General features: G+C 44.7%; 187 protein-coding genes (1 of these 187 only partly in view). 87 read left to right on the top strand and 100 right to left on the bottom strand.

Annotation, left to right across the window (positions count from 1 at the left end; translation table 11 throughout):
• Window positions 1-795: the 3' portion of an IS110 family transposase gene (locus L0992_19965; protein XGB70289.1), read on the top strand. The gene continues 219 nt to the left of window position 1, outside the view; the window shows 795 of its 1,014 coding nt (coding positions 220-1,014); its start codon lies beyond the left edge, outside the window; the stop codon is at window positions 793-795.
• Between the two features lie 398 nt (window positions 796-1,193).
• Window positions 1,194-2,066, top strand: coding sequence for a patatin family protein (locus L0992_19960; protein ID XGB70288.1), 873 nt, complete (start codon window positions 1,194-1,196; stop codon window positions 2,064-2,066).
• A 100-nt stretch (window positions 2,067-2,166) separates the two neighbouring features.
• On the opposite strand, the gene L0992_19955 is transcribed toward L0992_19960, so the two are convergent.
• From L0992_19955 to L0992_19945, 3 genes are all read right to left on the bottom strand, one after another.
• A complete protein-coding gene (locus L0992_19955) occupies window positions 2,167-3,162 on the bottom strand; it encodes a 2-hydroxyacid dehydrogenase (GenBank protein ID XGB70287.1) in 996 nt (331 codons plus the stop codon).
• 225 nt (window positions 3,163-3,387) lie between these two features.
• The gene (locus tag L0992_19950; protein ID XGB70286.1) at window positions 3,388-3,720 is read right to left on the bottom strand and encodes a DUF1971 domain-containing protein; all 333 of its coding nucleotides are present in this window, start codon (window positions 3,718-3,720) and stop codon (window positions 3,388-3,390) included.
• Between the two features lie 62 nt (window positions 3,721-3,782).
• Window positions 3,783-4,583, bottom strand: coding sequence for a ferredoxin--NADP reductase (locus L0992_19945; GenBank protein ID XGB70285.1), 801 nt, complete (start codon window positions 4,581-4,583; stop codon window positions 3,783-3,785).
• A 338-nt stretch (window positions 4,584-4,921) separates the two neighbouring features.
• Here L0992_19945 and L0992_19940 point away from each other — a divergent pair, with 338 nt between their 5' ends.
• Window positions 4,922-5,857, top strand: a complete 936-nt coding sequence (locus L0992_19940) for an acyltransferase (GenBank protein XGB70284.1) — start codon at window positions 4,922-4,924, stop codon at window positions 5,855-5,857.
• 120 nt (window positions 5,858-5,977) lie between these two features.
• Here the strand turns inward: L0992_19940 and L0992_19935 are convergent, their stop codons facing one another.
• Window positions 5,978-6,700: a tRNA (adenine(22)-N(1))-methyltransferase TrmK gene (locus L0992_19935; GenBank protein XGB70283.1), complete on the bottom strand. Its 723-nt coding sequence runs from the start codon at window positions 6,698-6,700 to the stop codon at window positions 5,978-5,980.
• Between the two features lie 149 nt (window positions 6,701-6,849).
• Window positions 6,850-8,592: a diguanylate cyclase gene (locus L0992_19930; GenBank protein ID XGB70282.1), complete on the bottom strand. Its 1,743-nt coding sequence runs from the start codon at window positions 8,590-8,592 to the stop codon at window positions 6,850-6,852.
• A 349-nt stretch (window positions 8,593-8,941) separates the two neighbouring features.
• On the opposite strand from L0992_19930, the gene tnpA (L0992_19925) reads away from it, so the two are divergent.
• Complete coding sequence (gene tnpA / locus L0992_19925; protein ID XGB70393.1) at window positions 8,942-9,379, top strand: IS200/IS605 family transposase; 438 nt, start codon at window positions 8,942-8,944, stop codon at window positions 9,377-9,379.
• Between the two features lie 88 nt (window positions 9,380-9,467).
• Here the strand turns inward: tnpA (L0992_19925) and glgX are convergent, their stop codons facing one another.
• Window positions 9,468-11,441 (bottom strand): glycogen debranching protein GlgX, encoded by a 1,974-nt coding sequence (gene glgX / locus L0992_19920; protein ID XGB70281.1) that lies wholly within the window; start codon window positions 11,439-11,441, stop codon window positions 9,468-9,470.
• A 434-nt stretch (window positions 11,442-11,875) separates the two neighbouring features.
• On the opposite strand from glgX, the gene lamB reads away from it, so the two are divergent.
• Together lamB and L0992_19910 are read left to right on the top strand one after the other, a co-directional pair.
• The gene (gene lamB / locus L0992_19915) at window positions 11,876-13,099 is read left to right on the top strand and encodes a maltoporin LamB (protein ID XGB70280.1); all 1,224 of its coding nucleotides are present in this window, start codon (window positions 11,876-11,878) and stop codon (window positions 13,097-13,099) included.
• Window positions 13,100-13,264: 165 nt separating this feature from the next.
• Window positions 13,265-14,092, top strand: coding sequence for a MalM family protein (locus tag L0992_19910; protein XGB70279.1), 828 nt, complete (start codon window positions 13,265-13,267; stop codon window positions 14,090-14,092).
• Between the two features lie 530 nt (window positions 14,093-14,622).
• Here the strand turns inward: L0992_19910 and pulA are convergent.
• On the bottom strand, window positions 14,623-18,321 hold the full coding sequence (gene pulA, locus L0992_19905; protein ID XGB70278.1) for a pullulanase-type alpha-1,6-glucosidase: 3,699 nt from the start codon (window positions 18,319-18,321) through the stop codon (window positions 14,623-14,625).
• 351 nt (window positions 18,322-18,672) lie between these two features.
• Window positions 18,673-20,445, bottom strand: coding sequence for an alpha-amylase (locus L0992_19900; GenBank protein ID XGB70277.1), 1,773 nt, complete (start codon window positions 20,443-20,445; stop codon window positions 18,673-18,675).
• A 158-nt stretch (window positions 20,446-20,603) separates the two neighbouring features.
• Here L0992_19900 and L0992_19895 point away from each other — a divergent pair, with 158 nt between their 5' ends.
• Window positions 20,604-20,993, top strand: a complete 390-nt coding sequence (locus L0992_19895; protein XGB70276.1) for a DUF1294 domain-containing protein — start codon at window positions 20,604-20,606, stop codon at window positions 20,991-20,993.
• A gap of 54 nt (window positions 20,994-21,047) precedes the next feature.
• Here the strand turns inward: L0992_19895 and L0992_19890 are convergent, their stop codons facing one another.
• Window positions 21,048-21,632, bottom strand: a complete 585-nt coding sequence (locus L0992_19890) for a LysE family translocator (GenBank protein ID XGB70275.1) — start codon at window positions 21,630-21,632, stop codon at window positions 21,048-21,050.
• 141 nt (window positions 21,633-21,773) lie between these two features.
• Here L0992_19890 and L0992_19885 point away from each other — a divergent pair, with 141 nt between their 5' ends.
• Window positions 21,774-22,214 carry an Lrp/AsnC family transcriptional regulator gene (locus L0992_19885; protein XGB70274.1) on the top strand — a complete coding sequence of 147 codons (441 nt, stop codon included), beginning with the start codon at window positions 21,774-21,776 and terminating at the stop codon, window positions 22,212-22,214.
• Between the two features lie 26 nt (window positions 22,215-22,240).
• A complete protein-coding gene (locus tag L0992_19880; protein XGB70273.1) occupies window positions 22,241-23,170 on the top strand; it encodes a LysR family transcriptional regulator in 930 nt (309 codons plus the stop codon).
• A 155-nt stretch (window positions 23,171-23,325) separates the two neighbouring features.
• Here L0992_19880 and L0992_19875 read toward each other — a convergent pair whose 3' ends face one another.
• The 5 genes from L0992_19875 to L0992_19855 all read right to left on the bottom strand — a co-directional run bounded on the left by L0992_19875 (window position 23,326) and on the right by L0992_19855 (window position 30,577).
• Window positions 23,326-24,387, bottom strand: coding sequence for a c-type cytochrome (locus L0992_19875; GenBank protein XGB70272.1), 1,062 nt, complete (start codon window positions 24,385-24,387; stop codon window positions 23,326-23,328).
• A 9-nt stretch (window positions 24,388-24,396) separates the two neighbouring features.
• On the bottom strand, window positions 24,397-25,038 hold the full coding sequence (locus L0992_19870) for a c-type cytochrome (protein ID XGB70271.1): 642 nt from the start codon (window positions 25,036-25,038) through the stop codon (window positions 24,397-24,399).
• A 480-nt stretch (window positions 25,039-25,518) separates the two neighbouring features.
• Window positions 25,519-28,611 carry a tetrathionate reductase subunit TtrA gene (gene ttrA, locus L0992_19865; protein XGB70270.1) on the bottom strand — a complete coding sequence of 1,031 codons (3,093 nt, stop codon included), beginning with the start codon at window positions 28,609-28,611 and terminating at the stop codon, window positions 25,519-25,521.
• 14 nt (window positions 28,612-28,625) lie between these two features.
• Window positions 28,626-29,774, bottom strand: coding sequence for a polysulfide reductase NrfD (nrfD, locus tag L0992_19860; protein ID XGB70269.1), 1,149 nt, complete (start codon window positions 29,772-29,774; stop codon window positions 28,626-28,628).
• On the bottom strand, window positions 29,771-30,577 hold the full coding sequence (locus tag L0992_19855; protein XGB70268.1) for a 4Fe-4S dicluster domain-containing protein: 807 nt from the start codon (window positions 30,575-30,577) through the stop codon (window positions 29,771-29,773). The genes nrfD and L0992_19855 overlap by 4 nt, the downstream gene beginning before the upstream one ends.
• Window positions 30,578-30,836: 259 nt before the next feature.
• On the opposite strand from L0992_19855, the gene L0992_19850 reads away from it, so the two are divergent.
• From L0992_19850 to tnpA (L0992_19835), 4 genes are all read left to right on the top strand, one after another.
• Window positions 30,837-32,726 carry a sensor histidine kinase gene (locus L0992_19850; protein ID XGB70267.1) on the top strand — a complete coding sequence of 630 codons (1,890 nt, stop codon included), beginning with the start codon at window positions 30,837-30,839 and terminating at the stop codon, window positions 32,724-32,726.
• Window positions 32,727-32,737: 11 nt separating this feature from the next.
• Window positions 32,738-33,340: a response regulator gene (locus L0992_19845; protein XGB70266.1), complete on the top strand. Its 603-nt coding sequence runs from the start codon at window positions 32,738-32,740 to the stop codon at window positions 33,338-33,340.
• A 306-nt stretch (window positions 33,341-33,646) separates the two neighbouring features.
• On the top strand, window positions 33,647-34,867 hold the full coding sequence (locus L0992_19840; GenBank protein XGB70265.1) for a sel1 repeat family protein: 1,221 nt from the start codon (window positions 33,647-33,649) through the stop codon (window positions 34,865-34,867).
• 244 nt (window positions 34,868-35,111) lie between these two features.
• The gene (gene tnpA, locus L0992_19835; GenBank protein ID XGB70392.1) at window positions 35,112-35,549 is read left to right on the top strand and encodes an IS200/IS605 family transposase; all 438 of its coding nucleotides are present in this window, start codon (window positions 35,112-35,114) and stop codon (window positions 35,547-35,549) included.
• A gap of 124 nt (window positions 35,550-35,673) precedes the next feature.
• On the opposite strand, the gene sstT is transcribed toward tnpA (L0992_19835), so the two are convergent.
• The 7 genes from sstT to malT all read right to left on the bottom strand — a co-directional run bounded on the left by sstT (window position 35,674) and on the right by malT (window position 44,853).
• Window positions 35,674-36,891, bottom strand: a complete 1,218-nt coding sequence (gene sstT, locus L0992_19830; GenBank protein ID XGB70264.1) for a serine/threonine transporter SstT — start codon at window positions 36,889-36,891, stop codon at window positions 35,674-35,676.
• Between the two features lie 388 nt (window positions 36,892-37,279).
• Window positions 37,280-38,344 carry a ribosome small subunit-dependent GTPase A gene (gene rsgA, locus L0992_19825; protein XGB70263.1) on the bottom strand — a complete coding sequence of 355 codons (1,065 nt, stop codon included), beginning with the start codon at window positions 38,342-38,344 and terminating at the stop codon, window positions 37,280-37,282.
• Window positions 38,345-38,868: 524 nt separating this feature from the next.
• Window positions 38,869-39,327: a copper chaperone PCu(A)C gene (locus L0992_19820; protein XGB70262.1), complete on the bottom strand. Its 459-nt coding sequence runs from the start codon at window positions 39,325-39,327 to the stop codon at window positions 38,869-38,871.
• Between the two features lie 83 nt (window positions 39,328-39,410).
• Window positions 39,411-40,007: an SCO family protein gene (locus tag L0992_19815; GenBank protein ID XGB70261.1), complete on the bottom strand. Its 597-nt coding sequence runs from the start codon at window positions 40,005-40,007 to the stop codon at window positions 39,411-39,413.
• The gene (locus tag L0992_19810) at window positions 40,004-40,444 is read right to left on the bottom strand and encodes a hypothetical protein (GenBank protein XGB70260.1); all 441 of its coding nucleotides are present in this window, start codon (window positions 40,442-40,444) and stop codon (window positions 40,004-40,006) included. The genes L0992_19815 and L0992_19810 overlap by 4 nt, the downstream gene beginning before the upstream one ends.
• A 196-nt stretch (window positions 40,445-40,640) precedes the next feature.
• Entirely contained in the window at window positions 40,641-41,561 is a 921-nt protein-coding gene (locus L0992_19805; GenBank protein ID XGB70259.1) for a DUF368 domain-containing protein, read from the bottom strand.
• 583 nt (window positions 41,562-42,144) lie between these two features.
• The gene (malT, locus tag L0992_19800) at window positions 42,145-44,853 is read right to left on the bottom strand and encodes an HTH-type transcriptional regulator MalT (protein ID XGB70258.1); all 2,709 of its coding nucleotides are present in this window, start codon (window positions 44,851-44,853) and stop codon (window positions 42,145-42,147) included.
• A 567-nt stretch (window positions 44,854-45,420) separates the two neighbouring features.
• Between malT and L0992_19795 the strand changes: the two genes are divergently transcribed.
• The 3 genes from L0992_19795 to glgB all read left to right on the top strand — a co-directional run bounded on the left by L0992_19795 (window position 45,421) and on the right by glgB (window position 52,590).
• Window positions 45,421-47,874, top strand: coding sequence for a glycogen/starch/alpha-glucan phosphorylase (locus L0992_19795; protein ID XGB70257.1), 2,454 nt, complete (start codon window positions 45,421-45,423; stop codon window positions 47,872-47,874).
• Between the two features lie 176 nt (window positions 47,875-48,050).
• Window positions 48,051-50,231, top strand: a complete 2,181-nt coding sequence (gene malQ, locus L0992_19790; GenBank protein ID XGB70256.1) for a 4-alpha-glucanotransferase — start codon at window positions 48,051-48,053, stop codon at window positions 50,229-50,231.
• Between the two features lie 175 nt (window positions 50,232-50,406).
• The gene (gene glgB, locus L0992_19785; GenBank protein XGB70255.1) at window positions 50,407-52,590 is read left to right on the top strand and encodes a 1,4-alpha-glucan branching protein GlgB; all 2,184 of its coding nucleotides are present in this window, start codon (window positions 50,407-50,409) and stop codon (window positions 52,588-52,590) included.
• Window positions 52,591-52,669: 79 nt separating this feature from the next.
• Here the strand turns inward: glgB and L0992_19780 are convergent, their stop codons facing one another.
• From L0992_19780 to L0992_19755, 6 genes are all read right to left on the bottom strand, one after another.
• A complete protein-coding gene (locus L0992_19780; GenBank protein ID XGB70254.1) occupies window positions 52,670-53,140 on the bottom strand; it encodes a TetR/AcrR family transcriptional regulator in 471 nt (156 codons plus the stop codon).
• A gap of 221 nt (window positions 53,141-53,361) precedes the next feature.
• Window positions 53,362-54,201 carry an energy-coupling factor transporter transmembrane protein EcfT gene (locus tag L0992_19775; protein ID XGB70253.1) on the bottom strand — a complete coding sequence of 280 codons (840 nt, stop codon included), beginning with the start codon at window positions 54,199-54,201 and terminating at the stop codon, window positions 53,362-53,364.
• Window positions 54,198-55,892 carry an ABC transporter ATP-binding protein gene (locus L0992_19770; protein XGB70252.1) on the bottom strand — a complete coding sequence of 565 codons (1,695 nt, stop codon included), beginning with the start codon at window positions 55,890-55,892 and terminating at the stop codon, window positions 54,198-54,200. Before L0992_19770 ends, L0992_19775 begins: the two co-directional genes overlap by 4 nt.
• Before the next feature lie 6 nt (window positions 55,893-55,898).
• Window positions 55,899-56,447, bottom strand: coding sequence for an ECF-type riboflavin transporter substrate-binding protein (locus L0992_19765; GenBank protein XGB70251.1), 549 nt, complete (start codon window positions 56,445-56,447; stop codon window positions 55,899-55,901).
• 326 nt (window positions 56,448-56,773) lie between these two features.
• Window positions 56,774-57,904: an HlyD family secretion protein gene (locus L0992_19760; GenBank protein XGB70250.1), complete on the bottom strand. Its 1,131-nt coding sequence runs from the start codon at window positions 57,902-57,904 to the stop codon at window positions 56,774-56,776.
• A complete protein-coding gene (locus L0992_19755; GenBank protein XGB70249.1) occupies window positions 57,904-58,299 on the bottom strand; it encodes a DUF3302 domain-containing protein in 396 nt (131 codons plus the stop codon). The genes L0992_19760 and L0992_19755 overlap by 1 nt, the downstream gene beginning before the upstream one ends.
• Window positions 58,300-58,549: 250 nt before the next feature.
• On the opposite strand from L0992_19755, the gene L0992_19750 reads away from it, so the two are divergent.
• Entirely contained in the window at window positions 58,550-59,452 is a 903-nt protein-coding gene (locus L0992_19750; protein ID XGB70248.1) for a DMT family transporter, read from the top strand.
• 93 nt (window positions 59,453-59,545) lie between these two features.
• Here L0992_19750 and L0992_19745 read toward each other — a convergent pair whose 3' ends face one another.
• The 4 genes from L0992_19745 to deoD all read right to left on the bottom strand — a co-directional run bounded on the left by L0992_19745 (window position 59,546) and on the right by deoD (window position 65,044).
• The gene (locus L0992_19745) at window positions 59,546-61,126 is read right to left on the bottom strand and encodes a GGDEF domain-containing protein (protein ID XGB70247.1); all 1,581 of its coding nucleotides are present in this window, start codon (window positions 61,124-61,126) and stop codon (window positions 59,546-59,548) included.
• A complete protein-coding gene (locus L0992_19740) occupies window positions 61,126-62,595 on the bottom strand; it encodes a hypothetical protein (GenBank protein XGB70246.1) in 1,470 nt (489 codons plus the stop codon). The genes L0992_19745 and L0992_19740 overlap by 1 nt, the downstream gene beginning before the upstream one ends.
• Window positions 62,596-62,781: 186 nt before the next feature.
• Entirely contained in the window at window positions 62,782-64,251 is a 1,470-nt protein-coding gene (locus tag L0992_19735) for a lactate dehydrogenase (GenBank protein ID XGB70245.1), read from the bottom strand.
• A gap of 82 nt (window positions 64,252-64,333) precedes the next feature.
• Complete coding sequence (gene deoD, locus L0992_19730; protein ID XGB70244.1) at window positions 64,334-65,044, bottom strand: purine-nucleoside phosphorylase; 711 nt, start codon at window positions 65,042-65,044, stop codon at window positions 64,334-64,336.
• A 347-nt stretch (window positions 65,045-65,391) separates the two neighbouring features.
• Here deoD and L0992_19725 point away from each other — a divergent pair, with 347 nt between their 5' ends.
• Window positions 65,392-66,366, top strand: coding sequence for a L,D-transpeptidase family protein (locus L0992_19725; GenBank protein ID XGB70243.1), 975 nt, complete (start codon window positions 65,392-65,394; stop codon window positions 66,364-66,366).
• Window positions 66,367-66,531: 165 nt separating this feature from the next.
• Here the strand turns inward: L0992_19725 and L0992_19720 are convergent, their stop codons facing one another.
• Window positions 66,532-66,798, bottom strand: coding sequence for an Lpp/OprI family alanine-zipper lipoprotein (locus L0992_19720; GenBank protein ID XGB70242.1), 267 nt, complete (start codon window positions 66,796-66,798; stop codon window positions 66,532-66,534).
• A gap of 361 nt (window positions 66,799-67,159) precedes the next feature.
• Here L0992_19720 and L0992_19715 point away from each other — a divergent pair, with 361 nt between their 5' ends.
• The gene (locus tag L0992_19715; GenBank protein ID XGB70241.1) at window positions 67,160-68,491 is read left to right on the top strand and encodes a DEAD/DEAH box helicase; all 1,332 of its coding nucleotides are present in this window, start codon (window positions 67,160-67,162) and stop codon (window positions 68,489-68,491) included.
• A 115-nt stretch (window positions 68,492-68,606) separates the two neighbouring features.
• On the opposite strand, the gene L0992_19710 is transcribed toward L0992_19715, so the two are convergent.
• Entirely contained in the window at window positions 68,607-69,854 is a 1,248-nt protein-coding gene (locus L0992_19710) for an SGNH/GDSL hydrolase family protein (GenBank protein XGB70391.1), read from the bottom strand.
• A 479-nt stretch (window positions 69,855-70,333) separates the two neighbouring features.
• On the opposite strand from L0992_19710, the gene L0992_19705 reads away from it, so the two are divergent.
• From L0992_19705 to L0992_19675, 7 genes are all read left to right on the top strand, one after another.
• Window positions 70,334-71,275: a triacylglycerol lipase gene (locus L0992_19705; protein XGB70240.1), complete on the top strand. Its 942-nt coding sequence runs from the start codon at window positions 70,334-70,336 to the stop codon at window positions 71,273-71,275.
• A 38-nt stretch (window positions 71,276-71,313) separates the two neighbouring features.
• A complete protein-coding gene (locus L0992_19700) occupies window positions 71,314-72,222 on the top strand; it encodes a lipase secretion chaperone (GenBank protein ID XGB70239.1) in 909 nt (302 codons plus the stop codon).
• Window positions 72,223-72,479: 257 nt separating this feature from the next.
• On the top strand, window positions 72,480-74,501 hold the full coding sequence (locus L0992_19695; GenBank protein ID XGB70238.1) for a prolyl oligopeptidase family serine peptidase: 2,022 nt from the start codon (window positions 72,480-72,482) through the stop codon (window positions 74,499-74,501).
• Window positions 74,502-76,643, top strand: a complete 2,142-nt coding sequence (locus L0992_19690; GenBank protein ID XGB70237.1) for a TonB-dependent hemoglobin/transferrin/lactoferrin family receptor — start codon at window positions 74,502-74,504, stop codon at window positions 76,641-76,643.
• Window positions 76,644-76,652: 9 nt separating this feature from the next.
• Window positions 76,653-78,980: a proprotein convertase P-domain-containing protein gene (locus L0992_19685; protein XGB70236.1), complete on the top strand. Its 2,328-nt coding sequence runs from the start codon at window positions 76,653-76,655 to the stop codon at window positions 78,978-78,980.
• Between the two features lie 4 nt (window positions 78,981-78,984).
• Window positions 78,985-80,469, top strand: a complete 1,485-nt coding sequence (locus tag L0992_19680) for a DUF1566 domain-containing protein (GenBank protein XGB70235.1) — start codon at window positions 78,985-78,987, stop codon at window positions 80,467-80,469.
• Between the two features lie 2 nt (window positions 80,470-80,471).
• Window positions 80,472-81,029 carry a DUF1566 domain-containing protein gene (locus L0992_19675; GenBank protein XGB70234.1) on the top strand — a complete coding sequence of 186 codons (558 nt, stop codon included), beginning with the start codon at window positions 80,472-80,474 and terminating at the stop codon, window positions 81,027-81,029.
• A 109-nt stretch (window positions 81,030-81,138) separates the two neighbouring features.
• On the opposite strand, the gene L0992_19670 is transcribed toward L0992_19675, so the two are convergent.
• Window positions 81,139-82,782: a methyl-accepting chemotaxis protein gene (locus L0992_19670; protein ID XGB70233.1), complete on the bottom strand. Its 1,644-nt coding sequence runs from the start codon at window positions 82,780-82,782 to the stop codon at window positions 81,139-81,141.
• Window positions 82,783-83,250: 468 nt separating this feature from the next.
• Between L0992_19670 and L0992_19665 the strand changes: the two genes are divergently transcribed.
• The 5 genes from L0992_19665 to L0992_19645 all read left to right on the top strand — a co-directional run bounded on the left by L0992_19665 (window position 83,251) and on the right by L0992_19645 (window position 89,314).
• On the top strand, window positions 83,251-84,072 hold the full coding sequence (locus tag L0992_19665) for a phosphate ABC transporter substrate-binding protein (GenBank protein XGB70232.1): 822 nt from the start codon (window positions 83,251-83,253) through the stop codon (window positions 84,070-84,072).
• A 112-nt stretch (window positions 84,073-84,184) separates the two neighbouring features.
• Window positions 84,185-85,114, top strand: coding sequence for a phosphate ABC transporter permease subunit PstC (gene pstC / locus L0992_19660; GenBank protein ID XGB70231.1), 930 nt, complete (start codon window positions 84,185-84,187; stop codon window positions 85,112-85,114).
• Between the two features lie 15 nt (window positions 85,115-85,129).
• On the top strand, window positions 85,130-85,993 hold the full coding sequence (pstA, locus tag L0992_19655) for a phosphate ABC transporter permease PstA (protein ID XGB70230.1): 864 nt from the start codon (window positions 85,130-85,132) through the stop codon (window positions 85,991-85,993).
• A gap of 90 nt (window positions 85,994-86,083) precedes the next feature.
• Complete coding sequence (gene pstB, locus L0992_19650) at window positions 86,084-86,833, top strand: phosphate ABC transporter ATP-binding protein PstB (GenBank protein XGB70229.1); 750 nt, start codon at window positions 86,084-86,086, stop codon at window positions 86,831-86,833.
• 336 nt (window positions 86,834-87,169) lie between these two features.
• Window positions 87,170-89,314, top strand: a complete 2,145-nt coding sequence (locus L0992_19645; protein ID XGB70228.1) for a GGDEF domain-containing protein — start codon at window positions 87,170-87,172, stop codon at window positions 89,312-89,314.
• Window positions 89,315-89,418: 104 nt separating this feature from the next.
• On the opposite strand, the gene L0992_19640 is transcribed toward L0992_19645, so the two are convergent.
• The 6 genes from L0992_19640 to L0992_19615 are packed head-to-tail and all read right to left on the bottom strand — an operon-like array spanning window position 89,419 to window position 96,421.
• Complete coding sequence (locus L0992_19640; GenBank protein XGB70227.1) at window positions 89,419-91,098, bottom strand: BatD family protein; 1,680 nt, start codon at window positions 91,096-91,098, stop codon at window positions 89,419-89,421.
• Between the two features lie 2 nt (window positions 91,099-91,100).
• Window positions 91,101-93,068, bottom strand: a complete 1,968-nt coding sequence (locus L0992_19635) for a VWA domain-containing protein (GenBank protein XGB70226.1) — start codon at window positions 93,066-93,068, stop codon at window positions 91,101-91,103.
• The gene (locus L0992_19630) at window positions 93,061-94,053 is read right to left on the bottom strand and encodes a VWA domain-containing protein (GenBank protein ID XGB70225.1); all 993 of its coding nucleotides are present in this window, start codon (window positions 94,051-94,053) and stop codon (window positions 93,061-93,063) included. The genes L0992_19635 and L0992_19630 overlap by 8 nt, the downstream gene beginning before the upstream one ends.
• Complete coding sequence (locus L0992_19625; protein XGB70224.1) at window positions 94,046-94,531, bottom strand: DUF4381 domain-containing protein; 486 nt, start codon at window positions 94,529-94,531, stop codon at window positions 94,046-94,048. Before L0992_19625 ends, L0992_19630 begins: the two co-directional genes overlap by 8 nt.
• Entirely contained in the window at window positions 94,528-95,454 is a 927-nt protein-coding gene (locus L0992_19620; GenBank protein XGB70223.1) for a DUF58 domain-containing protein, read from the bottom strand. Before L0992_19620 ends, L0992_19625 begins: the two co-directional genes overlap by 4 nt.
• Before the next feature lie 10 nt (window positions 95,455-95,464).
• Window positions 95,465-96,421, bottom strand: a complete 957-nt coding sequence (locus tag L0992_19615; GenBank protein XGB70222.1) for a MoxR family ATPase — start codon at window positions 96,419-96,421, stop codon at window positions 95,465-95,467.
• Window positions 96,422-96,869: 448 nt separating this feature from the next.
• Between L0992_19615 and L0992_19610 the strand changes: the two genes are divergently transcribed.
• Together L0992_19610 and L0992_19605 are read left to right on the top strand one after the other, a co-directional pair.
• Window positions 96,870-98,786, top strand: a complete 1,917-nt coding sequence (locus tag L0992_19610) for a methyl-accepting chemotaxis protein (GenBank protein XGB70221.1) — start codon at window positions 96,870-96,872, stop codon at window positions 98,784-98,786.
• A 224-nt stretch (window positions 98,787-99,010) separates the two neighbouring features.
• Window positions 99,011-99,211 (top strand): restriction endonuclease subunit S, encoded by a 201-nt coding sequence (locus tag L0992_19605; GenBank protein ID XGB70220.1) that lies wholly within the window; start codon window positions 99,011-99,013, stop codon window positions 99,209-99,211.
• A 242-nt stretch (window positions 99,212-99,453) separates the two neighbouring features.
• Here the strand turns inward: L0992_19605 and malK are convergent, their stop codons facing one another.
• Entirely contained in the window at window positions 99,454-100,566 is a 1,113-nt protein-coding gene (malK, locus tag L0992_19600) for a maltose/maltodextrin ABC transporter ATP-binding protein MalK (GenBank protein ID XGB70219.1), read from the bottom strand.
• 665 nt (window positions 100,567-101,231) lie between these two features.
• Between malK and malE the strand changes: the two genes are divergently transcribed.
• The 3 genes from malE (at window position 101,232) to malG (ending at window position 104,971) form a co-directional block, all read left to right on the top strand.
• Window positions 101,232-102,416 carry a maltose/maltodextrin ABC transporter substrate-binding protein MalE gene (malE, locus tag L0992_19595; protein XGB70218.1) on the top strand — a complete coding sequence of 395 codons (1,185 nt, stop codon included), beginning with the start codon at window positions 101,232-101,234 and terminating at the stop codon, window positions 102,414-102,416.
• 81 nt (window positions 102,417-102,497) lie between these two features.
• Entirely contained in the window at window positions 102,498-104,069 is a 1,572-nt protein-coding gene (gene malF / locus L0992_19590) for a maltose ABC transporter permease MalF (protein ID XGB70217.1), read from the top strand.
• Between the two features lie 11 nt (window positions 104,070-104,080).
• A complete protein-coding gene (gene malG / locus L0992_19585) occupies window positions 104,081-104,971 on the top strand; it encodes a maltose ABC transporter permease MalG (GenBank protein ID XGB70216.1) in 891 nt (296 codons plus the stop codon).
• A 638-nt stretch (window positions 104,972-105,609) separates the two neighbouring features.
• On the opposite strand, the gene L0992_19580 is transcribed toward malG, so the two are convergent.
• The 4 genes from L0992_19580 to L0992_19565 form a co-directional block, all read right to left on the bottom strand.
• The gene (locus L0992_19580) at window positions 105,610-105,855 is read right to left on the bottom strand and encodes a hypothetical protein (protein XGB70215.1); all 246 of its coding nucleotides are present in this window, start codon (window positions 105,853-105,855) and stop codon (window positions 105,610-105,612) included.
• A gap of 265 nt (window positions 105,856-106,120) precedes the next feature.
• Complete coding sequence (locus L0992_19575; protein XGB70214.1) at window positions 106,121-106,624, bottom strand: acyl-CoA thioesterase; 504 nt, start codon at window positions 106,622-106,624, stop codon at window positions 106,121-106,123.
• A gap of 386 nt (window positions 106,625-107,010) precedes the next feature.
• The gene (locus tag L0992_19570) at window positions 107,011-108,633 is read right to left on the bottom strand and encodes a peptide ABC transporter substrate-binding protein (GenBank protein ID XGB70213.1); all 1,623 of its coding nucleotides are present in this window, start codon (window positions 108,631-108,633) and stop codon (window positions 107,011-107,013) included.
• A gap of 209 nt (window positions 108,634-108,842) precedes the next feature.
• Window positions 108,843-109,739 carry a DMT family transporter gene (locus tag L0992_19565; GenBank protein XGB70212.1) on the bottom strand — a complete coding sequence of 299 codons (897 nt, stop codon included), beginning with the start codon at window positions 109,737-109,739 and terminating at the stop codon, window positions 108,843-108,845.
• Window positions 109,740-109,842: 103 nt separating this feature from the next.
• Between L0992_19565 and L0992_19560 the strand changes: the two genes are divergently transcribed.
• On the top strand, window positions 109,843-110,631 hold the full coding sequence (locus tag L0992_19560; GenBank protein XGB70211.1) for a helix-turn-helix transcriptional regulator: 789 nt from the start codon (window positions 109,843-109,845) through the stop codon (window positions 110,629-110,631).
• An 81-nt stretch (window positions 110,632-110,712) separates the two neighbouring features.
• Here the strand turns inward: L0992_19560 and L0992_19555 are convergent, their stop codons facing one another.
• From L0992_19555 to L0992_19535, 5 genes are all read right to left on the bottom strand, one after another.
• Window positions 110,713-110,895 carry a hypothetical protein gene (locus L0992_19555; GenBank protein ID XGB70210.1) on the bottom strand — a complete coding sequence of 61 codons (183 nt, stop codon included), beginning with the start codon at window positions 110,893-110,895 and terminating at the stop codon, window positions 110,713-110,715.
• A complete protein-coding gene (locus L0992_19550) occupies window positions 110,892-111,101 on the bottom strand; it encodes a hypothetical protein (protein XGB70209.1) in 210 nt (69 codons plus the stop codon). The genes L0992_19555 and L0992_19550 overlap by 4 nt, the downstream gene beginning before the upstream one ends.
• Window positions 111,102-111,292: 191 nt before the next feature.
• Window positions 111,293-112,423, bottom strand: coding sequence for a carotenoid 1,2-hydratase (locus L0992_19545; protein ID XGB70390.1), 1,131 nt, complete (start codon window positions 112,421-112,423; stop codon window positions 111,293-111,295).
• Window positions 112,424-112,434: 11 nt separating this feature from the next.
• Window positions 112,435-114,963 (bottom strand): ABC transporter permease, encoded by a 2,529-nt coding sequence (locus L0992_19540; protein ID XGB70208.1) that lies wholly within the window; start codon window positions 114,961-114,963, stop codon window positions 112,435-112,437.
• The gene (locus tag L0992_19535) at window positions 114,950-115,666 is read right to left on the bottom strand and encodes an ABC transporter ATP-binding protein (protein ID XGB70207.1); all 717 of its coding nucleotides are present in this window, start codon (window positions 115,664-115,666) and stop codon (window positions 114,950-114,952) included. Before L0992_19535 ends, L0992_19540 begins: the two co-directional genes overlap by 14 nt.
• Window positions 115,667-116,135: 469 nt before the next feature.
• Here L0992_19535 and L0992_19530 point away from each other — a divergent pair, with 469 nt between their 5' ends.
• Complete coding sequence (locus L0992_19530) at window positions 116,136-116,642, top strand: AAA family ATPase (GenBank protein ID XGB70389.1); 507 nt, start codon at window positions 116,136-116,138, stop codon at window positions 116,640-116,642.
• Window positions 116,643-116,770: 128 nt separating this feature from the next.
• On the opposite strand, the gene L0992_19525 is transcribed toward L0992_19530, so the two are convergent.
• From L0992_19525 to L0992_19510, 4 genes are all read right to left on the bottom strand, one after another.
• Window positions 116,771-117,331, bottom strand: a complete 561-nt coding sequence (locus L0992_19525) for a ricin-type beta-trefoil lectin domain protein (protein XGB70206.1) — start codon at window positions 117,329-117,331, stop codon at window positions 116,771-116,773.
• Between the two features lie 46 nt (window positions 117,332-117,377).
• Window positions 117,378-118,118 (bottom strand): DUF1499 domain-containing protein, encoded by a 741-nt coding sequence (locus tag L0992_19520; protein ID XGB70205.1) that lies wholly within the window; start codon window positions 118,116-118,118, stop codon window positions 117,378-117,380.
• A gap of 76 nt (window positions 118,119-118,194) precedes the next feature.
• On the bottom strand, window positions 118,195-121,332 hold the full coding sequence (locus L0992_19515; protein XGB70204.1) for an efflux RND transporter permease subunit: 3,138 nt from the start codon (window positions 121,330-121,332) through the stop codon (window positions 118,195-118,197).
• A gap of 3 nt (window positions 121,333-121,335) precedes the next feature.
• Window positions 121,336-122,499 carry an efflux RND transporter periplasmic adaptor subunit gene (locus L0992_19510; protein ID XGB70203.1) on the bottom strand — a complete coding sequence of 388 codons (1,164 nt, stop codon included), beginning with the start codon at window positions 122,497-122,499 and terminating at the stop codon, window positions 121,336-121,338.
• Between the two features lie 480 nt (window positions 122,500-122,979).
• Between L0992_19510 and L0992_19505 the strand changes: the two genes are divergently transcribed.
• The gene (locus tag L0992_19505; GenBank protein ID XGB70202.1) at window positions 122,980-123,201 is read left to right on the top strand and encodes a hypothetical protein; all 222 of its coding nucleotides are present in this window, start codon (window positions 122,980-122,982) and stop codon (window positions 123,199-123,201) included.
• Window positions 123,202-123,332: 131 nt separating this feature from the next.
• On the opposite strand, the gene L0992_19500 is transcribed toward L0992_19505, so the two are convergent.
• Together L0992_19500 and L0992_19495 are read right to left on the bottom strand one after the other, a co-directional pair.
• Window positions 123,333-124,322: a zinc-dependent alcohol dehydrogenase family protein gene (locus L0992_19500; GenBank protein ID XGB70201.1), complete on the bottom strand. Its 990-nt coding sequence runs from the start codon at window positions 124,320-124,322 to the stop codon at window positions 123,333-123,335.
• A gap of 19 nt (window positions 124,323-124,341) precedes the next feature.
• On the bottom strand, window positions 124,342-125,130 hold the full coding sequence (locus L0992_19495) for a phytanoyl-CoA dioxygenase family protein (GenBank protein ID XGB70200.1): 789 nt from the start codon (window positions 125,128-125,130) through the stop codon (window positions 124,342-124,344).
• Between the two features lie 305 nt (window positions 125,131-125,435).
• Between L0992_19495 and L0992_19490 the strand changes: the two genes are divergently transcribed.
• A complete protein-coding gene (locus L0992_19490) occupies window positions 125,436-126,623 on the top strand; it encodes a GGDEF domain-containing protein (protein ID XGB70199.1) in 1,188 nt (395 codons plus the stop codon).
• A gap of 50 nt (window positions 126,624-126,673) precedes the next feature.
• Here L0992_19490 and L0992_19485 read toward each other — a convergent pair whose 3' ends face one another.
• From L0992_19485 to kdgR, 4 genes are all read right to left on the bottom strand, one after another.
• Window positions 126,674-126,913 carry a hypothetical protein gene (locus L0992_19485; protein XGB70198.1) on the bottom strand — a complete coding sequence of 80 codons (240 nt, stop codon included), beginning with the start codon at window positions 126,911-126,913 and terminating at the stop codon, window positions 126,674-126,676.
• Window positions 126,914-127,110: 197 nt separating this feature from the next.
• Window positions 127,111-127,992: a DMT family transporter gene (locus tag L0992_19480; protein ID XGB70197.1), complete on the bottom strand. Its 882-nt coding sequence runs from the start codon at window positions 127,990-127,992 to the stop codon at window positions 127,111-127,113.
• A gap of 143 nt (window positions 127,993-128,135) precedes the next feature.
• The gene (locus tag L0992_19475) at window positions 128,136-129,467 is read right to left on the bottom strand and encodes an MFS transporter (GenBank protein ID XGB70196.1); all 1,332 of its coding nucleotides are present in this window, start codon (window positions 129,465-129,467) and stop codon (window positions 128,136-128,138) included.
• 294 nt (window positions 129,468-129,761) lie between these two features.
• Window positions 129,762-130,547, bottom strand: a complete 786-nt coding sequence (gene kdgR, locus L0992_19470; GenBank protein ID XGB70195.1) for a DNA-binding transcriptional regulator KdgR — start codon at window positions 130,545-130,547, stop codon at window positions 129,762-129,764.
• A 246-nt stretch (window positions 130,548-130,793) separates the two neighbouring features.
• On the opposite strand from kdgR, the gene kduD reads away from it, so the two are divergent.
• From kduD to L0992_19435, 7 genes are all read left to right on the top strand, one after another.
• Complete coding sequence (gene kduD, locus L0992_19465) at window positions 130,794-131,555, top strand: 2-dehydro-3-deoxy-D-gluconate 5-dehydrogenase KduD (protein XGB70194.1); 762 nt, start codon at window positions 130,794-130,796, stop codon at window positions 131,553-131,555.
• 18 nt (window positions 131,556-131,573) lie between these two features.
• Window positions 131,574-132,098 carry a YgjV family protein gene (locus L0992_19460; protein ID XGB70193.1) on the top strand — a complete coding sequence of 175 codons (525 nt, stop codon included), beginning with the start codon at window positions 131,574-131,576 and terminating at the stop codon, window positions 132,096-132,098.
• Window positions 132,099-132,105: 7 nt separating this feature from the next.
• Window positions 132,106-132,426 (top strand): cupin domain-containing protein, encoded by a 321-nt coding sequence (locus L0992_19455; GenBank protein ID XGB70192.1) that lies wholly within the window; start codon window positions 132,106-132,108, stop codon window positions 132,424-132,426.
• A gap of 72 nt (window positions 132,427-132,498) precedes the next feature.
• On the top strand, window positions 132,499-133,137 hold the full coding sequence (locus tag L0992_19450) for an RpiB/LacA/LacB family sugar-phosphate isomerase (protein XGB70191.1): 639 nt from the start codon (window positions 132,499-132,501) through the stop codon (window positions 133,135-133,137).
• 404 nt (window positions 133,138-133,541) lie between these two features.
• Entirely contained in the window at window positions 133,542-135,308 is a 1,767-nt protein-coding gene (locus L0992_19445) for a transporter (protein ID XGB70190.1), read from the top strand.
• Window positions 135,309-135,465: 157 nt separating this feature from the next.
• Window positions 135,466-136,890, top strand: a complete 1,425-nt coding sequence (uxaC, locus tag L0992_19440; GenBank protein ID XGB70189.1) for a glucuronate isomerase — start codon at window positions 135,466-135,468, stop codon at window positions 136,888-136,890.
• 9 nt (window positions 136,891-136,899) lie between these two features.
• The gene (locus L0992_19435; protein ID XGB70188.1) at window positions 136,900-138,903 is read left to right on the top strand and encodes a heparinase II/III family protein; all 2,004 of its coding nucleotides are present in this window, start codon (window positions 136,900-136,902) and stop codon (window positions 138,901-138,903) included.
• A gap of 138 nt (window positions 138,904-139,041) precedes the next feature.
• Here the strand turns inward: L0992_19435 and L0992_19430 are convergent, their stop codons facing one another.
• Window positions 139,042-139,950 carry a LysR family transcriptional regulator gene (locus L0992_19430; GenBank protein ID XGB70187.1) on the bottom strand — a complete coding sequence of 303 codons (909 nt, stop codon included), beginning with the start codon at window positions 139,948-139,950 and terminating at the stop codon, window positions 139,042-139,044.
• Window positions 139,951-140,054: 104 nt separating this feature from the next.
• On the opposite strand from L0992_19430, the gene L0992_19425 reads away from it, so the two are divergent.
• On the top strand, window positions 140,055-141,356 hold the full coding sequence (locus L0992_19425) for a beta-lactamase family protein (GenBank protein ID XGB70186.1): 1,302 nt from the start codon (window positions 140,055-140,057) through the stop codon (window positions 141,354-141,356).
• Between the two features lie 127 nt (window positions 141,357-141,483).
• Here L0992_19425 and L0992_19420 read toward each other — a convergent pair whose 3' ends face one another.
• The gene (locus L0992_19420) at window positions 141,484-144,129 is read right to left on the bottom strand and encodes a hybrid sensor histidine kinase/response regulator (protein XGB70185.1); all 2,646 of its coding nucleotides are present in this window, start codon (window positions 144,127-144,129) and stop codon (window positions 141,484-141,486) included.
• Window positions 144,122-145,375, bottom strand: coding sequence for an acyl-homoserine-lactone synthase (locus L0992_19415; protein XGB70184.1), 1,254 nt, complete (start codon window positions 145,373-145,375; stop codon window positions 144,122-144,124). The genes L0992_19420 and L0992_19415 overlap by 8 nt, the downstream gene beginning before the upstream one ends.
• A 427-nt stretch (window positions 145,376-145,802) precedes the next feature.
• Here L0992_19415 and L0992_19410 point away from each other — a divergent pair, with 427 nt between their 5' ends.
• On the top strand, window positions 145,803-148,250 hold the full coding sequence (locus tag L0992_19410) for a M9 family metallopeptidase (protein ID XGB70183.1): 2,448 nt from the start codon (window positions 145,803-145,805) through the stop codon (window positions 148,248-148,250).
• A gap of 293 nt (window positions 148,251-148,543) precedes the next feature.
• A complete protein-coding gene (locus tag L0992_19405; GenBank protein XGB70182.1) occupies window positions 148,544-148,918 on the top strand; it encodes a cystatin domain-containing protein in 375 nt (124 codons plus the stop codon).
• Between the two features lie 124 nt (window positions 148,919-149,042).
• On the opposite strand, the gene L0992_19400 is transcribed toward L0992_19405, so the two are convergent.
• Together L0992_19400 and L0992_19395 are read right to left on the bottom strand one after the other, a co-directional pair.
• Complete coding sequence (locus L0992_19400; protein ID XGB70181.1) at window positions 149,043-149,633, bottom strand: hypothetical protein; 591 nt, start codon at window positions 149,631-149,633, stop codon at window positions 149,043-149,045.
• A gap of 221 nt (window positions 149,634-149,854) precedes the next feature.
• Window positions 149,855-151,453, bottom strand: coding sequence for an isocitrate lyase (locus tag L0992_19395; GenBank protein ID XGB70180.1), 1,599 nt, complete (start codon window positions 151,451-151,453; stop codon window positions 149,855-149,857).
• A 130-nt stretch (window positions 151,454-151,583) separates the two neighbouring features.
• Here L0992_19395 and L0992_19390 point away from each other — a divergent pair, with 130 nt between their 5' ends.
• Both L0992_19390 and L0992_19385 read left to right on the top strand, forming a co-directional pair.
• A complete protein-coding gene (locus L0992_19390) occupies window positions 151,584-152,537 on the top strand; it encodes a LysR family transcriptional regulator (GenBank protein ID XGB70179.1) in 954 nt (317 codons plus the stop codon).
• Between the two features lie 117 nt (window positions 152,538-152,654).
• Complete coding sequence (locus L0992_19385; GenBank protein XGB70178.1) at window positions 152,655-154,841, top strand: malate synthase G; 2,187 nt, start codon at window positions 152,655-152,657, stop codon at window positions 154,839-154,841.
• Window positions 154,842-155,115: 274 nt separating this feature from the next.
• Here L0992_19385 and L0992_19380 read toward each other — a convergent pair whose 3' ends face one another.
• Both L0992_19380 and L0992_19375 read right to left on the bottom strand, forming a co-directional pair.
• A complete protein-coding gene (locus L0992_19380) occupies window positions 155,116-156,543 on the bottom strand; it encodes an NAD-dependent succinate-semialdehyde dehydrogenase (GenBank protein XGB70177.1) in 1,428 nt (475 codons plus the stop codon).
• A 94-nt stretch (window positions 156,544-156,637) separates the two neighbouring features.
• On the bottom strand, window positions 156,638-157,426 hold the full coding sequence (locus L0992_19375; GenBank protein ID XGB70176.1) for an IclR family transcriptional regulator: 789 nt from the start codon (window positions 157,424-157,426) through the stop codon (window positions 156,638-156,640).
• A gap of 154 nt (window positions 157,427-157,580) precedes the next feature.
• On the opposite strand from L0992_19375, the gene pta reads away from it, so the two are divergent.
• Window positions 157,581-158,681, top strand: coding sequence for a phosphate acetyltransferase (gene pta, locus L0992_19370; protein XGB70175.1), 1,101 nt, complete (start codon window positions 157,581-157,583; stop codon window positions 158,679-158,681).
• A 57-nt stretch (window positions 158,682-158,738) separates the two neighbouring features.
• Window positions 158,739-159,506 (top strand): sulfite exporter TauE/SafE family protein, encoded by a 768-nt coding sequence (locus L0992_19365; GenBank protein XGB70174.1) that lies wholly within the window; start codon window positions 158,739-158,741, stop codon window positions 159,504-159,506.
• 102 nt (window positions 159,507-159,608) lie between these two features.
• Here the strand turns inward: L0992_19365 and L0992_19360 are convergent, their stop codons facing one another.
• Both L0992_19360 and L0992_19355 read right to left on the bottom strand, forming a co-directional pair.
• Window positions 159,609-161,327 carry a cobalamin biosynthesis protein CobT gene (locus L0992_19360; protein XGB70173.1) on the bottom strand — a complete coding sequence of 573 codons (1,719 nt, stop codon included), beginning with the start codon at window positions 161,325-161,327 and terminating at the stop codon, window positions 159,609-159,611.
• Window positions 161,328-161,330: 3 nt separating this feature from the next.
• On the bottom strand, window positions 161,331-162,311 hold the full coding sequence (locus L0992_19355) for an AAA family ATPase (protein XGB70172.1): 981 nt from the start codon (window positions 162,309-162,311) through the stop codon (window positions 161,331-161,333).
• A 265-nt stretch (window positions 162,312-162,576) separates the two neighbouring features.
• Here L0992_19355 and xsc point away from each other — a divergent pair, with 265 nt between their 5' ends.
• The 10 genes from xsc (at window position 162,577) to L0992_19305 (ending at window position 174,888) form a co-directional block, all read left to right on the top strand.
• On the top strand, window positions 162,577-164,388 hold the full coding sequence (gene xsc / locus L0992_19350) for a sulfoacetaldehyde acetyltransferase (protein ID XGB70171.1): 1,812 nt from the start codon (window positions 162,577-162,579) through the stop codon (window positions 164,386-164,388).
• A 429-nt stretch (window positions 164,389-164,817) separates the two neighbouring features.
• On the top strand, window positions 164,818-165,624 hold the full coding sequence (locus tag L0992_19345) for an FRG domain-containing protein (protein ID XGB70170.1): 807 nt from the start codon (window positions 164,818-164,820) through the stop codon (window positions 165,622-165,624).
• Between the two features lie 262 nt (window positions 165,625-165,886).
• The gene (locus L0992_19340) at window positions 165,887-166,324 is read left to right on the top strand and encodes a nuclear transport factor 2 family protein (GenBank protein XGB70169.1); all 438 of its coding nucleotides are present in this window, start codon (window positions 165,887-165,889) and stop codon (window positions 166,322-166,324) included.
• Between the two features lie 48 nt (window positions 166,325-166,372).
• Window positions 166,373-167,839 carry an FAD-binding oxidoreductase gene (locus tag L0992_19335; GenBank protein ID XGB70168.1) on the top strand — a complete coding sequence of 489 codons (1,467 nt, stop codon included), beginning with the start codon at window positions 166,373-166,375 and terminating at the stop codon, window positions 167,837-167,839.
• A 117-nt stretch (window positions 167,840-167,956) separates the two neighbouring features.
• On the top strand, window positions 167,957-168,958 hold the full coding sequence (locus L0992_19330) for a TRAP transporter substrate-binding protein (GenBank protein ID XGB70167.1): 1,002 nt from the start codon (window positions 167,957-167,959) through the stop codon (window positions 168,956-168,958).
• 164 nt (window positions 168,959-169,122) lie between these two features.
• Entirely contained in the window at window positions 169,123-169,665 is a 543-nt protein-coding gene (locus L0992_19325) for a TRAP transporter small permease (GenBank protein ID XGB70166.1), read from the top strand.
• A 37-nt stretch (window positions 169,666-169,702) separates the two neighbouring features.
• Window positions 169,703-171,043 (top strand): TRAP transporter large permease, encoded by a 1,341-nt coding sequence (locus L0992_19320; GenBank protein XGB70165.1) that lies wholly within the window; start codon window positions 169,703-169,705, stop codon window positions 171,041-171,043.
• Between the two features lie 11 nt (window positions 171,044-171,054).
• Window positions 171,055-171,975 (top strand): cache domain-containing protein, encoded by a 921-nt coding sequence (locus L0992_19315; protein XGB70164.1) that lies wholly within the window; start codon window positions 171,055-171,057, stop codon window positions 171,973-171,975.
• 247 nt (window positions 171,976-172,222) lie between these two features.
• Window positions 172,223-172,795 carry a hypothetical protein gene (locus L0992_19310; GenBank protein XGB70163.1) on the top strand — a complete coding sequence of 191 codons (573 nt, stop codon included), beginning with the start codon at window positions 172,223-172,225 and terminating at the stop codon, window positions 172,793-172,795.
• A gap of 485 nt (window positions 172,796-173,280) precedes the next feature.
• Entirely contained in the window at window positions 173,281-174,888 is a 1,608-nt protein-coding gene (locus L0992_19305; GenBank protein XGB70162.1) for a BCCT family transporter, read from the top strand.
• A gap of 216 nt (window positions 174,889-175,104) precedes the next feature.
• Here the strand turns inward: L0992_19305 and L0992_19300 are convergent, their stop codons facing one another.
• From L0992_19300 to L0992_19285, 4 genes are all read right to left on the bottom strand, one after another.
• Window positions 175,105-176,031 (bottom strand): M14 family metallocarboxypeptidase, encoded by a 927-nt coding sequence (locus tag L0992_19300; protein XGB70161.1) that lies wholly within the window; start codon window positions 176,029-176,031, stop codon window positions 175,105-175,107.
• A 183-nt stretch (window positions 176,032-176,214) separates the two neighbouring features.
• Window positions 176,215-177,249, bottom strand: coding sequence for a GGDEF domain-containing protein (locus L0992_19295; protein XGB70160.1), 1,035 nt, complete (start codon window positions 177,247-177,249; stop codon window positions 176,215-176,217).
• A gap of 303 nt (window positions 177,250-177,552) precedes the next feature.
• Window positions 177,553-178,581 carry a dihydroorotase gene (gene pyrC / locus L0992_19290; GenBank protein XGB70159.1) on the bottom strand — a complete coding sequence of 343 codons (1,029 nt, stop codon included), beginning with the start codon at window positions 178,579-178,581 and terminating at the stop codon, window positions 177,553-177,555.
• Window positions 178,582-178,773: 192 nt separating this feature from the next.
• Window positions 178,774-178,932 carry a YqaE/Pmp3 family membrane protein gene (locus L0992_19285; GenBank protein ID XGB70158.1) on the bottom strand — a complete coding sequence of 53 codons (159 nt, stop codon included), beginning with the start codon at window positions 178,930-178,932 and terminating at the stop codon, window positions 178,774-178,776.
• A gap of 218 nt (window positions 178,933-179,150) precedes the next feature.
• Between L0992_19285 and L0992_19280 the strand changes: the two genes are divergently transcribed.
• Entirely contained in the window at window positions 179,151-181,022 is a 1,872-nt protein-coding gene (locus tag L0992_19280; GenBank protein ID XGB70157.1) for a hybrid-cluster NAD(P)-dependent oxidoreductase, read from the top strand.
• Window positions 181,023-181,128: 106 nt separating this feature from the next.
• Here the strand turns inward: L0992_19280 and nadE are convergent, their stop codons facing one another.
• Window positions 181,129-181,959 carry an ammonia-dependent NAD(+) synthetase gene (gene nadE / locus L0992_19275; GenBank protein XGB70156.1) on the bottom strand — a complete coding sequence of 277 codons (831 nt, stop codon included), beginning with the start codon at window positions 181,957-181,959 and terminating at the stop codon, window positions 181,129-181,131.
• Window positions 181,960-182,068: 109 nt separating this feature from the next.
• On the opposite strand from nadE, the gene L0992_19270 reads away from it, so the two are divergent.
• Together L0992_19270 and L0992_19265 are read left to right on the top strand one after the other, a co-directional pair.
• Entirely contained in the window at window positions 182,069-182,590 is a 522-nt protein-coding gene (locus L0992_19270) for a nicotinate-nicotinamide nucleotide adenylyltransferase (protein ID XGB70155.1), read from the top strand.
• Window positions 182,591-182,612: 22 nt separating this feature from the next.
• Window positions 182,613-183,101, top strand: coding sequence for a hypothetical protein (locus L0992_19265; GenBank protein ID XGB70154.1), 489 nt, complete (start codon window positions 182,613-182,615; stop codon window positions 183,099-183,101).
• A 128-nt stretch (window positions 183,102-183,229) separates the two neighbouring features.
• Here the strand turns inward: L0992_19265 and L0992_19260 are convergent, their stop codons facing one another.
• On the bottom strand, window positions 183,230-183,856 hold the full coding sequence (locus L0992_19260) for an AraC family transcriptional regulator (GenBank protein XGB70153.1): 627 nt from the start codon (window positions 183,854-183,856) through the stop codon (window positions 183,230-183,232).
• Window positions 183,857-184,031: 175 nt separating this feature from the next.
• On the opposite strand from L0992_19260, the gene L0992_19255 reads away from it, so the two are divergent.
• Entirely contained in the window at window positions 184,032-185,138 is a 1,107-nt protein-coding gene (locus L0992_19255) for a 1-acyl-sn-glycerol-3-phosphate acyltransferase (protein ID XGB70152.1), read from the top strand.
• Window positions 185,139-185,251: 113 nt separating this feature from the next.
• On the opposite strand, the gene L0992_19250 is transcribed toward L0992_19255, so the two are convergent.
• On the bottom strand, window positions 185,252-185,851 hold the full coding sequence (locus L0992_19250) for a hypothetical protein (protein XGB70151.1): 600 nt from the start codon (window positions 185,849-185,851) through the stop codon (window positions 185,252-185,254).
• 103 nt (window positions 185,852-185,954) lie between these two features.
• On the opposite strand from L0992_19250, the gene L0992_19245 reads away from it, so the two are divergent.
• Window positions 185,955-186,251, top strand: a complete 297-nt coding sequence (locus L0992_19245; GenBank protein XGB70150.1) for a YnjH family protein — start codon at window positions 185,955-185,957, stop codon at window positions 186,249-186,251.
• A 37-nt stretch (window positions 186,252-186,288) separates the two neighbouring features.
• Here L0992_19245 and L0992_19240 read toward each other — a convergent pair whose 3' ends face one another.
• On the bottom strand, window positions 186,289-186,588 hold the full coding sequence (locus L0992_19240; GenBank protein ID XGB70149.1) for a YfcZ/YiiS family protein: 300 nt from the start codon (window positions 186,586-186,588) through the stop codon (window positions 186,289-186,291).
• 529 nt (window positions 186,589-187,117) lie between these two features.
• On the opposite strand from L0992_19240, the gene L0992_19235 reads away from it, so the two are divergent.
• A complete protein-coding gene (locus L0992_19235; protein XGB70148.1) occupies window positions 187,118-187,579 on the top strand; it encodes a TetR/AcrR family transcriptional regulator in 462 nt (153 codons plus the stop codon).
• A gap of 393 nt (window positions 187,580-187,972) precedes the next feature.
• On the opposite strand, the gene L0992_19230 is transcribed toward L0992_19235, so the two are convergent.
• The 6 genes from L0992_19230 to L0992_19205 form a co-directional block, all read right to left on the bottom strand.
• Complete coding sequence (locus L0992_19230; protein ID XGB70147.1) at window positions 187,973-188,755, bottom strand: heme ABC transporter ATP-binding protein; 783 nt, start codon at window positions 188,753-188,755, stop codon at window positions 187,973-187,975.
• Window positions 188,755-189,792 carry an iron ABC transporter permease gene (locus L0992_19225; GenBank protein ID XGB70146.1) on the bottom strand — a complete coding sequence of 346 codons (1,038 nt, stop codon included), beginning with the start codon at window positions 189,790-189,792 and terminating at the stop codon, window positions 188,755-188,757. Before L0992_19225 ends, L0992_19230 begins: the two co-directional genes overlap by 1 nt.
• Before the next feature lie 104 nt (window positions 189,793-189,896).
• Window positions 189,897-190,787: an ABC transporter substrate-binding protein gene (locus tag L0992_19220; GenBank protein XGB70145.1), complete on the bottom strand. Its 891-nt coding sequence runs from the start codon at window positions 190,785-190,787 to the stop codon at window positions 189,897-189,899.
• 149 nt (window positions 190,788-190,936) lie between these two features.
• Window positions 190,937-191,350, bottom strand: coding sequence for a biopolymer transporter ExbD (locus tag L0992_19215; GenBank protein XGB70144.1), 414 nt, complete (start codon window positions 191,348-191,350; stop codon window positions 190,937-190,939).
• Window positions 191,347-192,048, bottom strand: coding sequence for a MotA/TolQ/ExbB proton channel family protein (locus L0992_19210; protein ID XGB70143.1), 702 nt, complete (start codon window positions 192,046-192,048; stop codon window positions 191,347-191,349). Before L0992_19210 ends, L0992_19215 begins: the two co-directional genes overlap by 4 nt.
• 2 nt (window positions 192,049-192,050) lie before the next feature.
• Complete coding sequence (locus L0992_19205; protein ID XGB70142.1) at window positions 192,051-192,854, bottom strand: energy transducer TonB; 804 nt, start codon at window positions 192,852-192,854, stop codon at window positions 192,051-192,053.
• 161 nt (window positions 192,855-193,015) lie between these two features.
• Between L0992_19205 and hutW the strand changes: the two genes are divergently transcribed.
• The 4 genes from hutW to L0992_19185 all read left to right on the top strand — a co-directional run bounded on the left by hutW (window position 193,016) and on the right by L0992_19185 (window position 196,377).
• Window positions 193,016-194,425, top strand: coding sequence for a heme anaerobic degradation radical SAM methyltransferase ChuW/HutW (hutW, locus tag L0992_19200; GenBank protein XGB70141.1), 1,410 nt, complete (start codon window positions 193,016-193,018; stop codon window positions 194,423-194,425).
• Between the two features lie 58 nt (window positions 194,426-194,483).
• Window positions 194,484-195,005, top strand: a complete 522-nt coding sequence (gene hutX / locus L0992_19195; GenBank protein XGB70140.1) for a heme utilization cystosolic carrier protein HutX — start codon at window positions 194,484-194,486, stop codon at window positions 195,003-195,005.
• A gap of 119 nt (window positions 195,006-195,124) precedes the next feature.
• On the top strand, window positions 195,125-195,655 hold the full coding sequence (hutZ, locus tag L0992_19190; protein XGB70139.1) for a heme utilization protein HutZ: 531 nt from the start codon (window positions 195,125-195,127) through the stop codon (window positions 195,653-195,655).
• 161 nt (window positions 195,656-195,816) lie between these two features.
• Window positions 195,817-196,377: an ATP:cob(I)alamin adenosyltransferase gene (locus tag L0992_19185; protein ID XGB70138.1), complete on the top strand. Its 561-nt coding sequence runs from the start codon at window positions 195,817-195,819 to the stop codon at window positions 196,375-196,377.
• A 92-nt stretch (window positions 196,378-196,469) separates the two neighbouring features.
• On the opposite strand, the gene L0992_19180 is transcribed toward L0992_19185, so the two are convergent.
• On the bottom strand, window positions 196,470-197,384 hold the full coding sequence (locus L0992_19180; protein ID XGB70137.1) for a chemotaxis protein: 915 nt from the start codon (window positions 197,382-197,384) through the stop codon (window positions 196,470-196,472).
• Window positions 197,385-197,595: 211 nt separating this feature from the next.
• Here L0992_19180 and L0992_19175 point away from each other — a divergent pair, with 211 nt between their 5' ends.
• The gene (locus tag L0992_19175) at window positions 197,596-197,874 is read left to right on the top strand and encodes a peptidylprolyl isomerase (protein XGB70136.1); all 279 of its coding nucleotides are present in this window, start codon (window positions 197,596-197,598) and stop codon (window positions 197,872-197,874) included.
• A 282-nt stretch (window positions 197,875-198,156) separates the two neighbouring features.
• Entirely contained in the window at window positions 198,157-199,563 is a 1,407-nt protein-coding gene (locus L0992_19170; GenBank protein ID XGB70135.1) for an alpha-amylase, read from the top strand.
• A 128-nt stretch (window positions 199,564-199,691) separates the two neighbouring features.
• Here the strand turns inward: L0992_19170 and L0992_19165 are convergent, their stop codons facing one another.
• The 4 genes from L0992_19165 to L0992_19150 all read right to left on the bottom strand — a co-directional run bounded on the left by L0992_19165 (window position 199,692) and on the right by L0992_19150 (window position 204,906).
• Window positions 199,692-201,563, bottom strand: coding sequence for a methyl-accepting chemotaxis protein (locus tag L0992_19165; GenBank protein XGB70134.1), 1,872 nt, complete (start codon window positions 201,561-201,563; stop codon window positions 199,692-199,694).
• 436 nt (window positions 201,564-201,999) lie between these two features.
• Window positions 202,000-203,370 carry a YjiH family protein gene (locus tag L0992_19160; protein XGB70133.1) on the bottom strand — a complete coding sequence of 457 codons (1,371 nt, stop codon included), beginning with the start codon at window positions 203,368-203,370 and terminating at the stop codon, window positions 202,000-202,002.
• 228 nt (window positions 203,371-203,598) lie between these two features.
• On the bottom strand, window positions 203,599-204,273 hold the full coding sequence (locus L0992_19155; protein XGB70132.1) for a DUF1275 domain-containing protein: 675 nt from the start codon (window positions 204,271-204,273) through the stop codon (window positions 203,599-203,601).
• A gap of 150 nt (window positions 204,274-204,423) precedes the next feature.
• Window positions 204,424-204,906, bottom strand: a complete 483-nt coding sequence (locus L0992_19150) for a GFA family protein (protein ID XGB70388.1) — start codon at window positions 204,904-204,906, stop codon at window positions 204,424-204,426.
• Between the two features lie 31 nt (window positions 204,907-204,937).
• Here L0992_19150 and L0992_19145 point away from each other — a divergent pair, with 31 nt between their 5' ends.
• The 3 genes from L0992_19145 (at window position 204,938) to L0992_19135 (ending at window position 207,695) form a co-directional block, all read left to right on the top strand.
• On the top strand, window positions 204,938-205,591 hold the full coding sequence (locus L0992_19145) for a hypothetical protein (protein ID XGB70131.1): 654 nt from the start codon (window positions 204,938-204,940) through the stop codon (window positions 205,589-205,591).
• A gap of 126 nt (window positions 205,592-205,717) precedes the next feature.
• Window positions 205,718-206,017 (top strand): isoamylase early set domain-containing protein, encoded by a 300-nt coding sequence (locus L0992_19140; GenBank protein XGB70130.1) that lies wholly within the window; start codon window positions 205,718-205,720, stop codon window positions 206,015-206,017.
• Window positions 206,018-206,384: 367 nt separating this feature from the next.
• The gene (locus L0992_19135) at window positions 206,385-207,695 is read left to right on the top strand and encodes a peptidoglycan DD-metalloendopeptidase family protein (GenBank protein ID XGB70129.1); all 1,311 of its coding nucleotides are present in this window, start codon (window positions 206,385-206,387) and stop codon (window positions 207,693-207,695) included.
• Window positions 207,696-207,801: 106 nt separating this feature from the next.
• On the opposite strand, the gene L0992_19130 is transcribed toward L0992_19135, so the two are convergent.
• Both L0992_19130 and L0992_19125 read right to left on the bottom strand, forming a co-directional pair.
• A complete protein-coding gene (locus tag L0992_19130; GenBank protein ID XGB70128.1) occupies window positions 207,802-209,646 on the bottom strand; it encodes an EAL domain-containing protein in 1,845 nt (614 codons plus the stop codon).
• A 152-nt stretch (window positions 209,647-209,798) separates the two neighbouring features.
• Window positions 209,799-210,695 (bottom strand): LysR family transcriptional regulator, encoded by an 897-nt coding sequence (locus tag L0992_19125; protein XGB70127.1) that lies wholly within the window; start codon window positions 210,693-210,695, stop codon window positions 209,799-209,801.
• A gap of 108 nt (window positions 210,696-210,803) precedes the next feature.
• Here L0992_19125 and L0992_19120 point away from each other — a divergent pair, with 108 nt between their 5' ends.
• Both L0992_19120 and L0992_19115 read left to right on the top strand, forming a co-directional pair.
• Window positions 210,804-212,009 (top strand): multidrug effflux MFS transporter, encoded by a 1,206-nt coding sequence (locus L0992_19120; protein ID XGB70126.1) that lies wholly within the window; start codon window positions 210,804-210,806, stop codon window positions 212,007-212,009.
• Window positions 212,010-212,108: 99 nt separating this feature from the next.
• Window positions 212,109-212,459 (top strand): hypothetical protein, encoded by a 351-nt coding sequence (locus L0992_19115; protein XGB70125.1) that lies wholly within the window; start codon window positions 212,109-212,111, stop codon window positions 212,457-212,459.
• Window positions 212,460-213,079: 620 nt separating this feature from the next.
• Here the strand turns inward: L0992_19115 and L0992_19110 are convergent.
• The 3 genes from L0992_19110 to L0992_19100 all read right to left on the bottom strand — a co-directional run bounded on the left by L0992_19110 (window position 213,080) and on the right by L0992_19100 (window position 215,805).
• Window positions 213,080-213,697 carry a glutaredoxin gene (locus L0992_19110; protein ID XGB70124.1) on the bottom strand — a complete coding sequence of 206 codons (618 nt, stop codon included), beginning with the start codon at window positions 213,695-213,697 and terminating at the stop codon, window positions 213,080-213,082.
• A gap of 69 nt (window positions 213,698-213,766) precedes the next feature.
• A complete protein-coding gene (locus tag L0992_19105) occupies window positions 213,767-214,657 on the bottom strand; it encodes a DMT family transporter (protein ID XGB70123.1) in 891 nt (296 codons plus the stop codon).
• 155 nt (window positions 214,658-214,812) lie between these two features.
• Window positions 214,813-215,805, bottom strand: a complete 993-nt coding sequence (locus L0992_19100) for a porin (GenBank protein XGB70122.1) — start codon at window positions 215,803-215,805, stop codon at window positions 214,813-214,815.
• Between the two features lie 377 nt (window positions 215,806-216,182).
• Here L0992_19100 and L0992_19095 point away from each other — a divergent pair, with 377 nt between their 5' ends.
• The gene (locus tag L0992_19095; protein XGB70121.1) at window positions 216,183-217,202 is read left to right on the top strand and encodes a succinylglutamate desuccinylase/aspartoacylase family protein; all 1,020 of its coding nucleotides are present in this window, start codon (window positions 216,183-216,185) and stop codon (window positions 217,200-217,202) included.
• Window positions 217,203-217,483: 281 nt separating this feature from the next.
• Here the strand turns inward: L0992_19095 and L0992_19090 are convergent, their stop codons facing one another.
• From L0992_19090 to L0992_19070, 5 genes are all read right to left on the bottom strand, one after another.
• Entirely contained in the window at window positions 217,484-218,203 is a 720-nt protein-coding gene (locus L0992_19090) for a DsbA family protein (GenBank protein XGB70120.1), read from the bottom strand.
• Window positions 218,204-218,322: 119 nt separating this feature from the next.
• The gene (locus L0992_19085; protein ID XGB70119.1) at window positions 218,323-218,892 is read right to left on the bottom strand and encodes a protein disulfide oxidoreductase; all 570 of its coding nucleotides are present in this window, start codon (window positions 218,890-218,892) and stop codon (window positions 218,323-218,325) included.
• 3 nt (window positions 218,893-218,895) lie between these two features.
• The gene (locus tag L0992_19080) at window positions 218,896-220,959 is read right to left on the bottom strand and encodes a thioredoxin family protein (GenBank protein XGB70387.1); all 2,064 of its coding nucleotides are present in this window, start codon (window positions 220,957-220,959) and stop codon (window positions 218,896-218,898) included.
• Window positions 220,960-221,054: 95 nt separating this feature from the next.
• Complete coding sequence (locus L0992_19075) at window positions 221,055-221,531, bottom strand: hypothetical protein (protein XGB70118.1); 477 nt, start codon at window positions 221,529-221,531, stop codon at window positions 221,055-221,057.
• Window positions 221,532-221,897: 366 nt separating this feature from the next.
• Window positions 221,898-222,146: a hypothetical protein gene (locus tag L0992_19070; GenBank protein ID XGB70117.1), complete on the bottom strand. Its 249-nt coding sequence runs from the start codon at window positions 222,144-222,146 to the stop codon at window positions 221,898-221,900.
• 252 nt (window positions 222,147-222,398) lie between these two features.
• Between L0992_19070 and L0992_19065 the strand changes: the two genes are divergently transcribed.
• Both L0992_19065 and L0992_19060 read left to right on the top strand, forming a co-directional pair.
• Window positions 222,399-224,003: a mechanosensitive ion channel gene (locus tag L0992_19065; GenBank protein ID XGB70116.1), complete on the top strand. Its 1,605-nt coding sequence runs from the start codon at window positions 222,399-222,401 to the stop codon at window positions 224,001-224,003.
• A gap of 164 nt (window positions 224,004-224,167) precedes the next feature.
• Window positions 224,168-225,001, top strand: coding sequence for a RecX family transcriptional regulator (locus L0992_19060; GenBank protein XGB70115.1), 834 nt, complete (start codon window positions 224,168-224,170; stop codon window positions 224,999-225,001).
• A 22-nt stretch (window positions 225,002-225,023) separates the two neighbouring features.
• Here L0992_19060 and L0992_19055 read toward each other — a convergent pair whose 3' ends face one another.
• Window positions 225,024-225,818 (bottom strand): LuxR C-terminal-related transcriptional regulator, encoded by a 795-nt coding sequence (locus tag L0992_19055; GenBank protein XGB70114.1) that lies wholly within the window; start codon window positions 225,816-225,818, stop codon window positions 225,024-225,026.
• 259 nt (window positions 225,819-226,077) lie between these two features.
• Between L0992_19055 and L0992_19050 the strand changes: the two genes are divergently transcribed.
• The 3 genes from L0992_19050 to L0992_19040 all read left to right on the top strand — a co-directional run bounded on the left by L0992_19050 (window position 226,078) and on the right by L0992_19040 (window position 228,723).
• Window positions 226,078-226,998, top strand: coding sequence for a DUF3187 family protein (locus L0992_19050; protein ID XGB70386.1), 921 nt, complete (start codon window positions 226,078-226,080; stop codon window positions 226,996-226,998).
• Window positions 226,999-227,153: 155 nt separating this feature from the next.
• Window positions 227,154-228,194 carry a porin gene (locus L0992_19045; GenBank protein XGB70113.1) on the top strand — a complete coding sequence of 347 codons (1,041 nt, stop codon included), beginning with the start codon at window positions 227,154-227,156 and terminating at the stop codon, window positions 228,192-228,194.
• A gap of 217 nt (window positions 228,195-228,411) precedes the next feature.
• Window positions 228,412-228,723 carry a hypothetical protein gene (locus tag L0992_19040; protein XGB70112.1) on the top strand — a complete coding sequence of 104 codons (312 nt, stop codon included), beginning with the start codon at window positions 228,412-228,414 and terminating at the stop codon, window positions 228,721-228,723.
• A 97-nt stretch (window positions 228,724-228,820) separates the two neighbouring features.
• Here the strand turns inward: L0992_19040 and L0992_19035 are convergent, their stop codons facing one another.
• Entirely contained in the window at window positions 228,821-230,668 is a 1,848-nt protein-coding gene (locus tag L0992_19035) for a M3 family metallopeptidase (protein ID XGB70111.1), read from the bottom strand.
• Window positions 230,669-230,686: the final 18 nt, after the last annotated feature.

The following is a 230,686-nucleotide window of genomic DNA, read 5'->3' as shown; positions in this document are numbered from 1 at the left end:
CTTATTCCTCCTCAGTATGTTAAACCTTATGTCAAAGGCAATAAAAACGATTTCATCGATGCTTCAGCGATCGCAGAGGCTGCGGGTCGACCGACCATGAGGTTTGTAGCTGTAAAAAGTGAAGAGGCTCAAGTCATCGCAGCGATTCATCGAGTCAGAGATAGTTATATCAAGGAGAGAACCGCCACTATGTCGCGGATCGGCGCGATCTTACTTGAGTTCGGCCTTAGCTTTCCCAAAGGGCATGCAAAGATGAAGTCTCTGTTTCAATGGTTAGCAGAACAAACCGTCTCATTACCAAAAAGCTTGCTATGTGAATTGATATCTATTCACGAACATTACAAGTACCTTAATGAACAAATCAAAACTCAAGATAACAAGCTTCAAACTATTGTTAATAATAACGAAAGTGCTCAATTATTAAAAACTATCCCTGGAATTGGTGATCTTACCTCCACATTGTGTATTGCCGATGTAAGCTCTCCGAGTAACTTTACCAATGGCCGTGAGATGGCGGCTTGGTTGGGGCTTGTGCCAAGGCAATTCTCAACGGGAGGAAAGACCAAGCTACTTGGTATGAGTAAACGAGGGAATAAACACCTCAGAACTCTGTTTATCCATGGGGCAAGGGCTGTACTCTCTAGACTAGAGACGACAGGGAAAGTGTTTGGAGAGTGGCTTGTGAATCTACGAGCCACCAAACCATTTAATGTAGTGGTAGTCGCATTAGCCAACAAGCTAGTGAGGATAGCTTGGGCGGTGTTATACCACCGCCAAGCTTTTAAGGCTGTTTAGCTATAACCAAGTTTGCAACGCCAATGAACGTGATGACAAAAACGGTCAATCGGCCAGATTAAGAACCTGACACAAAAAATAGCAATTAATGCTTTGGGCTTTTTAAGGATAATCTGGCGCGGATATCATCGTGGAGCTGGGAAGCTAGTGCTCCCAACAAGGACTCCGAATACATTAGCGCAAACCAACTCCGTTATTACTTAATTGTAGTTGCAATAACGGGGCGGACCATACATTTTTGATCTCGCGGCTCATCAAATCACCCTAAATCATTGAAAAATGGTTTTATTCAATGTTAATAGCTTTTGCCTATCGAATTGATAAATCTATCCCATTATCTTTATAAGATGGACGGGATTATCCTACGGCTATCAGTTTATAAAGTAGTAGAGTTTGAGATGAGTAAAAGCGCATTAATCGTTGAAGGTGGGGCAATGAGAGGCATCTTCGCAGCCGGAGTGTTGGACGCCTTTATGGAAGACGATTTCCGTCCTTATGATTTTGCCATTGGCGTATCTGCGGGCGTGTCCAATTTGGTTGGTTACTTATCTCAAGCGCCCAAACGCAGCTACAACGTGATCACCACTATGGCGACCGATAAAACCTTCTTCAACCCTGCTCGTTTTGCCAAGGGTGGTAACTTGGTAGATGTGAAGTGGTTGTGGAATGAATCAAACCAACGCTACCCGCTTGACTGTGGTGAGATGTTTTCAAGTATCCCATTGATTGCCGCTGTGACGAATGTGGATACAGGCAGTGCAGACTACTATCACATCAAGCCAGAAAACCTTTCTAACGTTGTTGAAGCAACAACGGCTTTACCTATCGCTTACCGTGAAACACCGTGCTTCTCTGGTGGCTGTTATACCGATGGTGGTGTCGCGGATTCGATTCCGGTTCGTGAAGCATACCGCCGTGGTGCGCGCGATATTACCGTGATTCTTTCTCACCCACTTAGCTACCGAATGAAGCCGCAGAAGTATCAGTGGATGCTGAAAAAACTGTTAAAGAAATTCCCAAACATTGCGGAGTCGATGGCGGTACGTGCTGAAAACTACAACCAATCTTTGGAGTTCATTCGTAATCCGCCAAAAGATGCGACCATCAAGGTGATTGCCCCACCGGAAACGTTCGCGGTTAAGCGACTGACTATGGATCAAAGCATCTTGGATACAGGTTATGAGATGGGTGTGAAGGCAGGGAAAGAGCATCTGGCGATTCGAAAAGGTACTTACGGATTAGACATCGAGGATTGCCACTTCTGCATCTAATTCTGTTTTCTATATTGGCATAAACCAAAAAGCCACGCTGCTCACTTAGGAATAGCGTGGCTTTGTATTTGTAGAGCTAGTTTGTTTTTAACTCAGTTCGTTATTGAACAAGTTCGTTGCCGCTGGTGTTGCCTGCAAAGAAAGCGTCAACGCTGGTTAGCGTTGTATTGGCAATGTTGAACAGAGCATCTTTGGTCAAGAAAGCTTGGTGACCTGTGAACAGCACGTTGTGACAAGCAGATAGACGACGGAATACGTCATCGACAATCACATCGTTAGACTTGTCTTGGAAGAACAGCTCTTTCTCGTTGTCGTAAACATCAAGTCCAAGCGCACCGATCTTACTCTGTTTCAGCGCTTCGATTGCAGCGGTTGAATCTAACAGCTCACCGCGGCTGGTATTGACGATCATCACGCCATCTTTCATTTTCTCAAATGCAGTCGCATCCAACAGATGGTAGTTCTCTTTGCTCATCGGACAGTGTAGAGAAATCACATCAGACTCTTGATAAAGCTCATCCAGTTCCACGTATTTAGCACCTAGTTCAACGGCTAATGGGTTTGGATACGGGTCGTAACATAGGATGTTCATGCCCAAACCTTTCAGAATGCGCATTGTCGCTAGACCAATCTTACCTGAACCAATCACACCAACGGTTTTACCGTGGAAGTTAAAGCCTACCAAGCCTTCAAGGGAGAAGTTCGCATCACGAGTGCGCTGGTATGCCTTGTGCAGTTTACGGTTCAAACACATCATCATGCCGACTGTGTGCTCTGCTACCGATTCTGGTGAATAAGCAGGAACGCGAACCACTTGCAGGCCAAACTCTTTGGCGGCGTCTAGGTCGACTTTATCAAAGCCTGCACAACGCATTGCAATCAGCTTTGTGCCGCCTTGTGCAAGAATTTCTAGCACGTCTCGCGATAGGTCGTCGTTTACAAATGCACACACCACTTCGTTGTCGTGCGCCATTTTCGCTGTGGTTATAGTGAGGCGAAAATCATGGAAATGAAACTCAGCGTTGAGTTCGCCTTTCGCTAGGTTGAATGATTTTTCGTCGTATGATTTTGAGCTAAAAAAAGCAATGTTGAGCATGGCTTCCTCTCTTACCTAAAATATAAATAACCCGTCTGTTTTATTAATCTAAAACCGGGCTAAAACTAATAACTCTGTTCAGTGTGCTAGAGTTTTTTTCTCTTGTCTATCACCATTAGTCATTGTAATTACTATGGTTATTTGGTCTTTTATCTTTACTTATTGAACACTAAAAATCACAGTACGAAGTAGCTTGCTTATAAGTTCATCAATATCGAATGGATCTTACTTTCGAGTGTTGAACATCTTCTTGGTCTCTTTCTCTGACCAGAAGTTAATGTTGAATTGTGCGTCGTCACTCAATTCCACTCGATGCCAATATTGAGGTGGACTAGTGGCAAATTGTCCGGCTTCAATCGTGATAACATTTTCTGGTTCTGTTGCTTCTGCATCAGCAAAACCATAGAAGGTGACAGTGCCTTCCATTACGCAGCTCTGGCCGAATACACCTTCTGCCGTATTGTGATGGTTGAGGAGTGCTGCTGGGATGTTGTCTTTGGTGAAAAACGGTGTTGAACGTTGGATTTTCCAGTGTGACGGGATACGTAAATGACTCATATAAAACCTCTTCTCTGACTGTTCTTTGAAATGGGTACTTCTATGTCGTAGGTGATCAACCTTTACCAATAGTTCTCACTACTGAATTGACCAGGCTTTCTACGTAAGTGCTTTTCGAAACCTAAGCTGGTTAGCGCTTCACTTGTGTCACGAACCATTTGCGGATTGCCGCAAAGGTAGAAGAAACTGCGGGTTTGATTGAAAGCGACAGACGCGGCTTGCTCAAGGTCGCCTCCAAGTAACAAGCTTGGGATTCGTCCGCGCAAAGTTCCGGTGACTGATTCTCTAGAAATAATTGGCACATATTTAAGTTTCCCTTGAAAGTGATCGACGAGTTGAGTGATACGGTCTCGATAAGTCAGGTCTCGTTCTGTTCTTACGGCATGTACCAAAACCAGATTTTTGAATGAAGAGGCTTTGTCTGAAGCCAACTCATTCTGTTGTATCTGCATGCTTTCGAGTATTGAGATAAATGGGCCAACCGCGGTTCCGGTTGAAAGCATCCATAGATCGTCGGCGATCTCTGGGATCTCATCCAATGTCATGAAGCCGCTTGGGTCTTTGCCGACAAAGATGTCATCGCCTACCTTCAATTTATGAAGCTGAGGAGAGAGCTGACCGTTTTGATCCTTAATAATCAAAAACTCTAGATGCTGATGACCTTGCTCATGTTCCGGCGCATTCACCATGGAATAAGCACGTCTCACGAACTCATCCTCACTATTGAGCAAACCGAGCTTAGTAAACTGACCCGCCTGATAGGGGGAGACAGGAGCACTGACTTGGAGTGAGAACAATTGATCTGTCCATTCTGTCTTGTGTAGGACTTTTCCGGTTACCAAACCATGAGGAATATCTGTCATATCATCACCTTTAAGAAGAGAAGTTATCTCATTAAGGATACTCAACTATTTACACTTTGGAGTTGCATGTAGCATGCCAATAATGAGAATGCTTATCAATACTAGCTTGAGGGTTGAAATTAATTGTTTTTGTGTCAAAAAGACACCTCTACAAATGAGTTCAAATGACTTGTGTGTGTATTTATTGTTTGCGTGGACGTTGTTGTAGGGGATCTAGAGCCGAGCTTTAGCAAAGTCTGCAGAGTGGTTTGACCCCTGAAGTATTGCACTAATAACTAAAGAGAATAATTTGTAGATGCGTATAATGGCGACTTTCGATCTCAATATAGCCTTGTTTTATGCTTGATAATCTTCGTATGGCCTTGAATGTGTTGTTCGTGACCATCAATACCGCAATGACTGCGTTTACCGTGAGCTTCTTTGGCCTCATCAAACTGATTCTGCCAATCTCTGTTGTACAAAAGTCGTGTACTCGTTTAGCTAACTTCACATTCTGGTGTTGGGCTTCGCTCAATCTTTGGATGTTAAATGTGAATAATGACATCGAGTGGCAAGTGGAAGGCGGGGAAGATATCTCGACCAAACAGTGGTATTTGATGATGTCGAACCACCTGAGCTGGGCGGATATTGTAATTTTGTCTTCTATCTTGAAAGACAAGATGCCGATGACCAAGTTCTTCCTTAAGCACGAACTGCTGTACGTACCTTTTGTTGGCTTGGCTTGCTGGGGCTTAGATATGCCGTTCATGCGACGTCACTCACGCGAGTTTTTGCTACGCAACCCAGAGCGTCGTAATGATGATTTCGATGCAATCAACAAAGCGTGTACTAAGTTCAAGCTAGCGCCGACAACATTGGTTAACTTTGTGGAAGGAACGCGTGCCAACCACGACAAACTGGCGACAGTGAAAACCCCTTACCGACACCTATTGAAGCCAAAAACTGGCGGTGTGGCGTTTGCTCTATCTGCAATGGGTCCAATCTTAGATGGTATCGTGGATGTCACTTTGGCTTACCCTGAAAACCAAGTCTCTCCGTTTGAAGATATGCTGAAAGGCAAAATGACCAAGGTGGTGGTGCGTATTAAATTGCACACGATGGACGAGAACGTAAACGGTAATTACTTTGAAGATAAAGCGTTTAAACGTCGCTTCCACAGTTGGTTGAACAATACGTGGAAAGAGAAAGATGCTTATCTTGATACGGTTTACGGGGTAGATACGCCCTCTGAGGTTGAAACGATTGAGCAGCCTGATGCGGCTCATAAGAAATAAGAGCAGTAAGCTCAATTCAAAGCGACAACATTAAAAAAAGCCGATAGCTCATTGAACTATCGGCTTTTTTATTGAATTAGGGTTACTAGAGGTAAGCGATAGAGTTAGTGCTTACTACTGCTAAATGGCTTGGTACGCATCGATGATGTGTTTAACTTCACTAGGCTTACCTTGCTTCTCTTGGCCTTGATGAATACGTAAGTAGTGCTGCAGTGTTTTGGCTTTGTACTGCTGAGATACCTTCATTTTCTCATCACAACTCGGTGTCCAGATCTTGTCACCCACGTTTGAAATCTCACTAACAGCTCGGTTCTTTTCAGCTTTACCTTGGTTATTGCTGACCAATAAAATTTCGTAGTAGCGGCGGTTCTCTTCAATCAACACTTCATCAATAAGGCCAAATTTAAGCGCCTTTAAATGACTTCTTAGTTCGAATTGTTGATGCACAGGGCACAGCAAGAAATCGATCGCTTTGTCTGGATGTTGACGGTGAATATCATCGACTAGTTTCTGAGTTAGATCGCCACCCACACCCGCTATGATAACCAAGTGTCTCCCAGTGTACTTTTCCAATGGAATCGTTGCGACATCTAAGCAGTAGACTTGCCATTGGCTGGTAACCGCTTGTTGCTCTGAATTATCTTGGGGAAAGTAACGCGTTAGCTTGCCTTCCAGTTCATTCATCAGAGACAGGACAATATCGACAAAGTGAATCTGAGGGGCTTTGTTATCTGACAACAATTGAACACCCAAGAAGCCGTGATCACAGCAACAGTCCCAAATATGTTGGTAGTCATTGCTGACAAGGGAATGGAGAGTTTGCAGTCGGTTACTTAGCTTCATAAGGCTCGTGTCGTTAGAAAGGGTATTGTTTTATCGAACGCGCATTGTAATGACTTTCCATAAAAACAAAAGCACCTAGGGTATGAATCCTAGGTGCTTTGTTGTTATCGGTATCGTTCCAATTGTGATACGAGTGTATTAGCTCGTGTCTATGATGCTTTAGCGACAGCTCTGATATGACCTTCCACTCGATTTTTACCAAGCTGCTGCGCAATCAGTTTGGCTTGTTCCGCGAGTGCCAAAGCAGAATCGCGTTCGCCTTCTATGTACGAGAAGCCGATACTGACACCCAACGACAATGTGATGTCTGGAGTCACAATGGTTTTCTCCGCAACACCAAGTCGGCATTGATCCAGTTGGAATTTAGCATCTTTGGCATCATTCGCTTTGAACAAGACGGCAAACTCTTTACCTCCAATGCGAGCTAGGCAAAGTCCTTTTGGCTTAGGAAAGTAAGAACGCAGCGCTTCTGCTGTTAGCTTGATCATCTTGTCACCAACCGCTTCACCGTAAGCTCGGTTTACATGGTCAAAGTTATCGATATCAAGCAGAGCTACATAAGTGTCGGGCTTGTTTACGTAATTCTCGACCGCAATGTTGAAGCTGCTTTTGTTGTCTAACTGTGTCATCAGGTCTTTACTGCTCAATTGATGTTGAAGTAGCAAATTAGATAACGAGACTTCGGTGTAATCTCTGATCATCCTTAGAATGCTCTGGCTGATCGGTAAGTTGGCGTTTAGATAGATCACCGCGATCAATTGTTTACGAGAGTACAAAGGAATGCAGTAATGACGTTGGTGTATTTTGAGTTTTCGCGCCAGTGGGTCGGCGTACTTTCCACTTCTGTAAGCCATGGTGTTCGGAGCAAAGCGCTCCGCTAAGGCATCATCACAATACACCGTTGACTTGTTTCCGTGGTAATCGATGGTACTGAATGAGTGGCTCTCAGGCTGATACAGACAGAATTGGATGCCTTTATGATAGGTAAAGCTATCTAAGATGGATTTCAATTTACGCTTAAAGCTAGCAAGATCTTCCACTTTATTCAGTCGAGACAAAGAGACGTTTAAACGGTAAGCCAGATAGTTGGCGCCAATCCATAACAGAAGCAATGAGCCAAGCACCACACCCGTTAACGTAAATTGGTGCGAACTGGTGAGGATGTCATGGCGATCAGTGCCTGCGATGAATACCCAGTTTAAGCTGTTATCGGCGTCAAATACCGAGATTTTGAAGTTATCTTGATAGTAATATTCGTGTTTACCGACGGTTTCACCGAGTGAGAGTTGATGGCTGATTCCTGCATGATAGCTGATGGATTTAGAGCCGATACGTTTCGGATCAGGGTGGAAAACCAATCGCTCTGTTGCTCTATCCACTACGAACACATAACCATGGTTAAGGGTCTTTAAATCTCTCAAGCCTTGCGTGGTGTGTAGAAGATCAAACTCAATCCATATTTCCTCGTTCAACCTTTCGGCTGTGTGCTTAACGGCGAATACCCAACGACCATCTGCCTTTTGGTAAACGGAAGAGATATAGAAATCTTCAACAACACTGTCTATTGAATGCCATTGAATTGCTGATATCTGTTCATTTGATAGAGGCAAACCTCGAGTGGAAATGTAGTTTTGAGATTGAGGTTGGTATCGAATGATATCGGAGAAGTTAGGCGTTCTTTTTAGAATGTTATCGCTGAGTTCGCGGAATTTCTTGTCATCAAAGCTGGTGGCTTGAGGTAAGCCTAGGCTGGTTTCTAGGAAGTAAAGCTTGCCAAATACCGCTTCGATGTTAGAGCGAATAGTGGAGCTAGCAATACGGATATTTGATGATGATTGGTTGGTTGCTGCAGTCTCGACTTTTTCTAATTGAGCTGCTGCTAGGTAAAGCATTCCTCCGGTTAATAAGAGTATGTATGGTTTGAAAAGCCGAATAAGTGTTTTAGGTAAAGCCATGATATCCAAAGACGTAATAGATTCATTTTTATAGTACGGCCATACTAAACAGTTTTCTTAATCACAGCAATGCAAATGATTCCATATAAATGAATGATTTTTGTGATATTCAGCTAACAAAAAAGCCAGTTACAAATATAACTGGCTTTTATGGTTTTTGATGTTTTATTGGCTCCTCAAAACCACCGCCTAGGGCGGTGGTGATTGTTCCTTGAGGCTATAGCCTGAAGAAGTGCCCATGTTAGAAGTAACCTCTTATTCACCACAAGTAAGAGGAAACAACCACATGGGCGATTACAGAAGTTCATCACATGTCTATTGGCGTTGCAAATACCATATAGTTTGGACTCCAAAGTACAGATATAAGATTTTGAAAGATAAGGTAGGAAAGGAGCTTTATCGTTCAATCTATATTTTGTGCAATATGAAAGACTGCGAAGTTTTAGAATTAAACGTTCAACCAGATCATGTTCATCTTGTTGTCATTATTCCTCCCAAGTTATCAGTATCGAGTTTGTTAGGAGTTTTAAAAGGCCGAACAGCAATTCGACTTTTCAATAGATTCCCACATATACGTAAGAAATTATGGGGAAATCACTTTTGGGCTAGAGGGTATTTTGTAGATACGGTCGGTGTGAATGAAGAAGTCATTCGGCGATATGTACGACACCAATATAAGCAGGACATAGAGTATGAACAACAATTACAGTTATTGAAGAACTGATAGCGCGGACGCCCCCTTTTAGGGGGTTATAAAGCAAAACCGCCTTCTAAGAAGGCGGATATTTTTTTGAGCTGGCTTAGCTTTTAACTTAGATTGACTCAGTCTTAGCTGGCGAATAATGCAAAATAGCCATCGAAGTTGGCGATAACAGCATTTCACCTTCAGCATGACCTGGTTTTACATTTCTCAGGTTGGTATCACAAATGGTCACCCAGTTTTGATCGCGATCCTTAGGTAACGAAAAGCGTGCAGGTGCGTTAGTCTGGTTGATCAAGTAAATCAACTCGTCACCGTCCTTGCCAATTCCCAAGTGCAGTGCCACCGAGCTTAAACGGTTCCAATCATCATGTTCCATGAGTGTGCCATCGACACGGCTCCAGAAGATGCGGTTAGAGTTACGTTTTTCGCCACTGAATGCCTTAATAAATGGCACCATGTATTGCTGACGAGCAGATATCATTTCCGATAGCCAAGTCTTGAAATACGTCTTGCGTTCAGAATCTTCCCAGTTAAGCCAACTTGTTTCCCCATCTTGGCAGTAAGCGTTGTTGTTGCCCTTTTGAGTATGGGATAACACGTCTGCTGTCAGGATATGCGGAATACCAAAAGCAAACAGCAGGCTCGCCATGAAGTTACGCTTCTGCTTTTCACGCGTTGCGATAACCAATAGGTTTTCGGTCTCGCCCTCTACACCGTAGTTTTCTGAGCGGTTGTCGCCGTGTCCATCGCGGTTGTTCTCACCATTTTCTTCGTTGTGCTTGTGCTTGTACGAAACAAGATCTTGCATGGTGAAGCCGTCATGGTAAGTGATGTAGTTGACGGTTAGTTTGTACGGCCAGTGCGCAGCGCTGTAGATGTCACGTGAACCCATCAAGCGAGTTGCGAACTCTTTCAAGTAGCCTTGATCACCACGCCAGAAGCTACGAGTGATATCTCTAAGCTTGTCGTTACACTCGTTCCAACCTAGCGGGAAATTACCTACTTGATAACCATTAGGGCCAATATCCCACGGTTCTGCGATTAACTTGGTTTCTTTGAGTACCGGATCTTGAGCAACGGCTTTAAAGAAAGCAGCCTCAGGGTTGTAGTTGTCACCTTCGCGCCCCAGTGTCGCGGCCAAATCAAAACGGAAGCCGTCGACTTGGAACTCACTTACCCAGTAACGTAGCGTATCCATGACTAAGTTAAGTGCAGGCTGATGGGTGAGGTCGACCGTATTACCACAACCTGTGAAGTTCGCGTAATGACAACCATGTTTGATGTAGTAGCGGCTATCTAACGCTTTTAGGTTGAAGGTTGTACCGCCCTCACCACCTTCAGCGGTGTGGTTGTAGACAACGTCGAGAATGACTTCGATACCATTGCGGTGGAGCTCACGAATCGCAGTCTTAAGCTCAGTAACCGCGTCTTTCTCTGCATAGCGAGGGTCAGGCACCATGAACAAATATGGGTTGTATCCCCAATAGTTCACTTTCCCCATATCCAATAGATGAGGTTCGTGCATACATGCCGCAATAGGTAAAAGTTGTAGAGAGTTGATGTTTTGCTGTTTGTAGAACGCTAGCATTTCAGGGCTGACTAATCCCAAGTAACGGCCTTTAGTGTTGGTCTCTACTTCTGGATGAAGTTGAGATAAGCCTTTTACATGGGTTTCAAATAGAACGGTCTCTTCACGGCTAATTCGCGGCTTTTCCACGTCTTGCCAATCGAAGGTGTCATCGACAACGACACATTTTGCCATCGCAAAGCTTTTCTCATTGCTATAGGGCGTAACGTAATCGAGCGGTTCGCTTATTGCTTTCGCGTACGGGTCTGAAAGCAGGATAGGGCCATTGTCTGTTTCTGCAATGAAACCGTATTTTTGTCCTGCTTTAATACCGTCAATAAATACATATCTGATATCAGCGTATTCATTTTCCAATTTATAAGTAGTGAATTCATCGTTCTCATCAAAAAGAGCGAGAGAGAGAGATTTACAGTCAGGAGAATAAATTGAGAAGTTGCAGCCAGTGTTACCTAGCGTTGCGCCTAGCGGATAAGGGCGAGCGAGCGTTCTAGTCATTGCTTGATTTCTTGTTCGTTTATCAACATCAGTGAACTATAAGTAAAAAGCTTTGTCACAGTAAGGTCAAGCAACTTCACAGAATAATTACGGTTAAAAAAATAATTCATCGATGAAGTTCAAATTATATATTTGAAGTAGATCTCACTTATGCTGAATAATTAGATCTGAGTGCTGTCTACTCCTCCTAGATTAAGTGATCTACCTCTTTAAAACACCGTTCTGTATATTTTCTACTCCCCTCTAGTCCCCCTTAATTTAGTTAGGGGTGGAGGAAGTCAAACTTGTCATCCCCTCTTAATATTGACCCCGTTGAAACAAATCAGGGGAAACCCTAAACCTCTCTATCTTACGACTACCATTACTGCCTTTGGTTGCCGCAAGAGAGCAAAAATATAAAAACCTAAAATAAATCGTCCTTAATGGAGTTAAGAATGAAAAAAGTAAGTTTGATTGCTGCTGCAGTGGCGACTACGCTAGCTGCTGGCTCTGCGTTCGCTGTTGACTTTAACGGTTACATGCGTGCTGGTACTGGTATCAGCGGTAACGGTAATGGTGATGTATCAGTTAACAAAAACGGTATTGGTCGTCTAGGTAACGAAAATGACAACTACTCTGAGTTTGGTTTAGCTGAAGAACTAAAAACTGGTGAGCAAACGTGGCGCGTTGAGTCAATGATTGCTTCTGGTGCACCAGGTGCAAATGGTTGGGAAGATTCTGATTTTAACGTTGCTCAGTTCGCAGTTAAAGCGAAAGGCGTTCTATCTTTCGACCAAGAAGCGACTCTTTGGGCTGGTAAAACATACTACCAACGTAAAGACATCCACATTACTGACTTCTACTACCTGAATACATCTGGTACTGGTGGCGGTGTTGAAAACATTTCTATTGGCGACCAAAAACTATCTGTTGCATTGATTCAAGATGGCGACACTGATGATTCAACTGGTTACATCTTTGATGCTCGTCTAGCGAACATCGGTCTTTGGCAAGATGCTTCTCTAGAGTTTGCTCTAGCGTACAACTTCGCAACTGATTCTGATGACGCAAGCGAGTCTGCTGACGACGGCCTACTAGCTTCTGCGATTTTACACCAAGGAACTAGCAACGGTTTCCACCAAACAGTACTTCAGTACGGTACTAACGGTTACGGCGTACAAGCTGCAAACTTCTGGGGTTCTGGTTCTTACTACGCACGTGGTACTGAAGCATTCAACGAAGCATCTGGTTTCCGTCTAATTAACTGGGGTGTAATGAACCTTGGCGAATCTTGGGAAATGGGTCACCAACTAGCTTACCTCGCGGGTAGCGATATTGGTGGTGCAGACAAAGATGGTAACTACACAAACAAGACTTTCGATATTGACCAGTACTCTGCTGTAGTTCGTCCAATGTACAAGTGGAACGACACTATGCGTACAGTATTTGAAGCTGGCTACAACGCTGGTGAGCGAATTGCTGAAGGTGGTCTAGCGACTGAAGATTTCGGTAACGCTAAATTCACAGTAGCTCAAGCTTGGGCTATGGGTGACAGCTTCTGGGCTCGTCCTGAAATCCGTGTTTACGGTTCTTACATCCTAGATACTGAAAACAAAGAAGCATTCAATGGCGACGATACAGAATATGTATTCGGTATCCAAGCTGAAGCTTGGTGGTAAACACCTAGCGTAACAAATCCTAAACTGTCCTAATTCATAGCCGGCTCGCGTCGGCTATTTTTTTAAGGAATGTACGATTAAGTTGATCGTTCCCTAGGTGAATAGTTCTCTTTGTGGTAATTAAAGTTAGTAAATTTCTTAAAAAAATAACAAGAAGGAAGGGTTATGTATTTTAAAGCTCTAATGTTGAGTGGCTGTGTTGCGTTGGCCGGTTGTCAATCTGCACAAGTAGTTGAGCAAGTGCAAGTGGCACAGGCTGAACAAGTTAACTCTATTGCTGGTCTTCAATTTGCCCCTATGAAGCTTCCAAGCTCGGCAATTTTCGATGTAACACCAGACAGTCAAATTTTAAACTATCAGGGTATAAACAGCCCTGTAGTAGCGATCGAACTACCAGCGGATCGTGGTGAATACTCTATTAAGATCACTAGCATGATCGGTGAGACTGCATTTGTTCCTAATGCGGTTATCTATGATAAGAACGGTCGTGAGTTAGAGCGTTACGGTAAAGACAGCTTTGAATACGCGAAGCCTAGGTTGCATTTGGGCAACCGTCTTGTTGCAGAAAACGATTTCTACCCACCGACAACTGCTGAGTCTGTGTACTTAGTTATCTATACAGAGCAAGAAGATCTTGGTGGTTTTACTGATGTAATTCACCCTGCACGTCTAGATGCAGAAGGCCGTGGTAACTATCTGCCAGAAGTAGAAGACATTCCAGTTCCAAATGCGAATGTCGGTAAGATAGAAGTAACGATTGATAGAGTGGGCTTCTTCTCATTCGGCTCTAGCAGTGAATCTAACGCTAAACCAGCGGCAGCAGCTAAGGTTGAGACAATTCAACCAGAAACACAAACTTACTACCATAATGCCATTCAGGCAGCAGTAGACGCAGACAATATTCCAAAAGCTCTGAGCTTACTAGATGAGGCAAAAGCATTGAGTATTGAAGGCGCACAAGAAGTTTTTGTAAAAGCAGTCAATAAAAAGTAGTCGACGAGTTTGTAAATACCGATTGATATAAAGAGAAGGGCTCCTAAATAGGAGCCTTTTTATTGCCTGCAGTAAATTAAAAGTAATACTCATAGTTACCAAATGCTTGAATGTACATAACCAAAGATTTACACGTAATAACTAATGGCTAATATAAATGCGCGTGATTCGTTATTTATGTTTTTTATTTACTAGCTAAAACACTCTCGTCTATTTTACTCTTCTCAAATAGTTTAATACGAACTCTATTGACGTATCACCATTTCATCTACCGACCTAAGCTCGGCTTCCTAAATTTTACGTACACTGGAATGAGATGTTCACATGTACTCGTTATGCTTTCTACTAAGAACTAAGGTGGTTCATTTATCTCTTAACATTGGAGTTAATGGAGTTAATGGAGTTAATGGAATGATGTGGTGTATTGGGAATTGTGTTTTTTGAGGACAAAAAAAGGGAGACTGACGTCTCCCAAAGGCTAGCTTTCGCTGGTTTTTATTATCTGTTACTTTGCTTCGATACTTTAAGCTTTACTGCTTAGTGACCGAAACAACTGGACCATCTACGTCGTCATCCAACTCGTGAATCGCATTTAGAGTGAATGTATAGCTACCAGCTTCTGTTACGCTTAGTTGGCAGTTACCATCAGTACCTAGGTCGATTGAACCATCAGCAAGTTCAACGGAGTCACAACCAAAGTTAGGTGATACCCAATCAGCAGCAGCAAACTTGAAGCCATAGTTACCCGCTTCCAAGTTGCCTGTTACAGAATAAACCCCATTAGCAACAAAGCTCATAGCCCAATCATCAACAGGATTCCATCCATTCATGTCACCACGAACGTAAACTGTTGTTTGGCCGTATGGTGGAATACTAGACACATCCTTGTCTGAGTTATCAACCGGCAAACCAGCACCTTGCGCACCGTCTTGAGCTTGTACAAATACAGCGGTGGTTAGTGCAGGTACCGTGAAGGTATCAGCGGTAAAGGTTGCGTTTTTCACTGTGTTGTCAGCTGAGTTTTGTTGAACCGTGTGAAGTGTAAAGCCTGTCGCTCCTGTGATTTTAAACGATTGAGTTTCATTGGTTGAGTTTACAACCGCGACAATCGCATCGTTCTCTGGATCGAGGTCTGTACCTGCGGACACACCATCATCGATAGACATGACAATCAGGCCTTCGACTTGGTCTTCGCCAACGTTACGGAAATCGACACGCTTCATAACTTCGTCAGCTGTATCTAAGCGGAACAGTTCGCTTGAGCTACGGATCTTTAATAGCTCTAGGAATTGCTGCTTAGTTAATTCAATGTCGTCTGCGTCTGGTTTCGCCGTTGGGTCCGCAATGATGGTTTTGATCAGATCCCAGTTTGCACCGTCTTTGTCTTCACGAGGTAAGCCGACGTTCCAGTTGTTATCAGTACCATCAAACATTACGCGGTTGTACCAGTCACCAGAGTCGTAAGAATCACGCTGCATCGACTTAGAACGAAGCAGTTCAGAACCCATATGGATGAATGGTATGCCTTGGCCTAACATCACGGTAGAGAGCGATACAGACTGCATGCGAGCACGCTCTGCAGAGCTAGTCCCTTCTGCGATTTTGTAAGCGTTGTTGTCCCAAAGTGTTTGGTTATCGTGTTTTGAAACGTAGGAGATGTTCTCTGAAGGCATCTTGGTGTAACCAGCCGGTGCACCGTTGTAGTCGACGTTTTTACCCAGTTTGGTATCGCCTTTGTAATCAATCAGCACGTATTCTGCTAGGTTACCCGCCATACCTAAACGGACAAGGTCTTGGTTGTGTAAACGACCGTTGATAGACTCTTGATCGACTTTGGTTTCATCGTTAGCAATCGCAGCGTTACCGAAACCTTGGTTGAAGCGAAGTGGGTGATTGCCTTCTGAATCGACTCCACCATCGAACGGGCTGCCGCCACGAACTGCATCACGCAAACGGTCTGAGAAGGTACCGATTTCTGTGCCTGCCATGTTGATTTGATTCGCTTGGTCGAAGCGAGCGTTATTTGCTACCTCGCCAAAATCCCAACCTTCACCGTAGAACAGGGTGTTCTCGTCGATTTTACGTACTTCAGAAAGAGCTTCTACCATCACGTCCTTTGGCTGGTGACCCATTAAGTCAAAACGGAAACCATCTACTTTATAGTCGTCAGCCCACACCTTAAGTGAGTCGACCATCAATTTACCCATCATCAGGTTTTCGGTCGCGGTGTTGTCACAACATGTTGAGTTCTCTACGCCACCTGTGTTCACATTAAGACGGTGGTAATACCCAGGGACAATCTTATCCAGCACTGACTTATCGTTTACGCCGGATGCATTAGTGTGGTTGTATACCACGTCCATGATCAGCTTTAGATCCATGTCATGCGTGGCTTTTACCATTTGACGGAACTCTAGAATACGCTTAGATCCGTTTGGATCCGTTGCGTAACTTCCCTCTGGCACTGTGTAATGGAATGGGTCGTAACCCCAGTTGAAGCTGTCGAGCATACGTAAATCGTTCATTAGCGCTTGTGCATCGCCTGTTGAAGGATCATAGCCATCAAGTACTTCTTCGATGACTTTATTTTCGTCTTCGCTTCCACATAAGGCAGCTGTCGGTTTTACATCACACAGTTTGCCAACGGTGTCGGTGATATCAACACGGCTCGCTTCATCTTCATTAACGGTAGCGATATCAAATGCCGGTAAGATATGTAGTGTTGTTAAGCCTGCATCTTGCAGAGCTTGTAGGTGTTTGACCGACTCACGCTCTGATTCTGTGAGAGCTAGATACTTACCGTTTAGGTTTGGTGTACCTAGCTTGTCGCTGAAACTAAAATCACGAAGGTGAGATTCGTAAAGTACATGATCTTCGTCTTTCTCTACTGTTGGTCGTTGGTAGTCGTCCCAGTTCGCAGGTTTTAAGGTTGAATCATTCAGGTCAATCACTTGAGAGTATGCTGAGTTCTTTGACAAACTGAGAGAGTAAGGGTCTGTCACAAGGCGAGTTTCGATATTGCCTGTGGTTGGGTGATAAACCTTAACTTGGTAACGATAATAACTGTTCACTGCATTAGAAACTGCGTCAGTTACCCAAATACCTGTCTCAGTGTTTTCCTTCATCGGGATTACTTGTGAACTTAGCAGATCTTCACTGTAAAGAACGAGTTCTACATCTTGCGCTGTTGGTGCCCAAAGTTTGAAGGTAGCTGCACTGCCTTCAACAATCGCGCCGAGTTCTTCAGCCATCGCATTACCAGCATCTTCACTGGCAAATACCGCATCAAGCACACCCGGCTTTTGAACCTCAGTTGAAGAGGTAACGTCGCCATTTGAGTTGTAGGCAACAAGGATTATCTGAGACTTCAAAATGGTGCGCAGTGTTGTGTCATCAACATCAATTGCCACTGCTGGTAAGCTTGCTAGGTGTCGGAAACGTTCTTTTAATTCAGAAGATAGTTCTCCATCTTTGCTTAGTTCAATTGCATTTCCGCCGACAATCTCTTTGTCATCGTTCATTGTGATGCTGTTGTCTAGTGCATAGAAGAGCTTCACAGAATCTGCATTGCTAGCCGCTTCCCAACCAATTGTGGTTGCATCTAGCCAGTGTGCTTTTTGGCCATCAATATTGACTGGTCGCTCTGAAATAGGATCGTAGTACAACTCGCTGCTGCCATGGAAACCGAATACGCCTTGTGAATCGCCAAGCTTAGTTAACTCGACTTTTGAGTTCGCACTGCCAAACGCTTTCTCATCACCATTGTGTAAGATGAAGTTCATGCATTTGTGTGGGTCAGAGGCATCTGGATCAACTTTCAGCACATAGTAAGCACCGTAAGTATCGCTGATACCATCGTATTCGTAAGGGCTGTTCCAGTCGGTTCCGGTTTCACTTAATCCCATGCCGACTAAATCTGTGCTGGTACAGCCTTCACCATTCCAAAGGTGCAGCCCCCAACCGTCGTAAGTTGAGCCAGATGAGCTGGCAGCGGCAACATCGCGTTTGTAGTAAATAACGACTTCGTTTTCAGCTGCAGGGTATAAACCACTGTTGCCAGGGTCTGTACCGTTGTCGCTATCATTATCACTACCACAACCCGCGATCAAAGTAGCGGTAAAGAGCGGTAAAATTGCTTTGGCCAATGTAGAGCGTTTGAAGCTCTTCTTTTTGGTGTTGTTGAAAGTATTTCGTAGAGAGATAATTTTATTAATATTTATGCTGTTCACGTTTTAATATCCATATTTCACTTTTTATGAAGATTAATATCCTAGTCTTAACGATGGTCAACTATTTGTGATGGCTATGTATAAAGTTATTTTTAATGCGTAAAAATAGGAAACCTAGTGTCAATATCACGCTTTGTATTTGGTTTGAGTTAAATTAATTGGATCAATAACTCATATGTTTAATATCAATAGTAGAAGGCGTAGAGGATGGGAGTAGATAATAAGGATGAGAGCTCATCCTTATTAATGTGAGGAAGGTATCGAATTGAGGTGACGTTAATTTAATGTGGGAATTAAGTTATTTATCAATTAATTAAAACTCAGATTGTTTAGGAGTTAATAATAAACATCTTATTCAGATAAGGGAAATACCCAAACCAACGAAGCCAGTGGCTTTAGCTCAAGACTAAAACTGCCAATACTTTCCTCAACTTTTAATACCTGTTGTTGAATGCCTTCAATATGTTCATCCAACAAGTAACTGTCATCGGCGATTGTGAGCGTTTGTATAACATCACTTGGAACGGTTAAGTGAATATTCTCGGTGATATGTTGGCTGAAATTCGCAGCAATTAAGGTCAGTTCTTGGTCGTCATAGCGCAGAAATGCGTAAACCGAATCATTCAAATTATTGCTCTGGTGTAAGTCTAGGTAATGTCCCGTCATTGAAGAGTGCTCAAGCGAAAAGTTCATGACCTTCTGATAGAAGTGACGTAGTTGTTTTTCGTTTTCGTCTAATAGCCCGCCATCGAATGCACCTTGGTTCATCCATTTTTGGTGTTGTGGGACGCCGATGTAGTCAAAAATTGATGTACGCGAGGGTTGTCCAAAGCCTGCGTTCTCCGCGCCCGGTTCGCCGACTTCTTGTCCAAAGTAAATCATGGTTGGTGAACTGCTTAATAACGCGCTGACGAGCATTGCAGGCTTAGCAATACTAGGATTGCCAACAAACTCTGAAGACGCGATACGCTGTTCATCGTGGTTATCCAAGAAGTGCAGCATGTGATGTTCAATATCCATCATCTGATGCTGGATTTCGGGAATGATAGCCGTTGATGCCTTACCTCGCATGATCTCTTTAAGTCCATCGTACAGATCCACTTTATCGTATAGATAATCCATTTTTCCGAGATGGATATAGTCACGGTACAAGTCTGGTTGGTATACCTCTGCCATGAGAAATGCATTGGGATTTTTCATTTTTATTGATGAGTTGAGGTAACTCCAAAATTCGACAGGCACCATTTCAACCATGTCGTACCGGAAACCATCAACGCCTTTGTCTAACCAGAACAAGGCGATGTCTCGGAACTTAATCCAAGAGCTAGGCACATCGACAGACTCCCAGAAATGGCAGTGTTCACGGCAGTCGCGTTGGGCATAGCCACTTGGTAACTCTGGGAAGTCTTTTGAACCGTCAGGTCGTACACCGTAATTGATCTTCACGGTTTCATACCAATCGTCGAAATCAGGCTTAGCCAAGCGTGAGCCGTTGCCTGTCCATTTGGCGGGCTTTTCGATAAACGGAGAACGAAGGTTTGGGTGCTGCTCACCACCAAGCGGGGTAAAGTTGGGCTCGATATCTGGCAGTTCAAAGGCGCTGTTCGGGATGTAGTAAAAGTTGTTATCTCGATGGTATTCGAGTGTTGTGTCATCATCAGCACCAAAGTCACTGACGCCTTGTGGGTTATTTAGCCCCTCATAATGACGCGCAACGTGATTAGGGACGATATCGATGATTACCTTTAAGCCATTGTCGTGGCTTCTTTTGATTAATGCCTCAAACTCTTCCTGACGGCGCTCGGGGTTTTCGGCGAGATCTGGGTTTACGGAATAGTAATCTTTGACGGCATAAGGGGAGCCAGCACGGCCTTTTACCACGCTCGGGTGATCGTCTGAAATACCAAGGTGCTTGTAATCATTGATGAGCGCATGATGTGGCACTCCGGTATACCAAATGTGAGTTATTCCGAGTTTACGAATTTCTGACAGCGCTTTATCTGTAAAATCACTGAACTTGCCGACGCTGTTTTGTTCGATTGTGCCCCATGGAACATGTTGGGTGTTTTTATTGCCAAATAAACGCGTAAAAACTTGGTAGATGGCGTACTTTTGGTTGTACATATTTATAATTCCTTTAACTTCCATCATGTTATGTAGGGATGAAAGGGCTTGCTTGTTATTTGGCAGGCTAACTGAATTACAATATGCCTTGCTCATCCTTATCAAAATCTACAGGGCGTAATTGCTACAGTATGTGAGCTGTTGCCCAAAAGGAGTTTATGTTGTCTTCATCTATTCAAATTGCGATCACCTATCTGGTGTTGGTTGCGATATCTGTGTTGTTTGCGGAAAGTTCGAAAGCGCTGTTGGTGTGGTATCTGGCTATCGGATTGGTGACGTTTTTTGTGTACGCGAAAGACAAACGAGCCGCGATTAATGGTAATTGGCGCGTACCAGAGAAAACCTTGCACATTTTGTCTGTTGCTGGTGGTTGGTTGGGGGCTTTGATCGCACAAGATAAACTGCGTCATAAAACGCAAAAACAGCCGTTCAGAACGATTTATTGGCTGACGGTGGCAATAAATATAGCAGTGTTTATATGGACGTTAACGCCGAGCGGACAGGCGATATTTGGCCGTTGGGTTAGTGAAATTATTGGGTTTCTTTAACGACAATGATGGTTAGCAGCCGTGTACTAACCATCAGTAGCTATAGTGAGTCGATTAGAGCATCGGAATTGTCGACGCTAGCAGTAAACCCGCCATACCATAGTTGAAGCTTTTGATGCGTACTGGTGTTGTTAGCCAGTGTTGCAGTTGTTTGCCTGCTGCCGTCCAGAAGGTCACGGATGGTAAGTTAGCTAGCGTAAAAATGGCTGCGATGATTGCAAGTTCCCACCATGAGCTGCCACTGCTATAAACGGAGATCGCGGTTAGCGCCATCGACCAACCTTTCGGGTTCACCCATTGAAAACTTGCCGCGCCGAGAAAGGTCATCGGCTTATACGCTTCGGTACTTTTGGCTTTGCCGCTCAAAGCTATCTTGATCGCTAGGTATACGAGGTAAGCAAGGCTCAGGTACTTCAAGATTTGGTGCGTCACCGGGTATGCATTGAAAATCCCCATTAAGCCGAAGCCAACCAATAGCAGCATAGCCGCAAACCCTAGAGCAATGCCAAGCATGTGCGGAATGGTACGGGCAAAGCCAACATTCGCACCTGATGTCATGAGCATGATGTTATTTGGACCCGGTGTGAAGGTCGAGACAAACGCAAACAAGGCAAGTGCGCTAAGTTGTTCTAAAGGCATAATGGTTCTCCAGCAATAAAATGAACGAAGTGACTGACCGGTCATGACTTTCACGTGTTGAGAAACATAGTAGGTGGAAAGTGAGGCAATTATGTGCTTTTATTTCACCTATTATCACTAAATGCACAATAATAAGTACCTATGGATAGATTTGACGAAAGGATATTGCAAGAGCTTAAATTGGACGGCAGAATCTCCAATATTGAGCTTTCAGAACGGATTGGTTTGTCGGCTTCAGCGACCCTAAGGCGAGTACAAGATCTTGAGCGCAAAGGCATCATCCAAGGTTACCGCGCAGTTTTGGATAATGGCCTGATGGGTGTGGGCTTTATTGCCTACGTTTCGATTGGCTTATCGAGCCACAGCAAAGCGGCTCAGTTGGAATTTGAACAACACGTCAGCATGGAAAAAGAAGTGGTGGAGTGCCACAACATCACTGGTGCTAACGAGTATTTGTTGAGAGTCGAAACCAAAGATCTGCCGGGCTATAAGAAGTTTCATGCCGATGTGCTTGGGGAATGTGCTCAGGTGCAATCTATTACGACTATGGTTGTGATGGACACCCCCAAAGATGAACGCTAATCGAGTTTTATTGCAGGAGAGGCGCAGTGCCCAATACTAATCAGTTGTTATTGTTCTTAGATGTGGTTCAACAAGGGTCGTTTACCAAAGCGGCAACCTTGCATGATATGGACAATTCATCACTCTCTAAACAGATCAAAAAGCTTGAGCAAGACTTAGGTGTTCAGCTGCTCAACCGTTCTACGCGCTCGTTTTCTTTGACGTCGGCGGGTGAAGATATTCTCGCGCAAACCTATGTGTTGAAAGACACCATCAATCAGATCCAAGGCATTGCAGATTCGTACCAGTCTGAACCTAAAGGCGTGCTACGAATTACCTCGCCCATCTATTTTGGTCAGCAATATCTGCAACCTATTATCACTCAGTTTATGAGAAAGTACCCGGACGTTCAGATTGTGCTGTCATTGGACGACAAGATCGCCAACATCATTGCTGGGCAGTTTGATATCGCGTTTCGCTTCAGTAAGCTTGTTGAATCGAATTTGATTGCGAAGAAGATAGCTGACAGTAACTTCATGTTGGTCGCGTCGAACGATTTCGTTAAGCAGCACGGTGAACCTAAGACACCACAAGATTTGCTAGCTTTGCCTGCGGTGATTTATACCAATGGCGATATGACGGTGGATCATCTACGTATCAGTGAAGAGCCGCATGGCAATACTTTCCAAAGCCTGACGATTCGTGGCAACTATAAGGTGAGTGATGTTCGGACCATGGTGTCTTGCGTGAAAGATGGCTTGGGTTATGGCTTCCTTGACCAATCAAACCTGTATGCCTCAATGAAAGAGCTTGGCTTGGTCACCTTGCTACCGGATTACCCGATTTCTACAATCGATACCGCGATTTATGCTGTCTATCCACACCGTAAGCAGACCAAACTGGTGAAAGAATTCATCACTACGGTTCAAGACTATATTGGCTCTCCGACCATTTGGGAGAAGATGCAGCAAGGTTAGCTGTTTCTCTGCCATATCAAATCAAAAAAGGAGCCAGATCGTCATACGATCTGGCTCCTTTTTACTTTCCTGCAGTCACTAATTTACAATGTAAAGCTTAGCTATAGCTGGCGTGATAGGCTCTTTTCTCGAAAGGAGTACCTCTTTAATTAAAGTTAGTGGTTGTGAATCACTTCTTTGCCACTCGGGTAAGCTTTCGTACCTAGCACGTGGCCATCAATTTCTTTACCGTAGTAGCCTTGATGGTTGTGGTAACGCTCAGCATTAGCAGCCACATCGCCTTTGTATCTCGGATCTTGTGGGCGTTCATGACTGTTGACGAAAGCAGCCACATCCCATGCATCTTGAATGGAAAGCTGTTGGCTCTTTCCAAGCGGCATGTTTTCGTAAATAAAGTAAGCCGCTGTGTTTACGCGGTGCATACCTGCGCCCCAGTTGAACGAGTTCTCGCCCCAAAGTGGTGGTAGGTATGAGCGACCATCAGCCCCTTTAATGCCTTCGCCATTTTGACCATGACACGTTTGGCAGCTGGTTTGGTAAACCTTCTCACCACGCGCTATCGAAGGTTCTTGTTCAGGGTTAGCAATCTTAGGGTAGCCACGGCCTGCCAATTTGCTGCGGTCATCTATTGGGTATTTGCTTAGCAGCTCTTCAGGAAGAGGGAAGCTTTCCGCTTTACCTCCGACTTGTAAATCCGCATCGCTGATCTCAGGAACGGGCGTATCTTGCATGCCGTTTTTATCTAAGATGCCACCCATCGCTAACCAGTATGAATAAGCCGTGAGCGCGATCATCTCTTTTGAGCCAACTGCTGGTGGCAAGCCATTCATTGAATAAGTGAAACAGCCTTGGATACGCTCTGCGTAGCTGTTTACCTTGTCGTTTTTCTTACGGTAAGCCGGGTAGGCCATGTAAGCTCCCCAAAGAGGTGCTGCGTTTGCTTTCATGCCTGCTTGCATGTGGCAGTTGACACAGTTTTGCTCGTTGCCGACATACTCGCCACGCATCTGTTGTGAATCGACAAACAGCGAATAGCCCAGTTTTACTTTGTCGCCAAATTCCCCTGCAGGAATATCGACCAAGTCTCGTGGCACCAGATACTTGTTATCTTGAGGTTTCTCTACTGCGGGCAGTTCGGTTTGGCGATCGGGCAACTCACCTTCGGCGTAAGCGATTCCAGAGGCAAGGGTTACGGTAATTAAAAGTAATGTTTTCATGCGAGCCCTTTAGTATCGGAAAGATGCGAAGTAGTAAGACAGGTTTTTGATTTCATCGTCGGTTAACTTGCCAGCGATGTTGCCCATCATGTTCAAATCATCACCCTTGCGAGTGCCGTTTTTCCAAGCGTTGAGCTGAGTTTGAATGTAGTCGGCGTGCTGGCTCGCTAGGCGTGGAAATTTGTCTACACCCATACCACTTGGGCCGTGGCAGGTTGCACAAGCGGGAATGTTTCGATCCCAGTCGCCTTGGAATACAAGCTTACGATACGGGTTATCGATATCAGCCTGTGAGCCGCGCTGCTCTAAATCAGTGAATTCATAAGAAGGCAGTGAAGCGAAGTATTTTGCAACCTCACGACGAATTGCGGGATCAGAAACACCATCAGCCATGCCCTTCATGATCGCGCTTTGACGCTCACCACTAGAGAATAGAACCAGTTGATGTTCGAGGTAATCAGCATTAAGCCCAGCAAGCATCGGGGCGATGTTAGGCATGCCTTTACCGTCGGCTTGGTGGCAGCCGCTACAGGTTTCTGCGGCTTCTGGCATTGGATTAGGCGCTGCTTGTGCAAAACCGGATAAAGAAAGGCTTCCTAGAGCAGCGATGCAAAGCGTTAGAGTTTGAGTTTTTATGTTCAGCTTAATCATGAGGCGTCGCTATTGGTTATAGAGCACGCATTTTCGACATAATTGGTTGCTCGCGCTATTGTGGATTTCCACATTAATTCATTTGGAACTTGAGGTAAGTCTCACATTAATAACCCCAATCACCATAATGGCATTGATGTGAATTTCGACAGGCTAATCCAACTGCCGTTAATGAAATGCAAGGGAACTGCCATGTTCGCCTCGGTGTAACTGCTTGTTAAGGCTCTTTTATGGCACCGATTGTATAAGCATAGCCGCTTTATAGAGGCTAGCTAAAAAAGTTACGCTGAAGAGAATAACTGTGAAGTGAAGAATCTTTGGTTGTTGCGACGGGATTGGTTGTTGAGGCTTGGATTGAATATTGCGGGTCGAATGCTGTCGATGTATTGGCTGTTAAACAAGCAGAGCAACCTCGAACGGTGAAGTTGCTCTGTTGTTGCCCTAGCTAGGTATGAGTAGGGATGTGTATTGGATTACTGATTAGACTTTGTAGATCTTAGCTGGAAGCGCTTGTCTTGCTGCTGCGCCCACCACCCAATCCAACATGACGCCTTTGCCTTCTCTCGTTGGGTCAATCAAACCAATATCATTGATGTTAACGCCATCGTTTGACTTCATCTTCACTGGTTGCTGTGTGTCACCAATCCAGTGCGCACGTTCGCCGAGCTCTTTATGGCCAAAGCCATGTTCAAAGCCTAATGTGCCCGGCTTGATACCCTCGATCACCATTGCCAACGCATGTGTGGTTGAACTCGGTGTTTCAATGGCAAATACGTCACCAGTTTTGATACCTGCCGAAGAGGCGTCTTGCGGGTGAATGTACACCGGGTTCACGCCTTTAATCGACTCTAAACGTGGTGACAAGTTAGACACTGCACTGTGAATGTTGGATTTAAAGTTGGTTAGGGTGAATGGCCACTCTTTTGCTGGGAACTGCTCAGAAAAAGGCGTACCGTCTGCCAGTTTTTGTGGATACCATGTCGGGCAACCCATGTACTGCTCGCCACTGAAGGTGTTGCGAGAGGTACCAAGTTTCTCATTCCAGATAGCCAATGGCTTGGTCCATTTGTACTTCATAGTTTCATTGGTGTAGGCGTTGGTTGCGTCTTCGAAACGACCGCCACGCGCAAAGATGTACGCCACTTTTAGCATCTCATCAGGTTTAAGCGTTTTGTTCATCACAGGCACAAGGCGCTCAAGGCCAGACCAAACAATGTCTTCAGCATCCACATTCGGCACGCCGCCTTTTGCAAATGCTAGGTTAGCCGCAGAGCGCAGGTAGAAATCTTCAGCGCTATGAATACCGTGCCAGTTACCTTGGCTATCTTTAATGGCGTTTTCGCCGAAGCCACCCAAGTCGAGGGTTTTCGCTAGATCAATAAAGAAGTTTTCTAGGTTGATGGCGCGTCCGTCTTTAGTTCGTGAGGTTTTAGGCTCAACAATCGGCCAACGAGCAGTGATCGCCTTAGTCGCCACGCCATGCCAAGGTGTTGCCATACCCCAACTCTCGTAGGTTACTGTGTCTGGCACAAGGTAATCTGATAGTGCTGTGGTTTCATTGATGAAAGCATCGATAGAGACGATCAAACCCAGCTGCTTTGGATCTTTAAGCTTCTCACCTAATAGGTTATCTAAACCCGGAACACCATAAAGTGGGTTCGCCATGTGGTTGATCCATGCCTTTGCGCGGTAAGGGTAGCCATCAATCGCAGCTGATAAGTGCTCAGTTAAAAGCGGTGCAGAGATTGGGTACCACGGCGCGCGTGTTGGGTAAGGTGACTCGCCTGCCGCAACACGACGTTTGTATTCGCTGGTTTTGTGATACGGGAACTTGCTGCGAGATAAGAATACGCCTTGCGGCTTCGTCTTACCCTTGAACTTGGTAAAGTCGTAACGTGGTCCTGCAACAGAAGTTGGGTAGCCACCCGCTTTCGCCATCGCCCCGCCTTTTGCATTGATGTTACCGATCAGCGCGTTCAGCATCAGAATAGAGAACGAGTTGTAGAAGCCATTGGTGTGCATGTTGCCGCCGTGAGTATCGACGACGGCTTTTGTCCCGTAGCTTGTGAAGCGTTTCGCCAGTGCAATGATCTGATCTTGCGGGATTTCACACTGCTCGCTGTAGTAAGCAAGGTCATATTTGAAGGCTTCTTCTTTCAATCTTTGTAGAGAAGACTTAACACGAACGGTTTGACCATCGATTTCTACGTCTTGATCGACGAACAACGCTGCTTCATCGACCTGAACATTTGATGCCAATAGTGACGTTGTCACATTGAGTGCGACAAATGCATCATCGTCAGACATCGGTTCGCCCGTTTCGAGCAAGCCAATATCCGAAGCGCGAAGCATACGCCCGTTCTGAGGGTGTGTTTCCTCGCTGATCACGAGGTGAGATGCATTACACCAGTGTGTGGTGCCTGCTTTTTGCATTGCTTGCGCGCTTGGGCGAGATAAGAAGTCGTGATTGTAGCGCTGGTTTTCAATGATCCATTGGATCATGCCTAGAACTAATGCTGAATCGGTGCCCGGTTTGATCGGAAGCCAGTTGTTACGATCGCCCGCTGCAAGACTTGATGATCCCGCAGGAAGACTTGGTGTCACTATGGTGTAGCTCAGTTTTCCGTTAGTACGAGCTTCAGCAAGTTGTCGTGCTTGGCGCTTAAACGGGTTACCCGCTTGAGCTGGAGACATACCGATGAACAGAATGAACTCGGCATTGTTGAAGTCAGGCTTTAAGTGCGAGAACTTGTCTAAGTCATTCATGATCGCGCCAGAACCTGCACGGAATGCGTAGCCACAGTAAGAACCGTGGTGACCGAAGTTTCGTGTACCGTAACTGTTGAATGCAAAGCGCTTCAAGATGTCATCACGACCTTCGTTACCGGCGTTGGTTACCAATAACTGGTTAGCTTTTGGGCCGTATTCAGGATTATTCGGATCAAGTGGTGTTTCGATGTCGCGAATCGAACGTAAGCCTTCCACTTCGCCTTCTCCAAACAAGTCACCACCTTCGGTGATCTCAGAGATAAGCTGCTCGTAGCTGATGGGTTCCCACTTGCCTTCACCGCGCTTACCGACACGTTTAAGCGGTTGAGTGATTCGGTATGGGCTGTTTTGAATCTCTAACATGCCGTTGCCACGGGCGCAGGCAGTCGAGCGGTTGTTGATGCCTGACTCACCAGACAAGCCAATGTAGGCCTCTTTTACCGGTGTTTTGAACGGGATCTGCTGATCACTTGATAGTGGGTGGTATGGGTTACCGGAGATACGTAAGATCTCGTCATTGCGGTTATCGATACGCACACGCAAGCCGCACAGTGTCCAGCAACCAAAACACATTGATGGTGCAACGCGTTGGTTTGGATTTGGTGAAATCTTACCTTGTTCATCGACACTGTACTCTGTCTCTAACGAATTACCGTGGTGGATGTGGTTGGTTTTCTTACCCGCGGTGCCATCGATAGCACCGTGAACCATGTGTTTTGTGGTTGTCGCATAACCTGCAGCAAAAGCTCCAACACCACCGGCAGCAAGGCCTGTTTTCAAAAATTGACGACGTTTGTTATCCATGATGATTCCTCAGACTACAAGCTATGTGAGCGGTTAAGTGGTGATGATGTATTTTGGTTTGGCTTTGATGCTGTCTTTAGTGCAGAGCCAGTTGTTCTTGTAGATCCAACAGACACGATCTCAGAAGCGAACAACGCAAGTGCTAACCAAAGACCACACATACCAATAATGCCGAGTAAACCAGCACTACCCATTGGCAATTCATAAGGGAATGCACCCACATCAAAACGTGGAATGGTTTGAACTTCCATCATGGTGACCCAACGTACCGCCCATGCTGAAATGATGGTCGCAAGTGCCACAAGGATGACGCCAAGCTTGCTTTGCGATAGACGCTGCAGCGGAAGAACCAAGATCATGCACAGCAAAATGCTGGTGGTCATGATGCCTAAATTAATGCCCCAAGCGTCGTTCTCATACAAGTTGAAGTGACCATGGTTAGATGCCCAAATCGACGTAAGAGTGATGGCAAGACCGCCCGTTAAGGTAATGGTTCTTTGTACCAGAGCGAGGTCTGTTGGTTTTAAGCTTGGTTTGCTTGAAGGCAGAAGAGCCCAAATCAACAGCGTTAAACCCGTTGCAGCAAAGAATGCGGTCGTGAACCAAAGCAGTGGAGAAGCCGGTTGATGCCAAAGCGGGCGGCTCGCCAAAATTGCAATCTCGGCACCGGTGTAAAGCGCAATGCTTAAGCCCGATACTGCCGTCACAGCAGCGAGTGCAATCATCAGTTTTGTCGATACCTGCCATTGCCCTAGTGTTAGCCAAGACAAGCGTTTTAGAAGCGGATTTTCGCTCTCTTTAAGTTGTGCGATGTCATCACGGAGGTAAACCCAAGCCGTCGCGACAGCCAGACCAGAGAACAGAGGAAGAAATAGAGAACCTAGTGACATCCATGACCAAGGTGTGATGTGAGCGTAGAAGTGCCACGCACGTCCAGGTTGGTGCAAGTCACCAGTAAGAGCTAACGGACCAACAATCGCGCCAATCGCCATCACAAGTACAAGGGCAGAACGGAATTGGTGGCTGGTCGAATTTTTGAAGATAAGTGCAATCAAAAACAGAATAGCCGCTGCGTAAGCCGAACCAATGTAGAAGAAATATTGAACCGCCCACGGTAGCCAAGCGATCTCTTGAGCGGGAACTAACACCTCGGTGATATTCATGCTGTCTCTCCTTGTTTGCTAGAGGATGAGTTATCGATGGCGGCTGGATCATAAATCGCAGGTTGACCTTCGATATGGTTAACGAAACGCTCGTTCATGCCGATATAGAAAACATGTGGGTTGGTGTTCTGCTCTGGCTTAAGCACCTTGATGTCGTCGTGGTTTTCATTGAGTAGACGGTTGATCTCGCTGTTTGGATCTTTAAGGTCGCCAATCACACGTGCGCCACCGACACAAGTTTCTACACAAGCGGGTAGCAAGCCATCTTCAAGGCGGTGTGCACAGAAGGTACATTTGTCGGCGGTCAGTGTGTCGTTATTAATAAAACGAGCATCGTAAGGGCAGGCTTGAACGCAATAAGCACAGGCTACGCAGCGTTCGTTATCGACCATCACAATGCCGTCTTCACGTTGGAAGGTCGCTTGAACAGGGCAAACCTTGATGCAAGGTGCGTTGTCGCAGTGGTTACACAGGCGAGGCAGCATGAATGATTTCACCTCTTGTTGAGCCGTCGAGCCATCATCAAGGGAGACTTCATACTGTTTTACTGTGGTTCTGAACTGGCCAATTGGAGCTTGGTTTTCAACGCTACAGCCAACAGTACATGCCTGACAGCCTACGCATTTACGCAAATCAATCGCCATGGCGTAGCGTTTGCCTACTTCGCCTTTGCGGTCAGGTTGGTTGTTATTGCGAATGGCTGTGCTTGCGACTGCGGTGTTGATTCCGGTAATGGGAATGAGCGCAGCACCGGCGGAAACCTTACCGAACTGGCTGAGAAACCGTCTTTTCAATGAGTCCATGTTGGTACCTATAAATGGGTATTCTATCTGTTGGGCTCATTGTCAGATTTTGGGCGTACGCGGGGTATTGTGGATTTCCACATACCCAGATCAAAGTTGATCTAGAACAAATGCGGTTTTAGCAATCTAGCTGTTATGCTTTGTTTTAGGGGCTTATTTAAGGCGATTAAAAGCATGAGCTAAGCGCGAAACACGCCGCTGACATAAAATGAATCGAGAATAAATTGGATAAACAGTCCGTTTGGAGAAAGAGATTTCAGTGACCGTTCGAAAACTAATGACCATTGTAAGCCTTTGTTGGTTGAGCCTAGCCGCAGGTGTGTGTGTCGCTGCTCAATCTGAACAAGCGATAGCAGCTTCAAGCACAAGCCCAAACCAAAACACAGGTGAAACCGACCAGATTATCGAGGTTGGTGTGTTGGCGACTCGAGGTAAGCTTTCGGCGCAGCAACGCTGGCAACCAACAATGGATTGGTTGTCTGAACGCATTCCGGGTAAGCACTTTGTTCTCAAGCCTTTTAATTTGGAAGAGATGGCGGAAGCGGTGAAAGATGTCACGGTCGATTTTGTTGTCACGAATCCCGGTCAAGCAGTGCGCTTAGGGCGTCAATACGCGCTATCTTGGATGGCAACCATGACCAGTCACAATTACGACGATCAAGGTGTGAGCAGCACGCGCAGTATCGGTTCTGCATTGGTGGTCAGAAGAATGTCACCCTATATCTCGTTTGAACAACTTAGTGGAAAGCCAATTGCGGCTGTCTCTGAAAATGCGTTTGGCGGCTACCTGACTATGCGTTACCAAGTAATGCAAGAGGGACTCAATCCCAATCACTTTTTCTCTGATACTCAGTTCTTGGGTTTCCCTATTGATGCCAGTTTGTACCAATTGCGAGAAGGACACATTGAGGCGGCAGTCGTCCCTGCTTGTTTGGTTGAAAACATGATTAGCGAAGGTTTGCTGGTGGCTGGTCAATATCGAATCATCGGCAATCAAGCGCCTGAAGGCTTCCGATGCCAAGTGTCTACGCCGCTGTATTCCAACTGGTCGTTTGCTAAAACAGAGCGAGCTTCTTCAGCACTGGCCAAGCAAATGAGTCAGGTGCTGTTTTCAATGCCAAAGAGCAGTGCGCCAGCGATTGCAGCCAATGCTTCGGGTTGGACGTCACCAACTAGTCTGCTCTCTATCGACAAGCTGTATCAGCAGCTCGACATGCACCCACTGCAACAGCCATGGTGGAAGGAAGCGTTAATCTGGCTTAAGTACAATCAGCAATGGGCTTGGGCGTTCTTCATTTTTGTGGTGTTACTGAATGCTTACCACTTCTGGTTGGAGTACAAATTCAGCCGCAGCAAAAAGCAGTTGGAAGCCACGTTGCACAAGCTAAAAAGTAAAAGTGAGCAGCTAGAACACTCTCAACGAATCGCCGTGGTCGGTGAGTTGGGAAGCAGTTTGGCGCATGAGATCAATCAGCCTTTGGCAGCGATTCGTAACTACAGCGAAGGCGGTTTATTACGGATTTCTAAGAATAAACCATTGACCGATATTGAACCTGTGTTCGAGAAGATTCAGTCGCAAGTGGATAGGGCAGACGCGATCATTCAACGCTTAAGAAACATGATAAAGAAACGTTCATCTGAAAAATCTCAGACTGACATCGAGCAGTTACTCACAGACACCATTGAGTTGATGCAATTTCGATTACAGAAACACAAGATTACCATTGAACGCCACGCCGTAGGTAAGCCTATTGAGCTAGATGTTGATTCGGTAGGGCTACAACAAGTGATTGTAAACCTGATCAACAATGCGACCGACGCCTGTAATGCACAACAGCACCGCCAACAAAGCGCTACGTCTGATATTGATAACAAAAACAGTGAAGCCGCGACAATTAAAGTGATTACCGAGTATCAACCGGATAAAATGATGTTGTCGGTCATCGATAACGGCACGGGCTTAGATTTTACTGAGCAGCAAGTCACTCAAGCCTTTGTGAGCAGCAAAGAAAACGGTTTAGGGTTAGGGCTTGCGATTTGCCAAGACGTGATTGAAGACCACAGCGGTCAAATGACCATTAAGTCACTGACTCCTCATGGCTGTCACGTTGCAGTGACGTTACCTTTTTCTCTTTCAAATGATTCATAAGGAATCTTGTTATGCCTGAACTTCATCAAACGTTGCCGGTTTATGTGGTTGATGACGATGAGTCGATGCGTGACTCGCTGGTGTTCTTATTGGAAGAGCATGATTTCACTGTGTCCGCCTATGAAGATGGCCCTAGCTTTTTAGACTCTGTGGATCTCACAAAGCCGGGCTGTGTAGTGCTAGACAGCAGAATGCCAGAGATGAGAGGGCAACAAGTTCATGAGTTGATGGTGAAAGCACAGAGCCCGCTGTCGGTTATCTATCTGACAGGGCATGGGGATGTGCCAATGGCGGTAGAAGCCCTGCAAGCAGGTGCGGTGAACTTCTTCCAAAAGCCAGTAAAAGGTGGGGAATTGGCCGAGGCAATCAAGCAAGGGTTAGAAGCCTCTGAAAAGCACCTTCACATGAATGTGTATCGCCAAGCTTATGCGTCGCTGACCGAACGAGAAATCGACATCCTTAAGCAGATCATTGATGGTAAGCGTAACCAGAAAATAGCCGATGAATTGTGCATCGCGATGAGAACAGTTGAAGTACACCGAGCAAGCTTGATGAAGAAATTCTCAGCGAAGACGGTTGCGGAACTGGCTTACATATACGGGCAATTGACTTAACTATCACTGTGCGAAATTCCTGATGGAAACCCATCAATTTTGTCACCGACATTCAGATTTTTTCTGATGAAAGATAGTCCTCATTTAACCTCTATATTGAAGCAAGATCACACCCTTTAGGGAGTGCATACCGATAGGCCTCTGCAGACTTTTTATCGTTATGTATTCCTGAGATACTGAACTAAGTTCATTTTAAGGTGGAACGCGTTAATAACGGCGCTTTTCCCTGTAATTCGAGACATTCACTATGGTTGATAACACCTCGATATCGAGATTTGTATCAGCCGAGTTAGGTTAAAATATTTTATGAGTACAATGGGAATCGCAATTGGTGCGACGGCTCTTTCGTTAATACTTGTGGCCGTGTGGCTGATTTCTTTATCGCTAAGAAAACAGCGCTTGGAACAAGAACGCAAAGCTCGTGCGGTCGCTTACCGAAAAGCGATTGAAAAAGCACGCATCCAAGAGCAAAAAGAGCGTCATTTCAAAGCTGAAACCGGACATGTTCCGTCGATTCTATATTTAGCGAAAGAGGCCGAACGTAACAATATTAAGGAAGCTTTGTATTGGTACGATAAGGCCGCACATCTAGATAATGTCAACGGTATGTATGGCATTGTGCGTTTGAGTATGAAGCGCAAAGAAGACCTGATTTTAAGAGAAAAAGCCAATTTCTGGCAGCTTGCGATATCAGCGATGGATAACGATCTGGTGGCTAAATTTGAGATGGGTAAAGCACTCGTTTCTGGGCGCGGAACCGATAAGAACATCCCCAAGGGTTACACCTATATCGAAGAGTCGGCAATGGGCGGTAATACCGAAGCCATGCTGTTTATGGGCGAGTGGTGTCTAGACAAAGAAAACCCAGACTACTCAGCTGAAAGCTCGTTCGAGTGGTACCACAAGGCCGCTGAAAAAAATAACCTAGACGGTAAGATCAAACTGGGTATGAGCTATTTGAATGGTGTTGGTGTTGAACCGAATCACGGCGAAGCGGTGTACTGGTTTGAAACTGCAGCGGAAAAGAACAGCGCAGAAGCCATGTTTAGAGCTGGCGAAGCGTGGATTGACCATGGTGAACACGGCAACGCGATTGCTTATATCTGGCTATTCTTGTCGGCTCATTTTGGTTACTCAGAAGCGAAGCATTTGAGGGATAAAGTCGGTGGTGAACTGGGTGTCGATGCCGTCGTGGGCTTACAAGCTCTGACTAAGCCGATAATGACCAAGCTGACTCAAGAAGCGATCACTAAGCATTCAATCATTAAAGCGCTCAATAAGCTATACAAGCGTAATATACCGATCCCTAAGAAAGTGAAAGAAGCGTCTGATGAAGAAGGTGAGGCATTGAAAGTAGATGCGAGCCATCTAGATACTCAAACTTCGAGTGCTCAAGATACGAATGTCGATTACAGCCAGCAACCTAACACTGAACAAGCGCCAACTGAGAGACAAGCAACCCCAAATAGTGACCCTCTAGACTTCAGTCAGTCTGCGGTTGAGTCTAACTGGAACAGAAACCAGTAAGTCTTGCTCATTGGCTTGATAGGTTCTCCTATGGAGCAAATGGCTGAGAGCTATTAAGTGATGTCGTTTCAGCTTTAACCACGAAAATTAGACAACAAAAAAGGGAAGCAGATGCTTCCCTTTTTATTGGCTCCTCAAAACCACCGCCTAGGGCGGTGGTGATTGTTCCTTGAGGCTATAGCCTGAAGAAGTGCCCATGTTAGAAGTAACCTCTTATTCACCACAAGTAAGAGGAAACAACCACATGGGCGATTACAGAAGTTCATCACATGTCTATTGGCGTTGCAAATACCATATAGTTTGGACTCCAAAGTACAGATATAAGATTTTGAAAGATAAGGTAGGAAAGGAGCTTTATCGTTCAATCTATATTTTGTGCAATATGAAAGACTGCGAAGTTTTAGAATTAAACGTTCAACCAGATCATGTTCATCTTGTTGTCATTATTCCTCCCAAGTTATCAGTATCGAGTTTGTTAGGAGTTTTAAAAGGCCGAACAGCAATTCGACTTTTCAATAGATTCCCACATATACGTAAGAAATTATGGGGAAATCACTTTTGGGCTAGAGGGTATTTTGTAGATACGGTCGGTGTGAATGAAGAAGTCATTCGGCGATATGTACGACACCAATATAAGCAGGACATAGAGTATGAACAACAATTACAGTTATTGAAGAACTGATAGCGCGGACGCCCCCTTTTAGGGGGTTATAAAGCAAAACCGCCTTCTAAGAAGGCGGATATTTTTTTGTGTGCTGTTTGCTTTAAGAGCTAAGAGCTAAGAGCTAAGAGCTAAAACCCAAAGCTTATGATGCTTTGTTTTGCTCAGCTTTACATACTGCAGCAGTGAACACTACGTCAGTTGAGCTGTTAAGCGCTGTTTCAGCAGAATCTTGAATCACACCGATAATGAAACCTACCGCTACAACCTGCATCGCTACATCGTTAGAAATACCGAATAGGCCACAAGCAAGTGGGATAAGCAGTAGTGAACCGCCAGCAACACCAGAAGCGCCACATGCCGATACCGCAGCCACAAGACTTAGTAGAATCGCTGTGAAGATATCAATCTCAATACCCATTGTGTGTACAGCTGCAAGCGTTAACACAGTGATGGTGATTGCAGCACCCGCCATGTTGATTGTTGCGCCTAGAGGAATCGATACAGAGTAAGTATCTTCGTCTAGGTTTAGCTTCTTACAAAGGTTCATGTTTACTGGGATGTTTGCAGCACTTGAACGGGTGAAGAATGCTGTTACGCCTGATTCACGAATACATTGCAGTACGAGTGGGTATGGGTTCTGTTTTGTTTTCACAAATACAAGCAGTGGGTTAACCACAAGTGCGATGATCAGCATTGAGCTAAGTAGAACTGCTAGCAGTTGACCGTAGCTTGCTAGAGCATCGAAGCCCGTTGTTGCGAATGTCGTTGAAACAAGACCAAAGATACCGAATGGTGCGAGACGAATGATGAAGCGAACAATGTGTGAAACACTGTGGCTTAGGTCTTCGAAAACCGCTTTGGTTGTTGCAGATGCGTGGTGCAGTGCAAGGCCAAGGCCGATTGCCCAAGCAAGAATACCGATGTAGTTTGCGTTCATTAGCGCGCTAACTGGGTTATCTACAAGCTTGAATAGAAGAGTATGAAGAACCTCAGCAATACCTTGAGGAGGGTTAGCACCTTCAGCGCCCGCAACCAGTGTCAAAGTGGTTGGGAACATGAAGCTCAGTACTACAGCAGTCAGTGCAGCAGAGAACGTACCAATCAGGTAAAGCACTATGATTGGACGCATATGGGTATGCTGACCTTTCTTTTGGTTTGCGATAGAAGCTGCAACAAGAATGAATACTAAAATTGGGGCAACAGCTTTCAGAGCACCAACAAACAGACTACCTAGTAGGCCTGCGTCTTGAGCTGCTGAAGGAGAAACCATGGCGAGAACGACACCGAAAACAATACCAGCAAGGATCTGTAGGACAAGATTCCCACGAGCGATGCGGGCGAGCATGTTGTGATTTTGCATAAAATACCTGCAATTGTTAAATTATTATAGTGATGTATCTTTTATAAAGTTGTACCAAATCCAACTATACACTAGTGGAATGGGCGGTCATATTAGCGGGATCTAAGAGGGTGTCTAGGAATAGTTTACTTTTAGGGTGATTGTTTGCGCTACGTGGTGTTTTTAGAGCTAAATGTTAAATAATTGTGTTTTGATTGAGCTATAAATCTGCGTAACTACATTTATTAGACCTAATATACTGTAAATTTGGAAATGTAAATGCTCATAGGTAAGAACATTGTGTGCATAAATAGTCGCTTTGCTACCAAATTGAAACAAAAAGCCCCACGTGTTTAACACGGTGGGGCTTAGTCGTTTAAATAAAGCGTATTTTGATTAACCTGATTGGTTAGTCAGTCGCTTTTTTAATGTTTCGGCTTTCAGACTGTACGGTTTTGTACATCTTGGAAAGCTGTTTGCTGTTCGCGCGTTGTTCTGCCAATGAGGCGCCATTTCTGGCTTGCTCTCTCAATAACTTTTGATAGTTAGTAAATCGTCTTTCAGACAAATCACCCTCCTCAATGGCTTTGCGTATCTTGCAACCCGGCTCTGATTCATGATGACAATCAGAGAAGCGGCAGTGCATGGCTAACTCTTCGACATCAGAAAAAGTTTCACTCACGCCTTCTGCGCAGTCAGCAAGTTGCAGTTCTCGCATTCCAGGAGTATCGAGCAGTAAACCACCCGATGTTAGCAAGTGGAGCGATCGTGATGTGGTTGTATGACGGCCTTTACTGTCGTCTTCACGAATGCCACTCGTGGCTTGTTGAGTTTCACCAAGCAATGAGTTTACTAGCGTAGATTTGCCCACACCAGATGAGCCCATCAAAGCGACGGTTTTGCCTGTTTTACACCAAGGTGACAAGACTTGAGTTGAGTCTTGGTCTAGGTTGTTTACCGCTTCGATCATCAGCATAGAATCTAAGCTTTGCACTTGTTGTACTTTGTCTTCGTAGTCGTCACATAAGTCTTTCTTGGTGAGTACGATAACCGCTTCAACCTGTGCTTCATTGGCGAGCGCTAGGTAGCGTTCGATACGGCTTAGATTAAAGTCGTTGTTTAACGAAACCACGATAAAAACCGTGTCGATGTTCGCCGAGATATATTGTTCGGCGACGCGACTGCCAGCTGCTTTACGGCTGAAGAGCGATTGACGTTCTAGCAAGCGGTCAAATTGCAGCTCAGAGTTCAAGATTACCCAGTCGCCAACCGTCATTGCGGGTTGGTTCTGATGGATAGGCAGAACGATCTCGCCTTGTTCTGACGCCAGTGTATAGCCGCTGCGATGGTGCGCGGTAATACGAGCAATGACGGAGTGGTCATAGTCTTCGAGTGTCAGTTGTTGTTGGAATACAGGTTGCCATCCAAGTTGTTGAAGTGACATTGGATGAGAAAATGCGTTTTGTGAATTCATGTTTATTTACCCAGACGTGCGAGCTTTCTTTTCTTGTGAGAGCATTAAAGTCTTATCAGTGCATTAAAGTCTTATGAGAGCATTAACATCTTGTGAGATCTCAGTTTGTTGAGGAGATCAAAAAGTGTTTATGAGACCAAAAAGCGTTGATGAGATAAAAGCATCGAGACGTCAAAAATGTTTTGAACTTGGGTCGAATTCAAATAGATAGGACCCCGGATTTAGTCATGCGTTATTGAGCATGCAGGTATCGATCACTTATAGATCAATAGTAAACCGGGTAAAAGTGTGCGGTAGCCAGTAGATGGCTTGATGTTGGTCGTTCTAGATTAAAGTTTGCTTAACCAAACAAATTAACGCGTTACTTTTACTGCCAGTTTTAGTGTTTTCATTACAATCATCTTCTATTCTCCTTGGTTATTAATGTGGTCAGGCTTTGAATAAAAAGCGAGCTCAGTTTAGCAAAAAGCCACGATGGCGAGAAGTCATCGTGGCTTAATTTATTTCATTGATTGTGAATCCGATTAGTGATGATCGTGATTCATCTTTTTCATGCCGCTCATTACTTTCTTAACCGGCGCGTCAAAGGTTTGGGTTTCACCGTTCGCGAAAGTCAGTGTCATCTCGATCTGCTCACCTTCTTTTAGACCGTCTTTTAGATCGAACAACATAATGTGCAGACTGCCAGGCTTAAGTACCGCTTCACCATTCGCAGGGATTGTGATTTGTTGAACTTGGCGCATCTTCATTACGTCGCCATCAACGATAACATCATGAAGCTCTACCTTGCCTGCTGCGGGTGTAGTTGCAGAAACAATAGCGCGATCTTTATCGCTGTGGTTCATCAGAGTCGTGAATACCGCGCTGTTCACTGCTGAAGGTGGTGTTGCGCGAGCGTACGCGTCGTGAACCATAATGTCGCTATTCGCGTGAGCAAAGGGAGTGAGCAATAAGCCTGCTAGAGCAAGTGCTTTTAACTTCATGTTGTTGTCCTTATTTTTATGTTTTGGTCTGGGACCTGACTTTATGTTTGAACTCTATTCGTTAAGTTCTTTGTTGTTACGTTTTACTGCGTCAGCTTGTTGATGGCCTCAACAATTGGTGCAGGTGTTAACGTGTGCGGTACTTTAGTAATCAAGGTACCGTCGGGCTTTAAAAAATAAAAATATGAGCTGTGGTCAAGGGTGTATTCCAGCTCAGAACCTTCAAGCTTGGTCTTTCTGAAAATCACACCGTAGTTATGTGCAAGCGTTGTTGTCACATCCAACGGGCCACTTAACCCTTCCATCATTGGGTGGAAGTATTGTGCGTATTCGTAAGAAGCTTCTGCGGCATCGCGCTCAGGGTCAAGCGAGACAAACATCGGGCGAATCTTCGCTTTTGCTTCGTCAGAGACTTGGTTAAGTGCGCCAGCTAACATTGCTAGTGAGGTAGGGCAGACATCTGGGCAGCGTGTGAAACCGAAGTAAACGATACGGATTCTGTCGTCGGTTTGGTCAAAGATTTCCGTTGGCTGGTTATCTTTACCGAAAAGGGTTGTTGCTGAGAACTCTTGTTTTGCAGCATGTTGCTCTTGAGCTTCGTTTTGTCCATCAAGGTAGCTTTTGACACCAAAGCCAAGTACAAACGCTACCACTAATGCTAACGACCAATTCTTACTCATCTTGCCATCCTTATTGCAGGGTTTACGGTTTCAACACCATCGGTGAGTTCGCCAAGCCAAGTCATTTTATCCATGGTACACACAGGTAAAATTACATCACCTTCATAGGTATTGTTGCCAATATTCTTTAATTGAAAACGTGCTGATCCCATTTCCATTTCTAAGCCAGTGAGTGACAGCATTAATGTTTCAGATGCTGCGCCTTCCCAAACGACTTTGATTTTGGTCGGAACCAGAGGCTGTGCAGTCTCATGCTCAAGCGTCATCGCAACGGTATTTTGCTCACACGATTCAGTTGAAAGCATGCAGTAATCATCTAAATTAACGTTAGCGGGAGTTTGCTCCATCGCTGACTTAAAATGCTGAATTGCTTGCGGCCCATAAAAGCCTGCCACGAGAGCGATTCCAAGAGCTGCAACCTTTAATGCTGGGTGCATGTCGAGTTCTCATCTAATTTTATAAGAGCGGCGATGTTATCATACCCCTCAATACGTGCTTGTATCAAAAAGCAATTTTGTGCGTATGGTAGATATAAAAAAGCGAAGCCATAAGCTTCGCTTTGATTCATTTCATATGGTGCGTCGCTACTAAGCTCGGCACCCTACATGCTAACTTAAGCACGATTGTTAGAGATTAGTCAGCATTGCGCTCAGCAAACTTTTCTAAACCCAGCACTAACGCGATAGCCATCAACATCATGATCACCGATAAAGTAAGCTGAGAAGGTTGAGACGTTACCGCTTCGAAATTGAACGGAGATAGGTTCTCTTGAATCAGTGGTACTTGCTCACCTTTCGAGTTGGTGCGCCAGCTGATGGTTTCTTTCCAAGGCCAGATCTTCGGTAGCGTACCGATCATTAAACCCGTTAAGAACACCAATGTGAAATCGCGGAATGAGCGTAGTAACCAAGAGAGTACGTGCGAGAAAGTCAGTAGACCAATCACACAGCCGCCAAGGAATAGGGCAAGTACATCGATTTGAAACGATTTAACAGCGCCAAGCACTGGGCCATACATGCCAATCAGAAGCAGAATAAAGCTGCCTGAAATACCCGGTAAGATCATCGCACAGATCGCAATCGCACCCGCAATCAAGACGTTGATGCTGGTTGGCTCCATTTGCAATGGCTTAAGCACGGTAATGCTATAAGCGAAGGCAACACCAAGCAGTAAAAAGACGAATCGAATCATATCGCGCTTTTCTACTTGCTTAAGAATATGGAAAACCGACACTAAGATCAGGCCAAAGAAGAAAGACCACAGTGGAACAGGGTGGGTGACCAATAACCAAGAAATCAGTTTTGCAAATGTCGCAATGCTCGTGAATACGCCTGCGAACAATGAAATTAGGAAGAAACCATTGATGTGGTTAAACGCGGCTTTGAAGCCTTCGCGTTTCCATAGGCCAAGTACGCTAGGGTTAATTCTGCGAATGCTTTCTAGCAGCGTATCGTAGATACCAGTGATGAATGCGATGGTTCCGCCCGACACGCCAGGGACAACGTCTGCTGCGCCCATTGCCATGCCTTTGAAAAAAGTACTTAAGTAGTTCATTGCTTCATAGAGTTGAGGATGATTTTGTGCAGTATACAAACTTTAGTGTAAAAAAAGTATGAATATGCTTTTGGGGAAGGGCTTTTATTACTCTATTAATTGTAAGGCAATAAGTTGAAGTGAATATTTGCCTAACATATAGATAACAACCACTTAGTGATTTGTCATTAAGAACAGCGATGAAACTGATCCCTTATCGATATTGCATCTTGGTTGCATTATGCAAATGCACTTTGCAATTCGCATGATAAATTCATGGTTTTTATGCGATGCAGGGCTTATAAAACGTCGAATAAAAGTTGGCACGCTAACTGCATTATATTAACCGACCCTTCTTAAGCCGAGGGTCACCTAGCCAACTGACGTTGTTAGTGAACCTATGATTTGTTCACAAATATATAGAGCCAATCGCGATTATTGCGGTTGGCTATTTTTTTGCCTGTCGTTTGGCTATCTCTAGCTTTTATCGGTTACTCCCCATTCTCTAAGCGAAAAAAAAGCCAGCCACCATCGGTGACTAGCTTATGTTTTCTCGAATCAATCTCGAATCAATCTCGAATCAATCTCGAATCGAGAGTCCGTTTTAGTACCCCATCAACTGCAGCAAGTTCTCTGCTGTGCTTATCGCTTCTTTACGGTTAGCAATGTTGAGCTTTTGGTACAGGTTACGGATGTGAGTCTTGATTGTGGTACCTGCTACATCAAGTTCTTGAGCGATTTGCTCGTTACTAAACCCGGAGTAGATCAAGCCAAGTACTTGCCATTCACGCTGGGTGAGTGGGCTTGTGCGTACAAGCTCAGGTATGTTCGGGTGATTCACCAAGTTTTCAACAAAGTCTTCGTCGAAGTGTACCGAGCGACTGCGTTGAGTCGTCGAGATATCTTTCATGATTTGTTGTGCTCGGTGACGTTCTAAGTCACCCAAGCCTGGCTTGTTGCTCAACTTATCCAAGATATGCCCGATAGTACCACCGTCGACTAAGAAATTACCGACCATGCCAGTTTGATTGGTCATGTGTAGGGCTTCTTCTAGCAATACGCGTGCACTGTCTTCATCGTTGATCTGGGTGCGTAATACCGCTTCAACAATTAAGTTTCTATTAGTATCAGTAATCAGATGCGAGCGCTGAGCTTCACTTTTCAGGAATGCTAGCGCTTCTTCTGCTTCTTCATACTGCTCAAGGATGATGTGAGCACGCACGATGTTACGCCATTGAAGTTGGCAGAAGTGGTTGCTTGCTGATTCAGGGCGAACAGCAACGCTCAACCAGTCACGGATTGCGTCTTTATCGCCTTTCACTTGCCAGAATAAGATCAGAGACAGTGACGCATTCGCTGTCCAATCCACATGGTAAGTTGATTGGCGCAACAAGTGCTGAATCTGGTCAATAAACTTCGATGCTTTATCAATCTCGCCACGGCTCAGTGAAATACGAGCCAACATTGAATAGCTATGAAGGTGCTTACTTGGCGAGTGGTGGCCAAGAATATCTAAGCCCTTGTAGCAACACTCTTCCGCTTCATCTAAACGGTTCCAGCACCAGAATATTTGCGCTCGAACACGCAATAAGAATTCATGTAGAGGTACGTATTGAAGTTGGTGTTCTTCAATCAGCTTGAATGCGCTGTCTTGCAGTTCGAATGCGGCTTGAACATAGCCTTGAGCAATCAGAATTTCGCTTTGTTGCAGAATCGCCCACAGTGCTTGATGGTAAACCTGATACTGGCGAGCCAACTTCTCAGTTTGCTGCATCATTGGTAGAGCACGGCTCAGATTACCCATTACGTGATTTACTTCGCCGACAACCGAGGTTGCAACAATGCGACTACGGTAAACCGTTGTATTCAGTTGGCTCAATGAAAGCTCTGCAAGCTCGAGTGCTTTCTCTGGCTCATTACTGTTGATCGCGACTTGTGCACGCAAGGCGTTGTATTGGCCTTGCTGCTGAGTATCCAGTTCAATGTTTCGAGCTTGATACTGCGTTTCGGCTTCTTCTAACAGAGTACCCACTTGATCATAACGGTGCTGACTTTGCGCTAGCCATGCACGCAGCATTGATAGTTTCGGTTCGCTGTACAGTTGATCCGTGGTCAGCTGCTTGATCGCCATTTCTAATGATGAAAGTTCACCTTGGTTGAACATCTGCCAACCGTGTTCACTAAGGATCTGAACAATCAGTTGTGGATCGTCCGCGCGCTGTGCGTGTCGCAAAGCTTGGTGAGGCGTTTTCTGTTTGATCCAAGCTTTAGCGGCACTGCGATGCAATTCCGCTTCTTGCTGCGGAATGCGAGCTTGGCGCTCGTGAGCGAGGAACTCACCAAATAGATTATGGAAGCGATACCAGTTCTTCTCGCCTTCAAGAGGGTAGATGAACAAACCAAATCGGTTGAGCGATTCAATCATACCGAGCGCGTCTTCACGTTGTGTTAGTGCGCAAACAAGTTCGTCGTTGAAGTGATCAAGCACTGAGCACTGCATCAAGAACTGTCGGGTTTCTTTGTCTAGCAGGTCAAAGACTTCTTCAACCAAGTAATCCCAAAGATGGGCATGGTTAAAGTGGGAGAACGACTCGGCAGATTGTGCCAACGTACGCTTTTGGTGCTGTGCTTGAAGGGCAATAAGCTGTAATGCAGAAGGCCAACCCTCTACATAACTACAAATACTGCCTGCGGTCGTGTCGTCAATGCCGTCGGCTACGCGTTGATTGAAGAAGCGTGTGGTTTCTTCCGTATCAAAAGCCAGTGAGTCGTTGCCGATCTCAATCATCAAATCACGAACGCGCAGGTTAGCTGTGCCAAGCGGTGGTGTGCCACGGCTAGTCACAACAAGCGTTAGGTTGTCGGGCATGTGTTTGAGGAAAAAGCGCATCGCTTCATGGATGTCGTCATTGTTCACTAAGTGATAGTCGTCTAGCACAAGGAAACACTCGTGGTGGAATTCAGACATTTCTGCAAACACTTCACTTAATAAAGAATGCAACGATGAAAACTGTCGTTTCTCTGCCAGCTTTTGGGCATTCGGGCAGGCATTTTGAGTCGCTTTATTAAGGGATTGAAGTAGGTAGTTGATGAAACGGAAGGCATCGTTATCACTATCATCGATGCTGTACCAACCTACATTAGGTTTTTCTACCAGCCATTGGGCAGCCATGGTGGTTTTGCCGTATCCAGCTGGAGAGCGGAACAGTACTAGCTTATAGCAATCTGCGTTCTGAAGCAGATCGAGAACTCTAGGTCGCAGAATTGCATTGTGTAAGCGGCCGGGACGAGTCAGTTTCGAAGGGATCCACATGTCGAAGTTTTACACCTATTCCGTGGCTATGTTCTGGAATATCCCAATCTATCGTTGAGTGCAGTCCAATGACATTAGCCTAATTACTTAAGTCTTTACTCATATTACGTGAAGCAAAACGATACCGACTATGATCCTCCTCAGAAACCTTGCACTCCTGCATGTTTTTGGGGTTCTACGCCCTTTATTTGTGACTTATCTCACCTTGCGGGGTGGTTTGTGAATGTGACTTTGTCCTTTCTTACACATGTTTTTATGTAATAGATGAGAGTCTAAAAATATTTTCGTGATCTGAAACTCAGATTTGGCAATGACTTTAAATGGGTTAAATAAAAGTCACATCAATTGAAGTTAAGTTATCGAACGGGAGCTTGTGATCTTAATCACTCCAAGTTTTTATTCTGGGCTAGAACATGAGAGTCAGATCACTAACCCAATCTGGGTACGCCCCCTACGCCCTCCCATCTACTCCTAGTTAGTCGTACGGCCAGGAGGATGTTTAGTTATTGGTGACCATGCACGATATGTCACAGATGAATTAGAACTATTAAAAGCGAGATTTCTGAAATGAAACCAACTCAGCAAAAAACTTTCGATAAAGTGTCATTCCAAGAGAGTGTTAAGAAACATCTATCTGCAACCTACGCAACAACAGTAGAAACCGCTGACAGCCGTTCATGGTATTTAGCAATGGGTCGTGCTCTTGCTGAGCTAACGACATTCGATCTGTTAGAAACTGAAAACGATGAAAAAATCAAAAACGCGAAGAGTGTTAACTACCTTTCGCTAGAATTCTTGATTGGCCGTCTGACAGGTAACAACCTAATCAGCATGGGCCTGTATGAGCAAATCACTCATGCAATGGAAGAGCTAGGTCAAAACCTAACTGACCTTCTAGAAGAAGAACGCGACCCATCACTAGGTAATGGTGGTCTTGGTCGTCTAGCTGCTTGTTTCATGGATTCTTGTGCCGCTCAAGAATACCCAACAGTAGGCTACGGTCTTCACTACGAATACGGTCTATTCAAGCAGTCTTTCCAAGACGGTCGCCAACAAGAAGCACCTGACGCGTGGCGCGGTGTTGAAGGTTACCCATGGGAAGTGGCTCGTCCAGAACTAGCACAACACATTGGTTTTTACGGTCATGTAGAAGTTGAATTCATTGACGGTAAAGAAGTACGTACTTGGGTTCCAGGTATGGAAGTAAAAGCAATGCCTTGGGATCTACCAATCGTAGGTTACGAGTCAAGCACGGTTTACCCGCTGCGTCTTTGGGAATGTCAGGCAATCGCACCATTCTCACTAGCAAGCTTCAACAACGGTGATTACTTCGAAGCGCAACACTCGCTAATCGATGCAGGTAACATCACTAAAGTTCTCTACCCGAACGACAACCACGAGAAAGGCAAGACACTGCGTCTAATGCAGCAGTACTTCCACTCAGCAGCATCGGTTCGCGATATTCTACGTCGTCACGAAGCAGCAGGTTTCTCTCTAGAAGATCTGCCTAAGCAAGAAACGATTCAGCTTAACGATACGCACCCAACAATCGCGATTCCTGAGCTAATGCGCATTCTGATTGACGAGAAAGGTCTATCTTGGGATCAAGCATGGGAAATCAGTGCTCACACGTTCGCTTACACGAACCACACACTACTTCCAGAAGCGCTAGAAACTTGGTCTGAATCTTTGATCAATCGTCTTCTTCCACGTCACATGGAAATCATCTTTGAAATCAACCACCGCTTCATGCAAGAAGTTCGCAAGATGTGGCCTGGTGACGGTGAGAAGCAAGCGAAGCTTTCTATCATCCAAGAGGGTTTCCACCGCATGGTTCGCATGGCAAACCTATGTGTGATTGGTTCTTACAAAGTAAACGGCGTAGCTGCACTTCACTCTCAACTGGTTAAGAAAGACTTGTTCCCTGAGTTCAACGAAATCTTCCCAGGTAAACTGACTAACGTAACGAACGGCATCACGCCACGTCGTTGGTTGAAGTTCTGTAACCCAGGTCTATCAACGCTAATTACTGGCAAGATCGGTACTGAGTGGCCTGCAAAACTTGAGCAGCTAGAAGGCATCGCTAAGTTTGCAACAGACGCGAAGTTCCAAAAAGAATTCATGGCTGTTAAGAAAGAAAACAAACAGCGTCTTGCTGATTGGGTTCAAGAGAACATGGGTATCGAGCTAGATACTAACGCTATCTTCGACGTTCAAATCAAGCGTCTACACGAATACAAGCGTCAGCACCTAGATTTGCTGCACATTCTATCTCTGTACCACCGTATTCTTAACGAACCTGGTTTCGAGTGTGAGCCTCGCGTATGTTTCTTCGCAGCGAAAGCAGCACCGGGTTACCACCTAGCGAAAGAGATTATCTTCGCAGTTAACAAGATTGCAGAGAAGATCAACAACGATCCTCGTATCGGCAACAAGCTTAAAGTGGTATTCATCCCTGACTACCGTGTAAGCATGGCTGAAATCATCATCCCTGCAGCAGACGTTTCTCAGCAAATCTCACTGGCTGGTAAAGAAGCATCTGGTACGGGCAACATGAAGATGGCTCTAAACGGCGCTCTAACTATCGGTACGATGGATGGCGCGAACGTTGAGATTCGTGAAGAAGTTGGCGATGAGAACATCTACATCTTCGGCCTAGACGTTGATGGCGTTCAAGCACTGAAAGCTCAGGGCTACAACCCATACGACTACTACAATGCAGACCCACTACTGAAAGCATCTCTAGACCTATTGACTGGCGACGAGTTCACACCAGGTCAACCAGGACTTCTACGTGCAACGTTTGATAGCCTGCTTGACGGTGGTGACCCATACCTATGTCTTGCTGACTTCGCATCTTACGTGAAAGCGCATGAAGACATGGGCACGCAATACAAAGACCAAGCAGGTTGGGCTAAGAAAGCGATTCTTAACACAGCATTGGTTGGTAAGTTCACATCAGACCGCTCTATCCGCGACTACGTGAACAACATCTGGAAACTAGAAGCGGTTAACCGTTAATAGTTCCCAAGTAGCCAAGGCAGCCTCTGCCTTGGCTCAATTAGCTTGTGAGCAAACAGACGGCTTATCCGATAGCAATGCTTACAAACTGATTGTCACAAGCTAATTGATTAGTAAAAAATTAAATAAACAACCCTACAAAAATTGAAAGCGTCAGAACGTTTTCGGAGAGAGCGATGAAAGAACAGACCGTATTAAAACAAGTCGCAGAAATGGCAAACATTGCCGACAGTTACGTTAGTGCGTGGGGCGATGAAGCACAGGTATCAGACGAAACTATTACGTCTCTATTGGCTTCATTGGGCTACGATACAAGCAGCGATGATGCACTATTAAAGTCAGCAGAAAGAAAACACAAAAAAGATGTACTAGACCCAGTTCTTGTCTTGCGTGATGGTGAGCCAGTAGAAGTGGCGCTGAATTTAGGTGTTAGTGCTCGTGAAAGCGAGTTCAGCTGGCGCTTAGAAACCGAGCAAGGAGAGGTACTCGAAGGCTATCTTCAATCTCAAGTCGTTCGTGATGAGCGTGCAGAGGGTGGCCCTTTAGTGTTTGCATTGCCAAGTGATTTGGCATGGGGTTATCACAAGCTAATTGTGAGCCGTAAGCGCCGTAAGAAGCCTTACGAGATGACACTGATCATTACGCCAAAAGCGTGTTTCAAGCAGTCTCCAATAGAGCAAGGCAAAAAGCTTTGGGGACCGAGTGTTCAGCTTTACACACTAAGAACTCAGCACAACTGGGGTATTGGTGACTTCGGCGACCTAAAACAGTTGGTTGCTGATATCGCGTCTCGCGGCGGTGACTTTGTCGGTCTAAACCCGATTCACTCATTGTTCCCTGCGAACCCTGAAGGTGCGAGCCCATACAGCCCGTCTTCACGTCGCTGGTTGAACATCTTATACATTGATGTGAGCTCAGTACCTGAATTCGCATTAAGTGCAGAAGCACAACAAACCGTAGGCAGCGCAGAGTTCCAACAGCGCCTACAGAAAGCTCGTGATGCACACTGGGTGAACTACACCGAAGTGTCTGAGCTGAAGATGAGCATTTTGCCTTTGCTATTCGCAGAGTTTAAGACTCGTCACCTAGACAAAAACAGCGACCGCGCGCAAGCCTTCCTAGCGTTTGTGGAAGAGGGCGGCGACAGCCTGATGCATCAAGCGGCGTTCGATGCACTGCACGGTGAACTGCATGCTAAAGATTCTGGCATGTGGGGATGGCCGGTATTCCCTGAGAAGTACCGCACATTCGACAGCCCAGCTACACAGAAGTACATCAAAGAAAACCTAGAGCAAGTGCATCTTTACATGTACCTGCAATGGTTAGCAGATTGCCAAATCAATGATGCTCAATCGCTTGCTGAAGAGAAAGGCATGGCGGTTGGTCTGTACCGAGACCTAGCGGTTGGCGTTGCAGATTCAGGTAGCGAGACTTGGGCTGATGAAGGCAACCTAGTTATGGATGCGAGCATCGGTGCTCCACCAGATATCCTTGGTCCTCTAGGCCAAAACTGGGGCTTACCACCACTGAACCCAGAAGTGCTTCTAGAGACAAGCTACGATGCTTACATCAAGCTGCTTCGTGCGAACATGAAACACTGTGGTGCACTGCGTATTGACCACGTGTTAGGTCTGCTACGTTTATGGTGGATTCCAAAAGGTGAAAACGCAACGAAGGGCGCATACATCTACTACCCAGTACAAGATATGCTCTCGATTCTTGCGCTTGAATCTCACCGTTACCAATGTAGCGTTATCGGTGAAGACTTAGGTACGGTGCCAGATGAGATTGTAGACATCCTAGCGGATGCTGGCGTGCACTCTTACAAAGTGTTCTTCTTCGAAACATCAGAAGAAGATGGTGGTTTCATCTCTCCGAAACACTACGCATCACAATCAATGGCGGCACTGTGTACACACGATATGCCAACATTACGCGGCTTCTGGCACTGTGATGATTTGAAGATGGGTCAAGAGATTGGTTTATACCCAGACGCAGCACAGCTAGAAACTCTGTTCGATGACCGTCTTGAGTGTAAGCAAGGTATCTTAGATTCAGTGGCATGGCATGGTTTCCTACCTGAAGGTGTTGGCCGCGATGCAAGCCAAGTACCTATGGACTCTTACCTAGCGGAAGCACTTCAACTGCACGTTGCTGCTGGTGGTTCAACATTACTAAGTGTTCAATTGGAAGACTGGCTAGAGATGGATAAGCCAGTAAACATTCCTGGTACCGTCGATGAGTATCCGAACTGGCGTCGTAAACTATCAATGAACTTGGACGAAATCTTTGCTCATGAAGGCGTTAATCGTATCGCTTCTAAGCTGACAGACGTTCGAGAAAAAGCAGGTAAGTAATGACATTGAGTGACTTGAATATAGGTGGTTTTTTGCTTACGGCGTACGAAACTACAACCTCGGTCACTCAATAATGAATGCTCATCTGGTAGAATAAACCGTCGTTATATTGCCCGCACTAATAGCGGGCATTTTTGTATTATATTTTTTGGATGTTTGGTTAGGGAGAAACGTTTTGGAACTAAGTTCGATTTCAAAGCAAAAACAAATATATACCCAACTATCACAGGCTTGCTTCACAGACCCATTTGCGTTTTTAGGTCCATACCTACCTTCTGATCAAGGTGCATTACGTGTATGGATTCCTGGAGCAGATAAAGTCGAGTTGATTGTTGGAAAGGAACCTCGTATTGAGTTAGCGCGAGAGGGTGAAAGTGGTTTCATTCTTAAGCAAGAAAGAGACTTACGTTTTACTCACTATAAGCTTGCGGTTGATTGGGCTGGAGTAGAGCAGATCATTGATGATCCATATCAGTACCATGATTTGTACGCGAGCTATGAAGATCTTCACACACCGAAAGATATGTACCATCACATGGGGGCTCAGTTTATTACGCTAGAGCGTGATGGACAGACGATTTCAGGTACTCGTTTCTTGGTGTATGCACCGCACGCAACAGCGGCAAGCTTGGTAGGTAACTTCAACGCTTGGGATGGTCGCCGCCACCCAATGCAGCGTCTAGATTACGGTATGTGGGGCCTATTCATTCCAGAACTGGAAGAGGGCGCTCAATACAAGTTTGAATTAAAAGGACCTGATGGCGAAGGCTTACCACACAAAGCTGACCCATGGGGTTTCTACTCTGAGCAATACCCATCATTCTCATCTGTGACTTACGATCACGCTCGTTATGAGTGGCAAGATGCTAAGTGGCAGAATCGTCCAGTGACGCAAAAGCGTAAAGAAGCGCTTTCGTTCTATGAATTGCATGCCGGTTCTTGGAAGCGTAATGCTGAAGGCGAATTCCTCAATTACCGTGAGTTAGCGGCAGAACTGATTCCATACCTAACGGATCTTGGCTATACGCACGTTGAATTGATGCCTGTTTCAGAGCACCCATTCTATGGCTCTTGGGGTTACCAGCCTGTTGGTCTTTTCGCACCAACCAGCCGTTTCGGTTCACCGGATGACTTCAAATACTTCGTAGACCAATGTCACCAAGCGGGTCTTGGCGTTGTGCTTGACTGGGTTCCAGCTCACTTCCCAAGCGATGATCACGGTTTAGCTAATTTTGATGGTACGCCATTGTTCCACGATCCAGACCCACGTCGTGGTTGGCACCAAGACTGGAACTCGTACATCTATGACTTAGGTCGTGAACATGTGCGTCGTTTCTTGGTGGCAAATGCGCTGTACTGGTTTGAGCAATTCCATATTGATGGTATCCGTGTTGATGCAGTAGCTTCGATGCTGTACCTGGATTATTCACGTAGCCATGATCAGTGGATTCCAAACGTGGATGGTGGCAACGAAAACTACGATGCTATCGCTACCCTTAAGTGGATGAACGAAGAAGTGTACAAGCACTTCCCGAATGCGATGACCATTGCGGAAGAGTCGACGGCTTTCCCTGGTGTTTCAGCACCAACCTTTATGGGCGGTTTAGGCTTCGGCTTTAAGTGGAACATGGGTTGGATGCACGATAGCTTGTCTTACATTCAAGAAGACCCAATCAACCGTAAATATCACCACGATACGATTACCTTCCCGCTGGTTTATGCACACAGTGAGAACTACGTATTGTCTCTGTCTCACGATGAGGTGGTTTACGGTAAAGGTTCTATCCATAACAAGATGCCAGGCGATGAGTGGCAGCAAACAGCTAACCTACGTGCTTACATGGGTTACATGTATGCGCAACCGGGTAAGAAGTTGAATTTCATGGGGGCGGAATTTGGTCAAACGGCTGAATGGAACCATGACGACCAGCTTCAATGGTTCTTATTAGATTATGAGCGTCATCAAGGTGTTCAGCGTTTAACCAAAGACCTGAATAATCTGTACCGTTCTGAAGCTGCAATGCACGATCTTGATTTTGACCCGACAGGCTTTGAATGGCGTCTTCAAGATTCAGCAGAAGCGAGCATTCTAGCGCACGAACGTATCAGTGAATCTGGTGAGCGTGTCTTGGTGGTATCTAACTTTACGCCAGTTCCTCACGAGCACTTCCGTTTAGGCGTTCCAGTACAAGGTGAGTACTCACTATTGTTGAATACAGACTCGACTGACTACGCCGGTAGTGGTTTTGAAGTGAAGCAGACTGCGGAGATCGAATCAGTAGCAAGCGAAGGTCTGGATACATCGATTGAGTTGCGTTTGCCGCCGCTATCAACAGTCTTCTATAAGCTGAATTCGTAACATAATTCGCGTAGTAGGAAGTATAAAAAAGGGAGCCTTCAGGCTCCCTTTTTGTATTGAATATAAATGTTCGTTTAGCTTAATGCTGCTTAAAGTTCGTAAGATAGAACATTGAGCGTCCGACGACAGTTTCAAGAATGCGCACCGAGTCGGTACCAAAGTTCTCAAACATCTTCTCACGAAATTCACCATTTGAGCTGAGGTCGAACTCTTCAGGGCTTTTGACCTGAGATGCATGGAAAAACATGAGTTTGATAACGTAGCGGAATTGTTCATCATCTAAAGCATCTTGCCAAGATTGAACAAACGCCGCTTCTGACGAGAAGTCTAAGCTTTGGATAACAATCGACAACATGTGCTTGTGGAGCACTGAACGGATAGCGCGTGTCGATGAATAATAGCCCTGAAGCGTCGTTAAACTAATGCCAATTTCTTGAGCAATCCTTGCATAAGTTAGTGCTTCATGTCCTTCAGCCAGAAAAAGGTTTAGTACGATCTCATCGTAGTGCTTTTGGTTTTCTAGTTTCTGTACTTGGGTAATTCGAGCCATTACAAATCTCTATTGAGTGTAACATTCTGTAAACACGTATATTAAGAGTTTCTGATAGAAATCTCAAACCCTATAGGTAAAAAAAACGTCAGTTTATCGTCAAAAGCCGATAAATATAGATCGTTCGCTTGAATTTCAAGCGGCTCTAAGCCCATATAAAAACACCGCTCTATTGAGCGGTGTGTTATTTTAAGCTGTTGTTTATATATGGTAAATAAGAACTAAAATGGATACCAAAACAACGCTGGTTCAAGAATACGTTTTGCGATAGCCAATATCACGATTAAACCGATGATAAATAAACAAATAAAATCGATACGTTTTAATGGTGCGTAACTATACCAAGTGCGAGACTTGTGTCTGCCAAAGCCACGTAGCGTCATAGCATTCGATATTTCATCTGCTCTATCTAGGCTTGAAAAAATCAACGGTCCCAACACTTTTGCAACATTTTTGATGCGGGTAATGAGTGGTGCCTTCTTGGAAAGTTCTACACCACGAGCCTGTTGGGCGTGCATGATATTGACAAAATCTTTCTTAACTTCTGGCAAGTAACGTAGCGTTAAGCTCACCGCATAAGCTATTTTGTAAGGAACTCCGATACGGTTGAGGCTTGCTGCGAACTCAGTTGGGTGCGTTGTGAAAACAAAGATCAGCGCTATCGGGAACATGCTCATGTATTTGAGCGTCACGGTCACTAAGTAAAACAGTGTCTCTTGGCTCAATGAGTAATTACCAGGAAGCGTCAATAATAGCGTTTCACTGCCGATGAGTTCGGGACCTTGTTGTGGAGCCAGTAAATACATAAATAAGGCATTTAGGCTCAGAACACTTGCCGTACCAATCAACAGCGGCTTGTAAACTCGCACAGGAACTTGAGTCAGCTTTAATAGGTATAAGCCAGTCAGGATCAAAACAACGATGAGTCTGAGATCGAACGTTGTAAGTACAACGGTTACCCAAGCCAAAAACAGCGCAAACTTGGTGATGCCATTGAGAGCGTGCAGCGGCGATTTGGTATCGATGTAATTGATGCCGAATTTTACTTTTGATGCATTCATTGAGCGCTTCTCTCGTAGTCGATGAAGTACTGCATAAATGCATTGGTGTCGTCGATTTTCATCATGGTCGCGAGTTCATAAATGCTGGTGGTACAAAGATTTGCGCGTTCTAACAGAGATGGCTGGCTGAATACTTCCGTCATCGCGGCATTGGCAATCAGCTTGCTGTCTGCAATCACGATTGAACGTGTGGTGTACTCGAGAACGAGGTGCATGTCGTGTGAGATAATCACAACGGTGATACCTAGGTCGCGGTTGAGTTTTTGAATAAACGCCAGCATTGATGTGTAGTTACGGTAATCTTGACCTGCTGTTGGCTCATCTAAGATCAGAAGTTCTGGCTCTAAAACCAAGATAGACGCTATTGTTACGCGCTTTTTCTGACCGTAGCTAAGTGCTTCGATTGGCCAGTGTCGGAACTTACTCAAGCCACAAAGCTCAAGAATGTTTTCTACTTTGTCTTTAATTTCGTCTTCTGTAACGCCACGGTTACGAAGGCCAAATGCAACTTCGTCGAAGATCATATGATGCGAGATCATATGGTTCGGGTTCTGCATGACAACACCGACTTTCTGACTTCTTTCGAAGATAGAAAGCTCAGATAGGTCTTCGCCGTTAAGATACGAAGAGCCAGAATCCGCGTCAATCACACCCATGATAATCTTGGTGATGGTCGATTTACCTGAACCGTTCTTACCCAATATTGAAACAAACTCACCCTTGCCAATCTTAAAGCTGACATCTTCGAGTGCGTTTTTTTCACCGTCGTAAGAGTAAGTCAGGCCATGCACTTCGAGCAAAGGTTGATACTGTTTTTCAGCAACGGGAGTAGGGCGTTCAGCAAACCAAGCTTGAACCGCAGGACGGAACCTTTTGTAATCTAAAGCTTTGAGATTGGACAGCTTGTCTTCGCTTGTTAAAGGTGCTTTGGCTGCTTTAAGGGCTGATAGATAAAGCGGTTCACGAATACCGTGTGTCTCAAGCAGTTCAGAAGCCAAGATTTCATCGGGTGTCATGTCTGCAACGATTTCGCCGCGTTCCATTAAGATCACACGATCAATATCGCGATGTAGAACATCCTCAAGGCGGTGCTCGATAATCACGATAGTTTTGTTGGTTTCTTTATGCAGTTGGTCGATGATCTCAATCGTTGCCTTGCCCGTCTTAGGGTCAAGGCTGGCCAGAGGCTCATCAAACAGCAAGATATCAACGTCATCAACTAAGATACCCGCTAACGATACTCGTTGTTTTTGACCACCAGAAAGGTCGTGTGGAGAGCGATCAAGCATATCCGCCAAGTCGACCATTTTTGCAGTCGACTTAACGAGAGGATACATATCGATGTTCGACATTAACTGGTTTTCCAATGCGAATGCGATGTCTTCGCCGATACTTAAGCCGACAAATTGGCTGTCAGTATCTTGCAATACCGTGCCGACTTGCTCGGTATAGTCGTGCATTGAAAACTCAGAGATGTTCTTGCCGTTGATCTCTAAAGAGCCGGTGACCTCACCCTTAATCGCGTGAGGGATTAGACCGTTAAGACACTGACCTAGGGTAGATTTACCACTACCACTTGGTCCAATAATGACGATTTTCTCTCCTTTCTCTATCCTTAGATTGATATTTTTTAGCGTCGGTTTATCCAGCGACTCATATCTAAAAGAGAAGTTCGAAAATGCTATAGTCATTATCGCTTATGCCTCAGTCAGGTTGCGGCTTTGTTTGTTACGCTTAGCGACTGATTTTAGGATCAGGAAGCCAACAACAGCGATCAGAACGGTATTACCCGCTGCGATGATAGACAGTTGAGTGAAGACTTTAGTAAACGGTTCTGCGTATAAGATGGTATCTAGGAATGCAGAACAGCCGTAGCCGACAACATTACCTGCGAGAGCCAGTACGACAAATAGCGCAAAATCTTTCATTGGCAGTTCGCCTTGTTGAAGACGGTTTTTAGTCATCATAGGAAATAGACCAATAACCATGCCCACGATACCTGAGCCCAATACCCAAGTTAGCCATACGCCCCAGCCTGCGAATAAGTCTGTTACCCAGTGGCCAATGAAGCCGACCAAGAAGCCTACAATTGGGCCGAACAAAACAGAAAACAGTGCTAGAACTGCCATTGCTGGTTTCAATGTCGTGTTCGCAAACACTGGGACACCAAACATAGGTAAACCACCAATGCCGTACAGTGCCGCGCCAATGGCGATAACGACGACTGTTTTAGCTGAAAAGTTCATAGATAACCTCGAATACTGAAAGATAAAACATGATAAAGAACGAATATTCGCCATTATTAATATGCGTCTCAATGAGAACGTTTTTTGGGCAAATATAAAAAATAAGGCGCGCATTATACAGTAGAACCCTTCCATAAGGGAAGGTAAGTGTCTAGATGTCTAAAATTCCATCTGAACACCTAGATATGATGAAAAATACGCAAATTTACGGTTAATCAAACAACAAAAAAGCCAGAGCGGGTCTGGCTTTTTCATTCATATTAACAATGTGTTAGTTCCATTGAAGGGCTAAGTATCGCTAATTTCTTGGTCTAGATGACAGTGACTTAGTGGTCTAGGTATAGATAGTTCTGCCAACTCTTCATACGAATAAGCACCTTACGCATGATAGACACGTGAGTGAAGCTGTCTGAATAAACCGAAACCTCAACCGCAGTACCCATAGGTAGATGGTATTCAGATAGGTCATCAGTGATGGTTAACTTAACAAACACGCGACCACTGGTACGCAGAGCATCCGTACCTAGTAAAGCACCTCGAGCTTGGAATTGGCTCTCACCAATCGCTGGCAATACTTCATCAATACGGCCTTTAAATACTTTGCCAGGCAGAGCTCTGAATAAAAACTCAGCTTCGAACCCTGGTTGTAGACGCTGCAAGGAGTTCTGTCTAAAGGCTGCGGTGTAGAACTGAGCTTCGGTGTGAACAAACGTCATTACTGGCGCCAGTGGAAGTGGCACGGCCATGACACCTGGGCGAAGGGCCAGTTGCGTCACGTAACCATCTGTTGGCGCGCGAACCACAGTCTGTTCTAAGTCAAACTGAGCTTTACGCAATTCCGCTAATAGGCTTAACACCGCAGTGTTCTCACCACCTATCTCAGAATCCAAAGCAATTTTTGTTCTTTCTAAGGTCGCATCTGCCACTTTAACGGCAGCTTCTGATGCTTTATAAGCTTGTCTGCGAGTATCCAATTGTTGCTCAGTAAAGGCGCCACTGTCGTAGCCGCGTTTGTAACGAGAGAATTCACGTTGGGCTTTATCCCTCTCAGCAATCGCTTTGATTCTCGCTGCTTCTGCTTCAGCGACATCAGATTCCATTCCTAGCGCACCCTGGCTTGCTTCTTTTACTTTCGCCTCTAATCTTGCGACCTCAGCCTCGAACGGAATAGGATCGATTTTGAAAAGAATATCGCCTTTTTTTAGAGGTTTATTCGCTTCCACAGGCACTTCAATTACTTTGCCTCGAACACCGGAAACAACAGGCGTTGTTGAGTAAACTTGGTTACCGATCTGTGTGAAAGGGTGGTTATAGTTCATCAAAAGGATCAATGTACCTATGATGATGACGCCACCAAGTACCGCAGTTGGAACCGTCCATTTATTTAGCGGAATGTTGAACACCTTGAAAATGGTGATACAAAGTGCCGCATAGGTCATTATCAGCAGTAAATCCATTACTTAACCTCCTGATCTTGAGCGTTATTCTGATCTTTATTTTGCTCCGCTTTAACGGAATCGGCTTGTTTGAGTTGCGCGATTTCTTGTTGAAGGGTGCTAACTTGGTCGATTAAGGTGTCAACACGGTGGTGAATATCGTGCTGCTCTTCTTCGAGTTTAGCGAAGCCCCAACCGCGATCTTTGCGCCATAGCGTCGCCCAAATCCAAAGGAATGGCCAAATAGTGTGTAAGGTGAATAGGCTAACCCAGCCTGAGACATGAATAGCATCTTGATGAGGGTGATTGCGTTCTTTCGCAATTTCATAGGGAATATCGTGAATAACGATGATGCCGTAAAAGATTACTAATGCTACGAAAATAAGTAGACCGAGCGCAAAGTAGTCTAAAAACATAACAGATCCTTGTAATGTTAGATATTAGTTATAAATATACTACGCTATCATCCAAGTAATTGTTATCGAAATGATTTACCGAGTTACAAATAATGTGTTTTCGCTTCTAATGTGAACGATATTATTGCTGCATCTTATAAAATCGTCATCCTGTTTGGAGAGGCTTCTTCTGTGTTCTTGTTTGGAATTCTAATGAAGCGATGACTGGAGTAATGTTAGTGGATGTACATAACCCCAAGGATGAATACAAATGTATATAGGTGAAATAGCGGCGATTGGAGCGGCTATCGTGTGGGCGTGTGCAACTTGGATTTATGGCCAGTTTGGCCACCGTTTCTCTGCAATGCAGCTCAATATTATTAAGGGCGTAGTGGCTTCGGGCATGATGTTGCTGGTGATGCCTCTTATCCCAATGCCAGACTTTAAGCTCAGTGCCAGTCACTTTTGGATATTGGCCATTTCAGGGGTTATTGGCATTGCCATTGGAGATAGCGCTTATTTTGCAGCCTTGAAAAGAATTGGTGCGAACAAAACCTTGTTGCTTGAGTCTTTGGCTCCTCCACTCTCTGGTGTGCTCGCATTGATGTTCCTTGGCGCAGCCTTGACTTTACAAAGCTGGCTAGGTGTTGTAATCACGACGCTCGCCGTCACTTTTGTTGTGTTTCAGCCCTCTAAATCGACTAATGGTGAATCGAGTGACAAAGCGCAGTGGAGCGGCATTGGCTATGGGTTTGTGGCAAGTGTATGTCAGGCTTCGGGCGTGGTAATTTCTCACTATGCCTTAGTCGCTGGTGATATTCCGCCATTGTTAGGCGCCTTGATTCGTCTGACGATTGGCGTGTTTGCCGTGATGCTGATTATTCCATTTATTGAGAAGAAGCCGTATGCCGCAATAAAAAGAGATTTATGGGTGATGACTAAGCTGGATAAGCTTTGGCTTTTAGGGGCAATCTTCGTCGGAACGTTTCTCGCGTTATGGTTGCAGCAAGTAGCGTTGAAAAATGCCAACCCTGCGATTGCTCAAACACTGATAGCGACCAGCCCGGTCTTTATTTTGGTGATTTACGCGCTTAAAGGAGAGAAGGTGTCGAAGCAAAGTATCATCGGCACACTTGCTGCGTTAGGTGGAATATCTCTGTTTTTCTATCAATAGCACAGCCTGTTATCGATAGTTCATCGTGGGTCTGCGATTATTGATGGTGAGTAAGTACAGAGCATACGTTGTACTTACTCTAATCCTGTTTACCTATTCAGTGCACACCTGGTTACGGCCGTTGGCTTTGGCTCGGTATAGTGCTTTATCTGCTCGGTAGAAAGTACGCTGAGTATTCTCGCCCTCGCGGTGCAAAGTGATACCAATACTGACGGTTAAGCCACGCTCTCCCAGTATCTCATGCCAGCCAAATTGGAAGATGCGCTCTCGATAGTTTTCTGAGTGCATTTCTGCCTTAGCCAGATTGGTGTTCTCTAGGATGACTAAGAACTCTTCGCCTCCAAATCGGACACACGAAGCACCTCTGAATTTAAAGTAAGAACGCAGCTCTTGAGACACGCTGACAATCGCTTTATCGCCGACTAAATGGCTAAGTTCATCGTTAATCGATTTAAAGTGGTCAATATCGACAACCATTAATGCAAATGAGGTCTCGTGCAACAGCATGTCTTTTAGCTTCACATCTAACCAGCGACGGTTATGTAAACCAGTCAGCGGGTCAGTGAACACATCTTGTTGTAGCTGAGCCACGGCATTTTTGTGTTGCTCTGTGGTCTCTTTCAGCTCTCGATTCTCCTGCTCAGATAGGATTAGCTTGAGTTGCAGTTCGAATCGAGACAGGCGGCGAAGTTGGCTTGCACCAAGTTCACTGATAGGGATCTGTTTCATCAGGTCCGTTTCAATTCGGTAGCCTTTCTTCTCATAGCTCAGTGCTTCTTGAAAACGTCCTTGATTCATACACACGTCGCTTAACGAGTCATAGAAACGCTTAGCAAGTACAGGGGATGAATAAGCTTTTACGCGCTTGTCGGTGCTCGACAAGATCATGCTCGCGTACTCTTGCTTGCCCGTTGCGCTGAGGCAGTGTGCAAGTTCGAGTCGAGTCATGGTTGCTAGCCAACTTGCTTGTGTATTGTTGGCTGAATACTGAACCTTAGATAGGCAACGTAGCGCTTCGTTGTATTTCTTCTTAGCACGCAGCACCTTTGCTTGATAAAGCAAAATTTGAGCGGTAAGCAACTTGTCACTGACCAAAATACTCAGTTCTTCGCACTCATTCAGCAAATCACTGGCTGCGGTAATTCGGTTGAGCAATAACAGACTTGCCACCATGTGCAGCTTGAACTTAAGGCGAAGTGAGCGACTACTTATTGCATGGTCGATGCTGTTGATTTTCTGGTAGTAGCGAAGGGCTCTGCCGTGATCGCCGTAGGCATCACATAGGTTACCCATACCCAAAATCGCCATGACATATTCATCGATGTAACCGTGCTCTACAGCGATTGATGAAGAACTGACGAACTCATTGAGTGCTGCTGTGTAATCACCAATCTCGACCAAGCGATCACTTAGGCTAGTTTTTACAGTCAGAATGTCTTCAATGTCAGTAGGTAGGTGGAGTAGGTCGAGTGCCAACCTTAGCTCTTCGATGCTGGTTTGATTTTGTTGTAACTCAGTGCGGTATTCCGAGCTGATGATGTAACAGTGCGCTTGTTCTGTTTTAGTCGTCGATACGTGCTGACGAATGTGGTCCCAGAATATGATCGCTTCTTCACCCGATACCGACGAAGGGTCCAAACCAGCGTCTGTGATCTTACTTAATAGCGTTTCCATTAATCGGTTACCTCGGCATCGTCTTCTTCTAGTTGTTCAAGAGTGAAAGGGAACGTCAAAATGTCATTGAGGCTGACAGTCGGCTTAGAGCCTTTTAATCCCTTTCTATGCCATGGATAGATATCAAGCATGGTGCTCAGCGTTTGGAAGGTTTGCTCTGCGGCTTCTCCTTTTTCGGATAGCATAAGCGCGACACGCTCTGAGCTCAGTCTGGAGATGAAATCGTTCTGGTTACACAAAGCATGAGCAATCTCAGTACAGACATCTAAGTAATCTGTATCGACGTGTTGGAACATGATGATGCTGTGGTTTGAACGTTTAAGTTCTGTTTTGAAAAGCACCAGTTGTTCCCACCAAAAGGTTTCGGAAACCACATAAGATAGGTGCTTCTCTGGGTCATACTCGTGTTGGCCACGAATGCGATTGATGAGTTTTCTGGCCCTCTGTTCAAGTTGGCGTTTTGAACTGCGCGCTTTATCTAAACCGACACGAGTCGTTTGCTCTCGAAGCATACCGATAGAATATTGACGGTACTTTTTAAAGGCGATTAACGCGGCTTTGAAATCTTGGTTTTCTTCTGCGACTAAAGATTGTTGGTAACAAATCTGACTGAGCAGTTCGCCATTATCGAATTCGTTTGCTGACTCTTCCGCAAGCCTAAGCAGTTCGGCTGCTTGTTCTGGTCTTTTTCTTAGCAGCTCTAGACGAGCTCGGCTGATGTAAGAGTGGGCCTTCATCCATATAAGGTTATGTTCGACAGCTAACTTATGTGCCTTGGCTGTGGCACGCTCTGCATCATCTAAACGCTCAAGGCCAAGTAGGGCTAAGCCTCTGAAATCCCAGACTTCTGCATGCCAGGTATTATCTTTATGTTCTTTTAATGCTTCTTCTGCGCCGTCGAGTACCGACAACATTTCAACATAATTGTTGAGCAGGTAGTAATCCCACGCAAGCAGTATTCTTGCTTTGCCTTCTAACCAACCAATGCGACTGTTGTTCGCGACTTTTACGGCAAGTTGGTGGGTCGAGCGGGCTAGCTTGTATTCATGGGTCATTCGCCAAATGTTGCCGAGGCCAATCAGGCATTCGATCTGTATTTCAACTTCATCAACTAGGGCTGACTGCTCTAAGGCATTGATCCAGAACTGTTGTGCAGAGTAATACTTGGCTTGTCCCCAGAATTGGAGCGCGTGTAAGTGGAGGATTTCAGGGAGAAAAAGATCGGTGTCTAATCGGATTTGTCGCTTGTAGGCTTCTTTGATGTATTTTAAACCTTTCTGGTAATCCATCAGGTTCCAACAACATCTTGCCATTAACATCAGCGACTGGATCGCGCCCTCTTCAAACAGAACTTGCTCAGATCTGACGAGGCATTGTTGCGCAATCTCAAGGATCACCAATGGTTCAGAGTCGACGCGAGTTTTGAGTTGTTCTAGTTCTGTTTCAAGAAGGTACTGATTTTTGTCCAAGGCTTAGATCCATAATTATCGAACATATTGATAACACAATCATTATAAGAGTGTGATTTAGGATAAGCACCAATTATCTTTCGTAGAGCGTCAAAGGAACATCTATCTTTTCCATTTATGGGTGTTACCTCATGTTGTTACTTTAAAATCAATGAGTTCCCGAATAATAAACTAGATGCTCTGTTTCTATGAAAGCAGTTGCTTTAGGGTCAATGGCTGCTCTGCAACACCTAAGCGTTGCGCTGCCGTGAGCCCTTGCTTATCTTGGTAGCACAGATTGTGCCAAGCTCTAAATATGTCGAGTAATGGAAGAATGCCCCCTGGACGAAGCTTACGTCTAGGTTCATTAATAAAGCTATCAAACAACAACTGAAAGCGCTGTTGATAGAACTTAGTTTGTTGAATTGAGGCGGTATTAAACCACTGTTTTGGTTCTGGATTGTTACCCGTTAGGTAGCAGATACCTTTCTGGTTATCACCTTGGTTAGCAATAGCCCAACGATCGCGCCACCAACTCATGTGAACGATGTCGATCTTTTCAAAACTCTGCTCATCTTGCCAGCCTAGATCTTCTTCCACATACATAAGGTCAATATTTTGACTCTGTATACGCGGCAAACATACGCTCAGGGCGGCAGATCTTAGTAATGGATCTTGTGGCATATAGATCGCAACGTGCTTGTTCTCATCACACATATCAAGCACATGCAGGAAGTGAGCATAAGACGTATAAGGCGGTCGAATGAGCGCCCCTTTCGAAGGGTAGCTAAACGTTGTGAGGTTACCCATAGGGTCTTCAACATTGCCTCTTGCCAGAATCACTTGGTACTGCTGTTCAATACGCTCTTTTAGTTTGTCTGACGGTTGAGGAAGCTCAAGGTTTGCCTCTGAAGAGTGCTCTTTGGATACGAAGCGCGCTACATCATCATAAGGGTTGTGATCAACATTCCTTGATGGCTCTTCATTTTGTGAGTAATTCACGTGTTGGCAAAGGATATAGCCAGAATGCGCCTCACCCGTCGCTATCCAAACCACACCGTTGTTACTTTGTGGTTGTAAGCGCTGATAATGGGAAGCGAATTGATAGTCTTTGGCATGATTAACCCATCGTGCATCGATCATCGCTAATTTGCGACGGCATCGGCTGGCTATATGGTCAACATGGTCATAGAAAGTCTTGGGGTTGATCTCTAATTTTCTGCAGATTTCACGTACGGAATAGCCCATGAACAATAAGCCCATGAGGTTCTCTTGAAACTGGAGTTTTTTATTGGATCCAGACCACTTATCAACGAAGGTTGATTGGCAGTCTTTGCATCGATAACGCTGCCTGTCGCCACTGTAGCCGAAGGCATGATAAAGATGTTTATGGGTATGAACCGATAAGCCGAAGTTACCGCAATCATCATTACGACAAGCAGGAAGCCCATCGCTGTGAAGTTGTCTTAGGCGATGAAGTTCGCTTAACACTTCACGATTGTTAAGTAAGGGGGGGAAAGCTCCACATTCACGGCAAACCATCGCTGGACGCTTAGGGTTAGCGTGTTGCAAAACATACCGTTTTGCATCGCTCAAGCCAAAGTTGTCACACGCCAATGTTTTACAAAAGTTGAGTTGCAAACCATCCGCATCTTTTGGCAGCTTGTCGTTAGACACGATCTCCCCCTCGGGATTATTTGAGCAGCCAAGTGAGCTTGGCTGCGGGGTAACGCTTTTCAATGTATCTTTTATCAAATCGTTAGATGTTGATTGCTGTCTCTAGAGCAACTTTCATCATGTCGTTGAAAGACTTTTGACGCTCTTCAGAGCTTAGTTTCTCGCCACGAATGATGTGGTCAGATACTGTTAGTATAGTCAGTGCTTTAGCACCAAGGTCTGCAGCAACACCGTAGATACCAGCAGCTTCCATATCAACACCTAGGATGCCTAGTTTTTCCATTTTTTCGAAAAGGTCAGCTTCTGGAGTGTAGAAAAGGTCTGCAGAGAATACGTTACCAACTTTAACTGGAACTTCTTGTGCACGTGCTTGGTTTACTGCTTCTTCTAGAAGACCGAAATCAGCGATAGCAGCGAAGTCGTGGTTGTTGAAACGAATACGGTTTACTTTTGAGTCAGTAGAAGCACCCATACCGATAACAACGTCCATTAGTTTAACGTCGTCACGTACTGCGCCACAGCTACCTACACGAATAACGTTTTTCACACCGTACTCAGCGATTAGCTCGTGTACGTAGATGCAGCATGATGGGATACCCATACCGTGACCCATTACAGAAACTTTCTTACCTTTGTAAGTGCCTGTGTAGCCAAACATGTTGCGAACGTCACAAACTTGCTTCACGTCATCAAGGAATGTTTCAGCAATGTATTTTGCGCGAAGCGGGTCGCCTGGCATAAGTACTGTTTCTGCGAAATCACCAGCTTGAGCATTAATATGAGGTGTAGCCATGGTCGTTCTCCAAAGTTTAAACGGTAATTATAGGAACAGGATTTAATCAATTACCGATTCTGTTGAATTGAATTCGTTTTGTTGAGGCAATATTAGCGAGTTAAAACGAGGCTCCATGAGATGCTTGTCACAAAATGGGTCTACCCATAGTGTTTTATTATTATTGATAACCAAATATGTTGAAACCTTAAAGGCAATCGATTTTGTGTGGGTAAATCGCTTTGTATCAGTAGAAGGGAAGGTCTATTGAGAGATAAAGGGATGTGAATTTAGCGGTAACTAACCGTTGTCGCGACGTTTAATCAGCGATAATCTAAACTTTGATAAAAGACAAACCAAGGAATTGTATGTCGTATTGCGCTAGCTCGACGCCTTTGCTCGCTATGAAAACGCGATTACGTAAAATCGCATCGCTTGCTGTGCGAACCACCTTAATTGCCGGAGGGATAGCTTCATCGTGGGTGTATGCCGCTACATTTGAGCTGCCACCAGCCGAGAGCCGTATTGTAGGCAGAATACAGCAACACGAAGTTGCAGCGGGTGAGACGTTAGCGATTATTGCAAAGCAGTACGATATTGGCTTTCTCTCTTTAATGGCGGCAAATAAGGGCGTTGACCCTTTTCTTCCAGCTGAAGGCTATGTGTTAAGTATTCCTAGCCGTTTAATTCTGCCGGATACCCCAAGAAAGGGGATTGTCATTAACCTTGCCGAATTAAGGCTGTATTACTTTGAACCTGAGAAGAATCAGGTGCATGTGTTCCCGGTCGGGATTGGTCGAGTTGGGCGTGATACGCCAGAGATGATCACTAAGATAAGTCAAAAGAGACCTAACCCTACTTGGACGCCACCTAAGTCGATCCGCGATGAGTATTTAGAGAAAGGCATCGAATTACCGAGAGTGGTGCCAGCCGGGCCTGAAAACCCACTGGGCGAATACGCAATGCGACTTGCTTATGGTGCTGGAGATTATTTGATCCACGGAACCAACAAAGATTTTGGAATAGGCTTGCGAGTAAGCTCTGGTTGTATCCGAATGGAACCTAAAGATATTGAATGGCTGTTTGAACAAGTGAACCGTGGTGAACAAGTCACGATCATTAATGAGCCGATTAAAGTGTCGCTAGAACCGGATAGAAGTGTGTTTATTGAAGCGCACGAACCATTGACGAGAAGTGACGGTTCAAAGAAGTTGCTGGAAATCCCGGCGGAACTGAAATGGTGGCTAGAAGAAGCCGATCTACCTAATTCAAAAGCGAAAGCGGTTATCTTTGCGCAAAACGGTGTGCCTGTTGAGATAGCACCACCTGTGATTGAGTTTTAATTCGATGGTTCTTGGGAAAGCGTTATGGCTTTCCTCTCTCCTTTATCTTCATTTTCTTTGTTCCAAATAAAAGCACCACTTCCGTTAAGAGGTGGTGCCTATCTAATTACTGCTTTTTACTTTTACGACTTATTTGATCTAAAGCTAGTAGCGCTTATATCTCAACTACTTCGTGTAAGACTCTGCAATGTTGTCGATACGGTCGTTAGCACGGTCCGCTTCTTCTTTCGCTGCCATTGCGGCTGCTTCTGCTTCTTGAGCCTTCATTTCAGCGGCTGCTTTGTCACTCTTAAGTGCTTCAACTTCGCTTGTAAGTTGAGCGACTTGGTTAGTTAGTTGATCCATTTCTGACACTGCAGCTTCTTCAGGCTCTGAAGAACAACCTGCTAAAATGAAAACTGAGGCTGCAGCTGCGATTAACGTCTTATTCATAAGAACTCCTTGCTTATTTATCATCAAAAGATGCGCTATACATTCTTTATCATATAGTCGCTTCATTAATGATTGTAGCGACTAATTTTTTAACTGCAAAAACAATAACTAAAGAAATTGCTAAATTTTTGAGGTAATTAGCTCAGCATCACGATCTGTCTCATTTATGAGATGAGAGATTTGGCATCCAATTTTGAGAGACTTAGCGCAGCCATCCCTTTGCTGGCAATGCATACAATGTTCTAGCTAACGACAGATAAAGAGATAAATTTAATGTGATCTCTATCCTTATAAAGTACTTTCGCGGTATCATGTCACGTTAAATTAATTTTATTCAATACCATCATGACTGGAGAGTCCTTTGCACTTTAAAGATTTAGGCTTAGATAATCGCTTACTGAAGAACTTAAAACATTACGACTTTAAGAAAGCGACAGAGATCCAATCGAAAGCGATCCCTGTTGCTATTGCCGGTAAGGATCTATTGGCTTCATCAAAAACGGGTTCAGGTAAAACATTGGCGTTTGTGTTGCCAATGATTCACAAAGCATTAAAAACCAAAGCGTTTTCTGCTCGTGATCCTCGTGGTGTAATTTTGGCTCCTACTCGTGAGCTGGCTAAGCAAGTTTACGGTGAATTACGTAGCATGCTTGGTGGTTTGTCTTACGAAGCGGCGCTTATCTTGGGTGGCGAGAACTTTAACGACCAAGTTAAAGCACTGCGTAAGTACCCTCGTTTTATCGTTGCAACTCCAGGCCGTCTTGCTGACCACCTAGAACATCGTTCATTGTTCCTAGATGGTGTTGAAACGCTAATCCTTGATGAAGCGGACCGTATGCTTGACCTGGGTTTCGCTCCAGAACTTCGTCGTATTGCTAATGCTGCTAAACACCGTCGTCGTCAGACTCTAATGTTCTCTGCAACGTTAGATCACGCTGAAGTAAACGGCATTGCCAACGAAATGCTAGACGCACCGAAGCGTATCTCTGTGGGTGTTTCTAACGAGCAACACTTAGATATCACTCAGAAATTCTACTTATGTGATCACTTAGATCACAAAGAAGCGATTTTAGACCGTGTACTGGAAGAAGCGGAATACCGTCAGGTAATGATCTTCACAGCAACACGTGCTGATACTGACCGTTTAACAGATAAGTTGAACGAGAAGAAACTTAAAGCGGTAGCACTGAGTGGTAACCTAAACCAAACGCAACGTAATGCTATTATGAGTCAGTTCGAGCGTGCGGTTTACAAGATCTTGGTAACTACCGATGTTGCTTCACGTGGTATTGATATTCCAAACGTGAGCCACGTTATCAACTTTGATATGCCTAAGCATACGGAAGAGTACGTGCACCGTGTGGGTCGTACTGGCCGTGCGGGTAACAAAGGCGACGCGATTTCTTTGGTTGGTCCAAAAGATTGGGATAGCTTCAAGCGTGTTGAACTTTACCTTCAACAAGATCTCAACTTCTCTGTACTTGAAGGCCTAAAAGGTAAATTCAAAGGCATTAAGCCACGTAAACCTGCGTTTGCTAAAGGCGGCCCTGCTAAGAAGAAGACCAATACTCAAGCGAAGAAAACGCCGAAGAAGCCGGTTAAGCGCGATAAGAGCTTCCACCAAAATGTGGCAGTGGGTGATACTGTGTTTATCCCTAAGAAGAAAGTCGCACCAAAAGTGGACGACGAGTAATCACCAGCCAGTTTAGAAGCGTTTGTTTGTAAAACTGAAATAAATAAAAACCGCCATTATTAGGCGGTTTTTTTGTATATCGACTTTGTCTAAGTGTCTAACTTCCGGTATTTAACTAGAAATCGAACGTCGAGAACGAATACGCCAAGATGTGGTCAGCAATGTATTTATGAGTAGCAGTCGTTGGGTGTGTCACGCCCCAAAATACATAGCTGTCTGAACCATAGGTGGCACAGTCATTGGTTAAGCTGTGGCTTCGCAAATAGTCCGCGGCTGAGCTTCTGTTGAGATCAAGACAAGCGTCACTCGCATTTCTAAAGCCATGCTGTTCAGGGTTATCAGTAATGCTGGCGAACAACGCGCTCGCATCGAACAACACCACGTTTTTCCCCATGCTTTGGTAATACTCAGCTTGCGCTTTAATGAATTGGTTGAACTCTAAGATCTTTCCTCGGACTTTGATGATCTCTTGCTCGGTTGAATATTTGAATTGCGGTGCTTTGGTCGCATCAGGCAATGTGAAGAGTAAGATATTACTCGCCCCAGACTCGGTTAGTCGGATAAGAGCGCTACTGAAATCGGCTTTAACATCGGCGACTTCTCGATCGTAATTCATAAAGTCATTGAGTCCAAACTCGAGCGTAAACAGGGAGTTTTCAGGGCGATAGTTTTTAGCGACTTTCATGTAGGTTAAGTAGGAAGTGACTTGGTCATAGACACCAGTCAGCGCGACATATTGGTTAGTGCCTGCTGCACCGCCGACGGCCCAGTTATAAAGAGGTACATCTTTGGCTTTGGCTAAATATTCCGTCCAAACCAAACCGTTTGAGAAATGCCCCAGAAACCATGAATTCGCATTGGGGAAAACCCATTGAGATCCGTTAAATAGGTTCCCAGTATCAGAAAGGCTATCACCAAAAGTAACAATGCGATTAATGGTATTGGCTTGAACTACGTTATCGTTGGTCCAGATTGAATGGTTGTAAGAGAAGCGATTGTTTGCGGCAAAATAGGTGATGTCAGCGACGTCATGCTGGATGTCGAGCGTCTCTTCACAGCGTTGTTTGATTTCAGATTGTGGGGCATCGCTATAGAACATGTTTTTGAATGAAACGGAAGACCACCAATATCCGTTGATCCTGTAATAGTCCCCGTTTTCTTTTTTCGCCCATTTCCAATCGGTAGCTGCAGAGTCATGCGACGCATCGGTTCGATACCAACATCGAACGTAAGAGTAAGTTTCTGAGCCTTGTGTGCTAAGCACTTGAGCGGATGTTATAGATTCAGGTGTTGGTATTGGATCTTCAGTGGCATAAGCACCAAAAGGCATGGTTAACGCGAGTATTAAAGCCGTATTTTTCATCATTGTGTTCTCTTTTTTATTTTGAGGTGAGCCAATGGAAACGTTGTTGCTTGTTGATAAGTGAATAACTAGATGACTGGTACGACCTATACAGAAAATTAATAATTCACGTCAATATATTCAAACTATTGGAGTGTCATTACTGGCATAAATATCAAATTTCCAACGGGTTTATGATTGATAAATAACGGTTTAAACGCTTGAACATTTGTCATTGATCTTTTGAATTTTGTGAATGTTAGGTTGATATTTCAGTTAGTTTATTGGAAGTACGAGTTCATGTGAACACGTTAAATGTTAATTTAATCAATTAGTTAATATCTTGGCCTTAGATCTTAATCTGTTTGTGTTGATGTTAATCACTACTGTTTAATTCCAGTTCAATCTCACAAATATCAAGTTGCTATTTTCTGTTTTATAAAATCATCAACTACGGTTCTTTTACTCATCAGAGGTCTAATCTGTTTAAGGAAAGAGCATTGAAAAAGATATTAATTTGGACGATAGCTTGTCTATCCAGTTTTGGTGCCTATGCAGGAACGAGCGCATCGGCACTAGAAGTCAGCGGATACACTGAAACGAAATATCCCATTGTGTTGGTACATGGCTTGTTTGGTTTCGATACGTTGGCAGGCGTCGACTATTTCTATGGCGTACCTGAATCGCTGACAAAAGATGGCGCGAGCGTATACTTCGCTCAGGTTTCTGCGACCAACAGCTCTGAAGTTCGTGGCGAACAGTTACTGGCTCAAGTTGAAACACTTTTAGCGGCAACCGGAGCGAGTAAGGTGAATCTGGTTGGACACAGCCATGGCGGACCGACTGCACGCTATGTGGCATCAGTTCGTCCAGATCTGGTTGCATCAGTAACAAGTATTGGTGGCGTTCATAAAGGCTCTAAGGTGGCCGATTTAGTTCGTGGCACCGTACCTGAAGGCTCAGCCACAGAAGGTATTGCGGTTAAACTTGCTGGTGGGTTGACTACGCTCATCAACCTATTATCTGGTGGAACGGATCTTGACCAAGACGGTCTCGCATCTCTAGAAGCTCTGACTACAGAAGGTTCGCTTGCATTCAATCAGTTTTACCCTGAAGGCGTTCCAACATCTGAGTGCGGTGATGGTGAATGGCAAGCAGGTAACGGCGTTTATTACTACTCCTGGACAGGGTCATCCACTTTTACCAACCTTCTTGATCCTACCGACGGAGCAATGACAATTCTTGGCTTAGCCTTCAATGAACCGAATGATGGGCTAGTGGGGGCGTGCAGCGCACACTTGGGCAAAGTGATTGGTGACGACTATAAAATGAATCACCTAGACGAAATTAATGGGTTGCTGGGGATTCACCATCTCTTTGAGACCGATCCTGTGACGCTCTATCGTCAACACGCTAATCGATTGAAGCTGGCCGGCCTTTAGGCTGCCTACCCATTTATTAAGACCTTAAGGAACACATAATGAAAAAGACCGCTATTTTGTCGATAACCACGATAACCCTGATGAGTACAGCGGCGGTCTTTTTGTATCCAACCTTTTTTCCTGTTAAGACAGACGAGCTAAACTCAAACAAAAAAATGGAACAAAGCGCCTCCTCTTTGAAGGCCACCTCTCAACAAGATACCGAAATCGATGATGCATCAGCCAAAGACATGATGGAATATTTCGTCTCAGGCAATACCGAGCTAACCCTTGAAGATATTCGTGACAACGTGGCAAAACATCACGATCAATCACAAAGTGCCGTTGTCGATGAGGCATTGTTTGCTAAATACCTTGAGTATAAATCGGCACTGGCCTCGTTGGATGTTCAGTTCGACACTACATCAATCTCAGCCGAAGACTTACAAGCACTCAATCAAGCGCTACTCGATCTCCAAGCTCAATTCTTTAGCCCAAGCGATATTAGTATTCTGTTTACCCATGACAATCGCATGAGAGAGATCGCTTTAGAAAAGTTACTTCTGAAGCAGGAGGGATTAGAGGATGAAGAATACCAACAAAGACTCGAATCCTATCTATCTGAGCAACCTGATTATGTTCAGTCGAGTCACCAGAATCAAGTGTTACTCCAACAGCTCTCTAGCTCTGAAGGTCTCGATGAACAGGGTAAATACTTAAAGAGAAGCGAACTTGTTGGTGAAGAAGCAACCCAAAGGCTTGAAGCTCTTGATAAACAAAGAGCGGCCTTTGAAGACTCTTTAGAGGTCTACTTCGCAGAACGAAATGATGTTTTGAACGACTCAGCCCTCTCAGAAAACGAGCAACAAGAGACAATTGCGCAACTTAGAACTGAACATTTCCTACCAGAACAGCTTAGAAGAGTAGAAGCGATTGAAAGAATTCGAGCTAATGAAGCTAAACAGTAAAGTCATTTAGTTTAATTAAGTAAACGATTGCTTATTCTGTATTAAGGTAAATTATTGCTTATAATCAAAATTATCAACTACCTTTCTTCTCTGAATAAACATAAATATTACATAGTAATACAAGACCAATTCATAATTAATTGGCGTATCTATCGTGATTAATATCACATATTTATGTAAATGATAATTGATCTCATTATCGTTTGGGTGCAGTATACGCGAAATTTATTAAATTAGCGTATGGATTTGTTGGATTTATGAAAGTGTTTGTGTTGTTAGCTTTTACTCTTTTACTGACGGGGACGGTCAGTGCTTCCGATCAGTTCTCTTGGCTTAGAGATGATTCCCGTAGCGCGAACAACGTACTCAACTATCTTAATCAACAAAATAATAAAACTTCGCAGTATCAAGAACGTATTCGGTTATTGAGTGAATCCTTGCAAGACAATTGGCAGGGCAACCGCCCAGAGATAGCTGACAAACCGTGGCTTGAAATCGGTGGGTATGAGTATGCGATCCTCAATCACAATGGTGAAAGAGTTTTATTGTCCCGATTGGTTGGGAATGAAGAATCAACGCAGCTACTTAACCTTGACGATCGATCTACCGATCTTGATTACTATCAGTTAGCTGGCTGGACATTAAACTCAACAAGAACACAGCTGGCGATCGCCGAAGATGTCAAAGGATCAGAACAGTACCGAGTCAGTGTTGTTGATCTTAAAACTCGTCAAGTTACCCCAATCGCGCGGAATGTAGACAGTACGCTTACGTGGTCGAAAGACGATCAATCTCTGTATTTGGTTCAACTTGAGCAACAAACTTCGAGACCTTATGCGCTAACGCAATACTTCTTAGACCAGTCAGAACCAAATCAATTAATTGAAGAACCAGATTCTGCGTGGTTACTGTCGTTCTACCTTTCAAGTGATACGCAATTTGCTATCGTTCAGGCAAACAGTGAGGATTCAAGTGAGCAACGTCTGTTAAATCTTGATACCGGCGAAATCTCTAAACCTCTTTTACCTCGCAGAACTGGCGTGGAGTACTACGTTGATGTTGTTGGCTCTCGTTTATTCTCGAACAGTAACCATGCTCGTAAGGGATTTGCTTTTTACTCGGTAGCGCTTAATCAAGCATCAAAAATAGATAATTGGAATGCTGTTTTTGAACCGAGTGATGATTCTAGAATCAGTAACTTTCATCTGTTTGAGTCGGGGCCTGTGATCATCACCCAGACTGGTGCGTCTCAATTTTTACAATTCTTCGATAACGACGGACGTCATCGTTCAAGACAGCTGATAGCAGAACCAGGTCAAGTTGCTTGGGTAAGCCAAGTAGGTGACTACCAAAGTAACAAACTGCACATTCGAAGCATGTCTTTAACTCAGCCAGCGAAGTGGGAGCGGCTGAATACTGACACTCTAAAACGAGAGCTCTTCTCTCAAGATCACTACCCTGAATATCAAAAATCTAACTATTATTCCGAGCAAGTCATCGTCAACTCTGGCGGGGTAACGATCCCAGTGACTTTGGCGTATCGCAAGGATAAGCTCACGAAGGATACACCTCTGTTTTTGTACGGGTACGGGGCCTACGGAATGACGATGAAGCCTTACTTTATGCCCCAAATCATTAGCCTACTTGATGAGGGCGTGATTTATGCAATTGCACATGTTCGCGGTGGCGGCTTTTATGGTGACGCTTGGTACCAAGCAGGAAAAGGGGTCAAAAAAGAGAATGCTATCTCGGATTTCATTGCTGTAGCTCGAGATTTGACGACATACGATCAAGGTAGACGCCCAATTTACGCTATGGGTGGAAGTGCTGGTGGCACTCTTGTTGCCGCAGCATTAAATCAGGCTCCTGACTTGTTTAATGGTGCAGTCCTTAAAGTCCCCTTTGTCGATGTCGTGAACAGCATGTCTGATTCTGTAATACCTCTAACGGCTCAGCAGTATGGTGAGTGGGGCAATCCAAATATTGCCGATGAATTGAAGGTAATGCAGCAATACGACCCTTATTTGAATCTTAGAGAAATAAATTACCCACCGATATTAATTCAAGTTGGCCTCAATGACCGCCGCGTTCCTTATTGGGAAGGGGCTAAGTATTACGCGAAACTTAACGAACTTACGACCGGAAGTGGGCCCTATCTGTTAGCGACAAACTTTACTCAGGGGCACTCGACCGACAGGCGGCGCTCCCAGTCACAACAAGCGTTTGAGTACGCATTTCTTTTATCACTTACCCTGAAAGACATTAAAGCGGAGCAGTAAATGAAGCTTTCCCCCCTATCAGCGGCAGTACTGAGCGTACTTGCTGCCAACCTCGTGCACGCCGAATCCGAGGTTTATCACTTTGAAGAAGTGATCGTAACAGCGAATAAAATTGAACAGCCACTATCAGAAGTTGCAGGTTCAGTTGCCGTGATTACTGGTGAAGAACTCGAAAAAAAGGGCGCAACAGAGCTTTATGATGCAATAAAGAGCGAACCGGGAGTCAGTGTTTCTGGGGGAGCGGGGCGACCTCAAAATATCACTATCCGCGGAATGACTGGTAACCGTATCTTGATTGTGAAAGATGGAATCAAGTCTGCTGATGGCTTTGGTGCTAATGACATCAATGACAAGATAGGGCGTAACTCGTTTGATATGTCTAACCTCGAAAGTATTGAGGTTATAAAAGGGGCGAGTTCGTCTGTATTTGGTTCGGGTGCTATTGGTGGTGTGGTAGTGGTTCGGACTAAAAAGCCGGGGGATTATCTCGACAACGAAGACTTCTATAGTGATGTCTCAGCAACCTATACCGGTATCAGTAATAAATACAAAGGCGCGACAAACCTTGCTTTTCGTTCGGGAAAGTTTGAAAGCTTGATAAACCTTTCTTATTGGGAAGGTGAAGAAACTCGTAATTTTGACGAAGACTTATATAACCGAGAAATAGATGGTGTCGGTGGTGGTTATACGCTGAATTACTGGTCAAGTGATGCATTAATGCTTAAAGGGAATGTTGAGTACTATAAAGAGAATCTAAATAGAAAAGAGGGCACCTCTAAGATCCAAAAAGATGGCAAGTGGGATACTGAAGATTTTGATCAACAATCCTATACCGAGACTTTTTCTGCGTATGCGGGCTTTGAGTACCTTCCTTCCAATACTTGGTTCGAGGAATTGGATGCCAAGATCTATTGGCGTGATATGACGAATGAAGATACCACCAATCGTTTGATGTCTCGAACCAACAACAACGTTTCTGAGTTACGCAGAACGATTGATGTACGTGGTTTTACCGATCAGCTTCTTGGTGTAAACGCCGATTTTATTAGTGCATTCCAACATCACAACATGAATCATACCTTGTCTTATGGTGTGAATATGGAAACCAACCTCCATGAGCGTCCAAGTCAATCCTCTGTTTTAGATTGGAACGGAGTGTCACTTAACACGGATGTGCCTTTTGCTCCCGCTCGCTCGTACAACTTTGCCGCCTTTATTCGTGACGCGATTGAAATTGACCATTGGACTGTGACGGCAGGTGCTCGTTTTGATTTACACCAGTTGAAACCTGAGTCACAGAACACGATCAATGGTTATGAAGTCAAGGAACAAAATTCGAGTGAGTTTTCTCCTAGCTTATCGGTGAGTTATCAGTTGACGGACTCGTTAAATACATACCTTTCTTACAATCACGGTTTTAGAGCTCCGGGTTATGACAAAATTTATGGTTACCAGAACCATGATTTTGTCCCAATCACCCCATTTGTCATTGTGCCGAATATGGATCTAGAGGCCGAAACCAGTGATTCATTCGAATTAGGCAGTAAGTTTGATAATGGACAAACGCAGCTTTACGCGGCCGTTTTTTATCAAAAGTTCGATAATTTTATCGACGTTAAACAGATCACGTTTGTGCCGGACTCAAATACAGGTAACTACTACAAGCAATATCAAAATGTAAATGGAGTCGAGACGTATGGCATTGAGGCTTCAATTGCGTATCGTTTAAGCGAGTTTTGGAGTGTGAGTACCAAGGTTGGTTACGTTGATGGAGAAGACGAGGATGGAGAAAAAGTTCGTACACTCACACCTTGGGAAGGTAATGCAGAGATAGCTTATGACGACAACGCTATCTCTGCTTATGCGCAGGTCAATTGGGCACAAGCTATGGATAACGTACCTCAATGTGAAGATGACTTAGGTATCGTTACCGGTTGTGCGACGACCGCTGGTTGGGCGAGTGTCGACTTAGGTTTGAGTTACTCTTGGAACTTTGGCTTGGATGTTAGCGCCAATGTGATCAACCTATTTGATAAAGAATACATCCGATACCAAGATGTTGCGGGTATTGCGGACAGCAATAAACTTTACTCTACAGAGCCTGGTCGTTACTTCACTGTTAACGCCAAGTATGAGTTTTAAGGAGGACATATGAAGAAGAGTTCTCTTTATCTCGCTTTGTGCCTAGCTTCTGCAACAAGCAGTGCCGCTGAGTGGGATTACCCAATTGGCAGCACCGTTGTGACAACGCAACAAGAAGCTAAGGCTTATTTGGAAAATGCTTATCCTGAGGTTGGTACGCTAAGGTTTCGCTATGAAACACAGTCTAAATTGGGGAACCACTACAATTTCGATGTATTGATCGAAGGTGAGTATCAACAACAGAAGTCTATGGTTCTTTCGACGAATACCGACCAACAGGTGTTACGTGTTTTCAGAAGCTTAGAAAATACCGTGTTACTCAACGGAAATCCGACAACGGCTGCTGAGTTAGAAGCTCCTCGTTTATTAGAAGCAGAACGTCCACCGAGCTTAAGCAGTGGGCAAGTTGTTGCGACTCATGTGAACGTGTTCAGTCCAGATTTGAGAACTATGGACAGGTCTGCGCCACCAGAAACGCTATTAACGGATGTGAGCCAGTATCCTAACTCTCCGAGCTACGTCCAAACGGATGTGGAGGTGTTGAACCATAGTGGTGGAATCTACCTTACTAATGATCGTGTCTCTCAGGTTGATGCAGCTGCCTTATACTCGATTGACCCTGACTCGGGTGCTGTAACGAACCGTGATGCTTCAAATTTCCTTGCAGCTGAAGGTGTCACTAAGTTTACTGACCTGGCTGATTTACAAAATGTAGATTGGCAAGACACGCGATTCCCACAGTTGATGGTTTTTGCTCACCTTGATCAGTCTTTGCGTTATATCAGTAGCTTGGGCTTTGATGTGTTTGATGCACCTCTTGAGTTCGATGGTAGAGGACTATCTGCAGATAACTCGACTTACTACTACGGTCCTAAAGCAACTCTGTTTGGTGTCGGTGGTGGTTCTCCAGATGCATTAGACGGCGACGTCATTCTGCATGAGCTTGGGCATGGGATTCATTATCACATAGTAAAAGATTGGGCTTATGGTCATACCGGTGCAATCGGTGAGGGTTTTGGTGATTACTGGGCGGGTAGCTTTAGCTTTCGTACTCAATATGAAAATGCCCAAACTCGTGGACAAGAGTTCGAGATTGATACCGTCTTTAACTGGGATGGCTACTTTGGCGTAAGAAATACCACTCGCAGCCTTTGGAACCAAAGAGCACGGTACTTTAGACAAGCGGAATATCGCCCCCATGAAAGTGTTGCGGGTGAGCTAGGTGATGAACTTTGGTCAACACCGTTGTTCCAAGCTCTGAAAGCATCGGTTGAACAGTATGGTGAGCTCGCTTTTAAAGAGTTCGATTCAATCATACTTGAGTCTATGTACGGGCTCGGTCGAGGGGTGAAAATGCATGATCTAGCTGAGAGCACGCTGTTTGTGGCTCAACAGCTCTATCCTAATCGAGATTATGCCGAAATATTGAAGCAAAAGTTTGATGTGCATGGACTGATCATCGAACCATTTAAAGTAGAGGTTCCTGATCATTATGTTGATCCAAAGAAGCCGCTGACCATTGAGTTGTACCCGACGTTAAGACAGGCTCAAGTCGATGGCGAAATTAATATTTCAGAATTGGTGAAGTCGTTTGTTAGTCCTCCGGTTAACCAACTAACGATTGAAGCGACACTTCCTACAGGCGAGGTGTGTGGTTCTTCAGTCACCATGAATACGAATGTCGACTATCGATACAGCGACACACTCAAATCACAAAAGTGGCAGCATGATTTGCCCCTTGTATATGGCTTGCCTGTACTCGAATCCGATATCAAAGAGTTGGATAGCTATCTTCCCGATAGCCGATTTAGCTCGACTAATCAGCCGATCGTTGGCTTTAAAACATTCAATTTCACACTAAGTGGAACGGATCAGATCGCAGACGAAAATTTCGGTATGTATTTAGAAATCGAGCATCCTCGTTTAAGCGACTTAGTGGTAACTCTGATTTCACCGAAGGGAACTCGAGTTGATTTACTTAACCATAAGTCGACACGCTTTTCTGGCTTTGATGGCTACTTCACACTCAAGCATGACTCGGTTCTTGATTCGTTTAAGGGTGAGCCTATTAATGGGTCTTGGCGTTTAGAAATTGCCGATTATGTAAATGGTGAAACTGGGAGCTTAAAGCGTTGGGGTCTCGGCACTATTTCGAAATATGAATGTGGAGAAACGACGACTTCACCTCAAGAACCAATAGCTACCAATAGCTCTTCTGGTGGCTCAGCTTCACCTATCTTGATTCTATTTATGTCTTTGCTTTCGTTAGGCAGGTCATTTGCTACACGTTACTTGCCTCAAATGGCAAGGCTCTTTAAAAACAAAACAAGAAGATAACTCTATGAAACCTCAATTGACTATTTTGGTCATCTCTTTGGCCCTAGCTGGCTGTGGTGGTTCGGGCGGTTCCGATACCTCTGCATCGGCAGCACCAACCTACACAGTTTCAGGTACAGTGACGGCACAGAATGTAGATTTACAAAGTAAGGTCTGTGCAGACATCAATCAAAACTATATGTGTGATAGCGGAGAGCCAAGTTCGACGGCTAACGCGAATGGCGAATTTAGTATTACCAGTACTAAGAAGTCAATTTTATCGGTTCCTTTATTAGCTCAAGTGGATACGGGGATAGCAGCCAATAGCACGAGCGGTTCTGCGTCTTCTTACGCTTATATCGCAGCTCCCGGTCTTCAAAAAAACACGGGAAATGAGATTAATGGTATTAGTTCACTTTTGGCGGGTTATGTTGCGGATGGACTGACGGTTGCTGAGGCCAACAGCAAATTAAAAGCGCAGCTCGCGAAAAGTGGTATCTCTATTTCTGGTGACATACAAGACGATTTATCTGCGTCTGAGCTCGCGAGTTTGGAACAAAATATCGTATCAACAATCAAGGCTTTTAAGCACTCGAATCGTGCATTCATGCTCGCTCAGTTAAGTGCGAAATTTGATAAGAGTGCGGCTGATTATGTAAATGGCGTGCTCACAAATGATGAAGTTACCGCTTTTGCTAATTTCTTAGAAGGTGAATTGAAAGCTGCCACAGCATTGAATGATACTGGTGTTCTACGCTATTTCTCAGATATCGATGATACACAAAATGTCTCTGAGCCACAGAGTTCATTCCCAGGTCAAGATGCAGAATACGGCTTTGATAAAACAGAGCTGAATAGCAATACGGGCAATGGTTTCCAGTTTGCAAAGTTAGATTCAAGTGGTCAGGTGCTTGCTGATGATGCTGCTCAGTGGTCTTGTGTCCTCGATCAACGCAGTGGCTTGATTTGGGAGTCGAAAACGGATGATGAAAACTCTGTTCAATATAAAGATCGCATCTTAGCGCTAGAGTTACCTGGATTAGTAACGCCTTACGATCAGGACGTAGATCTAGCGACGTGTAAAACGAAAGGTGATGCGATATGTACCACTCAAGATTACGTTGAGCATATCAACGCAATGAACTTATGCGGTAAGTCAGATTGGCGTTTGCCAACGTTCCATGAGTTCTACAACTTGCTTGACTTCGGCGAAACTGAAACTAACTCAGATGGTGAAGTTTATGGTTTAACTTACAAGTACTTCCCACATCAAACCCTTGGTATTGACTATACGACTTACACTGGTTCGGTATGGACTCAATCCATTACTTATAGTCAATACACAAATGGCGTTGTCACGGGTGGCTTCTATTATAACGAGATTGGAACTCAGGGATCAGATAGAGGGGTTGTTGGTTCCATAGAGATCTATTCAGGTGATGTTGATTCTTCAGATAATTATGATTCGTACCAATTCCCAGTTCGTTTAGTTTCACTACAAGGTCAATAGATATGAAAAATTTACTCTCAATAACTTTAATTGGCCTATTTTCTGCGGGTGCAATGGCACAAGAATGTAGCCTAGATATGGAAAAATCGGCTCCAAGCACGCGCTATGTGGCGAACGATAATGGGACGTTTAGTGATGAACTCACAGGGCTGACTTGGATGCGTTGCCAGCTGGGGAAAACTTGGGATGCAAAAACGTTAGCTTGTAGTGGACCAGCTGAAACCTACCACTGGCAGAGTGCACTTGCTATGGTTGAATCAATTAATGACCAGAGTGGTAGTCATGCGTTGCATCAGTTCTCAGGTGTAAAAGAATGGCGTATGCCAAACATCAAAGAGTTAGTGTCATTAAAAGAAGTGGCATGCCACTCTCCAGCAATAAGTCACAAGGTGTTCGGTGATACGTTTAACGTTGAAGCAGGAAACTTGGCTTCATTTATATGGAGTTCGACTCCTGCAAGTGATGGACAGAGCGTGATGACGTTTGATTCCATTAATGGTGAGGTTTATCAGTACAACGCTGCACAATACAAGTTTAGTGTTTTATTAGTTGCAGAATGAATTAGTTCTTAAGACGTAAATAAAAAGGCCGTGGTTTTCCACGGCCTTTTAGGTTTTGGTGAACAGGTATTAACTTAAAGCCTAAACCTTAGCCCCTAAACCTTGAAGCTTACACCTTAAAATAATCCAACTGCTGCTTCTGTTGCTCAGCTAGGTTAGATAGCTCGTGGCTTGCTGCTGCGGCTTGAGTGATACCGGTTACGTTTTGGCTTACTAAGCTGTAGATGTTTGAAATATTACGGTTGATGTCTGACGTCACTTGGCTTTGCTCTTCTGCGGCTGAGGCTACCTGAGTGTTAATCTCCGTCATGTCCGTTACCGAGTTCGCGATGCCAGAAAGGGCTGTGCTTACTTCCGCTGCCAGTGTTTGGTTGTGCTCTAGCATTGCTAGTGAGCTGCTCATGCTCTCGTTAGCGTTGCCAGATTGAACTTGCAAACCTTCAATAATGGTTTGGATCTCTTTGGTTGAATCTTGAGTGCGTGCTGCCAGCATTCGAACTTCATCAGCAACAACCGCGAAACCACGGCCACTTTCACCCGCACGCGCCGCTTCAATTGCTGCGTTAAGCGCAAGCAGGTTGGTCTGTTCAGAGATGCTTTGAATCACCTCGATCACTTTACCAATCTGCTCTGAGTGTTCTTTTAGCGTGCCGACAACGTTAGCAGCTTCACTCAGTTGAACCGCCATTTGCTCATTAGCTTGGTTGCTCTCATTAAACAAGCTCATGCTGTGTGTCGCCATTTCGTCAGCTTGTTTAGATGCAGAATCAGCTTGTACTGCGTTCTCGTTCACGTTTGCTGCTGTGCTTTCTAACTGGTTGACGGCAGAAGCGACTTGTTCCACTTCTTGCTTCTCTTGGTCTGAGTTAGCGCTTGATTGTGTCATCACTGCGGCTAGTTCTGTAGACGCAGACGCCACTTCAATACTGATTCGAGACAGCGAACTTACCGTGTCGCGCAGTTGCTCAACGGATTTGTTGACGTCTTGGGCAAGGCGCGAGATCTCGTTATCGCCATACTCTTCAGCTTTAACCAGTAGGTTACCTTTCGCTACTTCACGCATGGTTTCTTGAATATTACTCAGTGGCTTAACAATGATACCTGCTAGCGTCCAGCTGATGACTAATGCGATAGAAAGAATCACTAACAGGGCAATGGTCGCCGTATCCAGTGTGCTGGTATGTTGTTGGCCATTGATGTCGACTTCTTGAGTCGCAAGCAGGTTGAGTTTTTTAGAAAGTGTGTTGATTGCTTGCACCATGTCATTACCCGCGTGACGATATTGATCGATGGCTACTTGATAGCGAGCTTCAAAATCAGACGATAGCGTAGTATCGCCATGCTTTGCTTTTAATAGAGGAAGCATAGTGGTTCGAGAAAAGTCGACATAGTGATTCATCGCTTTGCTCATGGCGGCTACTTCATCTTGCATGCCTGGCACAGTGTCTAATGAATTCAGTAAGCGAGTATTCTGGTCACGCTTTTCATTGAGCGTTGCAACCAGTGTCTTCACATCATCAGCATTGAATAGGCTGTAGATCGCTTTGATGCGCATGCCATAGCTGTTGTCGACGATTTCGCTGAGTTCTTCTTTATGTAGGATGAGTTGATCGGTTGCTGTTGATACATCTTTAAAAGCGTTTTCCAGTTTGTCACCGCCGATGATGACACCCGTCAAAAGTAATACGACAGAAAAGAGTACTGGAATGAGAATTTGTATTTTTATCGATAAGCCACTGAGAAGTTGGCGCATGTATTGTCCCTCTTTGAATAAGTAAATGAGCAGAAGCAATTGTTATTATTGTAATTAGCAGGTGATTCTAACTTCTGAGAATGACAATTCAATCAGTAATAGATTCGATTTTGATATATGCGATAGGTATTTGATAAATATTGAATATTTATTGTACAAACAAGGCTTTGCCCCTAAATAAAGTGGGGTATTTAATACAGGTAAGAGGCTGGTAGTCAGTAATGACAAGGGGTGGTGAGATATTAAGCGTTTTGGTTTGAAGACGTTGCAATTAATATTTTTCGCCTATGAATTCACTCGTTCTATTAGCTCAATGCTATTTAGTAAGGGAAAACCAAGAAAATAAATTGCAGTTGTCATATAGGCTTCAATTTAGTGAAACACAACTGTCATATTCAGATTCTAAAGTGGGCACCGTTCAAGCAAAACACAACATTACGGCAATAACGCCACTAAAGGAAATTTGTGATGAAAAAGACAGTTATCGGTGCAATCGCACTACTAGGCGCTCTAACAGTGAATACAGCTTCAGCTAAAGAAACTATCTCTGTAGTTGGCTCTAACAGTGCTTCTCCACTGGTTGAAGTTTTTGCAGAAACCTACATGAATAAAGGCGAACCAGTGTTCATCGAAATTCAAGCACCAGGTTCTTCTGCAGGCATCAAAGCAGCAAAAAATGGAAGTGCTGACCTTGGTATCTCTTCTCGTGACCTAAAAGAAGAAGAGAAAACAGCTGACCTGAAAGAGCTAGTAATCGCTCGTGACGGTATCGCAGTTGTTGTTAACCCGAACAACGAAGTATCTGCTCTAACTGCTGAGCAAATCACTTCAATCTACAAAGGCGACATCACTAACTGGAAAGATGTTGGCGGTGCTGACAAGCCAATCGTAGCAATCACTCGTGATACTGCATCTGGTACACGTGGTGCATTCGAAGACATCATGAAGCTTAAGAAGACAATTGGCGATAAGAAAGTATCGGCTATCTCTCAACGTGCACAAGTTGCAAACGGTAACGGCGCACTTAAAGTTTCTGTAGCAAGCAACCCATACGCAATCGGCTTTATCTCTCTAGGTACAGTTGACGAATCTGTTCACGCTCTAACTATCGACGGCGCTGCTGCGACTGTAGACAACGTTAAGAACGGTTCTTACAAAGTTGCTCGTCCTTTCCTAGTTCTTTACAAAGATGGCTCTCCATCAGCTGAAACTCAACAGTTCCTAGACTGGATGGTTGCAGACGAAGCTCAAGCTATCGCTGGTAAGAAAGGCTACATCACAGTTAACTAATCTTAACTGATTCACTTTAAATTATTGCTCAGCCTGTCTTTAGGCTGAGCCTTTTCTTTCAACTTTGGTTATTTCGAGCTCTTTTTGAGCCACAAAGTTTGAGATTTTATATATGACCATCGCAAATAGTGAAAAGCTTATGAATACTGAAGCGACTCAAATCAATAAGCCGAGTCTGCGCACCAAAAAGCGCGTTGACTGGAGAGAAAGAATCTTCCACGGCTTGTTCTTATCGAGTGCTGTAATCGGCATCGTATCACTAGCCGTTATCGCTTACTTTATCGTTGCAGAGAGTATCCCTGCATTCCAAGAGGCCGGTGTTTCTGGCATCGTTCTGGGTGTTGACTGGTTACCTCCAGCTCTATTCGGTGTTGCAACTATGATTGTTGCATCGATTGTTTCGACACTAGGTGCTGTAGTTGTTGGTGTACCGGTAGGTGTATTAACCGCTATTTTTATTGCTGAGATTGCTCCAAAGCGTCTTGCCGATATTATTCGACCAGCAGTTGAGCTTCTAGCGGGTATCCCGTCGGTAGTTTACGGCTTCTTCGGTCTAGTAATTATCGTTCCAATGATTCAGAACATTTTCCAAGTACCAGCGGGTAACACTATCCTGGCGGGTATCATTGTTCTGGGTATCATGATTCTTCCTACCGTTATCACGGTTTCTGAAACTTCGATTCGTGCTGTACCTCGTACATACAAAGAAGGTTCACTTGCACTGGGTGCTTCGAAAATCTACACGATTTTTAAGCTACTCGTTCCTGCTGCACGTTCAGGCATTATGACTGGTGTGATTTTGGGTATCGGTCGCGCACTTGGCGAAACGATGGCAATCATCATGGTTATGGGTAACGCGCCAGCAATGCCAGAAGGCATTTTGGACTCGGCTCGTACGCTGACAGCAAACATTGCTATTGAAATGTCTTACGCAAGTGGCGTTCACGCTAACGCACTGTACGCAACAGGTGTTGTACTTCTAGTGTTCATCATGATGTTAAATGGTGCTCTACTTTATCTTAACCGTGAAAAATCGAAGTAGGCGAGGATAAGTAATATGGATCTCGTAAAACTAAAACAAGCACGTCAAACCAAAGATAACATCCTGAAAGGTTTTATCTGGGCAGCAGCAGCTGTAACCGTTGGTTTCTTATTCTGGATTATTTGGTACATCCTATCGAACGGTCTGCAATACGTAGATTGGAACTTCATCACTGACGATTACACTCGTACTGGTGAAGAGCGTGGTATTTTCCCAATGATCATCGCCACGATCTACATGGTCATTGCATCGATTGCAGTCGCAGCGCCACTGGGCATCATGACGGCAATCTACCTAACAGAATATGCGAAAGTAGGTAGCCGATTGGTGAAAGTGATTCGATTCTGTACTGAGTCGCTCGCTGGTATCCCATCGATTATCTTTGGTCTGTTCGGTATGACCTTCTTTGTTTCGATTCTTGGCCTTGGCTTCTCGATTCTATCGGGTGCCTTAACGCTAAGTATCTTGATTCTTCCTGTAATCATTCGTACTACAGAAGAAGCATTGATGGCAGTACCACAAACTTACCGCGAAGGCTCATACGGCCTTGGCGCTTCAAAAATCTACACTATCTGGCGTTTGATCTTACCAAGCGCAATGCCAGGTATCTTAACTTCGGTCATTCTTAGTATTGGTCGTGTAATTGGCGAATCAGCACCTGTATTTTTAACAGCAGGTATGGTGGCACGTGTTCCTGAATCAGTATTCGATTCTGGCCGTACACTAACGGTTCACTTATATAAGCTGACAACAGAGCTATTTACTATCGATGAGTGGAACCAAGCCTACGGCACGGCGACTGTCTTAATCGTATTGGTTCTCTTGATCAACATGGTTACAAAACTGATTGCAAGACGCTTCAACACGGCAACTTACTAAGCTGATTAGCTGGCTCAACAACAAAGAGAGCCTCCGTGATAAAGAAAGCATCAAGCTAGACACGAATTTAAGAATTTAGAGATTACGAAAATGAACAAATTTGATATTGAGAACCTAGATCTGTTTTACGGCGACAACCAAGCGCTTAAATCTATCAACCTGCCAATTCCAACTCGTCAGGTTACAGCACTGATTGGCCCATCTGGTTGTGGTAAGTCAACGCTACTACGTTGCTTGAACCGCATGAATGACCTAATTGAAGGCGTTACTATCAAAGGTAAGCTGGATATGGATGGCACAAACATCTACGGCAATATTGATGTGGCTGACCTACGTATTCGTGTAGGCATGGTATTCCAAAAGCCAAACCCATTCCCAATGAGCATCTACGAGAACGTGGCTTACGGCTTACGTGCTCAAGGTATCAAAGACAAGAAGCACATTGATGAAGTAGTAGAAAGCTCACTGCGCAGTGCGGCACTTTGGGATGAAGTAAAAGACCGTCTTAAAGCACATGCATTTGGTTTGTCTGGTGGTCAGCAACAGCGTCTATGTATCGCTCGTACCATTGCAATGGAACCGGATGTAATCCTAATGGATGAACCAACATCGGCTCTAGACCCAATTGCAACGCACAAGATTGAAGAATTGATGGAAGACCTGAAGAAAGACTTCACTATCGTTATCGTAACGCACTCAATGCAGCAAGCGCGTCGTATTTCAGACCGTACTGCTTTCTTCCTAATGGGAGAGCTTGTAGAGCACAACGAAACGAGTGTTATCTTCAGCGAGCCAAAAGATGATCGTACTAAAGGTTACGTAAACGGTGACTTTGGTTAATTGATTATTCAAGTGCTGTGTTTGGCCTTTTAGCAAAACCAGCACGCTAACTGATACGCAGGTTAGATAATCGAATAGATCGACAGAATTATCACTATAACTATAAGCGATGGAAGTTTTGCCCCACTTTAGGTGGGGCTTTTTTATGCCTTTAAAAAAGTCCCAATGTCGATGAAATTTTGGGCAGGAAATCCCATTTTTGTAGTCCTTCTCATGCTTGTGATAATGTAAAAAGTGAAATTGCGACCCGCTTAACATCTCATTTTTAGTTACATTGATTGCATATCAAGGCTTCTGTATTTTTGCTGTATTCTCAATAGCCAATGGACGGAAGCTGTGCCTGTAAAAGCCTTTGCAAAACAAATATCTGCTACGCGCGATCACCGTTTGCTGGCAGAGTCTCTTTTCGACTACTTGGCTAAGATGCTTGATCCTAAAGGGGTTGGGATATTTGCTGAGCCCATTCCGGAAAGTGATTCGTTACCTTTGTTTTGTCATGGCGAATTAACCTCTCTTGAGAATTACCCCCCTACATTTTGGCCTTGGGTTTCACAATTCGATACCGCAGATGGTGTGTTACCGATGGCAATCAATACCTGTAATTGGGAACACATGAAAGTGCTTGGTGGGGAGTCGTTCATCATGATGCTCGACAACGCGCCTGCCTGTAGAACTTATTTAATTGTTCAAAATTGCAATGCTGAGAAGGTTAATCAAACCTTCGACCAAGATCTTGATGTCTTACAGCTCGCGGCTGCTCGTTGGCAATGTATTCGTGCCGAAAAGAATGCGGCACTTGAGATAAAGCACCGAGACACACGTGAAGCGCAGTACCTTGATGAGATAAAGCTACGAGAACTGTTTGTTGAGAACATGAAACTGGTTCATCAAGTCGCGTTAGAGCTATCGAATCCAGAATCTTTAGACGCACTCTATAAAGCGTCAGTAGAAGCTGTACGTGACCGCTTAGGCTTTGATCGTGCGATCTTTATGTTGCTTGATATGAAAAAGCGGTGTTTTAGTGGAACTTACGGCACTGATGAACTGGGAAAAACTAATAGCGAGCATCATACTCAATACGACTTACATCAGCTTGAAGCGGAATATATAGAGGCTCTGTCTGACAACCACACCAACTTGGTTATTATTGAACAAGCGCCTCTATACACTGAAGGCAAAGTGGTTGGACAGGGTTGGAATGGTATGTTGATCTTACGAGAAGGGGATAAACCTGTCGGCTGGATCGCCATGGATAACTACATTCACCGTTCGTCAATTACCAATTACCAAAAGCAGATGCTTGAATCGTTCGGCTCTCTGCTTTCTCAAATCTACATTCGTAAACGCCAAGAACAGAACATACGTATGCTGCACTCGAGCATGGTTGAGTTGTCTCGCTGCGATAGTGTCAGTGAAGTCTGTAAGTCCGCGGTAAGTTTCGCTATTCAGCACTTAGGCATTGACAGATTAGCGGTGTTCCTCACTGATAAAAACTGTAGCTACATGCAAGGTACGTGGGGCACAGACATTAAAGGCGACATAGTCGATGAGTCTTATTATCGCTCTGAGCTGGTGGAACGTGACATTGTAGCCGCAGCGCGTGCTTGTCCTAACCAAGTGGCGTTTGAAGAATCAGTCCCTATTTATCACGATTTTAATATTGTTGGCGTCGGTTGGACGGCAATGACCATGCTTACTACAAACACGGGTGAGCCGATTGCGTTTATCGCTGCGGATAACTTGTTAACTCGTAGCCCATTAACCTCACAGCTTCGTGAAGTAATTCGTATCTTTGCTTCAAGCCTTGCTGAGGTGCTGCAAAGAACCATGGCTCAAGAAGAGTTGAAAAAGCTCAATGAAACTCTGGAGCAGGAAGTCAGTAAGCGCACCCAAGAGTTAGAACTAGCCAATGAACAATTGGATATCATTTCTAAATTAGACCCTCTGACACGCCTTGGAAACCGTCGCATGTTGTCGCAGGTTCTAGAAGATTTGAACTGTGATGATCAAGGTGCTTTTGCCAAGCAACATGAAATTACATTTGGGCTGATCCTTGTCGACTTAGATCATTTTGGTTTGTACAACAGCGTCTATGGTCATACAGAAGGGGACGCAGCACTGCGAACCATCGGCAAGATACTTAACGCTCATGTTCATAGTGACAAGGAAACCTTCTGTCGTATTGGCGGAGAAGAGTTCATGTTGTTGATGATCGGCACTAATCACTCTGAAACGAAGCAGCGTGCCGAGTCTATTAGAAAGTGCATAGAAGAGGCGAAAATCCTTCACTGTGAAAGCAGTACTAGCCCATATTTAACGGCATCGGTTGGGTATGCATCGATAACTTCTGATCAGCACCAATTTGATTTTGACCTGCTTTATGGCAAGGCAGATAAAGCCCTATATCAAGCCAAAGACTCGGGGCGAAATAGAATTGTCTCAGCCTTAAAGCGAAAAAAGGTCGCAGTTTCAATTTCCTAGTTCGGTATTATTTCTTCTTATCGTAAAAACGAACAAAGCCGTGATGCTCACAATGTGGTCATCACGGCTTCTTTTCTTATACCCAATTAGACTTTTCTAATTAATTAAAGCGTTTCTAGTGAGCTTTTACGCGTTTTGCTAGAGGCTCGCTTTGGCTTCTTAACTGCTTTGATTGCCTCAGAAGGATCCCATGATGGGGTTGTCGAGCTAGATTCGCCATAAAGGCTTTGGTTTAGCTTGCTTAGCTCGGCTTCAATGGCTTCTAACGTCTCATCACTCAAGTCTGGGTTTTCAGCCCTCCATTGCTCAAACAAGGTTCTGGTCTTCACGCCATCTTTCGTTTTTAGAGCTTCAATAAGCGCTTCTGCTGTATCTGATTGACGTTTAATAGTGTGTGTTGGTTTTGTCGTTACACCGCGGCGTGACCAGAAGTAGAAAGCCATCGCTGAGCTAACCAACCACAAGACTGCGAACAGAGCGGTGAGATAAGGCCAAAACCCCGGGCTATCAACAGTCACAACCGTTGGGCTTACTTGTGGGGCTGGTGGTGCTGTAACCGGTGGTGTGCTAGATGTCGGACGGTCACTTGCCTTTACCGCTAACTCTAGTCCAAGCGCTTTACTGGTTTGCTCCGATTGTGAATCAGTGTTGAACCAAGCTTGAGAGACCTTCGGAAGCGAGATATTTCCAGCTTCTTTCGGGATCAATACCTGCTTGTAAACCACCACCGCATCACCGGACTGTGTTGTACCAAATTGCGGCTTCTCTTCATAAACACGAACCGATCTAGGGTAGGTGATATTCAGCTTCGGCAGTTGGTGCTGGGTTAAGTTGCTAGCCGTCATAGTAATGGTACGAGTTAACGAATCACCAGCTTCCATTTCGATGGTTTGGTTGTCGCCTTCTAAACCATTGTTACTGGTTAGCTCGTTACCTTGGCTATCAGACCATTTTTGAATCAACTTGAAGTTTGATGTTGGTAACCACTCACCTTGGTAGCCTTTTGGCACCTCTTTGACGGTTACATCTAGGGTTTCAACGGGAGTGTCGAGTTGGAACAATCGCGTTGTACTGGAGTTGTTGGTCGAGTAGACAACGGCTCCAGTCAGCTTCGGTCCGTTCAGCTTAAACTGACCAGATTTTTGTGAAGATATACGGAATGACTGCTGAACGACCGTTACTTCTTGTCCATTGAGGACATCTTGAAATTGCTTCGATTCACCAATAGGTTCCACGTCTAAGCCCTGCGAGCTCGGTGGCGCTATTTTAGGGTCTTGCAGTCTTCTTGGGTCAGCTTTAATGATGAGTTTTACATCAAGCTCAGCGACTTCTTGTGGATATAGCGAGTCTTTACTCAGATTAAGCTGGAACTCAGCCATATCATGTTGAGTAGGTGCAGCTTTATTAACGGCAACATTGATGGTGATTGGCTTGGTTTTTGCCCCTTCAATATCGAAGCTAGGAATCTGAACCTTGCCCAAACGAAGGGGAGCAAGGCTAATGTTCCATTCACTTGACACCGAACGGCTACCATTGACGATTCGCATCGACGACCCAAAACTTGGTGTGCCGACATAGAAATCCTGTTGGAGCGCCGTTAAATCTAAAGCATCAGAAGAGACCTTTTCATCGGTTGCGACTCTAAGTAGGAATACTTGATCTTTCGTAACACTGTTTTGTGAAACGCTCGCTACGGCAGTCGCCGCCAATGCCGAAAAGGACGAGAAAGCGCCTAACAGCAGCGTTAGGAGTATGGATAAAAATGGCTTGTTAAGAAATCGCATGGTTACCACTTTTTGTTCTGGTTGTTAGGAGCACTTTTTTGTCGTGCTTGTAAAATCATTTGTGCTTTAAGCAGCTGGCTCGGGTCACGGGCGCTTTCTACTTGCTCAAGCTTTCGCATATCTGGGTCACTCGATAGCGGCTGCCCTGAGGTTTGTGCTACAGCTTGTTTAGCATCGTCTTCACCTTGTTCGCTTGAAGCTTGCTGTGCACTCGCACTTTGAGGCGTTGATTCATCTTGGTCTTCTGACTGCTCGGCTTTATTTGGTTGCTTAGACTGAGCTGTTTGCTCGCCTTCTTGCTCACCCTGTTGCTCACTTGACTTCGCATCCGGTTGGTCTTTGGCTTGCTCTTGGTTAGTGTTTTGAGATTGGCTCTGCGATTGTTCGTCGCTCGTAGAACTTTGCTGTTGATCCGACGAGTCTTGCGAAGAATCATTTTGCTGACCTTGCTGACCTTGCTGACCTTGCTGACCTTGCTGACCTTGCTGACCTTGCTGACCTTGCTGACCTTGCTGACCTTGCTGATTCTGCTGGTCTTGGTCTTGGTCTTGGTCTTTTTGACCTTTGGATTCAGAATCACCTTGCTGTTGCTGTTGCTGTTGCTGTTGCTGTTGCTGTTGCTGTTGCTGTTGCTGTTGCTGTTGGGCTTGTTTGACGATCTCTAGATTCTTCTTGGCATATGCGTGCTCAGGATTGTTGTCTAGAATGTGTTGATACTCTTCTATCGCTTGATCGTACTTGCCTTGCTGTGCTTGAGCATTCGCAAGGTTGTAACGAGCACTTTCGCCAGTCAAACCTTGTAGTGTTTGCTCAGCCGCTTCGAAGTCACCCGCTTTGTATTGTGAGATGCCTTTCCACGCTTGCTGTTTGAATTGTTCCGCAGCTTGCTGGAAATCTTCATCTTGATAAAACTGATAACCTACTTGGTCGTCGGTTTTCCATGGGCTTGCAAGCGCAGTATTCGGTTGGCTAAATGATAGAACCACAGCCAGTCCGCACCAAATAACACCTTTTCGGAAAAGTCCAAGCGCTGGTAGCAATAGGAATGGCAGTAGCCAAAAGCCATTGTTGACTCTGGTGTTAAGTGAGTTATTGGTTTTGGTCACTTCCGTCATTGTTGCTATGCGGTCGAGATAGCTCGCAATGTGTTCAACATCTGAATTATCAAACTGCACTTCAGTAAAGGTGCCACCATAGCTGCGTGTAAGATCGCGCATGTTCTTTAAGTTGGTTCTTGCTACTACCGTCTGTCCAGAGTCGGTTTGCATCATCGAGCCAGTTGGCAACGAGATTGGTGCGCCACTTTCACTGCCTACCGCTAAGATAGATAGCGTCCAATTGCCACCAGATAGTAGCGAGTCGATCTCTTTTTTCTCTTGGTCATCGATGTCATCGGCAATGAGTACCAAATCACCTTGGTAGATCTTCGCACGAGTCATCATCTCAATCGCAAGCTTAACCGCAGCGGGGGCGTTGCTGCCTTGATAAGGCATGATATCTGGAGACAAGTTCGGTACTTGGCTCTTAATGGTGTTGATGTCTGACGTTAGCGGACTAATGGTATAAGCATCGCCAGCGTAAGCGACCATTCCGGTTAAGCCCTCTTTCCACAATGAGAGTAGATCGAGCGCTTTATATCGCACTTGCGTTAAACGGTTTGGTTTTATGTCGGTAGCGTAGAGCGACATCGACATATCCATCATCACAACTCGCGCCTGCGTTTTTTCAAAGCTTGGCTGCTCATTGTTTCGAAAGCTTGGCCCAGCTAATGCAATGACACCGACCAACCACCAGATACCAAAGTAAGTACTGCGGTTTTTAGACGGCTTGCTTGATTCTGGGGCTAAATATCGCGCGATATGAGAAGCAAATAACCCTTGTTTCGATTGTCTCTTGCTGAGCCACCAAATCGCGGGCAATGCGGCAAGCGACAAGAACCAATATGGGTAGATAAAAGTAAAGTTAGACATTGTTTCTCCTAATGGCTAACAGCATAAATGCGAAGAACATGGCAGCAGACAAAGGCCATACGAACCACTCTTGTTGTGGTCGCCAAACCTTGGTGGCATTTGTCACGGGTTCTAACTGGTTGATGGTGTCGTAAATGGTCGCCAGTTCTTTGCTGTCGCGCGCTCGGAAGTATTGACCGCCAGTGCGTTTAGCAATTTCCATTAGCGTGCGTTCATCCAAATCTTGAGCCGTGTTTACTTTGCGAGTCATGAAGAACTCTTTAACCATCATTTCGCCTGCGCCAACACCGACGGTGTAGATGGTCGCGTTGTATTTCTTGGCAATGTCTGCGGCCTCTAATGGGTCTAATACCCCAGCGGTATTGCTACCGTCACTGAGTAGCACCATCACACGTTGAGGTGCATCACTATCAACAAAGGTCTTGGTCGCCAGGCCAATGCCATCGCCAATCGCAGTTTGATTACCGATTAGTCTCAGTACCGCTTGATTGAGTTGTTGTGACAATGTGTCTCTGTCTAGTGTCAAAGGCGTTTGTAGGTAGGCATGATCGGCAAAGAGCACCAACCCAACTCGGTCGCCTTTTCGGCGCTCAATAAAGTCACTCAATACATGTTTGACTGCCGATAAGCGGTCGATGTATTCGCCATTGAACTGCATATCCTCTTGGCTCATCGAGTAGGAGAGGTCGACAACTAACATCAAGTCACGGTGCTTCGGTTGAAACTCTACCGGTTCGCCATACCAAACGGGGCGTGCGAGTGCTGTCACCAATAAAAGCCAGATAATGACGGACAACGCCTTTGGCAAGCGAGTGCTTGGTGTTTTGGTGTTGCTGTCTTCTGGCAGAAATGGAAGCTTCAGGGCGCTACTTGATTCCGCCTTAGGTGAGAACAAGTAAACGAGAAACGGCAGTGGTGCGAGGAAAAACATCCACCACCAAACGAATTCAATATTTAGAATGCTCGTGTTTAAAAGATCAGTCATGATTACCTCGCTTTGGAGGAAGGGCTTTACGAAGCCATGTTTCGCAGTCATTAACCAATTGCTGTTGAACCTTGCGCTGATCGTCATTCATTGAAGTTGGATCTTGATAGAGCGACTGCTGCCACTGGGATTGTTTTGCTACAAACAACGGCTTTTTTAGTTGTGCGTCTAAGAACTTCAACCAGTCGTCACCCGCTAGGCCTGCTACTTTCTCACGTGGGAAGTAGCTCAATGCTGCCTGACGAAGGAGACGTTGTGCTTCGCTCGGAGATAAGCGATTTGAGGACTGACTACTACAGAAGTAAGACAGCGCTTCTTGCTTCGCCTGTTGATTGTTTTTTCTGCGTTTTACAATAAAAAACACCAAAGCAATCAGGATAATGGCTGTGACAATTACGGCCCACCAACCCCACGCCAAAGGCCACCATGTTGGTGCGTCTGGCGCAATAACAGGGCTTAAATCTAAGGGCTGATTCATGACCGAGCTCCCGATATTTGGCTCAATAATGGCTGTGCACTCGACAGCGAGCTATAGGGTATCGCGAGAGATAATCCCATCTGTTGTAGCTGCTGCTGCTTGGCTGAGAAGGCATGGTTGAGCTTTTCCTTTTCTTTATTAGAGGAGAAGTTGAACCACTGTGTTTTACTGCCATCAGTGACTTGTTTCGAGCCTTTATAGGTCGTTTGACCTTGCTCTAGAGGGTCGTAAAAATGTACCAGACGTACTCGGTTGTGTCGGCGTATTTGACTGATAAGTGAGTAATCACTTTCTTGGTAACGCACAAAGTCACTGAGCATAATGATATCGCTCCCTTTTGGGCAAAGCTGGTGCAGAGATTTCAGCCCATGCTCTAAAGTCGTGTCACTATGATTGTCGTAATTAGTCAGTGCCGAGTTATTGATTTCTATGACTTTTTGCAAAATACGTAGCGGAGCATGGTTGCTTGCACTAGGTTTTATCTCAATGATCTCTTTGCCCGTATCAATCACAGCACCAATTCGGTCTTTTTGAGCCACAGTTAACCAGCACAATTGGCTAGCAAAGTGCGCAAGTTGAACCGACTTTAGCAATAAGGTTGAGCCGAAAATCATGCTGCTTGATAGGTCCAAGAACAAAATGACAGGCTGTTCTCTTTCTTCAGAGAACAGTTTGGTATGCGCCTTGCCTGTCCTAGCAGTCACGCGCCAATCAATGCTGCGAATGTCATCGCCCGCTTGGTACTGACGAACTTCCGAGAAATTCATTCCGCGCCCTTTGCGGTTGCTCTCGTGTTGTCCATTGAGTTGAGACCAGAGGCTCTTCGCTGGAGGCAACCATCGAACAGACTGCGCCTTGTATTGCAGCAGCTCATCCAGATTCAGCATCACGCCGTCACTGTGGTTTGGTAGTTGATTATTCATGCGCGTATTCCTATGCGCTACCAACCAGTGAAATAAGGTGTGCGATCACTTGGTTTGCAGTGACCCCTTCCGCTTGTGCGTGGTAGCTACGAAGTAGGCGGTGGCGCAGTACAGGGAATGCCATTGCTTGAACGTCTTGTGGAGTAACATAGTCGCGGCCAGCAAGCCAAGCATGTGCACGAGCACAGCGGTCTAGAGCTATGGTCGCACGCGGGCTAACACCCATATCCAGCCATTGATCAAGTTGATCGCTGTATTGCTTAGGTTGGCGAGTCGCCATTACCAGCCTGATGATGTACTGCTCAATGGTGTCTGCCATGTGAATATTGAGCACTTCTTGGCGTGCTTCAAAGATCGTTTGCTGAGATATCTCTTGTGGCTGAACTGATTCATTACCTTGAGCTTCACCGCGGTTGAGTCGCAGGATCTCAAGCTCACTCTCCATATCTGGGTATTCAACTTCAAGGTGAAGTAAGAAACGGTCTAGCTGGGCCTCTGGCAGTGGGTATGTGCCTTCTTGCTCAATCGGGTTCTGTGTTGCCATCACCAAAAACAGTTCAGGCAGAGCATAGGTTTTTCGACCCGCAGTGACTTGTTTTTCCGCCATCGCTTCTAACATCGCAGCTTGTACTTTCGCAGGAGCACGGTTGATCTCATCCGCTAGAATGAGCGAGTTGAAAATCGGGCCTGATTGGAAGGTGAACTCCCCGGTCTCTGGTCGGAAAATATCGGTACCAGTCAAGTCAGCAGGCAGTAAGTCAGGCGTAAACTGAATGCGGTGGAAATCCCCCTCAACGCAATCAGCCAGTGATTTTACGGCGCGAGTTTTTGCTAAACCGGGAGGCCCTTCAACAAGGATATGACCATCCGCCAACAGGGCGATCATCAGCTGCTTAACGAGCTCTTGCTGACCAATGATTTGAGACTCTAAATAGTTTTGAAGGACTTCGAAATTTGTTTTGTGCATTTTGGACTCTCTGGGTATCCATTTGATTTTTATTTTGAGTATTGGTCACTTATCCGTAGCAAAAAGTTCCAGTACATCTGCGTAATTTATTTTTTCAAATTTGGAATGATTTACAAGTAGTTAGATAAAAGCACCACTCGATTATGATTTTTACCATATCAACTGGTTTTTATATACAAAAGCTCGGCGGTGTGGAGCGGTTTGAGTTCGGTTAGACCTAAGAGCTAAAATCGACTCTCGACAATGCGGTATTTGCTTAGTTGATTCATGCTTAAGATGAATGTCTTTAATTGTTACATCATATTTGCAATTTTTTGAGAGAAAAGTCTCTAGTTTTATTGGTTGTGGTCGATACATAACTTAGATTGTGCACTTCTGATTGGGGTGCACTAAAAAAGTCCTGTTCAGGGTACACAAATAACGAGCGATTCTTTTTGAAGGTCCAAATATGTTGAAAACTAACTCTCTGAGTATTAAGCAAAAGGTAGTACTGGGTATTACTTTTGCGGTTCTTGCCTCTACGGTTATTGTTGGCGCGATGGCGCAGCAACAAGCAAGAGATGTCTTGAGTCATCGATTGGTTGATATTGAACTTCCAGGGATGCTTGAGCGAATCAATGGTGAAATTGACCGTGAAGTCTCTCAACTGTTGTTAGCGGCGGAGCAAATTGCGTCAAACGAATTCATCTCTGATGCGATTGAATCGACAGATCGTGACCCTGCACTAGAGAACAAGTTAGTTAAACAACTGAACAACGTTCGTAACCAATATCAGTTAAACGATGCTTCAGTAGCGAACCGTCAAACGGCTTACTACTGGAACCAAAATGGTTTCCTACGTCAGTTAAACCAACAGCAAGATGGTTGGTTCTTTGGTTTTACGCAGTCTGGACAGCCAACCATGGTGAGCATGTTCCAAGAAGCCAATGGTGAAGTGAAAATGTTCGCTAACTACCAACAGCCTTCTGGTCTAGCGATGTCTGGTCTATCAAAATCGATGGACGATATGGTGAGCCTTCTTAATGGCTTCAAAATTGAGAATACTGGTTTCGTATTCTTAACCGACAGCCAAGGTGATGTGCAGATTCACCGTGAACGTTCTCGCAGTGATTCTTCTCTTCAACAACTTTACGGTCCTCAATCAAGTCAGCTTTTGAATAAGTCAGGCTTCAACTTGATTACCACTGAAAGCCAAGGTCAAGAGCTGTTCGTGGCGAGTTTATACGTGTCGTCGATGGACTGGTTTGTTATTGGTGTAGTACCTACAGGCGAAGTATTTGCTGAGCTAGATGAGACAGCACAAAAGATGCTAATCATGACTGCGGTTGTGGCCTTAGTATTTATCCTAATGGGCGTAGTGCTAGCAAACAGTATTACTCAACCGATTAAACTACTGGCTAAGCGCTTTGGTGACCTGGGCGAAGGTGATGGTGACCTTGCACAACGTATCGAAGTGAAAGGCAACGATGAAATCGCACAGCTTTCAAAAGGCTTCAACGGATTCATTGAAAAGATCCACGAGTCGATGAAAGAGGTGTGTTCTACAAGCCAAGCCCTTCAAGTGGCAGCAGAGAGTGTTTCTAACAAAGCCCACATCACGCACGACAACAGCCAAGAGCAACGTGACCAAACCCTTCAAGTGGTTGCTGCAATTAATCAAATGGGTATGACCATCAGCGAAATTGCATCAAACGCAGCAACAGCAGCAGAAACAGCAACGCAAGCGTCAGGTAATACTGAAGTGGGTCGTTCTGTTGTGAATAAAGCAAAAGACGCGATCAGCCGTTTAGCTCAAGACATCGAAAGCACAGGCCAAGTGGTTGAGCAGCTTGCTTCAACAACGCAAGACATTGGCTCTATTCTGGGTGTTATCCGTGATATTTCAGAGCAAACTAACTTGCTTGCACTGAACGCTGCGATTGAAGCAGCACGTGCTGGTGAACAAGGTCGTGGTTTTGCCGTAGTAGCAGATGAAGTACGTAACCTAGCAAGCCGCACTGCAGATTCAACGGAAGAGATTCAGAAGATGATCAACCAACTGCAAAGCGATGCGAAAGACGCGGTAACGGCAATGAGTGCAGGTAAAGTGATTACCCTTGAGGGTGTATCAGCATCGGATGAAGCGGTAGACGTACTGGGTGGTATTTCAGACCGTATCGTTGATATTACCGACCGTAACACACAAGTTGCTACGGCAACGGAAGAGCAATCAACCGTAGTTCACACCATCAACCAGAACATTGAAGAGATCAACGCAATCAACGAAGTGACGACGGGTACGGCAGAGCAACTTGCAGAAGCAAGCCAAGAGCTTCGTGACCTATCTTCCCGTCTAGATAAGATGGTTGGTTCATTCAAGCTTTAATCCCTTTAAGTTTTCATACCTTAGGTTATAGCATGGCTTAGATGGTTACATAGACGAAGAGCTGGATTCATTTTATCGTGAACCCAGCTCTTTCTATTTTGTGGTTTTGTTCTCTTCTAACTGACCTTAGCTTGATCTGGTTTCGGGCTTTAAATTCAATCACCCTAGCATCAAAGGGCGTAAATGAGTAAAATCTGATTAGGTTTAATATTTAGGTAAGTATCATGAGCGATTTTGAAAAAGAACTAGAGCAGATGACTCAAGAGGTGGGCGATGAGCCAGAGGTAAAACTACCATCACTTGAAGAGCAAAAAGCGATCGTTGCTGAATTTAAGCGACTAGAAGCGGAAGGCAAACTGACTCCAGAAGTGTTAGAAAAGCATTTTGGCCAGTTCAACAAAAAAAGTGATACACCAATCCACTAAGCTTGAGACACGTCCTCTCTTTTAAGTAATGGTTTTGAGTGACTGTTTGAAGTGATTGGTTGAGCCGAGACTCTAACTGAACAGATAAAGGTCTAGCGCATGCTAGGCCTTTTTTATTGTCTGTCGATAATGTGCCAGTGAAAGCAATGCGTGTTACTGATTAAGACCTTACAGAAAGAAAAATCCCCCTTACAAGGTAAGAGGGATTGAATTTGGACAGTTATCGATTAACAGTGAGTCGATTAATCAGTACCGTACTCTTTGTATAGACGACGACATGCTCGGCCATCGCTGTGGAACAAGTGACAACGGTGCGCTGGAATACCAATCGCTAGCTTGTCGCCTGGTTCAACCGTTAGCGTGTCTGGTTGACGGTAGATAACGTCAGCATCTGCGCTTTCAAGGTTTAGGTAAACTTGAGTTTCGTTACCTAGCTTCTCGACGATCATTACTTCGCCTTCAATCGTTGCATCACCTGCTTCAGCAGACATCAAGTGCTCAGGACGAACACCCAGAGACATACGGTCGCCAACGTTAACGGTTGTACCATCAACAGGGATCCAGAAAGTCATGCCGTTTGAAAGCTGTACCAATACGCGTTCTGCTTCAGCCTGTTCAATGTGTACAGACATAAAGTTCATCTTCGGCGAGCCAATAAAGCCAGCAACGAAACGGTTTTGAGGGTAGTGGTATAGGTCAAGTGGCTTACCAACTTGAGATACGTAACCGCCATCAAGTACAACAATCTTATCGGCCATTGTCATCGCTTCCACTTGGTCGTGGGTAACGTAGATCATGGTGCAACCAAGTTGACGTTGTAGCTTAGTGATTTGTGAACGCATTTGAACACGCAGCGCAGCATCTAGGTTAGATAGCGGCTCATCTAGCAGGAATACGTTTGGTTGAGAAACCAGAGTACGACCAATGGCAACACGTTGACGTTGACCGCCAGAAAGTGCTTTTGGTTGACGCTCTAGTAGATGACCAAGCTGAAGGATTTCAGCGGCATGCTCAACACGCTTATCAATCTCAGCTTTATCAGCGTTCGCTAGCTTAAGACCAAAAGACATGTTGTCGTAAAGGTTAAGGTGAGGGTAAAGCGCGTAAGATTGGAATACCATACCTACGCCACGCTTTGATGGCTCAACGTCGTTCATGCGTTGGTCGCCAATGTACAAATCACCAGACGTAATGTCTTCTAGACCTGCGATACAACGTAATAGCGTCGATTTACCACAACCTGATGGTCCAACGAATACTACGAATTCACCTTCGTTGATGTCTAAGGTTACGTCCTTAGAAATCTGTACATCACCATATGATTTATAAACGTTTTTTAACGTGACACTCGCCATCTAGCTTGTCCTCGATCGATCAAATTTTAAGTTTTACTGCTTATCATTATAAGAAATTTTTGGGTCAGCAGTAACTGTAGGAATTGGTAAGTATTGAGTGAGTAAGAAAAAAAGTGGGTGAGACTTGGATTCTGTAACCAAGCCCACCCGTCATAGCCAAACTGGTGCCTATTTCCCCCACATCCAGCTAAACCTCCCCCGTGATTCAATCACAGATTTAGCTCGATGCTTAATAAAGACAACAGCGGGCAGTGAAGCCAGCTTAATGAACAATGTGGTTACACACGACACTTGCTGGTAAAGGGTTCTTACTATCCACTCTTGGATGAATGCAGTTTCCGTGAATTGGCGGAAGGGTACATCCTCCTAATAGAAAATTAACTAGGGGGAGTAGGAGGGGAGGAGTAGATATAGGGGGTTAATAATAATTGGCGATCCAGTTCAAATAAATCCACCACATAACGGTGATGTTGATCACGATGAGTATGTGTTTTGTGATTCTAGTCTCTAATCTGACCGGATGGCGATCACGAATTTAAGCCATAATAGCTAGGGCGTAGTGGCTAGGATGATGAGCTAGGGTCTGTTTTCTCAGATCATAACCTCCGAAAACTGGCTCGTCTTGGTAGATGTGCCCTACGTATAAATATAAAAAGGATATTCACATGAAAAACGCTCTAAGCGCTGTAGCTCTAGGTACATTGGTTGCTCTGGGTTCTTTTGGTGCAAACGCTGCTATCGAAGAAGGACAACTAACAATCTGGGTAGGTGGTGACAAAGCTTATGAAGGCATGGCTGAAGTAGGTAAACGCTTCGAAGAAGATACTGGTGTTAAAGTAACAGTTGCTTTCCCTGACAAGCTAGAAGAGAAATTCCCTCAAGTAGCAGCAGCGGGCGACGGCCCAGATATGATCTTCTACGCACACGACCGTTTTGGCGGCTATGCAGAAGCGGGTCTTCTTGTAGATATCAAACCTTCTAAAGAGACTAAAGAAGGTATCGTAGACTTCGCATGGGACGCTGTTTCTTACGAAGGTAAAACAATCGCATACCCTGTTGCCGTTGAGTCAGTTTCTCTAATTTACAACAAAGCACTTGTTCCTAACCCACCTAAGTCTTGGGAAGAAATCCCAGCACTTAACGCTGAACTTCAAAAAGACGGCAAGAAAGCGATCATGTGGCCTCTACGTGGCGGCGCTTACTTCACATGGCCTCTACTTGCAGCTGACGGCGGTTACGCATTCAAACAGACTGCAGAAGGTTACGACATTAAAGATGCGGGCGTAGCGACTGACGGTGTTCAGAAGTCTCTAGGTTTCATCGAGAAGATGGTACAAGACAAAGTTATCTCTGCAGACATGGATTACTCAGTAGCTGAGTCTGAATTCGTTGCAGGTAACGTTGCAATGACAATCAACGGCCCTTGGGGTTGGGAAAACATCAAGAAAGCTGGCGTAGACTACGGTGTAACAACGCTACCTAAGTTCAACGGTAAAGCGTCTAAACCTTTCGTTGGTGTATGGGCTGGTGGTATCAGCACTGCTTCTCCAAACCGCGACCTAGCTGTTGAGTTCATGGAAAACTACCTACTAACTGATGAAGGTATGAAGAGCCTGAATGACGACAAGCCACTAGGCGCTGTTGCTCTTAACTCTTTCCAACGTCAACTAGACAGCGATACTCGTATTGCAGCAACAATGGACAACGCGATGAACGGTGAAATCATGCCTAACATCCCTCAGTTCACAACGTTCTGGTACAGCATGGAAGAAGCGATCGGCAACGTAGTTGACGGCCGTCAATCAGTAGACGAAGCACTAAAAGCTGCTGAAGGTCGTATGACTAAGTAACAACCAAGCACTACCTTTTAAGGAGAGGGCAACCTCTCCTTACTTTTCTATTTTTTATCTATATCGCTAGCAGGTTCCTCTATGCAGTCAGTTCAAGGTACAGATGCTATCCCAGCACCATCAAGCCTTCCAGGCAGTAAAAGCGTCTTCATCAAATGGGGGTTGCTTGGTAGCGTTGGCTTAATTAACGGCTACGCTACAATTCTAATGTATTCTCGCGGTGAGCTCGCTTTTGCGTTGCTTACAGTGATCTTAACGGCTTTGGCACTTTACATTTTTGGTAGTAAGAAAACTTACGCCCACCGTTATATTTACCCAGGTATTGCCGGAATGATCTTGTTCATTCTTTTCCCATTGGCATACACCGTAGGGCTTGCGTTTACAAACTACAGCGCAAAAAACCAGCTTTCTCTAGAACGTACTCAAACCGTTCTTTTAGACCGCACTTTCCAAAGTGGTGATAGCTACCCATTCACTTTGTACAAGACTGACGACGGTCACCAGATCGTGGTTAAAGATGGCGACCAACTATTAGCGACTGACGTATTCTCTTTAGACAATATGACAGCGACAGAAATGGACCTATCTGCAATCGAGTCTACGCAAGGTGAAAAAGAGAAGATCAAAGCGATCATCAAAAACCGAGCAGCGATCAGTGGTGTTGATTTCAATCTACCGGACGGTGGTGACATCCGCATGAGTGGCTTACGTAAGTTCGCTTCTGTTGCTCCGCTTTACACCCTTCAGGATGATGACGAAACGTTAATCAACAACGAAACGGGTGATGTTCTCAAGCCAAATATGGACTTAGGTTTCTACCAACCTGTTGATGCTAATGGTGAGTTTACAGGTAACACAATCTCTCCGGGCTTCGTTGTTAGCATTGGTACACATAACTTTGAACGTGTGTGGAAAGATGAAGGTATCAAAGAACCTTTCATCAGCATCTTTATTTGGACGGTTATCTTCTCTGTATGTACCGTAGTGTTCACACTTGTCATCGGTCTTGTACTGGCGAACATCGTACAGTGGGAAGAATTGAAAGGCCGCTCTATTTATCGTGTTCTACTGATTCTGCCTTACGCAGTACCAGCGTTTATCTCGATTCTTATCTTTAAGGGTTTATTCAACCAGAGCTTTGGTGAGATTAACATGGTGCTCGAGAATATCTTCGGCTTAAGCCCGAACTGGTTCTCAGACCCAATCCTTGCGAAAACCATGGTGTTGATTGTTAACACATGGCTAGGTTTCCCTTACATGATGATTCTATGTATGGGCTTGCTGAAAGCGATTCCTGATGACTTATACGAAGCGTCAGCAATTGATGGTGCGAACTTCCTTGATAACTTCAAGCGCATCACATTCCCATTGATGATTAAACCGCTTACACCGCTACTGATTGCAGCGTTTGCCTTTAACTTCAATAACTTCGTAATGATTCAACTATTGACGAACGGTGGCCCGAACATGATTGGTACTTCTGAGCCAGCGGGTTACACAGACTTGCTTGTAAGCTACACGTACCGAATTGCATTCGAAGGCGGCGGCGGTCAAGACTTCGGTCTAGCAAGTGCAATCGCAACGCTTATCTTCCTATTGGTTGGTGCACTAGCGTTACTAAACCTTCGTTTCACTAAACTGTCTCAAGATTAAGGAGCACGACAATGGCTATGGTACAAGGTAAAGGCCTTAAATACCGAGTGTGGGCAACGCATGCAGTGTTGTGGTGCTTCTTGGCAATGATTATCTTCCCTCTTCTGATGATCATCGCGATCTCGTTCCGTGAAGGTAACTTCGCTACGGGTAGCTTGATTCCAGACAATCCATCATTGGAGCACTGGAAACTCGCACTGGGTATTTCAGTAACGAACGCAGATGGCTCGGTAACGCCACCTCCATTCCCTGTTTTAACCTGGTTATGGAACTCGGTTAAAGTGGCAGGTGTGACGTCTATCTTGATTGTGGCACTGTCTACGACATCGGCTTACGCATTTGCTCGTATGCGCTTCAAGGGTAAAGAAACTATCCTGAAAGCGATGATGATTTTCCAAATGTTCCCAGCGGTACTTGCTCTAGTGGCTATCTACGCGTTGTTCGACAAACTTGGTCAATACATCCCGTTCTTAGGCTTGAACACGCATGGCGGTCTGATTTTCTCTTACTTAGGCGGTATCGCACTGCACGTTTGGACGATTAAAGGCTACTTTGAGACGATTGACAACTCTTTGGAAGAGGCTGCAGCACTGGATGGTGCAACGCCTTGGCAAGCATTCAGACTGGTTCTACTACCATTGTCTGTGCCAATCCTAGCAGTTGTGTTTATTCTGTCGTTCATTGCAACAGTAGGTGAAGTACCAGTAGCATCTATTCTGCTTACTGATGTGAACTCTTACACGCTAGCAGTAGGTATGCAGCAATACCTATACCCTCAGAACTACCTATGGGGTGACTTTGCGGCAGCGGCTGTACTTTCAGCTCTTCCGATTACTATCGTGTTCTTACTTGCTCAACGTTGGTTAGTTGGCGGTTTGACGGCAGGTGGTGTAAAAGGATAAGCTGTATCTCATAAGAAAGAAAAAGAGCGACCTTCGTGGTCGCTCTATATTGGCATTTTTATTACATCATTTGGTTTGGCCGCCGATCAGTAATAAAAATAACCCTCAGGTTACGCATAGCTGGCTACTAATCAGGTTCCTTACGCTATTAATGATTAGTGGTTTTTGTAACTCTAACCCAGGTACTTACTTGGGTTTTTTTATGCCTGCTACTTTTTGCTTTGTCTTTGTGTCTGCTTTACTCGTCAACTCTTGTATCCATCACCGTTATTGTGCTGATAACCGCTTTAATATTAAAAGCTTCGAGTCACTTCTCTCCTACACCTTTCTTGACTCATTCCTCTTACTTGAAGGTATGAACGAGTCTCACAAATCAGACACTCAGTATAAGGGGCTGTTGATCTATTGATATATTGCTAATATTCCAATGCGTGATACTTCAATGATTTGTATGCAACAAGTGCTGTAATTGCAGAGAAAGTGCATATAGAAACGGGATGTGGCTGTGAGTTTTAAAGAGTCATAACTCAGGCTGATGGAATGGTGTTGGAGCTATAGTTGACGGTTAACAATCAAAACGCTGGGCTGGATCAACTTGGAATAGGTAGCGATAGAATGTGAATAATGAGTTCTAGCCGCTAGAACTCTTTGCTTGAAGGTGCACAGCCCAAGTGTTGTAACAACACATAGATGCTTTCTTGATCGAGTGCGACACGACGAAACAGATCCGCAAACGTTGGATCACCGCCGAAGCACGTCTGGATGTAGTGATTAATTTCATTACTGTCGTAGCCCTCGACGTACAAGGTTCTAACCCATTGATACTCAACAGCCTTCAAATTGTTCAGTGTAGATTCGCTAAGAGTGGGGCGTGTGACGCTCAAGTGTGGCTCCGGGAAATTCAAATACATCCATTATGATTGGCGGTATTTAATCAGAGCTAAATGACGACTTTATGACAGTCAAAATAATTCTTTGAACTCGTGTCGATTCATTTCAACCTTTGGCTGAGTATCACGCTCTAGAAGGTGTGCTACGCGCTTTATCGTTAATTGAGAACGTTAGATAAACAAATGCCAAGCGGCGGCTTGGCATTGAAATAGTGGGTATTGAAAGAGCTTGGTTGCAAGGCAGGGCTAGTGACTAAACCTATTTAAGGTACTTCACGTGCGCTTCCATCTCTTCGCCGATTTGTTTTCGCATGTTCATTAGGCGGATAGCGGAATCTCTCAATTCGATGTCTTCTGGTGTTTCTGGCACCCATTCAGGCACTTTAGTCGGGTTACCGTTTTCATCAACCGCTACCATAATCACGATACAGTGAGTGGTTAGACGGTTATTCAATTCTTTAGGGTCGCTCGCTTGTACATCGATCGCAATGTGCATAGAAGACGAACCGGTATAGATGACTTTCGCACTTACCTCTACTAGGTTGCCTACATGGATTGGGGCAACAAATCGAATACCACCAGCGTAGGCCGTAATGCAATATTTGCCACTCCACCCAGCAGAACAAGCATAGGCAGCTAAATCGATCCACTTCATTGCTGCGCCACCATGAACTTTACCACCAAAGTTCACATCCCCGGGTTCAGCTAAAAAACGCAGAGTAACGTCTCGTTTACCATCTTGTCGGCTATTGTTACTGCTCATCTATCTTCCTTCATTATTATTGTGCTGCATAACATGCTTGTTACTTGCTAATAACAATATACATAAGATGATAGAAATTAAAGCGGATAATCTCACGGTTAAGACTATTTTTTTCAAACGGATGACGAACTGATGAACATTGATGGTTATTGAGTTTCAAGGTGAGGGATAAACACGGAAAGACAATCGAGAGTAAGCCAAAAGAAAGGGGCGATTGCAAAAAAAAACACCTAGCGCAATGCTAGGTGCTTCTAAGCCTTTAGGTACTCATGTCGGTACCTTTTATTGTTTGCCAACTAACCGTTGCTTGTTTGGTTTAGTTAAAGTGACTTTATCGCAATTACCACTAAAGTGGTAGTTAAAACTATTTATTCTTCAGCTCACTTTTACTCTTTTATGAAGTATAGATCCTTCGCGTAGATATTTCCTTTCGGATTGTTGTTAGGGAAGCCTTTGAGTGTATTTCGCACTAATCGAGTGTGATTGTAGTGATATAAAGGCATAACTGCTGCTGATTCGTTAAGTAGTGATTCAGCATGCTGGTATAAAGCAAAGCGATTAGCCTGATCTTCCGTTTTGCTCGCTTTCTGTAACAGCTCATCAAAATCAGTGTTACAGAAACCACTCTCGTTAGCTGTGTGGCCACATGTGAAGGCTTCTAGTAGCGCTGAGGGTTCTGGGTAGTCACCAAATGCCCATGAGCGAGCAAGCTGATAATCTCCCGCTCCTTTAGCTGCGACATATGCCTTCCACTCCATATTCTCTAGTTCTACCTTCACGCCAAGCGGTTTCCACATCGAAGCAATCGCGATGGCGATCTTTTTGTGGTTCTCGCTGGTGTTATACGTGAGTGTGAATGTAAGTGGGTTCTCTTTGTTGTACCCAGCTTCTTCGAGTAACTGTTTGGCCTTTGCTTGGCGCTGTGAGCTATCAAGCGCTTCGAATAAAGACTTAGGCGCCGTGTAATTCGGGATATTATTAGGTGTCACGCTGTAAGCTTGAGGTTCGCCTTGGCCTGTTACTTTATCGACCAAAATATCTCGGTCGACCGCCATACTCAGTGCTTGTCGAACTCTGACATCATCAAACGGAGCTTGACGAGTATTGAACGAATAAACATACGATCCTAATAACGCTTGAGCTTTAATCTGTTCAGGGCTCTCTTTGACAAGCTTTTGGTAATACTCAAGCTGAACGCGGTTCGTCATATCAATCTCACCAGACTGATAACGAATCAGCTCTGCGTTTTGAGAGGATAAACCTAAGTAAGTCACCTTATTGATGACGGTTGAAGCGTTATCCCAGTAATTTGGGTTTCTGGTGACTTCGACGTATTCGTTAGGTACCCATTTGCTGAGTGTGTAAGCGCCATTAGTCGTGATATTTTCGGCGCGAGTCCATTGGGCTCCTTTCTCTTCAACCAACTTAGAAGGTAAAGGGAAGAAGGTCTTGATACTCATTAAACTCATGAAATAGGGCGTAGGCTTTGAAAGCGAGATCTCTACCGTGCGATCGTCTAGTGCTTGAATACCAAGATCTGATGGATCTTTATCCCCTGAAAGAATCTCGCTGGCGTTGACGATATTTGCCGTCGAGAACACAAATCCGGTGTTGTTGCCCGTTTTCGGAGACACGGCACGCTGCCAACCAAACACAAAGTCTGATGCGGTGACTGGTTCACCATTCGACCACTTAAGGCCCTTTTTCAAAACGAACGTAACCGTCTTACCGCCGTTGCTGAACGTCCAACTTTCAGCTTGTCCTGGAATGATCTGTCCATCGCTGTTTTCGATAACGAACCCTTCAAACATGTCATTGACGATGATGTCTCCGGGCATGCCTGAATTGACGAAACTTGGGTCGAGAGTATTGGGTTCTGCGCCATTACCACGAACAAAATGTTGCTCTTCAGCTAGCGGAGTATCGTTAGTAATAGAGGCAGCGAAGCTTGAAGCAGACGTTACAGCCAGCAGTGACGATATGATCACAGGTAGCGTTGGTTGGGTCATTGTAATTCCTTTTACAACTTAAACAGTACTCGATGCATTAAACATGAGTCGGTCGTTGGTTGCAACAACAATAAGTGCGTATTAAAGGAATTTGAAAGTGTTGTGAACAAAATAAAAATGCCTGCGATAAAGCAGGCACTGTGGTGAAAGGTTGATTAGCGAATTATTGGTCGTCTAATTAATTTACTCTAATCTAACCCAAGCTAAGTTTAGTTAGCTTGCTGAGGCAGGGGCGCTTCAAGCCTTGGTTTTCGTTTAATTTGAGCAAGAATAACGCCTGAAATCACCATCACACCACCAATGATATGGAATTGGTTAATCTCTTCACCTAGCCAGGTTGCAGCCAATACGATCGCAACAACAGGCAGCAAGTTCATGAACATCGCACTGGAATCGGCACCAATGGTATCAATCGCTTTTACCCACATCCAAGGCGCTAAAATAGAAGCTGCAATCGCCGCGTACGCAATCAAAGGAATCGCTTGTTGCGAAGGAATAAGTTGGTCGCTGGTCAGCCAAAGTGGTGCCAACATTGCGACTGCGAACATCCCTTGCATGTAGATCACCACCCAGTTGCTGATTGGCATTTTCCAACGTTTCAACAACACGCAGTAAGAGGCATAAACAAATGCCGCGATTAGCATGTAACCATCGCCTTGAGTCAGTTCTTGATGAATAAAGAACAGCGGGTCACCCTTACCAAGCATTAGGGCTAATCCAGACAGAGACAACACACCGCCGACAATACTCAAGCTAGAAATCGACTTGTTGAGCAGTGGAACGCTCAGGAACACGCTGATCAACGGCACTAATGAAGTGATCAATGCCATGTTAGAAGCCGTTGTAGTTAGGCCGGCGTAGTACCCCAATGATTGGTTTAACACCATGCCCAAAAAACCAAGGAATGCCAATTTCGACAAGTTAGGTTTAATGATTGGCCATTGTTTGATAACTGAGCGAATACAGAAAGGCGTCAGGATTAACATCGCAATGAACCAACGGTAAAAACTCATTGCGCTCGGTTCGATGGTGCTTGCGGCTAGCTTATTGACGATCGCATTAGCACCCCAGATACAGACTGTGAAAAATGGTAAAAGATAATGCATGTGGTGTGGTTTCCGTCGCAAATGAGTTGATGCGGCTAGTTTGACAGGTCGTTATACTTACAGATATCTTTAAAAAGACATCAGGCGCGATAGGAAGACAAGATTGAAAAAACACTCAAGAAACCTTCACCCATCCTTATCAATCGATAAGGCACCATCCAACGTATTTATGAATTTCGAAGCGTTCTTATCGAACACCGAAACTCGTGTACACAGCCACCCTTGGGGACAGGTTCAGTTGATCAGCGGTGGGATTCTTGAAATGGAAGCAGAGGGAACCCGCTTTCTCGCACCGCCACATCTAGCGATTTGGGTGCCCGCCGGGGTCATGCACTGCAGTTATAACCGTAAACCATTGGACTACTGTTCTTTGAATATTGCACGTGAGTTAACTCAACATCTGCCTGAGAAAACCAGCCTCATTAAGATTACACCGATCGTATCTTCGATCATTGATGACTTTCGCCAGCGTGACATCAATGTCGCACAAAGCGAACAAGATCAAAGGCTTGTACAGGTACTGTTGGACCAATTAGCAGAGCGCCAAGTTGAGCATCACTTCTTACCTTCAACCGATAACAAGTACCTTGCACCTATTCTGGCGGCCATCGAAGAGAACCCAACAGACGATATCTCGCTAAAGGATTGGGCAGAGAAAGTGCACGCAACCGAGCGAACTTTGTCACGTCATTGCCAAAGTGAATTGGGGATGAGTTTTACTGAATGGCGACTGCGAGTACGCTACTTGTACTCAATGGATCTGCTAAGAAATGGGCAGTCGGTTAAAGAGGTTGCCCTGACATTAGGCTACAACCAAGCGAGTCCTTTCATTAGCATGTTCAAGAAGTATTCTGGTCAAACGCCGGAGCAATATAAGAATCGTTTGTTGTAGCTAGCTCGTGTTGCCAAAAGAACGGAGGTTTTCGCTAGTTAGTGAGTAGATAGACCATAAGTGAATACGTGTGGTATGAACTTATGGAATCGCACCTAATAATTCATATATTTCGCTCTGTTGTTCGGTGACATCCTCATAGTGTTGGTTCAATAGAGCACTGTTACTGCCGACCTTGAACAGTATGTACGCTTCTCCATCGACCTCAAACCAATTGAACGTTCCATGCTGGTTATACGTGGTCATTGTTTTGTTTATCTTCATGAGATATACATCAGAAGCACGAGACATGCAGACGTACATAAGCCAAAGAAAGAAAAGAAAAACCACGAGCCTAATACTGTTTTTCCTTTTCCTACCTCTTCATTGCTTTGCTGCCAACCAAGTTCACGAACCTGAGCCTTGGTAAGGTTTAAGTCTAGTTTCTCTATATATCTGTTGAGTTCGTCATTGTGTACTGAGCTAATCATGTTCTATCTCCCCCTAAGCATTTGATTGGTATTTTAGGGGTGCTTATTGTTTGGTTAAATTAGATATTTCTCAACAGGCGTTAAGATAAATAGAACGAATGAAATAACAAAAACCTCCGTGGTGGAGGTTTTGGTTGAAAGTGGTTTAGTCCATGGCTATCGCGACGTATTTGTTGTCAGTACTGCACAATCTAATACCCCGTTAACTCCATATAACCCGTACCAGAGTGTGTTCCTTCAATCACAATAGGACCTTCCCAATAGGGAACCGATAGTGGCATCTTTGCTTTGGGATTGAGTGCCGAGACTGTCAGTTCTATTTGCTGGCTTGGAATTGATATGTGCCACTCTGTTGGGTAATCGCGTCCGTCGATTTCTGTTTGCTTGATGGCGGTTAGGGTGATGTCTTGTTGTGAAATCGCAATGCCAGAACCGTCTTGCTGCATTAATCTTGCGTTAGCATAATTGGCTTCGCCTGTTGTTGAATTTCGTAGTTGGAACACGACTAAGCTAGTTTCATCATTGAGCCTCAGTGCAAACCAATCCCAGCCCTGTTGTGAGTCGAGTAAGAACTGCGAGCTCCACTCTCTGTCTATCCAGCCTTTGCCAGAAACCTTATGCGTGACACCATCAATCGTCACGTTGCCCGATACATCGATAAATGGTTGGCTGTAGTAATAGGAAGCTACTTTTTCGTCGCTACTTTTAGTGCTGTAGCCTTGTTCTCCCTGTTTTTGATAGGGAGCGTCGCTGGTGAGTGTTAACGAGTAGCCAAACTGTTCTGAGCTGGCGTTCAGTGTGGCAGGGAACAGATCATTGGTTGATGAGCTCCACTGCCAGTCATCAAGATAGACTCGAAGTGGTGAAGCACTTACGCCTGCCAATTCTGCTTGGTCGCGCGACCATTTTTCATCGGCATAGTGTTTGTCTTTAGTGGTGACGGCACTGTGCGCCATGTAGATCTGCTGGCTTTGCCATGCTGTTTGCTTAGGCTGCTTGGTTTGATCGACGCTGTTTTCTGGAGCTGCTGCAAAGCGGAATTGTGTCCATTGCACACCTAGTTCATTGCCATTTTCGTCAATGAGGTTGGCGGTTAAGTACCACCATTCATGGCGAAAATCAGGGTGTGCTTGATGGTCGGCAGGGAATTTGATGTCTAAGCCTTTATCTACTGGAGTGAATTGATCATTTTGCTTTTGCTCATTGCTACTTCCAAGTATTGAACCCATGTTTTGAGCGGAATTTGGATCGGCTTTGTCACAACCCCATAGAGATAGCAAGCTAAGTGAGAGAACAGACAGTTTGATTAGCTTACTCTTCATATCAATGTTCATCACAACACCTCACTTTGCAAACTGGATACCACAGGCTTACTGACTAATCGCCAGAGAGGAATGAGTGTTGCAACCACCGCCACAACAATCGTGATGAAGGAAATGCTGAGCGCATCACTCCAATTCCACTGATAATTTAAGCTCCAACCGAAGGCGCGCAGGGTGACGATGTCTGTTAGTACGTAGCCAACCATAGCGCCGAGTGGGATGGCAATAACCAGAGTAAAAGCCACCAACACAACGATTTGCCCGAGTACCATAGCCATCAGCTTTTTGCGGCTCACGCCAAGTGCATACAACCTTGCAATAGCGGCCTTACGTGCATCGAGCAACATAAAGCACGCACAGAACAAGCCAATGACCGCGACCATTAAGGTTACGCCATTCAGCGCGCGAGTGATGGCAAAGGTTTGTGAAAAGATATCTAAAGCGAGGGATTTGATCTGTGCTTGATCGTAGAGCTGACTTGGGTGCAAATTCAGTTGTTGGCGTAACTGTTCGTATACCTGTTGCTGGTCGCCAGATACTTTAATACCTAGGCTAGTAGGTAAATCCGTAAAGCCGCTTTCAAGCCACAAATTAGGGGCAAGCAACACTTCGCCATTCGGCGAGCCGTAATCGTGGAAGATCGCGCCAACCACCAGTGATTGGTCTGGGATAGAGTCGAGCTTAAATTCGCTATTCAGTGATAAGCCAAGCTTCACCGCCGTGGGTTCGCTGATCGCCACGAGTTCGCCTTGGTAGAAGCGCTCCCAAAAACTATCAAGCTGCGATTGGAATACCATGGTTTGCTCTAATGTATCTTTGTCTTTGGTACCGAGCAAAGTAGGTAGGCCCTGCAAGTTATCATCAACATAGTATTGCTTATAAACGGTTTCAACGTTCTCAAACCGTTCTAATGCGCGTTCTACATTAGCGATTTCGCCTTGAGCAGGGCTAACGTAAATGTCGGCATGCAAGCGTTGCTCTAACCATTGTTTTAGAGTGGATTCAAAGCTTCCAACTAAGGTATTCATTCCCATGTTGGCGGTAACCGCAAGCAGCAGTGCCATCATGGCAAGGGAGAGGGGAGATATCAGCTCTCGCAGTTCAGCAAACAGGTACTGCATCAATCCAGATTGGGTTCGCTGTTCACTCCAATTTGCTAACACGCAGAGCGTTTTGGGTAGATATAAGGGAATCGACACCACTAATACACCAAGCCACGCCATAGTGAAGCGATGATGCTCGCTGAGCCACAATCCCACCAATGCGATAACCGTTAGCATTAAACCAATGACAAACAGTTGGTTTTCGTTCGAGTTTTCTGGCGCTTGGTAAAAACCGCCATGAGAAGAGAGCGGTTGTCGAACGCGTTGTTTAAAGTGTTGCCAACACGCAACAAGCGTAGCGGCTAACGTAAGCAATAAAGCTTGTGCTAACCATAACCACTGCCATGTACCGGGTAATAGTGTTGCGCCATAAAGTTGTTCAAGGGTTATCGCAACGGTTGGGTGTAGCCAATGGCTTAATTGAATCCCTAAAATGAAACCGAGTGAAGCGCCTATGGTTACCAGAACGGTAAGCTCAACGAGCAAGGCTGAAAACACGATGCTTGGTGCTAAACCCGCTTGCTGAATTTGAACCAATAGCCGATTACGTTTTAGTAAGCTGTATTTCACACCGTTATAAGCGATGAACAAACCAACCAAGAACGCCAGTAAGCTCATAGCAGTGAGGTTAAGGTGAAAGCTGTCGGTAATAGAGCCGAGATCGGTACTCTGATTATTGGTGATCCATTGCCCTTGTTCTGCGATGAGATTCAGCCAGTTGTCGTGTGGTTGGCTATTAGTATCAAATACGGCGATATAGCTCAGTTGACCTTGTTTGTTCAGCAGTTGCTGGGCGAAGCCAATATCCATCAACATTCGGCTGCCCAGTTGCCATTCATCGGGTAGCACTACCACTTGGGTGACGACTTCATCGAGAATGAGTGTTTTTACTTCGCCCAAGCTTTGATGTTGCGACTGGCTCATCATCACGATGGGTTTGCCCGCCAACAATTGAGGTAGGGGTAGGGCATTATCGAACAGGGATATATTTTGTTGGTTCTGATTGGTTTGCTCGTTTTTTTCTGCGTAACGAGATCTTGAGGTGAGAGCAGAGATTAGCTCACTACCTTGTACAGACCAACGACGCCCTTGTTCGTCTCTCACTCGCCCTTCAATCACAGGTAGTATTGCGCTTAATCCATTTTGTCTTAGCTTGAAGTAGAGCGATTCTGGCAAATAGTTTTGCCCCGCTGGTGGGATGATCAGATTTAGAGCTTGAGCGCTAAGTTGCTCGGTGGATTCCGCATAGCTGCGTTTGGCATTGAGGTTGATCGCTTGCACGGCGACAAACAGGGTGACCGCCAACACAATACCAACCAAGATCGCTGCAGCTTGCAAAGGGGATTGGCGATAGTGCGCAGCGAATAGGTTTAGCGTAAGTTTTGTATGAGCGATTTTGAGGCGATTTGATTCGGCTGTCCGCTTAGCTTTCAACATAAGAAATGTCACTCGCTTGCTTTTGGTTTAAATCGGCTCGCTTCAGCTCTCCATCATCTAACACCAGTTGAGTCTGCATAAAACTGGCGCATTCAGGGCTATGTGTAACCAGTAATACGGCGGTGTTGCCTTGTGTGGTGATTTCGTTCAGTAGCCTCATTACCTCTAAACCGGCTTTGTGGTCGAGGTTGCCTGTGGGTTCATCGGCAAGCAGCAGTTTCGGTTTATGAGCTAGCGCGCGAGCTATCGCTACTCGTTGTTGTTGCCCACCAGAGAGCGCTGATACATGCCTATCCAGTAGTTCACTTATGCCTAACGCTTCCACCAAGTAATCACACCACTCGCCCCATTTTTGTTGATTCAAATGCAACGGGAACGCGATGTTTTGTTTTACGTTGAGTGGGGTTAATAAGTTGAACTGCTGAAAGATAACCCCCAGTTTTTGATGGCGGAAGCGGCTCCACTGTGGGTCTTTCCAAGCTGATGTGTCTTCACCATCGAGCCATAACTCGCCTCTTGAGAGCGGTTCAAAACCCGCGATGAGATTGAGTAGAGTACTTTTCCCGCTGCCACTTGCTCCTGTCAAAGCCACGCTTGCCCCTGTTGCCAAAGCGAAGTCGACGCCCTCCAACACATGATGGGTGTCTTTGCCGTCAACAAAGCTTTTGCTGGCCTGTTTCAGCGTGACAACTGGGTTTTCCATTTCCTCTCCTTGTAAACAATAATAACTATCAAACTGCGTCTATTGATGGCAATCATTACGACGATAAGCTCTATCAAACTGTAGGCAACAATTTCAAACAATAGAGCGATTTATATCGAATTATTAGTAACTTGTACTTTGGTAAGAGAAAAATAGATCAGTTAGAGGTGGAATTCGGACTCTCGTTAGGTCTTTGAATCATCACATCGGTCTTGGATTATCTATTAGAAGGTTTTTTACGACATCTAAGGGTAGCCAACACCAATGCTTGGTATCTGATGAAGATTATTTTGTGTGAGGATAAGACGAGCGAAAGCTGTATCCTTAACATATTTTTCCCCATAGCTTGTTAGTGTTTTTAATCACACATGCTCCGTTAAAGGTGCTGTTATAGAAGACGAAATTATCTGGATGTAGAATGCAGAGAAGATCTGTACTGAATGAAGTTTATGCAAAAGGCGAAAATCAATTGAATCAACCTGTTTTATATATATTTTCAGGTCTCCCAGCTTCAGGGAAATCGACATTAGCGAAGTTGTTAGCAGAGAAAACGGGGGCGATGTACGTTCGCATTGATACTGTAGAACAAGGGCTTAGAGATCTTTGTTGCTTCAAAGTTGAAGGTGAGGGTTATCGTTTAAGTTACCGTATTGTTAAAGACAATTTGGCGTTAGGTATTAGCTGCATTTCTGACTCTTGTAATCCAATTGAGCTAACTCGAAACGAGTGGCAAGAGGTAGCGGAAAGTGTTGGCGCTAGGTTTGTCAATATTGAAGTTAGCTGCTCTGATCGTGAGGAACATGAAAGAAGGGTCATCACTCGACAAAGTGAAGTCGAAAACCTAAAGCTACCTGATTGGCAACAAGTAAAGAATCGTCACTATGAGGAATGGAAAACTGAAGTTATTAAAATCGACACGTCAGGTAAAAATACCGAAACATCATTCATAGAATTGACGGAAAAGTTAGGTGTTTAATACTCAGATAGAGTGGCATATTGAAAATCTCAATCTTTCATTCAACAATAAAGGTGACATTACATGTATGCAATGCCACCTATAAGGCATTGAGTTGTGGAACGAAGAGGTTTGCCAAAAAGTGTGTATTACTTAGATACGACCGTCCATTTCATTAGAACTGGCTCTGCTTCCTTACACTGAATCAGTTCAAGTGGACGTTTTACCCAAGGTCCAGCTTCTTGAGTTTCTGATGTCACTGCCAAACAGTAGCTAGAATCCGCTTTCAATCGAATAGTCTGATCATTTTCGCTATAAACAAAACCTTGGTGTTTTGCATCACTGCACTCTAGTAACGCGAGTTCGCTCTTTCCTTTCGCTAAAAGACCTTGCATACACAACCCTTCAAACGCATAAGATTGAATCTTATTTGTTTCATTGTCGTATTCAAATCTCACATCATGACCAGAATAGTTACGAGGAGAACCTTCGGGCGCTTTGGGCTTACAGGTGTGGGTCTGCATTAATTCGGATTGACCAGGGCCGTAGGTATCAATACAAAATCCATAACCGTTTGGCTCATCTAAATTATCACTTAATACAATGTATGGAGGCTCTGTCGGCACATTCGGCTCTGCAGCAAAGATAAATGAAGGGGCAGCAACTAAGCTAGATGCCACAATGACTTTGGCTACATTTTTCAGTTTCATATCTATTTCATCCTTTAATAAATTTTGGTGCTGTAACTAAAACGGCTTACTGGTTAAAACTTTCGGTGAACTCTACAATTCGAGCGGCATTGACCCCTTTATCACTGCGACCGATTCGAGACACACTACGAATATCGACACGGCTTTTGTTGTTTATGGGGGTAACTTTAACGACCACATCGTCTATAAAGCCAAAGAAAGTTGTTTGAGCTGTTGCTTCAAAGTGTAGTGCTTCAGGGAATCCTCCAACAATTTTCCAACCTTTGTTCTGCGCAACATCCAGAGCTTTTTCGTATGCATCTTCAGCAGAGAGGTTAGCTTGAATAGGCTTAATGTATGGGTACAACTTCCTCTGTACTGCAGCAACTTCCTCCCCTGCATAAATCAGAGAGTTTTTGGCACCGGCACGCGTATCATCCAGCACCAAAAATTTAGGTGGGTTTGTGGTATCGGTTGTAATGTCATGAATTGCAGGTCCACGTTTCACTGGTTGGATCATGCCGTGGATCATTGGCGCGATGAGACCAAGCCCTATGAATACAGCGACCAGAGACTTGAGCGCACCAGTGCGATTACGAGTAATCCACTGGTAGATGAGCCCGAGTGTACTTAAAGCGAGTACAGAGAGGCCGATGGGGTTGAGATAATTTCGAATGTAGCCAAAGCCAATAATGGGATCCCACAAGCCCAAACGCGCCCCAAAGATCATCACGGCAACCGCTAGCACAGCGGAGAAAGCGATGATTAGTAATAATGTTCCAATACGAGAGGTACGGCTGTTCGTCATTTTCTATCCTTTGAAAGTGTTCAGCGAGTAATGATGAGCCACTCCTAGGCTCATCATTCCTTCATTTTGTTAGTACTCAGTTTGGCTGTTCGGCGTTGTTCGCTATTGCTGCTTTATCATCTGATTTGAACAATTTACAGATCAAGACAAAAAATAGCGGAGCGAAGTAGATGACCAATAATGTCGCACCCATCATGCCGCCTAAAACCGACGTACCAATCGCATTACGTGCATTAGCACCTGCACCCGTACTCAGCACTAAAGGTAATACACCGAGCCCAAACGCCAGTGATGTCATGATAATCGGGCGCAGACGCATCTCACACGCTTGTACCGTTGCATCAATAATGTTGACGCCTTTTTCATAAAGCTCTTTGGCGAATTCAACAATCAGAATTGCGTTTTTGGCGGTTAAACCAATCGTAGTCAAAACGCCCACTTGGAAGTAAACATCGTTCTCTAGCCCTCGCAACATGATCGCAGCCAGTGCGCCGAGTATCCCTAATGGAACCACCAGAATAATCGCAATTGGAATGCTCCAGCTTTCATACAAAGCGGCTAAGCAGAGGAAAACCATCAAGATGGAGATCGCGTACAGAATTGGCGCTTGGTTTCCAGCTTCGATCTCTTGATAGGACATTCCCGTCCAGCTCACCTGTACATCGTTTGAAATCTCTGCGGCTAATCTATCGATTTCATCCATCGCTTCACCAGTACTGTAACCAGAAGCTGCTTCACCGACGATTTCTACTGCAGGGTTGCCGTTATAACGTTGTAACTGTGGTGAGCCTTGACCCCAGTGATAAGTACTGAAAGCTGAGATTGGCACCATCTCACCGTTGTTGTTACGCACAAACCATAAGTTCAGGTCTTCTGGTGTCATGCGATATTCAGCATCGGCTTGAATGTAAACCTTCTTAGAGCGACCACGATCGATGAAGTCATTCACGTATGACGATGCCCAAGCAATTGACAATGATTGGTTGATGTCATCAATTTCTAGACCTAGCACTTTGGCTTTTTCATAGTCGACATCAAGGAATAGTTGCGCGGTATCCTCAAGGCCGTTTGGTCGTGTACTTTGCAATAATGGACTTTGAGCCGCCGCCGCCAGTAACTGGTTTCTGAACTCAATCAGTTTGTCATGGCCAACAGCCCCCACGTCTTCTAGGTAGAAGTTAAAACCCGTTGAAGTACCAAGTTCTCGAATTGCTGGGCTACTAAAAGCAAAGATCTGTGCATGTTTGTAATTTGAAAACTCACCCATTACACGACCGATAATGGAATCAACATCGGTTCCAGGTTCAGTCCTTTCTGACCAATCTTTCATGCCAATAAATGCCATCGCCGCATTTTGCCCAGAGCCTGAAAAGTTGAATCCAGACACGGTAAACACGTGGTCGACAGTGTGTGATTCGTTCTCTTCAAAATAATCTTTGATATCCAACATCACTTCTTGTGTCTTTTGTAATGTGGTCCCCGTTGGTGTGGTCACCATCACCATGAAGTCACCTTGGTCTTCATTTGGCAAAAATGAACTTGGCAGCACGTTGTATAGGTAAGCCGTGCCGGCAAAAAGCATTAGGTAAACAAAAACGAAGCGCAGTGGACGTTGTAAAGCGTGTTTAACTGAACCTCGGTATTGGTTGGATAGCTTGTCGAACCCTCGGTTAAACAGTGCAAAAAACTTATTGCTCGACGCTTTATCGACAGGCTTTAGAAGTGTTGCACACAATACAGGAGTAAGAATCAATGCGACGACAACGGATAGCACCATTGCCGAAACAATCGTCAAAGAGAACTGTTGGTAGATAACGCCCGTTGACCCTGACATGAAGGCCATAGGAATAAATACAACCGACAACACCATCGTAATACCGATTAAGGCACTGGTGATTTGTCCCATTGATTTTTTGGTTGCTTCAAGAGGAGATAGGTTCTCTTCATGCATTAAACGTTCAACGTTCTCCACCACAACAATGGCATCATCAACCAGCAAACCGATCGCTAACACCAAACCAAACATGGTGAGTGTATTGATTGAGAAACCCAGCATGGCCATGACACCAAAGGTACCAAGTAGTACGACTGGCACGGCAATGGTTGGGATTAAGGTGGCTCGTAAGTTTTGCAAAAACAGTAACATCACGATAAACACAAGCCCAACCGCTTCAAATAGCGTTTTGACCACTTCACTGATGGATAAACGGATAAATAAGTTGTTGTCGGTGGTTTTAACCAGTTCTAGTCCATCCGGAAAACCTTTTGAAAGTTGTTCAAGTTTTGCATCAACCGCATTTTGTGTGTCTAACGAGTTCGCGCCGGTAGCAAGGGTGATAGCAATACCAGAAGAGTCCTTACCCATGTAAGCAGGAATAGATGAAGATTCTTCACTGGCTAACTCGACACGTGCGACGTCTTTGAGCTTAATTTGAGAGCCGTCACTGTCGACTTTGATTAAGATATCTTCAAACTCTTCAACGCTGGTAAGTAGGCTTTGCGCCGTGATACTGGCATTAATTAACTGAGAATCAACAGCAGGCGTTCCGCCTAATTGCCCAACGGTAACTTGGCTGTTTTGAACCGATACTGCATTCGAAACATCAACAGGCGTAAGGCTATAGCTGTTCAATTTTGCAGGGTCTAACCAGATACGCATCGCATAAGATGGGCCGAAAATAGTCACTTCGCCCACACCGTTCACACGGCTTAGGATGTCCTTAATGTTTGAGTTAGCGTAATCTTGAATATCTCCCGCACTCATGCTGCCATCAGGAGAATATAAGTTGGTTACCGACATAAAACCTGACGTACTCTTGGTGACAGAAGTACCTTGATTTTGTACCGCTGTCGGCAGGCGATTACTCACTTGCTGTAAGCTGTTCTGCACCTGTACCTGAGCAATATCGGGGTCGGTATCTGCACTAAACGTCAAGGTAACGCTCGCACTACCAGAAGAGTCACTTTTAGACGCCATGTATAACAAGTTATCTAACCCTGTCATGCCTTGTTCGATGACCTGAGTCACGCTGTCTTCAATTGTTTTTGCTGAAGCACCAGGGTAAGACGTTGAAATGGTCACGGCTGGCGGTGCAATTGTAGGGTATTGTGCGACAGGCAAAGTGACGATAGCCGCAATGCCTGAAAGCATAATGACAATGGAAATCACCCAAGCAAAGATCGGTCTGTTGATAAAAAAGTTCGATAAGGACATGGTTTATTCCTCGCTCGCCAAAGCAGGAACAGCGCTGTTTGTACTGCTATCGACGACAACCTCAATATCATTTTTCATGTTGATGATATTGGTGATTACGATTTTCTCACCGCTAGATAGTCCTTCTTTAACTACCCAACCGTTGCCAACTTCATTACTGAGAACCACTGATTTTTTTTCTGTCTTGTTGTCTTGGTTGACCACAAAAACGGAAGGCTCACCAGACTGACTTCTTACCACTGCAGATTGAGGAACGACAAGGTAGCCTCGTGCTTCTGGCATTGAAATATGGGCGCGAACGTACATACCTGCGAGTAAAGTATTGTCAGGGTTTGGAATGATGGCACGTAGCGTTACCGTACCTGTTGAGTCCGAGACTAGCGTGTCGGAAAACTCTAAATGGCCTACTTCATCATACGCACTGCCGTCTTCTAACGTGATGGTTACTGGGATCTCCGCATCTTTGTCGGTGAAGGTCGCAAACTCTTTTTTGATTTTGGTAATCGCTAACGAAGATTGCTGCATATCCACGTAAACATTCGCGGTTTGCACAATTGTCGTCAGGTAAGAAGACTGTTCAGAGGTCAACAAAGAACCTTCCGATACCAAAGAGAGGCCCGCTTGACCTGAGATAGGTGCTTTGATTTTGGTGTAAGACAGTTCAATGTTGGCGTAATCCAATTCCGCTTGGCGGATCGCGACTTCAGCTTGAGCTTCTTTGTAAAGCGCATCGGCATCATCAAAATCTTGCTGACTGGTCAGTTTTTTTCTTAATAGTTCTTTATAACGAAGTGCCGTTTTTCGAGCGGTATCTTCGCTCGTGAGTGCTTTCGCTAATTGGGCTTGTGCGCTGTTAACGTTGGATTGATAAGTGGTTGGGTCAATTTCATAAAGTACTTCATCGGCTTCTACCTGAGAACCCTCTTTGTATAGACGGCTTTTGAGAATACCCGTTACCTGAGGTCTCACTTCTGCTTGTTTAAACGCAGCAATTCGCCCTGGCAACTCGGTCGTTAAACGCAGTGTTGTTGGGGTCAAGTCTAAAACATCAACATGAATAGGACCTGGAGCTGGTCGTTGTTCCATAGCTTGTTCGCCACAACCCAATAATAGAGAACTGGAGAGAAGTAAACCCAAAGGCAATCTTAACGCGTGGGGTAGAGACATAATGAAACCTTATCCTAGAAGCATAATTACAAACATAAGAAAAAGAATAGCAGCTACATGGTTAAGGCAGGGTTAAGACCGAGGATTGTTATTATTAATAATTTGGGGTTCTGGAAGAGTCGCTTCGTTTACTGAACAAAAGCTTAGTATTACGAAAATGTATTGAATACTAATTCAGTAAAGCCACGGACTCACAACTATCCGTTACTTTGGTCTGGCATTAGAAGACGCAGTGTTATTTTTATAAGACATTGATTGTAAGTAGAAAGAGCCCCAATTTCGTAGGACTCCCATCCATCACCGACAATCTGCTGCCTCATTGAGTGTTCGAGTGTCTATATTGGCACTTGCAATGAATTTCCCCATTTATCGTAAGGTGCAGCAACTCACGCTCTGTAAATACCGTCTGTCGCAATTATAAGAACTATAGCTAAAGCAGCTTTATCATAGAACTTAAAATAACAGCAGAAGGAAAGCATCATGAATGGTAAGAACATAAGAATAATTTTGAGATGGGTACACATCGCGTTAGCACTATTAGTTGGTGCGGCTTTCTATTCACCCTTAGGAAACTATGAAACATATATTACAGCTACGTTATGGGGGCTAATACCAGCGCTTGCTTTAACAGGTGTGGGTATGTGGAAACAGTCGTCAGTTATGAAAGCTTTAAAGCCGGTAAGCAAGAAAGTGCACCAGTAAGTGGAAAGGTTACGCGAGAATCAGTAGATCTCGCGTTTGTTCTTTGGGTTGCTGACTCATTGCTGTCCAAAAACGTTACCCCTCCCGAGCTTTCTCCGGCGACATTTCTGATATAAAAGTGCCTCTTTTATCTAAATCGGAAGCAAGATGATCTTGCCATCTAACCGTGTGGTTTTCGATTCAATAAGATCAATCGCGGTTTGCACATCATCTAGCGGAAGAGAGCGGTCGACATCGAGTTGTATGTCGTTCGCGATAAAATGCTCCAACATCGATTCGAACTTGTCGCGACGAATGTATTTACCCTCTGCTTCTTCCCAATAGCGCAGGAAGAACGTGCTGAAATCGATAGCTTGGTTCTTTGCGTATTCGAAGAAGCGTGGCTCGTAAAAGTCCAGAGAAAGCGTTCCATAGTTGATAAAGCGCCCTTGGTTACCGAGAGTATGGATAAGTTCGGTTCCCGGTGAACCGCCAATCGCATCGAAGGCCACTGTTGGTTGAGGCAAACCGAGTCGCTGAATTTGTGCAACCAAATCACTTTTGGCATCCAGAACATAACATGAAGTGGTTTGAGTGCGCTCAGGTTGTGACGTCACGACAATGATTTGAAACCCAAGTGACTCCGACAACTGAGAGAAAATCTTGCCAATGGCTGAACTGCCAGCATTGATGATCAACACATCTTCTTTGGTCAACTTCGTCACTTCTGTCGTCAGTATCCATGCGGTGAGCGCATTAATGTACAACTGACAGGCGTAGCCATTATCTAGGTGCTGAGGAATGTGGAAGAGGTTGTCTGGTGACACATCAATATAGTTTTGCCATGTGCCGCTTGTTGCTACAAGCACTCGCTGGTTCAGAACAAACTCAGAATGGCCAGACTCCACAACCGTTCCTACCGCTTCAAACCCCGGAACTCTCGGCGGCTGGTGGCTGTGTTTGTATTGACCCACACCATAAATCGACAATAGATCACTAGGGTTGATGTTGGTCGCTTCAATTCGTACTCGAACCTTATCTTTATCAAGTGCGCCTAAAGCGACATGTTCTAGCTTGAGAGACTCTTTCGGTTGCCCGAAACGGAACTGGCTAATTCGGGTATTTTGCTTGGTGTCAGTCATGGTTCGGGCACCTTTGTGGTTATGAGTACTGCATCGACTTTAAGTGTAGCGTGTTCATAAACAGTCTTGGATCGGTAATATTGCTTAGCATTGCTGGCGTTGGTAAGCAGTCGTCATCAACGTAGTCGACATAGTCTGCCGCCGAGTCAAAGATTAAAATATCCAATGCTAAACGATCCAACCCGTATCGACCTCGGTGGATCATATCCGCAGAGAAGACTAATAAGTCGCCCGCTTCTAACGGTATCTGTTTACCGCCAGAGATGTCATCGCTGCTTACTTTACCATTTACTTCTTGGCGAACGTTGTATTCTTCTTCGTTGTCCCAACGCTTGTGTGTTCCGGGGATAAGCTCCATCCCGGGCTCATCAAATATGGGTACGCGGAGGTGTAATACTTGGGTTTCCATGATGACTTTCATCTGGTCATCAATATCGTAGTCGTATTGACAGTCGCGATGCCAGAAATCTTTTTGTTGCGGGTTTACAGGGTTGAAGAACAGCTGTGTGTTCATGAATGCAGGCTTGTTCGGTATGACCGCATCGACCACTTCCATGACTTTTTTTGAGCTGATGAAGTCAAATAGTAAGGTTCTATCGTCGGCGGCTAGATACTCGCTGCCTGTAATCAAAGATGAGTTAAATGCCTCTTCTTGATAGAACTCTTCGTTGTCTGCTTTCCATGACTCATGGAATTTCAGCACGACTTCTCTAAGCGATGCTATCTGAGCTTCATCGAAATAATTTCTGATAACAAAGTAACCATGCTCGTCGTATTGGCTACTTAATTGTTGGCTGTTTTCTACCACTGACTACCTTCGTTCATTCTGTGCCGCGTAATAACCACGGATTTCTTGGGCGCATAATGCCAGACAGTCGTCATTCAACCAAGTAGCGAGTGCAGAAGCCTGTAGATTCAGTGAAGCTATGAAGCCATATCGGGGGCGAGCTTTACATGTCTACCCATGTCATGGACTCATGCGATACCGATCTCCCCATATGTGACACATCCCCTATTTTACAAAGTGTAATGATTCATATGGTGAATAAATTTATGGTTTAGATAATTATTGACCATATTGTGATTTAATTGGCTTAGGGAAGAGAGTAAATCATGGATGGTTTTTCGCTGGATATTAGAACACTTAATTTTATTATTATTTTGTTCTCTTTCATTTACTGCATTGGCTTGTTGCTGTTCCAATTTACCCAACAGTCCATTAAAGGGCTTTCAATTTTTTCCATTTCAATATTTGTTATTGGAAGTGGGCCGCTGATGTTGAGCCTAAGAGGGGAAATCCCTGATTGGATCACTGTTATTGGCGCCAACATGGTCATTGCGCTTGGCTTTCATCTCGCTTTGTATAGCTTATGCTTGTTTCGAGAATACTCCCTAAAATGCATCTACCTCAGCAGTCTGATGATGTTGGCTCTTTTCCCATGTTTTATTTATTTCACGTACTACGAACCTTCCATCAAGGCTCGAATTATCCTCATTAGTTTCTATTTAGCCTTTGTGACTATTTGCACTGCTTTTGCGGTATTGAAGGGGCAACGCGAGGATTTATCTTTAGCAACTCGGATGATGGCCTTGTCATTTTTGATATATGGCGGGTTTATGACTTTCCGAGTAATGGTGACGCTATTTGCGGCTGAGCTTCAGGATTTCATGGCGGCCGCGCTCATTCATCAACTTGCCTTTTTAGTCAGTATTGTTCTTATCGTATCGATGAGCTTCACGATGCTCTGGTTGATTAATGCAAGGTTGCTTAGGTCTATTCATGACCTGTCTTACAGTGACCCTTTAACTGCACTTGGAAACCGCAGAGCATTAGATGAAATGGTTCCACTCATTATGAAGCCGTCGGGGGCTACACCTGTCAGTGCGATTATGATGGATATTGATAACTTTAAGTCGATCAATGACCAACACGGTCACATTGTGGGTGACCTCGTCATCAAGTCTTTTGCTGAAATGGTTCAAAGTGCGATAAAAACATCGCCATCAGCCAGTGCGTTCCGTTTTGGCGGAGACGAGATAATGATTTTATTGCCCAATTTTAATTTCCTACAAGCGCAGGCTATTGCCTGCAAGCTGCGATTGTCTATTTCAGAGATCTCAGCAGTGCAAGGAAATGAGATGTTTCTGACGTCGAGTTTCGGTGTTGCTCAGCTTCACCCGCATGAGAGTTGGAATGGGTTTATTAGTCGAGCAGACAAAGCGTTGTATCAAGCGAAAACAAACGGTCGTAATATGACTTCAGTTTGTCCTAGTCATATTAACGAGCTCGTCGATGCCTGATGAGAGGTATTTATACGTTAGTTTGATGCACCACTATTTTGATACGACCATTATATTGTTGGTTGTGGTTTTGAGTCGGTATTTTGCGTTAGCTTCTGAGCCTGGGCGGTTTCAGCTTTATCAGCAGGCACAAAATGTTTATCTGTTAGCGTCACTGTCATTGCTTCATGTTTTACCGTTATGGTCTGTGATTCTCGTGGGGCTTCGTTGGTGGTGGTCGGTTCAGCGAATGCCATTAGTGAGGTTGTAAATACGATTGTTGCTAGTACGATTTGAGTGAGTGTTTTCATTTGGCTGTATCCTATTGAGTAAAGGTAATTACAAATAGCTGATACGGGCACTATAAAAATTATGTGAAGGTGGTTCTTATCATTTTACGCCATCATAAAAATTATATGATGGCGTGATGTATTTACCATAAGTATGAATGAAAGGGCGGTTCGCTTACGTTTGTTTGTCAGGACTCACCTCGGTATTGTTGGTCAAACTACTGCCACATCACCAATACTGCGGCGATAGAGAGTAAGACTAGCGCAAGAATGTCTTTGCGGGCGATGCTCTGACCCAACCAGAAGTAAGAAATGAGAACCATGAAGACTACTTCAATTTGCCCTAAAATCTTTACGTAAGGCACGGCTTGAAGTGACATCGCGCTAAACCAGCCAAGAGAGCCAACCACACTGGCTAGGCTTGTCATCACAACCAGTCTCGACTTCTTGAATATCTGGCGTAATGTGTCGCGTTCTTTAAAGAAGAGGTAAGTACAGATGATGAATGTCTGAAGGGTAATCACCAGAAATAGAACCCAAGCAGCGCTATGAGGGAAGGGGAGGCCAATGCTCAAACTGGCTTCTCGCACCCAAAGAGACGTTAAAGCAAAGGCGGTACTGCAAGCCATACCCAACAAAAAGACTTTAGGAGAAAGGCTTCGCCACCCTGAAGCGCTACTCATGATGAGCACACCCAAGGTACCAATTAACACGCCTATCCAGCCTGTTACGGTTAATGCCGTACCAAAGAAGAGCACCGAAAGTACTGCTGAAACGGGAGCCTCACACTTGGCAAGCCCAGCACCAATCGTATAGTTTTCTAGCTTAAACAGCATCACCATTAAGCCTGTCGCAAGGATCTGCATGATTGCCGCAGCAACTATGTAGAAAACAAACTCACCGGAAAAATTAGGCGCTGAGACTGGCTGCCATTGATATAAAGCGTAGAGGTAGAGAAGTGCAATTGGTCCTGCCCAAATAAAGCGAGCCAGCGTGACGCCAGCCACACTCATTGTGCCGGCTAGCTTGCTTTGAAAGGCATTGCGCCAAGATTGGCTGAAGGCAGCAAGCAGGGTAAAGGCGATCCAACTAAAAGACATGACGCTTCCATGTGTGATGTAATTTGATGGTGATACTAACAAAAAATCACATGATAAGAAGTGTCATGATCTGCTTATACCCACAGGCTCACCTTTATTCTCTATTCGGCAGTAGATATCTCTTCAACAGTTCGATACTTTCTTCAGAAGATCGGCTGTTTCTTGTTTTTGAAATAGAACAATGCGCTAATCAAAACGAACAGTAAGGCGAAGTAATAGCAGAATGAAGACAGCGATGCTAAGAAGGCGAGGTTCTGTTCTATTTCTTGCTCGGTGTAATTATTAGAGACCAACTTGTAGTAGTAAGCATACAAAATACCGATCAGTCCGTATCCGAGGTTAAACATCAAACCTTTGAAACTAAGAACCGTGGCTCGGTTGTGTGACTCGGTCTTTTTATTTAGGTGGTAACTGATGAAAATGTTCATCGTCATGATGATAAAAATAAGCACCAGCGCAGGAACTACCCCATAGATTGACCACCCTAAGCTGATCCAATAGTAAGTCGTAATACTTGCTAAGCCCATGACTATAATAAAGGTTTTTGGCTCGATACTTTCTGCTAACCTGCGGCTTTGTCCCGCTAAAATGATTTTTAGTAAACTGATTCCCGCGCCAATAAAACCAAAATAGATAATAGGAATATCGATCGCGAGATAGTATTGGCTGTTCATGGTTAAGAACATACGTGAAGTGTGTTCGAACAAGCTGTAATAGAGCAAGATGAACAGCACGTAAGGCGTAGCAAGTACCCACTTACCGGTATCAGCCGTTAACTTGAGGCTGGCGATAGTCGTTGCTAATTTGCTCTGATCGCTTGGCATCACCTTCTTTTCTTCGCGCATGTTTACTGCGGCATAAATGGCGAGCAACGCGACCAATAGCGTGGCGAATACAGGAATACGCATCAGGTCTTTGGTGCTTTCTGGCTCGGCTAATCCAAGAGCATGAAAGATGTTCGCCATGAAATTCACATCGTACATCGCGGCACCGATCAAGGTGACAAAGATACCGACACTAGAGGTGATACGGAGCTGGATTTGTAACACTCGCGGCCACAACTCTTCATTGCCTTGTTCTTTTAAGGTGTCGTAAGCCAGTGCCTCATCAGCACCGCTTGCTAATGCCATCGCTAGCCCGCTGAGTATCCGGTTGACCAAGAAGACCATGAACACCAAGTTAGCGTCTCCGGTCGGTACGAGCGCGATCATCGCGATCTCAATGAACATCACAATCGAAGACAACACCACAAGCTTTTTACGACCTAAGGTATCGGCGAATGCCCCAGATGGTACTTCTGCAAGCACGATGGTCGCCGCCCAAACTACGTTGAGCATGGCAAACTGAGAAAGGGTTAAGCCGTAATCTAAATAGAGTAAGGTGAAAATAGGGTAATAAAAACGCGCAAAGTAGCTGCTTCTGAACATTAAGAAGTAGCGGACATTGGGAATTTTCAGGATTTCTTTGAGCGTCATGATAATTTCAGCACTTTAAATAACACATTATTATGTATAAACCTTTTTACCTTATAAATCATGGAATTGTTGTCATAATTCCAAATCATCTGATTTAGATGATTTTTGAGATTATCGTTCATGGTGGGTTATAGGCTTGACGGTCTGCGTATGATTGGTGGAAGGGGGGAGGAGTTTATCTGAGCTATATGTTGTTCTATTTACGCACAACATGACTTGTCTATGATTCTTGGGCTATCAATTGAAGGGGACAACTCGCAATAAAAAAGGCAGCAATAATTGCCGCCTTTATCATTATTTTATTGGGTAATCATTAAACCCTAATTGCTTAGATATATTTCTGCCTGCGTTGTGCAGTAACTCCACATAATGAGCTTTTTTCTCTTCATCAAATCGAATGGTAGGAAATGAAATTGAGACACCAGCAATTACGGTACCAAAACGGTCGTAAACTGGAGCTGCGATACAACGTAAGCCTGGCTCTTGTTCTTCATTATCTTCGCCAAAGTGCTGCAGTTTAACCGCTTTCAGTTCATCAATAAGTTGGTCGACGTTTTCGAGGGTATTTTTTGTGCTTTTTACAAATTCGGCGTCTGCCAGCTGAGTGCGAACGAATTCTTCGTCACGTTCTGCTAATAACACTTTACCAATCGCAGTTGTATGTAGAGGATTTCTTCGACCAACACGAGAATGCATGCGTAGAGCGAAGCTAGAATCGATCTTGTGGATGTAGATGATAGAGCCATGGTCCAGCGCACCTAAGTGAATGGTTTCATTGGTCTCTTCGGAGATCACACGCATCTCTTTCTCTGCGATTGTGATCATATCAACCCACTCGAGTGATTTTGAACCAAGTTCGAACATCTTTAATGTGAGTGAGTATCGGTCAGCTTCGCCTTGTTGAGACACATAGCCAAGCATTTTCATTGTTTGTAGAAAGCGGTAGGTAGTGGCTTTAGACATCATTAGACGTTGTGAAAGGTCTGATACGCCTATTTCCTTCTGTTCCCCCAGAGATTCAAGAATATTAAAAACTTTTAATACCGATGAAACGGCTTCTGGTTGGGTGGACTTCTCCATTTTTCTTCCTTTGGGCTATCTAATATCAAGACAAAATACCACTTTTCGTAATTTCTAAAAAGCCTTTTCAAAAAAATAAAAAACGAGAACGATCAACTTCAAAGTTTTAACTCAATTAGAAATTATTTTTGAAATGTCGTTTCAAAAATAATTGTCAGCAACGAGTTTATGTTTTATTGTATGACTAAATCGAGTGGGCGACATTACAGAAATGCCACAACACTAAACGTAATTGAGGAAGCGAACATGATGTTAGAGTCATTCAATCTGGAAGGTAAAGTAGCGATAGTGACGGGTTGTGATACCGGTCTTGGTCAAGGTATGGCAATTGGTTTAGCTGAAGCTGGATGTAAAGTGGTTGGCGTAAATCGTGTTGAGCCAACAGATACCATCGAGAAAATGAATGCAGCGGGTCATACGTTTTTAGACGTACGTGCTGACCTTCTAAAGCAGGAAGATATTCCTGGAATTATAGATAAAGCGCTGACTGAGTTTGGTCACATCGACATCCTTGTTAATAATGCCGGCATTATTCGCCGAGAAGACGCGATTGAGTTTTCTGAGCAAAACTGGGATGACGTAATGAACATCAATACTAAGACCGTTTTCTTTATGTCTCAGTCGGTTGCGAAGCAGTTTAAAGCGCAAGGCACTGGCGGAAAGATCATTAATATCGCATCAATGCTCTCTTTCCAAGGTGGTATTCGTGTTCCTTCGTATACTGCGTCTAAGAGTGCTGTAATGGGCATTACCCGTGCGATGGCGAACGAATGGGCGAGCGATAACATTAATGTTAATGCGATTGCACCTGGATATATGGCAACCAACAATACTCAAGCACTGCGTGAAGATGCTGATCGTAACCAAGCTATTCTTGAGCGCATTCCTGCTGATCGTTGGGGTACACCAAAAGATGTCGCTGGCCCATGTGTGTTCTTAGCATCACCTGCATCGGATTACATTAATGGTTATACCATTGCTGTTGATGGTGGATGGTTAGCACGATAACGATTTTTGTAATATAAGATGGTTAACGAGATCGTTGCACAAGCTGTAGGGCTAGTAAGTTTCCTTCTGGGCCTTTCGACCTTTTACCAGAAGGACGACAAAAAGCTCAAAGTGGTTATGTTGATGTTGAACGTTAACCATCTTATTCATTTTTTATTATTGGGTTCCATTACATCGGCAATCGGTGCTTTGATTTCAGCACTCAGAACTGGCACCGCGATGTATACCAAATCGCTGTGGGCTGCAGGGTTATTTATTGCCCTCGCGGTTGGCAGCGGAATCGGTTTTGCTCAGCATTGGTATCAACTTCTGCCTTTAGCGGGAACGATTATTGGAACGTACTCAATATTTAGATTGAACGGTATTGCACTAAGAGTCGGCTTTTTATTGGGAGCTGTATGCTGGCTAACTAATAATCTGATCATTGGTTCAATTGGTGGCTCGCTAATGGAAATATCAGTGATAGGGATTAACCTCGTTACTATTTTTCGTCTATACCAAGATAACGCCAAGTGCAAAATTACGCCGCAACAACAGGAATAAAAACGACATGTTTGTGTATAACGAAGACGTGAAAATGGAAGATCTTGGCGCGGGAGTTTCTCGCAAGGTGCTTGCTCATAGCGAGAACGTGATGGCTGTAGAAGTTCATTTCGAAACAGGCGCTGTTGGTGCGTTGCATACCCATCCTCATGAGCAGCTCACATACGTTTTGTCGGGAGCCTTTGAGTTCACGATTGGCGATGTAACGAAAGTGGTACGCGCAGGCGACACTATGTACAAAGAGCCGGGTATCGAACATGGCTGTGTTTGCCTAGAAGCCGGCGTATTAATTGATAACTTTACGCCAATGCGTAAAGACTTTGTTTAAGCTCTAAATTTTTTAGAACGAACATTTGAGCACTAATTTTTAAATTTGCAGTAATGCTGCGGGAGAAAGTAAATGAAAATCGCACTAATGATGGAAAACAGTCAAGCAGGCAAAAATGCAATGGTATCAGCTGAACTAGAGTCAGTTGTTGGTGGTTTTGGTCACGATGTTTTCAACCTAGGAATGACAGACGAGAACGATCACCACTTAACGTATATTCATCTAGGTATTATGGCGAGCATTCTGATTAACTCAAAGGCGGTTGACTTTGTTGTGACAGGGTGTGGCACTGGCCAAGGTGCTTTGATGTCGCTGAACTTACATCCAGGCGTGGTTTGTGGTTACTGTTTAGAACCTTCTGATGCGTTCTTGTTTAACCAAATCAACAACGGCAACGCTATCGCGCTCGCTTTTGCGAAAGGTTTTGGTTGGGCTGGTGAACTAAACGTTCGTTACATCTTTGAAAAAGCGTTCACAGGTGAGCGTGGTCAAGGTTACCCGTTAGAGCGAGCAGAGCCACAACAACGCAATGCCGCGCTTCTTAACGAGGTAAAAGCAGCGGTAGTGAAGGATAACTTTATTGATTCACTGCGCGCTATCGATCAAGATTTAGTGAAGACAGCTGTGGGTAGCCCTCGTTTCCAACAGTGTTTCTTTGATAACTGCCAAAACCAAGAAATTGCTGATTATGTTCGTTCGCTTTTGGACTAATTCTAACGCTTGACTTCAGAGAGCCAGCCCAATGAGGCTGGCTTTTTTATATCCGGTGTTTGGATAATTAGTGGCTGATATTCAGTCAATACCAAGCGATAGGCGCCTGAGTCATGGCTTGGTATACCTCCTAGGCTCGTAATTTGGTCGCTATATCCCTAGGTTACTTGATCTATTTTTGCCCCTTCTCGCCACGATGTATCCAAATATCCATCAATGATCTTTTCAACCTAAAAAGCGCCGATCTCAATAATCCAACCTCGATCTCATTTGTATGACTTTTGCATTCTTTGGATCACAAAAATCACATATTACCCTTAAATAAAATATCGTTAATGTAATAATGAAACGGTATTTTAAAAATTAAATCATTTAAACGGAACAATAATGAAAAGGGGTTCGTAATGAATATCGACATGCTCGTTGTTGGTGTCTACTTTATCTTTATGATAGCGATTGGCGTCATCTTCAAACGTTTTGCAGGCAGCTCTACCAGTGATTACTTTCGTGGAGGAGGCAAGATGTTGTGGTGGATGGTTGGCTCTACCGCATTCATGACGCAGTTTAGTGCTTGGACATTCACTGGCGCTGCGGGTAAGGCTTTTACCGATGGGTTCCCAATCATGGTTATTTTCATGGCGAACGCATTTGGCTTTCTACTTTCTTGGTTGTTCTTTTCATACCGCTTTCGACAAATGCGTGTTGTTACACCTATTGAAGGTGTGCGTCGTCGCTTCGGTGCAACTAATGAACAAGTGTTTACGTGGGCGACAATGCCGACAAGTGTGGTTTACACCGGTATCTGGCTAAATGGTCTCGCACTCTTCGTTAGTGCTGTGTTTAAAGTTGATATCGAAACCACGATTATTGTCACTGGTTTGATTGTTCTCTTTATTTCCGTACTGGGCGGAGCATGGGGGGTGGTTGCTTCAGACTTTGTGCAAATGGTTGTGATCATGGCGGTGACGGTGGTTTGTGCTGTGGCTGCATTGGCAAAAATTGGTGGTCCAACGAATCTTATTGAACAGTTTCCTACCGACAGTGTAATGGGCTCTGATATGAACTATCCATTGCTGTTCATATCTTGGTTTATCTTCATGTTCGTTAAGCAGCTGCAAAACATCAACAACATGCAAGATTCATATCGCTTCTTAACGGCGAAAGATTCAGTTAACGCACGTAAAGCAGCACTCCTAGCGTTTGCATTGATGTTGATAGGACCGGCAATTTGGTTCTTACCACCTTGGGTAACGGCGATTATCTATCCTGAAGCGGCAACTGTGCACGCGGCTGAGCTTGGTAGTAAAGCAGCTGATGCAGTCTATCTAGTGTTTGTCGAAAACGTCATGCCGGTTGGTATGGTGGGACTGCTTATGTCGGCTGTATTTGCGGCAACAATGTCTTCAATGGATTCAGGTTTAAACCGAAATTCAGGTGTGTTTGTGCGTAACTTTTATGCGCCAATCATGAACAAAAACGCGGATGACAAGAAGTTGATGAGAGTGAGTCAGTTTATGACCATGGTCTTTGGCATATTGATCATCATGGTGGCTCTGTTCATTAACTCTCTACGAGGTCTAAGCCTTTTCGACGCAATGATGTATGTAAGTACGCTATTACAAATGCCAATTCTAGTGCCATTGTTCTTCGGTATGTTTATTAAGAAAACACCTGACTGGGCAGCTTGGGCGACATTAGTGGTGGGTATGATGGTGTCTTACATCGTGAGTTTTGTGCTTACAGCGGACGTCGTTGCCAATCTATTAAACCTAGAAGTTCCGTTCACAGGACGTGAAGCGAGTGACCTAAAAGTTCTGCTTGGGGTTATTGGTCACCTTGTGATTACGGGTGGTTTCTTCTGCCTAACGACTAAGTTCTACAAAGAGCCAGTGGGCAAACGAAACACAGAACTTAAAGAGTTTTGGAGTGATGTTGCGACTCCTGTTATCGAAGAGGAAGGACAAGATGAAATGGATCGCCAACAACGCGACATGCTAGGGAAACTCATTCTGGTTTTCGGTGCACTTGTAACGGCGATGGTACTAATCCCGAACCCATTCTGGGGTCGCATGGCCTTTATCTTCTGTGGTGCAGTGATTGTTACTGTGGGTTCTCTGTTATTGAAGAGTGCGAGGAAAACGCCTCGGTTAGAAGTATCTACATCTAAGTAATCGGCAATAACTAGTTATGTAGAAGTAACAAGAGTATAGGCCAGAGGGCGCTCTCTGGCTTATATGAACCACCTCGTAGAGGGGCTTTAGGAAACCATTTCATGATTGAATTTTTCCCTAAAGTTTATCAATACAGTTTTCTACAAGAGTTTGAATTATGTCTTCATACATACATAAAGATTTTCTATTGCAGGGGGACACTGCCAAGCGTTTATATCACGATTACGCGGCAGGTCTTCCCATTATTGATTATCACAATCACTTAGATGCCAAAGAGATTTATGATAACCATCAATACGACAATATTGCTCAGGCTTGGTTGAGTTGCGATCACTACTTGTGGCGTGCATTACGAAGTAACGGAGTCGATGAACATTACATCACAGGTAATGCGAGTGATTATGAAAAGTTTCAAAAGTGGTGTGAGACCATGCCGTATCTTATCGGCAACCCTCTGTATCACTGGTGTCATTTGGAGCTTAAGAAATACTTTGGTCTCGATTTACTGCTCAACCTAGATAATTGCGAGGCTATTTGGCAACACTGTAATCAAAAACTCAGCCAAGGGTCTCTCCGATTCCAAGCTCTGCTTAAAGAGAGCCGAGTCGATACCTTGTGCACCACTGATGATCCACTGAGTGATTTGAGCTATCACGATAAGCTCAATCGTTCAGAATTTACTGTACAAGTCTTACCGACATTCCGTGCTGATAGCCTGATTGAAATAGAGAATCAAAATAGCTTTTTAAAGACGCTCAATTCACTGGCTTCGATCACCGACACTGACGTGGTCGATTTTGCAACCTACGCTCAAGCAATTACCTCTCGCGTGGATTATTTTGCACAGCACAACTGTTGTTTATCTGATTTAGGGTTAAAAATTGTGGATTTTTCACACTATCATCCTGACGTACTTGATCAAGCTATAGCGAAGGTCAAACGTGGTGATGCGTTGAATAGTGGAGAAATTTCGCAGTTTAAGACGGCCGTTTTTGAAGTGCTTGGTAAGGCTTATCATAAGCATGGTTGGTCGATGCAAATTCATATTGGCGTGTTAACTAATGTAAATCAGCGCCGCTTTGATGATCTAGGTGGCGGTACGGGTTTCAGTGTTATCAGTGACAACCCAATTGCAGAAAACCTGAGTCATTTATTGAGTTTGTTAGATCAAGACCGCCAGCTCCCTCAGACCATCGTATATAGCCTTAACCCGAAAGATAGCGCAGTGCTTGGGTCAATCATAGGCGCTTTTCAAGACAGTGATGCGCAGCCAGGTAAAGTGCAGCTTGGTTCTGCGTGGTGGTTTAACGATCATAAGGCGGGTATGGAAAAACAACTTCAAGACCTAGCAAATTTAGGGGCTCTAGGACGCTTTGTCGGAATGTTAACCGACTCTCGCAGCGTGTTGTCACTCTCTCGTCATGACTATTTTCGTCGCATTCTATGTAACTTACTTGGTAAGTGGGTCGATAACGGGGAGCTACCGAATGATGAGCCTTTGCTTAAACAGAGTGTCGAGAACATCTGTTATCAAAACGCCAAACAATACTTCAATTTTCATTCATCTAAAGATTTAGTATAGGTATCCATTATGCTGCAGTTTACCTCTCAGGAAATGGCGGTCATTCGTCAAAATGCCAGCCAAGAGATCATCGAACAAATTATTCAAGATAATCAGGTTGTGCTTACTTCAGACACTCTCGTTCCACCTGATGCCCGCGCAACATGGAATTTATATTATTTTTGCCCCACGCATGGGGTTCGCTTAAGTTGGGATAGAGACCGACCCACTCAACATGTGTGCCCTGTTGATGGCGAAGTGCTTACTGGGGAACCTTATGACGGTGCATGGTGGCGTTGGCTTAATGGGCTCAATTCGAAAGCGTGTAATGACCTAGGCTTACTTTGGCACATTACTCAAGACCACAAATACTTCGAAAAAGTTCGTGAGATCTTATTAGGTTATGCAGAATACTACCCGAATTACGAAGAACATGGCGGTATTCCATACAATGGTCCAGGCAAAGCAAACGCGCAAACTCTTTGCGAAGCGAATTGCAATATTGATTTTGCCCGAGGCTATGATTTCGTTAAAGAGCAGTTGAATACCGAAGAGCAATTGTTTATTGAACAGCGCTTGTTACGCGAAGGCGCTGAGTTCCTGATGCAACATCGAGCTGATCAATTGCATAACCATGAAATGAAGATTTCCGCGACTATTGGCGTGATAGGCTTGATACTTGGTGACCGAAAATTCATCGACTTTGCGGTGAGCACACCTTATGGCTTGAAGTATCAGTTAGAGCATGGTGTAAAGGGGGAGGGCTTATGGTTTGAAGGTTCTATCCATTATCATTACTACGCTTTACAAGCACTTCTGAATTTCGAAAAAATGGCATGTAAAACAGAGTACTCACTACAATCGGTGCCAAACTTCCATACCATGTTGGCGTTCCCGCTCAAGCTACTCATCAATACGGGTGACTTTCCACGTCTGAACGATTGTATTGCGGGTCAAGAGAAGTTAACTCATAGCCACCTGTTCGAATTCGGGTATCGCGAGTTCCGAGACCCTTTATTTGCATCTGCGTTACAGAGTATCTATCAAGATAAGCCACGCAACAATATCGACGCGCTGTTGTACGGTGTTGATGCATTACCTGTGGCAGAGCCTCTTATATGCCAGTCTATTCATGCAGAACAATCAGGCGTCACGATCATGTACGATCGAGAGCACGATAACATGCTATTAATTAAGCACTCTCCATATGGTGGTGAGCACGATCATTATGATCGACTTGGGATGATCATTACTCGAAATGGTAAAGAAATTTTGCCTGACTTGGGAACAACAGGGTACGGTGCTGAATTGCATTATGGGTATTATAAAAACACGGTGACGCACAACACCTTGGCGGTGAATCAGAAGAATCAACCGCCAGCCAACACTCAGGTGAATACGTTTGTAAAAGAACAGTCCTACACATGGTTAGACACACAAACAGATTGGTGTGGTGAGTTACCGACGGTCGATAGCCATACTATTGTTCAGTGGGATTTAGCCGCGTACAAAGATGTGATGTTTCGCCGTCAAATTCTGTGGTTAGGGGATGTGGCGATTGAATTTAATACCGTGGAAAATCCTCACCAACAACAATTGGATTTGGTTTGGCATATCAGAGGACAACATTGTGCTTTGGCACAGGCACAAGGTTGCGACAATCCACTAGATGGGCCTTTAGCAAGAATGACGAGCTGCCATGAGATGCCTCTTAAAGCGGCCACTAATTTACGTTATTCGGTTGATGGACAAACCGAATTCAATCAACAACTAATAATAACGGATAGCTCTGCGACTCTGTTGTTGGGGTATGCGCCAGACAACCCAGCAACCAGTGATTTAGCCTACTCGATTTTGCGTAGCCAAGAAGCGGTTCTTAAAGTTGCCACGGTACATAACTTGACGCAAAACGATGAGGTTCGAGTTTCTGATATCGAGTGGCGATCGGACGTTATCAATTTAAAGTTGATAAGAAATAGAGTGGCACAATCTATTTCAATTAACCAAGAAACGGGTGTTACTTTATTCGTTTGATCTGATAACAACATTAAAGATTTATAACTCATTGAATTGCAAGACTTCACATTAAAATTAAAACGCCCTCAAGATTGGTCTCTTGGGGCGTTTTGTGCTTAGAAGTTCATGAAATGGAAGATCAAATACTGGCTGTCATCAGAAAGATGGTTTGTTGCGAAGCACTTGATTCTTAATCACTTTAGCGGCCACTTCGATGATTTGAGATTCTTGCTCAGACGCTTTAGACGATAAGTTGTAAAACATAATACAATCTTGCTGAATCATATTTGGCGCTTCTTGGAGCTCGATCTCACGTACCTCACCACTTTGTATGTATTGGGCTAGGTTCTTCCGAGGACACACAACCCATCCATCTTGCTTTAACTTTTCGATAAGCAGGCTTTGTGATGTGACCACTTCAAATTCGCTACTGATCTTGGTGTGTCTAAGCTCGTTCGCAATGTCATTCTCAGTGATTAATTGACGAAAGGTAGCCAGTTCAGCAATCGAAATCGTTCGGTTTGGAATGCTAGAGTGAACGGATGTGAACAGGCTCAGCTGAAAAGATCCAAGGTTGATATTACCGATCCCCGCGTTTGGATGTAAGTTGCCCATCCCAGGCATAATGGCAAACAGGGCATCTCCGTCTTCTATCTGCTGTAAACAGTGGTTTCTATCTCTTTGCAGCCAGTTGATAAGCATGTGAGGGTGAAGAGACTTGATCTCAGACTCAATGCTAAGCAACAGCTGAAAAGGAATCGAGCTATCGTGATAAACGGTAATGTTGTTGAGCTCGCCTTTGTAAGCAGATAAGGCTATGTTTTCGAACTCTAATGATTGTCTCGCCAGTAACCGTGCTCTTGGGTACAGACGATGAGCAATGTCCGTTGCAACTGCCTTTTTCCCTTCGATAGAAAACAGCTCCATTCCCATCAAATCTTCTAGCGCGTTGATTCTCTCTCGCACCGTAGAACGAGCCTTGTTCAATCTTTTGCTGGCGGCACTGTAGCTTTGAAGTTCATAGACACTAGTGAAGCATGCTACCTGTTCATTCGAAATCATCATCTGATTACCTTTGTACTGTTTGGACGTCCATTTTGGATTTATATGTTTGAACTTAGCAAAGTACTCTACATCCGTACACACAAGATTGTTAACGGAGATTTCAGATGAGAAAGTCGATTATTTCATTGGTCACTGCGGGCTTATTTTCGACAACCGCAATGGCGGATATCAAGCCTATGTCTACAGTGCCAGCAAAAGCGAATGAGCAAGTCACACTGGAGAACTGGACGCATGTGCCATTTAATAAATGGGCTTTCCAGAACATGGGAATCCATCCAACGGTTATGGTGTCTCGAGATGGTACAATCAACGAGATCCCACAAGCATTGAATGCGGAAGTCGCTCAACACAAATTTACTTATGCTGGGGAAGAGCTGACTTTTCGTGATGCGATGATTAATGATCACACCGATGGCTACATTATTATTCAAGACGGAAAGATACTTCATGAGGAGTACTTTGGTGACTTCACAGCAAGAGATCACCACCTGTGGGCTTCAAGTACCAAATCTTTGGTTGGCCAAGCTTTAGGTTTGTTGGTTGAGCAAGGTAAGGTTGATGTTGAGAAAAAGGTCAGCACATACATTGAAGAGCTTAAAGGAACACACTTTGGTGAGCAGACTCTACGAACTTTACTGAATATGACCTCTGCGATTGATTACAGCGAAGACTACGTCAACATGGCTCCGGGTGATGTGCATTTCGAATACTTCCGCCGATTAGGGTTTATTCCAGCGTATGACTTGCTGGCATTGGATCCAACAAAGACAGATAAGCCTCGTGACTTGCTGAGCTTCTCTGCGATGTTTGAACAGAATGAAAATTTAAAGGTGAACGATAAGTTTGAATACCACAGCCCGAACGTTGATGTTATTGGTTGGGTTGTCGCTCGAGTGTCAGGTCAAACGCTTGATCAATTTATTGCTGACAACATCTGGAACAAACTCGGCACAGAGCATGACGCCTTCTTCATGACGGATATGAACTACAACCCAGTTGCAACTGGCGGTTTCAATACTACGCTAAGAGACTTTGCGCGTGTTGGGCTGGCGATGGTCAACAATGGCGAATACAACGGCCAACAAGTCTTCTCTGAAAAGTGGGTCAAAGACAGCTTCAATATTACGCCAGAAGAAAATCGACACATGATGAACAGTGTCTACAAAGATACTGAAGTTCAGGTTTTTGATTCGCATTTAGAGGGTTACAAAAACTTCCTTTGGGTGCATGACTCAGACAAAAACATTGCGACATATCGAGGGGTGTTTGGCCAGTTCTTGTATATCAACCAAGACAAGAACGTCGTCATCGCAACCTTCTCTTCAGCAGAGAGCGCTTCGAATGCAGCGCGTGAAGAGTCAAAAGTGAGAGTAGAAGCCTTTGAGTCGTTAGCTAAGTCGTTATAGCGATAGGTGTCTAAATTAAAAGTCCCCTTAAGATAGGTTCTTGAGGGGACTTTTTACGTTTCTTTCTTTATCAATGGCTAACAGCTAACAGCTAACAGCTAACAGCTAACAGCAAGTGAGCGAGTCACTACTCGTTTTCTGTTTGCTTTGAAGCGTTGGATGTTTTGCCTTGCTTCAACCAGTTATCGAGTACGTGTTGCAACGCATCCAATGAAGTTGGTTTTTCTAGGCGGCCATCCATTAACTTGCTGATCATGTCGAGTTCGCGTTGCCCCGATTCGCCAGACAGAGCAATGATTGGCGTATTGGGCGAGCGTGCCTTGATGATCTGACTTGCGTCAAAACCGTCCATTACTGGCATCTGCACATCCATCAAGATCAAATCAACTTGATGGGTTCTAAACAGTTCAACCGCATTCTCACCATTCTTGGCTTGTAAGCTGTTTACGCCGAGCCTGCTTAAATACATCTGAACAAGGGTGCGCTGTACCTCTTTGTCATCAACAATCAGCACGGTTGGCGCAAGATGGTTTGATGCTGGTGGATTTGTTGGTTGCGCCTTTTCTGGCTCAGTTTTGGGTGCAGTTGCCGGTTCAGTCGCTTTATCAACGCTGGACGTTGGGTTCTCTGGTTGCACTTCTGCTTCGGCTTGATCTTCCGTCGGTTGGTTGTGTTTCCAATCGTTGAAGTAAGGCGTACGCAGGTCATCCGCTTTTGGCGCATTCGGCACAACAGGGAAGTACAGGTGGAACTCAGTAAATTCACCAAGCTTAGATTTGCACTCTACTCTGCCACCGAATGAACGCATCACACGTTGGCAATAACCTAAACCTAAGCCGCTACCGCCACTCTTTTGGTAAGAGAAAAAGTCATCGAAGATCTTATGGGCGATGGTCTCATCTATCCCTGGACCTGTATCTCTGAAAACGAGCACGTTCTCGTAAGAGCCAGTTTTGGTGCTGATTTCGATTTGACTGTCTGGATACGAATCAAAGTAATAGATTGCGTTACGAATCAGGTTAAAGATAACGAAGTTGAATAAGGTCTCGTTCAGCTTTGCCACAAAATCAGCGTGTTGTGGTAGGCGAATTCGTTCAATGATCTTTTCGTTCTCAAAACCATAATGACTCACTGCCTGATCTACGGCTTTGTGAATTGAGGTCATGGTGACAGGGCCATGCTCAGGGGAGCTATCACTGACTTCACGCAAGATGATATCAATCAGTTGTCGACCACGTTGGATCGCAGCTTGTCCGTTCTCGATATCAAGTAGGATCTGTTTCGCTGGCGCTTGATTATCGATGTGCTGTTTGAGAACTTCGAAATGGAGTTGCACTTGAGCAAGCGGGTTACGCATCTCATGGGCAATGGAGTTAGCCAGAGCACGACTTTGGCGAATGCGTCTATCCGCTTCGATGGTACTTTGCACACGAGTTAACAAGGTTTGCAGTGCAGAGATTTCTTCGTTAGAGAACATCTGATCGTTGCTCTTGTGCGATGACACCAACAAGTGCGTGACCGATTTTCCCTGACCAAACAGAGGCATTACCAAGGCCGTGTTGTTCGAACTCATCTTCTCATAGAGCGCCTTGATCGAACGTTTTGCTGGCGCAGTGTAATCGAGCTCTTCAGACAACTCATCGAATACCAAAACAGATTTGTTGGTCGACAGGTAGTCTTCGTAGAAAGTCTCGTTGTAGTTGCTGTTAACAAGGCGCAGTTTGTCTTCTGGGATTTGCAGTAGACTACCCAAACGACGCATCGCATCATCAATTGATAGCTTGAAATCTTCCTCTAGAGCAAGGATTTGCTGCACTGGCGTTTTCTTGTTTCCGTAGACAAAGAAGGAAGCATAACGGCTCACTCGTTTGTAGAGCACATGCCAAGTAATGCCTATTAGCGCGCAGATTGGAATGGCGATTAGCCATTGATTATCTTCGGTCAGCGGGATGAATATCGCACCAAACGGTATCACTAAAATAGCACACACTAACAGGGCGTTCAGGCTCATGTACGCAAGGTATTTCACGCTGTAGAAACGAGATGTCAGCAGGGCATATCCAACGAACAACATCTCACTAATAGACAAGGCGGGTGGTAGCCAAGTCAGTGAGAAATCACGCAAGAAGTAAGTCATACCTAGGTGGATCGTTGCTGTGGACAACATGAACACCAAGATACCTGCAATCATGTAGCTGGTTTTGGTCAGCGTGAGCTTGCTGCTGTTGGCACGCATTGCCACTAGGTTACCCAGTGTCAGTACCACAAAGCTGATCATGCCGATGAAGAAGTACGAAGTGTGCGGGCCAAATTCAATCACGAACTGACTTGGGCCAACAATGATAACGTCTTCAACGGTTAAGCCTGGTCTTAAATTAATAAACAAGGAGTAGACGGTTAGAGTGACGAAAATCGCTTGTTGCCATAGGTGCACCTTACCGTTGCGTTGCTCGGCGGCAAGCTGGCACGAGAAGTAATACGCGAAGGCAAACGCAAAGAAAGAGGCGAGGTTGGCAAATTTGGCTGCAAACACAGCCGCTGACGGCCCAAGCTCTGGTAATAAGTCGGTATGGAAATACGCATTACTGCTGATCCACGCAACAATACAGACCGAGTAGGCGATGTAGGCAACGTGGTGTGTACCTACGATCGCTTCGCTTTTTAGTTTCAGACGGTAGCAATAGTAGAGTAACCACATCACGACCACAGCAACCGTCGCAAGAAGCGTTATCGCTTTGGCGTGGATGATGGCTTCTAAGCCGAAATCAAACATGTTCGTCCTTATTTACCGAGCTTGGCTGTTGCAGAGAATCTGGTTGTTGAACAGAGCTTAACTTTTCTGCTGAGCCAAACTTTCTGCTGTTACGCACGGCGCGTTTGTAGCCTTTAAAATCGGTGTCATTGAATACGTTGACCATCAATTCGAAATTCCAAAAGCCACGGTAAATGGTGGTGCCATCATCGTTCAATTCGCAATATCCCGAATGGAAATACGCTTTTGGGTCAATAGCTTGATAAAACTGAAGCATGAAAGGTTGTTCAATGATGGTGAAGCCAATTTTATAGCCAACTTGATGTAAGACGCTCATCAGCTCTTTTTGAGCGAGATAGAGGAAGTAGAGTTTTTGTTGGGTATTTCCACTGACGGTTAAGCGCAGAACTTCACATATGGCTCGAGTTTCGGATAGTTGTAACTGAAACTGATTATCGAATTTTGGCAGAGAATCACATTTTGACAATATCGGTGGCGTGAATAGCTGTAACCCTGAAAGTGAATCGTAACCATGATTTGGTAAGCAGTATTGCCAGTGATCATTGCTGAATGGCGGCGCGTAGCTTAGCCAGGTTTCATTTTTTGACCAGTCTTGAATCAATGCGGAAGAAACTAATGTCGGGAAGGCTTCATCGTCTGGGTGTTTGAGCAGGATAAAGTGCTTACCCGTTTGTGACAGGTGTAATAAAGGCAGCATCTCAAACCATTTTTCACCCTTGATGAAAACCTCAAGGTTGCTTAAAGCGATGGCATCACTGATAGGCATGCCTTGTGGGTGACTGGGTGTTTGCACCACAAGTTGATCATCTTCTATCTGATCGATGATCGCACTGTAATAAGCGCTGTCTTTAATGGGAAGATCTATACCAGAGGGTGAACGACTATCGAGCGGCGACTTTGCCTTAAGAGCAGCAATTTCGCATTCACACCAAAAGTCTAACCAATGCATGTAACACTGACCTGCCGCTTCCTCTAGCAATGCCATCTCGGTCGATAAGCTACTTGGATAGCGTTGAATGAGATCGCGATAGTCCATCAATTCAAATAAAACGGAGAGGCTTTTGTGTTGATGTTCTGGGAAGAACGATTCCAATAGTCGTCTACGGTAGTCTGTGACGGTTTGGAAAAGTGCAGTGCGATCTTGTGGCTGATAAGTGTTGATCACGAGCTCGATAAGCGCGTGTTGTTTCTTTTCGATAGCCAGACTGCTAGCCAACAGTGAGACTAAAGACGACGTTAATTCCATGGTGTTAACCTAGCCTAGGTTTATATAATTATTTTTATTGGATTTGCACTCGTTAACCAGACACGAATTGTTATTAAGTTATTTGATATAAAGTTACTTTGTTGAGATTGAGTAGCTCTAATTGTGTCTATCGTTTTTAAAAACAAGTTGCATAATCGAGCGCAAGTTTACTACTTGCGCACCCCCTTAACAACAGACATTTACTAGTTTATAAGTTGCTAAATTAGAATGTTCTCAATCACTTAGAGCCTAACCTTGTTCCGAGTTTAGCCAGTGTCAATTGAGCATAATCCTTTGAATTTATAAATTAACGTAAAATATCTATTTTTTGAACTAAGCTCATAAATCATACGCAACTGAATTCACCTTTTTAATCGTAAGGAATATAACGGCGAGCCAAAATATATAATTAACTGATGAGTGTTGTATGTCTCATAACCGTTTATTTCCACGTCACCGTTTGGCGCTCGCTTGCATGTTAGCCAGTGTTTCCAGTTTCTCCTTTGCTCAAAGTCAGTGTGAGGTGCTTGATCTTCAGCAGGCGTCTGACCTTGCTCACGCTGTCTCATCAGCAGACAACAGCTGCTATGGCGCTTGGTTCTCTGCTCAAGAGAGTTCGTTAAACAATATCTATAGCGAAGCGAACCTAAGCCGTATTCAAGTGGAATTGAATTTAGAAATCGCTCACTACCGAGGCGATGCTGAACAGGCTCGTAAACTTGAAAACCTTGGCGAATTTGTTCGTGCTGCTTATTACGTTCGCTATAACGCGCGAGCGCAGGATTTCTCCGAGGCCTTGAGCCAGCGCTTCGCTCTATCTGTTAATACTTTTCTGGCGAACCCTAATGCTCTCGATCAAGGCCGTGAGCAAGTTGGGGCGATGAAAAGTCTGACGTTGATGGTCGATAATGTTAAGCAACTTCCACTGACCATGGATGCGCAACTTGCGGCATTGAATCACTTTAACCGTGAAACAGCGCAGGATTCACAATGGGTCGATGGTCTTAATAATCTCTTTCGAGCAATGGCAGGGCATGCCGCTCGAGATGATTTCTACGATTACATGGCAAACCACACCCAACATATCGATACGCTGTCGGCATTCGCTCGTGATAACACGTGGGCGTTGGATACAGATGCGAGCTTTCTGGTTTATAACGCCGTGCGTGAAACAGGCCGCTTGTTAGCCAGTCCGGACAAAGCGACCAAAGACAAAGCGATGCGGGTTATGCAGCAAGTGATGGTGCAAAATCCACTGGGCAGCGAGCACGATAAACTATGGCTAGCGGCTGTCGAAATGATGAGTTACTTCGCACCAGAAGGTTTGAATGGGTTAGACCTAGAGCAAGCGAAACGCGACTTGGCAACGCGTGTACTTCCTCATCGTTATGAGTGCCAAGGACCTGCGATTATTCGGTCTCAAGACCTAACGGAGTCACAAGCGATGGAGGCGTGTGATGTGTTGGCTGCCAAAGAGGCCGACTTCCACCAAGTCGCGAATACGGGTCAACAACCTGTCGCTGATGATAACAACGAGCGAGTTGAAGTCGCGGTGTTTGGCAGCAAAGGCAGTTACATTGATTATTCATCGTTTTTGTTTGGCAATACCACAGACAATGGCGGCCAGTATTTAGAGGGAAATCCTGTAGAAGTCGGTAACGTCGCTCGCTTTGTGGCTTATCGCTACGCCAATGGTGATGAGCTTTCTATTCTCAATTTAGAGCATGAATACACTCATTATCTCGATGCTCGCTTTAACCAATATGGCTCATTCAACGACAACCTAGCACATGGCTATGTAGTGTGGTGGTTAGAGGGCTTTGCCGAATTTATGCATTACAAACAAGGCTACGATGCGGCGATAAACTTGATTAGCAGCGGGAAGATGAGTCTGTCGGATGTGCTTGCGACCACTTACTCCCATGACTCCAATCGTATATATCGCTGGGGATACTTGGCGGTGCGCTTCATGCTGGAAGAGCATCCTCAAGAGGTACAAGGTTTATTGGCATTGTCTCGCACTGGTCAATTTTCCGAATGGGCACAACAAGTAAAAGCGCTAGGGCAGCAATACAATGGCGAGTTTGAGCGTTGGTTAGACTCTGTTTCAAGTGAACCCACAGAGCCGACTGATCCCACTCAACCGACAGATCCTACGCAACCAACAGGCCAAGCCATAGTGCTTACAGCAAACCAGAGTGTGGTGTTGAGTGGCGAGGCGTACAGTGAGCAGTTGTTCTATGTTGATATTCCAGACAACACTACGCATTTTGAAGTGTCTATTGAGGGACAAACTCAAGGTGATGCTGACCTCTATATGAGCTACAACAAACCAGCGCATTACTATGACTTTGAATTCAGCCAGTACGGTAATGGCAGCAATGAAGTGGTGACGTTTGAACAAGAACCTTCGGGCTACATCAAGTCGGGTCGTTACTATATGAGTGTTACGGGGCGTACCGATTTTAATGAGGTGTCGCTAACGGCATCGGTAGTCACAGAAACGCCAACGCCTCCAACTCAACAGCAAGATGACTTGACGCCTGTGGTATTGGAGTCAGGTCAGGCTCAAGTGCTTACCGTGCACCAACAACGTTATGCCGCTGTATATGTACCAGAAGGCGTACAAGAGGTGCGAGTGTGGCTGCACGATAAGAGCGACAATGCGGAAAACGAACAGTCGAATGCGGGTAACGTTGATCTATTCGCCAGCCACTCATATTGGCCAACAGCAGGGCAGTATGACTACGCATCTGATTACCGTGGAAGCAATGAGTACTTGCAAATTCCTGTAACAGAAGAAGGCTATATACACTTCTTATTGAGTGCAGAGCAGCAAGGGGATGATGTCGAGATGTTGGTCTATTTTCACTAACAGAACAGGCGTTAGGTAGTTGGCATTAAAAAGAGGTATTGTCCCAAACTGCATTAACGACAACGACAACGACAACGACAACGTCACTAAACTAAATGGTTTAATATCAATAAAGTAGACGGATAAAAGCCGGGCATTAGTGTCTGGCTTTGTTTTTCTGACAATCTTCTGTGTTTATAGAGTAGTTACACCATAATCTCTGATGAAGTGATGACATTCGAGGTTTAAGCTTGTCTGCATATGAAACATCATTGCGAGTAACCTATCGCGAGTGATAGAGGTAGAGATAAATTATGAAGAAAGTACTATTGGTAACCATATTTAGTGTCGCTGCGTTAGCAGGGTGCAGTCAGAAATCTGAGGTTCCAGAACAAGCACAAGAGACGGCAAATCCGATCTGTAGCACTAAGAACCTGACAGGTGGTTGGTCACAAAGCGATATTACGCCAGAAGCCAAGCAAGCTTTAGATGTGGTTCTTGGACAAATGAATACCTCAGCAAAGCTTGAGAAAATCTTGAGCGTTCGCACTCAAGTTGTCGCGGGTTTGAACTACGCGATCGAGTTTGAAATGGATAATGGGCAGGTGTGGAATACTGTTGTTTATCGTTCACTTCAAGGTGATATCGAAATGATGCAGGCTGCACAGCAAGGTCGTTTGTGCCAATAAGCTCGATTATCGAATAAGAAAAATGGCTCCCAATTGGGAGCCATTTTTGATTCTAATAAGGTTGGTTTATTACTTTCAGAAAAGGTCGTTTCTAATCCGTTTGCTCTGGTTAATAAATAGATGCTTAAGAAAGGACTGGTTCAGAAAGATTTGGCTCAGACAGTTCTTGTACACAAGCTCGGCTGATGTCTTCATCAATGTAAGCCATTCCCAGCTTGTTCAAGTAATCCATACGATCAGCAGTGCGAAGTTCAATGTCAGGGCCTGCGATGTTGTTCTCTTGATAAACCTTAGCCATGTGAGCCATGAATTGCTCGCCCACACTCATCATTAACAGGCTCATCGCACCCACGTCCGGTCTTACTTTGGCACGCTGCTTCTCAGACAGGTTTACCGCTAACACGATAGGTCGTTCTTCCCCTTCGAAACGAACACCACGCTCACGAACGGTTTGTTGCGCCCAGTAATACGCCAGCTCTTTACTCTGAGTCAGGAACACAGGCTCAACCGACTCGGTGTAGTTATTGCCAATCGTTGCCATGGTTTTTGAAGCGGCCTCATTGAGTGCTTTGTCTCCAGAACGTTTCAGTCCTTGTCCTTTAATTGAAGCAAGCAAGGCTGAAGACGTGCCGTGATACCAAGTATCACCCGTTGCGAAACCATTTTCTGATAGCAGCGTTTTTGCATCTTGTAGGTGTTTAGGTATTGAAGTCATAGGCACTCTCAATCAAAAGAAATATCAACAAACAGGAATCTCAACAACATGAACACAGTTAGCTTAAACAGATGTTGCTTAGCTGACCGTGGTGTAGAACACAATTCTTAGACTTTGAGATAAAGCCGGCAGTACAAGCTTTATCTCAAAGCCTTCCCCCGGATCTTACCGAAGTAAGAGAAAAGGGCGGGGGAGGCTTTAGTTCTAGCGATTAATCAAGATTAATCAAATTGGTTAGACGTATTCGCTTCGCCCGCTGCTTTCAGTGCATTCTCACCAGCGAAGTACTCTTTGTGGTCATCACCGATGTCTGAACCAGACATGTTTTGGTGTTTAACACATGCGATGCCTTGGCGGATCTCTTTACGTTGAACATTTGCAACGTAACCCAACATGCCTTGGTCGCCGAAGTACTCTTTCGCAAGGTTGTCGGTAGACAGCGCTGCAGTGTGGTAAGTCGGTAGCGTAATCAAGTGGTGGAAGATACCCGCTTCACGAGATGCGTCCGCTTGGAATGTACGAATCTTCTCGTCAGCACTTGCAGACAGTTCAGTCTCGTCGTATTCCGCGCTCATTAGGTTTGCACGGTCGTAAGCTGATACGTCTTTACCTTCAGCAACCAATGCATCGTAAGCTTGCTGACGGAAGTTTAGCGTCCAGTTGAATGATGGAGAGTTGTTGTAAACCAGTTTCGCGTTAGGGTGAACTTCACGAACGCCGTCCATCATCTCTTTGATTTGACCGATGTGTGGCTTTTCAGTCTCAATCCAAAGTAGGTCAGCACCTGCGTTGATTGCTTCAATACAGTCGAATACACAACGGTCTTCACCAGTACCTTGGCGGAATTGGTATAAGCCTGAAGGTAGACGCTTAGGTCGAACTAGCTTGCCGTCACGGTTAAAGCAAACGTCGCCTTCTGCCATATCTGCAACATCGATCTCTTCAACATCTAGGTATGAGTTGTAGATATCACCTTGGTCGCCCGGCTCTTTCACTACTGCGATTTCTTTTGTTAGACCAGCACCCTGAGAATCGGTACGAGCAACAATAACGCCGTTGTCGATGCCTAGTTCAAGGAAAGCGTAACGAAGTGCACGAAGTTTTGCGTGGAAGTCAGCGTGTGGAACCGTTACTTTGCCGTCTTGGTGACCACATTGCTTCTCATCGGCAACTTGGTTTTCAATTTGTAGACAACATGCGCCCGCTTCAATCATCTGTTTAGCCATTAGGTAAGTCGCTTCTGCGTTACCGAAACCTGCATCGATATCCGCGATGATTGGCACCACGTGTGTTACGTGATTGTCGATTTTGTCTTGGATAAGGTCTTGTTGGTTAACGTCGCCCGCTTCACGTGCAGCGTCTAGCTCACGGAATAAACCACCCAGTTCACGTGCATCAGCTTGGCGCAGGAATGTGTATAGTTCTTCTACTAGGCCTGCAACCGATGTTTTCTCATGCATTGATTGGTCTGGAAGTGGACCAAAGTCTGAACGAAGTGCAGCAACCATCCAACCTGATAGGTATAGGTAGCGGCGATCTGTCTTGCCATCAAAGTGCTTCTTAATAGAAATCAGCTTTTGTTGACCGATAAAACCATGCCAGCAACCTAAAGACTGAGTGTATTGAGAGCTGTCTTTATCGTAAGCCTCCATATCCGCACGCATGATATCTGCCGTGTATTGCGCGATATCTAAGCCTGTTTTGAATTTGTTTTGAGCTCGCATACGAGCAGCAGATTCAGCATTGATTGCATCCCATGGAGCACCTGCAGCGCTTTTTGCAACTTCTATCATTTCGATATCTTGTGTAATTTGCGACATAACTATTCCTTAGTTTCACGTGGGGTATGGTTGCCAAATTGGCTTGGATTAAAACTTTGCTATGGACAAAGAATAACCACGCATGTGATAATTTTGTTAATTTATAGTTATTATATTCGGTATTTTTCTTATGAATATTGCTCGTATAGACCTTAATTTGCTTGTGTATTTAGACATGTTGCTACGTGAAAGAAACGTTACACGAGCGGCAAATCAATTAGGAATAACTCAACCAGCCATGAGTAATGGACTGCGCCGACTACGCGATCTGTTTGAAGATCCACTATTGGTGAGAACCAGTGAAGGGATGGTGCCAACCGAGCGCGCGCAAAAGTTGCAGCCGTTGATTCGTAACATTTTGGCGAATGTAGAAAAGACACTCCAGCCGACCACAGAGTTTAATGCAGAAGACAGTGAACGCGTGTTTCGTATCATGGCGAGTGACTATGCTGAGTCGACCATTATTCAACCGCTATTGAAAAAACTGAGCGAGATAGCGCCGAAAATCCGACTGGATATAATGACGCCAAGTGATGTGAGCTATCAGGATGTAGAACAAGGCACAGTGGACATTATCATCAACCGTTTTGATGACATTCCACAGTCCTTTCACCAGATGAGTCTTTGGCACGACGGGTTTTCTTGCCTATTTAGCTGTGATAATCCAATAGCCGATAACTTTGATATTTTGTCTTATTTAAAGGCGCAACATATTTGGGTAAGTAAGACGGGGATGGGAACCGGAGTCGGGATCAACCCAAGTGAAGCGCAAAAGCTCGGTTGGATAGATGAAGCGTTAATGCGCATTGGTAAAACCCGCAACATCACGGTGTTTACCCGACATTACCTGTCTGCGATTCTCTTCGCTCAGCAGAAAAACCTTATCCTTACTATTCCAACCAAAGCCGCGCAATTGCAGCGCAACAACCCCAATTTGTTAATTAAACCAGCCCCATTTGCGATTGAACCTTTTGAGGTGAAGATGGCGTGGAGCCCATTATTACAAACCAATCCAGACCACCAGTGGATGCGTCGCTTGATCAAAAGTGTCGCCAATGAAATCGAAAGTGGTGTGACGGGATAACACAGTTTTTGAGGTATTTCTTTTGTGAATATCCAATATAAACGGCATAAATTAGCTAAATTTTCGTCAGTTACGTAAATTTATTTAGTAGTCAGCGGTTAATTTGAGAGAGATTTTATGAGCAGTCGTATTCAACAGGGAAGCTTGAGCATTGATAGCACCCTCTACCAATTAATTAATGAGCAGGTCATTCCTGGAACAGGCATTGTCGCAGAGGACTTTTGGCAATCTTTCGCAGCCATCCTTAAAGATTTGGCACCAAAGAACCGTGCTTTGCTTATCAAGCGTGAAGATCTTCAACATCAAATCGATGTGTGGCACCAAGAGCGTGCTGGTCAAACACTGGATGCAGCAGAGTATAAACAGTTCCTACAGCAGATTGGCTACCTTGTACCTGAGGGCGAAGACTTCCAAGTTACCACCGCAAGCGTAGAGCCTGAAATTGCAACACAAGCTGGGCCGCAGCTTGTGGTGCCTATTATGAACGCGCGATTTGCACTTAACGCAGCAAACGCGCGCTGGGGCAGCTTATACGATGCGCTCTACGGCACTGATGTGATCAGCGAAAGCGACGGTGCCGAGAAAGGTGGAAGCTTTAACCCTGTTCGTGGCGCTAAAGTAGTGAGCTATGCTCGCGGGTTCCTTGATGACGCTGCGCCGCTGAATGGTGTTTCTCATAAAGACGTCACCAAATACAGCATCAGCAATGTGAGCATTGGCAACACGCTGACAGCGACGTTAGATAATGGCGAAGAAGTCACTCTCATTGATCGCAACCAGTTTATTGGCTATCAAGGAGACGCAAGCGCGCCTTCTTGTATCCTGCTTAAACACAATAACCTCCATATCGAAATTCAAATCGACCCGAGCGCGCCAATTGGCAGCGTCGATGTTGCGGGTATTAAAGATGTACTGGTGGAATCGGCACTGACTACGATTATGGATTGCGAAGATTCTGTCGCTGCGGTTGACGGTGAAGACAAAGCATTGGCTTACCGAAACTGGTTAGGCTTAATGAAGGGCGACCTGCAAGAGTCGCTAGAGAAAAACGGCAAAACCATTGTTCGTAACCTGAATCCTGATCGTCAATACACCAGTGTGACGGGTGGTGAAATCTCACTTAAAGGCCGCAGCATGTTGTTCATACGCAACGTGGGCCACCTAATGACTAACCCTGCGATTATTGATGCCGAAGGTAATGAAGTGCCTGAAGGTATCATGGATGGCATGGTGACATCGCTTATCGCAATGCACGATTTAAAGGGGAATAGCCCTTACCAAAACTCGACCGCGAATAGCATCAATATTGTTAAACCTAAGATGCATGGCCCGGAAGAAGTGGCTTTCACTAATGAGTTGTTTGGTCGCATTGAGGATGCACTAGGTTTAGACCGCTTCACCATCAAAGTCGGCATTATGGACGAAGAACGTCGTACCTCTGTGAACTTGAAAGAGTGTATTCGCGCAGCCAAAGACCGTGTCGTATTCATCAACACAGGTTTCCTAGACCGAACGGGTGATGAGATCCACACCAGTATGGAAGCGGGTCCTTTTGCTCCTAAAACACAGCTGAAAACCATGACATGGATTGGCGCATACGAAGATCAAAACGTTGATCTTGGCTTAGCTTGTGGCCTGCAAGGTAAAGCCCAGATTGGTAAAGGTATGTGGCCAGAGCCAGATAACATGGCCAAGATGATGGACGCGAAAATTGGACACCCACAAGCCGGTGCAAATACTGCTTGGGTTCCTTCTCCAACAGCGGCGACCCTGCATGCCTTGCACTATCACAAGGTGAGTGTTCCTAGCCGTCAGAAAGAGCTTCGTGAGCGTGTAAGAGCCAATGTTGACGATATTCTTACTATCCCGCTGCTAGGTAACCAAAAGCTGACTGCTCAAGATATCCAAAACGAACTGGACAACAATACGCAAGGTATTCTTGGTTATGTAGTGCGTTGGATAGACCAAGGCGTAGGTTGTTCGAAGGTGCCTGATATTAACGATGTAGGACTAATGGAAGACCGAGCAACGCTGCGTATTTCAAGCCAACATATCGCTAACTGGTTACGTCACGGCATTTGCGAGGAAGCCCAAGTAATGAAAACCATGAAGCGTATGGCAGCAGTGGTTGATGAGCAAAATGCTGGGGATCCAAGCTACCAAAATATGGCGCCTGATTTCGAAAACAGCATTGCGTTTTCAGCAGCGTGTCAGTTGGTATTTGAAGGCTGTGCTCAGCCGAGTGGTTATACCGAACCTGTGCTACATGCGATGCGTCTAAAGTTGAAAGCGCAGAGTGTTTGAGTCGGAAAGTGCTAAATCGCAGATAAGCGAAAGCACAAAAAGCCTAAATCACTGAAATAGCAAAGTGATCTAATAATAAAAATAGAGAAAGAAAAATACTAAAAAAGAAACCCCCTTTAACCGAGCCCAAGGTGCCGCGCATTATAGCGCGGCTTTTTTTTAGTTTTTAGTTAGATGCGGGATCTGAGATTGGATGCGGGATCAGAGATTAAAAGCAGTTATATTATCTCTCACCAAACCTAATTTTCACCAAAACTTTAGTTCCCATCGAAGCTTAGTTGCCACCGAAACATAGATACTTAATATCCATGTACTCGTCGATGCCTTCTTTAGCGCCTTCACGGCCAATACCTGACTGTTTCACCCCACCGAAAGGTGCAACCTCAGTTGAGATCATGCCGTCGTTAATACCAACCATACCGTACTCAAGTGCTTCTGCTACCTTCCATACACGGTGGATATTCTGGCTGTAGAAGTAAGACGCTAAACCATAAATGGTGTCGTTCGCCATTTCGATCAGCGCTTCATCGCTGTCGAACTTCATAATCGGAGCGACAGGGCCAAAGATCTCTTGTTGAACGATGTCCATATCGTGCTTCACGTCTTTAAGAATGACAGGCTGAATGAACAATCCCGCAAGCTCTTGAGTTGGAGTGACAGGCTGTGCACCTTGTTCAATGGCGCGGTCAATCAAACCTTGGATGTTCTGCTTCGCTCTTTCGCTGATCACAGGGCCAATGTTGACGTCCGCGTCTAAGCCGTTGCCAATTTTAAGTTGCTGCACCGCTTGGTCGAATTTAGCCACAAACTCGTCGTGCACCTTGCTGTGAATATAGAATCGGTTAGCACAAACACAGGTTTGGCCTGCATTACGGAATTTCGAAGCCATTGCGCCTTGAACTGCAGCATCGATGTCGGCATCGTCAAACACGATAAACGGAGCATTACCGCCAAGCTCCATCGAGGTACGTTTGATGCCTTTTGCCGCTTGAGCCATCAAGATACTGCCAACACGGGTAGAGCCTGTAAAAGAGATCTTCTTGATTAATGGGTGTGATGTGAATAGCTCGCCAATTTGTTCTGGGCTGTCACCCAATACCACTTGAAGCAGATCTTTAGGAACACCCGCTTGGTAAGCCAGCTCAACAACAGCAAAAGCAGAAAGTGGCGTTTCGTCAGAGGGCTTCACAATAAAACTACACCCAGCCGCTAGAGCAGGTGCAGCCTTACGAGTGATCATCGCAATCGGGAAATTCCACGGTGTGATGGCACATGCTACGCCAATCGGCTGCTTGATTGTCACTAAACGCTTATCCCCAGCGGTACTTGGAATCGAGTCACCATAAGTGCGCTTGGCTTCTTCGGCGAACCATTCAATAAAGCTTGCACTATAAACTACTTCGCCTGCAGCTTCTGCCAATGGCTTGCCTTGTTCAATCGTCATTAAGTGAGCAAGGTCGTCCTTGTTTTCAATGAGCAGTTGATGCCAAGCTTTTAGTATCGCAGCGCGAGATTTAGCCGGAATTTTCGCCCACTCTTTTTGCGCAATATGAGCTCGCTCGATAGCACTGTCCAATTCTGCCTCAGATGAGATAGGCGCATGTCCAATAAGCTCACCCGTTGCTGGATTGGTCACGGCAACCGCGTTATTCGCTTCTGTCACCATAAAAGAGAGTAAGCGCTGGTTATTAATTTCTAGCATGTGATTCCTTCTCGATGATTACTTAACACGTGTTGGTGCCGTTATTGAGTTGATGTCTATGGCAGTGCTGATGATTCGCTTGAGCCTGCCAAGGTTATTCTTGCGTCCAGTTGTCTGCTTCTATCTTCGCCAGTGCTTTAGCAGCTTTTTGTAGAGCAGGTAGGAACTTGATCGCCTCGTCCGGCTTTACTCGAATCACAGGTGCTTGAATTGCTAAGCCGAGATTAGATTGGCCCGTAGGCGATGGAATAAGCACCGCAATACACACCAAACCCGGCAGAAACTCTTCGTCATCAATCGCAAAGCCTTGGATCTTCGCTTCTTCGATGTCTTGCTCTAACACTGAGTAGTCGGTGATGGTTTTGACTGTGTACTGAGTCAGTGGCACGTTTTCGATCAGTCTTCTGCGCTGTGATTTCGACATGTGAGCCAAAAACAGTTTACCTGTCGCAGAGCAGTGAACAGGAACACGAGAGCCGGGTTGCAGGTGGAAGCGAAGTGGCGCTTCGGTCTCTGCACGGTCAAGGTAGATGATCTCACCGCTCGATAGTGCGGTTAGGTTGCAGCTTTCGCCGACTTCCGCTCGAAGGTTTTCGAGAATCGTGCGTCTAGCACTGTGCATGGTGCTGTTGAACAGAAGGTTTTCAGCAAGCTTTCTGAGTCGAATGCCAGAGCTGTAATGCTTTTCATCACCGTCTCTTTGAATGATGCCTGCGGATTCTAATTGTTGCAGCATACGGTGCAGAGTAGGTTTCGGTAATCCGGTTTCTTCGACGAGCCCTTGAAGGGAAATAAACTCGTCTTTTTGCGCTATCACCTCTAATAGTGCAAAAAGTCGGAGAGTGGGCGTATCTCCTTGAACTTGTGGTGTTTCTGTTTGCATAAAGTGATTCATCCTTGCGATATGTCTATGTGTAAGAGTGTACATACCAAATCAATATTCTTCAATTATCTGAATAAAATTTGACCTTTTTTATTATTTCAATAATATAAATATAAATTATGGAACAATTAATCTCAATAAATGGAATTTTAAAATGAAAGCAATTGAACGGATTATTGATAAGGCGCACCTAGATCGTAAGCGTGTGGTGTTGAGTGAAGCTGAAGACCCTCGTGTACTCAAAGCGGCACGATTAGCGATAGATAAACAGCTTGCTTATATCACGCTGGTGGGCGATGAAAAGGCGATTATCGAAGCCGCGCAGCTGCATCATATTAACCTCGCGGGCATTCATATTGTTTCACCACAAACATCAGCACTTAAAGCCGTGTTGGCTGAGCGTCTGTATGAGTTAAGAAAAGCCAAAGGCATGACTTATGAAGATGCATTGGAGAAGGTTAAAGACCCACTGATGTTTGCCAACTTGATGGTGAGAGAAGGGCTGGTCGATGGCACAGTAAACGGTGCGGTTTATACCACTTCAGATGTGGTGCGAGCTGCGCTGCAGATCATCGGCCCAGCACCAGACAGTGAATTGGTATCGAGCTTCTTTCTGATGATGTTGTGCGAGCCTTTCCATAATCTTAAAGGCGGCATGATTTTCAGTGATTGTGGCTTGGTGATTAATCCCAATGAAACTGAACTGGCCTCCATTGCGGTTGCGGCATCAAACAGTGCTCAAACGCTGCTTATGGAAGAACCTAAGGTGGCAATGTTGTCGTTTTCTACCAACGGTAGTGCTAAACACGAATCAGTCGATAAGGTACGTAATGCCGCCCAGTTAGTGAAACAGCGTTGCCCGGGAATTGCGGTTGATCAGGACGTTCAACTCGACGCGGCGATTGTGACTGAAATTGCGGCGAAAAAATTGCCCGATTCCGAGGTGAAGGGCGAATCTAACGTTCTGATATTTCCCAACTTAGAGGCTGGCAATATCGGTTACAAACTTGCTGAAAGGCTAGGTGGCGCGGTCGCAATTGGTCCGTTGTTGCAAGGGCTGAATCAACCTGCCAATGACTTATCCAGAGGGTGCAGCGCCGAAGATATCTTCAATGTAATCGCGGTGACTGCCGTGCAAGCACAACAGTGTAAAACGGTAAATGCAATGACGGATACTGAAGCTGATGCTCAAAAATCTTCAGAAGATCAAAAAGCTGAAGAAAGAGAAGAATTAGAATTTGAGTTTAGATACTAAGGCTCACACTTAAAGCTCGCACTCACACTAAGTAAAAACACCTAATTAGGATTGCTAATGGAGTTACCTGTTTTACTCGCTATTCTTGCCACCATTGCGGTGGGTACCTACTTCCAAACGGTCACGGGTTTTGGCCTCGGTATCATCGTGATTGGTTTAACGGTCAGCCTTAATTTGGTTTCCTTACCCGTTATAGCCGCTGTGGTCAGTATTGTGACCTTGTTCAATTGCTTGGTCGCGTTGATGGGTAAGCCACTGCTTGGTGAACTCAAGATTCTGGTGGTGTTAGTCATCGGTATTATCCCCGGCGTATCGATGGGGGTGTTCTTGCTAGACGAGTTGAGCGATTCGGCCACGAATATTCTCCGAGGATTATTGGGTGCGATGGTGTTATTCGCAGGTTTGAGCTTTATGTTCAAACCTAAAACCAGAAAGGACCGTTCGGCAACGGTATCTTTCTTGTTATCTGGTTTTAGTTCTGGGCTCGCGGGTGGGGTATTCGGTATGGCAGGCCCACCGATTGTTTACCATCTCTATCGACAACCTTTTACGCTCGATCTGGTGCGAAGCACACTGCTGATGGTGTTCGCTTGTACGTCGATGTCCCGTACTGTCAATGTCTACGCTGCCGGCGACATGGAAGCGAGAATACTGTGGTTATCCGCTATTGCTGTCCCTTTGGTGGCGCTTGTTACTATGTTTGCTCGGCGTTTCCCACCGCCGTTGTCCAATGATCAACTGAGAAAACTGGTGTTTATTGTGTTGATGTTGATTGGTGGGTATTTGATGGCTGTCTCTGCATGGTCGTTGCTCGCTATTTCCTAGTTATCTCTTAAGAACCTTCCGGTAAAAGGCTAGCGGTTTGCTAGCCGATACTCCACAGCTCCCCGAAACGTAACTGCTCATTGAGTGCTCGTATAAAAAAACTTAACGCTTTAGCATCTCGAAGATGTTCCTAGATAACCCAAACAAACAGCTCTCCTGCACATCTAAAGTGATGTTACTGCGGTAGTACGGGCTTAAATCGACACCCATCCCCACACCATGAATTTCGATACCGTTTTTGGTCGACTGATGTTCAATGACTTGTTTAAGATGGTTATCCAAATAGAACTGATCATTGGCTGTGCTGGTGGCGGTATCCATCGGGCAGCCGTCTGAGAATACAATCAACACCTTTCGCGGTGCGCTATGTTGCTGCAATCGCTGGCTAGCGAACTGAACAGCTTCGCCATCAATCCCTTCTTTAAAGATGTCTGCTTTGCGAAGGCTTGCAATGCCAAGGCGAGACCGTCTCCAATGGGTATCAAAATCCTTAAACACAATGTGTCGAACTTCGTTTAAACGGCCTGGGTGTTTCGGTTGACCTTGCTTAAGCCACTGTCGATAGACCTTGCCACCGTTCCAGTTGTTGGTGGTGAAGCCGATAATCTCAAAAGGGACGTTGGCGAGTCCAACGGACTTAAGAATCGTATCCATCAACAGGCTGAGCTTGTGACTGTGTTTTTGCATTGAACCTGAGCAATCCATCAAAAAAGTGATGGCACATTGATGAGATGCGCCAATCTCTGGCTGATAAAAGACAGCACGATCTAGCGGTGAAGTGATGAGCTTGGTGATAGTGGTGGCGTTAACAATGCCTTCTTCTAAATGATCCTGACGTCGGTTCCTTTGGGGTGTGGCAACAAAGCTGGTGAGCATAGCGGCTAAGCGGCGAGTGTTCACTTGTCTCGCCATAATGTCATCGGTGAGTTTTTGCCTCAGTTCGAGTAACAGGGTGCGCCTGACGAGCTTATCTGCGGAGACCACTTGGTCAAATTCGGAATTAAAGACCTGATAATTGGCGCCCGACAGCTCGAACACCTTGCTACTGCCTGTGATGTCGGCATCGATATCTTCATCTTGAATGTTACCATCAACGATAAGTGCCAGTTGCGCGAGAATCTTGATGTCTTCTTCAACGGTAGGTGTCGGCGAGTTGTTACTCTCTTGTTCTTGGTTGATGAGCTCTTGTGCTAAAGAGGCGAGTTCATTGGCGCAGTGAGCAAACTGTAGTTGGTCTCCTCGATGCTCCTTCAAACGCTTTAGGCTGCTTCCAAAAATAGGCACGATGCCCGCACGAGTTGATTCAATGGTTTCAGCAATCGGCTCTGAAACTGGGACATTGGTTAAACGGGTATGGATGACCTGCATTAGTGTGAACAGCAACATACCGATTCGTGATTCAGTAAAGCCATTCTGATGATATTGGTCGCTCCAATACGCAAAGTTGAACTGAATGCTCTTAGTCACGCCTTTTAGGTAAGACGGAACTTGTGACTCAATTCGTACCTGTTCGCAGAAATCATACAACAGGCGTTCGACTTCGTTTTTCGGTCGTAATGAATAGTGAAGATCAGTATCTGACAACAAGAGTCTCAGTGCCGATGAATCGATCTTGCCTTGCATTGAGAGCTTGCTATTTGTTAGTTCATGGCGAGACACAAAGGTGAGATCGTTGGTGTGTGCAGACTGATAATAGCAAGGGCTATTACCGTTATAGAGACGCTCTCCCCGATAATTCAGGTTCAATTCACCACTGATCGCTCTAGCGACAGACACACCAAGGTCGAGGATCTTTTTCTGCTGAGAAGAAACATTGGCCATGGTTTACGACTCCGACTGCGCATAACTCTGAGTAGGCGTTTCTAGGGCCTCACCAAAGCAGCGGAAGTAATATTCGCTTACCAACTCTTTCTCTTCATCTTCACAACGGTTTAGGAATGAAAGCCTAAATGCCGTGGCTACGTTATCGAATATTCGGATGTTTTCAGCCCATGTAATCACGGTTCTCGGAGACATTACCGTCGACAGATCGCCCGCTCTAAAACCATTTCGCGTTAAACCAGCGGTTGCGATCATTTTCTCAACTAACTGCTGACCACTTTCATTGTTCAGTTCTGGGCGCTTGGATAACACGATCTTGGTTTCATGTTGCGGATCTAAATAGTTAAGCGTGGCGATGATGTTCCATCGGTCAAGTTGGCTATGGTTAAGCACCTGAGTACCGGAATACAAACCCGAGAAATTACCCAAACCAAGTGTGTTACAGGTAGCAAATAGGCGGAAAGAGGGGTGAGGCGTGATCACTCGGTTTTGCTCTAAAGAGGTGTATTTGCCGTCTTGCTCCAAGAGTTGTTGAATCACAAACATCACATCAGGTCGTCCTGCATCGTATTCGTCTAATACCAGAGCGATGGGCTGCTGGATGCTTTGCGGAAGAATGCCTTCTTTAAACTCTGTCACCTGCATTCCATCTTTAATAACGATGCTGTCCTTTCCTATGAAATCCAAGCGGCTTAAGTGCCCGTCTAGGTTGATCCTCAAACACGGCCAGTTCAATCTCGCGGCGATTTGTTCAATGTGAGAAGACTTGCCCGTTCCGTGTGTACCTTGTATCAACGTGCGGCGATTCGAGGTGAAACCCGCCAATATCGCTAAGGTTACTTCAGGATCAAAACAGTAGTTAGGATCGACCTTGGGTACATACTCTCCCGCATGTTCAAACGCCAATACGGTTAGGTTGCTGTCGATGCCAAAACACTCTCTCACACTTACTGGTTGCGTTGGTATCAATTCCGCATCATTCATTTTTATTCCCTCTTAATAGCTTCTATGACTGCCGCGATGGGCGATATGTCATCGATTATTAGCAGCTCACTCTAAGTTAACGGCACTTTTTGTACGAAAAACTATCAATAATGTGATCCAGTTTTATTAATTAGAATGAATTGTTCCAATTTAATATAAAAAGTTGACGCGAAAAAAATCTACTACTAAGGTGAAAATGAATTCGAAAAAAGAGACAATTCATTCCGAAAAATGAAATTTTGGTTAACTCAAGGAGAATGGAAGAATGAGTGAGCAAGAAAAACGTACGGTTGTTTCCGGCACAGTAACAATGACACCATCAGAAGCGTTCGTTGAAACTATGGTTGCTAATGATGTTACCGACATGTTCGGCATCATGGGGTCAGCATTTATGGACGCAATGGATATCTTTGCTCCTGCTGGCATTCGATTGGTCCCAGTGGTACACGAGCAAGGTGCTGCTCACATGGCAGATGGTTACTCTCGTGTATCTGGTCGCCATGGCGTGGTTATCGGGCAGAATGGCCCGGGTATCAGTAACTGTGTAACCGCTATTGCAGCGGCATTCTGGGCACACAGCCCGGTCGTGATTGTGACGCCGGAGACTGGTACTAAAACAATGGGCTTAGGTGGTTTCCAAGAGTGTAACCAGCTTCCAATGTTCCAAGAGTTTACTAAGTATCAAGGACACGTAACGCACCCAGACCGTATGGCGGAATACACGGGCCGATGCTTTGACCGCGCAATGAGCGAAATGGGTCCGACTCAACTGAATATTCCACGTGACTATTTCTACGGCGAAACTCAAACCGAGATCCCTAAACCAGCGCGTTTAGACCGTGGCCCGGGTGGTGAGAAGTCTCTGAATGAAGCGGCAGACCTGATTGCTGAAGCGAAATTCCCAGTCATCATTTCTGGTGGCGGCGTAGTAATGGCTGATGCAGTTCAAGAGTGTGCGGCACTGGCAGAACGACTAGGCGCCCCCGTAGTAAACAGTTACCTACACAATGACTCTTTCCCTGCTAGCCACCCATTATGGTGTGGTCCTTTAGGCTACCAAGGTTCGAAAGCAGCAATGAAGTTGATGGCTCAAGCGGATGTAGTAATCGCTTTGGGTACACGTCTTGGTCCATTCGGTACCTTGCCTCAACATGGCATGGATTACTGGCCGAAAGACGCGAAAATCATTCAGATTGATGCAGACAACAAGATGCTTGGCCTTGTTAAGAAGATCTCTGTGGGTATTTGTGGCGACGCAAAAGCAGCGGCTGTGGCATTAGCTGAAAGACTGGAAGGTCGTGCACTGTTGTGTGATGACAATAAAGGTGCTCGCCAAGACACAGTGGCAACAGAAAAAGCGTTGTGGGAAAAAGAGCTTGATGAGTGGACGCACGAACGTGACTCGTTCAGCTTGGATATGATTGAAGAAAATTCGCATGAGACTCCGTTCTCTGGTGGTGAATATCTACACCCACGCCAAGTATTGCGTGAACTAGAAAAAGCGATGCCAGAAGACGTAATGGTCTCAACGGATATCGGTAACATCAACTCGGTTGCAAACAGCTACTTACGCTTTGAAAAACCACGCAGCTTCTTTGCGGCAATGAGTTTCGGTAACTGTGGCTACGCGTTCCCAACCATTATTGGTGCGAAAGCGGCAGCACCTCATCGTCCTGCTATCTCTTATGCAGGTGACGGGGCGTGGGGCATGAGCTTGATGGAGACCATGACATGTGTTCGTCATAATATTCCAGTGACAGCCGTGGTATTCCACAACCGTCAATGGGGAGCAGAGAAGAAGAACCAAGTCGACTTCTACAACCGACGCTTCGTTGCTGGTGAACTGGACAACCAAAGCTTTGCGGAAATCGCACGAGCAATGGGCGCTGAAGGTATCACGGTTGATAAGCTAGAAGATGTAGGTCCAACTCTGCAAAAAGCCATCGACATGCAAATGAACGAAGGCAAAACAACCATCATTGAAATCATGTGTACTCAGGAATTGGGCGACCCGTTCCGCCGAGATGCACTATCAACGCCGGTTCGTTTCCTAGATAAGTACAAAGACTACGTATAAGTCATAGGAAGTTTGCCCGGCCAAAGCAGTCTCGTAAATGCTAGATAAAGAGTTATCGAGAATGTGGTTGGGCAAACAAATTAAGCTCTAACACTAGCCACTAATTTTAAATTGGATGATGAAACAGAACGGGTCAACGACCGAGTTGTTTTTAAAGATTCTTAATAGTGCAGATATCTAAGTATTGGGTCATATATTTCTATTATTTCGCTCTAAATATTAGAGCCCTAATGAAATAACCAAGGTGAATAGGTGTTCGGTTTCATTAATAGAGACTTATCAATAATTATTATGAGTTGCTTTTAAATAGTAATTACCGATAAGTCGATAGAGTTATTAGACTTTAGTCTGTGTATTTTATTACATGTCAGTTTTTAACGAATAAATTTTAATTTAGTTATTTATATTGTCGAGTAGTTGGAACCAAATATGAACAATAAACGTTATATCAGCACACTCGGAGAACTGTATAAAATAATTGATTCATTAATGGCTGAATGCAGTGACCAACGTGGTTTGATGTATAACGTGTGTGATTATGAAAATAATAATCTAATGCCAAGTTTAGGCCTTTCTAATCGTAAGAACATACGCCGTGTCGAACAAGAACTGCTTTCAACTGTGAGAGTTTACGGTGGTCACTCGCTGAGCTCACACGACATAAACGACTGGTTATTGATGTGTTTAGCTAAGAAGCAGGGTTTTCCCACCCGTTTGCTGGAATGGACCGATAACCTGTTAAATGCGCTTTGGTCGGTGTGTAATAGCCAAAGTAAAGACTGCATAAACATAATTAAAGCTATTGATTATCAGCGGGTTAGTGTTTTTAGCTCGCCGTGTGATCTCAACCAAACTCAGATATTTAATGTGGCGGATTGCGATCAGCAAGAGCCACGTAAGGACAAGTGGTATTCCATTCACCCATTTAAGGAAGGTGGCAATGATGCCATTCAGCCTTTGTACGATGAGAAAGAATATTCAAACGGTCTAGTGTCCGTTCATATTCTTCCATCAGTGAAAGTAAACCTGATAAAGGAGTTAATATCCATGAATGTTTTAAATGAACCGACAGAGTATGTCGAAGAGAAACTAACGGATTTAAAAAACGAAGCACATGCAGATAACAACCAAGTCATAAATAAAGGTGACGGCAATATCGAATTGCAAGTTAATACTCATGATCGTCAACTTGAACAGTATGGTCGCAAGTATCATCAAGACTTTGATTTCGACTAAAGGCTAATACGTTCTAATTTAATTATACCTCTTATATCGTGAGTTAAAAGTTGAGTAAATAAAATTAGAACACTAATTGTTTTATAAAAAGATGAAATCTGTGAGCTTAGAGATTGTTTATAACCTAACTCGAAGTTAGAGTGATGAACCCTGTTATCAAGTTGTTAAATTTTCACAGATCTAGTTTAAACACTCTAATAAAAAAGTGGCGCAAAGCTACTGAAATTTAAACCAATAACGAAAACATAAAGGATTCTGGAATATGAATATGCAAACCAATGCAACGACATTCGTGCTGGAAAACCAAGTCGACACCACCTTTTTACAGTCTTTTAGTGATGCGTGGAATAACCATGATATTGAAGCGCTGATGTCTTTCATGACAGAAGACTGTGTATTCCACACGGTGGCAGGAGAAGGCTTGCTTGGAAACACTATCGAAGGGTACGAAGCGGTTCGAAATAGCTTTGAATTGGTTTGGCAGAACTTTCCAGATGCGGCTTGGAGCGATCCTGTCCACTTTGTGTGCGGTGACCGCGCTGTGAGTGAATCAACGTTTTCTGCAACGAATCCGGATGGCAGTGTCATCGAAGCTCGCATGGTCGACGTGTTTACCCTGAAAGATGGAAAAATCAGCGTAAAAAATGCCTTCCGTAAAACAAGACCTCTTTTGACTCCTAACAACACTCCCAAGAGCTAGACACGAAACCACAACCCGTTCACGTGTTATGACTAGGAGAGTCGAATTATGAGTTTAGTAATGGAACAACCGGCAGCCGATGTGCCGCCAAAGGTGAAAAGCACCCAAGCAAAAGAAAGCACCCAAGCAAAAGATAAATACGATCCAAAATACGATCCACTTAAAGACAAGAGCCCTGGTCACGGCAAGGAATACGCCCCAACTTATTGGGTAGATACCGCAGGCGCACCACCTGAAGATGATGGCCCAATCACGTCAGACATGGATGTCGATGTGGCCATTATCGGTTCAGGCTACACAGGCTTAAGTACCGCGATACACCTTGCTGAAATGTACGGCATTAAAGCGATTGTGATTGAAGCTAACCGTATGAGTTGGGGCTGCAGTACCCGAAATGGTGGCCAAGCACAGTGTGCTTCTGGGCGTTTGAAGCGTTCTCAGTGGATTGAACGCTGGGGCTTAGAAACGGCGCTAAAAATGCACCGCGAGTGTGTGGATGGCATGGAAACATTTAAGTCACTGATCAAAGACATCGATTGTGACCCGCAGCCGGGGGGGCACCTATATGTGGCTCACCGTCCAAAAGTGATGGCAACGCTTGAGAAAGAAGCCAAGTTGCTGCGTGACACGTTCGATTACGATGCCCAGATCTTAGACGCGGAAACTGTAAAGCGTGATTACGTTGGTGACCAAGAAGCGGCAGGCGCGATGCATGAACCAGAAGGGATTGGTATTCATGCCGGGAAACTGGCGTTTGGTTACCTAAGAAAGGCGCGAGCACTCGGCGTTAAGGTTCACCCGTCGAGCCCAGTTATGGGTTGGGAAACTCGTGGCGGCGTGCATTACCTGAAAACGCCAGGTGGTGTTGTGAAGGCGCGTTCTGTCGGTGTTTGTACGGGTGGGTATACCAGCCAAGGTTTGCATTCCGAGCTTAGGAATCGCCTGTTGCCAGTCCTTTCTAACTCGATGGTGACACGTCCGTTAACTCAAGACGAAATTGCCGCGTGTAACTTCAAAACCAATCAGGTGATTACTGATACTCGAATTCTGCGCCACTACTACCGTTTGTTACCGGATAACCGAGTACAAATTGGTACACGCAGTGCCATTAGTGGCAAGAACGCACCTGAGAAGAAATATGAAGACATGTTGAGAGCCGATTTAACCCGCAAATTCCCGTCTCTCGATCAGATCCAAATCGATTATTCATGGTGGGGCTGGGTGGATGTGAGCCACGACATGATGCCAAGAATTTATCAACCGAATCCAAAACAATCCATCTTCTACGCGCTGGGTTATGGCGGCAATGGCGTGATGTATTCCGCTCAAGCAGGTAAACGCCTTGCTCAGTGGATCGCAGGTGAAGGTCACAAGCTCGACCTACCAATATTTGAATCAAAACTTCCGTTCCCCAACGTGAGGGAAGTGGTGGAATCAGAGATGTTTGCACCGTTTCGAAGAATGGGGCAGCGGTTCCTTTATCAGTGGTATTCGTTAAAGGATGAAAGGCTGTAACTACCCGAACATTGTTTCCAAAATAGGGAAATAGAACTACGACCAGGAAAGTTGTACCAGGTCACCTTGTGAGCAAAGTACAGGCAGGAAGTCTGTATGATAGGAAAGGTTAAGACTATGAAATTGATTAAAAATAAAATTATTGCTGGTGTCACTATTGTAGCAACAGCGGTGTTATCTCATACCGCGGCAGCAGCGAATTTTAAAATGGCTATCGGTGATGCTGCTGGTGGTACGCAGTGGGAATTGGCGACCTCATTCTCTGAGCTGATGGAGCAAAAAACAGACGGTAAAGTGAAAATCGATCTGTTCCCGAACGGCCAATTAGGCAATGAGCAAGACACCGTGAACGATGCGGCAATCGGTCTTCTCGACTTCTCTGTACTGGCGATCAACAACGTGACGCCTTTCTCCCCAACCGTTGGTCTATTGACCATGCCTTACGTGATTCAAAGCGCAGAAGAAGCAGTGCTACTGACTCAAGGCCAAGTAGGCCAAGATTTAGTTGATAACACGATTCGTGACGCTGGTGTTCGCATCGTAGGTTGGGCTTATTCTGGCTTTAGGGTTTTGACTAACTCCAAAAAGCCCGTCGCTTCTCCAGAGGATCTAAAAGGGCTCGTGATTCGTGTACCTCGTAATGAAATCATGATTGCGTCTTATCAAGCATGGGGTGTAAACCCAACGCCAATGGCATGGTCTGAGACTTTCACTGGCCTGCAACAAGGCGTGGTAGATGGACAAGATAACCCTTACATCACAGTCCACGCGATGAAGTTTAACGAAGTACAAAAGTACGTGACCAACATTCGCTACATTTTCTCTCTAGAACCTCTAATCGTGAGTGAAACGGTCTTCCAACAACAGACTCCTGAAATGCAAAAGATCATTCTTGAAGCGGGTCAGGAAGCGACAGAGCACAGCTTTGCTTATCTAGAAAATACGGAAAATAAGATTCGCGAAGAGCTACAAGCGAAAGGCATGGTATTCACAGACCCTGCAGACAACGAGCAAGAGTGGATCAGCAAGGTGACTAAGTCAGTTTGGCCTAAGTTCTACTCAAGCATTGGAGGCAAAGACAAGCTAGACGACGTTCTTGAGTTACTAGGTAGAAAGTAACGATTAGATTCGCCCTATCTGCTGTTCTCCGCTACTTAATCACCTAGCGTTAGAACAGTTAGATAGGGCATTTACATGGCTGTACTCGTTGATCTGTTCTGTACCTGATCTTTTTAGGACCGTGAGCGACTGGTTGTCATGTGGAAATCAACATTGGAGGTTATATGTCAGTCGCTAAAACAATAAAAAAGCACTTAAACAACATTGAGGAATATACATGTTGTCTGCTGCTCGCAAGCTTTGTCCTATTGCTGTTCACACAAATCCTTACTCGTCAGTTTTTTGATTACTCTATCCCTTGGGGGGATGAGGTCGCTACTTACATGTTCGTTTGGTTTGCCTATCTAGGGGCTGTTGTTGCGGCCAAGATGTCGGCGCACAACCGAGTGAGCTTTCACTTTAAATTCTTTCCGCCAATCGTGCAGACCGTGAGTGAAACCATCGCTGACTTCTTATGGCTCTGTTTCAACGGCTACTTCGTTTACCTCAGCTACGACTTCGTGTTCAACAAAATGAATCTGTTTTGGAAGTCTCAGACTACAGGTATCCCGATGAAGTACTTCTACATGATTTTACCTATCGCGTTTTTACTGATGATGATTCGAATTATCTGGAACAACTATGAGCGTTTATTCAAAGGCGCAACCAACGAAGATCCAGAAGTCAAAGAGCTGCGTAAAATGACGGCACAAAAGTCCGCGCAATAGTCATCACAGAGAATAGTCGTAATAGAGAGATGTAATAATGGAATCCTATTTAACTCTAATTTTATTTGGTGGCTTTTTAACGCTGTTAATTCTGGGCGCACCAATCACAGTATCACTGGCCGGCGCTTCGATGGCGGCCTATATGTTGCTCGACAAAAATCCCATCGCTTTGGTACAAATCGCATTTACCTCGGTGGGTAACTTCCCATTAATGGCGCTGCCAGCCTTTGTTCTTGCGGGGGCATTAATGGAGGCGGCGGGTATCTCCAAACGTCTGGTGGATATTGCCGAAAGCTTAGCGGGGCCCGTAACAGGGGGCCTTGGCGCAGCAACGGTAATGGCGTGTCTTTTCTTTGGTGCTATCTCGGGTTCAGGCCCAGCAACCACCGCCGCGGTAGGCATGCTAATGGTGCCTGCTATGGTGAAGCGTGACTACGATAAGAGCTACGCATCGGCCGTTACGGCGGCATCTGGTGGGTTGGGCATTATCATCCCGCCGTCCATTCCTCTGGTTATCTTTGGTATCTCGGCAATGGGCTTAATGGCGCCTCCAGAAGCCATTGCTCAACACGGCCAGTTTGCTTCCTTATCGATTCCGAAACTGTTTGTTGCTGGGGTTGTACCTGGCTTCATCATGGCGTCGACGCTAGTGGTAACCAACTACTTCATAGCTAAGCGAGAAGGCTATAAAGGGCTGACTGAAACCTGGTCGTTTGGCGATGTAAGGCATTACTTACGCCGCGGTTTATGGTCGATATTGGCGCCGTTCTTAATTCTTGGTGGTATCTACAGCGGCATGTTTACACCAACAGAATCAGCGGTTGTAGCGATATTCTATTCGTTGTTTGTTGGGCTTTTTATTCACCGCGAGCTGTCGTTTAAAAGCGTGATGAAATCTCTATCGACCACGACATGGATCACCGGACGTGTGTTGTTGATCCTATTCGCTGCTACCGTGTTTGGACGTTTGTTGATCGAGCAAAAGATCCCAGTAGTGGTGGCTGAATCACTACTCAGCTTCACCGATAACATGTACATGGTGTGGGCGCTAACCATTACCTTGTTGTTGTTCATCGGCATGTTCATGGAAACCTTAGCGGCGATCATGATCATCGTGCCGGTTCTATTGCCAATCATGTACATGCTGGGCGCAGATCCAACCCACGTGGGCATTGTGGTGGTGTGTACCTTATCGATAGGTTTTGCAACGCCGCCACTTGGCGAGAATATCTTTGTCGCCTCAGGGATAGGGGGTTCCACGGTTGAACAAATCACCGCGAAGATCCATCCCTTTGTTCTTGCTTCTGTTGTGGGCGTATTCGTTATCGCTTTCTTCCCACAAATTACGCTTTGGCTACCGTCCTTAGTCGGCTATTAGGAGAGATAACCATGAATTTATCCAGAATCATCCTCATTGGTTGTGCCGTGTTTGCAGTGGTGAGTGGCATTAGTTTACGTGCCGAACACTCTGAAACAGAGAAAGAAGCCAAGCCTGTTAATGTGCTCGATATTTCTGAACCACATGTTGTTAGTAAGGCTGAAAGAAGAGCCAAAACCTTGTTGGCGAAGGCAGTGGTCCACGTTCAAAAAGTGGGTGACGATAGCGTTAAAGATTTCATGAGTGACCCTGAATATATCGATGGGGAGCTATATGTATTTGCGTTGGGCATCGATGGCCAATTCCTCGCCAGCGGCGGCTCGTCAATGGTGCTAGTGGGTGACAGTGTTTTAGATACGCAAGACGTTTACGGTAATCCTTTTTTCCGTGAAATGATCACCAAAGCAGTACACAACGGTTTTGGTGAGGTGAAGTATCACTGGACCAACCCGACCGACCGCATGGGTGAGCCGAAAACCACGTTCTTTGAGCGAGTAGGCGATGTGATTGTGGCTGTGGGTTATTACCCTGAGCGTTCGAGTGCGGCCGAGGCAAAGAGTTTACTCGCGAGAGCGATGACCGCGATAGTGGATTCTGAACAAGAGAGCTTAACTGAGTTCAATGACGCAGAAGGGAGTTTTGTAGAAGGAGATTTATATGTGTTTGTGATGGATATGAGCTCTGGAAAGTTGCTGGCGCATGGAGTCTCTCCTGAGCTAGTTGGGCGTTCGCACAACGAGATTCTAAGCCCTGACGACAAGCCAATTCTTACTGAGATGTTGAACCTTGCCAAAGAAAACGGCCGAGGTGTTTACACCTATCGTTGGTTGAATCCGCTGTCGAGTAAAGTCGAAACCAAACACACTTATTACCGTGTTATTGACAATAAGCTAGTGGGGGTCGGTTATTACACAAATTCAAACAAGACGTAAATGCGAGTGTTTTATGATCATAAGTCTATTTAAATTAATGGCTTACGAATAATTTAACCCCTAAAAATAGGAGTGTGTAAAAAAGCAATTTAGTAAAATTCACACTGTGAAATTTTTGTTGTGAAATTGTGACAAAAATACAAGTAGTATGAAAAACATGGAAACCACACAGTAAAGAACAATTTTGAAAAGGGTCAATTGGGATGTTTGACCTTAATGAAATTTAAAGCCGTACGAGGGATAGACTATGAATATGCTGACACTAGACAAAACAGAACTTCACAGAAACCATTCAACTTTTATTGCTGAAGCTGTCTTTGCCGTCGAAATGGTGAAAGCAGACAAGCAACTCGAAAAGCAGAAAATGGCGAAACAGTTGCTTGATACTCTATTCCCTCTCGAGTCGGGCTCTCACGAAGATGTAGTGAGCTACGAGATTGATTACCGACACGTTCAGGTTTACTTCAAAAACGGTGAGCATACAGGCCTGAAACGCGCTAAACACTTTGTGGCTTACACGGGTGATAAGTCTAAACCTTCTTCAATCCTGTTCCGTGATGAGAGCGGCACACACGTTGAAGTGACAATCGGCGCTCGTAAAGGCACGGGTCACTTGGAATTGGTTGATATTGAAGATATTCAGCTAGAAACGTGTACTACATTTGGCCAAACTGAGGCTAGTCGTTCTTCAGGAATCCGTCACTGGGTGAGCCTAGTGAAGGGCGATGAAAGTGGTCGACCGAACGCATCGAGTGAAGACAAAGAGTTCACAGCGAAAAATGGCGAAGACTACAACCTAGGTTTTTGCTTCGCGATTTAATGCTCTCTATAGCGTTTTAATATCTTAGCGCTGCGATTCGTGGCGTTAAAATCGCACTATCGATTTCTCTTTTACCTTTGGTAATTTCCCCGCCCCTATAGCGGGGCTTTTTTGTTAGAGCTATAAGTAAATTAAGCGGTTCTTAAAATTATCTCACAAAAGTTTTCAAAAACTCACGCTGACAGGTTTGTGTATTTAAGTGTTTGTAATTTAATGTTTTTGATGTTGTCTTGAGTTGATTTTTTATAGGCGTAATGACCATAAATGACAGGGTGTTGAGTGACTATTGAGCAAAAACTCAGTCAAAATGCTTCGTGCTGTGCTATAATGCGCGTCCTGGGATTGAGCTAGTAAGTCCATTTATCACCTTGCTCGGTGGTTTTTATCACGTTTTATTTTAGTGAAATGGCGAGTCAATCAAGTAGTAGTTGGATATGGAGAGCGTCCTTATATTCGTTGAACCGGATATGCGAACATCATAATTTATGAGTTTTAAATCAAAAAAATACAGTATCGATTCTACTGACTATCAAGTTGGTCAAGACAACGTCAGTAAATGGGGCATGGATGTCCATAACACCGTCTTCGTAGCCTCAGTTGGCTTATCTCTTCTTTTCATCATCACTCTTCTTGCTCTTCCTCCTGCAGATGCTAAAGCTGCAATTGATTCTATTAAGGGTGCTGTTCTATCAAAGTTTGACTTCCTGTTTATGTGGGGAGCCAACATCATGTTAGTTTTTGCCGTTGTTCTTGCATTCTCACCTCTAGGCAAAGTTCGCTTAGGTGGTGAAGACGCGACAGCGGACTATTCAATGGCATCTTGGATTGCGATGTTATTCGCAGCGGGTATGGGTATTGGACTTATCTTCTGGGGTGTTGCAGAGCCAACTGCGTTCTTCACGAACTGGTTCGGAACACCATTAGACGCAGAACCTTTCACAGCCGCTGGTCGTGAATTAGCATTGGGTGCAACCGTATTCCACTGGGGTTTTCATGCATGGGCTATCTATGGCATGACGGCACTTTGCCTAGCGTACTTTGTTTACAATAAAGGTCTGCCGCTATCAATGCGCTCTGTGTTCTACCCAATTTTGGGTGAGCGAGTATGGGGCAAAACCGGTGATGTTATCGACGTACTAACTGTACTGGTTACCCTGTTTGGTCTTGCGACTTCATTGGGCTTAGGTGGTACACAAGCAGCAAGTGGTATCAGCCACGTGTTTGGCTTGGACAACAACATCTTCCTTCAGCAATCGATCATTGTTCTGATCATGGGCTTGGCGATCATCTCTGTTCTGCGCGGCATGGACGGCGGTGTTAAGTTCCTAAGTAACCTGAACATGGTTATTGCGTTCGTATTCCTTGGTCTTATCGCGGTGTTGAACTTCACAACTGTGCTTGATTCAATGGCAACGGCTGTAACTGGTTATGTGAAAAATATCGTAGCGCTGAGCCAAAGTGCAGGTCGTGAAGACACAACATGGCTGCACGGTTGGACTGTGTTCTACTGGGCATGGTGGGTAGCGTATGCACCATTCTTCGGTATGTTCGTAGCGCGTATTTCTAAAGGCCGTACGGTTCGTGAGTTCCTACTTTGCGTACTGATCATTCCAACGTTAGTTACTTCAGCTTGGATGTCTATCTTCGGTGGCGTGGCTATCGAACAAGTGATTAATCAGGTAGGGCAACTTGGCCTTGACCAAGGCATCACAGATGTATCTCTAAGCTTGTTCTACATGTTAGATGCTTACGAGTTTGGTAGCATCCTGTCTGTTATCGCAGTTGCACTGATCATCGTGTTCTTCGTTACAACGCTAGATTCTGGTTCTATCGTTATCGATGGCATGACGGCGGGTGGTAAACTTGAAGTACCAGTAAAACAGAAAGTGGTTTGGGCAGTTATCTCAGGTGCTATCGCAATGGTGATGCTGTGGATTGGTGGTACTCAATCAATTCAAGCACTGCAATCTATTACGATTATTGCAGCACTGCCGTTTACGATCATTCTTCTGCTTGGCTGTGTAAGCTTGCTGAAAGGCCTACTGACTGAAGTCGGTAAAGGGCAAGAAACGGTTACTCCAGCAACTAAGTAAATCGCGAACTCAGTAAGTTTCTAGATAGGGACTTACTCTAGTCAGCAGATTCAAAGCTCCCTGGCACCGCGTGCAAGGGAGCTTTTTTATGCCGCGAAGAAATCCGTGAAAGAGAAACAAAAAAGAGCCACAAGTGAGAAGTCACTTGTGGCTCTTTTAGTTCTTAGTTCTTAGTTCTTAGCTCTTGCTATTAGGTACTAATTAGCGGGTTTGCGCTTACGCGTTCAATTCGTGCTGAATAACGTAATCTAAAGCACCGACAACAGCAGCAACTTGAGCATCGTTACACTCTTCGTCTGTTACTTTGTCGCTGTCTGGGTAAACCTCAGTAGTCGTACCGTACTTACAATCCGTTACACCGCCACATAAGCCAAGCTTCTTCATTGGGTAGTTGATCACGCCGTGTTGAGTGACGTCTGAACCAATGATCTTGCCTTCGTCATCTGCTGGCGCAATGTGAGTTACTTTTTCAACTGAAGCGATGACAGCTGCTTGGAATTCAGGTTGCGGGTTTTCGGTATCACCCACCGTGTAGAAACCGTCTGGGATCATGCCTTCGATGTACTCAATACCATCACGTGCAGCGAGTGCAGGGCGAAATTCAGTTTCATCAGAGTCGGTTGTCTCATGAAGATCAACGTGAACCAATACTTCTGGCAAAGACGCAACTAATGCACGCAGGTTTGCTGATTCTTCTGCTGGCGTACCGTCGTAGAAAGAGCGATTTGGATCAACAGCATTTGGGTTCCAGCGGTTGATGACTTCGTAACCCCAAGGGCTCACACAAGGTGCTACAACAATGTTGAAGTGCGCTGTGTACTTTTCTGCTTGAGTTGCAGCGAATTTGATTGCGCCATGTACACCACTGGTTTCGTAACCGTGAACACCACCTGTAACGAGGATAGTTGGCTTTGATGCGTCCCAGTTTTTGCTCTTGATAGCGAAGAGTGGGAAGCGAGCTTCGTCGTAGCTCAATGCACCGTATTGCTCGATGTCAAAGCGGTCTGCTAATGCTTGGATTTTAGGAACCACTTCTTGCTGGTATTCGCGCTTAACGGTTCTTTGAGCAAACCATGCTTGACGTTCTGCTTCTTGCCATTTTTTTCCTGGCTCACCAATAGGGTAGGTGTAGGTACTTTCCATTGTTTTATCTCTGTGGGGTACGTTGTGATGAAGTGAGAATAATCAGCAGAATGGCATCGTGCAACTCTTATTGAACCTGTGTATGTAAATGACGACCAACATTCCAAATAACATATGTGAGTACAAGTCAGGTTGATGACTATGGAAGAGGAACCCTTGATATGCTTGATAGCAATGTTTTGGTTAAGCCGAGACAATTCCTTCGAACTCGCCTTTACACACGGTATTCCGACCTTGTTCTTTTGCGTGGTATAAGGCTTTATCTGCACGCTCAATCAGATTAGTACGCTGGTCATTAGGGTGTAATTGAGCCACCCCAAAACTCGCCGTTAATGGCTTTTCTTGTTGTTTCCAGAAAGTGTGACTTTCTATTAGTACTTTTAGTTTCTCTGCTGCTGTACATGCATCATTAATGGCTGTGTCTGGCAGCATAATTAAGAACTCTTCACCACCGTAACGAAACGCCACATCGTGCGCTCTTAGATTATTGATGAGTATCTGACCAAGGTTGTGCAACACACGATCACCCACTTGATGGCCATAAACATCATTAACCTGCTTGAAGTGGTCGATGTCTAAAATGATCACCGAAAGAGCGTGCTTATGCCGCAGGCTACGTGTCAATTCTCGGCTGGTCATCTCGTTCATCGCTCTTCGATTATAAAGCTGTGTGAGGCTGTCTTTTAATGAAGAGCTATAGAGTGACTCCATCAGTCGAGCATTAAGAATCCAGTTGTAAGTAAAGCCAAGGTTACTTAGAAGAATCGCAGTCATGATGATAGCGAGCTGGTGGACATTACCGGCATGAAGGAAGTCGCCGATATTAGGCTCACGTAGGGTGAACCAGATTCTAAACAGCATAAACAGAGAGTGGATAACAAGTACGCCTGTGAGCAGCATGATCGGCAGTTTTAGGTCTTCTACTTGGCTTTTATTGACGACAATCGCACTTGAAACCGTACAAAGAGTGACATACACAGAGATGACAACCACACGTGCATTTGTAGAAGGTTCGATGACGGAGTAATAGATCAATGCAGCTAACGCCAGTGGTAAACAAGAGAAAACAATCAGTGGGTAGATTAAGGGAGCATGTCTGATTTGACGCAAACTGAGTACGACCAGAGCGAAACCTAAAGCAATACAGAAATTGGCAGCGACTTTTGAAAGCCAGAAGGAAATATCATCGCCAAAGCTGAGCAGGGAAAATCCTGCCATTAAAAAAAATACGGCATAGAACAGGCTCCGAGTACCTTGAGCCGGTGCTTGATTTCTTTGTTTAATTATTAGCCCGATGCAATAGGTCCCAGAAAGGAACACCATAATTAAACATAGAGTACGAACGTCTAAGCCTAAGCTCATCACTATCCATGTAAATTTATGCATTGTATGGAATAAGATTAGGCGCTAATGGCCTAGAATCAAGGGAATTAAGACATAATTAAAAAAGCCCCTCACTTAATGTGAAGGGCTTTGAAGTTTTTGATTTAAACAAGAAATCTCGTTTAAAACGGTGCTGCGTTATTTAACAGTCCAAGCAATCGTCTCGCCGCCACGGATTGGCACTACAATGTCTGAACCGAAAGGCATCGTCTCAGATACATTCCACTCTTCTTTTACTAGAGTGATGGTGTCTGTGTTACGTGGGATACCGTAGAAGTCAGGGCCGTTGTGGCTCGCGAAACCTTCTAGGTTCTCAAGCTTACCTTCTAGCTCGAATACTTCTGTGTACAGCTCTACTGCAGCGTGCGCAGTGTAAGAACCCGCACAACCACATGCTGACTCTTTTGCACCTTTTGCGTGTGGTGCTGAGTCTGTGCCTAAGAAGAACTTCTTGCTGCCGCTTGTTGCCGCTTCGATAAGCGCTAATTGGTGAGTGTTACGCTTAAGGATTGGTAAGCAGTAGAAGTGTGGCTTAATGCCGCCAACCAACATGTGGTTACGGTTATAAAGCAGGTGGTGAGCTGTGATGGTTGCAGCAACGTTGTCATTTGCGTTCTTCACGAAAGTCGCAGCATCTGCAGTTGTGATGTGCTCTAGAACAATCTTCAGGTTAGGGAAGTCGTTCACAATCGGTGTAAGTACTGTGTCTAGGAACTGCTTCTCACGGTCAAAGATATCAACATCGTGAGTCGTTACTTCACCGTGTACCAAAAGTAGCATGCCAACTTCCTGCATTGCTTCTAGTACGTGGTAGATGTTTTTAGCAGAAGTTACGCCTGAATCAGAGTTTGTTGTTGCGCCAGCTGGGTAAAGCTTAGCTGCAACCACTGCGCCAGACTCTTTTGCTTTGCGAATTTCATCAGGTGTTGTGTTGTCTGTTAGGTAAAGTGCCATTAGAGGCTGGAACTGCTCACTTGGTTGCTCCGCCATGATGCGTTCACGGTAAGCAAGAGCCATTTCGGTATCGGTTACCGGTGGGATGGTGTTTGGCATGATTAACGCTCGACCATTGTAGCGGCTGATATCGCGCACTGTATCTTTTAATACGTCGCCATCGCGTAGATGAACGTGCCAGTCGTCAGGACGAGTAATCGTAAGTTGTGTCATTGAAGGCTCCCACCATTTGAAGTGTTATGTAGTTGGAGCCTAAACTCGGCGAAATCTGTGAAAGCAATCGCTTACGTTTAGGCGACAGGATGATAGTGGAAAAGCACTTTCATTTCATCCTATTTTTAACTCTTCAGGGTTAGGAGCTTGTTTTTCTAAGTATTTTATTCGGTATTTATTTTTGAAGACGGGTTAGCGGGTGGCTACCCAGAGCCCGTGAATCATTCCCGGTACCCAGAAGAAGAAGGTAAGGACAATGTTAATTAGCAAATCTTTACCTGCGCCACGAGCGAAAAACACGCCAACAGGCGGAAGCAGTACACATAAAATGATAATGACGAGTTTGTTCATGATAAATCCTTTTTATTCAATGAAAGTTCAATGCGGTAACCCTGTTCAAATTATAGAACGTCTGGAGAGTGTTAATGCATTGCTGTCTTTATGTATAGAAGACAGTCGTTTAAACATCTCAAGATATTAGCTTAGTATCAAGTGTTTAATGCCTGCCAGTTTATCTATTTATAACCATTTGTTAGCATTGGGACAAACAACAAAACATTGGAATCGTTATGTCGCAGCTATCTTCAGGTCAAAGGGCTTTAGCTCAAAAAGCTTCAGGTCAACAGCCTTCCTTATCTCAAATCAATGTGTTTCCGGTAAAATCTGTGGGCGGCATCTCGCTCTCTTCTGCTTGGGTCGAAAAACAAGGCCTTACCTTCGACAGACGTTTTATGTTGGCATTGGCTGATGGTTCAATGGTCACGGCACGTAAGTACCCGAAGATGGTTAAGGTATCTTCAAGCTTGCAACCAGACGGTTTGATTTTCACTTATGAAGGCAAAGAACCGCTGCGACTAAAATACGCGAACTTCAAGATGCAAGAAGCGCCAGCGACGGTTTGGAAAGACAGCTTCACCGCTTACACCACTAACGATGAAGCCGATGATTGGTTCAGTGACGTGTTGGGTGTTCGTGTGGAGTTATTGTTCTCTGGCGAGCAATCGAATCGCGTTCGAGAAAAACTCGGCCAGAATGTAAGCTTTGCTGATGGCTATCCAATGTTGGTGATCAGCCAAGCATCACTTGATGAGCTGAATCGCCGTAGTCCTGAAGTCCATTCGATGGGTCAATTCCGTACCAATTTTGTTGTTTCTAATACAGAAGCCTTCGCAGAAGATGGTTGGAAGCGTATTCGAATCGGCGAAGTTGAGTTCGAAGCAGTGAAACCTTGTGAGCGCTGTATTTTGACTACAGTTGATGTTGAACGTGGCGAATTTAGAGCAACAAAAGAGCCGCTCAATACCTTCTCGACTTTCAGAGCCAATGAGCGTGGTGGCGTGTTCTTTGGTCAAAACCTAGTGGCCAAAAATGAAGGTTTAATCAAAGCCGGTGATGTGGTTGAGGTGCTCGAAACCAAAGAGAAAGAGCTTTACGAAGACACATGGGTGGAGTCGCTGCATTTAACCTGTGTTGAACGTGAAGAGATCGCTCGCGACTTTACAACGTTTTGGCTGGAGCCAGCGAAAGAGAACCACTCACTACCAAGTTATCAACCGGGACAACATCTACCGATTGAAATGGCGATTGATGGCGAGAAGGTTTCTCGTCGTTACACCTTATCTTCTAGCCCGTCACGAGCGGGTCGCTTAGCGATTTCAGTGAAGCGTGTCGATGATGGTCAAATCTCTAATTGGTTAAACGACCATTTCCAAGTTGGCGATACCTTAGTAGCGCAAAACCCTGATGGTGCTTTCTATTTAGAAGAGAACCCAACGCACCCGTTATTATTGCTTTCTGCGGGCAGTGGTATCACGCCTATGCTGTCGATGCTTCGTTATTTAGCAGACCATGGTCAGATTAATGATGTGGTTTTCTATCATCAATGCAGCAGCGAAGAAGATATTCCTTATCAAACTGAGATTGATCAGATCGCCAAAGAGCACAAAGGCTTACGTGTGATCTATTCATTGAGTCAACCAACGAAAGAGTGGGATGGTTTGTCTGGTCGTTTGAGCGTTTCGCATGTCGCGAAAATTGACGCGCTTCATAAACGCCAAGCCTTCGTGTGTGGTCCTGATGGCTTTATGGATAATGCCAAAAAACTACTTATTCAAATGGGCCTGAATCCTCAGCATTATCATCAAGAAGCATTTGGTGTCGCACAATCAACGGAAGAGGCGGTGAAGCAGCTACAGCTGAGTGTTAACGGCTACCTATTCGAAGGTAATAACCAGTCTACTTTACTAGAGCAAGCTGAGTCGGCGGGTGTATCCATTGCATCAAGCTGTCGTGCGGGTTTTTGTGGTGCTTGTAAAGTGACTCTTGAGTCAGGGCAAGTTCATCAACCGGATGTACCAGCGCTGCAAGAACATGAACGCAACATGGGACAAATACTGGCGTGTTGCAGTGTGCCTCAAACCGATATCGAAGTTGTAGACTAACTCGGTAGGTCGGAAGACCAGTAAGAAAAGCGTATTTAATAGAAAAGGCCGGAAGTTCACTGAAATGAACTTCCGGCTTTTTTGAGTCTAAGACTAATTCAGATAATTAATCGTAGATCGTTGGGATCGGTTGACGCTTATGTTGTGTTGCTTTGTAGATACCTACTAAGCGGTCAGACACGTCTTGAGGGACATCTTTACCTTCGAGGAAATCATCGATTTGGTCGTAAGAAAGGTTCAATGCTGCTTCGTCGGCTTTTTGTGGATCAAGCTCTTCTAGGTCGGCAGTAGGAACTTTCTTAACCAATAGCTCTGGCGCACCTAGCGTTGCTGCAAGTTCACGAACTTGACGCTTGTTCAGGCCAAACAAAGGCGCTAAATCACATGCACCGTCACCGTGTTTGGTGTAGAAGCCAGTGATGTTTTCTGCTGAGTGGTCAGTGCCGATCACAAGACCGCCAACGTACCCCGCAATTTCGTATTGTGCGATCATGCGAGCGCGAGCTTTCACATTACCTTTCACAAAGTCGATTTTTGCTGAGTCTGTTGGTAGCAAACCTGTACCTTCAAGTGCAACGTGAGATGCAGCGTGAAGCCCATCAACACCCGCTTTGATGTTTACAGAAACAGATTGAGAAGGCTGGATGAAAGAGAGAGCAAGTTGTGCTTCGTCTTCATCTTTTTGCTCGCCGTAAGGTAGGCGAACCGCAATGAATTGGTAGTCGTTGCTGCCAGAGTTTTCATTCAGGCTATCAACGGCCATCTGTGCCAAACGGCCACAGGTCGTTGAGTCTACACCGCCACTGATACCAAGGATCAGAGACTTGCAGCCTGACTGCTGAAGTTTCGTTTTAATAAAGTCCACACGACGAGTCACTTCGAAGTGAGGGTCAATTGAAGGTAGTACGCGCATTTCGTCACGAATTAACTGTTCCATTCGTATTCCTTTCCTGCAAGCAAATTAAAAATCTAGTGTTATCATACCTAAATCATCCGATTTAAAAACCTCTTTGCACAAGCTTAGAAAGAGAAGGCAGTAATAAATAATGGAAAAAATAGCCATTTTCGGTAGTGCGTTTAACCCACCGAGCCTAGGGCATAAAAGTGTGATTGATTCGTTGGCTCACTTTGACAAAATTCTACTGGTTCCAAGTATTGCCCATGCTTGGGGAAAAGAGATGCTAGACTTTGATACGAGATGTCAGTTAGTTAACGCATTTATTAGTGATCTTTCATTGGGTCAAGTTGAACTATCATTGATCGAAAAGAGTTTGTTTACGCCCGGTGAAAGTGTGACAACTTATGCTGTACTCAGTGAATTACAAAAGTTACATGGTGACGCTGAACTTACGTTTGTGATTGGGCCGGACAACTTCTTCAAGTTTTCATCTTTCTATAAATCAGGTGAGATTACCGAACGATGGTCTGTAATGGCTTGTCCAGAGAAGGTGAAGATCCGCAGCACAGACATTCGTAATGCATTGATAAGTGGAAGCGATGTATCAAAACTGAGTACAAAGTCAGTTACAAAGATGTTGCAAGATAGTGGACTGTATACAATAATGTAGATTCACTAATTCAAGAGGTCTGATGACTATGCTAAAGCGCGCGATACCAGCGACGTTGATCATGGCAGCATGCAGTATGCCTGCTTATGCTGAATGTGATTTTTTTAGCTTAGATTCGATCATGCTGGCTTCTGATGACGACAACTGTTTGGACTTTTCTTCGAGCATTGAGTCTTTTGGCCAACGTATGATGGAAATCAGTGGGCTGAGCGATGAAGAAGCGCAGAGTACACCTGATTATTGGTCTGACTGGGTACTTCAAAGTAAAGACGCACCGCTACTGACACAAAGCATCGAATCAAACTATGTAGGTTTGGGGATGTGGTTTCCTGAAGATCTGGAAGACGAGCAGTATGATATGTCTACAGAGGAGTGGCTGCTAAACCATGGCTTACAACTCAGCATTGGTTTTGGTGAAAAGGTCGAAGGGCAACCTCGTATGCGCTTTGACTACCGTTGGCACGACTCGCGTGATGCCGACCTAATGATGCAGGTTGAATTACCTTTTTAAGGGAAAAAGCCGAAGGTTTGCTCTGAACCTAGAACAAACGTTAAAGAATTAAAAAAGCCGCAAAAACTCAGTTTTTGCGGCTTTTTAGTATCTGGACGAGATTTTCAGTCTTCTGAGTCTTTTGGCGCTTATAGCTCGTCACCAAAAACAAGCATGCACAGCTGTTCAAACTCTTCTTCTTTTCCTGAGAACAAATCATCGATTACAACTGCTCGCTTCTGACCTGACTGCATACGCTTCTTCGCTTCGCGCATAACCATCACCAAGGTGTGCTCTTGTGGCAGGTTAGAATCATCAATGTTCCATTGATTGAATCGCTGAGAAAGGGCGCTTTCACAAAGCAGTGGCTTAAACGACAACACTTCTTGCTTCAATACAGAAAGCATATCTTTGCAGGCTTGCTCTGTATTGTTGGCACTCGAAGTTCGAGACTTAGTCAGTTCTAGCTTTTCGAGTAGCGCCAAAGAGAGGTTGGTTTGCGTAATGTAACCCGCTTGTCTTGGGAATGAATCCGTCAAACGCACAGAAAAGTCGACGCGATTAACCTGAGTGTTTGGAAAGTAGGTCAGTGATGTTAGGCAGTCGTATGGGATCCAGACGCTTTGTCCTGGTTCAACGGCGTACTCTTGTTTACCCAGCTTTATCAAAACCAAGCCACTTTGAACCGATACAAGGCTATGTTTAAGTACTTTCTTGCGTGGTGTGATCACCAAGTGTGAAAAGTAAGCCGATGTATATTCAATAGCGAAGTTCATAGATAGTACCTTAATTTTGGGGCGTCAAGATTACCGTTAATCTCAAAGAATGCCAACAATAACAGGGGATTTTCAATGTTTCTGGTCTGACCTTGTCAAAAGTATGGGCTCTGTAGCTGCGAGAAGTCAAAACAACGCGTAGAATGAGCCAGCTTTTTATTATATGAATTAAAAAATGACCTCTCCAACCGATCCATATGTTGATATTCGTCCTTACGGCGATGATGAAATTCCAGCGGCACTAAACCGCCTTATTAATGATGAAGAATTTATCAGTGCGATACTGCACTACCGTTTTTCTAACCATGCGTCTTGGTTCAAAGCATTAATGAGTCCAATTTTACGTGTGTACTTAAAAATGAAGTGGAGCAAGCTGACTAGCGTTGAGTCCATTCAGATTGAAGTGAAAAAGTACTTACGTGACACGCTTGCTAAAACTACAAACGGTGTGACGTACACGGGTGTAGAGTCACTGGATGCGAATCAAGCTTACCTGTTTGTATCAAACCATCGTGACATTGCTATGGATCCGGCGTTAGTAAATTACGCTCTGCATCAAAATAATCATCAGACTTGTCGCATCGCGATTGGTGACAACCTGTTGAAGAAGCCATGTGCGACCGAATTGATGCGTTTGAACAAGAGTTTCATTGTTAAGCGTTCTTTGAAAGGGCCGCGTGAAATGATGAAAGCGCTAGGCCAACTGTCTTCTTACATTAAGCACTCTCTAGAGACAGGTAACTCTATCTGGATCGCTCAAAAAGAAGGCCGTGCTAAAGACGGTAACGATTTTACTGAGCCAGCTATCTTGAAGATGTTCCACGTTGAAGGACGTAAGCAGAAGATCGCTTTCCCCGAGTATGTTAAATCATTGAAGATCGTACCGGTCGCTATTTCTTACGAAAACGATCCGTGTGATACGGCTAAAGCCATCGAACTTTTTGAAAAAGACGTTAACGGCAGCTACGAAAAAGGTGAGTTTGAAGATATCGAAAGTATCATTCAGGGCATCATCGGTAATAAAGGTCGCGTTCACGTTGGTTTCGGTCAGGTTATCGACCAAGATTTTGATACGCCAGAAGCATTGGCTGAAGAGATCGATCGCCAGATCCACGAAAATTACAAACTGTTCCCAGTAAACCTACTGGCGGCAGATAAAGAAGACGAGTCGATTACCGCTACGGTTAAGCAAGAGTTTGAAGAGAAACTATCGAGCTTACCTAAAGGTGCGCGTCAATATCTGATTGATAGCTATGCGAACCCAGTGAAGAACATCGGTTAGCGAACATCTCGCTTAATGAGCATTAGTTGATTGGATTGAAAAAGGAGCCTTGGGCTCCTTTTTTGTTTTTGCTGCTTTATCTTTGCATTAAAGAGGATGAACTGTCGGATAGATTAGCGAGCGACTGCGCCACCCAGATCTAGATTAGTTGGCCATGTGGTCACGGTGTTGCCGCCTAAGTAGATATTACCTCTGACGGTCATGGTATCGGGAAACGCTGTAATAGCTGAGCCTCCGATGTATAAATCACCGTCAATCACGATTCCGTTGGGTAGCTCTGTTAAAGGGGTACGAATCACGCTTAAGTCACCTCTCACTCGAAAGCCATTTGGTAGCCTTTGCAGTGGGGTGTCGGTGAGGTTAATAAACCCGCCCACTCGCACGCCTCTCGGCCAACTGGTAATTTGGCTGCCAATCAAATCGGCATAGCCTTTGATTTTTACGCCGGATGCTACCCTGGTTAACTGACTGTTAGAGGCTTTTAGGCTGCCGTTAACTTCTAACCCTTTAGGTAGGCGTGTGATCGCCGTGTTTTCGATATTGAGATTGCCATCGACCACTAAGCCCGTTGGAAGCGAGGTATATGGCTTATTACGTAGATATAAGTTTCCGTAATTATCGAGATGGTTCAATATTTGATAGTGATCGAGTGGTTCAGCACTGACATTTGTTATGGTTAGAGAACCAATAATAAGTGCAATTATTCTGAGCATAACGGGCTTCTTATTACGATAGACGCTAACACTATAATGGAAAAATTATTCTCGCATAGTGTTTTACCCATTTGGCGGTAGGTGAAAGAGGAATTAAGCGATAATGGCAGGTAAATCAATGATTAGAGTAAACACCCAAATAATTAAGGTCTTTCTGGTTGCAACTTCGATGTTTGGCTCTATGTCTGTAAGTGCGAACAAAGTAATTTCAACACCCGCAAAGGCTGCAGTATTGGTGACTCAAGGCGGACAACCGCAACGAGTTTGTTATTACGATGATAAAGCTTACAGCGTCGGTGCAGTGTTAGAGGTTGGTGGTGTCGTGATTCGGTGCGCTGCAGAAAACGATTTTGAGCAAAACGGTTCACTGGCTTGGATTGAAATAAAAAAAGACGAGTAAAGTTACTCGTCTTTTAATAAGAATATGAATGCTTATATTAACGCGCTAGAGAGCGAGTCTTAAGTTCAAAAATAATCTTTTCAGCGCTGACTTCAAATTTAAAGCGAGCATGCAATTCCGTGCTTTCTTCTGTCATCTCTGACGCTTCAAATTCAACATTGCTAGACACTTGTTTAGCAAGCTCAACGTATTTAGCAAACTCAGTTTCAATGATTGCTTTAGAGTTACCGTAAACCGTTACTTCAGCAACATCGTCGCCTTCTTTAATGATGAACCCGATTTCACCTGCGCAGCCGCAAGCCTCACATACATCGTTGTTACCCATATCTTGGCTCATAAATAATCCTCTTACAAAGTCTGAGGTTATTCTAACGAGCAATTTGAACTGTATCTACAAAAATTAAAATCTTTGAACTAATTTATACTGGTATGCTATGTTGTTTGTTGAGGGGTTAAATGAATATGTACATTCGCGCCGACAAATATGTATGTGATCTATCTCATGTTTTGTTGAAAAGCAGTGTCATTAATTTGTCAGAATATCATTCAGTTAGTTGCGTCGTAACTGATTTTATAAGACTATCTATTGCTTGATAGGTATTTATACAATGAATTTATCGTTGGGTATTTGATATTCTAAGTAGTTATTTTAGATTAACCACTTAGAGCGGTAAGGTGACTTTCGAAGGATAATTAGACAAAGTGCCCAAAGAGGCAGCACTGTAAAATTGTTCGTACAAAGTATTTGTCGGTATTTAATGGAAATACTTGCGAAAAAATACCTTGCTCACATAATGCTGATAACGATTTTCATTCTGACTTCATTTGATTGAGTTAGATGGATTTACAAAGAGAAGAGCCTGAATATGCCAAAGCGTAGTAAAGAAGATACAGAAATCACTATCCAGAAAATCATGGATGCCGTTGTAGACCAGCTACTAAGATTGGGTTACGACAAGATGTCATACACGACGTTAAGTCAGCAAACGGGCGTTTCTCGTACAGGTATAAGCCACCACTTTCCAAAGAAAACAGATTTCACAGCTGCTCTAGACGGTCGAATCTTCAAGATGTTCATGGAACACATTGATTTCGAAAACGGTCTGGATGCATTCTCTGCTAGCTGGGTTAAAGCACTTGAAGACGCTGAGTTCCTAGCAATCTTACGTTTACTTTTCCATCATATCGTTACTGCTGAAAGCGCACATGAGTTCGCGGCAAACGGTATTGATCGTCTATACAAACTGACTGAAACTCAGTTTGGCGATACTAGCGGTAAAGAACTAGAGTGGTTGATTGGTAAATCATTGATTCGTATGAGCCAATAATCAACACACAATGAAAGAAGCTCCTGAGGGGGCTTTTTTTGTGCCTATCGTTTGTGCTTTTGCTCTTTTTCTATCGAATTTACCGCGCTTTCTTCATCTGATTTTTTTGTCCAAAGGCGTTATTTCTTTTCTTTTTAACCGCTTACATTCATGCCCTTCCTTCACTCTCACGGTGATAATCTAAGTAGCCCTAATTGATAATGTTCACTTATAGAGCCTCAAACGCTCAGAATGAGACGTTTTGGGGTTCATTGCTATGGTTACTAGTAAAATTAAGTTTAAGGCGAGAGAGAGGCTATGAGCCAATAAAAAAGCCTCGAGAAAATCGAGGCTTAGAGTGACTTAATTGTTATTAGGAACGAATGCTCAAAACGAGTAAGTTCTAAATCGAGACTATTGAGCTGGGTGAACTTGAGGGAAGCTCATGGTTGGGTGCTTTTCTACAATACTTTTGTAGCCGTACACATCCTCAATCATAGAAGGTTCAAGTGCCTCCCAAGGGCTGCCATCGCAAACCAAGTTACCGTCTTTTAATACTACCAGTCGGTCAGAATACTGAGCGGCTAGGTTTAGGTCGTGCAGAACCACGATAACGGCGGCATTGTGCTTGTCGGCTAGTTCTCTCGCGATTTTTAAAGTGTTGTGCTGGTGGGCGAGATCCAGTGCTGATGTCGGTTCATCGAGCATTAAGATGCATTGGTCGCCAGAGTGGTGAAGCTGAGTTAACACTCGAGCCAAGTGAACACGCTGTTTTTCACCGCCAGATAGGGAAGGGTAGAGCCTTTCACTCAGATGAGTGACATCAGCCACATCCATTTTTTGGCTAGCGATACTCGTGAGCTTTTTATTGGACTCTTGCAGAGGAATACCACCAAGCTCGACTACTTCGTGCGCCAGAAATGGAAAGGTCAAGGTACTGTGTTGAGGAAGCATTGCCAAGTGTTTCGCCAACTTCTGCGAAGGCCACTTGTCTTTGGCGTGTCCAAAATACTGAATATCACCCGTGCTCGATATTTCCTGACATAAAGCTTTCAGCAGTGTGCTTTTTCCTGCGCCGTTTGGTCCAAGCAGTGTGGTTACCTTTCCTGCTTCAATCTCAATAGAGACGCCATCTAAAATCACTTTGCTGCCGAACTTCACTTCGATGTCGGTTGCTTTTAACGCTGCAGGAAACATTAAAGGATTCTCCCTTTCTGTTGAAATAGTAGATACAAGAAGAATGGAGCGCCGATGATTGCAGTGACAATACCCACTGGCAACTCAGCTGGTGCCAGTGCCACGCGAGAGAACATGTCCGCAGCCGTTAGCAGTAATGCGCCTAGAACCGCTGACAGGGGAAGCAGCACTCGATGATCTGGGCCTGCTAACATGCGACCTAAATGAGGGATCACAAGTCCAATAAAGCCAATCATGCCAGACAGGCTAACCGTGATACCAACGCCCGCAGCGGTCAGTAGAATCAGTTTTCGCTTAAGTTTTTGTACTGGGATGCCAAGGTGTTGCGCTTCTGATTCACCCAGTAATAGAGCATTCAAAGACATTGCTTGGCGGTAAAACACGACAAACAGACCAACGAGCGTAACCGCAGCAAGCAAAATGCCCGACCACTTTGCACCTGCCAGTGAACCCATCGACCATAGTGAAAGGTCACGCAGCATTTGGTCATCTGCAATGAAGTTTAGGAAGCCAATACCTGCGCCAGATAGGGCACTGATCGCCACACCTGCAAGCAACATGATGGTTACTGAGGTGCCGAATTTGCCAGTACCAAGCTTGTAAACCAGCAGCGTGGTTAAGGCGCCGCCCAGAAAGGCAAACACAGGTACCGCTGCAAAATTCATGAATGCCGGGTATTGAAGTGAAAGCTCTGAGAAAAGAACGATAGCCAATGCTGCGCCTAATGCTGCGCCCGCAGACACACCGATGATGCCAGGTTCCGCAAGTGGGTTTCTAAACAAACCCTGCATCACAGCGCCACAAAGCGCGAGAATGGCACCAATCAACATGCACAAGATGGTTCTAGGCAAGCGAATCTCTTGAATCACCAAGTTGATGTGAGGTGCTAAGTCATTGTCTGGTTGAATTAAGCTCGTAGCGCTGTCGGCTAAGCTAATGTTCATTGGCCCAACAGTGATCGAGTACAGTGCGACAAAGGCTAGGGTAGCACCTAGGCCTAACATCGATGTTTTCAGTGGGACGGATCGTAACAACATAAAGAGCCTCAATATCTATCGCTAACTTTTGTCTCCTTCACCAACAGCGTGAGTTAGTTGGTGAAGGGAAGTGAATTAGCGATAGCAGAAATAGGGTGGTCGAGTTATAGCGGGTAGATAAGTGCGTTTAAACGCTTAGCTTCAGAGAGACTTTCTAGGCCAAGCCCGCCAACCAAAGCACTGCCATTTACGGTAATGATTTTCTTGTTCATTCCTGCAGGCGTTGCCGCTAGCATAGGCAGTGATTTAAGGATGGCATCTGCACCGCCCATTTTCTGATAACTACGGCCGCTTACTAAAATGACATCAGGTTGCATCTCAACGAGTGATTCCATTGAAAGTGGCTTGTAAGACGTTAGGCTCTGAGCGGCAGGGTTGATACCGCCAGCTAATTCGATGATTGCGTTTGGTGATGTTTCACCGCCAGCAACGTTCGCAGGGCGACCTTCATGCAGCAACAAGAATAGAACTTTCTTCGCTTCGTTGCTTGGTACTTGGTTCGCTTTCAGTGCTGCGATCTTTTGATTCACATCGGCTTTCACTTGCTGCGAGTGGTCTTCGGTATGCGTGATCTTTGCGATTTGGTCGATACGCTTTAACAGCCCTTCAACGTTTGCTTCAGTGTTCACGATCTCGACATCGACGCCTGCCGATTTTAATTGAGAGATCGCGTTGTCTGGTCCCATTTCATCCGACCCAATCAGAGTGGTTGGTTCTAGGGCAAGCAAACCTTCAGCAGACAGGTTTCTGTGATAGCCAATCTTTGGCAGGTTTTCAGATTGAGGGAAACGACTGGTTACATCAATACCCACCAATTGTTCTTCTGCACCAAGCGCTAAAACTAATTCTGTAACAGCACTGCCGGCACTGATGATGCGAGGTTGTTCAACGTCGTTTGCCATCGCGGTTGGCGCGGCCAATGCCAAGCTCATAGCGGCCACTGAAAGGAGATGTGTCTTGGTTTTTAATTTATTGAGCACGTTTGAGTTGTTCATAATAAGTTCTTTATATTTTCTTTTTGTATCGCGAAGATACTCAGTGAGCAGTCCGTTCGCATTGTGAGTTCGAGTCGATAGAGAGGCTTAGCTCTGATTGTTTAGTCTTATCGGTCAGAAGCCAAACCTCGTGAAAATTGAGTCTTGTTTTAGCCATCGTCAGTGAGCAATTGAGTTGCTGGAATTCCGTTCTCTTGAAGGAATGAAAGCAGCTTCACTAAGTTTTCAACGTTGGCCGCTTTATCTGCGCCAATGATGATTGGCTTTTTGTCCGTTGAACCTGTCTCTTCTAACAGGGCAATCTTGAAGTTTTCCCAGTCGATGTATTCTTGGCCGTTAATCGCCCAGTAGGGCTCATGGTCTAGGATGTTGACGCTAATCGAGTCTTTGTAGACTTCAGAAACGTTTTTCACGTCAGAACTAGGCAGTTCAACTTCCAGTGACTCCAGCTTTACTGATGCCGTAAGCAATAGAAAAACCATCACGATGAAAATGATGTCGAGCAGCGGTGTTAAGTCCGGCGCTAGGCTTTGTGTGTGAGATGAGTGGGGCGTCTTAATCATGCTTGGCTCACATCACCGATAGAGGCTTTGTTGACTGGCTTACCTTGAGTATCATCAGATTGATTGGTTTGAATCGACATACCTTCTAGCCACACATTCACATAGTTCAGGGTATGTTCTAGCTGAGCGAGTACTCGGTCAGCCCAAAGGCCTAATAGCTGTGCGCCTGAAATTGCAGGAAGGGCGATCATCAAGCCTGCAGCCGTCGTTCTCATTGCTAAGCCAAGACCGTCTGCTAGGTCGTTCGGTGTGATGCTGCCTGTCGTCGCGGCAACACCTTTGAACATTTCAATAAGGCCAAGTACCGTGCCAAGCAGTCCAATCAGCGGGCTAATCACACCGATTAAACCAAGCAGCCTTAGGCCTGCGTGCAATTGGTGGCGTTTCTCTTGTAGCCAGATCCCCGCAGCATCTTCACGCAAACCTTTTGAGAAAGAGTGGTGAGCTAGCAACATCGACACGCCCTTGTACAGTAGCGGTCGTTTACCTGAAATCGACTGAGCGAGCGCTTCAATCTCTTTGCTATTGGTTGGTGAGATCTGATTGAGCTCACGACGAATGGCACGTTTGCCAACGCCAATGCTTAACATAACTTGGAAGATACGTTCTGCGATGATCATTGCTGTTAATGCAGAGCAGATAAGAAGAGGCCAAGTCATTAAGCCCAGTTGATCTTGTAAGTAACTGATTTGTTGCATGATTAATCCAACCTAAAACGAACAGGTATTTGTACTCGGTGAGCAATCGCTCGACCATTGACAGTATGAGGAGAGAATTTCCATTGTTTAATGGCATCTAAAGCGGCGTTATCGAGCATTAGTGCGCCTGATGAATTTACTAATGCTTGTTTAATTTGTTTGCCTTCTGCGTCTAACCAGATCTCATAAGTTGCGACACCTTCAACGCCACGACGTCTGGCTTGGCGAGGATAATTCGGCGGTGTAGGGCGTGCAGAGAAAGAAGGCTTAGTCACTAGCACCGGCTCTTGGTTTGATACGCCTTGGTTTACTTCCTGAGGCTGGTTGGCAGACTCGTCCATATTCTTATCGACTTTTTTGTCGGCCAGCTTCTCTGGTTGCGGTGCTGGTTCAGGGCGTTCTTTCTTCACGACCTTTTTCTCAGTCACCGGTTTCTTTTGAACCTGCTTCTTCTCGACTTTCTTTTCAACAACCTTTTTCTCTACTTTCTTCGGTTGAGGTTTATTGGTGATCGCTTTTTTCTTTGGTGTCGGTTTGGCTTTCTTTGGCTCAACGACCTTCGGCTCGACAGGTTTAGGTTCAGCTTGTGAGACAGTTTCCTCAATTGGTTTTGGTTCAACAGGTTCTGTAACCGTTTTTTGCTGAGCTTGAGAAGGAGCGCTTTTAGGCGTGAAATTGATCGATACCGTGTTCGATTGGCTACCTGCAGGCATAGCAAACACTTTGGATTCTTGAGCGACAAACAATAGCGCCGCATGAATCACCAACGATGCACCGCCTGCAATAACATATCTAGGAACGTTCACAATCAATCCTTTACCAAATCAAAATTCTGTATCGGATTATTGCTTAGAATCTAAATAAGATCAATTATCAATTGCATTATCATTTGGCTCTATTTATGATTCTCTCAGTTTTTAGCGAATAGTCTTCCAGACTTTGCTATGTAAGTGTTTAGAGAGATTATATGAGTCTTAATATTTATAAATTTGACGAATCAATCTTGGGTGTTTCTAGCCCTGATCCGCTTCGTTTTGCGTTTGCGAAAAAGCATTCTGCACATGCCGGAGGAAGTTCAATTCCGGTCGACCCGAGCAAGAAGTTGGAGCTCTTTGATGAACTGATGCTAAGTGAAGGGAAGAAACAGGATAAGCGTTGCCTGTATATCCACATTCCCTTCTGCCGTGTGCGCTGTACGTTCTGTAACTTCTTCCAAAATGCCGCAAGCCGCAAATTAGTGGATGAGTACTTCGATGCTCTGATGGTTGAGTTGAAGCAAAAAGCCAAAACGCCTTGGGCTCAGTCTGGATTATTTCACGCCGTCTACATTGGTGGTGGAACACCTACCGATCTATCGCCTCTGCAGGTAGAGCAACTAGGTAAGGCGATTCGCCAATACTTCCCGTTAGCAAACGATGTGGAAATGACTCTAGAAGGGCGCATCAATCGCTTTGGCGACGAGATGTTTGATCGTGCGCTTGAAGGTGGTTTCAACCGTTTCTCCTTTGGTATTCAAAGTTTCAACACTCAAGTTCGACGCAGCGCTAAGCGCCTAGATGACCGAGAGGTTGTGTTGGAACGTATCAGTGCTTTGAGCCGTACTGAGCAAGCCCCCATCGTTCTGGATTTACTGTACGGATTACCATACCAGTCTATGGAAGTGTTCCAACAAGATTTAGAAGACTACATGTCTACTGGTGCACACGGTATCGACCTCTACCAACTGATTGTTGGGGGTAATGCACCTATGCTTAATCTCGTTGAAAAAGGAAAAATCCCACCACCGGCCAATACGCCTGATAAGGCGAGCATGTACTTGGCGGGTGTTGAATTCATGGCCAAGCACAAGGTCAAGCAACTGAGTATGAATCACTGGACTCGCGATAACCGCGAACGCAGCATTTACAACAGCTTAGCGAAAACTTATGCCGAGGTGCTTCCAATTGGTTGTGGTGCTGGTGGCAACATTGGCGGCCACGGTGTGATGCAACATCGAACTTTAGACAGCTACATGGAGTCTATAAAACAAGGTCAGTTGCCGATTGCCATGATGACGAAGCAAAGCTCATTAGAGCCAATCTTCTCGACATTAAAGGCAGGCTTTGATTCTGGTGTTGTTAGAAGAAGTACGTTGCCGACCTTTATGGGACAAGACACGTTCGATTACTTGAAACCTCTGTTCTCACATTGGGAAAAGAATGGCTTGGTTGAGCTTTCAGAGGATTATTTGAGCTTGACTATTGCTGGCAGCTTCTGGGCAGTAAGCCTAGCTCAGAGTGTGATTCAAGTGCTTAACGCTGAATATCAAGCAATGCACCCAGCGCCGAAAGTATCAGGTTCGGGCGTTCACCCGCATGCAAGCTTGAAGCACGCTTAATATCGAATTTTAAATTTAGAACTTACGTAAATTACTCGTTTATACGGAAACATATTCAATGACAGATACAACATTAGAAATGACAGAAACTCTAGAACAACGTGTCGCTCGTATTCTAGAAGAAGAACCAAAACTGCTTCCTACTGCGATTGCTGAGAAGCTCGGTGTTACAGAGGTTGAAGTGGTTGCTGCTTTTCCAAATGACATGGCAGTGATGCTAGATGGCAGCCGTGCTCAAGAAATTCTAGAAGGTTTAGTGGGTTGGGGCCCTGTGACCACAATCGTGCATTCATTCGGATCAATCTTTGAAGTAAAAGCGCCGTTCCCTAAAGGTAAAGTAGCGCGTGGTTACTACAACCTGATGGGCAAAGAAGGCGAGCTTCATGGTCACCTAAAGTTAGACAACGTTAAACAGATCGGTTTGGTGAGCAAAGCGTTCATGGGCCGTGAAAGTCATTACTTCGGTTTCTTCAGTGAAACGGGCGAGAACATTTTCAAGATCTACCTAGGCCGCAACGAAAAGCGTGAGCTTATTGCCGACCAAGTAGAACGCTTCAAAGCGCTAAAAGCACAAGCTTAAACAGAATCAGCAGTAATAGTTTATAAGACATCAATGCTCGAGGATCGTTTAGTTCGCTAATGATCGCTCAACCTCGAGCAAAAATAATAAATCAGAGAAAGTGAATAAAGGAATTACCCATGGAACAGCAAGTAAAACAAGAACGTCTACAAGGTCGCCTAGGTCCTGAAATTAAAGAGTTTCGCCAAGAGCGCCGTACCCTTCAACTTGCAACGGTTGATGAAGAAGGTCGCCCAAACGTAAGTTACGCACCTTTCGTTCAGAACCAAGAAGGTTACTTTGTTCTAATTTCTGATATTGCTCGTCATGCTCGTAACTTGAAAGCAAACCCTCAAGTGTCTTTGATGATGATTGAAGACGAAGAGAGCTCGAAGCAGCTTTACGCACGTAAGCGTCTAACGTTTGATGCGCAAGCGAGCGTTGTAGAACGTGAAACGGAACTTTGGACTCAAGTTATCGGCCAGATGCAAGAGCGTTTCGGCGAGATCATCGACGGTCTGAGCCAGCTTCAAGATTTCTCTCTGTTCAACCTTAAAGCAGAGAACGGTCTGTTCGTGAAAGGTTTTGGTCAGGCATACCAAGTATCGGGTGACGACCTAGTAGATTTCGTTCACCTGCAAGAAGGCCACAAAAAAGTATCTAACGAGTAGTCTCGTTTAGCTGGTTATTTAAGAAGCCCTCCAATGAGAGGGCTTTTTTATGTTTACAAATCGTTGTAAACACACTGGGCGTTGATGTGAGAAAAAGCAGACTAAATCAAAGAGTTTGGTATATTGGCGTCTGATTAATATTTATGTGTAAGGATCGCTACGTGAAACCAGTAAGTCGAGATTGGGACGAGTTCTGCTACCCGTTTATTTATGAAGACAGTCCTATCTGTGATTTTGAGATTCTGTCGGACGAACTTTGTTGCCGAGTTGGGCTGGTGCTGTCTTTGGAATTGGAGCCACAAGTTCGCGAGATCCTGCAACGCCTGCAACCGAACATCTATCATTTGAATGGCTCCGTACGTGGGAAGTTAGCGATTACTGAGTCCGAACTGGTTGAGCTTAAGCAAGATTACCACCGTATCCGTGAGCAGCTAGAAGGTGGCTTCAAAGGGTTTGTATTACCTGGTGGGCATCGAGTGTCAAGCGAGCTTCACTTGTGTCGTTGTCAGGCTAAGAAAGTGGTGCGAGCTTTGGTGAGCATTGAGCACCATGAAAGCAAAAAGTCACCGGATCCGATTCTTTTTAAATACGCTAACTTAGTCGCGAACACACTGTATGCATTGGCGTCTTTCACTAATCATGTCAATGAGGTAGAGGAAGTGGAATTCGTGAGTAAGAGCTATTCGATGCCCAAAAGCTCTATGCCGAAAAAGAAAGGCTAACGATGAGCTCTATTTTGGTTAAGAGATGAAAAAGTAAGAATTGAAGAAGCTAAACCCTTTAACTTGATGTTGGTTTAGCTTCGTGAATAGCCCTAAGCAGCCGTAGAAGCGTCGTTTAAGACTTTTGCGCCGCGTAGCATGGCTTCAATTAACTCACCCGCATTGAACTTCTCAAGCGCTTCGTGAGCACCTACCTGATTAGCACGATCCACACAGATTTCACTTGAAAGTGAGGTATGCAAAATACAGTAAGCATGACTTAATGCACTGTCGTTCTGAACTTCAAACGCAAGTTCGTATCCATCCAGTCCCGGCATCTCAATGTCACTCACGAGAAGGTCAATCGCTTTACCCACGCTAGCTTGGCGTCGCATCAGATCAATCGCATCCAAACCGTTATTACAGATGCTATAAGGAATGTTGATGCTGTCTAGGGCATCAGATAGCTGCTTACGCGCAATCAAAGAGTCATCCACCAACAAGATATTTAGCGCTTTGAGGCGCTCCCTTTCTACATCGGTCAGCATTGGAATATGCGCGTTCTCGTAATCTGGGTAGATCTTAGAGAGCAGCAGTTCGACATCGAGCATTTGGACGATGCGATCTTCAAAGCGAGTAATACCCGTCACAAATACATTGCGACCGACACTCGCTGGTGGCGATTCAATACTCTTCCAATCACATTCAATGATTTTGTCGATTGAGCGAACCAAGAATGCCACGACCGTTCTTAAGCAGTCGGTCACGATGAGCACACAGTCATTGTATTCAGCGGGAGTGATCGGGCGAAAGCCAATCGCGGCAGACATATCAATCACAGGAACCGTCAGATCGCGAATGGTTACGGTGCCAATCACATGGTGATGAGAGTAGGGGATTTGGGTCATCGGTTGAAAAGGAACGATTTCCCTGACTTTAAGCGTGCCAATCGCAAAACTTTGAGTGAGGGACAATTTGAACATCAACATTCCCTGTGACTGACTCGCTTTACTGATCGGTTTGGCCATAATTGGCTCCTATTTACTACACGCTTAATTTATAAAGAATAATTTAAAGGGAAATAGCAGTCGCGGCAAGTAACTCTACTGTTTTTAGGGGCTTTAAGGCGGTTGTTTTCGGTTATAGAGTGAAGAATGGTGTTTCTTGGGTTAAAATCACGCTAAATACTCGCTGTCGATGGTTAGTCGACAAGCAGACAGCAACAAACTGAGAATTATCATGGCAAGAACAGCAGCAGCGCTTCATATTCTGGTGAAGCATAAAGAACTAGCAGAAGACATCATGACGCAGCTTAAAAAGGGCGCTAAATTTCAAACGCTAGCGAAGAAACATTCAACCTGTCCATCTGGTAAAAAGGGCGGTGACCTTGGCGAGTTCAAGAAAGGTCAAATGGTGCCTCAGTTTGATAAGGTTTGTTTCTCTGGCGAGACGCTTGTACCACATCTTGTAAAAACTAAATTCGGTTGGCACGTAGTTAAGGTTCTTTACAGAACCTAGTGTAAGATATGTGTTAGATAGAATAAAAGGAGCGTATATACGCTCCTTTTTTGTGACTTTTTGGTGCATTTAAAAGCACAATGGCTGAGTGTTCATCCCAGACGTTATGCGATAATTGGTGCTACGCCCTCAACTATCCACCGTGAGTAATTGGTAGGAGGAGGAGGGTTTTTAATGAGTAACTCATATAATAAATGCCATTCTTGAGGAAATTTATGCAGCTTTGCCTTTTAGCCTTTGCCTTTTCTAAAAAGCTGTAAACGAGTTTGGTAGGAGAACAACATGGAGAGTTCAGCTATGTTAAGCAACCCAGCGACAGATGTCATATTGCATGCCTTTGACTGGTGCTACGCTGACGTAATGAAGAACGCCCCACTGATCCAAGAGTTGGGTTATAAATCTGTTTTAGTTTCACCGGCAATGAAGTCGTTACGTGGCCCTAAAGGTTGCGACCGAGATTCTGGTACTCAATGGTGGCAACGCTATCAGCCGCAAGACTATCGTGTGATCGATAATCAGTTGGGTGACACGCAAGATTTTAAAGCGATGGTCGACACGTTAAAGCAACATGGGCTTCGTACCTATGTGGATGTGGTGTTTAACCACATGGCAAACGAATCTGGCATTCGCAGTGACTTAACGTATCCGAACCTCCAAGATATGGCGTCTTACCAAAAAGACGCTGACTACTACGAATCTATCCGTTTGTTTGGTGATCTTTCTAAACCTCTATTTGATGAAAACGACTTTGTGGAAGCGTTTGGTATCAAAAACTGGAAAGACACTTGGGAAGTGCAGAACGGACGTATTACTGGCGGAGCCAGCGATCCTGGTTTACCAACGCTGTTAGACAACGACAATGTGGTTGCACAACAGCGAGCGTACCTAAAAGCCTTGAAAGCGATTGGTGTGAAAGGCTTCCGCATTGATGCTGCGAAACACATGACACTGTCACACCTGCGTAAGGTGTGGACTGATGATATCTGTGAAGAAATGCACATCTTTGGCGAGATCATTACCGATGGCGGTGCGACGGAAGAAGAATACGAGCTGTTCCTTGAACCATACCTGAAACACACGCGTTTAGGTGCGTACGATTTCCCTCTGTTCAATACCATCTTCAAAGCCTTTGAAGAGCAGGGCAGCTTTAAGTCTCTGATCAACCCTTACTGTTTCGGTCAGGCTCTATCGAACATGCGAGCCATCACTTTTGCCGTGACCCATGACATTCCAAACAACGAGGTGTTTTTGGAACATGTGATGGACGAAGTGGACGAACGATTGGCTCATGCCTTCATTCTTGGCCGAGATGGTGGTGTACCACTGGTTTATAGTGAATTAAGCACGAGCGGTATTCTGGATCAGAATGGTCAGCCTCGTTGGCTTAACGACTGGCAAGCGCCTTACATGAAAAGCATGATTCAATTCCATAATCATGTTCATGGCGAAGCGATGCGTGTGGTTGAAGCGAATGATGATTTGCTGGTATTTGTCCGCGGCGACAAAGGCATTGTGGTGATCAACAAGTCGAAACGCAGTAAAACCGCCTCATTAAATTGGACAGGTGCGGTAACCGATTTACTGTCGGGTGATGTGTTTGAATGTGTGGGTAAGGATTTAACCATTAAGGTGGAATCGAACCAATGCATGATGTTGACGACGAATGAATTGAAACCTGTCACGAGTTAACTCGGATAGGTTAGAAAGAGAAGCCCCGCTTACTGGCAATCAGTAAGCGGGGCTTTTTGTTTTAAGTTATTGCTCGGTAGCTAAACCAAATGGCGACTCAACCAAACGGCGACTGAGCCAAACCGTGGCTAGACCGTAAACTTATTCAATAGCTCGTCTTGTTGGCGAACATTGTCAGTTTGCTGCTGCATTGCGGTATTCGCTTCTTGAGCTGCTGTTGATACTTGTGTTGAAAGGTCTTTGATCTTAACGGTGTTGTTGTTGATCTCTTCCGCTACTAAGCTCTGCTCTTCTGCTGCTGAAGCAATCTGGATGTTCATATCAGAGATACGCTGAATCGCGTCACGGATGCGGTCAAGTGAAGAGTTAGCTTGCTGAGCACGTTCAACGGCGTCAGTTGCGGTGTCTTTACTTTGGTTCATCGCATTCGATACTGAGCTTGCGCCTGCTTGAAGCTGCTCGATCATGTTACGAATTTCAGTGGTCGATTCTTGAGTACGTTGCGCCAGAGTACGAACTTCATCAGCTACGACTGCGAAACCACGACCAGATTCACCCGCACGTGCCGCTTCAATCGCTGCGTTCAGTGCTAGTAGGTTGGTTTGGTCTGCAATATCGTTGATTACCTTCAGAATCGTTTCGATGTTTGCGGTCGCTGATTCTAGTACTTGTACTTCTGCAACGGCTTGGTCGATACGCTCAGATAAGTTATCAATCGCTTGAGTGGTTTCACTTACGACAGAGGTACCGTCTAGCGTTGCTTCGTCAGCTTCACGAGCCGCTGCTGCTGCGCCTTGAGCGTTGTTTGCTACTTCTGTTGCGGTAACCGCCATCTCGTTCATTGCGGTCGCGAGCTGCTCAAGCTCTTGCAATTGCGTGTTCATTGCATTCGCAGATTCGCCAGCACCTTTCACTGTGAATTCAGTACCACGCTTAATCTCAACGCCAATCGCTTTCGATTGAATGATTTGGTTTTGCAGGTTTTCCGTAAAGGTGTTGAAGCCTTTCGCTAGGTCAGAGAACTCTTGGTCTGTGTTGGTATCAAGACGCTTAGTTAAGTCACCTTGTCCGCTCGCTACATCTTGAATCGCTTGGTTAAGCGCATCCAGTGGACGCATCAACACGCGGATCAGAACCGTTAGTGCAACGACACTAAGAATTACCGCAATCAATGAGTAGATCATTGAGCTGTTTTTCAAGTCTTCAACGGTTTGATAAGCGATCTCTTCATCTAGGATTGCGCCGATGTACCAATCTTCACTAGGGATGTGTGTGAAGTTAACAAGGAACATTTTGCCGTCGACTTCGATCTCTTGAGAGCCTTCACGAATAGTCGCTTGAGGCATGTAGCTTGAAAGCGTTTCACCGTTGTTTTTAGCATTCGGGTGAGCAATCGTTGTGCCGTCGGCTGTCACTAGGAATAGGTAGCCCGCATCAAACAGGTTTACTTGGTTCACCAAGGTTGCAAGGTTGGTCAGTTCTAGGTCGTAGAACATACCTGCAGTAAAGCGGCCGTTGTCTTTAACTGGCGTACCCACTGAGATAATGACCTTCTTACTTGATGCATCCACATAAGGCGCGGTAACAACTAAACTGTTTTTGGATTTAGCATCAATGTACCAAGGACGAATTCGTGGGTCGTAATCTGGACCGGCCTCCCAGCCGTCATCATTTTCAATGACGAAACCGTTTGCCTCATAACCAAAACCAACCGCAAGGAAGCTGTTTTTAAGCTTTGGCTTTTCTAAAATTTCTTTTACGTAAGTACGATCTTGAGGATTGATCTCGATGACTTCAGTCGTCGATTGCGCCAAAGCTTTCTTGGCATTCATCTCGGATACGACGGTATTTTTTACGCCCGAGACCATCTCATTAAGACTCGCATTGACGTGGTTCTCTACAGCACTTCTAACGGTGTAAAGTTGTTGTATTGAAAGCAATGATACTGTCACTAGCAGCAAGGCTGATGATGCAGCAACCACCTTATGGCTAAATTTCATTGAGTTTTCCCCTTCTCACAGGCTTTGCGAAGACTAAAGTTAATCGTGTTTTTCTAATTATATATATCGACAAGATTGAAATTTACTTGAATGTAATTTCACAAAATAGACTACAAAAATACAACAACCCAAACAATACAAAATTCACTAAATCACATATTTGTTACTTTTATTATTGGGTTCAATGAGTTGGGGAATGAAGCTAGACGGGGTTTAAGGGAGAATTAAGAATGTATTAATTTGCAGATTATGCGTTCAGTTTTCTATTAACGAGAGGCGATGTGAATAAACAATATGAAATTAAATGATATGCAGAACTTATATATTGATTAAAATTCAAATAACGCTGTGTATATATTTTGTGCAAATAAAAAGCCCCACAAAAGTGAGGCTTATAATTCTGTCTGCTTATTTACTTATATAAGTAGCATCTAATTTAGAATATTAGGTGAGCTACACCAGCGATAACTGGAAGCGTAATTAGAGTACGCAGAATAAAGATAATAAACAGTTCCAAGATGTTCACTGGGATCTTACTACCTAGAAGCAGAGCGCCTACTTCAGACATGTAAATCAGTTGAGTTACTGACATTGCTGCAATAACAAAGCGAGTCATCTCGTTGTCGATAGAAGCTGCAAGGATTGCTGGGATAAACATATCCGCAAAACCAACAACGATCGTTTCAGACGCTGCAACGGCTTCAGGTACACCAAGTAGCTCTAGGAATGGGATGAAAGGTTGACCTAGGAATGAGAAAACAGAAGTGTATTCCGCAATCACCAACGCCATGGTACCAAGACCCATAACCACTGGCAGTACACCAAAGACCATATCCACAGCGTTACGTACGCCTTCACCAAACACAGACTTAGCCGACTTCACTTGTGACGCTTTGTTTACTGCTAGCTCAAGGCCCCAAGAGAATGTTGAGTGACCTGCAGGAATCGCGTCAGCGTCTTTGTGCGGCTTGCTACCGTCAATGAAGGTGTCTTTCTTCATGCTTAGTGGTGGAAGGCGAGGGATGATTACCGCTGCCACAATACCCGCTAGACAGATTGCTGCGTAGAAAGGTAGGAACAAGTGCTCTAACTCTACTTGTGCAATTACCACAAGGCTGAATGTAATCGATACTGCCGAGAAAGTCGTACCAACAACTGCAGCTTCACGCTGAGTATAGAATTTCTTCTCGTACTGTTTGCTGGTAAGAAGGATACCAACACTACCATCACCTAACCAAGAAGCCATACAGTCGATAGCACTACGACCTGGTAGGTTGAAGATTGGGCGCATGATTTTACTTAACAGGGTGCCGAACAATTCTAATAAACCGAAGTTAAGTAGAAGAGGCAGTAGCAAACCCGCAAAGATAAATACTGAGAACAGTGTAGGAAGTAGGCCTTCTAACACTAAACCACCGGTGTTTTCTTCCCAAATAAACTCTGGACCTACTTGGAAGAACGCCATGAATGCCGCAGCACCACCAATCAAACGAACCAACAACCACAGTGGAGATGGGTTGAAAAGGCCGTTTAAAAATGAATTCGATGTAATGAATGTAGGCTTGAAAATGGTGCTTAAAACGGAAGCTACAGACATGAAAGCGACGATCGCAGTGATGATAGAGACTAGGTACTCACCGAAAACCGCTTGAATTGACTTGGCTAAGATCGCTACAGGGATGGTGAGATCGCCTTGGTAGCTGATTGGCGCCATGAACAGGAATAAACCAATCAATGATGGGATTAAGAAAACCCAGAAACTGCCTTTAGATTTCTCTGTTTGAGCAGTATTCGTGTTGTTAGACATGTTATTGTTCTCGAATTTCTACACGTAAAAAAGCCACATCCTTGGCATTTTTATTCACTAAACGTCCGTATTTTCTCATTGGGTGCAAGATTACCCAGTATTAATATCGCTTGCAATACTATTCATCAAATATCGCTAAGTATTCACACTGGTTATTCTGCAACTCCTTAAGAGTTTAGAATAAAGTGTTGCGGATGTTACGTAGTTTGAGGATATATTGCCAGGTATTTATAAATTTACTGGCGTTTCAGTTCGATAGGTCAAGTATAGCCAATAGCTAAACGCAATTATGAAGGCGAAAGAGGCAGGGAACGCCAGAGCTATTATTTCGAAGCGTTGGAACAAGCAAGCGCCCGTTAAGCCTCCAAATAAAAAACCGACAACGATGAACATCAGCAGTTTGGCTTTGCGGCGGTCAAAGGGCATGCCTTTAAGGCGAGCGCCAATCATGATCCCAAGATCCGTGATGATCCCGCTCATGTGTGTGGTACGAATGATCGCACCGCTATAAGTTGTGATCATTGCGTTTTGCAGTCCACATGCGGCTGAAGCGAAATATTGGCCGGACATATAGCCTTGTAATAGTGCCCAAAGCGCCAAGAACAACAACCCACCTTCAATACATAGCGCGACACCGTAGCGGCGTCCTAGCTTCAGTGCTTGGTTTTCAATAAAGAATCCACTGAAGGCTGCGCCTAACATAAAGCTCATGATCACCAATAAAAGGTGCACGGATGCTGAAGTTGGGGTGAGTAGGCTGCTGCCGAGTAAAGACATGGTGCCAGAGATGTGTGAGATGGCTTGATGCTGGAAACCAAGTAACCCAATAGCATTTACGCTGCCAGCAAGGCCTGCTAACAGTAGGGCGCCGTATTCAACCCAGCGAGGTAGCTTAGAAATCATGTGGTTCACCCTGGGTTAGAAAGAGGAGCAGATTATAACGCTAGCGACAAGATACGCTAGCGTTGCGGGGCTTTCATATTTGATCTTGGGCAACAGTATTGCAGTTTGTTTCTTTACAGGTGCTATCGCAATACTAGAGGGTTGTAGCCACTAATTATAGTGACTCATTTGATGGTCAAATTTGACCCAACCATGTTTGCGCTCTTCATAAACTGAAAAACTTGGCAATGGAAAATCTTGTTCTTTAAACAGCCCGAGAGGGACGATATAAAAATCGGCAGCGGCAACCGATTGTAAAAGCATAGTGGTGCCACACTGAGGACAAAACTGATAGGTGACTTCGTTGCCTGTATCGCTGATACGTGAGAAAGAGGTGACCTCTCCGCTGAGTGTGACTTGTTCAATTGGGAACCGAGCTTGAACGCCGAACACGCTTCCTGTGCGTTTTTGGCATTCATAGCAATGACACACAGAGGTACGTTGAGGCTCACCGCGGCATACGAGATTGACGGCTCCACAGCGACATTCGCAACTTCTGATATTTCTGTCTTTAATATGATTGATATCCATCCATGCTCCACTTCTGGTTAACCCTGTATTGATAATTATACTAAAGCCCTTTATGGTCTGCACAACTGATGAAAACAAAAGAATATAGTTGCTCATGAAAAAGAAAATCTTGCCTATACCTCTGATTTTAATGATTCCAATCGTCATGCTGGTCGTGGTGATACTGGCGGGTGTTTATCGTTTTAGTTTAAGTGATGAAGAAATCTTAGCTAAGTTTCCTTCTTCTCAAGTCAGTTATGACCCAGTGGTAGAAACCGTTTTTGATTTGAAGACAACCAACCCATGGACAATCAAAGTACCTGAAACTAACGCATATGCTTTTATTAATGAAATCGATGCACCAAAAGCAATTGCGTTTGGTCGCTATGATTCTGGAGTAGAGCGTGGTGTGGTGACTGTTGATACGAAAAGTCTTTCTGCTGTGACCTTGGGCAACGCGAGCTTTTTCGTTGCGCCAATGTGGATATCGAATCAAGGCAGCGGCGTATTCTATTACCTTGGTCTGTTCAAACATGATCAGCAGCGAAGCCGTGTGGTGTTAGTTGATCAATTATTCTTAGGCGATCGCGTGCAAATTCAGACTTTGGATGTCGCTCATCAGCCAGATTCGCAATCACAGAAAAAACTCACTGGGGAAGGTTTTATCGGCTTTACTCAGCATTCTGCGGAACAATCATTTGCAGAACCCCCTTCTGAAAAGGTGTTGATGAGCTTTTCTTTTGATACGCAATCAATTGGTAAGCAATAGCGTTTTCGTTAGTGCAAGGATTTGTTGTTTATGTGAGCCAAATTACATATTATCTTAATAAGATGAATGAAATTTAGACACTTTACTGTGCTTGTGTCTGCTTACTTTTACAAATGGAGCTTGCGAATGATTAATAAACGTTTTTTTAAGACGAAAGATGAAGTAGAAGTGACCTTCGAGCTAGAAGCTCAAGAAGCGAACTCTGTATCCATTGTTGCTGATTTCCTTGACTGGAAAGCCACGCCAATGAAAAAACTGGCGAAAGGAAAAGTCTACAAATTCAAAACTCGCTTACCTAAAGATGGCGAGTTTCAATTTCGCTACCTAGTTGATGATCAGCAATGGGTAAACGATTCGAATGCCGACCGTTACATTCCAAATGAGTTTGGCGAAGACAATTGCCTAGTGTCGACGGTTAACGCTTAATCGCGACCGTTTGTTTTAGGTAAAAATTCGCGTTTTTCGAACTCAGCCGTTTTGCTTCAATCGTGATAATGGAACGGGTCGTTTAAGCGCTTCATTTTCTAAAAATAGCGACTAATTCGCTTCGTTTATTAATTATCCGAAACGGAATAACGTAAATCAATAGAAAGCAGGAACTAGCCGTTTCTGCTTTTTTATTTTCAAATTTAGCGGTTAATTTTATTTGGAGAGAAATGAACGTTCACTTACGGCAACTCAATGACTTAGCTCTACGTAGGCAGATTCACGTCATATTATGACAATGCATTGATGATTTATGCGTTTGAAAAGCATATCCTATGCCTTTATATCGTAGAAAGACCTGTTTACCGTGTATTCAAAAATATTTCCCTCTCCGTTTGCTGAGCTTTCACCTGTAAAAAAAGTAGCTATTTTGGGACTGCCACTCATTGCTGCGATTGGTGTTGCTTTGCAATCGTCACAATCGGATCTGACGAAAACGATCGATCTTGATTTACCCGACTCAACCGTGATTGAGTCTATTCTGTCACCTTCTTCTGTTACTGTTATCGAGCCGCCAACGTTTGAATACCAAATTCAAACGGGTGATAACTTAAGTAGCATCTTCACTCAGCTTGGATTTTCTTATAAATCGATGATGAGCGTGATGGAAACCGATTTAAACTTCCTTGCGTTAGACACGCTTCGTCCGGGTAACACATTGCGTTTTTGGCGTGATGAGGCGACGGGCGATCTTTCCAAAATGGAACTTCAATTTAGTGTTGCGGATAAAGTGGTTTATCGACTGCTTGAAGACGGCACATACGAGTTTGAAGATATCTCTATTCCGGGCGAATGGAAGCAGCGACCTCTCGTGGGTGATATTCATGGCAGCTTCTCAATGTCGGCAAATAAAGCGGGCCTGAACAGCCTTGAGATTGACCATATTGTGACTCTTCTTAAAGACAAGCTGAACTTCAGTCGTGACTTACGTGCTGGCGATCAGTTTGAGGTGCTTCAGAAAGCGCAATTCGTTGATGGTGTTGCTACAGGCAAACGCGAAATTGAAGCAATTAAGATCATTAATAAGAACCGTGTAGTGTCTGCGTATCTTCATACCGATGGTCAATACTACGATGCGGATGGTGATAGCCTTCAACGTGCTTTCCAACGTTATCCTGTAAGCAGCAGCTGGCGTCAGAGTTCTCAATTTAACCCTAAACGCCTACACCCAGTGACTGGTCGAATCTCACCGCACAATGGTACGGATTTCGCGACACCAATTGGCACGCCTGTTCAAGCAACGGGTGATGGCAAAGTGATCATGACGCGTAAACACCCTTATGCGGGTAACTATGTGGTGATCCAACACGGTAGCACTTATAAAACGCGTTACTTGCACTTAAGCAAGATCCTTGTTCGTAAAGGACAAACGGTATCTCGTGGTCAACGTATTGGCCTATCGGGTAAAACAGGTCGAGTGACAGGTGCTCACTTGCACTATGAACTGATCGAACGTGGTCGCCCTGTTGATGCGATGAAAGCGAATATCCCAATGGCCGATTCTGTGCCTAAAAAGGAAAAAGCAACGTTCACAGCAGCGAGAGATGAAGCCGACAAGCTATTGAAGGCAGCGTTGGAAACGCGCAATCTAGCAATGGTTAATAATGCTAGTAAGTAGCTAGCCATTAAACTGTTTCAAAGCCGCAAGAGCATCACGAAGCACAGTCAGTGTTTAATGATGGTCTTGCGGCTTTTTAGTTCTCAGTAGAAGGTTCGGTAAGGGGTTAAACTAAAGGCTCTGAGTGCGCGACATAGCTAACGATAGCTTCAGGTCGCATTGGAGGTGAGTAGAGGTAACCTTGGATCTTGTCACATCCCATCGCGTGCAGTTTTTCTAATTGCTCACGTTTTTCAACCCCTTCCGCAACCAAAGATACATCGAGCCTATGGGCTAATTGAACAATCAGCCACACTACGCTCTCTGAGGTCGAGCTAGTCAATAAGTTCCGAATAAAGGTCGCATCAATTTTAATGCAATCGATCGGGTAGCTGTGGATGTAATTCAAACTGGAGTAGCCTGTACCAAAGTCGTCGAGTGCAATCGTGAAACCTTGTCCTCTCAAAAAGTTAAGCGCGGATTTTGTCTCTTGTGTTGGCGATAACAGAACGGTTTCGGTTAACTCGATAACAAACTCATTCGCCTTGAAATGGTGCTGTTCAATGGTTCGAGTCAGGTAGGAGATATAACGTTTCGAATCGGTAAGCTCATGCGCGGAGCAGTTGATTCCAAGCTTAACCTTATAGCCTAAGCCTTGCTCTAGTGTTGTTTTAGCGCGGCACACCAATTCAATAATGCGTTCGCCTAATTCGACAATCAGCCCTGATTCTTCAGCCACTTGAATAAACTCTACGGGTGAGATGTCACCATGTCTGGCTGTTTTCCAGCGAGTCAGTACCTCGAAGTACTCCCATTGCGTTTCACCTTGACCCACAATTGGCTGTACCACCACGTACATGCCATTGCTGTCGGGGATATAGCTTTGTGAAATTGGGTTTTCCAGTTCACTTCGTAGCGCAGCGACTAGTTCGGTTTTTCTTTGGTAACGAACTCTTAAGTGAGTGTCATAACATTGAATATGGGTATCTTGGCTGTGTTTACACTCTTTAAGCGCCAAGCTTGTGTTGAAGATGATCTGCTCGACATCTTTGTTGTCTCCATCCGAACTGGCAATTCCGATGCTGATGTCGAAATCTATCTTGATATCAACGCTACTGTAGCCTTGTTTAATTTTGGCCAGTATTTGTTCGCACACGGTTATCGGGTCGGAATGGTAGGTGATGAAGGCGAACTCATTACCTGCAGTTCGAAAAGTCAGGTTGCTTTCAGGTAAGGTTCGGCGCAATGTTTCTGCGACAAACTGCAGCACCTTGTCACCAATATAATTACCGTGCATATCATTAATGGCTTTGAAGCTATTGATGTCGAGCAAGGCCAATGTAAATGGGGTAACGCTCTGTTGAGTGATTGATTCTAAGGTATCGGATAAGCAGCTGCGATTTAACAAACCAGTTAAGCTGTCGTGTGATACCTCGTAACTCAGCTGATTTACCAGTTGTTCAGAGCGATCATTGAACCACATCTCTCTTAGCGTGTGGATGATGATGTCAGCAAATAGCTGATGATGCTTGATCACATCATGTTGTTGGTCTGGGCTAAGAGGAGAGGTGAACGTTGAGAACAGCACTCCCATGACCTCACCACTTTGGGTACGAGTAGGAATTGCTATCGAGTTTTGTGAGGTGATTTCCTGCCTAAACGCCGACGTAGGAAGCGACTGAATGACATATTGCGCAAACGAACAATCTGGGTGACGTTGATTCACTGCCTGTTGGTAAATGTGACCATGACGAGCGTTGATTTTGTCATGCAGTACATGGTCGGAGTGGGCAATCACCAAGGGAACCGTTTGGTCCGGGAAGTACTTCTTCTCAATGATACTGGTGTATTGAGTACCAAATGTTTGGTGCAACGTGAGCACAGCCGACTCTAAAAGGTCGATACCTTCCAACTTAAGTAAACGCCCAATGCGCTCTGTATCTATCATGCTGTTGTGGGTATGTTGAGTCATAGTCACCATCCATAGCTAACCAGAATCATTGTGTAAGCTGTTTATGTAAGGTCTTGTCTATCTGTGCATACAAACTGTGCATACAAAACAATATGCGTCTAGTTTATTATTGGTCGTGTTGTATAACTTTTCAAATTTAAATGTGATTTATTTCACAGAATCTGAGTGCTTCGCTCTCGGTCCAGTCTCTCTTTGAGGTGATCCAAAAACAGCTTGGTTCGAGTATGTGAGTAATCAAGCTTAGGGTAGTACGCGTAAACCATCACTTCATCTGCCGTTATATTTGGCAATACTGGAACTAATGTCCCTTGTTTTAGATCTTCTTTGATCATCGCTTTGATGGTTAACAACACGCCCATACCACGCTTTGCCGCATGAAATAACGCTTCTGGATTGGTGGTGGCAAAGTTACCGTTTAACGTGATTCGCTGCCCTTTGGTAAGTGCCACTTCACGGGTCGGGCGTTCTCCCCAAATCAACGAGTTGTGTTGCTCTAAATCTTGTTCACAAGTGGGGTAACCGTGTTTGGCGAGATAGCTTGGTGCTGCATAGAAGCTAGCTCTATGCTCGAACAGTGGTGTTTTCTTAAAGCTTAACGAGTTGAGTTGTTCTAGTTCACGACTGATTACCAAGTCCAAGCCAAGCTCGGGTAGTTGACCGGGCGTAGTGGTGATGAGTTGAACCTTAATATCAGGGTACTTTTCTAAGAAGTCGTCCATGTATTGCACAAGAAACTTAGAGCCAACCGCAATGGTCGCGCCTATCTTTAGCAAGCCCGCAGGGGTTTGGTTGACCGAACGAGTCTCATCAATGATCGACTGCCAATTATCGAGCTGATCTTTTGCTCTTTGATAGAAGAGTGCGCCTGCTTCGGTTTGGCTAATTGAGCGAGTGGTGCGCTTTAAAAGTTGAGTGCCGATGCGTTCTTCTAGCCAATTTACTCTTTTGCTGATCGCTGAGCTGGTGGTATTGAGCTTGCGTGCAGCGCCATTGAAACTGCCTTCTTCAACCACTCTAACGTAGCTTTTTACGTTGAGAATCCAATCCATATTATTTCCTGTTGGGACTTAATTAAATTCCAATTTGGTTAATTATCAATTACTGGTTTTGAATATAAACTTATATCATGAACAAATATCAAACCAATAGGGAATTTTTTGAGCCAATCGACCTTTAAAAAAACGCCATTACTGTTAGCAATGATGATCATTGCGACGGGACAAGTGGGTGTCAGCATCTACTTGCCAGCACTGCCGCTGATTGCTTCTGACTTAAGTGTTACCCAAGTGGATGTGCAGCTGCTCGTCACACTGTTTCTTGTGGGTTTCGGCTTATCGCAGCTGTTTTATGGGCCGATGTCTGATGCGGTGGGAAGACGACCTATTTTCTTGTTAGGTCAGGGTGTTTATTTGATTGGTACTGTCGTTTGTTTTACCTTTTCTGACAACATGACAGCGCTGGAAGTAGGGCGATTACTGCAAGGATTAGGGGCGGGCAGTGCCTCGGTATTGGGGCGAAGCGTACTCCGTGACAGTTATGATGGTCCTCAGCTAACTAAAGCCTTATCTTATATTTCTCTGACGGCTTCGATCATGCCGATCATTGCACCTGTATTTGGTGGCTGGATTTCATTCCACCTTGGATGGCAGGCCGTGTTCCTTTTCGTTCTATTGTATTTATTGGCGATATTCACACTGGGTTACTTCGTGTTGCATGAGACTCTGCCATATGGGAAGAGCCGTTTTGAAGTCAGCCAAGTGGTAAAAAACTACGGACGCTTGTTAACGAATCGCCAAGTGATAAGCAGCGCCAGCTATAACTGGATGAGTTACATGGCGAGTTTGGTGTCGTTATCTTTATTCCCATTCTTAATGCAAGAGCAATTAGGGCTGACAGCGGCTGAATATGGATCTTTGATGATTGTACCTTCGGCTGGGTTGTTGATTGGCAGTGTGGCGTTGAACATACTCAATCGTCGATTCAGTACACCCCAGTTAATGAGCCTCGCGATTTTGATTGTATTGGCGTCTGGGACTTGGTTGTTAACACATGAACTCTCCATCTTTAACCTAGTGTGGGCATTTACTTGGCTGGCGATCGCACAGGGTATCTCTTTCCCTCTTTCTATCAGCATGTTGTTGGAACCCCATAAGAAGCAAGCGGGCGCGGTGTCTGCTCTATCCGGTTCGATTCAAATGTGTTTGGCGGGTTTGCTAGGTGGATACTTGGTTGAAAGTTGGGTAACGACTCATCTACAACTCGGCGTGTTCTATCTTATCATCGGCGCGGGTATGGGCGGTGTACTTTGGTCTTCAGCGAGAATGAACAAGAAAGCGGACAACGCGGAAGTAGAATTCAGTTAAACAACTGGCTCGCTATAGTTCAACGTACCTTCGTTAAGACGTTGTATTTGTCTTACTGGTTTTCTACAATACTGGCGTCCATTTAATAGGTAAAACAAAATGCAGCAAAATGAATTTGAAGTACTGGTAAAAGCTATCTGCGCACTAGATGGCCTACCTCAAGCACTTGAGCTATTGAAATCCAATGAGGATACTGAAGTTGCTGAGGCTGCCGCTTCACTGACTGGTCAATTTGCGCTAGCGGAAGTGGAAGGCGAAAAGCGCATTTACCACGTGACGCTTCAAGAGAATGAACAAGGCGAAGAGCAAGAGTACATCGAACATGTAATGAATGAAGGCGATGACTTAATCAAATTTGCAGCTTGGTTCTTCGAAACTATGTTTGAATTAAAGCAAAAAGATACTTACCAAATTGCGGGTAAAACTTACCGTCAGCCAAAGCGTAGCTAAGGCTTTAGTTCTCGTTAACGACTTCAGTATCAAAGCATGAAGTTTTAAGCGAAGCATTTAAAAAGCAGCTCACATGGGCTGCTTTTTTTATGGGTGTTTCAATCTAGATCCTAAGCGGCATTACACGTATTGCATCAAAGCCAAAACGAGTCACAGCTTAAGTTATTGATATATAAATATACTTTTGATTGTGATTACAACGGGAATACTCGCGGTGTAATAAAATGCACTAACTTGCATTAAAGTGTGATTTAGATCTTGTTTTTGGGTGTTTTAAGTGTAGAATCCGCGCATAAGAAAGTTGATTATGTGCGGAGATAAGCATGAACTACGAACTAGGCCACGCATACCTTGGTCAAATGGCAGCAAAAAACATGATGCACGAAGCATTGTACGGCAAGTCAAAGCCAAAAAAAGTATCATTCTTTAAGCGAATGATGAAGAAAATGGCTAAGTAAGCATTTTCCAAAACGGAATTTTAAAAGGCCTTAAACTCATTGAAGTTTAAGGCCTTTTTCGTTTTAGCGATTGATGACTTTCATCGCTTTGTTTTGTTGTGGATGGACACAAGAAAACACTGATTAGTTAATGATCGGTAGCCTAGTTCTACCTAAGTGAGATCAGCTTGCCGATTGATTGGATAAGTCGACCACATTGTTTGGAATGGAATCTAGACCATTTTCTTTCATCCATGCTTCCAAGTTGTCTGCTCCGCCGATGTATTTGCCATCAAGCCAGATCTGAGGAACCGTCACTGGTGTTTTTTCACCAATGTGTGCTTTCACTTCTGGAATCATTCGATACAGAGCGGCACTGTCTTTAACGACATCGTGATAGGTATATTCGACACCCGCTTCATCAAGCATTTTCTTAGCTTTCACGCAGAATGGGCAGGTCGCTTTACCATAAACAATATTGCCCTTTAGGCTGTCTCGTTTGGTCCACTCTTTGATTACAGATTGAACCAATACACCACGATTGAGTGCTTCACCTTGGCTAACAACTTTGCCTTCAACAACAAGGATAGGCGCATGCCAAGAACCAAGTTTTAGCGGTTCCCACCAGTGAGATAACCAATCTTTCACTTCTAGTTCGACATCAACATCAGCCAATTCATTCTCAAAAGTATCCTTAAGAATGTCTTTGGTAAGGGTACATTCTCCACATGGGATGTTTACTTTAAATGGACCCCAGCTGCCTGCCCAACGGTATAGTGTAATCTTGACTGGTTTCTTCATGGTTACTACCTCGCTTAAAATTCTCTTATCAATATAGAACGGACAGTAGAACTATTTATTTCATCGACCTTAAACTTTCTTAACTTTCGTCGGTTTTTTCGTTTCCCAGTGGGTAATGAACGCAACAGACGCAATGATAATTGCAGCCCCTAACCATAAACGACCTGGTGGAACCCAGCTGAAGACTAGCCAACCAGCCAAGACATTAAGTGGTAATTTCGCGTGATCGAACGGTTGAACGAAAGAGGCATCAGCCACCGAGTATGCTTTTACAATAGCCCACTGAGCCAATGCTGTCATAACACCGATAACGATTAAGATAGCCCAAATAGTGCCGCCACTTGGCATTTGCCAATCAGGAACGGCCAGCAAGATGTTAAATGGTGTAATCAATAGAAGAAGGTAAACCACCATGGTTGAAGGGCTGTCTTGAGAAGAGAGCTTTTTCACCATCAGTGAATAGCATGCCCAGAAGAAAGCTGCGCCAACGGGTAGTAATGTTGCCCAACTAAAGTCTTCGGCCCATGGTTCGAGAATGACCATAGCACCAGCGAAGCCTGCCAAGGTTGCACCCCAACGAGCTGCGCCCACTTTCTCTTTTAGGAAAAGACCAGAACCTATGGTTGCAAACAGTGGCGAGGTCATAAGAAGGGCTATGCCTTGCCAAATCGGCACAGGGTAGGCCAGCGCCCAAATCCAAAGTTGGATACCAATAACGGATAGGAAGACACGGAATACGTGTAGCTTGAGATTATCAGTTTTTAGTGCGCGTCGAATCCCCAACGTTTTCAGATAAGGAAGAATGGCGAACAATGCAATTGAATACTGAATGACGGCAACGGTAGTAGAAGTCAGTCCGAAATGAATGCTAGCGATTTGAGTTAGGCTGTTGATCAAAGCAAAGGCTAAACCAGCGGTTAGCATCCAGCTAGCGCCTTGGATCGGATGGTGTTGTGACATGATGCTTCTAATTATTTGATGTGGTTCACCTATGATACGGATTTAACACCACTTAACCAGAAAAAGCATTGATGAAGTTAGTCAGAATATTCGAATATGAAAAAAGGTTGAGCCATTGCCCAACCTTTTTAATCTTTTTCTAAAGTAAATTTAGATTAGAAGTCGTAACGTACACCTAGGCGAAGTGTGTCTTCGCCTTCAGTTGTTAGACCTGTAATTAGGCTTTTCTCTTCGTCCAAACCATTGATGTAATATGCAAGGTATGTACGGAAGTTGCTGTTGAGCTTGTAGTAACCTGCTAGCTCAATGCCATCAACAGAGTCTGCTGTAGAACCGTTTGCCGCTTCATCTTCTTGATACGTGTACACTACAGCGGCAGAAAGCTGCTTAGTGAATTTATACTGTGCTGCGAATTCCATTGCAGTGAATGACTCAACATCTGCGCCAACTGCTTTATCGTTTGAATCACCTGTAGAGTATGTTGCTGCTAGGTAAAGGTTATCTAAAGAGTACGCTAGACCAGCTAAGATTTGGTTTGCGCTACCTGCACCAGCACCTAGATCTTCGCCAGAGTATGCAAGACCAAGGTCAAGACCGAATGGTAATGAATACACACCAGAAATACCGTAGCCATCTGTGTCTTTTGCACTATTTGCTTGGTAAGTTGCTTCTAATTGAAGTGCGTCAAAGCCACCGCGGTATGCAAATACGCTGTCTTCTTTGTCAGAAGCCGCGTCGATTACTTGCTGAACACCAGAGAACTCAGTGATATCCGTAAAGTCAGAAACGATGACTGAAGCCATGTCTTGGCGACCGACAGAAAGTGCTTGGCCATCAAAATCAACACCAGCGTACATGTAACGGTTATCAAATTCACTGTCGCCAGTGCTTTGCTCTGCTTCGTAGAAACCGAATGCTGTTGCAGTATCTGTAAGTTGTGTCTCACCAGCAAGGTTTAAACGGAAACGAGTTTTGTCTTCCATCGTACCTGCAACTTCAGCACCACCTGAACCAATGAAGTCACCACGGAATTCAGCACGACCGCCAATCTTAAGCTCAGTACCGTCAGAGCTGTAAACTGTTGCTGCTAGAGGTGAACCTGAAACTAGTGCTGCTACCACTGCAGAAGCTAGAACTGCCTTTTTCATAATCACTTACCTTGTATTTTAAAATCCGTGAGCAATGCGCTCTCCGTTTCGATATGAAGCTAATTTAGAGCAGATAAATTAAGCTTTCATTTCTATAAAATTACATTTTCGTGAATAGGGAACTTTTTTAAGTGTTGATTTTATTGCACTTTTATTTCATCTGGCTGAGTGGTTTGTGAATAATTATCCAAATTGGTAGTTTTAGTACAGCCATTTGTGCAAGTTTCACTTTGAAAGAGGTGAGGGTGCTATGAGTGAACTCTAGGTGTAGAACTGTACTTGTTAGATCGATTAACTGCTTGTACTGGTTAAGATATCCTCTATGATGCAAAAACTGACAAGAGAATAGATTTTGCTCAACAAGATGGAGTAGTTGGATGAAAACAGAGTACTTAGGCGATGTTTTACAAGGTAGACAGGTTATTGGCTCCTTGAATGTTGAAGACTTACAGGTTGGAGAGCATCAGTTTTGGTTTCAAGTGACCAGTGATGGACTCGGCCAACCTAAAAACATGCCGGTTTCTGTTTTCAAAGGCAGCCAAGATAGCCCTAAGTTGATGATCACAGCCGGTATTCACGGCGATGAACTGAACGGTGTATTGGCTGCTCAGCAAATTATCAGAGACTTGGTGGGTAAAAGACTGAAAGGTACGGTGACAATTGTACCTACGGTGAACTTATCCGGTTTGCTAAATCACAGTCGTGACTTCATCTCTTCCGATCCGGGTTCATGCCCTGCAAATCTCAATCGACTCTTTCCCGGTGATGCCCACGGACTAGCAGCAGAGCGCTTTGTTGCGTCACTTTGGGAGCGCTTACTCAAGCACAATGCCACCTTTGCCGTTGACCTTCATACCCAAACTCGCGGTGCAGTATACCCACTTTATGTGTTTGCAGATTATCGGATAGAGCAATGTTTAGACATGGCTAGGCTGATGCAACCTGACTGTGTGCTTAATGATCCTGGCGACCCTGGGATTCTTGAAACGGTTTGGAATCGCAGTGGTATACCGAGCATCACTGTTGAAGTAGGGATGGGGAAGTTCACTCAACCTGACATGATTCAAAGAGCGGTAGACGGCGTTTTGAATATGCTCTCCTATTACGAGATGCTTGAGGTCGAAGGACAAGATCCGTTAGAGGCAAAGCAGCTGCCGAGTATGGATTGGATTGAAGGCAACAACGTTGTGTCCATTCGTGCTGATATTGGTGGTTTTGTTCTGCCTCAGGTCGAGCTTTTGCAAAGCGTTGAGCAAGATGATCTGTTGGCCATCCAATATGATGCGTTCGGCAATGAATGTCGTCGTTATCATGCGCCATCTTCTGGTCGTGTACTCAGTTATAACGTGGATGCATTAAGAGAGCCGGGTGCGTTGGTGTGCCGCTTATTGAGCTAGTAAGAAGTTAGACTGTTGCTAGGTTTGCTATTTGCGACACCCAAAAAAAGACCGAGCTAGGCTCGGTCAAAGGACAGTTGTCTCGAGTTAACACGTCTTGGACTCGTCGACAGGACTGCTTTTAGAGTAAGCAGGATAAATTAAGAACCCATTGCGAGATGATGACACTTCGACTGCTTTTTTGTTTCAAAACGATTATTTCGAAGCCAAAAAAAGCCTACTGCGGGTTAACGCAGTAGGGTTTACCAATTTCATATTCTATTTTAGTTAACTAAATTCGATTAGAAAGCGTCATCCACTATGTCTTTTAGTCGGTCGTAAGGTACATACCCCGGTAATACCTGACCATTCATCATTAACGTTGGTGTACCTGTTAAGCCGAGTGCGCTAAAGGTTTGGTGGTTAGTCATTAACGTGTTGCTTTGTTCTGTCGTTGTCTCTAACTGCGCTTCAGTGCCTGTTTTTTTCGCTACCGCTTGCAGTGACGATTTTGTGTGACTGCCGCTTTTCGCCATCAGTAAACGATCGACTTCAGGGAAGTCCTCTGGGTTGTCTTTCCATACCTTCATCGCGTATAGCGCAGCATTGGTATTAAGGCCGCTCACTTGTTGCTGCTTAAACGACAGGTAGACATTGATGATCTTGATGTCACTGTTTTCTGAGGCTAATTGAACTAAACCTTTTTCCAAACGTTTACAGAAAGGACAATTGTAGTCGGTAAAGTTAACGATTACCGATTTACCGTCAGGGTTGCCCGTTATTGGGTGAGCATCATTGTTGTATAACCAATCATGGCTTTCTGCTTGAGCTTTCTTCGCTTGCGCTTGGCCTGCTACATACTGCTCTAAGCTGGTATGCAAACCCGAAATAGTCGAAGGGTTTTCCTTCAGAAACTGATTAATTTCTTCAAGTTGTTGGGTTTGTTCTTTGCTTAGTTCAGCGAAGGCATTGGTGCTCATTAGTGAGCCTAAAATCAGTGCGCTAATCAGATATTTTTTCATGTTATGTATTCTCTAATTCTTGATAATCGTGAGCGCTCATTAGGTCACGCTCACGGTATTATTGTTTGTTAAATTGGCTTAAGTCGGTTCATTTGCTTGGCTTTTTCTTGGTAAGCGAGTTATGCAAAATAGGTTCTTAACCACAGGCCGATAGGGGAAGTCACGCCAGTTGCGATACTGCTGATCTTCCCGTCTTTGATGATGACGATGCTTGGAGTGACATTGACGCCCCAACTTCTGCTGATTGCCCCAGAAAGATCATTGATCACAGGGAAGTCATACTCTTTTGCATCCAAGTAGCGTTGCACTCGCTCATCGGGTCCTGATGAAAGGGCGACCGTAACGACTTGGTGAGAGTCATTGAAGCTATTGACGGTTAGGCTCACGAATTTGCAAGCACCACACCAAGTTGCCCAAAAATAGACAATGACGGGCTTACCGTTTTTACTGAGTTCGATAACATCAATATCCTCACCTTGGAGTGATTGACCTACGATTGGAATCGCATCTCCTTGAGGCATGCTTCTGCTGTGATAAAAATCCATAGCAAACGAAACCACGCCAACGATCAGTATCATTGAGACCAGTTCCTTTCCCCACTTCTTAAGACGACTTGGTTTTTTAGCCTCACCCTTTATAGGCTGGTCTTTGGTCGTGTTAGGCTTCTCTTCATTGTTGGGAGTCTTCATCACTTATCTCGCAGCATCGATGGCTTGAACGACAGTGTCACTGTCCAGAATCACGGGCAGTGGAATGCCACTTTTATAGCTTGGGCCATACACGATATTAAATGGCACACCAAAGCGCCCATTACTTTGTAAGTATTGGGTGACGCTTTCACTTGGTGTTGTCCAATCGCCTTTCATTAACACAATGTCTTCTTGTTGCAGGTGACTGTAAACGGGATCTTGAAGAATCACGCCGATCTTGTTCGCCTTACAGGTGATACACCATTCAGCTGTCACATCGACAAATACTGTTTTGCCTTCATCGACCAATTGTGGAATTTGTTTCGCATCCAGCTTTTGCCAAGCAAGGTCATCAACGATAGGTGTCGCCCAGTTATCTGCAGTAACACTGCCGACAATAAGAGCTGCACCAAACATCAAGGTAGTGGTTGCCATGATAGGTATGAGTACTTTACGCCCCAATTTCATGCCAATCCAAACCAGTACCGAAATCACGATAAACAGTGACAACAAGATGGTTGGGAACTTGCCAATGAATGGGCTAAGTAGGCTTGTTAACCACAGACTGGTGATGAACATCATTAAACCGAATACCAACTTAACCTTGAACATCCACGCGCCCGGCTTTGGTAGCAGTTTGGTTAGGCTCGGGAATAAGGCGAAGATCAACCAAGGTGCGCTCATACCAACACCAAGTGCGATGAAGATCGCCCACAGCTCTTGGTAGCTTGCGCCTAGCGCGTAAGCGACGGCGGTACCTAGGAACGGAGCACTACAAGGCGTTGCTAACAGCGTGGCAAACATACCTTGAACAAAGTGGCCTGAATGCGAGTCATCGCCTTTGGTTGCCATCCATGTGTTTAAACCCGATGGCATTCTGAACTCAAATAAACCAAGTAGGTTGATTGAGAACAGTAGGGTGATGATCAGCATGAACCCGATAAACCAAACGTTTTGGAATTGGATTCCCCAACCAATCGCGTTACCACCCATTTTGAGCACTGTCATGCCTAAGGCTAATAGTGCAAACGAGGTGATGACACCCATAGCAGATGCAAGGAATGAGATTCGAATGTGTCGGTTTGATGCACCTTGGTTTTGAATGATGCTGTTTAGCTTCATTCCTAATACAGGTAAAACACACGGCATGATATTGAGGATCAAGCCACCAATTAAGGCAAAGCCGAACATCGCAATAAAGCTAGTATTGCTTGATTGATAGGCAATAGGCTCTGAGCCAACCTGAGCTGTCATCTCTTCAGCAAAGTTAGTATCTGAAACCGTGACGCTAACGGTGCGATCCGTTAAGTCGACGTCACCAATCCAGTTGCTCACATCGAAAACGGCAGTCATTGTGTTGTCTGTGATATGAACGGTTGGCTGAGAGAAGAAGTCGTCAATCACTTCTTGGCCATCAATCAACACCATAGGCTTATCCCAGCCTTCTTTACTCGTTAGCTGAGTCACCAGTTGCTGCTTGCTCTTGTCCCAAAACAAACCATTTACTGAAGTTCGGTTTGCTTCACGTGGTGACTGGCTCATGCCTTGATTGAACAAGAACATGGCTTCTTCATCGAGCTCTAATGTTTGTGGGTCGATCGGCAGTTCGATGTCGTAATCGGTTAACACACAAATATTCGTACACGACGGAAAGGTGAACGAAGCCTTAAAGATGGCAGGCTTAGTGTTGTCTTTCAGTGTGAGTGTGACCGGAAAGCTGACGTGCTTTTTGTAGCCCAACGTCATTACGTCTAGCTGCTCGTAGTACTTCGGAATTGGCCAATGCCACTCTACCGACTCAATGTTTGTTGAACCAGACCAGTCCCAGCTTGGAGGTATGCCACCTTCGCCTGGGCTGCGCCAATAGGTTTTCCAGTCGCCGTCGAGCACGAGATCGAGCACGGTTTGAATCTGAGAACCGTCATCCGACTGTTCACCTGTCGACATCATTCGCATTTTGACTGGCGGGTGTTCAGGCACGCTGAGCCAGCCTGTAGTCTGTGCTAAAGCATTAAATGATGTCATGACCAAAATGGCAGTGACTATAGTTTTCGCGCATGTACGCATACAGAATGCCAATGAATCGACAAACTTAGTTAGTAGTGTGTTGTACACAAATGTATCTCCAAAAAATAAATAAAAGGGTGGAATAGCCCGGTTATTTACTCTCTAAATATACAGTGCTTTAGGTGTAGGCGGTGTTTTGTTGGTCGAGTAGAGCGATGGTTGTCTCTAGATAATCTCGATATATGAGGTGAAAGGCTGAATGCGACAGCAATAAATAGAATGAAAGGGATCAGCCAACCTGTTTTCGGTGTGGCGAAGGTGAGCATTTTCGAGCTCAGGTCACAGGCGCTAGAATTCGGTGCCGTCAGTGACTTAGACGCATCTGAACCAAAAACGCTGGCATAAAGCTCAGACATTTTTTCAAATGAAGCGATAGTCGCTTGTGGATCGCTGGTTTCAGAACCCATGTGTGCTGATTGGCTAACCGAAGCCTTAGAAAACGTCACTTTATTTGCAGATAGCGTGCTTGCCAGACAGGTTACGATAACCAGTCCGGTAAGAAGAAGTGCCCAAAGCGATTGCTTTTGTTGGCGGTTCTGTTGAGATAAAAAAAGTAGCGGTGTATTCAGCAAATCAGTCAGTAATCGAATCAGTTAGTATTTAACACGGGTTATAAGCAAGCTAGCTTAGATAACTTTGCTGCGTGCCACAAGTCATAAAATTATCAAAGTTACAGGGACACATAAACGCCAAACTCAGAGGCTAAGGCATCGCATTTTTACTTAAGTTCATAATAATCTGTTCTTTTTTGCTATTCGCTGTTTTATTGACCAAAGTCGTGACTTCCATTGAGCGGTATATCATTAGCAAAGGTGTTCGATTGAATAAAAAAGAGCGATAAAACTGATACAAAAAAGCCCAACCGTTCGTTAGGAACTCGATTGGGCTTCTTCCGCTAGCGTTGAAGTTCAGAACTCCAAGCCTTCTAATGGCTAACCTTAGTGATTACGACGTGGGCCGTTACGCACTAGGTCTTTACCATTTTCAAACACTTCTTGAGTGATCCAACGAGCAAGTAGAACTTTGTGGCTGCTGTTGAATACAGCAACGAAGTGACGACCATCTGAATTATTGGTTGCCATGCCTACGCCTTCAACCCCTTCAAGGCCCAAACCGCCAGCTTCCACTGAAATTAGGAATTTTTCTAGCTCTTCTAGAGACTCAATAACATCAAGTTCGTTGTTCATTTTTCTGCTCTCTTGCTGTGAGCCAACATCGGATTCAAGGCATTTTAATGCATGTGCCTAGGTGAAGATATTGGCCGTTGTTCTTTGTTGGTTGCGTACTCTACAGGTCATAAGGGGGGATTGGAACTCTCAAATATTAGATGCGGACTGATATTTTGCGAATTTTTAACACAACATACCTTTAAATGCTTGTTATCCATATTCTTTTTACTACTATTTATAGGGTCAATTTAGACAATAATAGGAATTAATATGATGAAGGTTTGGCGTTGTCTATTGTTAATGTTGGCGTTTGTCGCATTTGGAAGTTATGCACAAAGCGTCGAGAAAATAGCACAAGTACAAGATCAGTTGATGCTCGATTTGGCAACACTAGAAACGGCGCACGATGCTGAGAAACCCTTTCTTGAAGATATTTTGAGACGCAAGAACCAAGGGTTGCGTGAGGAGATTTTCACACAACTCTCCTCTGATAAGAAAGAAGGGCTAGATGTTGTTCTTGCTCAGCAGGTTGAACTACTTCAAAAATTGTTATCGTTGAATGAAACTAAAATCGTTTCAATGAGCAAAGAAAATCGCTCAGCTGAAGGTGATGTTAAGAAACGCCTTGAATTACGTATTCAGAAACGAATCGGAATGATGGACACCTATTACCAACAACTTGCTAAAACATTAGCGTGGTCAAAAGAGCGTGGTGTTGATGTAGCTGTACCGGAAAAAGCTCTAAAAGTTGACTTGGTGTCTCGCTCTAAATACCTGACTAATGCCATTCTTTACACAGACACACAGCGACAAGATCTCGAAGCGCGTCTGTCTTTCGTGAATGAAGAAGAGAAAGCGGTCATTAAAAAGGAACTGGAACGCTTCAGTGAGCGTACCAGCGTTATGGTGGCGAGCTTAGAAGAAACCATTACCTTGATGGAGCCGTTTGGTGTTGATGTAACTTCTTATAAGCGAGTGCTGTTAGCAACGACGGGCGACATTAACGCCGATGTATTGGATGTCGATGTCGCACTAGAGCTACTAGACGGTTGGCTACGTTCGTTCAGTTCATGGGCTTTTGAGAATACTCCTTCTTTTATCGTTAAACTCGCTCTGTTTCTCGGTATTTTGTATGTCACTCGCCTAATTGCTAACGTCGCTCGTAAGACGGTTCGCAAGAGTGTTTCGCACTCTAAGATGGACTTTAGTGTATTGATGCAAGACTTCTTTGTATCAATCGCATCCAAAGCGGTCGTGTTTGTCGGTTTGCTTATCGCCTTGTCTCAAATAGGGATCGAGCTAGCACCGCTATTAACCGGTTTTGGTGTCGCGGGTGTCATCATTGGTTTTGCATTGCAAGATACGCTGTCTAACTTCGCGTCTGGTTTGATGATCTTGATTTACCGTCCTTACGATGTTGGTGACATGGTTAAAGTCGCGGGTGTTCAAGGCACAGTAAAAGACATGAGCTTAGTATCGACAACGGTTCAAACTATCGACAACCAACGCTTGGTGATCCCGAACAACAAGATCTGGGGTGACGTTATCAATAACATCACAGCAGAGCGCGTGAGACGTGTGGATATGGTGTTTGGTATTGGTTATTCAGATGACATCGATAAAGCAAAGGCAGTATTGAACGACATCATTATTGCGCACCCGCTAGTGCTTAAAAAGCCTGAGCATATGATTAAGTTACATACCTTAAATACGTCTTCTGTAGACTTCGTGGTAAGACCGTGGGTTAAGACAGACGATTACTGGGATGTATATTGGGATGTGACGGAAACCGTGAAGAAACGCTTCGATGAAGAAGGCATCACGATTCCATTCCCGCAACGAGATGTGCATATTTACAATCACGAAGAGAGTTAATTCTTCTTAGAGTTAACTTCATAAGCTGACAATCAAATGGACGCCTAATAGGTGTCCATTTTTGTTGGAGGTCAGTTTATCTGAATCTCGTTCTTTTATGTCACTTCACGCTAGTCAGAATTACGTTATCATGGGGCAGGCTCAGTCTGGATAGTTGAAATCGAATGGATGATTCACAGCAAAACCCGAATACTAGAAATACAACGGTAAGAAAAGCGACGCGAATCGAAAGTGTCATGAACTCTGCGATGTGGCATTTAACCCAGAGGGACATGACGGAAAGCGAGTTGATTGCGAAGTTGAAAGTGAAAACGGACGATCAAGATTGGATAAATGAAACCTTGAGCAACTTGAAAGGTTACGGCTATCTTAAATCCGACCAAGATTTTGCTGAGCAATTTGCTGAACAAGCCTTCTTCGGTGAATTTGGATCTCGATATATCGTAGAGAAATTGAAAAAGAAGGGACTCTCCGATTCGATTATTGCTGATGCCATTCATAAGGTTTCTGCAGAAAAAAATATCGACGAACAGACTATATTGATAGAGCGAATCAACAACTACTACACAAGCTTTACTATGAGCCGTGAAAAGCTGGTCGCCGCACTGCAAAAACGTGGCTTTAGTTATCAGCAGGTGAAAATTGCCATCGATCAGCATCCACAAGCGCATGAACTGAAAAGTAATATCCAAATCAAGGCCGACAAAGCTGATTTGGAGAAGGAAGTGCTCAAGTACGCTCGAAAAGGGAAAGGCTTAACCGCTATCCAACAAGAACTTAGACAGCGACAAATCGATACCACTGAACTTTCATCGTTGATCGACCGATTGATCAATGAAGAGCAATTGGACTTTTATTCTTCTTGTTTAGAACAGCTTCAGAAAAAATCTTATGACCTTAATGATCACAAGGCACGCTCAAAGGCCTACGCCATGTTGAGCCGCAAAGGCTTTTCATCCGATGAGATTAAATTCGCGCTAAGTGAAGGCAACGAATAAGCCAGGTACTAGCTAAACAAGGTTAACGAGTAGTGTGTTGATTTTCAGTGATGCCTAAGCCGTTACGTAAAGCGAACTGCACTAACTCGTTGTGATTATTGAGCTCCATTAGCCCAAGCATTCTGTATTTATGGGATTCAATGGTACGTGGGCTTAAGTGCAACCTATCGGCACACTCTTTGGCCGTAAAACCCTGAGCAATCAGAGAAAGCACCGTGGTTTGCTTCTTCGTCAGTAACAGCAATTTATCGCTATCATCTTCCCACAAGTTTTCGCTTTGATTCAGCGTCCTCGCTAAGGTTGAATGCTGCCAATAACAAAGCCACATTTCACAGATAAGTTTGAGTCGTTTGATGTCTTCAAAATCCAAGGTGGTTTTGTTGTCATGAAAGTTGGTAAAAGAGAGGGCGCCCCAACGTTGATTAAACAGTTGCAGAGGGATAATACAGTGCCATTTCCCACCTTGTTTGTGTATTTGACTCAACACATCGTTTTGGCTGATCGCGAGTTGTGCCTCTGAAAACTCCAAGTAGGTTTCGGACGTTTTAAGAAGCTTTAGGTACTCAAGGTGGTTACAGCCAACAAAGTCTCTTTTGTTGATTGAAGGGATGTGCGATTTGGAAACGGAACAGGTTTTCCCATCTTCCAGTAGCACCATCGAATTCGGGTAAAGTGTGAGCCTATCAATATCGAACCAATCTAGAACATCAAAGCTTGCAGTGGACCAAGTCGCGTTAAAATCCCTTGGGTCACTATTGATCAAGGTTGCAGACTGACTCATCAACAATTGTTCAAAGCTCTGGTTAGAGGCGTTCACATTTTATCCTTATCAAAAGTTTGGCTATTCATTCACGCGGTGAAGATATTCGTTAACTCGTGGCAGCGCAAGTTAACGCGATAAGATAACTAAGGTGTTCTTAATTCTCTTTTTTTATAACACTTTGTTCTATCTATTCTAGTCAAAAGCAGTACATTTGCTGCATAAATCAGTCTGTGATTTTAAGAGAATCGGACGTTTTATATCATCGAGCAAAACCGTGATAGCGTTTAGAGTCTTACTCACTTCATCCATACTGATCCTAACTTTTCCTAGCGCCATAGCGTCGCCAATGTTTGTTTACGCTCAGTCTCCAATTCATTCAAACGTTCTCTCAACTCAGCTGCGTTCTGCCCAACCGAATAGAGTCGGCACGATAGAGTTCAAATCCTCTTACACACAGGCCAGTATATGGGCTCATACGGAAGCCTATTCGCTCGACTACTACCAAAACCAATCCAATATTGCTGTTGAGTGGCAAGCGTCTCCCATCTGGAAAACAGAACTGGATTATCGTGTCGTCACTGCCAAAGATAATGGATTAGATAGCTTTGTTATGGGGTTTCATGATCTTTTTGGCATTGGGCAAAACGGACGTGATGAGGTAGCAGAAGATCAATTCACCATGGACTTCCATAATGCTGGCGTTCATGTCTCTGACTTTGAAGGTGATGAATTAACCAATGCGCTGACTTTTTACAATGAATTATTGTTGTATTCTAGGGGGCCTATGTCGCTCTCTGCTGGTGGCTCTTTGTATTACAACAACGTAAGAAGTGGACAATTTTCGAGAACAAGTTTTGAGCAAGGCGTTCAACTTAACTACAGCTATATCACACCCAAACACAGTATTTTTTCAACCGTCGGTTTAGTGCATCGAAATGGCGATAATTCCTTTGTCGGCCTAGAAGACTTACGTTTTGAGAACGTAAGTGCGAGTTGGTCGATAGGGTATGAATATCGACTGAATTCGCGTCATAGTTTGCTTATTGAATCTCTCAACTATCAAGGGTGGGCGAGCAACGATCCAGATTTTTCTGAACCTTCCAATGAAGTGGTCGTGGGTTACCGTTATCGCCTACATCAACTTGCGATTGAGGCTTTGATGATCGAAAACATCCGTAACATGGACAACAGTACCGACATCGGGTTTACGCTCGGGTTGCGCTTCTCAATATAAAAGCCATATCAACATATCATTATGTAATTTAATTCATCAAAGCTATAAAATTTCAGTAAATTTACGGTATATCAATAACGTGATTTTTTGAACAATAGCGCCACTCCAAAAGGCCGGACTCACAAGGCCGAATCAATATATAGGTAGTGGTAACCATGAAAAAAACATTAGTAGCACTTGCGATTGCAAGCATTTCAACTTCAGCATTCGCTGTAAACACAAGCAGCCAAAACAGCCAGAATGAAGAGATGTTTGCTTTTGATTCTATGCACAAAGATCAATTTTCAGTAGCAGGTTCTTTCGGTGTTGGTGGTTACTACGACACAGGTTCTAAAGCATTTTACGATGATTGGGCGACAGGCCTAACGCTTGCGGTAAGTTACCGTAACAACCGTTTTGTTGGTTACTTCGAAACGGACATGATGCTTCAGTACACGACCGACGATAACGTTGCAGCGAACGACGCAGCGACATCTGCTTGGGTAAACGGTATTGATACTGGCCCTGCGACAGACGTAGATAAAGCGTGGTTAGGTTTTGACACTGGTTACGGTATCGCTTCATTTGGTTGGGAAAATGACACGGCGCTAGATAAAGTCGACGGCGCAGGTGACAACACTTACGAGTTTGGTGCTTCTGCTGGCGATGCTTCTGATGCATTCAATGTAGTTAAATTCCAAGGCGCAACAAGCGGCATTGCTTACGGTATTTCTTACTTTGAAACGAAAGATTCTCGCAACGATGATAATTTCGACAAAGGTGTGAACGGCTACATAGGTCTAGAGCAAGAAGTATTCAACCTATACGCTGGTTACGAGAACCGTGACTACGAAGATGATTTCGAAGTTTACACAGTGACAGGTAACGTTAAGGTTGGCGCACTTAAGCTAGGTGTTAACTCTTGGATTGAAGAGAGTGATTCTGAGAAAAACACAGGTTACTACCTATCTGGTGGCTTCACAGTTTCTGAAGACCTAACGATTGCTGCTGGTTACGCATCTAGCAACAACGAACTTGACGGACAAGCGGATGTAGATGCTTCTTACATCAACATCGCAGCAATGTACCGTATCGCAGAAAATGCAGACATGGGCATCGATATCAAACAAGACATTGAAGGCTCTCGCATTGGTTCAACTGGTATGCAATACGACGAAGAAACACACGTATTCGCCGCTGCTTACTACTACTTCTAAGAACATAAGCAATTCTAAGAGCTTAAATTTACTTAAGAACTTAAGAACTTAAGAACTTAAGCCCTTAGAACTCAAATTCTCGAAATTGAACGCTATGGTGTAATTGCTGCCCGGTCTTTACACCATATTCTCTTCTTTGTGCGGCTTAAGCATCCACTGTTCGACATGTGGTATGCCACTCAAATTTGACGAGTGGATTATTATCTGGAGAAATACAATGGTTAAGAGCATGACTGGCAAGGGTGTCATTTATGGCAATGACACTCTGTTTACGTGTAAACCTAATCGCAATGGATTGTTTGAATTAGCACGTAAGCATGGAAGAGTTGCTGGTACTCGCCCACAAGACTCGCAAAACAAGGTCTACGTTGAATCTCTAGATGAAGCGTGGGAGCTACTTAAAACTGAGAAGTTTTATATTGTTTTGACGGGACAGGTGTACGGCATCCATAGAAAGTCTTTGAGAAGCATTGAGTCGGTTGATATTGAGTTTGATACCGAAATTCGGTCAGCTTGCGTTTCGATGTAGTGCCAAGAGTAAAAGAAAAGGACGATGAAATATCGTCCTTTTTGCTTTTTTGATTCTGAATTTTTGAGCGTAGAAGGTTGCTGAAGCTACCGACTGATTATCGCCCGTATTGCTCTACAATAAAGTGCTCAAAATCATCACACATTTGATCATTCGACTTTGCGTTATTCGCTAATTCAGTTGCACCATCAACAATCGATATCTTCGCATTCAAATCAGCGACTTGTGCTCGTTCGCGAGAATCCAGCTGTTTGATCTTTTGCTCTTCAATCGCCCATGCCTGTTCTGGTGATAAGTTACACTCATCGGCAAGGTACTTGGCATTGAAGCCTTCCCCAGTAAGACTTTGTATTGTCCCGTTATGGTTCACGCTATTACCTTGATGCCAATAGTGCTCTGCCAACAAAGGCCCGATCTCTGGGTTATCTGTTAAGTAGCCAAATTTCTCGGTGAAATATGCACGCGTTTGATACACCGCCATGTGAGCCAGTAAGTAACCTTGATATGCGCAAGAAGCTTCGTCTAATAACAGGTGCGGGATCGCCATTAATGGACGTGGGCTGCAATCCAAACCAAGTATGCTTTTCTCGCTACGACGAGCGAGCTCAGTGATCTTCTCAGGCGTAAGATCTTCGTCAGCCATTTCATAAAGCGCTCGTTCAAAGTAAGGCACCACAAGAATGCTGCGCTCTTGGTAGGCTCTGAATGGCTGCTTACTATCAATCATCGCTTTAATAAGCTCATCAGGTACCGGCTGACCTTCATCATTGACTGCGTATTGTTTTAGCCAATCGGCATCATTCAATAGGCTATCGCAGAACATAGACTGAGTTTCCGCGTAAGCCATTGAGGTCGGTGCAAACTCTTGAGAGAAACACGGCGCGTTCATTTTGACGTTGGCAAAGTGTGCCGCGTGCCCGCCCTCATGAAACAGAGTGTTGATTCCATCATAGCCGCTGCCGACTTGATCTGGCTTAGCGTTACTTGTGAAGTTGACTTGAGCTGGCACCCAAGTGTCTTGGTCATAGAACGAAGGAATAGGTCCATGACAAAAACCATTTGGGTACTTGCCTTTGCGATCAAGCAGATCCAACTTCAGTGTGGCTTGAGAATATTCGATATTTAATCGCCCAAAAGATTCAACCCAGCGTCTCAATGACTTTGAGAAAGGGACGTAAGGGTCGAGGTCATTCATTACGTCACCAGCAAAAGAGTAGGTGAAGTTATGGCCTTCGAGGGCGCTTTGACCCTTTTGCGCAGCCAAGTTGGTGAGACTTTTCTGGTGACTATCTCGGGTACGTGCCTCAAAGTCGTCCAAAATCGCAAATAGTTGCTCAGTGGTCATCTGTTCAGTTTTTACAACTGAGTAATCAAAAAAGGTCTTGAAGCCCAGTGATTGAGCAAATTGATTACGCTTTTTGATGAGCTCAATGAAACCATTAGACAGAACCCATTGTTCAAGTCCTAATAGTGCTTGATGCGCCGAAAGCCTAACTTTTTCATTGTTATTGGTTCGTACTGTTGAACCTAGAACCGGTAACGATCCTTCTGTTTCTTCACCCGCTTCATTAACGTAAGTCATCACGTGATTTTGCTTTTTCTCAAACAGCTCTGCTTCGAACTTGATGAGGTCTGCTTTTAGCGCCTGAGATTGTTGGGATTCGATTGCATGAGATTTAAAGGTCGCTAACCAGCCATTCAGTCCTGTTAATGTGCTCTCTTTTTCTTGAACGTCTTGAATCTCATCAATGGCAGAAATGTGCTTTTCGATAGCCGTGATTTGTTCAGCTGCACTAAGAAATTCAGTCCATTGAGTCTGCGCGAGTGTCGAGCCATCGTGGTCGTCACTGATGCCCATATATGTATCCCAAAAGAAGTCTTCTTTCGCTTTATGAGTCGCAAGATACTTTTGATTCAATTGGTTGAGATAGTTCGTTGCAGTCATGACATTCCTTGAAATTTA

Source organism: Vibrio pomeroyi (assembly GCA_041879425.1).
In the GTDB taxonomy this organism is placed as follows: domain Bacteria; phylum Pseudomonadota; class Gammaproteobacteria; order Enterobacterales; family Vibrionaceae; genus Vibrio; species Vibrio pomeroyi_A.
This window is presented reverse-complemented; position numbering and strand designations above follow the sequence as displayed.

What these genes read in the sequence shown, in the direction of transcription:
- L0992_19475 (XGB70196.1), bottom strand. Translation starts at nt 129,467, where the DNA reads ATGACGCTCAAAGAAATCCTGAAAATTCCCAATGTCCGCTACTTCTTA.
- L0992_19535 (XGB70207.1), bottom strand. Translation starts at nt 115,666, where the DNA reads ATGGAAAACCCAGTTGTCACGCTGAAACAGGCCAGCAAAAGCTTTGTT.
- L0992_19130 (XGB70128.1), bottom strand. Translation starts at nt 209,646, where the DNA reads ATGACTCAACATACCCACAACAGCATGATAGATACAGAGCGCATTGGG.
- L0992_19845 (XGB70266.1), top strand. Translation starts at nt 32,738, where the DNA reads ATGCCTGAACTTCATCAAACGTTGCCGGTTTATGTGGTTGATGACGAT.
- malE (XGB70218.1), top strand. Translation starts at nt 101,232, where the DNA reads ATGAAAAACGCTCTAAGCGCTGTAGCTCTAGGTACATTGGTTGCTCTG.
- L0992_19090 (XGB70120.1), bottom strand. Translation starts at nt 218,203, where the DNA reads ATGAAAAAATATCTGATTAGCGCACTGATTTTAGGCTCACTAATGAGC.
- L0992_19245 (XGB70150.1), top strand. Translation starts at nt 185,955, where the DNA reads ATGGCAGGTAAATCAATGATTAGAGTAAACACCCAAATAATTAAGGTC.
- kduD (XGB70194.1), top strand. Translation starts at nt 130,794, where the DNA reads ATGATGTTAGAGTCATTCAATCTGGAAGGTAAAGTAGCGATAGTGACG.
- L0992_19950 (XGB70286.1), bottom strand. Translation starts at nt 3,720, where the DNA reads ATGAGTCATTTACGTATCCCGTCACACTGGAAAATCCAACGTTCAACA.
- L0992_19390 (XGB70179.1), top strand. Translation starts at nt 151,584, where the DNA reads ATGAATATTGCTCGTATAGACCTTAATTTGCTTGTGTATTTAGACATG.
- L0992_19040 (XGB70112.1), top strand. Translation starts at nt 228,412, where the DNA reads ATGGTTAAGAGCATGACTGGCAAGGGTGTCATTTATGGCAATGACACT.
- pstC (XGB70231.1), top strand. Translation starts at nt 84,185, where the DNA reads ATGACCATCGCAAATAGTGAAAAGCTTATGAATACTGAAGCGACTCAA.
- L0992_19080 (XGB70387.1), bottom strand. Translation starts at nt 220,959, where the DNA reads ATGCGTACATGCGCGAAAACTATAGTCACTGCCATTTTGGTCATGACA.
- L0992_19610 (XGB70221.1), top strand. Translation starts at nt 96,870, where the DNA reads ATGTTGAAAACTAACTCTCTGAGTATTAAGCAAAAGGTAGTACTGGGT.
- pta (XGB70175.1), top strand. Translation starts at nt 157,581, where the DNA reads ATGAAAGCAATTGAACGGATTATTGATAAGGCGCACCTAGATCGTAAG.
- L0992_19770 (XGB70252.1), bottom strand. Translation starts at nt 55,892, where the DNA reads ATGACTATAGCATTTTCGAACTTCTCTTTTAGATATGAGTCGCTGGAT.
- hutW (XGB70141.1), top strand. Translation starts at nt 193,016, where the DNA reads ATGAGTCTTAATATTTATAAATTTGACGAATCAATCTTGGGTGTTTCT.
- L0992_19625 (XGB70224.1), bottom strand. Translation starts at nt 94,531, where the DNA reads ATGAATCAGCCCTTAGATTTAAGCCCTGTTATTGCGCCAGACGCACCA.
- ttrA (XGB70270.1), bottom strand. Translation starts at nt 28,611, where the DNA reads ATGGATAACAAACGTCGTCAATTTTTGAAAACAGGCCTTGCTGCCGGT.
- L0992_19575 (XGB70214.1), bottom strand. Translation starts at nt 106,624, where the DNA reads ATGAGCAGTAACAATAGCCGACAAGATGGTAAACGAGACGTTACTCTG.
- nadE (XGB70156.1), bottom strand. Translation starts at nt 181,959, where the DNA reads ATGGAACAGTTAATTCGTGACGAAATGCGCGTACTACCTTCAATTGAC.
- L0992_19155 (XGB70132.1), bottom strand. Translation starts at nt 204,273, where the DNA reads ATGATTTCTAAGCTACCTCGCTGGGTTGAATACGGCGCCCTACTGTTA.
- L0992_19330 (XGB70167.1), top strand. Translation starts at nt 167,957, where the DNA reads ATGAAATTGATTAAAAATAAAATTATTGCTGGTGTCACTATTGTAGCA.
- L0992_19565 (XGB70212.1), bottom strand. Translation starts at nt 109,739, where the DNA reads ATGCATTATCTTTTACCATTTTTCACAGTCTGTATCTGGGGTGCTAAT.
- L0992_19160 (XGB70133.1), bottom strand. Translation starts at nt 203,370, where the DNA reads ATGTCTAACAACACGAATACTGCTCAAACAGAGAAATCTAAAGGCAGT.
- L0992_19110 (XGB70124.1), bottom strand. Translation starts at nt 213,697, where the DNA reads ATGAAGAAACCAGTCAAGATTACACTATACCGTTGGGCAGGCAGCTGG.
- L0992_19250 (XGB70151.1), bottom strand. Translation starts at nt 185,851, where the DNA reads ATGCTCAGAATAATTGCACTTATTATTGGTTCTCTAACCATAACAAAT.
- malG (XGB70216.1), top strand. Translation starts at nt 104,081, where the DNA reads ATGGCTATGGTACAAGGTAAAGGCCTTAAATACCGAGTGTGGGCAACG.
- hutX (XGB70140.1), top strand. Translation starts at nt 194,484, where the DNA reads ATGACAGATACAACATTAGAAATGACAGAAACTCTAGAACAACGTGTC.
- L0992_19795 (XGB70257.1), top strand. Translation starts at nt 45,421, where the DNA reads ATGAAACCAACTCAGCAAAAAACTTTCGATAAAGTGTCATTCCAAGAG.
- L0992_19760 (XGB70250.1), bottom strand. Translation starts at nt 57,904, where the DNA reads ATGGATTTACTGCTGATAATGACCTATGCGGCACTTTGTATCACCATT.
- L0992_19335 (XGB70168.1), top strand. Translation starts at nt 166,373, where the DNA reads ATGAGTTTAGTAATGGAACAACCGGCAGCCGATGTGCCGCCAAAGGTG.
- L0992_19070 (XGB70117.1), bottom strand. Translation starts at nt 222,146, where the DNA reads ATGAACAACGAACTTGATGTTATTGAGTCTCTAGAAGAGCTAGAAAAA.
- L0992_19720 (XGB70242.1), bottom strand. Translation starts at nt 66,798, where the DNA reads ATGAATAAGACGTTAATCGCAGCTGCAGCCTCAGTTTTCATTTTAGCA.
- L0992_19300 (XGB70161.1), bottom strand. Translation starts at nt 176,031, where the DNA reads ATGGAAAGTACCTACACCTACCCTATTGGTGAGCCAGGAAAAAAATGG.
- L0992_19445 (XGB70190.1), top strand. Translation starts at nt 133,542, where the DNA reads ATGAATATCGACATGCTCGTTGTTGGTGTCTACTTTATCTTTATGATA.
- L0992_19485 (XGB70198.1), bottom strand. Translation starts at nt 126,913, where the DNA reads ATGAAAACACTCACTCAAATCGTACTAGCAACAATCGTATTTACAACC.
- L0992_19570 (XGB70213.1), bottom strand. Translation starts at nt 108,633, where the DNA reads ATGACCCAACCAACGCTACCTGTGATCATATCGTCACTGCTGGCTGTA.
- L0992_19235 (XGB70148.1), top strand. Translation starts at nt 187,118, where the DNA reads ATGCCAAAGCGTAGTAAAGAAGATACAGAAATCACTATCCAGAAAATC.
- L0992_19270 (XGB70155.1), top strand. Translation starts at nt 182,069, where the DNA reads ATGGAAAAAATAGCCATTTTCGGTAGTGCGTTTAACCCACCGAGCCTA.
- L0992_19315 (XGB70164.1), top strand. Translation starts at nt 171,055, where the DNA reads ATGAATTTATCCAGAATCATCCTCATTGGTTGTGCCGTGTTTGCAGTG.
- L0992_19355 (XGB70172.1), bottom strand. Translation starts at nt 162,311, where the DNA reads ATGAATGATGCGGAATTGATACCAACGCAACCAGTAAGTGTGAGAGAG.
- L0992_19515 (XGB70204.1), bottom strand. Translation starts at nt 121,332, where the DNA reads ATGTCCTTATCGAACTTTTTTATCAACAGACCGATCTTTGCTTGGGTG.
- L0992_19180 (XGB70137.1), bottom strand. Translation starts at nt 197,384, where the DNA reads ATGGCCAAACCGATCAGTAAAGCGAGTCAGTCACAGGGAATGTTGATG.
- malQ (XGB70256.1), top strand. Translation starts at nt 48,051, where the DNA reads ATGAAAGAACAGACCGTATTAAAACAAGTCGCAGAAATGGCAAACATT.
- L0992_19780 (XGB70254.1), bottom strand. Translation starts at nt 53,140, where the DNA reads ATGGCTCGAATTACCCAAGTACAGAAACTAGAAAACCAAAAGCACTAC.
- L0992_19545 (XGB70390.1), bottom strand. Translation starts at nt 112,423, where the DNA reads ATGAAGAGTAAGCTAATCAAACTGTCTGTTCTCTCACTTAGCTTGCTA.
- L0992_19670 (XGB70233.1), bottom strand. Translation starts at nt 82,782, where the DNA reads ATGCGCCAACTTCTCAGTGGCTTATCGATAAAAATACAAATTCTCATT.
- L0992_19305 (XGB70162.1), top strand. Translation starts at nt 173,281, where the DNA reads ATGAGTTTTAAATCAAAAAAATACAGTATCGATTCTACTGACTATCAA.
- L0992_19745 (XGB70247.1), bottom strand. Translation starts at nt 61,126, where the DNA reads ATGGAAACGCTATTAAGTAAGATCACAGACGCTGGTTTGGACCCTTCG.
- L0992_19775 (XGB70253.1), bottom strand. Translation starts at nt 54,201, where the DNA reads ATGAATGCATCAAAAGTAAAATTCGGCATCAATTACATCGATACCAAA.
- L0992_19630 (XGB70225.1), bottom strand. Translation starts at nt 94,053, where the DNA reads ATGACTGATCTTTTAAACACGAGCATTCTAAATATTGAATTCGTTTGG.
- nrfD (XGB70269.1), bottom strand. Translation starts at nt 29,774, where the DNA reads ATGAATATCACCGAGGTGTTAGTTCCCGCTCAAGAGATCGCTTGGCTA.
- L0992_19960 (XGB70288.1), top strand. Translation starts at nt 1,194, where the DNA reads ATGAGTAAAAGCGCATTAATCGTTGAAGGTGGGGCAATGAGAGGCATC.
- L0992_19145 (XGB70131.1), top strand. Translation starts at nt 204,938, where the DNA reads ATGAAAAAGAAAATCTTGCCTATACCTCTGATTTTAATGATTCCAATC.
- L0992_19430 (XGB70187.1), bottom strand. Translation starts at nt 139,950, where the DNA reads ATGATGATTTCGAATGAACAGGTAGCATGCTTCACTAGTGTCTATGAA.
- L0992_19410 (XGB70183.1), top strand. Translation starts at nt 145,803, where the DNA reads ATGTCTCATAACCGTTTATTTCCACGTCACCGTTTGGCGCTCGCTTGC.
- L0992_19615 (XGB70222.1), bottom strand. Translation starts at nt 96,421, where the DNA reads ATGCACAAAACAAATTTCGAAGTCCTTCAAAACTATTTAGAGTCTCAA.
- rsgA (XGB70263.1), bottom strand. Translation starts at nt 38,344, where the DNA reads ATGAATTCACAAAACGCATTTTCTCATCCAATGTCACTTCAACAACTT.
- L0992_19175 (XGB70136.1), top strand. Translation starts at nt 197,596, where the DNA reads ATGGCAAGAACAGCAGCAGCGCTTCATATTCTGGTGAAGCATAAAGAA.
- L0992_19665 (XGB70232.1), top strand. Translation starts at nt 83,251, where the DNA reads ATGAAAAAGACAGTTATCGGTGCAATCGCACTACTAGGCGCTCTAACA.
- L0992_19220 (XGB70145.1), bottom strand. Translation starts at nt 190,787, where the DNA reads ATGAACAACTCAAACGTGCTCAATAAATTAAAAACCAAGACACATCTC.
- L0992_19295 (XGB70160.1), bottom strand. Translation starts at nt 177,249, where the DNA reads ATGGCAGGATTTTCCCTGCTCAGCTTTGGCGATGATATTTCCTTCTGG.
- L0992_19940 (XGB70284.1), top strand. Translation starts at nt 4,922, where the DNA reads ATGCTTGATAATCTTCGTATGGCCTTGAATGTGTTGTTCGTGACCATC.
- L0992_19710 (XGB70391.1), bottom strand. Translation starts at nt 69,854, where the DNA reads ATGAAAAATACGGCTTTAATACTCGCGTTAACCATGCCTTTTGGTGCT.
- L0992_19035 (XGB70111.1), bottom strand. Translation starts at nt 230,668, where the DNA reads ATGACTGCAACGAACTATCTCAACCAATTGAATCAAAAGTATCTTGCG.
- malT (XGB70258.1), bottom strand. Translation starts at nt 44,853, where the DNA reads ATGTGGATCCCTTCGAAACTGACTCGTCCCGGCCGCTTACACAATGCA.
- L0992_19945 (XGB70285.1), bottom strand. Translation starts at nt 4,583, where the DNA reads ATGACAGATATTCCTCATGGTTTGGTAACCGGAAAAGTCCTACACAAG.
- kdgR (XGB70195.1), bottom strand. Translation starts at nt 130,547, where the DNA reads ATGGAGAAGTCCACCCAACCAGAAGCCGTTTCATCGGTATTAAAAGTT.
- L0992_19105 (XGB70123.1), bottom strand. Translation starts at nt 214,657, where the DNA reads ATGTCACAACACCATCCGATCCAAGGCGCTAGCTGGATGCTAACCGCT.
- L0992_19345 (XGB70170.1), top strand. Translation starts at nt 164,818, where the DNA reads ATGAACAATAAACGTTATATCAGCACACTCGGAGAACTGTATAAAATA.
- pyrC (XGB70159.1), bottom strand. Translation starts at nt 178,581, where the DNA reads ATGACACAACTTACGATTACTCGTCCTGACGACTGGCACGTTCATCTA.
- L0992_19060 (XGB70115.1), top strand. Translation starts at nt 224,168, where the DNA reads ATGGATGATTCACAGCAAAACCCGAATACTAGAAATACAACGGTAAGA.
- pstB (XGB70229.1), top strand. Translation starts at nt 86,084, where the DNA reads ATGAACAAATTTGATATTGAGAACCTAGATCTGTTTTACGGCGACAAC.
- L0992_19890 (XGB70275.1), bottom strand. Translation starts at nt 21,632, where the DNA reads ATGCCTTTAGAACAACTTAGCGCACTTGCCTTGTTTGCGTTTGTCTCG.
- L0992_19385 (XGB70178.1), top strand. Translation starts at nt 152,655, where the DNA reads ATGAGCAGTCGTATTCAACAGGGAAGCTTGAGCATTGATAGCACCCTC.
- uxaC (XGB70189.1), top strand. Translation starts at nt 135,466, where the DNA reads ATGTCTTCATACATACATAAAGATTTTCTATTGCAGGGGGACACTGCC.
- L0992_19820 (XGB70262.1), bottom strand. Translation starts at nt 39,327, where the DNA reads ATGAAGTTAAAAGCACTTGCTCTAGCAGGCTTATTGCTCACTCCCTTT.
- L0992_19310 (XGB70163.1), top strand. Translation starts at nt 172,223, where the DNA reads ATGAATATGCTGACACTAGACAAAACAGAACTTCACAGAAACCATTCA.
- L0992_19695 (XGB70238.1), top strand. Translation starts at nt 72,480, where the DNA reads ATGAAAGTGTTTGTGTTGTTAGCTTTTACTCTTTTACTGACGGGGACG.
- L0992_19480 (XGB70197.1), bottom strand. Translation starts at nt 127,992, where the DNA reads ATGTCTTTTAGTTGGATCGCCTTTACCCTGCTTGCTGCCTTCAGCCAA.
- L0992_19805 (XGB70259.1), bottom strand. Translation starts at nt 41,561, where the DNA reads ATGAACTACTTAAGTACTTTTTTCAAAGGCATGGCAATGGGCGCAGCA.
- L0992_19340 (XGB70169.1), top strand. Translation starts at nt 165,887, where the DNA reads ATGAATATGCAAACCAATGCAACGACATTCGTGCTGGAAAACCAAGTC.
- L0992_19400 (XGB70181.1), bottom strand. Translation starts at nt 149,633, where the DNA reads ATGACTTCAATACCTAAACACCTACAAGATGCAAAAACGCTGCTATCA.
- L0992_19550 (XGB70209.1), bottom strand. Translation starts at nt 111,101, where the DNA reads ATGATTAGCTCAGTACACAATGACGAACTCAACAGATATATAGAGAAA.
- L0992_19285 (XGB70158.1), bottom strand. Translation starts at nt 178,932, where the DNA reads ATGAACAAACTCGTCATTATCATTTTATGTGTACTGCTTCCGCCTGTT.
- sstT (XGB70264.1), bottom strand. Translation starts at nt 36,891, where the DNA reads ATGCAAAATCACAACATGCTCGCCCGCATCGCTCGTGGGAATCTTGTC.
- L0992_19210 (XGB70143.1), bottom strand. Translation starts at nt 192,048, where the DNA reads ATGCAACAAATCAGTTACTTACAAGATCAACTGGGCTTAATGACTTGG.
- L0992_19100 (XGB70122.1), bottom strand. Translation starts at nt 215,805, where the DNA reads ATGAAAAAGGCAGTTCTAGCTTCTGCAGTGGTAGCAGCACTAGTTTCA.
- L0992_19065 (XGB70116.1), top strand. Translation starts at nt 222,399, where the DNA reads ATGATGAAGGTTTGGCGTTGTCTATTGTTAATGTTGGCGTTTGTCGCA.
- L0992_19930 (XGB70282.1), bottom strand. Translation starts at nt 8,592, where the DNA reads ATGCTTTACCTAGCAGCAGCTCAATTAGAAAAAGTCGAGACTGCAGCA.
- L0992_19365 (XGB70174.1), top strand. Translation starts at nt 158,739, where the DNA reads ATGGAGTTACCTGTTTTACTCGCTATTCTTGCCACCATTGCGGTGGGT.
- L0992_19320 (XGB70165.1), top strand. Translation starts at nt 169,703, where the DNA reads ATGGAATCCTATTTAACTCTAATTTTATTTGGTGGCTTTTTAACGCTG.
- tnpA (XGB70393.1), top strand. Translation starts at nt 8,942, where the DNA reads ATGGGCGATTACAGAAGTTCATCACATGTCTATTGGCGTTGCAAATAC.
- L0992_19755 (XGB70249.1), bottom strand. Translation starts at nt 58,299, where the DNA reads ATGTTTTTAGACTACTTTGCGCTCGGTCTACTTATTTTCGTAGCATTA.
- L0992_19885 (XGB70274.1), top strand. Translation starts at nt 21,774, where the DNA reads ATGGATAGATTTGACGAAAGGATATTGCAAGAGCTTAAATTGGACGGC.
- L0992_19620 (XGB70223.1), bottom strand. Translation starts at nt 95,454, where the DNA reads ATGAATAATCAACTACCAAACCACAGTGACGGCGTGATGCTGAATCTG.
- L0992_19240 (XGB70149.1), bottom strand. Translation starts at nt 186,588, where the DNA reads ATGAGCCAAGATATGGGTAACAACGATGTATGTGAGGCTTGCGGCTGC.
- L0992_19415 (XGB70184.1), bottom strand. Translation starts at nt 145,375, where the DNA reads ATGGAATTAACGTCGTCTTTAGTCTCACTGTTGGCTAGCAGTCTGGCT.
- L0992_19170 (XGB70135.1), top strand. Translation starts at nt 198,157, where the DNA reads ATGGAGAGTTCAGCTATGTTAAGCAACCCAGCGACAGATGTCATATTG.
- L0992_19395 (XGB70180.1), bottom strand. Translation starts at nt 151,453, where the DNA reads ATGTCGCAAATTACACAAGATATCGAAATGATAGAAGTTGCAAAAAGC.
- L0992_19165 (XGB70134.1), bottom strand. Translation starts at nt 201,563, where the DNA reads ATGAAATTTAGCCATAAGGTGGTTGCTGCATCATCAGCCTTGCTGCTA.
- L0992_19525 (XGB70206.1), bottom strand. Translation starts at nt 117,331, where the DNA reads ATGAAACTGAAAAATGTAGCCAAAGTCATTGTGGCATCTAGCTTAGTT.
- L0992_19640 (XGB70227.1), bottom strand. Translation starts at nt 91,098, where the DNA reads ATGCGATTTCTTAACAAGCCATTTTTATCCATACTCCTAACGCTGCTG.
- L0992_19405 (XGB70182.1), top strand. Translation starts at nt 148,544, where the DNA reads ATGAAGAAAGTACTATTGGTAACCATATTTAGTGTCGCTGCGTTAGCA.
- L0992_19685 (XGB70236.1), top strand. Translation starts at nt 76,653, where the DNA reads ATGAAGAAGAGTTCTCTTTATCTCGCTTTGTGCCTAGCTTCTGCAACA.
- L0992_19255 (XGB70152.1), top strand. Translation starts at nt 184,032, where the DNA reads ATGACCTCTCCAACCGATCCATATGTTGATATTCGTCCTTACGGCGAT.
- L0992_19375 (XGB70176.1), bottom strand. Translation starts at nt 157,426, where the DNA reads ATGCAAACAGAAACACCACAAGTTCAAGGAGATACGCCCACTCTCCGA.
- L0992_19225 (XGB70146.1), bottom strand. Translation starts at nt 189,792, where the DNA reads ATGTTGTTACGATCCGTCCCACTGAAAACATCGATGTTAGGCCTAGGT.
- malF (XGB70217.1), top strand. Translation starts at nt 102,498, where the DNA reads ATGCAGTCAGTTCAAGGTACAGATGCTATCCCAGCACCATCAAGCCTT.
- L0992_19425 (XGB70186.1), top strand. Translation starts at nt 140,055, where the DNA reads ATGAGAAAGTCGATTATTTCATTGGTCACTGCGGGCTTATTTTCGACA.
- L0992_19280 (XGB70157.1), top strand. Translation starts at nt 179,151, where the DNA reads ATGTCGCAGCTATCTTCAGGTCAAAGGGCTTTAGCTCAAAAAGCTTCA.
- lamB (XGB70280.1), top strand. Translation starts at nt 11,876, where the DNA reads ATGAAAAAAGTAAGTTTGATTGCTGCTGCAGTGGCGACTACGCTAGCT.
- xsc (XGB70171.1), top strand. Translation starts at nt 162,577, where the DNA reads ATGAGTGAGCAAGAAAAACGTACGGTTGTTTCCGGCACAGTAACAATG.
- L0992_19750 (XGB70248.1), top strand. Translation starts at nt 58,550, where the DNA reads ATGTATATAGGTGAAATAGCGGCGATTGGAGCGGCTATCGTGTGGGCG.
- L0992_19725 (XGB70243.1), top strand. Translation starts at nt 65,392, where the DNA reads ATGTCGTATTGCGCTAGCTCGACGCCTTTGCTCGCTATGAAAACGCGA.
- L0992_19815 (XGB70261.1), bottom strand. Translation starts at nt 40,007, where the DNA reads ATGAGTAAGAATTGGTCGTTAGCATTAGTGGTAGCGTTTGTACTTGGC.
- L0992_19840 (XGB70265.1), top strand. Translation starts at nt 33,647, where the DNA reads ATGAGTACAATGGGAATCGCAATTGGTGCGACGGCTCTTTCGTTAATA.
- L0992_19700 (XGB70239.1), top strand. Translation starts at nt 71,314, where the DNA reads ATGAAAAAGACCGCTATTTTGTCGATAACCACGATAACCCTGATGAGT.
- L0992_19360 (XGB70173.1), bottom strand. Translation starts at nt 161,327, where the DNA reads ATGGCCAATGTTTCTTCTCAGCAGAAAAAGATCCTCGACCTTGGTGTG.
- L0992_19520 (XGB70205.1), bottom strand. Translation starts at nt 118,118, where the DNA reads ATGACGAACAGCCGTACCTCTCGTATTGGAACATTATTACTAATCATC.
- L0992_19680 (XGB70235.1), top strand. Translation starts at nt 78,985, where the DNA reads ATGAAACCTCAATTGACTATTTTGGTCATCTCTTTGGCCCTAGCTGGC.
- L0992_19635 (XGB70226.1), bottom strand. Translation starts at nt 93,068, where the DNA reads ATGTCTAACTTTACTTTTATCTACCCATATTGGTTCTTGTCGCTTGCC.
- L0992_19095 (XGB70121.1), top strand. Translation starts at nt 216,183, where the DNA reads ATGAAAACAGAGTACTTAGGCGATGTTTTACAAGGTAGACAGGTTATT.
- L0992_19855 (XGB70268.1), bottom strand. Translation starts at nt 30,577, where the DNA reads ATGGACTCATTGAAAAGACGGTTTCTCAGCCAGTTCGGTAAGGTTTCC.
- L0992_19910 (XGB70279.1), top strand. Translation starts at nt 13,265, where the DNA reads ATGTATTTTAAAGCTCTAATGTTGAGTGGCTGTGTTGCGTTGGCCGGT.
- L0992_19460 (XGB70193.1), top strand. Translation starts at nt 131,574, where the DNA reads ATGGTTAACGAGATCGTTGCACAAGCTGTAGGGCTAGTAAGTTTCCTT.
- L0992_19675 (XGB70234.1), top strand. Translation starts at nt 80,472, where the DNA reads ATGAAAAATTTACTCTCAATAACTTTAATTGGCCTATTTTCTGCGGGT.
- L0992_19115 (XGB70125.1), top strand. Translation starts at nt 212,109, where the DNA reads ATGCAGCAAAATGAATTTGAAGTACTGGTAAAAGCTATCTGCGCACTA.
- L0992_19955 (XGB70287.1), bottom strand. Translation starts at nt 3,162, where the DNA reads ATGCTCAACATTGCTTTTTTTAGCTCAAAATCATACGACGAAAAATCA.
- tnpA (XGB70392.1), top strand. Translation starts at nt 35,112, where the DNA reads ATGGGCGATTACAGAAGTTCATCACATGTCTATTGGCGTTGCAAATAC.
- L0992_19500 (XGB70201.1), bottom strand. Translation starts at nt 124,322, where the DNA reads ATGACTGACACCAAGCAAAATACCCGAATTAGCCAGTTCCGTTTCGGG.
- L0992_19895 (XGB70276.1), top strand. Translation starts at nt 20,604, where the DNA reads ATGTTGTCTTCATCTATTCAAATTGCGATCACCTATCTGGTGTTGGTT.
- L0992_19455 (XGB70192.1), top strand. Translation starts at nt 132,106, where the DNA reads ATGTTTGTGTATAACGAAGACGTGAAAATGGAAGATCTTGGCGCGGGA.
- L0992_19605 (XGB70220.1), top strand. Translation starts at nt 99,011, where the DNA reads ATGAGCGATTTTGAAAAAGAACTAGAGCAGATGACTCAAGAGGTGGGC.
- L0992_19935 (XGB70283.1), bottom strand. Translation starts at nt 6,700, where the DNA reads ATGAAGCTAAGTAACCGACTGCAAACTCTCCATTCCCTTGTCAGCAAT.
- deoD (XGB70244.1), bottom strand. Translation starts at nt 65,044, where the DNA reads ATGGCTACACCTCATATTAATGCTCAAGCTGGTGATTTCGCAGAAACA.
- L0992_19875 (XGB70272.1), bottom strand. Translation starts at nt 24,387, where the DNA reads ATGAAAACATTACTTTTAATTACCGTAACCCTTGCCTCTGGAATCGCT.
- L0992_19505 (XGB70202.1), top strand. Translation starts at nt 122,980, where the DNA reads ATGAATGGTAAGAACATAAGAATAATTTTGAGATGGGTACACATCGCG.
- L0992_19555 (XGB70210.1), bottom strand. Translation starts at nt 110,895, where the DNA reads ATGAAGATAAACAAAACAATGACCACGTATAACCAGCATGGAACGTTC.
- L0992_19265 (XGB70154.1), top strand. Translation starts at nt 182,613, where the DNA reads ATGACTATGCTAAAGCGCGCGATACCAGCGACGTTGATCATGGCAGCA.
- L0992_19450 (XGB70191.1), top strand. Translation starts at nt 132,499, where the DNA reads ATGAAAATCGCACTAATGATGGAAAACAGTCAAGCAGGCAAAAATGCA.
- hutZ (XGB70139.1), top strand. Translation starts at nt 195,125, where the DNA reads ATGGAACAGCAAGTAAAACAAGAACGTCTACAAGGTCGCCTAGGTCCT.
- L0992_19045 (XGB70113.1), top strand. Translation starts at nt 227,154, where the DNA reads ATGAAAAAAACATTAGTAGCACTTGCGATTGCAAGCATTTCAACTTCA.
- L0992_19765 (XGB70251.1), bottom strand. Translation starts at nt 56,447, where the DNA reads ATGAACTTTTCAGCTAAAACAGTCGTCGTTATCGCCATTGGCGCGGCA.
- L0992_19690 (XGB70237.1), top strand. Translation starts at nt 74,502, where the DNA reads ATGAAGCTTTCCCCCCTATCAGCGGCAGTACTGAGCGTACTTGCTGCC.
- L0992_19260 (XGB70153.1), bottom strand. Translation starts at nt 183,856, where the DNA reads ATGAACTTCGCTATTGAATATACATCGGCTTACTTTTCACACTTGGTG.
- L0992_19380 (XGB70177.1), bottom strand. Translation starts at nt 156,543, where the DNA reads ATGCTAGAAATTAATAACCAGCGCTTACTCTCTTTTATGGTGACAGAA.
- L0992_19870 (XGB70271.1), bottom strand. Translation starts at nt 25,038, where the DNA reads ATGATTAAGCTGAACATAAAAACTCAAACTCTAACGCTTTGCATCGCT.
- malK (XGB70219.1), bottom strand. Translation starts at nt 100,566, where the DNA reads ATGGCGAGTGTCACGTTAAAAAACGTTTATAAATCATATGGTGATGTA.
- L0992_19230 (XGB70147.1), bottom strand. Translation starts at nt 188,755, where the DNA reads ATGTTTCCTGCAGCGTTAAAAGCAACCGACATCGAAGTGAAGTTCGGC.
- L0992_19510 (XGB70203.1), bottom strand. Translation starts at nt 122,499, where the DNA reads ATGTCTCTACCCCACGCGTTAAGATTGCCTTTGGGTTTACTTCTCTCC.
- L0992_19215 (XGB70144.1), bottom strand. Translation starts at nt 191,350, where the DNA reads ATGATTAAGACGCCCCACTCATCTCACACACAAAGCCTAGCGCCGGAC.
- L0992_19540 (XGB70208.1), bottom strand. Translation starts at nt 114,963, where the DNA reads ATGTTGAAAGCTAAGCGGACAGCCGAATCAAATCGCCTCAAAATCGCT.
- pstA (XGB70230.1), top strand. Translation starts at nt 85,130, where the DNA reads ATGGATCTCGTAAAACTAAAACAAGCACGTCAAACCAAAGATAACATC.
- L0992_19085 (XGB70119.1), bottom strand. Translation starts at nt 218,892, where the DNA reads ATGAAGACTCCCAACAATGAAGAGAAGCCTAACACGACCAAAGACCAG.
- L0992_19900 (XGB70277.1), bottom strand. Translation starts at nt 20,445, where the DNA reads ATGTACAACCAAAAGTACGCCATCTACCAAGTTTTTACGCGTTTATTT.
- glgX (XGB70281.1), bottom strand. Translation starts at nt 11,441, where the DNA reads ATGACTAGAACGCTCGCTCGCCCTTATCCGCTAGGCGCAACGCTAGGT.
- L0992_19325 (XGB70166.1), top strand. Translation starts at nt 169,123, where the DNA reads ATGTCAGTCGCTAAAACAATAAAAAAGCACTTAAACAACATTGAGGAA.
- L0992_19810 (XGB70260.1), bottom strand. Translation starts at nt 40,444, where the DNA reads ATGCACCCAGCATTAAAGGTTGCAGCTCTTGGAATCGCTCTCGTGGCA.
- L0992_19435 (XGB70188.1), top strand. Translation starts at nt 136,900, where the DNA reads ATGCTGCAGTTTACCTCTCAGGAAATGGCGGTCATTCGTCAAAATGCC.
- L0992_19140 (XGB70130.1), top strand. Translation starts at nt 205,718, where the DNA reads ATGATTAATAAACGTTTTTTTAAGACGAAAGATGAAGTAGAAGTGACC.
- L0992_19490 (XGB70199.1), top strand. Translation starts at nt 125,436, where the DNA reads ATGGATGGTTTTTCGCTGGATATTAGAACACTTAATTTTATTATTATT.
- L0992_19420 (XGB70185.1), bottom strand. Translation starts at nt 144,129, where the DNA reads ATGTTTGATTTCGGCTTAGAAGCCATCATCCACGCCAAAGCGATAACG.
- L0992_19125 (XGB70127.1), bottom strand. Translation starts at nt 210,695, where the DNA reads ATGGATTGGATTCTCAACGTAAAAAGCTACGTTAGAGTGGTTGAAGAA.